Here is a 225,392-nt window from a genome sequence, read left to right as displayed (position 1 = left end):
AGCTTTACGGCACCGCGACGGGCATGCCACCGACCCACCGGCTGGACATCCGCTTCATCACCAGCCGCTCCTCGCTGATCGTCAGCGCCACGACGGGACTGCCGACCAGCGAAAATCTCGGCATCGACGCCCAGTACAACCTGATCGAGGTCGCGACCGGCAGGTCGGTCATGACCGGCTCGACCTTCTCACGCGTGTCCTATGACATGCCGGGCTCCTATCAGCGCTTCTCGCGCACCCGCGCTGTGCGCGATGCCGAGGATCGCGCCGCCAACGAGATCGCCGAGAACATCACCACCCGGCTCGCCTCGTTCTTCACCGCGGGCACGTAGTAACCCTTCCGTCATTCCGGGGCATGCGAAGCATGAACCCGGAATCCAGAGATTGTGTATCGAGATTCTCAGGCGCGCAATTGCGCGCCGTAGTTCGGCTCTTCGAGCCGCCCCGGAATGACGCCGTTGGGGCAACATGGTCGCACTACGCGGAAAAGAGATCGACGCTTTCCTCGCCCGCCCCGATGCGGGCCGCCCGATCATCCTGCTCTACGGTCCCGACGCCGGTCTCGTCCGCGAGCGCGCCGATGCGCTGATCGCTTCCGCCGTCGACGATCCCAACGATCCGTTCTCGCTGGTGAAGCTCGACGGCGACGAGCTTTCCGCCGAGCCGTCGCGCCTCGTCGATGAGGCCATGACCGTGCCGCTGTTCGGCGGCCGCCGCGCCATCCGGGTCCGCGCCGGCTCGCGCAGCTTTGCCAGCGGCATCGACACGCTCGCCGAGATGAGCGTGAAGGATTGCCGCATCGTGATCGAGGCCGGTGAGCTTCGCCCGGAATCGCCGCTGCGCAAGGCCTGCGAGAAGGCCAAGACGGCGGTCGCGATCGGCTGTTATCCCGACACCGAGCGGGACCTCGCCAGGCTGATGGAGGACGAGTTCCGCATCGCGAATTTGCGCATCACGCAGGACGCCCGCGCGGCGCTGATGTCGTTCCTCGGCGGCGACCGCCAGGCCTCGCGCAACGAGCTGCGCAAGCTGACGCTCTACGCCCATGGCAAGGGCGAGGTCACGTTGGATGACGTCATGGCCGTGGTCGCCGATGCGTCGGAGCTGAAGCTCGATCCGATCGTCGACGGCGCTTTCGCCGGGCGCCCCGACATCGTCGAGAGCGAATTCGCAAAGGCCATGATCGCCGGCACCTATCCCGGCGTGATCATCTCCGCCGCGCAGCGCCAGGCGGCGTGGCTGCACAAATCCGCGCTCGCCATCGCCGACGGCACGCCGGCCTCCGCCGTGCTCGACGGCGGCTATCCGCGCCTGCATTTTTCACGAAAGCCCGCGGTCGAAGCCGCGCTGCGCAATTTCAGTCCGGCGCGGCTCGCCGCCATCATCGAGCAGCTCGCGACCGCCGCGCTCGACACCCGCAAACACTCCACCCTCGCCGCCGCCATCGCCCAGCGCACGCTGATGGCGATTGCGGCGAACGCAAAGCGGCGGGGTTGAGCTCAACTCTTTCAACGTCATTGCGAGGAGCCCTTGCAACGAAGCAATTCAGAATCCTTCCGCGGACGGATTCTGGATTGCTTCGCTTCGCTCGCAATGACGATGTTGAGGCAGACGCGTACGAAAATGCTCAGCGTCATTCCGGGATAATCGCTCCGGAACGACACGCGAGCTACAGCGCGCCCTTGGCTAGCCGCTTCATCACCTCATCGAGCTGATCGAGGTTGCGGTAGTTGATCTGCACGGAGCCGCCGGGATCGCGGTGATTGACGGTGACCTTGAGGCCGAGCGCGTCGCTGACGCGCCTCTCGAGATCGATCGTATCGGGGTCCTTTTCCTTGCCCCCGGTGCTGCGCGCCTTCTGCGGCTTGCGCTCCGGCACACCTTCCTCGTGTGCAAGCGCCTCGGCCTGGCGGACGTTGAGGCCTTCCTCGACGATGCGCTTGGCGGCGGCGAGCGGATCGGGCACGCCGATCAGCGCGCGGGCGTGACCCGCCGTCAATTCGCCGGTCGCGATGAAGGCCTGCACCTCGGCCGGCAGCTTCGTCAGCCGCATCATGTTGGCGACGTGGCTGCGGCTCTTGCCGACGACCTTTGCGATGTCGTCCTGGCTGCGTTTGAACTCGTTGGCAAGCGCGTGATAGCCCTGCGCCTCCTCCATCGGATTGAGGTCTTCGCGCTGCACGTTCTCGACGATCGCGAATTCCAGCGCGTCGCTGTCGCTGATGTCGACCGGCACGATCGGCACCTCGTGCAGGCCGGCCATTTGCGACGCGCGCCAGCGTCGTTCGCCGGCGATGATCTCGTAGCGATCCTGGGCGCCCTTCACCGGACGCACCACGATCGGCTGGATCACACCGTGTTGCTTGATCGAATCGCTGAGCTCCTTCAGCTCCGCGTCCGAAAACGTGCGGCGCGGATTGCGCGGATTGGCCTTGATGAACTCGATCGGCACCTTGCGCTGCGCGCGCGGACGATCGACATGCTGAGCCTCGCCGCCGACATCGCCGATCAGACTCGCAAGACCTCGGCCCAGTCGCGAACGCGCTTCGTCGGCCATCGCCAGCTCCCTTGGATTCACGGTGCAGCACTCCAGAACTGAATTATCGTAGGGTGGGCAAAGCGAAGCGTGCCCACCGATTGTGTGCGGAAGACGGTGGGCACGGCGAAGACGCCTTTGCCCACCCTACGGCATCGTCAATGCGTCGTGCGCAGCTCGCGCTCGCGCTGGATCACTTCGGTGGCGAGACGCAAGTAAGCTTCGCTGCCGACGCATTTGAGATCGTAGACCAGCACCGGCTTGCCGTAAGACGGCGCCTCGGAGATGCGCACGTTGCGCGGGATCATGGTCTTGTAGACCTTCTCGCCCATGAACTGCCGGACATCGGCGACGACCTGGTTCGAGAGATTGTTGCGCGAGTCGAACATGGTCAGCACGATGCCGTGGATCGACAGGTTGGGATTGAGCGTCGAGCGCACCTGCTCAACGGTCTGGAGCAATTGCGACAGACCTTCGAGCGCGAAGAACTCGCACTGCAGCGGCACCAGGATCGCGTCGGACGCCGCCATCGCGTTCACCGTGAGCAGGTTGAGCGAGGGCGGGCAGTCGATCAGCACATAAGTGTAGTCGGCGTCCGGCGAGACGTTGTTGTTGAGCGCGCCGATCGCGTCGCGCAGCTTGAAGGCGCGGCCGGGCGTGGTGCCGAGCTCGAGCTCGAGACCGGAGAGATCCATGGTCGAGGGCGCGATGTGCAGCCGCGGCACCGCGGTCGAGACCACCGCTTCGCGCAAGGCCGCTTCGCCGACCAGCACGTCATAGGTCGAGCAGGAGCGGTTGCGGCGATCGATGCCGAGGCCGGTCGAGGCGTTGCCCTGCGGATCGAGATCGACGATCAGGACGCGCTCGCCGATCGCCGCGAGCGCCGTGCCCAAGTTGATCGCTGTGGTTGTTTTTCCCACGCCGCCCTTTTGATTCGCCAGCGCGAGAATGCGCGGATGGCCCTGCGGCACTTCGGCTGCTTGGTCTTGGGCAGCTTGGTCTTGGGCTACCTGCTCTTGGGCGGTCTGGTCTTGGGAGGTCTGGTCTTGGGAGGTCTGGTCTTGCTGCGGCTCGTCAGTCACGCTCATCGAAATTCCCCACTCACCCCTGAACGCCTCACCCGCGCCGTTCGGCGGAAGTCAGCTCGACGATCCAACCGTCCCCTGTACGGCTTGAGTGGAGCTGCGGCTGAATATTCCAATATTTAGCGGCTTCGGTCAATTCAGCCTCTACATCTTGACCCTTGAGAAATAGCGCCTTTGCGCCCTGGCGCATCAGCGGCTCCGCAAAGCCGATGAGTTGATGTAGCGGAGCCAGTGCACGCGCGGTGACGCAATCGACGGGGCCGGTGATTCTATCCACATTATCCCCGATCTCAGCGAGATGTACGACTCCCGGAGATGTAGTGACGCGAATTGCCTCGCGCAGGAACGCCGCCTTCTTGGCGATTCGCTCGACGAGGTGGACGCTCGCGCCCGGCCTCCCCGCCATGGCGCAGGCGAGCACGACGCCGGGAAAGCCGCCGCCGCTGCCGAGGTCGGCCCAACGATTTGCTGTCGGCGCGAGATCGACGAGCTGGAGCGAATCAGCGATGTGCCGAGTCCAAAGCTGCGGCAATGTCGAGGGTGCGACGAGATTGGTCTTAGCCTGCCACTCCCGGAGCAGTGCGATGTACCGATCGAGCCGGGCTTCCGTTTCATGTGAAACAGGAGCGAGCTTGAGGGCTGCGGTCTTGTCGGCGGCGATGACCGCGTCGAGCGATTGATCGTTGGCCTTGTCGATCCTTGGTCCGGCCGGCGCTTTGGTTCGCCGGCCAACGGCGCCGCCCTCACCCACCGTGTTTTTCCCTGATGACGATCTGCCGCCGCCCGGCCCGCGTTGTTTCACGTGGAACGCCTATGCGATCGCCTTCGAGGTCTTCCGTGCCTCGCGGCGCAGATAAGCCGCAAGGATGCCGAGCGCCGCCGGCGTCATGCCGTCAATCCGACCCGCCTGGCCGACGGTGAACGGCCGTGCCTTCTCAAGCTTGGCGCGGACCTCATTGGAGAGACCGGGCACCAGCTGGTAGTCGACCTCCGACAGCACCAGCCCCTCGTCGCGTCGGAAGGCTTCGACGTCGGCGCTCTGGCGCTCCAGATAGACGTCATACTTGGCGTCGATCTCGAGATGGGTGGCGATGACGGGGTCGATGGCCGACAGCTCCGGCCAGATTGCACGGACTTGGCTCCAGCCGATCTCCGGATAGGCCATCAGCTCGAAGGCCGAGCGGCGCTGGCCATCCCGGTTCAGCGACAGCCCGTGCTTGATCGCTTCGTTCGGGGTGATGGTCAGGGACTTCGAGAGCGTCCTGGCGGCGTTCAGGGCCTCGATCTTGGCGCGGTGATGCCTGATACGGGCGCTGCCGACGCACCCGAGCGCGATCCCCTTCTCGGTCAGGCGCTGATCCGCATTGTCGGCCCGCAGCGTCAGCCGGTACTCGGCTCGGGAGGTGAACATCCGATAGGGCTCGCTGATCCCACGGGTGACGAGGTCGTCGATCATCACACCGAGATAACCGTCCGCCCGGTCGAACACGGTCAGCACGGCACCACTGGCCGAGAGCGCGGCGTTCAGACCAGCCACGATGCCTTGCCCGGCGGCTTCCTCATATCCTGTGGTGCCGTTGATCTGTCCGGCCAGGAAAAGGCCGCGCAGTCGCTTGGTCTGCAGGGTCGGATCGAGCTCGCGGGGATCGATGTGGTCGTATTCGATGGCATAGCCTGGGCGGACCATCTTCACCCGCTCCAGGCCGGGAATGCTGGCGACGATCGCAAGCTGAACCTCCTCGGGAAGCGAGGTCGAGATGCCGTTGGGATAGACGGTGCTGTCGTCGAGACCCTCTGGCTCCAGGAAGATCTGGTGGCCGTCTCGGTCGCCAAAGCGGACGATCTTGTCCTCGATCGAGGGGCAATAGCGCGGTCCGGAGCTCTTGATCTGTCCAGAGTACATCGGGGAGCGATGGACATTGGCCCTGATCACCTCGTGCGTCGCGGGCGTGGTCCGGGTGATCCCGCACTGGATCTGCGGGGTCGTGATCCGCTCCGTCATCACCGAGAATGGCTCTGGTGGTTCATCGCCGGGCTGCATCTCGACCGCGGACCAGTCGATCGTGGTGCCATCGAGACGCGGCGGCGTGCCCGTCTTGAGCCGACCGAGGGTGAAGCCGGCACGCTCGAAGGAGCTGGAAAGGCCCATCGCAGGCGCTTCGCCGACCCGGCCGGCGGGCCAGTTCTTCTCACCGAGATGGATCAGGCCGCGCAAGAAGGTCCCCGTGGTGACGACCACGGCCCCCGCCCGAAGCTCCCGGCCGTCCGCCAGGCGGAGCCCGGTCACCCGACCATCGGCCACCATGAGCTGGTCGGCCTCGCCTTCGACAACGGAGAGGCCCTCAGTGTCCCGGATCGCGGCCTGCATGGCGGCCGCATAGAGCTTCCGGTCCGCCTGGGCGCGTGGCCCCCGGACTGCGGGGCCCTTGCGGCGATTAAGGACGCGAAATTGGATGCCGCCGGCATCCGCCACCCGGCCCATCAGGCCATCGAGCGCGTCAACTTCGCGAACCAAATGACCCTTGCCGAGTCCGCCGATTGCCGGATTACAGGACATCGCGCCGACGGTGGCGAAGCGATGCGTCACCAGAGCGGTCGTTGCACCCATCCGCGCGGCCGCAGCAGCGGCCTCACAGCCGGCGTGGCCGCCGCCAATCACGATGACGTCGAAGCTTGCTCGTTCTGTTCGCATGGGGGGATTTCTAGCTCAGAGGCAGGAAAGCCGGAAGTGGAAACTCGGGGGCGCCCTGTTTCACGTGAAACGGGAGTCGATCTAGGGGAGAAGGCATCTTTTGCGAAAACAACCCCATGCACAGTAGGAAGAGCGTTGGAAGATGCTTCTGTTTCACGTGAAACGAGATCGAGGCTCCCTACCACGATGGGGTCAGACGCGTTCTACTAAGCCATTGCCTCGTTACCGGGAGGTGCCGATCAGATGCGAGACAGTCGCGTCACGTTCCGTCATTGCGAGCGCAGCGAAGCAATCCAGAATCCCTCCGCGGAAACAGTCTGGATTGCTTCGTCGCAAGGGCTCCTCGCAATGACGGAAATTGAGGCTCGGCCCCAGCCCCGATCGTGCCGACGGGCGAGGAGACTTTACGACGCTCGCGAGCCGCCCACCGAAGCGGACCAGATCAGTCCGCTTTTCGATTGTTTCACGTGAAACAGACCGGGCGTTTCACGTGAAACAAAGGAACGGAACAAAGGCTAGTTCTACAATGAAGAACTAGCGTTACTTTCCGATGCAAAACTTCTGAAAGATGGCCCCAAGGACGTCCTCGACGTCTACCTGGCCCAAGAGCCGCCCCAGCGCGAAAGCGGCGGCACGCAACTCTTCGGCTGCCAGCTCCTCGCCCTCTTCTAGGAGTCCCAGACTCCGACGCAAGCTGTCACACGCCTGGCGCAGCAGGTCGCGCTGGCGCGCACGGGTCACCAAAGCGCCCTCGCCGGTTCCGAAGAATTCGGCGGCAAACTTCACGAGGGCGTCAACCAGTTCCGGAATGCCGTCGCCCCGGCTCGCCGAGATCCCGAACTCACCCTGCAGCCCGGCACCCCCGACCCCGCCCAGATCAATCTTGTTGCGCACAATCCAGACCGAGGAAGCAACACCATCGCCGGATTTCCAGAGCGAGCGCATCGCTTCCGGATCGACGGCTTGCCCGCCTTCGACCAGCCACAAGACCAAATCGGCATCCTCGGCTCGGGCCCGCGCCCGACGCACGCCCTCCTGCTCGACGGGATCGTCGGTCTCACGGATGCCGGCGGTGTCGATGACAGTGACGGGATAGCCGTCGAGATCGAGCTGCACCTCGATCACGTCACGGGTGGTCCCGGCATGCGGCGAGACGATCGCGACCTCGCGGCGCGCGAGCTGGTTCATCAATGTCGACTTGCCGACATTCGGCTCGCCTGCGATCGCGACCACGAGGCCGTCGCGCAGACGTTCAGCTTGTCCCTGTGCCGCAAGGACTTTTGCGATTTCGTCGTGCAGTGCCTTGATCGCTTTCACCGCCGGCGCCCTCAGCTCCGCCGGCACGTCGCCTTCATCGGAAAAATCGATGCCGGCCTCGATCAGTGCGGAAGCCTCGATGATGCGCTCGCGCCAGTCGCGCGCGCGATCGCCGAGCAGGCCCCGCAATTGACGCAGCGCCTGGCGTCGTTGCCGGTCGGTGTCTGCGTGGATGAGATCGTCGAGCCCCTCGGCCTCGGTGAGGTCGAGTTTGCCGTTCTCGAAGGCGCGCCGGGTGAATTCGCCGGGCTCGGCGGCGCGAATATTCGGAATATTAGAAATTTCAGCGAAGAGCGCCGCCAGCACCGCCCGGCCGCCATGGACGTGAAATTCGGCGATGTCCTCGCCGGTCGCACTGGCGGGCCCTGGAAACCAGAGCACGACCGCGTCGTCGATCGGCTGGCCCGCACCGTCCCGGAGCAGCCGGCGGCTCGCCTGCCGCGGCCCCGGGAGCTTACCCGCAAGCGTCGTCAGCACCAGTCCGGCTTGCGAGCCAGAGACGCGTACCACGGCGATCGCGCTGGGCGCCCGCCCGGATGACAGCGCAAAGATGGTTTGGTCTCGCGGATGCATGGCCTATTTGTCCGGCTGGCGGGGAAAAGGCAAACGTCCGTTTCATTCAGTCAGCGGCGGGATTTTGCTGCAACCGAACTCGCAGCAACTACCATATTGCATCGCAATATAATAATCGGAGAATTTTTGCTGCAATAATGACTGCTCGCACGGTGGCCAGGCCGATCAAACTCAAGTATTATTTAGAAATATCAACAGATTATAGGAGGTCGAGGCGAGGTGGTTGGCCGCGCTCCCCTCATGCTGCACCTCTGCTGCAGCAAAGCTGCACAACAAAAAGGGCGCCCGAAGGCGCCCCCTGATCCTTTGCTGCAGTGCACTCAGGTATTCATGGAGTCGAAGAACTCCGAATTGCTTTTGGTCGAGCGCAGCTTGTCGAGCAGGAAGTCGATCGCGTCCATCGTGCCCATCGGATTGAGGATGCGGCGGAGCACGTACATCTTCTTGAGCACCTGCGGATCGGTGATGAGCTCCTCCTTGCGCGTGCCGGAGCGAGAGATGTCGATCGCCGGGAAAGTGCGCTTGTCCGAGACCTTGCGGTCCAGAATCAGTTCCGAGTTACCGGTGCCCTTGAACTCTTCGAAAATGACTTCGTCCATGCGGCTGCCGGTATCGACCAGCGCGGTCGCGATGATCGTCAGCGAGCCGCCCTCCTCGATGTTGCGCGCGGCACCGAAGAAGCGCTTCGGGCGCTGCAGCGCGTTGGCGTCGACACCGCCGGTCAGCACCTTGCCGGATGACGGCACGACGGTGTTGTAGGCGCGGCCGAGGCGGGTGATCGAATCGAGCAGGATTACGACGTCGCGGCCGTGCTCGACCAGCCGTTTTGCTTTCTCGATCACCATCTCGGCGACCTGGACGTGGCGCACCGCCGGCTCGTCGAAGGTCGAGGACACGACCTCACCCTTCACCGAGCGCTGCATGTCCGTGACTTCTTCCGGACGCTCGTCGATCAGCAGCACGATCAGGTAGCATTCGGGATGATTATGCGTGATCGAATGCGCGATGTTCTGCATCAGCACGGTTTTACCGGTGCGCGGCGGCGCCACGATCAAGGCGCGCTGGCCCTTGCCGATCGGCGCGACGATATCGATCACCCTTGCAGACAGGTCTTTCCGCGTCGGATCGTCGATCTCCATGCGGAAACGCTGGTTTGGAAACAGCGGCGTGAGGTTGTCGAAATTGACCTTGTGCTTGGCCTTTTCCGGGTCCTCGAAATTGAGCGTGTTGACCTTCAGCAGCGCAAAGTAGCGCTCGCCCTCTTTCGGACTGCGGATATGGCCTTCGATGGTGTCGCCGGTCCGCAGGCCAAAACGGCGGATCTGCGAGGGCGAAACGTAGATGTCGTCCGGGCCCGGCAGATAATTCGCATCGGGCGAGCGGAGAAAACCGAAGCCGTCCGAGAGCACCTCGACGACGCCTTCGCCGACGATGTCGGTCTCGGCTATCGCAAGCTGCTTGAGGATGGCAAACAGCAGCTCCTGCTTGCGCATGGTGCTGGCATTCTCGACCCCATGCTCTTCCGCGAACGAGACGAGCTCGGCCGGGGTTTTCGACTTGAGGTCCTGAAGTTTAATTTCCCGCATTGGGGTGGTCCTGTGGGGTAACCTGAAAAAGAGGGGGTGCGAGGAGGCTCTGAAATGCGGACGCGAGCAGGTGCAGGTAAGGTCCGCAGGTCTGGCAAGGTGAGTGCCGGTGGAGGCTTCAAACCTGATGCGGTGTCCAGCCTCTGGAAGGCTCGGACACAACCACATCCGCCTGCGTTGGGTGGGATATCGATAATATAGAAAATCGCTCCCCACTCCGCAAGCCGAAGCGCTGAACTAATCGTCGCGCGCCTGCCTAGAACGGCTTCACGATCACCATGATGACGATGAAAATCATCAGGACGGTCGGCACCTCATTGATAATCCGATAGAATTTCTGGCTGCGGGGGCGTCGGTCGGCGGCGAAATCCTTGAGCCAGCGCGAAAAAAAGCCGTGGACCGCGGACAGCACCAGGACCAGTGCCAGTTTTACGTGCAGCCAGCCGAATGTGAACCAATGGCCGGACCAGGCGAGATAGAGCCCGGCGAGCCAGGTGATGATCATGGCGGGATTGATGATCGCCTTGAGCAGCCGACGCTCCATGATCTTGAACGTCTCCGATTGCTTCGAGCCGATTTCAGCCTCGCAATGATAGACGAACAGCCGTGGCAGATAGAGCATGCCGGCCATCCAGGAGATGACGGCGATCACGTGCAGCGCCTTGATCCAGAGATAGACGTCTTCAAACATTTTCGCGGTCCGGATTCACGCCCAGCTCAGGGAACGTTGGGGATAGTAAGAACTCGTTAAGGTCTTACACCGCACACATATCCGTCCGTAGCGCCTTCCTCAAATCTAGAATCTTAGATTCTTAAGGTTTGAGTCTTTATGACCGTGGATTGGACTCACGCAATTCCATCCGCGAGTTCACGCGCGCTTGTTCACATCCATCCACATATCCCGGATAGCTTCTCGCGACTTCCGATAAGTCAGTCGGCTTCAAAGGCTTGCGCGTTTCTATCGGCAGCTTATCAAGGGGGTTGTCCGCGCAATCCCGTTTCCGTCTCGGCAAGGTGCCGGACTTGTTCTGACGGGCAGCGGTGTGAAGAAAATCGCTCCTTGTCCCGCCCTTGGTGTCGCACATCCCTTTCCGAGGGGTTAAGCTCCACAGAAATCCACAAACCGCCCCACCGAAATTCAAAGGGTTTTTGTGCCGACCTCGAACAATTATTTCCACCTGCACCTGGTCTCGGACTCCACGGGTGAGACGCTCATCACCGTGGCGCGTGCGGTCGCGGCCCAGTACGCCAACGTGACGCCGGTCGAGCACGTCTATCCGCTGGTGCGCAGCCAGAAGCAGCTCGATCGCGTGCTCGACGAGATCGAGGAAGCGCCGGGGATCGTGCTCTTCACGCTGCTCGAGAAGGATCTGGTCGCGAGACTCGAGGACAAGTGCAAGCAGATCAACGTTCCGAGCCTGTCGATCATCGGTCCGGTGATGCAGCTGTTCGAAGCCTATCTGGGAGCAGCCACCACCGGCCGGGTCGGCGCCCAGCACGTCCTCAACGCGGAATATTTCAAGCGCATCGACGCGTTGAACTACACGATGATCCATGACGATGGTCAGCACGTCGAAGGTCTCGACGAGGCCGACGTGGTCCTGGTCGGCGTGTCCCGCACCTCGAAGACGCCGACATCGATCTATCTCGCCAATCGCGGCATCCGCACCGCCAACGTGCCGCTGGTGCCGGGCATTCCGGTGCCCTCGCAATTGGAGACGCTGACGCGGCCGCTGGTGGTCAGCCTGCACGCGACGCCGGAACGGCTGATTCAGATTCGTCAGAATCGCCTGCTTTCCATGGGCGCCGAGTCCGGCAGCGACACCTATACCGACAAACAGTCGGTCACCGAGGAGGTTGCGTTTGCGCGCAAGCTGAGTGCCAAGCATGACTGGCCGTTGCTGGACGTCACGCGCCGCTCGATCGAGGAAACCGCGGCGGCGATCATGAAGCTCTATAGCGATCGCCAGCGCAACCGGCCCTCGGAATAGTTGCCGCCATGGCTCTGTGGCGCGGCACATCCCCGTTGATCCTGGCCTCGCAAAGCAGCGCGCGCAAAATGCTGCTGGCCAATGCGGGACTCGAATTCAAGGCCGTGACGGCCGATATCGACGAGCGCGGCATTCAGGCTGTCTCAAGACTCTCAAATCCGCGCGAGATCGCCCTGTTGTTGGCGCGAGAAAAGGCCAAGGCCGTCTCGGCGCTTCATCCTGGAAGCTTTGTGATCGGGGCCGACCAGACGCTGGCCCTGGGCGAGCGCCTCTTCAACAAGCCTGCCGGCCGTCCCCAGGCGCTGGCGCAATTGCGCGATCTCGCCGGCAACAGCCACGAGCTGAATTCCGCCGTGGCCATGGCCCGTGACGGTAAGATCGTTTTCGAGGACGTCTCCGTGGCCCGCATGACAATGCGGCAAATGACCGAGGCGGAGCTCTCGGCCTATCTCGACGCTGCCGGCGAGGCCGTCACGACCAGCGTCGGCGCCTATCAGCTCGAAGGCCTCGGCATCCACCTGTTCGAACGGATCGATGGCGATCATTTCACCATTCTCGGCCTGCCGCTGCTGCCGCTGCTTGCGTTCCTGCGCCGCGAGCGGCTAGTTGCGGTGTGAACCACAGAGATGGCTTTGGCTTGATGCGGATCCTCGGACTGACCGGCTCGATCGGGATGGGCAAATCGACCACCGCGAAATTATTCACGGAGGCCGGCGTTCCTGTCTACGATGCCGATGCCGCCGTGCATCAGCTCTATGAGGGCGAAGCAGCCCCGGCGATCGAGGCCGCGTTCCCCGGCACCACCGTGAACGGCAAGGTCGACCGGCAAAAACTGTCGGCGCGCGTCGTGCATGATCCTGCCGCGATCAAGCAGCTCGAGCAGATCGTTCATCCGATGCTTGGCGCCTCCCGGCAGAAATTCTTCGCCGATGCCGAGGCCGCCAAGGCGCCGGTGGTGGTGTTGGACATTCCGCTGCTGTTCGAAACCGGCGGCGAGAAGCGGGTCGATGCCGTGGTCGTGGTGTCGACCTCGCCGGAACTCCAGCGCCAGCGGGTGCTGGCGCGCGGCACGATGGACGAGGCCAAGCTCGATGCGATCATCGCCAAGCAGACGCCGGATGCCGAGAAGCGCAAGCGGGCCGATTTCGTGGTGGATACCTCACACGGACTTGAACCGGTGCGCGCCCAAATCAAGCACATCCTGGCCGAGGTCGTTAAGATGCCGCGGCGGCGAGCCTGATTCGCCGTCTCACACGGCTTCTTAAAGACATGCGTGAAATCGTTCTCGACACCGAAACCACTGGCCTCGATCCGCTTCGGGGCGACCGACTGGTCGAAATCGGCTGCGTCGAGATTTTGAACCGTATGCCGACGGGGCAGAGCTTTCACGTCTACATCAACCCTGAACGGGACATGCCGGCGGAAGCGTTCGCGGTGCACGGACTGTCGTCCGAATTCCTGGCGACGAAGCCATTGTTCCACGAGGTCGCCGACGAGTTTCTGGAGTTCATCGGCGACGCCCCGCTGGTGATCCACAACGCCTCGTTCGACATCGGCTTCATCAATGCCGAGCTTGACCGCATCAAGCGCGACGCGATTCCGCGCGAGCGGCTGGTGGACACGCTGCTGCTGGCACGCCGCAAGCATCCCGGCGTGTCCAACCGGCTCGACGATCTCTGCTCGCGCTATGCGATCGACAACTCACACCGCACCAAGCACGGCGCGCTGCTCGACGCCGAGCTGCTGGCTGAGGTCTATGTCGATCTGGTCGGGGCACGGCAGTCGCAGCTGCTGCTGGCTTCTGAGCGCGAAGAGATTCGCGTCAGTTCCGCCGGGGATGCGCCGCGGCGGCAGCGCCTGGTGCCGCTCGCGCCGCGGGTTTCGGAGGCCGAGCGCGAGGCCCATCGGGCCTTCATCGCAACGATGGGCGACAAGGCGCTCTGGAACGAGTACCTGCCCGCTCCAGCCGCCGTGGCGGCCGCTCAGGCCTGACCGGCTTGACCCTGAGCGGCCATTTGCCGCTCCATGTTCTGGCGATAGAGACCGACGAAATCGACCGGATCCAGCATCAGCGGCGGGAACCCGCCGTCGCGCACCGCGGTCGCGATAATCTCGCGGGCAAAGGGGAACAAGAGACGCGGGCACTCGATCATGACCAGCGGGTGCAGGTTCTCCTTGGGCACGTTGGCGATCCGGAACACGCCGGCATAGGCGAGCTCGAACGAGAACATCACCTTGCTCGCGGCCTCGGCCTTGCCCTCGACCGACAACGTCACCTCGAACTCCTGTTCGCTGAGATTGTTGGCGCTGACGTTGATCTGGATGTTGATCTGCGGCGGCTGGCTCTGCTGCTGCAGCGAGCTCGGCGCGTTGGGATTTTCGAACGAGAGGTCCTTGGTATATTGCGCCAGCACGTTGAGCTGGGGAGCCTGCGCCGCCTCGGGAGGGGTGCCGTTACCGTTGGTCATGAAAGTCTCTCCTTACCCGATTGGGGCTGAATTTCGCGGCGGTTGGCTAACATAGGGCCGCCTCGTTCCACAAGGACGAACGGTCCCGGATCGGGATTCGGGCCGCGCCCGTGGCATTGACGTTCATCCTGCCTTTTCCGCGAAACTGCGCCTTAAACGATTGAAGATGCGCGATTTCCGGGCAGGATCGGGTTTCCCCTTAAGCATAAAACGCGCTACACTCGGCGCTGTGCCAAAAGGCGCCATTGGCCGGGCAAGATTTCGTGCCTACATCCCGAGGACCTGATGTGGATCCAAAATGGTGATGTAGACTTGCCGTTTCCGCGAGGAACGGTCTACTGGCCGGATTGATTTTCCCGGCAACGACCCCTGAAAAGACCAGAAAGCGAATACGACGTGGACATCTACACCATCATATTCCTGGCACTGGCAGTCTTCATCTTCTTGAGACTGCGTAGCGTGCTGGGGCAGCGCACGGGCAACGAGCGACCGCCGTTCGATCGCACCGCCGCCCGCAATGCACTGGGGGGTGCCCAGGACAACAATGTCGTGACCATGCCGGGCAAGGTGATCGACCAGGCCCCGCTGGCGCCGACAGCCGAGCCGACCCCGCCCTCCGATCGCTGGAAGGGCCTGGCCGAGCCGGGCACTGCGTTGGCGCAGGGCCTCGATGCCATCGTCGAGAAGGATTCCAGCTTCGACCCGCGCCATTTCCTCTCGGGCGCCCGCGGCGCCTACGAGATGATCGTGCTGGCCTTCGCCAATGGCGACCGCCGCGCGCTACGCGACCTGTTGTCGTCGGAGGTCTATGAGAGCTTCGACGCCGCGATCAAGGAGCGTGAAAAGAACGAGCAGAAGACCGAGACGCGCTTCGTCTCGATCGACAAGGCCGAGCTCGTCGGCGCCGAGCTGCGCGACCGCGCCGCCCAGCTCACCGTGCGCTTCGTCTCGCAGATGATCTCGGCCACCCGCGACAAGGCCGGCAACATCGTCGACGGCAGCGCCGACACGGTCGCCGACATCACCGATATCTGGACTTTCGCCCGCGACACCTCCTCTCGCGATCCGAACTGGAAGCTGGTTGGCACCGGAAGCGCGAATTAAGACTTTCCTGAAGACCGGCGCGACGGCACTTTGCGCAGCTGCCGTCGCGCTGTCGTCGTTTTCACTCGGAGCCGAGGCCGCGCGGCGTCACCATCGCAGCCATCACCACCATCTGCCGCAAAAGCCTGCCGCTCCGGTGCGGGCCCTGCCCTACCCGCAGCTCCCCCTGCCGTTCGAAATTCCCGGCGCGCAATATCTGCCGCTGGCCTGGGCGGACGTGAAGGGGTGGGGCGACGACAATCATCTCGCCGCCTACAGGACCTTCCGCGCCAGCTGCCGCTCGATCAATGCGCAGAACGGCGCGGCCGAGGCCAAGGCTTTGGCCGGCTCTCTCAACGAGCCTTGCCGGGCTGCCAAAACGCTCGATCTCACCGACGATGCCAAAGCCAAGGCCTTCTTCGAGGAGAACTTTGCGCCGCTGCGGATCTCGCGCCTCGGCGAGCCCGATGGTTTCGTCACCGGCTATTACGAGCCGGTGCTGGAGGGATCGCGCACGCAGACCGAGGTCTACAACGTGCCGGTCTATCGCCGTCCCTCGAATCTGTTCGTGCGCGGCTACAAGCAGGATTCGGTCAGCCTGCCGAACAAGGGCCCGGTCTATCGCAAGATCGGCCGCCGCAAGCTGGTGCCCTATTACGACCGTGGCGAGATCGAGGACGGCAAGATCGCCGGCCGCGGGCTGGAAATCGCCTGGTTGAAGGATCCGACCGATCTGTTGTTCGCCCAGATCCAGGGCTCGGCGCGGATCAAGTTCGAGGACGGCAGCTCGGTTCGGCTCAATTACGACGCCTATAACGGCTATCCCTACACTGCCGTCGGGCGCATCCTGATCGAGCGCGGCATCATCCCGAAAGAGGAGATGTCGATGCAGAAGATCAGGGAGTGGATGGCGCAGAACCCCGAGGGTGCCAAGGAGCTGCGCCGCGCGAACCGTGCCTACATCTTCTTCCGCGAGGTCAATCTCTCCGACAAGGACGAGGCGGTGGGCGCGCAGGGTATTCCGCTGACGGCGGGACGCTCGATCGCGGTAGACAAATCGCTGCATGTCTACGGCACCCCGTTCTTCATCGGGGGCGAGCTGCCGATCGAGTCCGAACGCGCCAGGACGCCGTTCCACCGGCTGATGATCGCGCAGGACACCGGCTCGGCCATCATCGGGCCTGCGCGCGCCGATCTGTTTTTCGGCGCTGGCCAGGAAGCAGGCCGTATTTCCGGGCGGCTGCGCCATCCCATGCATTTCGTGATGCTGGTGCCGAAGAGCCTCGATCCGGCCCCGCGCGCCGCGAAGCTGCCGATCCCGGACCCCAGGCCCTCGGAGAAGATCGCAAGACTGTTTCCGCAAACCGACCCGGCCAAGACAGGCACGTCTGCTGCCGCCGCGGCGCAAGGCAAGAACGAGACGGTTGCCATCGCCGGCCCCGTTCCGTTACCGGTGCCGCGTCCCGCGATCGACCCTGCCTCCGAGCCGCGTCGACCGGTGAAGAATCGTCCTCATCGGCAGCAATGAAACGATCGTCCCGTCCGCCCGTGCTGGAGCCTCGCCCCTCGCCGCGCCGCCGCGCGCTGAGCGAGGAGGAGCGCGAGCTGTGGGATACGGTCGCAAGACAGGTCAAGCCGCTGCGCAAGCATCGCGTGGCGAAGGCGAATGCCGCGCCGCGCGCTGACTCGACACCCGCCGGTCCTGCCATGCGATCCGCGCCATCGCCGCGGCCTGTCGCCGCCGCGCCGTTGCCGCGCGTGACGAAGCCGACCGTTCCGCCCCTGGCGCCGCTTGGCAAGCGCGAGCGGACAAAGCTCTCGCGCGGCCGCAGCGAGATCGAGGCGCGGCTGGATCTGCACGGCATGACCCAGACGCGCGCCCATCGCGCGCTGGCCGGCTTCCTGCACCGCGCCCATCGGGACGGCCTGACCTTCGTGCTCGTCATTACCGGCAAGGGCCGCAGCGGCGGCGAGAGCGGCGTGCTTCGCCGCCAGGTGCCGGAATGGCTGAGCCTGCCGGAATTCCGCGCCTTCGTCGTCGGCTTCGAGACCGCGCATATCGGCCACGGCGGCGAGGGCGCACTGTATGTGCGGATCAGGCGGGCGAGGTTTTAGAACGGCCGCACGATTCCGACGCGCGGGATCAGGGTGATGATCAAGCCGAAGATGTTCGTCGTCCGATCCTCCGCCGCGATCAGCGCTGTCTCACGCGCGGCCGGCAGCATCTTCACGGCGTGCAGGATCAGGAACATGCAAACTGCCCAGTTCGAGATCCAGCGCGAATAGTCGAACACCATCGCGAACATCACGACATAAGCGAGGCTGATGCCGACCAGTGCCGCGACCATGAGGCGGCGGTGCGTCTTGCTCGCGAGCGCGCCGATCAGGTTCGCAAGATAGCGCCACAGCGGCGTGTGCAGCCAGATCAGCAGTGCGAACACGGGCACGCCGAGAATGTTGTGCGGCAGGCGGCCCCAGGTGTCGGCCACCTCCTTCGCCAGCGGCTGGTACCAGATGTAGGCGAATTGCAGCAGGTCGGTCCGCGACGGATCGGCCATCCGGCCTTTCAGATACGCGACGAAATCCGCCTCAGTGATCGGCATCGTTCCCAGAAATTGCGCGGCGAAGAACAGCGCCGAGACGATGAGCAAGGCAACGGCGCCGAAAGCGACGTTGCTGCGGCTGCTGCCGTAGGTCAGGTAATGCCTGATCGCGACGATGGTGATGATCGTCGGCACATACATCAAGAGATGAATGTGATGAATCAGCACCAGCACGATCGAGAACAGCGCGGCCGTGGCAACGAACAGCAGCGAGCGCGCCGGCATCAGCAGCAGCACGATCGCCAACGCGCAGCCATAGATGTCGAAATGGCCGAGCGTGTGCATGAAGTTCTTCAGGAAGAACGGCGAGCCTGCGGTGAAGACGAACAGCGGCAGCGTTCTTGTGGTGAAGCCGAACGTCTTCTGAAACAGCTTTGCATACAGGGCGAGCGTCACCAGCCAGGTCGCCCCGCCGAGCGCGAACACCAGCCAGACCGGCACGTTGTTCGTGAACAGTGCGACGAGCGCCCCGATCAGCGCGCGCTTGATGAAGCCGAAATGATAGTCGACCAGAAGATGGATATAGGGGACGTAAGGCGGCAGCTGGATCTTGTGGATGAAGACGCCAACGATGACCGCCGCGTTGATCGCGAGCAGCAGGCGCCAGGGGTTCTTCTGGATCCGCGCGATCACGCCGCACCTGAGACGGCGCGATCTATCTCCGCCGTCGTCCCGGACAAGCGAGCTCCTGGCAACGCGCAGCGTTGTCCAGAGCGAGCGCAGATCCGGGACTCATAACCACAGGAAGTCGTTTGAGCCAGGATCGGAATTGCCATCTGCTTCAACAAGAGCCGCCGGGGGTCCCTGCTCCCGTGCGCAATTGCGCACTAGGCGGGGACGACAGCGGCATCAATAGCGCGGTAGCCAAGAATTACAAAATGAACCGGCTCAGATCTGCGTTCTTGGCGAGGTCGCCGATGTGCGCTTGCACGTAATCCGCGTCGAGCCGGACGGTCTCGCCGTTGCGGTCCGGGGCGGTGAAGGAGATCTCGTCCAGCACCCGCTCCATCACGGTCTGCAGCCGCCGGGCGCCGATGTTCTCGACGGTGGAATTGACGGCCACCGCAATGTCGGCGAGCGCATCGATCGCGCCGTCGGTGATGTCGAGCGTCACGCCCTCGGTCTGCATCAGCGCGACATATTGCTTGATCAGCGAAGCCTCGGGCTCGGTCAGGATGCGGCGCATGTCGTCGCGAGTGAGGGCCTGCAGCTCGACGCGGATCGGCAGGCGGCCCTGCAATTCCGGCAACAGGTCGGACGGCTTGGCGACGTGGAAGGCGCCCGAGGCGATGAACAGGATGTGGTCGGTCTTGACCGCGCCGTGCTTGGTCGAGACCGTGGTGCCCTCGATCAGCGGCAGGAGGTCGCGCTGCACGCCTTCGCGCGAGACGTCGCCGCCGACGCGGCCGTCGCGGGCGCAGATCTTGTCGATCTCGTCGAGGAAGACGATGCCGTTGTTCTCGACCGCGCTGATCGCCTCCAGCGTCAGCTGCTCGGTATCCAGGAGCTTGTCGGATTCCTCGTTGACGAGGATCTCGTGCGAGCCCTCGACCGTCAGCCGGCGCGTCTTGCTGCGGCCCCCGAGCTTGCCGAAGATGTCGCCGATCGAGATCGCCCCCATCTGCGCGCCCGGCATGCCCGGGATCTCGAACATCGGCATGCCGCCGCCGGACGACTGCGTCTCGATCTCGATTTCCTTGTCATTGAGCTCGCCGGCGCGCAGCTTCTTGCGGAAGGATTCTCGCGTCGCCGAGCTGGAATTGGCGCCGACCAGCGCATCGAGCACGCGCTCCTCGGCGGCGAGCTGCGCGCGCGCCTGCACGTCCTTGCGCTTCCTCTCGCGCACCTGGGCAATCGCGACCTCGACGAGATCGCGCACGATCTGCTCGACGTCGCGGCCGACATAGCCGACCTCGGTGAATTTCGTCGCTTCCACCTTCAGGAACGGCGCATTCGCAAGCTTGGCTAGACGTCGCGCGATTTCCGTCTTGCCGACGCCGGTGGGGCCGATCATCAAGATGTTCTTCGGCAGCACCTCTTCGCGCAGGGAGCCTTCGAGCTGCTGCCGGCGCCAGCGGTTGCGCAGCGCGATCGAGACGGCGCGCTTGGCGTCGCCCTGGCCGACGATGAAACGATCGAGTTCGGAAACGATTTCGCGGGGGGAGAAGTCTGTCATGTCTGATTAGCTAGGGCGGGAAGCGGTCAAGAACAAGCCGCATTTTAGGTCAGATGATCGGCGGGCCGGATTGCCATTGTTTCACGGCCTCGATCGGATGGATCAGCATCAGGATATTGAGCGTCAGATTGTCGCGAATGTGGAGCGCCAGCATGATCTCGAAGGCGAGCCCGAGCAGGACGGTCGCGGTGACAGGCAGCATGCGAGCGGCAAGGAACCCCAGAATCATGGCCAGATTGTCCGAGACCGAATTGACGATGCTGTCGCCGTAATAATCCAGCGAGATCGTGCCGGCGCGGTAGCGCTCGATGACGAAGGGCGAGTTCTCGACGATCTCCCAGGTGCCTTCGATCAGCATCGCAATGATCAGCCGGGCCGGCCAGGACAAAGGCAGGAACGGCAGCCGTGCGAACAGCAACCAGGTCAAGCCGTAGAACAGGAAGCCGTGCAGCACGTGCGAGAAGCTGTACCAGTCGGCGATCTGCTGCGAATTCTCCGAGCTGTTCACCACACCATGCCAGAGCTTGATGGTGCCGCAGCTGCAGATTGGCACCCGCCCCATCGCAAGCAGGATCGAAGCCTGCAACGCCAGCAGCAACAGCGCGACGCCGACCCAGGCGAGCGGCGGAAATGCGACCTTGCTCTCGCTCGTCTGCACCAGCGTCACGGTTCGCGCACCATCAGCAGTGCCGGACCGTCCGGCGTCTCGACCATGCGGTCGCGGATGAACCCTGCGTTCTCGTAAGCGCGTATCGCGCGCGCGTTGAGCGGATCCGGATCGGTGACCATGCGCGGCAGGCCCTGCCGCAATTGCTCGTCGACGAACGCGCGGATGAACGCCGAACCATGGCCGCGCGCGATCATGTTGCCGTCGCCGATGAACAGGTCGATCCCACGCGTGCCCTCCGGTTGCGGCCCGAAGCCCGTATTCCAGGCGGTCAGGCGGTAGCACTGAAGATAGCCGAAAGGCTTGTCGCCGGCCAACACGATGAACTGGTCCATTGCCGGCTCAGTGAGGTCGCCGCTCACCAGCGCAAACTGCTCGTCCGGATCGCCCCACCATTCCCGCACATGCGCCTGGCCCAGCCAGCGCCGGATCAGCGGCAGGTCGGCCACGGTCATCGGATGGAAGGTGCAAGTGGTGGTCATTCAGTTACCACGGCGGCACTGCGCCCCTCTCCCGCAGGCAGGCGGGAGAGGCAACAGCCAGTCCGGAGCTCCGCTGTGCAGCCACAGCTCCTACCCGCTCGCCAGGCTCTCGATGGTCACGTTCCGGTTGGTGTAGACGCAGATGTCGGCGGCGATGTCGAGGGAGCGGCGGACGATGGTCTCGGCGTCCTTGTCGGTGTCGAGCAGGGCGCGCGCCGCGGCCAAAGCGTAGTTGCCGCCGGAGCCGATCGCCATCACGCCGGCCTCGGGCTCGAGCACGTCGCCGGTGCCGGTCAGGACGAGCGAGACGTCCTTGTCGGCCACGATCATCATCGCCTCCAGCCGCCGCAAGTACCGGTCGGTGCGCCAGTCCTTGGCGAGCTCCACGGCCGCCCGGGTCAGCTGTCCCGGATATTGCTCGAGCTTGGATTCCAGCCGCTCAAACAGGGTGAAAGCGTCGGCGGTGGCACCGGCAAAGCCGCCGATCACGTCGCCCTTGCCGAGCTTGCGGACCTTCTTGGCGTTGGACTTGATCACGGTCTGGCCGATCGAGACCTGGCCGTCGCCGCCGACCACCACCTTGCCGCCCTTGCGGACCGTCAAGATCGTGGTGCCGTGCCAGTGAGGTGAGCTGTTCTGGGAATCCCGCATGAGTGACCCTCGTTGTCCGGCCTGATTTAGGCGGTCAGGGCTGGGCGCACAACGGGCCGCTCCGGGCCTAATTTCGCTCACCATAGGCAGAAGTAGAGGCCCGGCCAGCCGTTCCCGCAGTAGCGAAGGCGTCATTTGGCTGTTAAAAGACCGCCGTTTTCGGCCCGAACGGGCATGATCCGGAAAAGTGGGCACCGGTTTTCCGAGAAGATCATGCCCAACCAAATGCGAAAGCTCTCAATGCGCACCGCGACGATCAAGCGCAAGACCAAGGAGACCGACATCGAGGTTACCGTGAACCTCGATGGCACCGGCGTGGCCAATATCGCGACCGGAATCGGCTTTTTCGACCATATGCTCGATCTTCTCGCCCGCCATTCCCGCATCGACCTCACGGTCAAGGCGGTGGGCGATCTGCACATTGATTATCACCATACCACCGAAGACACCGGCATTGCGCTTGGCCAGGCGGTCAAGCAGGCGCTCGGCAACATGGCGGGCATCACCCGCTATGCCGGCGTGCACATGCCCATGGACGAGACGCTGTCGCGCGTGGTCATCGACATCTCGGGCCGCCCCTTCCTGGTGTTCAGGGCCGACTTCCCACGCGACAAGATCGGCGAGTTCGACACCGAGCTGGTGCGGGAGTGGTTCCAGGCCTTCGCCATCAACGCCGGCGTGACTCTCCACGTCGAGACCCTATATGGCGATAACAGCCATCATATCGCCGAGTCCTGCTTCAAGGGCCTGGCGCGGGCGCTGCGCACCGCCGTTGCGATCGATCCGAAGGCGGCGGGCGAAATCCCGTCCACCAAGGGCTCGCTCGGCGGCTGACATCTCCGTCTCGCGGCGAACGCCGCCGGCGGCATCACTGAATTTAGCGAACGGGGCATCACCATGCCTGTCTACACAGTTCACGCTCCCTTCCCTGGCGGAGCCGATCTGCGCGCGGCCGACAAGTTCGTGTTCGTGCGCGACGGCTTCCATTTCTGGGCGATGATCTTCGGCCCGATCTGGCTGCTGTGGAATCGGCTGTGGCTGGTGCTGATCGGCTGGTTGGTCTTCATGGCGGCATTCCATGCCGGGCTCTCCAGCCTGGGTCTCGGCCGCAGCTCGATCTTCTTCGCCGATATCGTCGTCGCGTTGCTGATGGGACTTGAGGCCTCCAGCCTGCGGCGCTGGACGCTGTCGCGCGGCAAGTGGCGGCAGCTCGACATCGTCGTCGCCGACGACCGGGACACGGCCGAGCGCCGCTTCTTCGAGCGCTGGAGCCAGAAGCAGCACGGCATCGCTGGCGACCAATGGGCCGTCGATCGCGGCGGCCCGCCCCCGACCCGGGGCGTGCCGGGCCAGCAGTTTTCGAGCCCGCCGCCGCTTCCGGCCGGCGGCATCATTGGATTGTTTCCAGAACCGGGAGGGTCAAGATGAGCGTCGCCATCATCGATTACGGTTCCGGCAATCTGCATTCCGCCGCCAAGGCGTTCGAGCGCGCCGCGCGCAGCCTGGAGAGCCCGCAGAAGGTCTTCGTCACCAGCGATCCGGACCAGGCCTACAGCGCCGATCGCCTGGTGTTGCCGGGCGTCGGCGCCTTCGCCGATTGCCGGCGCGGCCTCGATGCCGTCAACGGCATGGTCGAGGCGATCACCGAAGCGGTGCGCGTCAAGGCACGGCCGTTCTTCGGCATCTGCGTCGGCATGCAGCTGATGGCGAGCCGCGGCAAGGAGCACGTCATCACCGAAGGCCTGAACTGGATCGGCGGCGACGTCGAGAAGATCACGCCGCGCGATGAAAGCCTGAAGATCCCGCACATGGGCTGGAATACGCTCGAGGTGCTCAGGGAGCATCCGGTGCTGAACAAGCTGCCGCTCGGCCCCAAGGGCCAGCACGCTTATTTCGTGCACTCCTATCACCTCAACCCCGCCAGCGAGGCGGACGTGCTCGCCCGCGCCGACTACGGCGGGCCCGTCACAGCGATCGTCGCCAAGGACACCGCCATCGGCACGCAGTTTCACCCCGAGAAGAGCCAGCGTTTCGGCCTGGCCCTGATCTCGAACTTCTTGCGATGGAAACCGTGATCCTCTTCCCCGCGATCGACCTCAAGAACGGCCAGTGCGTGCGCCTCGAGCAAGGCGATATGGCGCGCGCGACCGTGTTCAATCTCAATCCGGCCGCGCAGGCGCAGAGCTTTGCCGAGCAGGGCTTTGAGTATCTCCACGTCGTCGACCTCGACGGGGCCTTTGCCGGCAAGCCGGTGAATGCTGAGGCCGTCGAGGCGATGCTGAAGACGATCAGGATCCCGGTGCAGCTCGGCGGCGGCATCCGCGATCTCGCCACCGTCGAGGCCTGGCTCGACAAGGGCATCACCCGCGTCATCATCGGCACCGCCGCGGTGCGCGATCCGGAGCTGGTGAAGGCTGCGGCGAAGAAATTCCCCGGCCGTGTTGCGGTCGGGCTCGACGCCCGCGACGGCAAGGTCGCGGTCGAAGGTTGGGCCGAGACCTCGCAGGTGACCGTGCTCGAGATCGCGCAGCGTTTCGAGGATGCCGGCGTTGCTGCCATCATCTTCACCGACATCGCGCGCGACGGCTTGCTCAAGGGTTTGAACCTGGATGCGACCATCGCGCTGGCGGACAGCATCTCCATTCCCGTGATCGCCTCCGGCGGTCTTGCTTCGATCGAGGACGTCAAGGCGATGCTGACGCCACGCGCCAAGCAGCTCGCCGGCGCGATCGCCGGCCGTGCGCTCTACGACGGCCGGCTCGATCCCGCCGCCGCCCTCACCTTGATCCGCAACGCGCGCAGCTAGGAGCCGACCCATGTTCAAGGTGCGCGTGATACCCTGCCTCGACGTCAAGGACGGCCGCGTCGTCAAGGGCGTCAACTTCGTCGATCTGCGCGATGCCGGCGATCCCGTCGAGGCCGCGATCGCTTATGACGCCGCCGGTGCCGACGAGCTCACCTTCCTCGACATCACCGCGACCCATGAGAACCGCGGCATCATGCTGGACGTGGTCCGGCGCACGGCGGAGGCCTGCTTCATGCCGGTTACCGTCGGCGGCGGCGTGCGCGAGGTCAACGACATCAAGACGCTGCTGCGCGCCGGCGCCGACAAGGTCTCGATCAACAGCGCCGCGGTGGCGCGGCGCGAGTTCGTCAAGGAAGCCGCCGAAAAATTCGGCGAGCAGTGCGTGGTGGTTGCGATCGATGCCAAGCGCGTCAACCGCCCTGGCGGCGACCGCTGGGAGATCTTCACCCATGGTGGCCGCAACTCCACCGGTATCGATGCCATCGAATATGCCCAGGAGGTGGTCGCGCTCGGCGCCGGCGAAATCCTGCTCACCTCGATGGACCGCGACGGCACCAGGCAAGGTTTCGACATTCCGCTGACCCGGGCGATCGCCGACAGCATTCCCGTCCCCGTGATCGCCTCCGGCGGCGTCGGCAATCTCGACCATCTCGTCGACGGTATCCGCGACGGGCACGCCACCGCCGTGCTGGCCGCCTCGATCTTCCATTTCGGGGAATTCACCATTCGCGAAGCCAAGGAGCACATGGCGCGGCGCGGGCTGCCGATGCGCCTGGATGCCTGACGACTCCGGTTGATAACAATGCTACATTGGCGGACGGGAATGGCCGTCCGTGGCCAAATGTGTTGCCAAGCGTGTTTCTGAGTAAGTCCGATGCCGCGTTTCACGATCCATGATCTGGCCGAGACCATCGACGCCCGCGCGGCCTCCGGGGGCGAAGCGTCCTATACCCGCAAGCTTCTCGACAAGGGCGCCGAACATTGCGCCAAGAAGTTCGGCGAGGAAGCAGTCGAAACCGTAATCGCTGCAGTCGAAAACGATCGCGCGCATCTGATCGCTGAAAGCGCCGATCTGCTCTATCATTTCCTTGTGCTGCTCAAGGCCCGCGGCGTAAAGCTGGAAGAGGTCGAAGCCGCGCTGGACAAGCGGACGAACATGTCAGGGTTGGAAGAGAAGGCGTCGCGCAAGGGCGGCTAGGCAAGGGCGAACAGATCGCAACGGAAAGACGGCGTCATGGATATCCGCGCACCCGAGCAGCAGTATAATCCGTACCGCGTCTACACGCGCGAACAGTGGGCGCGGCTGCGCGACGATACGCCGATGACGCTGGAGCCGGGCGAGTTCGACCGGCTGCGCTCGCTGCACGATCGCCTCGACCTGCAGGAGGTCGAGGACATTTATCTTCCGCTGTCGCGCCTGTTGTCGATCTATGTCGATGCGATGCAGCGGCTGTATTACGCGGAGCGCCAGTTCCTCAACATCCGCGACCGCAAGGTGCCCTACATCATCGGCGTCGCCGGTTCCGTTGCGGTCGGGAAATCCACCACCGCTCGCGTGCTGCAGGCGCTGCTGGCGCGCTGGTCGCCGCGCCCGAAGGTCGAGCTGATCACCACTGACGGATTTCTCTATCCCAACGCGGTGCTCGAGCGCCACGGCATGATGCAGAAGAAGGGTTTTCCGGAGAGCTACGATCTGCCGCTGCTGCTCAGCTTCCTCTCCGACATCAAGGCCGGCCGCCGCCACGTGCGCGCGCCGGTCTATTCGCATCTGACCTACGACATCGTGCCGAACCAGTGGGCCGAGATCGACCAGCCCGACATCCTGATCGTCGAGGGCGTCAACGTGCTGCAAACCGGCAAGCTGCCGCGCGACGGCAAGGCGGTGCCCGTGGTCTCCGACTTCTTCGATTTCTCGGTCTACATCGACGCCGAAGAAGCAGCGCTGCGGCAATGGTACATCAAGCGCTTCCTGGCGCTGCGCGACACCGCATTCACCGATCCCAAATCCTACTTCAACCGCTACGCGCTGCTGTCGGACGAGGAAGCCACCGCCACCGCGATCGCGATCTGGGAACGCACCAACCTCGCCAATCTCGAGGACAACATCCTGCCGACCCGCCCCCGCGCGACGCTGATCCTCAAGAAGGGCGCCGACCACACGGTGGAGAGCGTGGCGCTCAGGCGGCTGTAATCGCGCCGGCGAGCGTGGCCCATGGCCGTTCGGGCGGCGTATCTTTTGTTGCAGACGGACCATGGGTATTCCGCTATGCCTTCGAAAAACGGCGGAAGACACCATGGTTGATCGTCTCAGAAGCGCTGCGGAGCAGCTGGAAGCACCGACCTGCCCGGATTGCCATATCGAGATGAAGTGGTTCCGCTCGGAACTGCTCGCGGACGAGCCGACCCCGATCATCGCGCATCTCTTCGTCTGCCCGCACTGCAAGCGCGCGGCCAAGACAGACACCATATTCAAGGGCACGCAAGCGCCGCCTGATAAGCTCGCTGCGCCACGTTTTCTTGCCCCCCGGGGCGGCGCGGGGCATGCGCGGCTCCCGACCTGCGCGGCACCATCGCTGGCGCGCGCCAGCGACGCGTGACTCACTTGCCGGCTTTGTCGATCCAATCCGCAGGCTTGATGCGCCCCGCAAGGCCGGCGGGGCCGGGGCCGTGGGCTTTGTAGACGAAGGCCTCGCCTTCCTGGACGTCGCCGGCGTCCTTGCCAAAGGCATCGGCGATGTTGGTCTTGTGAGTGACCAGGAACGTGTTGGTGCCTGCCGTCGGCGGCGCATCGACGAGCTGACGCACGGCCTGTCCGGCCTTTGCGTTGGCGCCGGTCGGATTTGCCATCCCTGATGCACTGGCGTTGCTGCTGTCGGTCAGCGCGTCGACCGGCTTGACCTCGCGGCCGGAGATCAGCTTGCCGGCCTCGATCGCGCGGTTCAGCCGGCTGGCGTAGACATCGCCGATCGGGATCGCGAGGTCCTTGATCGCCGTCCCGATCTGGCGCGCCGCCTCCCTGCCCTTTTCACTGAGCTGGCGCTGGGCGCTCATGTCGTCGAACTTGAAGGGATAGACATCCTTTTGGCGGTCGTCGGTTGCGGTGTGCCGAAAGACCAGCACGTAACCGCCCTGCTTGAGCGATGTGATGAGGTCCGGTGTATCGGCTGCGGCGTGCCGGGAAATTCCGGCGAGGAGGGCAATGAGCGCGAGGCGGCACGGCACGTTCATGCGCAAAATCCTCTCCTGCAAATGCCCCCGGAGGATGGTGACGCGCAAATTGATCGATTTCAACTCGTGATTGACGGCCGAGATCAGGTTCCCGTGAGATCCGAGACTGTCAGATGCCGGGACGCGGCCAGCCCCGCCAGCGCCTCCTCGAGCCTCTCGCGATCGAGCGGCTTGATGAGAAATCCATTCATGCCCGCCTCGAAGCAGGCATAGCGATCCTCCGCCAGCGTGTTGGCAGTGAGCGCCAGGATCGGCGTGTGATGGCTGCCGCTGGTCGCCTCATATGCGCGGATGCGCTTGGTAGCCTCGATGCCGTCGAGCTGCGGCATCTGGATGTCCATCAGGACGAGATCGTAGGGCGTGCCCGCCGATGCCGCGGCGAGCCAGGATTCCAGCGCAGCCTCGCCATGGACGGCGATGACGACGCGGTGGCCGAGCTTGGTCAGCAGCGAGCGCATCAACAAGGCGTTGATCTCGTTGTCTTCGGCGACGAGGATCGACAGGCCTTTCGCCGGCGCTGAGCCGGTGGATGCAGCCGGCGGCTCCGGCGCGAGATCGGGCGAGGCGACCTCCGGCGTCAGGGCGAGGCGCGCGGCGAGCGAGGCCGCCCGCAGCGGCTTCATCAGAAAGCCGGTGAACGCCGGCGACAGCTTCTCGTGGCGCGAGCTCGACGTCAGCAGCACGAGGCGCTGCAATGCATGCGCGCGGGCCGCGTCACCCAGATGGTCGGCAATGGCAGGCCCGATCGCACGATCGATCAGCACAGCGTGCCACGAGCGTTCCGGCAGCAGTGCTTCGGCGACCGCCGCGTCCGCAACCATGCAGGTCTGGCCGCCCCAGCGCTCGAGGCGCCGCGCGATCAACGAGGCCTCGATGCCGTCGGCGACGAGAAGCATCGACTTGCCGGTGAGGTCGGGGCTCGGAAATGCGGTTTGTCCAGCGCCGGTCTGTGACGGCGGAAGCGGCACCGCAACCTCGAAGGTCGAGCCCTTGCCCGGCTCGCTCGTGAGCGTGATCCGGCCGCTCATGCGCTTGACGATGCGCTCGCTGATGGCCAGCCCAAGCCCGGTGCCGCCATAGGTGCGGGCGACGCGCTCGTCGGCCTGCTCGAACTCGCGGAAGATGCGCTGCTGCGCCTCGGCTGCGATGCCGATGCCGGTATCGCGGACCAGGAAGCTGATCTCGTTCGGCCAGATGCCGGGCTCGACGATCAGCGCGACACCGCCGCTTCCCGTGAACTTGATGGCGTTGCCGGCGAGGTTGAGCAGCACCTGGCGCAGCCGCGCGGCGTCGCCGACCACCTCGAGCGGCAGGCGCTCGTCGACATAGGCGGCGATCTCGAGCGACTTCGCTTGCGCGCGCGGCGCCAGCAGCTCGGTGATCTCCTCGACCAGGGTCGAGAGCGCGAAGGGACGCTGATCGAGGTCGAGCTTGCCGGCCTCGATCTTGGAATAGTCGAGCAGTTCCTCGATCAGCGCCATCAAGGCTTCGCCGGAAGTTTTCACCGCCCTGGCATAGGTCGCCTGCTCCGGCGTCAGCGTGGTGTCGAGCAACAGGCCGCCCATGCCGATGATGCCGTTCAGCGGCGTGCGGATCTCGTGCGAGGCCATCGCGAGGAAGCGCGATTTGGCGCGATTGGCGGCGTCGGCCTGGTCGCGGGCGTCGGACAATGCGCGTTCGCTCTCGGTCCGGTCGGTGACGTCGCGTCCCACGCTCTGCAATTCGGCGGGCTGCCCGGCATCGAGGCGGACATAGCCCTCGCGCCAGGCGATCCAGCGCGCGCCGAGCGGGGTTGCGATCTTCTGGTCATGGATGCGCGTGCCGTTGCTCTCGCGGGCGCTGTCACCCTGCTCCAGCACGTCGAAGTCGAAACGCGTGCCGACCAGCGCGGTGCGCGCCTGTCCTGCGAGTGCGCAATAGGCCTCGTTGGCAAATGTGATGCGGCCGCTTGTGTCGCGCAGCACGATGAGGTCGCCCTGCTGTTCGAACAGGCTGCGGGCACGTTCTTCCGCTTCCTTCAGCTCCCAATTGCGGTCGATCAACGCCTCATTGTGGGCGGCGAGCGTCCGCAGCCGCTTGCCCACGAAGCGCAGGCGTATGCTCAGCGTCGCAAGGCCGAGGCAGGCGAGCGCGAACAGGAAGCTCGCGCCGATCGCAAAGGTGTGGGGATCGTAGCCGGAGTTCTCGGACCGGCTGCCGGACACGAAACCATAGGCGCCGCCGAAGGTCGCCGAGAAGATCATGAAGGAGCGGATCGCGAAGGCAATTCTGGGATGCTGCCGCCTGAAGCGGCGCATGCGCACCTTGATCCGGAACGTCCGACCCATCGCCACCGACCCTTGCCTGAAACCCCGCCGCCGTGTGCGACGATGGCCCGCCGACCTTGCGAACAGCTTGAGGCTTTGGCTCCGCCTCCAAACAGGGTTGACGAAGTGTTAACGGCTCAGAGCGAGGCGGCCTGGAGATGGCGTTGGCCGCCGCGGGCGCCGACGATCAGCGCCGCCGCCTCGCGCGGCGAGAAGGTCTTCGAGCGCACATAGATGCGGTAATCGGCCGGTCCTTCGCTGGAGAGATAGATCACCTGGCCCCCGTCGACCGGCTGCGCGGCAATCGAGACCAGGCGCGTCGACGGATTGGCCTGGCAGGAGTCCGGCTCGGAGCCTAAGCCGTCGTCGACCACGGCGAAGTCCGCAGCGTCAGCATCCTCGGTGATCTGGACCCGCACCGTGGCCCGCGCGGGGTCATCGGTGAAGGCGACATGCACGCCGGCGGTCCAGAACAGGGAGGTGAGCTCGACCGATGTTTCGCCCAGCACGATGCAGGGATGTGAGACCGATCCGATTTCGGCGCGGGCGAACACCGCAGCCGCCAACACCGGAACAACCGAGGCCAGGAACTTGAAACGCAACATGACGCTCTACTCGCCGGGCCCGTGGGGAAACTCACAACCGAAACGCGTCGGGCCTTATGGTTTGCAGAGCGTAAAGGAAAGTCGTTACCGCCGGGTTGATGCGAGGGCGCGCTTACGCCATCTGGCGCACATCCTCCGCGAGTGCGCGGTAGGACAGAGCTTCGGCGAGGTGCAGCCGGCCGATCTTGTCGGCGTGATCGAGGTCGGCCAGCGTCCGCGCCACCCGCAGCACGCGGTGGTAGCCGCGCGCCGACAGCCGCATGGTCTCGGCGGCATCGCGCAGCAGCTTTTGGCCTTGCGCATCCGGCTTTGCGATCTCCTCCAATACGGAAGCGGGCGCTTCGGCATTGGTGCGGACATGAGGCAAGCCTGCATCCGCATAGCGCGCGAGCTGGATGTCGCGCGCCGCCGCCACGCGTGCGGCGACCTCGGCCGAGCCCTCCGCCGGAGGCGGCAGGATCAGGTCGGCCGCGGTCACCGCGGGCACCTCGATGCGCAGATCGATGCGGTCCATCAGGGGACCGGAGATGCGCGCCTGGTAATCGCCGGTGCAGCGGTCGATGCGGCCGCGCTTGCAGGCATAGCCGGGCTCGAACGCATTGCCGCAGCGGCAGGGATTCATCGCCGCGACCAGCATGAAGCGGGCAGGGTAGGTGACGCGGTGATTGGCACGCGACACCGCGACCTCGCCGTTCTCCAGCGGCTGGCGCAGCGAATCCAGCACGCGCGGATCGAACTCCGGCAGCTCGTCGAGGAACAGCACGCCCTGATGCGCCAGCGAGATCTCGCCGGGCTTGGCGCGCATGCCGCCGCCGGTGAGCGCGGCCATGCTGGCGGAATGATGCGGCGAGCGGAACGGGCGCCGCGCCGTCAGCGCGCCGCCTTCGATCTCGCCGGCGACGGACGCGATCATCGAGACCTCGAGCAGCTCGCCCGGCGACAGCGGCGGCAGGATCGAGGGCAGGCGCGCCGCCAGCATCGATTTGCCGGCGCCGGGCGCGCCGATCATGAGCAAATGATGCCCGCCGGCGGCTGCGATCTCCAGCGCGCGCTTGGCGCTTTCCTGGCCCTTGATGTCGCGCAGGTCGAGCGTGGAGGCGGCGGCCTCGTGCACCCTAGGCGAGGGCCGCGACAGCACCTGCGTGCCCTTGAAATGGTTGGCGATCTGGATCAGCGAGTGTGCGGCGATGATCTGGATGTCCGGGCTCGCCCACGCCGCTTCGGAGCCGCAAGACGCGGGGCAGATCAGCCCTTCCTCGCGCATATTGGCGCCGATGGCGGCGGGAAGGACGCCGGCCACGGGTGCGGTCGAGCCGTCGAGGCCGAGCTCGCCGAGCACAGTGAAGCCGGTCAGCGCATCCGGCGGGATCGCCCCGATCGCCGCCATCAGCCCGAGCGCGATCGGCAGGTCGTAATGACTGCCTTCCTTGGGCAGGTCGGCCGGTGCCAGATTGACGATGATCCGCCGCGCCGGCAGCGCCAGCCCCGAGGCGATCAGCGCCGAGCGCACCCGCTCGCGCGCCTCCGACACCGCCTTGTCCGGCAGGCCGACGATGGCAAAGGCTGGCAGGCCGGGCGCGACCTGCACCTGCACGTCGACCGCGCGGGCCTCGATCCCCTCAAAGGCGACGGTAGAAACCCGCTGAACCATGCCCGAACCAGCCTGCCCTGTCCTGCAATTAGGGGTAGCAGAGAGCGGCCGTTTTCGCAAGAACAATACGGGAACGACCCTCGGGGGCAGCGCAAATCCTAACCAGGCGTAAACGCGACGCGGAGACTACGTCTCGAATGCGGTCGGCTGTCCTCAGCACATCCCAACGAATGTCCGCTACTCCTGGGCTCGCGGGATGGGCCGTGGTCTAACGGGTGAAAAGTTCAAATGCTTGCAAATCGCCGGAGAAGCGAACGTCGGGTGTGCAGCCGGCTCGCCAAGATCCATTTTGGGGCGGGTTCGCTGCCGCGGGATTGCACGATCACGGATATTTCGGATGGCGGCGTGAAAGTGGTGGCGGAATTCCTGGAAGTGCCGCCGCAATTCACCATCATCTTCGCACCTGATTATTCCCGCCAGTGCCGCCTGCGCTGGCGCATCGGCTGCGAATTCGGTGCCGAGTTCACCGACTAAAGCGCGATGCGATGAGGATGAATCGTCATCGCGCTTTAGGTTGTCGTTTAAGCATGATCTTTTCGGAAAACCGCTGCGCACTTTTCCGGATCATGCTTTAAGGTCTCACAGGCCGCGTCCTTAACGGGACTTTAGCGTTAATCGGTAAGCATCTCTGATCAGTTGCCGAGTGATCAGAGTATGTCCAAGCGTTCGTTCCTCGCCTTTCCCCCGGCGGGATATCTGTGTTCCGCCGTCCTGATCCTCGCCCTCGGCGGCTGTCAGACGGCAGGCATCGAGGACGTGACCGGTGCGCTCGGCGGCAAGCAGGACTCGGTCGCCAAGTCCGACATCAAGGCCGACAACAAGGCCGACGCCAGGCCGGAGATGGATGCACTTCGCGAGCGTTATCGCGCCAAGCCCAGCGACCCCGCAATTGCCATCGAATATGGCAAGGCGCTGCGCGACAGCGGCCAGCGCGCGCAGGCGGTCGCAGTGCTCGAGCAGGCCGTGCTCGCCCATCCCCGCAACAAGGCGCTGCTCGCCGGCTATGGCCGCGCACTCGCCGACAACGGCAATTTCCAGCAGGCCTTCGACGTCCTCGGCCGCGCGCATTCGCCCGAGGATCCCGATTGGCGCATCCTGTCGGCGCAGGGCGCGGCGCTCGATCAGCTCGGCCGCAATGAGGAAGCGCAGCAATATTACGCCGCAGCGTTGAAGATCGTGCCGAACGAGCCGACCGTGCTGTCCAATCTCGGCCTGTCCTATATGCTGCAAAACAACCTGCCGAAGGCCGAACAGGTGCTCGGCCGCGCTTATCAGCGCAATCAAAACGATGCGCGGGTCCGCGCCAATCTGGCGCTCGTGCTGGGATTGCAGGATCGCGAGGCCGAGGCCGAAATCCTCGTCAAGGCAGATTTGCCGCCGGACCAGGCAGCGGCCAAGGTCACCGCGCTGCGACAGCTGCTGGCGAAGAAGCAGCAGCGGGCGGACAAGTAATCCGCCCCTTCTGGTGTACGCTTACGACGCCTTGCGATGTGGGGCTGAGCCGCGCCCCGACCTGCCCTTCAGCTTTTTCAGGAGCGGCTCCAGCAGCGAGCGCTTCGGCTTCTTCACCTCGCCGCGGCCGGCGAGGCGGTTCGCCATGTTCTGAAACAGAAGGGTGGTGCGATGGGTCTTGGAGACCTCCGCGATCATCTGGCCGTTGTTGGCCGCGGTCGAGAACAGTTTCGAATCGAACGGGATCACCGCGATCGGCTGGCTCTCCATGGTCTTGGCGAAGGCCTTGACCTCGATCTCCGCGCGCTTGTGCATGCCGACCTGGTTGAGGCAGTACAGCGGTGGCCGGTCGTTCGGTCGCGCTGCCTTCAGCACGCTCAGCATGTTCTTGGTGTTGCGCAAGTTGGCGAGATCGGGTTCGGCCACGATCACGATGTCATCGGCGTTCACCAGCGCGCGCCGCGTCCAGCCGGACCATTGATGGGGAACGTCGAGCACGATGCAGGGCGTGGTCATGCGCAGCGTGTCGAACACTGCGTCAAAAGCTTCGGCACCGAAATCGTAGACGCGGTCGAGCGTGGCAGGCGCAGCGAGGAGGCTGAGGCGGTCGGTGCACTTGGAGAGCAGCCGCTCCATCAGCGCCGTGTCGGGGCGGTCCTGCGACAGCACCGCATTGGCAATGCCCTGCACCGGGTCCTGGTTGTAGTCGAGGCCCGCCGTGCCGAAGGCGAGGTCGAGATCGATCACGACGGAATCGAGCGAAAGGTCGCGGGCGATGGTCCAGGCCACATTGTGCGCGACGGTGGAGGCACCGACGCCGCCCTTGGCGCCAACCACCGCGATGACGCGGCCGGTGATGATGGCCTCGGAGGCCGAGAACAGGCTGCAGATCGAGCGGACGACGTCGAGGGTTTCGACCGGTCCGACCACGTAGTCGTTGACGCCGCGGCGCACCAGCTCGCGATAGGGCGCGGTGTCGTTGGGATTGCCGATCACGACCACGCGGGTGCCGGGATCGCAGACGCCGGCGAGGTCGTCGAGTCCTTCGAGGATGTCGCGCGTGCCGTCGGACTCGATGACGATCACGTTCGGCGTCGGCATCGATTCATAGGCTTCGATCGCTGCGGCGAGGCCGCCGTCCTTGGCGGTGAGATGCGCCTTGGCGAGACGGCGATCCTGGCCAGCCGCGGTCAACGCCTTGAGCGTCTGCTCGGTCTCGCAAAAGGCCTGCACCGAAATGCGAGGAACCGGCGCGATGTGTTCCTCGGGGTGCCCTGGGTCGTCCGCGTCTTCGTCGTGGATGGCTGTCATTTGCCGGTGTCGCTGAGTTTGGCCCTGTCGGATTCGGGATAGGTGGTCGCAGTCGTCGTGCCCTTGCGGTAACGGTCGAAGGCGATGTTGCGCCGTGCGGTATAGGCGGGCGTCTCGGCGCGCGGCTGCTCGAGGTCGGCCGGGTTGTCGATCATTGCCGCGAGATTGCGCTGGCTGGCGCAGCCCAGATTGAAATAGGGCCGGTTCTCGTTGTAGCCGGGATTGAGGATGGAGGGGCCGACGTCTTCCGGCCACAGCCCGCAGGGGCCGGCGACGGCCGCGATCTTCGAATAGCTCAGGCGGATGGTCGGCAGCAGCCCGGGATCTTCAGGGCGATAGGGATGCCGGACGATGGCACGCGACGGCACGCCGCCGGACGTGAGCACCGAGCGGATCTCGTGATAGGTCGCAGCGGCCGCGCGCGAATTGCCGGTGTCGACGGGTACGTCGACGACGACGGAGCCGGTGCCTTCGCGCACCCAGTCCCGCGCGATGCCCGCGACGTCCGCATGCTGCGCAGCCGAGAGGCCGCCTCTGCTCTTGCCGACGAAGATCACGATCGACTTCTTGCCCTCCTGCACCGCGATCGGGTGGCGCTGGCGATAATCGGTCGGCACCGTCTGGGTGACGATCTCGGTGGTGTTGCAGGCGCCGAGCACGACGGACAGCCCTGTCAATGCCAGCGCGATCCTGATGTTGCGGCGTCGATCGGCACTCGTCTTCGTCATCGCCTGATCCCCTCTTGCCTCGTGTCTTGCCCCGGTCCCCAAACCGTTCGTTTCAGTCGATGATGAAGCCGAAATCACCGGGCGTGCCGGCGACCGGATCGACACGGGTCGCGATGCCGTAGAGGCGGTTGACCCGGCCGAGCAGCGCCCTCTGCGCGTCCGAGGCCGGCGCAAAGCCGTCGTCGGGCCGCGACAATTCTTTCTGGGCGACCGCGCGCACCACATAGGGCGTCACGATCACCATCAGCTCGGTCTCGTTGTTGACGAAGTCCTGGCTGCGGAACAGCGCGCCGATGATCGGCACCTGGTCGACACCAGGCAGTCCGTTGATCGCCTGCTTGGTCTGCTGCTGGATCAGGCCGGCCATGGCCATCGAGCCGCCCGAGGGAATTTCGAGCGTGGTCTCGGCGCGGCGGGTTTGGATCGATGGAATCGTGATCGAGTTGTTCGTGAACGAGGACACGGCCTGCGTCAACGTGATCGAGTTGGTGTTCGACAGCTCCGAGACCTCGGTCATCACGCGCAGGCTGATGCGGCCTTCGCTGAGCACGACCGGGGTGAAGTTCAGGGAGATGCCGAACTTCTTGTAGGTGACCTGGGTGGTGCAGACGTGAGTGACCGGATCGCAGGCATAGCCCCCGGGAATCGGGAATTCGCCGCCGGCGACGAAGGTGGCGGATTCGCCCGAGATCGCGGTCAGGCTCGGTTCGGCGAGCGTGCGCATGACACCGGCGCTCTCCATCGCGCGCATGGTGGCGTTGACGGTGGCGACGCCCTTGGCGAGCCCGGTGACGCCGAGCCCATTGCTGCCGACGATTGGCCCGCCGGAGACCGAGAACGGGTTGGAATTGTTGAAATTCACCACGGCGGTGCCGGCGTTCAGGCTGGCGCTGAGATCGACGCCCAGCTGCTTGACGATGTCGCGGCGCACTTCGCCGACGACGACCTTGAGCATCACCTGGTCGCGGCCGCGAACGACGATGTTGTTGACGACCTTGTCCGAGCCGCCGACGAGCTTTGCGGCGACGTCGCCGGCCTGCTGGGCCTCGACCGGGCTCGACACCGAGCCGGTCAGCATCACGCTGTCGCCGACGCCTTCGATCTGCACGCCCGGCAGGGATTGGCGCAGCGCTGCACGCATGCCGTTGAGGTCGCGCTTCACCGCGATGTCGTAGGAGGCGACCTGCTGACCGTCGGCGGAGAAGAACACCACGTTGGTCTGGCCGACCTGGCCGCCGATGATATAGGCGCGCTGGGCCGAGCGGATCACTGCATTGGCGATCTTGGGATCGGCCACCAGCACGTCCTTGACCTCGCGCGGCAGGTCGATGACGACGGATTTGCCGATACCGAGCGAGAGAAAACGCGTCCGCGCCGGTGCGATCGTCGCAACCGGCGACACACCGAGATCGGGCGCCTGCATCGGTGCCTGGTCGCCGACCGGCGCCTCCGCGGCGCTGACCGGGTCGGGGGCTGCGAGCAGCCCCAGCATCAGCATCGTCCCCATCCAGAACGAGCGCGCGCGCTTCCCCCGAATGCGCAGGCCCGTCCGATCATCCCCGTCCTTCATGCTATCCCCATCATCACTTCTGTGACGTCAGCTGCCGCGCCTGCACCCCGTAGCGGATCACGTTGACGCCGTCGGAACGCTTGGCCGCCTGATCCTCGACCGGGCCTTCCATGGCCTTGGCATCGGCGATGCTCCGCAGTGCGAGCTGGAGCGTGCCGCCCTGACGCGCGGCCGAGAGCGTGGCGACCTGGTCGGGCTTGAGCTCGAGCGTGACGGTCTTGCCGATCACGGCGGTCTGGCCGTCCTTTTCCTTCGGCGCCTGGTCGATCGCGAGCACGCGGATGTTGGTCAGGATGACCTCGGACAGGATGAGATCGTTGCCGCCGGTCGCGCCGCTGGTGTCGGGATTCTTCAGGCGGCGGGTCAGAACGATGTCGACGCGGTCGTTCGGCAGGATGAAGCCGCCGGCACCGGTCTCGGCTGAAATTTCGGTGGAGACGGCTCGCATGCCGGAGGGCAGGATCGCGGCCATGAAGCCGGAGCCTTCGGCCCTGACCAGCTTCTGCTCGCGGATCGGCTCGCCCTGCATCAACGGCACGCGCGCGATCGAGCCGGCGATCTGGATCTGCGCTTCGGGCCTGCTGTCGCGGCGGATGAAGGCGTTGCTCGCGGTCGCGGCCGGCCAGACCTGCCATTGCAGGTCCTCGGGCTTCAAGGCCTGGCCGAGCCCGATGTCGTTCTTCGCGACCAGCACCTCGACCGTCGGCAGCTTCTCGGCGACGGGCAGAACGGGCGCGGGTTCATTCTGGTAGCCGCTCGCCAGATACGCAGCGACGCCGCCGGCGCCGAGAGCGATGACGAGAACGACAATGCGTGCGGTATTCATACGCTTCTACTCTTACGCGGGGACTCGAACCGCACCTGGCGTGTTCCCTCGCGTCGATGAGTAGGGAGTAAAAGTATAAGGGGTATTGCGAGGCCGAGCGCGATGGCCGGTGACGGCGCTGGTTCTCGGCGGATGGTGAACGCGGCGTTATTCAGTCGGCCGGCGGCTCCGTAGATTCACTAAGGCGGCACCTACGTTTGGGTGAGGCGCGGGGGCTTCATGGTGAACGGGTGGTTAGTGAAGGGGCCCGCTCGAAGTCTCTTCGCATCCGCGACAACACTCGCGGTCCGTCATCCTGAGGTGCGAGGCACGCGATGCGAATGCATCGCGTGCGGAGCCTCGAAGGATGCACGCCCCCGGTGCAGCAGCCGGGCCGTCGCCCTTCGAGGGCCGCTGAAGAAGCGGCCACCTCAGGGTGACGGTGATAGATTAAGTATCCCGACTACGAAACGACAGGCGCCTACTTCTTCCGCTTCTGCTCGATCGCGTCCCAGATCTTCGCGGCCACATCCGGGCCGCCGAGCCGCGAGATGGCGCGGATACCGGTCGGCGAGGTGACGTTGATCTCGGTGAGGTTGCCGTTGATGACGTCGATGCCGACGAACAAAAGACCGCGCGCGCGCAGCGCCGGGCCGACGGTGGTGCAGATCTCGCGCTCGCGCGGGGTGAGCTCGGTCTCCTGCGCTGCGCCGCCGCGCACCATGTTGGAGCGGAGATCGTCGGCGGCCGGCACGCGGTTCACCGCACCGGCGAACTCGCCGTCGACCAGGATGATGCGCTTGTCGCCGTGCTTCACCTCGGGAATGAATTGCTGGATCACCCAGGGCTCCCGGAACGTCACCGAGAACATGTCGAACAGCGAGCCGAAATTCATGTCCTGCGGCATCACGCGGAACACCGCTGCGCCGCCATGGCCGTGCAGCGGCTTCATGACGACGGCGCCGTGCTTGTCGCGAAACGCGTTGATCTCATCCAAGTCGCGCGAGATCAGCGTCGGCGGCATCAGCTGCGGAAAGTTCATCACGAACAGCTTTTCCGGCGCGTTGCGCACGGAGGCGGGATCGTTGACGACGAGCGTCTTCGGATGGATGCGCTCCAGGAAATGCGTCGAGGTGATGTAGGCGAGGTCGAACGGCGGGTCCTGGCGCAAGAGCACCACGTCAAAGCCGTTCAGCGCCTCGCGCCTGGGCTCGCCGAGGGTGAAATGGTCGCCGGGCTCGTCGCGCACGGTCAGGAGCTGAACCGGTGCGACCAGCTCGTCGCCGACCATCGAGAGCTTGTCGGGCGTGTAATAGGACAGGCCATGGCCGCGCTTCTGCGCTTCCAGAAGCAGCGCAAAGGTGGAATCGCCCTTGATGTTGATGCGGGCGATGGGATCCATCTGGACGGCGACGTTCAGTTTCATGGGCTGCCTTTCAGATCGAGGCGTCGAATGCCGCCAACACATGGCGCGGAAGTGAGCGCGGCGCAATCAGCATGGCGTCGAATCGCAATTCGAATTCGGCATGCTCGGGATGCGCTACGAGCCAGCCTTGCGCCGCATTGATGATGCGCTGCTGCTGGCGCGGCGTCACGGCGAAAGCGGCGTCGTCCAGTGTCGCCCGCGCCTTGACCTCGACGAAGGCAATCAGATTGCAGCGGCGCGCCACGATGTCGATCTCGCCGTGCGGGGTGCGGTAGCGTTTGGCGAGAATGCGGTAGCCCTTGGCCATCAGATAGGCCGCGGCGCGGCTCTCCGCGGAAATGCCGGTGCGGAACGCGGCGACGCGCTCGGGCGAGGCGACCTTCGGTTCCGCCGGGATCTCAGTCTTCGCCATCGCCGCCTCGCAGATCCCCGTGCAAGTCCTTGTGCAAGTGCTTGTGCAAGTCCTTGGCGAGCTCGAGCGCGCGGGCATAGACCTCGCGGCGCGGCCGGCCCGACAGTGCGACCGCATGCGCCACGGCATCCTTGACGCTGTTGGCGGCAAGCTGCTCGCGCAAGAGACCGTCGAGCGCATCCGATGCCAGCACGTCGGCGCCCGCTGCAGGCGGACCGATCACCAGAACGAATTCACCGCGCGTCTCCGGCGCGTCGGCTTGCCGCGCGAACTCGGCGACGGGCGCGCGCCTGACCTCCTCATGCAACTTCGTCAGCTCGCGGCAGACCGCGGCCTCTCGTTCACCCATGATCTCTGCGAGATCGGTCAAGGTGGCCTGCATTCGATTGCCGGATTCGAACATCACCAGCGTCGCGTCGATGCGCGCGAGCTCGGCCAGGCGTGCGCGGCGCGCCGCCGATTTCGCCGGCAGGAAACCCTCGAAGAAGAAGCGGTCGGTCGGCAGCGCTGCGACCGACAGAGCTGCCAGCACCGAGGAAGGGCCCGGCAGCGCGTGGACCGGATGGCCGGCGGCGCAGACCTCGCGCACCAGCTTGAAGCCGGGGTCGGAGATCAGCGGCGTGCCGGCGTCCGACACCAGCGCGACCGAGCCGCCTTGCGCCAGCGCTTCCAGAATCTTCGGGCGCGCCGCTTCCGCATTGTGCTCGTGATAGGGCTTGAGCGTTGCTGCGATCGCATAACGCTCGGTCAGGCGGCGCGTGATGCGGGTGTCCTCGCAGGCGATGACGTCGACGCCGGCGAGCGTCTGAAGCGCCCGCAGGGTGATGTCGCCGAGATTGCCGATGGGTGTCGCCACCAGATGGAGGCCCGGCGCGGCCTTCGGCGCGACGAGCCGATGGGCATCGATGGAGAAACCGCGCGAGGCGGCGTCTTGAGCTTCAGGCGTATTTATCGGGGCCGGCTTTGCGCGCATAATGAAAGTCAACTTAGGCACGATCCGCAGGGCTGGGAACCGGCTGGCCGAAAAAGATCGCGCCGAGGTGAGGGCGGGGAACGGACGGGAATGTGATCGATCCAGGATCACGTCGAGAGGGAATGGGGGCCCTCGCGCCATATTCACGACGGAAACGCCGCCTTGATGCTGAACGAGTGACGGCGAACAGCTGCCGGGACGGGGAACGCGGCCGCGTTAAGAGGTTGTTATCCTTTTGTTTTGGTTAACTATTTGCCGACAATATGCCTGAATCCGCGGCTTGGGTCGTGGAAGGAATGTCATGACCGGCCGGCGACGGCCGGTCAGAAGAGAAGCTGCCATGGTGGGCCCGCATCATCCAAAGTCTCCCGTTCCGGGGTCCCGATCGTCGGGGGCGACCCGCCGGAGTGCGCTCGGCCTGTTGCTCGGTGCGCCCGTGCTGTCGGCCTGCGCCGGCGTGCAGCAAAGCCTCAGCCAGTTCTCCAACCCGTTCTCGAGCTCCGCACCGCCGGCCCAGCCGGCAGGTCCGCAGCAGCAGGCCACGACCGCCGGCACCGGCGGCGTCAAGGTCGGTCTGATCCTGCCGCTCTCGGCCGCCGGCAATGCGGGCCTCGCCGCGCAATCGATGCGCAACGCCGCCGAGATGGCGCTGGCCGAGTTCCAGAACCCGAACATTCAGCTGCTGATCAAGGACGACAATGGCAGCCCGCAAGGCGCCCAAGCCGGCGCGCAGCAGGCGGTCGACGAGGGCGCCGAGATCATCCTCGGGCCGCTGTTCGCGCAGTCGGTGCCGGCGGTGGCGCAGGTCGCGCGCACGCGCGGCATCTCCGTCATCGCCTTCTCGACCGATTCCAGCATCGCCGGCCGCGGCGTCTATCTGCTCTCGTTCCTGCCGGAGTCCGACGTCAACCGCATCGTCGAATATTCCGCCAGCATCGGAAAGCGCTCCGTGGCCGTGCTCGTGCCCGACAATGCCTATGGCAATGTCGTCGAGGCCGCGGTGAAGGCGGCCGTGCCGCGGCGTGGCGGGCGCATCGTCGCGTTCGAGAAATACGGCGCCGACCGCGCCACGCCGGCGCGCACCGTGGCGCAGCAGCTCGGCAGCGCGGACGCGCTGTTCATTGCCGATGACGGCGATGCCGTGGTGTCGGTGGCGGATGCGATGACGGCGGCAGGGGCGAATTTGCGCAACATCCAGCTGCTCGGCACCGGCTTGTGGGACAATCCGCGCGTCTATGCCAGCGCGGTGCTCCAGGGCGGACTTTACGCCGCGCCCGATCCGGCGGGCTTCCGCGCCTTCTCCGGCCGCTACCGCACCAAATACGGCGGCGAGCCGGTGCGGACCGCCACGCTCGCCTATGACGCGGTCGCCCTCGTCGCCGCGCTCGCGCGCACCCAGGGCACCACGCGCTTCTCCTCTGATGTCCTCACCAACCCTTCGGGATTCGCCGGCATCGACGGCCTGTTCCGATTCCGCGCGGATGGCACGAACGAGCGTGGGCTTGCGGTGATGAAGGTGACGCAGGGTGGCGGCGTTGCGGTTGCGGGCTCGCCGAAGAGTTTTGGGGCGTAGCTTCAGACGGTGCCGTAGGGTGGGTTAGCCCTGCAGATGCGCGAAGCGCATCTGCTCGGCGTAACCCACCAACTTCGTCCGGCGAATGCGGAAGCATGGTGGGTTACGCTTCGCTAACCCACCCTACGAGAGCTCCTTACGCCGCGAGATCCGCGACCACGGCATCCAGCACCGGGAATCCGCTGCTGGTCACGCGCAGGCGTCCCGTCGGGTCTACAGTGATCGCGCCTTCCTCGCGGAGCAGCGCGATGCGGCGCGGGTCGAGCGGGCGGCCCGAGAGGGCCTTGTAACGCTCGGGGTCGATGCCCTCGGCGAGACGCAATCCCATCAGCAGGAATTCGTCGGCGCGCTCTTCGCTGTTGAGGAGCTCGTCGGTGACGATTCCGTCGCCGTTGGTCTCGACCCGCATCAGCCAGGCTTCGGGACGCTTCTCGGTGGCGGTGGCGTGGCGCACGCCGTCAATGTCGAGGCGGCCATGCGCGCCCGGCCCGATGCCGGCATATTCCTCGCCGCGCCAGTACACCAGATTGTGCCGGCACTCGGCACCGCGCCGCGCGTGATTGGAGATCTCGTAGGCGGGCAGGCCGAGCTTGTCGCAGGTTTCCTGCGTGACGTCATAGAGCGCGCGTGCGACCGCTTCGTCCGGCGTCTTCAATTTGCCGGCCTGGTGCAGGCCGAAGAACGGCGTGCCTTCCTCGATGGTCAATTGATAGAGCGACAGATGCTCGGCCGCTTCATCAATGGCGTGTCGCAGCTCATCGGCCCACATCGCCGGCGTCTGGTCGGGGCGGGCGTAGATCAGGTCGAATGAATAGCGGTCGAACGAGCGGCGTGCGATGGCGACGGCGTCGAGCGCCTCGCGCGCGCTGTGCATGCGGCCGAGCGCCTTCAACGAGGCGTCATCGAGCGCCTGCACGCCGAGCGAGACGCGGTTGACGCCGGCGGCGCGATAGCCGGCAAAGCGCGTGGCTTCGACGCTGGTCGGGTTTGCTTCCAGCGTGACTTCGACATCGCCTGCGACGGTCCAGTGCTTGCCGATCGCATCGAGCACCGCGCCGACGGTTGCAGGCTGCATCAAGGACGGCGTGCCGCCGCCGAGGAAGATCGAGGTGATCTCGCGGCCAGGCGCGCGCTGTGCGGTCGTTGCGATCTCGCGCGCGAAGGCGGCCGCAAACCGCGCCTCGTCGATCGCGGCGTGGCGGACGTGGCTGTTGAAGTCGCAATAGGGACACTTCGACAGGCAGAACGGCCAGTGCACGTAGACGCCAAAGGCTTCCTTAGCGCGGCTCAAGGCAGATCTCCGCCAGTTTCACGAAGGCGCGGGCGCGGTGCGACAGGCCGAGCCCGATCGGCGGCAGGCCGTGCTTCTCGATGCTGGTCATCTCGCCGAAGGTGCGCGTGTGTCCGTCCGGCAAGAACATGGGATCGTAACCGAAGCCCGCATTCCCGCGCGGTGGCCAAACCAGCGTGCCGTCGACGCGCGCCTCGACCTCTTCGAGATGATCGTCGGGCCAGGCAACGCAAAGCGCGGAGACGAAATGCGCTCTGCGGCGGTCGGGCGTGGTGGCGCCGCGTTCCTGCAACAGCCGCTCGATCTGCGCCATCGCCGCTGCGAAGTCCTTGTTTGGACCGGCCCAGCGCGCGGAGAGAATGCCGGGCGCGCCGTTGAGCGCGTCGACCACGATGCCGGAATCGTCGGCGAAGGCGGGAAGCTTGGTCGCCCGCGCCGCCGCGATCGCCTTGATCGCGGCGTTGCTGCGGAAGTCGTGGCCGGTCTCGTCCGGCTCGGATAGGCCGAGCTCGCCGGCCGACACCGCCTCGATGCCGTACGGCGCAAGCAGCTCCCGCATCTCGGCGAGCTTGCCGGGATTGTGGGTCGCGATGACGAGCTTGTCCGTGATTCGGCGGTGCATGGCCTATTGACTACGCCACAGCCAGTTTCTGCAAGTCCACCAGACGCGCGACGCCCTTGCGCGCCAGCGCCATCAACGCCAGGAACTCGGCTTCCGTGAACGGCTCGCGTTCCGCGGTGCCCTGCACCTCGATGATGCGGCCATCGCCGGTCATGACGAAATTGGCATCGGTCTCGGCTTCGGAATCCTCGGCATAGTCGAGATCGAGCACCGGCGTGCCGTTGTAGATGCCGCAGGAGATCGCGGCGACGTTGTCGCGCAGCACATTGGCCTTGACCATGTTGCGCGCCTTCATCCAGGTGACGCAATCGGCGAGGGCAACCCAGGCGCCGGTGATCGAGGCCGTGCGCGTGCCGCCGTCGGCCTGAAGCACGTCGCAATCGACCGTGATCTGGCGTTCGCCGAGCGCTTCGAGATTGATGATGGTGCGAAGCGAGCGGCCGATCAGGCGCTGGATCTCGACGGTGCGGCCGCTCTGCTTTCCGGCGGAGGCCTCGCGGCGGGTCCGTTCCGAGGTCGCGCGCGGTAGCATGCCGTATTCGGCGGTGACCCAGCCGCGGCCCTGGCCCTTCAGCCACGGCGGCAGGCGGTCCTCGAGCGTGGCGGTGACCAGCACGTGGGTGTCGCCGAATTTCACCAGGCACGAGCCTTCCGCATATTTGACCACGCCGCGCTCCAGCGTCACGGGGCGCAATTCGTCGGGCGCACGGCGGCTTGGCCGCATGGGAAATCCTCCAAAACTCACGGGAAAAGGCTGTTCGCGGTGCTTGTAGGTGGGGCGGGGGTGGGCGGCAAGGTTTTTTCACCCCCTGATGGCGAGGCCGCAAACGCCACGCTTGTCAGAACCGCCCGGGATGGACAAATTATGAGCATCTGAGAGGAGTTACCGTCTGTGGCCCATCACGATCCGATCCATCTGATCGCGCCGCGCGCAGGCCTTGCCCAGCTCAACGAGCGTTCCCGCGACATCTTTCGTCAAATTGTCGAAAGCTATCTCGCGACCGGCGAGCCGGTGGGCTCGCGCAATATCTCGCGCCTGATCGCGATGCCGCTGTCGCCGGCCTCGGTCCGCAACGTCATGGCGGATCTGGAACAGCTCGGCCTGATCTATGCCCCGCACACCTCGGCGGGCCGGCTGCCGACGGAACTCGGGCTGCGCTTCTTCGTCGATGCCCTGATGCAGGTCGGCGACCTCAACGAGGCCGAACGCCAGTCGATCCAGAGCCAGCTCTCCTCGGTCGGCGAAGCGCAGTCGGTCGAGGCGGCGCTGGACCAGGCCTTGATGCGGCTCTCCGGCCTCACCCGGGCCGCCGCCGTCGTGTTGACACCAAAATCCAATGCGCGGCTGAAGCACATCGAATTCGTCCGCCTGGAACCGGAGAAAGCGCTGGTGATCCTGGTCGGCGAGGACGGCCAGGTCGAGAACCGCGTGCTGACGCTGCCGCCGGGGGTTCCTTCCTCGGCGATCACCGAGGCCGGCAATTTCCTCAATGCGCGCATTCGCGGCCGCACGCTGGCCGAGGCGCGGCTCGAGCTCGAGACTGCGCTCGCCGAGGCCCGTGCCGAGCTCGATCAGCTCACGCAGAAGGTGATCTCGGCCGGCATCGCCAGCTGGTCCGGCGGCGAGCACGAGGACCGCCAGCTCATCGTTCGAGGCCATGCCAATCTGCTCGAAGATCTGCATGCGCTGGAGGATCTGGAGCGGGTGCGCCTGTTGTTCGACGATCTCGAGACCAAGCGCGGCGTGATCGACCTGCTCGGCCGGGCCGAGACCGCCGAGGGCGTGCGCATCTTCATCGGCAGTGAGAACAAGCTGTTCTCGCTGTCGGGGTCCTCCACCATCATCTCGCCCTATCGGGATGCCGCCGGCCACATCGTCGGCGTTCTCGGCGTGATCGGCCCGACGCGGCTGAATTACGCCCGCGTGATCCCGACCGTGGACTACGCCGCCCGCATCGTCAGCCGCCTGCTGGGGGGCTGACCGGCGTTTCCGCCGATCACGGGCGCTTGATTTTCGTGGGCTTAAGCACGATATCCGAGCCAACAATCCCTGGAAACGAGTTCGAGATTAGAGCCGATGACCGAGCAAGACCGGCAACCCGAAGACACGACTGCAGCGACCGGCGAGCCCGTGGTGTCAAAACCCTACATCATGCCCGACGATCCCGAGCCCGGTTCGGTCGAGACGTTGCAGAAGGAAGCCGCCGAAGCGCGCGACCGCATGTTGCGGACGCTGGCCGAGATGGAGAATCTGCGCAAGCGCACCACCAAGGAGGTCGCTGACGCCCGCCTTTACGGCATCACCGGCTTTGCCCGCGACGTGCTCGACATCGCCGACAATCTCCAGCGCGCGCTCGATGCCGTTCCGGCCGAAGCGCGTGCCGCGGCCGATCCCGGCCTGATCTCGCTGATCGAGGGCGTCGAGCTCACCGAACGTTCGCTGCTCAACGCGCTGGAGAAGCACGGCGTAAAGAAGTTCGATCCGCAGGGCCAGAAATTCGATCCGAACTTCCAGCAGGCGATGTTCGAAGTTCCCGATGCGTCGGTGCCGTCCGGCACCGTGGTGCAGGTCGTGCAGGCCGGCTACACCATCGGCGAGCGCGTGCTGCGCCCGGCGCTGGTCGGTGTCGCCAAAGGCGGCGCGAAGGCCGCGCCGGCGGCGAACAACAACAATGAGTCGAGCGGCGCGCCGAATTGAGTTTCGGTGTCATTCCGGGTTCGGCTCTTCGAGCCGCCCCGGAATGACTGCGCGAAACACCTACGCGCTAACCGCGATGTCCGCGGACTGAATCCGCTTCACGCCGGCCTTGGCCATGTCGGCCCAGGCCTTGGCCAACGAGCCCTGCGTGTCGATGCCGCGGCAGGCGTCCTCCACCACATAGACCTCGAAGCCCGCCTTGCGCGCGTCGAGCGCGGTCCAGGCGACGCAGAAATCTGTTGCGAGCCCTGCAACGAAGACGCGCTTGATCTTGCGCCCCTTCAGATAGCCGGCAAGCCCCGTCGAGGTCTTGCCGTCGGCTTCGAGGAAGGCCGAGTAGCTGTCGACATCCTTGTGAAAACCCTTGCGGATGATGAGCTCGGCGTGCGGGATCGCAAGGTCCTTCGATAGCGCGGCGCCATCGGTGCCCTGCACGCAATGATCGGGCCACAGCACCTGCTTGCCGTAGGGCAGGTCGATGGTCTCGAACGGCTTCTTGCCGGAGTGGACTGACGCAAACGAAACATGGCCGGGCGTGTGCCAGTCCTGCGTCAGCACCACGTTGGCGAACGCTTTCGAAACTCTGTTTATGACGGGCACCACCTGCTCGCCTTCCTTCACCGCGAGGCTGCCGCCGGGCAGGAAGCAATTCTGCACGTCGATCACCAGCAGCGCGGATGCATCGTCCGGCTTGATCGATGCGGCCGCGAACAGCGCGGTTGGCGCCAGCGTCGCCAGCGCCGTCGTTCCAAGCATTGCCAAGACGTATCGCCGATCCAGCATCGTTCGCCTCCCTGGGATGATCCAACGGGAGGGAAGCCTAGTTCCGTTCGTATACGAACAGAAGCCCGAAAATGCGGCCGGTTCTGGTGAGCGGTTGGGCTCGCCGCCCCAACATCGCTGTCGTCCCGGGCAAGCGAAGCGCAGACCCGGGACCCCCATACCCCCAAGGGAGATGTTTGGCGAAGACCAGGGGTGGGTACTTCCCCATCGGGAGATCACGCGGTATGGGTCCCTTGCTTTCGCAGGGTCGACACCGAGTATGCCGAACGGCTCAGCCCTTCGGCTGGATGCCGTCGCGCACGGCGCGGAAGCGGGTGAAGGCGGCTTGCCATTTGTCGCGCGGGGCACTGGCGATGATGCGCAATGATGCGCCGCCAGTCGAGAAGCGAATCCACTGCACCACGGTCACCGGGACCTTGTCCTTGCCGCTGACGCCGTCGATCCGGGTCTCGAAACCCTGCTGGCCGTTGATGCGGATCGGCTCGGACATGGTGATGCGCGACTCGCGCACGCCGGGAATCTGGAGGGCCGCCTCCTGGGCGAAGCGGGCGCGGTCGTCGGCCTGCTGCGGGGTGGCGCCGATCAGGCCGAGGATCATGAACGGCCTCGACTCGTAGCCCGTGCTCTCATCGCCGTCGGCCAGGATGATGCTCGAGCCCGGCGCCAGGGTCCGGATGTCCTTGAAGTCGGCGAGATCGGTGATCTTGAACGGCATCAGCGCGATCTGCTCTTCGGCCGAGACCTGCCTGCGGGTGGTGGCGCTCGCGAACATCTGCCGCACCGCTTCATCCGTGTAGATCTTGGTCGCATTCTCCGGGATCTGCACCGCGACATAGCCGGAGAAGCCGGCGCCGGGCACGATCATCGAATAGCGCTTCACCGGGGTCTCGCCGGCCTTGCCGCTTTCGCTGGTGAAATAGGCAAGGCCCGCGGGTGTCTCGATCTTGTCCTGCTTGACGCCATTGGCCCCGGCGGGATTGGAATTGAAGGCGCTCACGACCTCGCCATAGGCCGCCGGCGGCAACTCGGTGATCAGCACCTTGACGCTGCCGTCCTCGCTCTCGAAGCCCGGGAAGGTCTTGGCCGTGCTGAGGCCGATCAACGGCACCATGCCGAGACGCAAGCCAGGTGGGAAAACGGCGTCGGCGGCGAACGCCGGACACGCGGAGGCGGCGAGGAGGGCGAGCGCGGCGAGGGGGCGGATCAGCTTCATGGGCACTCTGATTGGTTCACATTGAGGCCGTTCGATGGTCGGCCAGCGGGCCGCATTGTCGCGCGAAGCAGCTGCGCCGGCTGTCCGACCCGGTCCGTCTTTTAGCGGGTTTGGCCTTGCCGCAACAGGGCGGGGCCGGTTGCGGTAGCGGGGGCTTGCCGAAGCCCGAACCTGTTAATAATTCCTCACCCGCAAGGGCGGTGGAGCCCGGACATCATCTTCCAAAACCCAATGTTTTCGCGGCAGAAACGTAGCTTCGGTCCTTGCGGGCCCCTCCCCCCCTCCTATATGAGCCTCAATCATCGCAATATCGCGGATGTTTGATCTTAGGGGGTTTCGGTTCGGGTGCCTTCTGGGCCCAGCCAACCTGCCGCAAAAAGAAGGATATCAGGACCATGGGAAAGGTCATTGGGATCGACCTCGGCACCACGAATTCGTGCGTCGCCGTGATGGATGGCAAGAACGCCAAAGTCATCGAGAATTCCGAAGGCATGCGCACGACGCCTTCGATCGTCGCCGTCACGGATGACGGTGAGCGCCTCGTCGGCCAGCCGGCCAAGCGCCAGGCCGTCACCAATCCCGAGCGTACCTTCTTCGCAGTGAAGCGCCTCATCGGCCGCCGCTACGACGACCCGATGGTCGAGAAGGACAAGAAGCTCGTCCCCTACAAGATCGTAAAGGCTTCCAACGGCGACGCCTGGGTCGAGGCCGACGGCCAGACCTACTCGCCCTCGCAGGTCTCGGCGTTCATCTTGCAGAAGATGAAGGAGACCGCGGAAGCCCATCTCGGCCAGAAGGTCGACCAGGCCGTCATCACTGTTCCCGCCTACTTCAACGACGCCCAGCGCCAGGCGACCAAGGACGCCGGCAAGATCGCGGGCCTCGAAGTGCTGCGCATCATCAACGAGCCGACCGCGGCCGCGCTCGCCTACGGCCTCGACAAGACCAAGGCCGGCACCATCGCCGTGTACGATCTCGGCGGCGGCACGTTCGATATCTCCATTCTCGAGATCGGCGACGGCGTGTTCGAGGTGAAGTCGACCAACGGCGACACCTTCCTCGGCGGCGAAGATTTCGACATGCGCCTGGTCGGCTATCTCGCTGACGAGTTCCAGAAGGAGCAGGGCATCAACCTGCGCAATGACAAGCTCGCCCTGCAGCGCCTGAAGGAAGCCGCTGAAAAGGCCAAGATCGAGCTGTCGTCGACGACGCAGACCGAGATCAACCTGCCCTTCATCACCGCGGACCAGACCGGCCCGAAGCATCTGACGATGAAGCTCACCCGCGCCAAGTTCGAGGCGCTGGTCGACGACCTCATCCAGAAGACCGTCGAGCCCTGCCGCAAGGCGCTGAAGGATGCCGGCGTCACCGCCGGTGAGATCGGCGAAGTCGTGCTGGTCGGCGGCATGTCGCGCATGCCGAAGGTCCAGGAAGTCGTGAAGCAGCTGTTCGGCAAGGAGCCGCACAAGGGCGTCAACCCGGACGAAGTCGTGGCGATCGGCGCCGCGATCCAGGCCGGCGTGCTCCAGGGCGACGTCAAGGACGTGCTGCTGCTCGACGTGACCCCGCTGTCGCTGGGCATCGAGACGCTGGGCGGCGTGTTCACCCGTATCATCGACCGCAACACCACGATCCCGACCAAGAAGAGCCAGGTGTTCTCGACGGCTGAAGACAATCAGAATGCCGTCACCATCCGCGTCTTCCAGGGCGAACGTGAAATGGCGGCCGACAACAAGATGCTCGGCCAGTTCGACCTGATGGGCATTCCGCCGGCTCCGCGCGGCATGCCGCAGATCGAGGTGACCTTCGACATCGACGCCAACGGCATCGTCAACGTCTCGGCCAAGGACAAGGCCACGGGCAAGGAGCAGCAGATTCGCATCCAGGCCTCGGGCGGTCTGTCGGAAGCCGACATCGAGAAGATGGTCAAGGACGCCGAGGCCAATGCCGAGGCGGACAAGAAGCGCCGCGAAGCCGTGACCGCCAAGAACGAGGCCGATGGCCTGGTGCATTCGACCGAGAAGGCGCTGGCCGAGCACGGTTCGAAGGTCGCCGAGAGCGAGCGCCGCGCCATCGAGGATGCCGTCAGCGACCTCAAGGAAGCGCTGAAGGGCGACGATGCCGAGGCGATCAAGGCCAAGACCCAGACGCTGGCGCAAGCTTCGATGAAGCTCGGCGAGGCCATGTACAAGCAGCAGGCCGAGGCCGACGCCAAGAAGGATGCGGCCAAGGACGACGTCGTCGACGCGGAATTCACCGAGGTCGACGACGACAAGAACAACAAGAAGTCTGCATAAGCCCGAGAGGGTGACGATGCGGACGGCTTGGACCCCACACGCGCTACCGGCCTCCTCCCTCGCGGGGGAGGCCGTCGTGTCGGGCAGGACGGGCCAAGACTCTTCTAAAGTAGGCCCCGTTACGATCGATCAATTCCCTATCGTTATGCTGGACGCCGCCATGCGGTCCTCTGCCGCAAGGCGGAAGGCTGCCTATATTGTTTCGTGGCGACGTCGTTTCGCTCCGACTTGAATCGCGATTGGATAGACCGAGCTCAACATGTCCACGTCCACCAAGCGCTGCTACTACGAGACCCTGGAAGTCGAACGCGACGCCGACGAAGGCAAGCTGAAGTCGTCCTTCCGCAAGCTGGCGATGAAATTCCATCCTGACCGTAACCCGGGGGATGAGACCAGCGAGGTCAAGTTCAAGGAAATCAACGAGGCTTACGAGGTCCTGAAGGACAAGGACAAGCGCGCCGCCTACGACCGTTATGGCCACGCCGCGTTCGAGCAGGGCGGCGGCTTCGGCGGCGCTGCCGGTTTCGGCGCAGGCTTCGCCTCCTCGTTCTCCGACATTTTCGAGGATTTGTTCGGCATGGCCGGACAGCGCAGCCGCGGCGGCCGCGAGCGCGGGGCGGACCTGCGCTACAATATGGAAATCACGCTCGAGGAAGCCTTTGGCGGCAAGACCGCGCAGATCGAGATCCCGGTCTCGGTCACTTGCGAGGCCTGCTCGGGCATCGGTGCCAAGGCCGGTACCAAGCCGAAGACCTGCTCGACCTGCGGCGGCGCCGGCCGCGTGCGCCAGTCGCAGGGCTTCTTCACGCTCGAGCGCACCTGTCCCGGCTGTCAGGGACGCGGCCAGATGATCGAGGACGCTTGCCCGTCCTGCGCGGGACAAGGACGCGTCACGCGCGAGCGCACGCTGTCGGTCAACATTCCGCAAGGCGTCGAGGATGGCACACGGATCAGGCTCGCCGGCGAGGGTGAAGCCGGGGTCCGTGGCGGTCCGCCCGGCGACCTCTACATCTTCCTGTCGCTGGCCCAGCACCAGTTTTTCCAGCGCGACGGCGCCGATCTGCATTGCCGCGTGCCGATCTCGATGGTGACGGCCGCGCTCGGCGGCGAATTCGAGGTGCCGACCATCGACAAGGGCAAGACCAAGGTGAAGGTACCGGCCGGAACCCAGTCGGGCCGCCGATTCCGCATTGCATCAAAAGGCATGCCGGTGCTGCGGTCGCGTCAGATGGGCGACATGTACGTCCAGGTCATGGTCGAGACCCCGCAGAACCTCACCAAGAAGCAGCAGGAATTGCTGGCCGAGTTCGAAAAACTCTCCTCCGGCAACACCCAGCCGGAATCAGAGGGTTTCTTCGCCAAGGTCAAGGATTTCTTCGGTAATCGGGCGAATTGACTCGTCTTGACCGTGCCGCCTTCGGCCTATACGTCTTTATGACCATTTTCTGACACGCCGCGGTCCCGCGGTCCCGTCCGGTCCCGACATGCCATTGCCATCGTCCGCGCGTGCGTTGAAGAAGCCTCGTCTCGACGACGAGGTGCGCTTTCTCAGGTCGTGGATCGAAAAGCCACTGCACATGGGCGCGGTGATGCCGTCAGGCAAGCTGCTGGCCCGGACCATGGCTCATTATGTCGATCCCGATTCCGACGCACCGGTGGTGGAGCTCGGCCCCGGCACCGGCGCCATCACCTCGGCGCTGATCGAGCGCGGCGTCGACCAGAAGCGTCTCGTGCTCGTCGAATACAATCCCGGCTTCTGCGCGCTGCTGCGCGACCGCTACCCGCAGGCCAAGGTGGTGCAGGGCGATGCCTATCGCCTGCGCGACACGCTCTGGAATGTCTTGAGCGCGCCGGCTAGCGCGGTCGTCTCCGGCCTGCCGCTCGTCACAAAACCGATGCTGACGCGGCTGCGGCTCATCCGCGATGCCTTCACGGCGCTCGCGCCCGGTGCGCCCTTCATCCAGTTCACCTATGCGGTGGTGCCGCCGATCCCGAAATCGCTGCCCGGCGTGTCCACAGAGGCCTCGGAACGGATCTGGATGAACCTTCCGCCGGCCCGCGTCTGGGTGTATCGCAAGGACTAATTCCGCCGGCTCTTCCTCTTGCGCGGCGGGCTCGTTTCGCCGAACGCATGGGATCGGATGTCCGCACCCAAAATCCTGATCATTCCCGGCTCACTGCGCACCGGCTCGCACAATGTGAAGCTGGCGGCGCTGGCTGCCCATGAATTCGCTCAGGCCGGCGTGGACGTCACCCGCATCTCGCTGGCCGATTTTCCGCTGCCGATCTACGACGGCGATCTCCAGGCCAAGTCCGGCGTGCCCAAGCACGCCATCAATCTCAAGCGCATGATCGGCGCCCACCACGGCGTCCTCATCGTCTCGCCCGAATACAACGCCTCGGTGCCGCCGCTACTGAAGAACGCGATCGACTGGGTCAGCCGTGTGCACGAGCTGCACGAGGCGCGCGGCGAGGTGTTCCGCAACCGCGTCTTCGCGCTCGCCGGGGCCTCGCAGAGCCGGCTTGGCGCCGCCCGCGCGCTCCAGGCCTTGCGGCTGATCCTCTCCTCCTGCCACGCCAATGTGATTGCCAGCCAGCTCACGCTCGCCTTTGCCGACCAGGCCTATGACGATATGGACAGGCTGAAGCACGAGGGCGATATCGCCGCGTTGAAGGAGCTGGTAGCGCAGTTGATCGACATTTCCCAACGCATGATGTGAGGTGACATGACGCCAGCCGAGATCGCCCCGAAAGACCGCCTGATCGTTGCGCTCGATTTGCCGAGCGTTGATGCCGCGGAGGCGATGATCGCGATGCTCGGCGACAGCGTCTCGTTCTACAAGATCGGCTATCAGCTCGCTTATGCCGGCGGCCTGCCACTGATCGGCAAGCTCGCCGACAAGGGCAAGAAGGTGTTCGCCGATCTCAAGATGCACGACATCGGCAATACGGTGACGCGTGGTGTGGAGAGCGTGGCCAAGCTGGGTGCGACCTTCGTCACCGTGCACGCCTATCCGCAGACCATGAAGGGCGCCGTCGAAGGCCGCGGCAGTGCCAGCCTCAAGATCCTCGCCGTCACGGTTCTGACCTCCTACAACGACGACGATCTGCATGCGGCAGGCTATCGGCTCAGCGTCTCCGAGCTGGTCGAGGCGCGCGCGCAGCAGGCGCAGGTACTCGGCGTCGATGGCCTGGTGTCCTCGCCGGAGGAAGTCGGTGCATTGCGCAAGATCGTCGGCCACCAGATGAGCCTCGTCACGCCCGGCATTCGTCCGGCGGGTGCCGCCAGTGGTGACCAGAGGCGCATAATGACCCCGGGCCGTGCGATCACCGCGGGCGCGGACTATCTCGTCGTCGGGCGCCCGGTGGTGGAAGCCGCCGATCCAAAGGCGGTCGCCGACGCCATTCACGCTGAGATCGCGCAGGCTCTCAGCTAACCACCACCAACAGGGAGAACAACAATGGCAAAGGGCTACTGGATCGGGCGTGTCGACGTGAGCAATGACGAGGGCTACAAGCCCTACGCCGTCGCCAACGGTCCGATCTTCAAGAAATGGGGCGGCCGTTTTGTCGTCCGCGCCGGCAGGTTCACCACGGTCGAAGGCGCCAGCCGCAACCGCAACGTCGTGATCGAATTCCCGGACTACGAAACGGCGCTCGCCTGCTACAACTCGCCGGAATACCAGGCCAACATCAAGGTGCGCCAGCCGCACTCGATCGCCGACCTCATCATCATCGAAGGCTATGACGGCCCGCAGCCGCAGGACGGCTGAGGCTCTCTTTCTTACCCTCCCCTGGAGGGTAGGGCTATCGCATATGGGCGAGAGTGGAGAGAAGGAAGTCGTTATTCCATCTGGCCTGGAGCATTTTGTGGCTGATGCGCGCGGGACCGGGCGTTGCCTGCAGGGCATTGATGGCCAGCTTGCGAATAAGAGCGAGATTTTCCGCAGCGTGATCCTTGCGGCTGCGGCAGGCGTCCTCGTCGAACAGAACGTCGAGAACCCAGTGCAGGTTGTTCTCGATGCTCCAGTGGGCGCGCACGGCCTCGAGCAGCTTTTTGGCCGACAGCAGGCGCGAGGCCAGGAAATATCGGACCGTATGCTTGGCGGTCTTGCCCGAGTTGGCGCGCCAACTGTCGATGCGGCCGACGGCGGCGATAGCAGGGAAGTCGTATTGCTTCGCCAACTGTGGCGCCGGCGCGATGATGGCCTGCCGGCGTTCGATGCGGCCGTGGGCGGTGGCCCTTCGTTGACTCGCTCGCGCAGCCTTTCGGGCTGTGTCGACCAGCGTCTTGGCGGCCTTGAAGAGCCGGCCACGATTGCTCTTGATGGCCAACACGTAGTGCCCCTTCCGGTCGCGGATGGCTTGCGCGGTATCGGGCCGGCAATGCAAGGCGTCGGCGGTGACAAGAGCTCCGTCCAGATCGAGCAGCGCGAGGACTTCGAGAGCTCCAGCAACCTCGTTGCGATTGGGGGCCTTCCGCTGAGCCAACGCCATACGCGTGCCGGCCGCCCAGACGTTGACCATATGCAGCGGCGTGGCCTGCCGGCCACGCGCGAAGGCTCCGCGCAGAGCCTTGCCGTCGATGCTGACCACGCCCTCGATGCCGAAGCTCTTGCTGAACTTGCGCAAAACCGCTTCCAGACCTTTCGGGTCCAGCGCACGGAAGACGTTGCTGAACGTATCGTGGCTCGGAATACCGTGCCTAAGCTCCAGGAATCGCCGCAACAGTTCCTCGCGGCCTTGGCCGAAGAACTCGAACTCGGTGCAGGTCTTGGCGCCAGCCAGCGTAGCCGCCAATGCAATGACAAGGATATCCACCAGATCGTGTCGGCTGTTGCTGGCGCGCGGATCCTTGAGCGGTCGAAACAGGCGCTTGAGCTTGCGCATTTAGGGCTCCCTCGGGAATCGAGAGACACCCAAAGAATCCAGTTCCAGCCGCTTGGCAACACCCCGCCAACGCCATATGCGATTCCCCTACCCTGGAGGGGGAGGGTCGCTGAGCATGTAGCGAAGCGGAATGCGCAGCGGGGTGGGGTGATCTCTCCACACGTGCACTGTTCGTCTGGGAGAGACTGTCACCCCACCCCGCTCGCGCTACGCGCGATCGACCCTCCCCCTCCAGGGGAGGGTGGCTGCGCGCGCTTGGCCCACCCCCTCGGTTGCCGGAACTGCATCCCCCCGCTACAACGGCAGCGAAGAGGATCACACCATGTCCGACATGCGCTTGATTGTTGCTGGGGCCGGCGGCCGGATGGGCCGGGCGCTGACGCGGGCGATTGCCGAGAGCGAAGGCGCGGTGCTGGCGGGCGCGCTGGAGGCGCCGGGCTCCGAGCTGCTCGGCAAGGATGCCGGCGTGCTCGCGGGCTTGCCGGCCAACGGGATCAAGCTATCCGCCGATCTCTGGGCGATGTCCAAGGATGCCGACGGCATTCTCGACTTCACCGTGCCGGCGGCAACCATCGCCAATGTCGCGATCGCCGCCGAGCGCGGCCTCGTGCATGTCATCGGCACCACCGGGTTGTCCGGCTCGGACAATGCCGTGATCAAGAGCGTCACCAACCGCGCGGTGGTGGTGCAATCCGGAAACATGAGCCTCGGCGTCAACCTGCTCGCCGCCGTGGTCAAGCGCGTCGCCAAGGCGCTCGACCAGACTTTCGACATCGAGATCGTCGAAACCCATCATCGCATGAAGGTCGATGCGCCATCCGGCACGGCTCTGATGTTGGGCCAGGCCGCAGCTAGCGGCCGCGGCGTCACCCTCGATGACCATTCCGAGCGTGGGCGTGACGGCATCACCGGCGCGCGCAGGCCGGGCAATATCGGTTTCGCCTCCTTGCGCGGCGGCACCGTGGCCGGCGATCACAGCGTCGCCTTTCTCGGTCCGTTCGAGCGCCTGACGCTGTCGCATCAGGCCGAGGATCGCATGCTGTTCGCCCATGGCGCGCTCAAGGCGGCGCTGTGGGCGCACGGCAAGGCGCCGGGGCACTACTCCATGGCCGACGTGCTCGGCCTATCCGACATCTGAACGAGAGCATGATCCGGAAAAGTGTGAAGCGCTTTTCCGACCAGATCATGCGCGAAACAATAAACTAGATGGAAAGCAGTTGATGAGTGAACGTCTCCTCGTGCTCGTGCGCCATGGCCAGAGCGAATGGAATCTGAAGAACCTGTTCACGGGCTGGAAGGACCCTGATCTCACCGAGCTCGGCGTGAACGAAGCCAAGGAAGCCGGCCGCAAGCTGAAGGCGCAGGGCCTCGTGTTCGACGTCGCCTACACCTCGGTGCTGACGCGCGCGCAGCACACGCTCGATCTCATCCTCGCCGAGCTCGGCCAGGACGGCCTGCCGACGTCGAAGAACCTCGCGCTCAACGAGCGCGACTATGGCGATCTCTCCGGCCTCAACAAGGACGATGCCCGCAAGAAATGGGGCGAGGACCAGGTGCTGATCTGGCGCCGCTCTTATGACGTGCCGCCGCCCGGCGGCGAAAGCCTGAAGGACACGCTCGCGCGCGCGCTGCCGTATTACGTGCAGGAGATCCTGCCCGCCGTGCTCAACGGCAAGCGCACGCTGGTTGCCGCCCACGGCAACTCGCTGCGCGCGCTGATCATGGTGCTGGAGAAGCTCTCGCCGGAGGGCATTCTGAAGCGCGAGCTCGCCACCGGCGTGCCGATCATCTACCGGCTCAACGCGGATTCGACGGTGGCCTCGAAGCTCGATCTGGCGGGTTGATCTCTTCGCCTCTCCCCGCGTGCGGGGAGAGGCCGGAATCCGCGCGTAGCGCGAATTCCGGGTGAGGGGAACTCTCCGCGAGTCCGGCTGTCACCGCCCCTGTGGAGAGTCCCCCTCTCCCTGCAGGCGGGGCGAGGGAGAAGACCTACTGCACCCCCAGGCGTCCCGCTTCCCAGCCCAGCATCGCCTGCTTGCGGGTGATGCCCCAATGGTAGCCGGTGAGCGTGCCGCTCTTGCCGAGCGCGCGGTGGCATGGCACGACGAAGGAGACCGGGTTCTTGCCGACGGCAGCACCGACGGCGCGTGAGGCCTTCGGATTGTTGATGTTGCAGGCGATGTCGGAGTAGGACACCGCGCGCCCCATCGGAATTTTCAGCAGCGTCTCCCACACCCGCACCTCGAAATCGGTGCCGATCAGGACCACGCGCAGCGGCTGGTCCGGCCGCCACAGCTTTGGGTCGAAGATGCGCGCGGCGAGCGGCGCGGTGCCTTCGTGATCTTCCACATAAGTGGCGTTCGGCCAGCGCCGCGTCATGTCGGCGAGTGCGATCTTCTCCTCGCCGTGATCGGCGAAGGCAAGCCCGGACAGGCCGCGATCGGTGGCGATCACGATCGCGGTGCCGAACGGCGAGGGATGGAAGCCGTAGCGCAGGGTGAGGCCGGCACCGCCGTTCTTCCACTCGCCCGGCGACATCGCTTCGTGGGTGACGAAGAGATCGTGCAGCCGGCCCGGTCCCGACAGGCCGGAGTCGAGCGCTGCGTCAAGGATGCTGGCGGAATCCCTGAGCAGGTTCTTGGCGTGGTCGAGGGTAAGCGCCTGCATGAAAGCCTTCGGTGTGATCGAAGCCCAGCGGCGGAACAGATGGTGCAGCTCATCCGGTGTGACGCCGGCAGCATCCGCCATCGCCTCGATGGTCGGCTGCGCGCGCCAGTTCGCCGAGATGAAGGCGATCGCCCGCCGCACCGAATCATAGTCGCGCAACGCGGCGTTCTGGGTGCCCGGCCTGGCCAGGCGCTGGTCATGTATCGCGAGGGTCATCATGTCCGGAAATGTAGGAGAGGGGGTGGCTTGAAGCCACCCGATTTCCGACTGTGCTCAGGTCACCGGATTATAGGTCGGGCCGCGCCGCGCGGCGTTGAGGGCTCCAACCAAGGCATTGTAAAAACTAGCTTTTTCTTCCGGCCCGAGAAAGCCGGCGATGAGCAGCCGGCGGCCGCGCGAGATCAAATAGAGATGCTCGATGCCGTATTCCTCGTCGACCTCCTGGTCGAGCCGGACCCAGAGCGGGTTGAAGGTCCATTCGGCGACCTGGCCACGATCGCTGACGCGCCGCACGCGCAGTTCCGACGGCGTCACCACGATTTCCTCGCTGGCCCGTGCCGCCCGGAAATTGACCTTGAAGGCCCACCAGATCACCAGCACGTCGAGACCGAAGAAGCCGAACACCGGCCAGGCGCCCATCATCAGGAAAGCGAGGCCCGTGACGAAGCTGACGGCGCTCAGGAACAGCATCACGGCGAGGAAACCGGTGCGGTTCAGCGAGCGGTGCGGCGTCAGCAGCGCGGAGAAAATCTGAGGCTCGATCTCGCTTTCAGATTGCGCGCGCTCAATTTCGTTGCCTGTGCTCATCGTCCATCAGTATATCCCGATCATGGCGAAAATCACCCGCAAGCCGGTCCCGCGCAAAGCGGCGGTGCCGAAGAAGAAGGCAAAGCCGATCGCGGCAAAGCCGAAATCCTCCGCGAAAAAACCACTCAAGGCGACGAGACCCTGGACGCCGGCCGAGATCCGCGAGGTCTTCAGCCGTTTCCGCAAGGCCAATCCGGAGCCGAAGGGCGAGCTCGAGCACGTCAACCCGTTCACGCTGTTGGTCGCCGTGGTGCTGTCGGCGCAGGCGACCGACGCCGGCGTCAACAAGGCGACGCGCGCGTTGTTCGAGGTCGCGGACACCCCGCAGAAGATGCTCGACCTCGGCGAGGAGTCCTTACGCGAATACATCAAGACGATCGGTCTCTATCGTACCAAGGCCAAGAACGTGATCGCGCTGTCGGCAAAGCTGCTCAGTGAATTCGGCGGCCAAGTGCCGCGCACGCGCGCCGAGATCGAGTCGTTGCCCGGCGCAGGGCGCAAGACGGCCAACGTCGTGCTCAACATGGCGTTCGGCGAGCACACCATGGCGGTCGACACGCACGTGTTCCGCGTCGGTAACCGCACCGGGCTTGCGCCCGGCAAGACGCCGCTGGAGGTCGAACTCGGTCTCGAAAAGGTGATCCCGGCCGAGTTCATGCTGCATGCCCATCATTGGTTGATCCTGCACGGCCGCTATACTTGCCTCGCCCGCAAGCCGCGCTGCGAGGTCTGCCTGATCAACGATCTCTGCCGGTGGCCGGAGAAGACGGTGTGAGATAGCAACTCGTCATTCCGGGGCGCCTCGAAGAAGCGACCCCGGAATCACCGCGGTGAGATTCGCGTTCGAACAAGTGGGTGTGGGGTCATCGGTGAATCAACAAGAACAAGTTCCGTCATCGCCGTCCCGCGCCGCGCCTGCCCCATCGCCGAAGCCGACGCAGCGGCCGGCCACACCGCTCTGGAGCCGGCTCGCGATCCCGCTGTTCGCGGTCATCCTCGCGCTCGCCTTCGTTGCGCTGGCGACGCTGCGCTTCGACGAATGGGTCGGCAATGCCGTGGTCCAGACCACCAATGACGCCTATGTGCGCGCCGAGCTGACGCGACTTTCGAGCCGCGTCTCGGGCGAAGTGCTCACCGTAGGGATCACCGATTTCCAGCGCGTCAAGGCGGGCGACCTCCTGATCCAGATCGATCCCGCCGACTACGAGGCGCAAGTCGCGCAGGCCGAAGCCGCGGTCGCCGCGGCGCAAGCCGCGCTCGACAATCTCGCCAATCAGATCGAGCTGCAATATGCGACGATCGCGCAAGCCCAGGCCGCGCGGCTGTCGGCGGAGGCGATGGAGGTCGAGGCGCGGCAGGAGCAGGAGCGCCAGCAGTCGCTGTCGCAGACCGAAGCCGGCACCCGCCAGCGGCTCGAGCAAGCGGTGGCCGCTTACGCCAAGGCGCAGGCCGACGTGCGCGCGAGTCGCGCCGTGATTGCGGCCCAGCAGCACCAACTCGAGGTCCTGCAAGGCACCAGGAAGCAGCGCGCTGCCGATGTCGAGGCGGCCAAGGCGACGCTGGCGGGTGCGAAGCTCAAGCTTGGTTACACGAAGATCACCGCGCCGTTTGACGGTGTGGTCGGCGAGCGTCAGGTGCAGCCCGGCGACTACGTCAATATCGGCGCCAACCTCATCAATGTGGTGCCGCTGCCCAAGGTCTATGTGATCGCGAACTACAAGGAGACCCAGCTCACGCACGTGGCACCGGGCCAGCCGGTCGAGATCACCGTCGACAGTTTTCCGCGTGAGAGGCTGCACGGCAAGGTCGAGCGCATTGCACCGGCGACGGGCGCACAGGTGGCGCTGCTGCCGCCCGACAACGCAACAGGCAACTTCACAAAGGTGGTGCAGCGCATTCCCGTGCGCATTCAGTTCGACGACGATCAACCGCTGCTGGCGCGGTTGGTGCCGGGCATGTCGGTGGTCACCAGCATCGACACCAAGGCTGCGAATGGCGGAAAATGATGATTCGAGCCGCGAGCCGCTCTCGCGCGGCGGTGTCGCGCCGCAGCCGCTGTTCGCCGTCGCGGCGGTGTTGCTCGGCTCGTTCCTGGCCAATTTCGATAGCCGGCTGACCACGGTCGGTCTGCCCGACCTCCGCGGCGCGTTCTCACTCGGCTTCGACGAGGGCGCCTGGCTCTCCACGGCCGGGATCGGCTCGCAGATCTTCATCGCGCCCGCGGTCGCCTGGCTTGCCACCGTGTTCGGCCTGCGTCGCGTGCTCGGCATCCCCAGTATCATCTATGCCGCCGTCTCGTTCATCATCCCGTTCGTGCACGACTATCCGACATTGCTTGCGCTCAGCGTCGTGCATGGCCTGTTGCTCGGTACCTTCGTGCCGGCGACGCTCATGATCGTCTTTCGCAATCTGCCGATCCGCTGGTGGCTGCCGGCGATCTCGATCTATGCGATCCGCGTCGGCTTCGCCTTGGACACCTCGACCTCGCTGGTTGGCTTCTATGTCGACCATCTCGGCTGGCAATGGCTGTACTGGCAAGGCGTGGTGATCGCACCCTTAATGGGCCTGATGGTCTATCTGGGCACGCCGAACGAGCCGGTGAACGGTGCGCTGCTGCGCGAGGCTGATTGGGGCGGCATGCTGCTGCTCGGCGCCTCCGTGTCGATGATCTATGCCGGGCTCGACCAGGGCAACCGTCTGGACTGGCTCGGCTCCGGCACGGTGATGGCGCTGCTCGCCAGTGGCGCGGTGCTGTTTCTGGCCTTCCTCGTCAACGAGTCCCTGGTGCGACAGCCCTGGGCACATGTGAATGTGCTGTTCTCGCGCAACATCGGCCTGGGACTGGTCCTGATCCTGCTCTACACGCTGGCCAGCCTGTCCAATGCGTCGCTGGTGCCGAACTTCCTCGCCACCATCGCCCTGCTGAGACCGGAGCAGAGCGGCATGCTGCTGCTCACCTATGGCGCGTTGCCGATGTTCGTGCTGGTGCCGCTCTCGATCTGGCTGCTCAGGCATTTCGATACGCGGACGGTGCTGGTCGCAGGATTTTCCTGCTTCGCCGCGGCCAATCTCTGGGGCACGCAGCTCACCCACGTCTGGGCGCGCGAGGAGTTCATCGGCATCGTGCTGCTGCAGGCGATCGGGCAATCGCTGACACTGCTGCCGCTGATCATCACGCTGCTCTCCAACTCCGATCCGAGCCGCGCCACCTCCTTTGCGGCCTATATCCAGATCATGCGTCTTGGCGGCGCCGAGATCGGCGTGGCGCTGATGGGCACCTGGCTGCGCGTCCGCGAGCAGGTCCATTCCTTCTATCTCGGCCAGAACCTCAGCGTCGGCGATGCCGATGTGGTGCAGCGGCTGAAGCAGCTCGCCGATCATTTCGCCGCCCACGGCACAGGGTCGGCGCAGGCGCGCGCGGTCGGCACGCTGGCGGGTATTGTTCAGCGCGAGGCCAATGTGCTCGCCTATATCGACGGTTTCTGGCTGTGCTTCTGGCTCGCGATGGCCGCACTCGGCGTCATTGCGCTGGTCACCCGCGCGCCGACAGGTCCGTTCACGCCGGCGCCGTTCGGCTTCGCGAGAACGGTGCTGCGAAGATGCGGGGTGACGGTGACGTGAATGCGATGGAGATGAGCTCGTTCGATCGCGCCGTGGAGTCGGTCACCTCTCCCGCCTGCAAGCAAGCGGGAGAGGGAGAGGACCGTCTACGCGGATCGTACCGTCACCGCACCTGCCGCGCCGGCTCGATCAGCTCGGGCCGCGGCCCTGACAGGCGCTTGTGCATGTGGACCATGAAGGCCATGCCGAAGATCGGCGTCGCCAGGTTGACGATCGGGATCGAGACGAAGGCGGCGATGAACAGGCCGGCGGTGAAGATGGTCGCGGCATTGTCGCGCCGCATCGCCTTGGCTTCCTCCGGGGTACGGAATCGCATCGCGGCGAGCTCGAAATATTCACGGCCCAGCAGCCAGGCGGCGGCGAGGAAGAAGATCAGGAAGCCGGCACCGGCCAACAGCACCAGCGGCAGCGCTGCAAGGTAAACCAAGATCGTCAGCAGCGCGGTCTTGATGCCCTCGAAGATCGCCTGGCTGAATGGCAGCGCGACGCCCGGCCGTTCGGCGGGATAGTGCTCGCGTTCGACGATGTCGGCGACATCGTCGACGAACAGGCTCGCCACCAGCGAGGTGATCGCGGGCATCAGGAAGATGCCACCGAACACAACGCCGAGGCCAGCCGCGATCGATACGATCCAGGACAGGATTTCGACCGACGAATGCCAGCCCGGTCCGAGCAGGTCCTCCAGCCAGATCGCCCCGGAGGTCGCAAACCAGCTGAGCAGCCGCTGCAAGCCGATCGCCAGCACGGTGATCAGGACCAGCGCCAACCCGATCGATCGCCACAGGATCGAGCGCATCGGCGGCGAGATCATTTGCGACAGCGCCTTGATGGCGGCATCCAGCATGGAGGGCCCTCTGAAATAAACACTTCGCGAGAGGTAGACACCCAACGTGGCTTCGGCAAGGGAGGTGGCCCGAAGGCGGCGCGATCTCTTGCTTACCCTCCCCTGGAGGGGAAGTCGATCGCGCGTAGCGCGAGCGGGGTGGGGTGACGGTCCCTCCGCGACGAAAGGTGCCCGAGTGGAGAGATCACCCTACCCCGTCACGCGATCTCGCTTCGCTCGATCACGTGCCGACCCACGAGCGAGCTTCGCTCGTCTCGGACCCCTCCAGGGAGGGTAAGATCCAGTCTAGTCGTGCCGGTGGCCTTGCTTCCTTGCCTTTGCCGCCTTCCCTTCCCCCGTCGGGATCATCACCACGCGGCCGTAGCGTACGCCCCGTTCGGCGATGATGTGGTCGGCGAAATGCCTGACCTCATCGGCCGCGCCGCGCAGCGCCGTCATCTCCATGCAATTGTTATCGTCGAGATGGACATGCAGGGTCGCCAGCGCGAGGTCGTGGTGGCCGTGGAATTCCTGCACCAGCCGTTTCGACAAATCGCGCGCGGCGTGGTCGTAGACATAGACGAGGCCGGCGACGCATTGACCGGTCTGTGCCGTATCCTCGGTGCTCTGTTGCAGGCCGGCGCGGGCGAGATCGCGGATGATCTCGGAGCGGTTCTGGTAGCCGCGCGCTTCCGCCGCCGCGTCGATTTCCGCCAAGAGATCGTCCTCGATCGTGATCGTAATTCGCTGCATCAGGTCCTCTCCGCGCGTCTCGCTCTCCTTACCTCGCCCCGCTTGCGGGGAGAGGTCGGAATTCAAGCATAGCTTGAATCCCGGGTGAGGGGGACTCTCCGCGAGTCCAATTCTCACCGTGATTGCGGAGACGGCCCCTCACCCCAACCCTCTCCCCGTAAGCACGGGGCGAGGGAGCGCACCTTCGTTGCCGCTGACACCTCACAGCCGCGTCGCGCGAAGCCGTAGCGCATTGCCGACCACGCTCACCGAGGACAGCGCCATTGCCGCAGCGGCGATGATCGGGGAGAGCAACAGACCGAACGCCGGATAGAGGATGCCGGCTGCGATCGGAATGCCGGCGGCGTTGTAGATGAAGGCGAAGAACAGGTTCTGGCGGATGTTGCTCATGGTCGCCTGCGACAGCTTTCGCGCCCGCACGATGCCGACGAGGTCGCCCTTGAGAAGGGTGATGCCGGCGCTCTCCATCGCCACGTCAGTGCCGGTGCCCATGGCGATGCCGACCTCGGCCGCCGCCAGCGCCGGTGCGTCGTTGACGCCGTCGCCGGCCATCGCGACGCTGCGGCCTGCCTTCTGCAGCTTGGTCACCACCGCGCTCTTCTGGTCCGGCAGCACTTCGGCCTCGACCTCGGCGATGCCGAGCCGACGCGCCACGGCCTCGGCCGTCGTGCGGTTGTCGCCGGTCAGCATGATCACCTTGATGCCTTCGCCGGCCAGCGCCGTCAGCGCCTCCGGGGTCGAGGCCTTGACTGGATCGGCGATCGCGAACAGGCCGGCAAGCCGGCCATCGACGGCCATGTTGATCACGGTGGCGCCGTCGCCGCGCAGGCGTTCGGCCTCCGCGTCGAGCGTCTTGGTATCGATGCCGATCGACATCATGTATCTTGCATTGCCGAGCACGACGGTCTTGCCGTCGACCCTGCCGGTCGCGCCCTTGCCCGTCGGCGAATCGAATTGCTCAACCTGGCCAAGGGCGAGCTGCCTCTCCTTGGCCGCGCGCACGATGGCGTCAGCCAGGGGATGCTCGCTGGCGCGTTCGACGCTGGCCGCAAGCCGGAGGATGTCGTCTTCCGCAAAGCCGGAAGCCGGCACGATCGCGACCACCTTGGGCTTGCCCTCGGTCAGCGTACCGGTCTTGTCGACCACCAGCGTGTCGATCTTCTCCATCCGCTCCAGCGCCTCGGCGTTCTTGATCAGGACGCCGCCTTGCGCGCCGCGGCCGACGCCGACCATGATCGACATCGGGGTCGCCAGGCCCAGCGCACAGGGGCAGGCGATGATCAGCACGCTGACGGCGGCGACCAGGCCGAAGGCGAGCCGCGGCTCCGGCCCGAACCAGGCCCAGGCGGCAAAGGCCGCGACCGCGACGATGATGACGGCCGGCACGAACCAGCCGGCGACCTGGTCGGCCAGGCGCTGGATCGGTGCGCGCGAGCGCTGCGCGTCCGCGACCATCTGCACGATCTGCGACAGCAGCGTCTCGCGCCCGACCTTGTCGGCGCGCATCACGAAGCTGCCGGACTGGTTCAGCGTGCCGGCAATGACCTTGGCGCCGGTTTCCTTGGTGACCGGCATGGATTCGCCTGTCACGAGCGACTCATCGAGCGAGGAGCGTCCCTCCAGGATGATGCCGTCCACCGGCACCTTCTCGCCGGGACGAACGCGCAAGCGGTCGCCGGTATGGAGCGTGTCGATCTCGACCTCATGCTCGCTGCCGTCGGCGTCAACGCGGCGCGCGGTCTTCGGGGCGAGCTGCAACAGCGCCTTGATTGCGCCCGAGGTCGCGTCGCGGGCACGCAGCTCCAGCACCTGGCCGAGCAGCACCAGCACGGTGATGACGGCCGCCGCCTCGAAATAGACCGCAACCGCGCCTTCATGGCCGCGGAAGGTAGCGGGGAAGATCTGTGGCGTGACGGTGCCGAGGACGCTGTAGACATAGGCAACGCCGGTGCCCATCGCGATCAGCGTGAACATGTTGAGGTTGCGCGTCAGCAGCGACTGCCAGCCGCGGACGAAGAACGGCCAGCCCGCCCACAGCACCACGGGCGTGGCGAAGACGAGCTGGATCCAGTTCGACAGCGTCGGATCGATCCAGCCATGGGGGCCTGCGAGATGGCCGCCCATCTCCAGCACCACCGGCGGCAGCGACAGCACGCCGCCGATCCAGAACCGGCGCGTCATGTCGGCGAGCTCCGGATTGGGACCGGTCTCAAGGCTTGCGACCTCCGGCTCCAGCGCCATGCCGCAGATCGGGCACGTGCCCGGGCCAACCTGGCGGATCTCGGGATGCATCGGGCAGGTGTAGATCGTGCCCGCGGGCATCTCGGGCTCGGGCGCCTTCTCCTTCGCAAGATACTTGGCGGGATCGGCGACGAATTTGGTGCGGCAGCCAGCGGAGCAGAAATGGAAGGTCTCGCCGTGAAGTTCGAAGCGATGCTTCGAGGTCGCGGGATCGACCGTCATGCCGCAGACGGGGTCCTTGACCTTGGTTGCGGCATCGCCGTCGCCATGGCCGTGATGATGGGTGTGGCCGGCCTGACCGCCGTGGCCGCCGCAGCACGAGGAGGTCTTCGCCGTCGGCGGTGCAGCCTTCGTGGAACAGCCGCATCCGGAATGCGTTTCCGCCTCGTGATGATGCCCGTGCTCGTTGTTGTTCATTGCCATGCTCCGGCCCTTGTGCCTGGTCTTGGACTTGGTCCTTGCAACCCATACCCGGTAGGGGTATATAGCCCCCATGCGCAAGGACATCAAGGCATCAGTCGGAAAACGTCTCGGCCGGATCGAGGGCCAGGTTCGTGGCCTGTCGAAAATGGTAGAGGAAGACCGCTACTGCATCGACATTGTCACGCAGATCTCGGCGGTGCGCGCCGCGCTGCGCCGCGTCGAGGAGGAGGTCCTGAAGGACCACGTCGCCCATTGCGTCGAGCACGCCATTGCGAGCGGCGACAAGGCCGACCAGCGCGCAAAGATCGCGGAGCTGATGGCGGTGATCGGGCGGGCGGAGCGGTAGCGCGCTCTCTCCATCGTCATTGCGAGCGCAGCGAAGCAATCCAGACGGTCTCCGTGGAAGCAGTCTGGATTGCTTCGTCGCAAGAGCTCCTCGCAATGACGGGGGTGATACCTACGCGGCTCTCTCGCGTGCGCGACCTCGCCGTCGCGGGCGGTACATCGCAAGCCTCTTCAGCAACGGGATCTGGTCGGAGACGGTGACGCGTTCAGCTGCGTTTGCGGACACATCGCCCGCGCTCACTTCTTCAGCCGGAATCTCAGCCGGCGCTTCTTCGTCAATCGCCTCAGGAACGAGCGGCGGCGCACTGATCGTTTCTGGAAACACACTGAATGTGCCCGCTACCTCCTCGAGCGGCTTCTGCTTGTCGGCCCAGTGCAGGGCGGTGTAGTCGAACCCGTGCACGATGGTGGGTTTGACGACTTCGAAATAGGGCGAGATGTCGAAGTCGCGGGGCATGTAGAGCGAGGAATCGCGGATGTGCAGGATCTCGCGGCGGGCGGCGCGGCTGCCGGCCTTGGTGATCTTCGGCAGGATCGGATAGCGCACGGCGTCGAAGGCCTGCGCGATCAGCGCCGAGCAAATGATCTTGGTCGGATCGCCCGAACCGATCGCGATCATGCGGCGCCGCCAACGCTGCGGTATCGGCAGCGGGAACAGGTAGCGCATGAGGTCGACGATGTTCTTGGTGTCGTAGCCGAAGCCGATGCGGTTGATCGCATAGCGGCAGACCGTGGTGCGGTCCTCATAGGACAGCCCGACCGGGCGGCAGACGCGGGTGTGATAGGGGAAATATTTCGACAGCGGCGCGGAGGTGACGCCTTCGCCGATATTGGCCTCGATCAGCACATGCGGCTCGCCGTTGGGCTCCTCTGCCCCCTCGATCGGACCAACATAGAGCGCGGCATGCGACCAGGTCGACTGCGTCAGATATTTGATGATGCCGGAGATGCGGTTGTTGCCTTCGACCAGCAGCACGTCGCCGGGCTCGATGACGCCGAGCAGATGCTCGGGGTCGCTCGGCGTGAACGGCTCATAGCCCGGCACCTCCTTCGAGAGGTACGCGGCAATCAGCTTGCCGACTGAATCCAGGACCGTCCCCATTTCGAACTCCCCCCACGGCCTTTTCCGGCCGTCTTTTTCCCCTTCTCTATCATGGTCGAAACGTGTTGCAATTCGGTTCATCACTCTGTGAGATCAAGCACGATTGATTCACCATGATGGTTGCCGCGCAACATCAGATACGGCAAGGTTCGCGGGCTGTTCCCGTTCGCCGCAAGTCCCCGGAAACCATGACATGACAATCACGCGCCGCGGGTTCCTTTCGGCGTCGGCGGCTCTTGCGGCGATGCCGGCTCTGCGCGCAACCGCCGCACCCCTGCCACGCGAGGCCGACATCGTCGTGATCGGTGCGGGGGCTGCGGGAATTGCCGCGGCGCGGCGCATCATGGCGATGGGTCGCAGGGTCGTCGTGGTGGAAGCGGCATCCCAGATCGGTGGCCGCTGCATCACGGATACCACGACCTTCGACACGCCGTTCGATCGCGGCGCACGCTGGATGCACAATCCCGACACCAATCCGATGATCCGGCTGGCGCGCAGTGTCGGGCTCGACGTGCTGCCGGCGCCATCGGGCCAGAAGATGCGCATCGGCCGCCGTAACGCGCGCGCGGGCGAGACCGAGCAATTCCTGGCGGCGCTGGTGCGCGCCAACCGCGCCATCGACGATGCCTCGCGGGCTAAGCTGGATACCTCTTGCGCGTCCGTGCTGCCGAAGGATCTCGGCGACTGGGCCGGCGCGGCCGAGTTCATGCTGGGCCCGAGCTTCGCCGGCAAGGACCTCAAGGAGCTGTCCGCGATCGACAAGGGACGCGCGCAGGACCGCAACGCGGCGATCGCCTGCCGTCAGGGCCTCGGCACGCTGATCGCCAAGCTCGCCGAGCAGGCGCCGGTGACGCTGTCGACGCCGGCGAGCCGCATCGCCTGGAGCAACCGCGACGTCAGCGTGGAGACGCAAGCCGGCAAGATCGCCGCGCGCGCCGCCATCGTCACGGTCTCAACCAATGTGCTGACAGCGGGCGCGATCAAGTTCGCACCCGATATCCCCAAGCGCACGCTGGATGCGGCATCCAAGCTCAGTCTCGGCAGCTACGATCACATCGTGCTGCAACTGCCGGGCAATCCGCTCGGCCTGTCGCGCGACGATATCCTCATCGAGCAGAGCAATTCGACGCGCACGGCGCTGATGTTCGCCAATATCGGCGGCTCCTCGCTGTGCTCAATCGATGTCGGCGGCTCCTTCGGCCGCGATCTCTCCGAGCAGGGCGAGAAGGCCATGGTCGCCTTCGCCAGGGAATGGATCACCAAACTGTTCGGCAGCGAGGCGGCGGCCACCGTGCAAAAGACCAGCGTAACGCGCTGGAATGCCTCGCCTTACGTGATGGGCGCGATGTCGGCGTCCTCGCCCGGCGGCCAGCTCTCGCGAAAGATCCTGAGCGAGCCGATCGGCAACATGTTCCTTGCCGGCGAAGCCACGCACGAGACGCTCTGGGGCACCGTCGACGGCGCCTGGGAAAGCGGCGAGCGCGCTGCGGATGCCGCGCTGCGCAAGATCGGCGCGCTGAAGGACGAGCCCGCCGATGTCCCAACGCAGTCGACGAAGAAGCGGCGCGTGCCGCGGCAGTAGGGCAACCAAGCGGCAACAAACTCCACTGTCGTCCCGGACCAGCGCGCCCAAAGGCGCGCGCCGATCCGGGACCCATCACCACAGGGCCTGGTTTAGCGAAGACTCGGAGTTACCACCTTGCCCGACAACTTCTCCCTGGGGTTATGGGTCCCGCGGTCACGGGGACGGCCCGTGGAGAGAGCTACCGCAACATCCCGTCCAACGCGGGCAACCCAAAAATCACCGCCATCGCAATCAGCGCATAGCAGATCCCGCGAAACACCTTTTCACTCGCGCGCCCGAACAGGGATGCGCCGAACGCAACGCCAGCCGCGTAGACCGGACCGACGATCAGCGAGAGCACCAGCGACTCGCGGCTGATCAGGCCGGTCGTCGTATAGCTAACCATCGAGAAGACATCCGAGGCGCCGAAGAACAGCACGATGTTGGCACGCGCGACGATCGGCGCGACCGGGCGGCCGAGCCAATAGCCGACGATCGGCGGGCCGCCGGTCTGCGCCAGCCCGCTGCAGAAGCCGGAGAGGCCGCCGATGCCGACCGAGAGCCAGGCGTGGTCCTTGCCGCGATAGCGCCAGCCCGACAGCAGCAGAAGCAGCAGTGCAGCGACGAAGCAGGAGATGATCCAGCGCGTGGTGACGGGCTCGAGCACGCTGAGAAAGTATGTGCCGGCGGGCACGCCGATCAGCGCGCCCAGCACGATCACGGCGGTGGCCTTGCGGTCAACCTTCCGCCATGCGTCGGGAAGAAGCGGCGCAGCCGCGACCAAATCGATCACGAGCAGAAGAGCGGCGACGAGTCGCGGCGCAGCGATGCTGCTCGCCAACGGCATGAAGATCAGCGCCGAGCCGAAGCCGGAGAAGCCGCGTGCGGTGCCCGAAACGAAAGCGACGGCGCAGAGCGCCGCCGCGATGGTGAGGCTGACGTCCTTCGGGAGGAAGTCAGCGAGCGTCATGCTCTATGTCTCCTGAGCATGATGTCGTCCGAAAACCGCTTCACGCTTTTCGGCATCATGCTCGAAGAGTGCCGCCGGTCTTCTTCGTCACCTCGGCCACGATCTTGGCGCCAACAGCCTCGATCTCCTGGTCGGTCAGGGTCTTCTCACGCGGCTGGATCGTCACCGCGATCGCGATCGACTTCTTGCCGTCCTCGATGCCTATGCCCTCGTAGACGTCGAAAACGTTGACGCCGGTGATCAGCTTCTTGTCGATGCCTTGCGCGGCACGGACGATGTCGCCTGCCTTCACGGCACGGTCGACGATGAAGGCGAAGTCGCGCGAGACGGGCTGGAACGCCGACAGCTCGATGAACGGCTTGGCGCGGGTCGGCTTTTTCTTCGCCTCGGGGATGCGGTCGAGGATCACCTCGAACACCATCAACGGGCCATCCGCACCGAGCGCTTCGAGCGCGCGCGGATGCACCTCGCCGAAATAGCCCAGCACGTTCTGCGGGCCGATCTGGATCGTGCCGGAGCGCCCCGGATGCAGCCAGCCGGGACCACCGGCGACGATCTGCAGCGCCTGCATCGGCGCACCGGCAGCCGCCAGCACCGCCAGCGCATCGGCCTTGGCATCGAACACGTCAGCCTGCGCCGAACCGGTCCAGTGCCGGCCGAGACCGTCAGAGGAGGCAAAGCCGCGGCGCACGCCGCTCGCCGCCATGAACTGGTCCTGCGGGCGATCGCCCCTGAAGATCTGACCGACCTCGAACAGTGCGACATCGCCAAAGCCGCGATCGGCATTGGCCTGCGCCGCCGCGGTCAGGCCCGCGAGCAGGGTCGGGCGCATGTCGGAGAGATCGGAGGCGATCGGGTTGGCCACTTCGAGCTCGCGCTGACCGCCGCCGAACAATTTTGCCGCGGGTTTTGCGATGAACGACCAGGTGACGGCTTCGACCATGCCGCGGCCCGCCAGCGCGCGCCGCGCGCGGCGGGTGCGCAGCTGAAGCGGGGTCAACACGGACTTGCGCGCGTCCTCACCGCGCTCGAACGGCGTCTCCGGCACCTTGTCCACGCCGAAGATGCGCACGATCTCCTCGACGATGTCGGCCTTGCCGTGCACGTCGGTGCGCCATGATGGGACTGCAACCTTCACCACAGGGCCCGGCCCTGCCATCATGAAGCCGAGATGGGTCAGGATACGCTTCATCTCGGCTTGCGGCACCTCGATGCCGGAGAGCCGCTTGACCTCGGTGACGGGGAAATCGATGACGCGGTCGTCGCCGAAGGCCTTGCCGACCACGACGGTCTCGGACGGCGTGCCGCCGCACATCTCCATCACCAGCTTGGTCGCGAGCTCCAGTCCGGGCACCATGAAGGCCGGATCGACGCCGCGCTCGAAGCGGTAGCGCGCATCGGAATTGATGCCGAGCTTGCGGCCGGTCTGGGCGATGTTGATCTCGTTCCACAGCGCCGATTCGATCAGCACGTCGGTCGTGGTCTCGTCGCAGCCAGAGGTCTCGCCGCCCATGATGCCGGCGAGCGATTCGACGCCGTGCTCGTCCGCGATCACGCAGATGGCGGGATCGAGATTGTAGGTGCGGCCGTCGAGCGCGAGCAGGCTCTCGCCGTCACGCGCGCGGCGGACGGCGAGATTGCCCTTGACCTTCTTGGCGTCGAACACGTGCAGCGGCCGCGCACGGTCGAAGGTCATGAAATTGGTGATGTCGACCAGCGCGTTGATCGGGCGCAGCCCGATCGCGGTCAGCCGTTTCTGCAGCCATTCCGGCGACGGTCCGTTCTTGACTCCGCGCACGAGGCGGAGCGCGAAGCCCGGACACAGCGTGGCGTCCTCGACCGTGACCTTCACGGGACAAGGGAATTCACCCTTGATCGGCTTGATCGTGGGATCCCTAAACTTGCCCATATCGGCAGCGGCGAGGTCGCGCGCGATGCCGTGCACGCCGGTGCAGTCCTGCCGGTTAGGCGTCAAATTGATTTCGACCACGGGATCGCCGAGCGCAGCCCATTCGGCATAGCCGGTGCCAACAGGTGCATCCGGCGGCAATTCCATGATGCCGTCATGGTCGTTGGAAATCTGCAGCTCGGCTGCCGAGCACAACATGCCGCGGCTCTCGAGGCCGCGGATGGTGCCGACGCCCAAGGTGATGTCCTTGCCGGGAATGTAGGTGCCGGGCGGCGAGAACACGCTGACGAGACCCGCGCGCGCATTCGGCGCACCGCACACGACCTGCACCGGCGCGCCACCGTCGCCGGTGTCGACCATGCAGACCCGTAAGCGATCCGCGTTCGGATGCTGCTCGGCCGAGATCACCTTGGCAATGGTGAAGGGCTTGAGCGCCTTCGCCTTGTCCTCGATGTTCTCGACCTCGAGCCCGATCATGGTGAGCTTGTCGGCGAGCTTTTCGAGCGGCTCGTCGGTCTCGAGGTGGTCTTTCAGCCAGGACAGGGTGAATTTCATGGCTGCTTTTTCTCCACAGAGGCGGTCTGCTCCCTCCCCCGCTTGCGGGGGAGGGTTGGGGAGAGGGTTCTCTCCGCAATGGCAGCAACTATTGTTTCAAGAACACTGGAACGGTTTGTCATCACGTCGTGATTGTTGAAGCGCAGAACCTTGAAGCCCTTAGCTTCGATCGCGGCAGATCGGTGCGCGTCGGCGCGCTCGCCTGCATCCGAGAAGTGTTGGCCACCGTCGAGTTCGATGACGAGCTTGGCCGCGTGGCAGATGAAGTCGGCAACGTAGCGGTCAATCGGCACTTGGCGGCGAAAGCTCGCGCCGTTCAATCGGCCGGCGCGCAGCTCCGACCAGAGGATACGCTCCGCATCAGTCGAGTTGCGCCTGAGCGCGCGCGCATTGGCCCGCAGCTTGGGCGATACTTTCCAGTCCGGATGCTCGGGATCGACCATTGGCAGCCCCATCGCGGAGAAACCCTCTCCCCAACCCTCCCCCGCAAGCGGGGGAGGGGGTTCGACCTGTCGAGCGGACAGGGAATGCGTACCCGAGAGACGAACGCCACGTACTCGCTCTATCCATTCCCTCCCCCGCTTGCGGGGGAAGGGCAGGGTTGTCTCCGCAACGGGAACGGAGAGAGACTTCGTATCGCCGAGCAGCGCCATCACGTGCTCAGCCCTCCGGCAAGCGTTGGCACTTCGAGCGGCTTGAAGCCGTAATGGGACAGCCAGCGGACGTCGCTGTCGAACAGCTGGCGCAGGTCGGCGATGCCGTATTTCAGCATGGCGATGCGGTCGATGCCCATGCCCCAGGCGAAGCCCTGGTACTCGTCGGGATCGATGCCGCAAGCACGCAGCACGTTCGGATGCACCATGCCGCAGCCGAGAATCTCCAGCCAGTCCTCGCCTTCGCCGAAGCGGATCTCGCCCTTATCGCGGCGGCACTGGATGTCGACTTCCAGCGACGGCTCGGTGAACGGGAAGAACGAGGGCCGGAAGCGCATGTTGATGTGGTCGACCTCGAAGAACGCCTTGCAGAACTCGTGCAGGATCCATTTGAGGTGGCCGAGATGCGAAGTCTTGTCGATGACGAGGCCTTCGACCTGGTGGAATTGCGGCGTGTGGGTCGCGTCCGAATCGATGCGATAGGTGCGGCCCGGGCAGATCACCCGGATCGGCGGCTTCTGGCTCAGCATGGTGCGCACCTGCACCGGCGAGGTGTGGGTTCTGAGCAGCATGCGCGAGCCGTCCTCCTTCGGATGAAAGAAGAACGTGTCGTGCATCTCGCGCGCGGGATGGCCTTCCGGGAAATTCAGCTTGGTGAAGTTGTAATCGTCGGTCTCGATATCGGGACCTTCGGCGACCGAGAAGCCCATGTCGGCGAAGATCGTGGTCAGCTCGTCCCAGACCTGGCTCAGCGGATGGATGCGGCCGGCTTCCGCCGGCGCATCGCGCAGCGGCAGGGTGACGTCGACGGTCTCGGAGGCGAGCCGCGCATCGAGCGCCGCCGACTTCAGCACGTCGCGTCGCGCAGCAAGCGCCTGGCTGACTTCGTCCTTGGCCTGGTTGATCGCGGCGCCCTGCGTCTTGCGCTCGTCCGGCGACATCTTGCCGAGCGTGGCGAGCAGCGCCGAGATCGAGCCCTTCTTGCCGAGGGCTGCAACACGCACGGCTTCCAACGCAGCCTCGTCGGAAGCGGCGGCGATGTCGGCGATGATCTGGGCTTGAAGCTGGGCAAGATCGGTCATGGCAATCCCTTTTGGCCAGGATGCTGAGCCGATGATCCTAGCCCGTCACACCCGGCACTCTGCCGGGCATCCACGTCGGAGAAGTGTGTTCGCGCGACAGTGACGGCCCGAGGCAGCAAAGCGCGAGACGCGCCCCTGCCCGGACCATCACAAGCTGAATGCTGCGCAGAGCACGGTGGAAGACGGCTTATGCCGCCAGCGCAGCTTTGGCCTTCTCGGCGATCGCCTGGAACGCCGCAGGCTCGCTGATCGCGAGATCCGACAGCACCTTGCGGTCCACGGTGATCCCGGACTTGGCCATGCCGTCGATAAATCGGCTGTAGGTCAGGCCGAACGGACGGACGGCAGCGTTGATGCGCTGGATCCAGAGCGCGCGGAACGTCCGCTTCTTACGCTTGCGGTCGCGGAAGGCGTATTGCTGGGCTTTCTCCACGGCCGGCTTGGCGGCGCGGATGGTGTTCTTGCGGCGGCCGTAGAAACCCTTGGCGGCCTTGTAGACTTTCTTGTGCTTGGCGTGGGCGGTCACACCGCGTTTGACGCGAGACATGACAAAAATCCTTCAGAGATGACTTCGGTTTCGGATCGCCGCGGAAGCTGCGGCGCGTGGTGGCGTGATCGTGGACGCGATCAGGCGTTCGGCAAGAAGTACTTCTTGACGTTGTCGCCGTCGGTCTTGAACAGCACGCGGGTGCCGCGGAGCTGACGGATCTGCTTCTTCGTCCGCTTGATCATGCCGTGACGCTTGCCGCGCTGGGCGTGCATCACTTTGCCGGTGGCAGTCACCTTGAAGCGCTTTTTAGCGCCCGATTTGGTCTTCAGCTTGGGCATTTGGCTCTCCTAATGGCCATAGAGATCCGCCCGCGAAGGCGGCTGGCCGTCAAAAATGCTCGTTAGAGCGTTGATTGTGCTCAGGTTTTGCGAACAAGCGCGAAACCCGCACGAGACACCGCCACGGCAGCCCGTAAATCAGCCGGGCGATGAAGGCTGGGCTTATGACAGAGGACAAGCCAATTGGCAACGATGAACCGCCGAAACCTGCCCGCCGACTATTGGAGGTTGCCACCCTCATGTCCAAGCCTTGTCGCCTGAAGCAGGACCAAAATGGCCCATTTCCCGCAATTTCTCTCTTCGCTGACGAATTTCGCCCGTCCGCGCCATCTGGCGCTGTTCGCCGCGCTCGCGACGGCTGCGCTGCCGTCAACCGCCGACGCCCGCGCCGGCGGCTACGACGGCATCTGGAACGTCACCTTCGCCACCACCCGCGGCAATTGCAGCTCGGGCTACAGCGTTCCCTTCACCGTAACAGGCAGCCGCGTCTCGTCCGCCGGCGGTGGCCGGGTTTCGGGCCGGATCAACCGCTCCGGCGCCGTCGCCGTCCAGGTCTCGGTCGGCGCCTCCCACGCCAGCGGCGGCGGCCGGCTCGCCGGCGTGAACGGCGTCGGCTCTTGGAAGGGCATCATTTCCGGCGACCAGTGCAGCGGCACCTGGCAGGCGACAAGGACGTAAGACGCGGAGCGCTCGATGTGCTCCCTCCCCCGCCTGCTTGCGGGGGGGTCGGGGAGAGGGTGTCTCCGCAAGCGAGAACCCCCAAGAGGCGAGAGCCCTCACCCGCATCGCTTCGCGCCGCGACCTCTTCCGCGAGCAAGCGGGAGAGGTGAACAACAAAACGGCCCGCCGGAGATCCGGACGGGCCGTTGAATTCTCAGTCCCAAAGCGCTTCGCGTCAGCGCGGCGCCAGCACCATGACGACCTGGCGACCCTCGAACCGCGCGTCCTGCTCGACCTTGGCGAGCTCGGCGACGTCGGTCTTGATCTTGTCCAAAAGCTTGGTGCCGATCTCCTGGTGCGCCATTTCGCGGCCGCGATAGCGCAGCGTGATCTTGACCTTGTCGCCCTCTTCGAAGAACCGCTGCATCGCGCGCATCTTCACGTCGTAATCGTGGTCATCGATCATCGGGCGGAGCTTGATCTCCTTGATCTCGACGGTCTTCTGCCGCTTACGGGCTTCCGCGGCTTTTTTCTGAGCGGAATACTTGTACTTCCCGTAGTCCATGATCTTGCAGACGGGAGGGCTGGTATTCGGCGAAATCTCGACCAGATCCATGCCGACTTCCTGAGCCATCCGGATGGCGACGACGGTCTCGACCGTGCCTTTGTTGTCACCGGTTTGGTCGATCAGCTGGATCTGCGCATTGCGGATATCATCATTGATGCGCGGCCCGTCTTTGCTGGCAGCGGGCGGAGCTTTATTAGGACGGCGAATGGGTGGTTCTCCAAAGTTGTGAAGGAAGCGGCTATTTTGAAGGAAGATGCGTTTGCCGGCAAGCAAGTCGCTCGTGCGAAACGTGAAAAACCCTCAAATGCGAGGCATTTCGGTCACGCCTGGGCACGCTGACGACATAGACACCTTGCTTCTGTTCCGCAAGCGTCCCAAACGGCCCATGCCGACACCGAATTGAGCTGCGGGACGCGTCCAAACAGCTCAAACCGCACAGCCAGAGTAAACGTTCCATGACCGATATAATTCCTGATGCCATGCTCGACTTCATCGATGTGGGCGAGGGGCCGTCCGTACGCAGGATCGCGGTCCGCAGCCGGCGTGGACAGGGGCCCGGACTGGTCTGGCTCGGCGGATTCAAATCGGACATGCAGGGCAGCAAGGCCATGGCGTTGGACGCCTGGGCCCGGGATCACGGCCGCGCCATGGTCCGGTTCGACTATTCCGGCCACGGCGAGTCCGGCGGCGACTTCGCTGACGGAACCATCGGACGCTGGCTGCAGGAGAGCGTCGCGGTGTTCGAGCGATTTTGCGACGGCCCGCAAGTCCTCATTGGCTCATCCATGGGCGGCTGGATGGCGCTGCTGCTCGCGCGCGAGATCAAAAGGCGTTCTGGCAAGGCGTCGCTGGCCGGTCTGGTCCTGATCGCGCCGGCGCCCGACTTCACCGAGGAGCTGATGTGGAAGAATTTCTCGCCCGGGGTGAAGAAAGAGATCGAGACCAAGGGCGTCTGGCTTCGACCGTCCGAGTATGGCGATGGCACGCCCTATCCGATCACGCGGAACCTGATCGAGGAAGGCCGCAACCACCTCGTGCTCGGCAGCGCCATCGATCTCGGCTGCCCCGTCCGCATCCTGCAAGGCGCGCAGGATCCTGACGTGCCCTGGCAGCACGCGTTCGCGCTCACGCATCGCCTGCCGGCCGACGACGTCGTGCTGACCATGATCCACGACGGCGATCACCGCCTGTCGCGTCCGCAGGACATCGCGCGCATTCTTGCCGCGGTCGCGGAGATCGGGTGAAGCTGTAGCTCAGCACTCGCTGTCGTCGCCCGGGTTGTCCGGGCGATCCAGTATTCCAGAGGCAGTAGTGATTGAATCGTGAGGCTGCGGCGTACTGGATGCCCCGGTCGAGCCAGGCTTGTCCCGGGCATCCACGTTCTTGGCGCAACGAGCAAGATCATGGAATGGCCCGGACAAGCCCGGCCATGACGATCCGGGAGCATCCGACGCGCGAGCGGCCCATCCACAGCCTCCGGCTACGTCCTTGAACGCACACGGGAACATGCCCATATTGCTGACCAAGGGGTGCCACTACGGGCCCTGAAACACCAAAGTCGCTTCTGCGAGGGCTTTGTAAACTATGTCTCGTGTTCCAACGCTCTCCAGTCCCTTTCTGCTGGGCTTCGACGAGATCGAGCGCGTGCTCGACCGCGTCGTCAAAGGCGCCGACGGCTACCCTCCCTACAATATCGAGAGGTGCGACCGCACGGACGGCCAGCCCGAGCGTTTGCGCATCACACTGGCGGTTGCCGGATTCACCCGCGACCAACTCGATGTAACCATTGAGGAAAACCAGCTCGTGATCCGCGGGCGGCAGCAGGACGACAAGACCCGGCAATACATCCATCGCGGCATCGCCGCGCGCCACTTCCAGCGCACCTTCGTGCTGGCGGAGGGGATGCTGGTGCTGGGTGCGGATCTGAAGAACGGGCTGTTGTCGATCGATCTGGCCCGGCCTGAACCGGAGAGGATCGTTAAGACAATCGCTATCAATGAGCACGAATAATGGAACGAGTAGCGGACTCGACCGCTTAGTGTTCCAGAGGAGTCGAGACCATGAGTGAAGGTCACGTTGCGTTCGAATACGAAGCCAAGAACGTCTCTCCGGAGACGCTGGCAACCCTGGGCGAAGGCCATATCGCCTATGTGAAGCAGATCCGTTCCGAGGACGTGCCGGACCTGTTCCCCGAGGCGCCGAAGATTGCGCCTGGCCTCAAGCTCTTCGCCCTCCATGCCGCCGACGGCACGCCGATCATGCTGACCGACAGCCGCGAAGCCGCGGTCGCTAACGCCTGGAGCAACGAGCTGCAAGCGGTGAGCGTGCACTGAGCACGCGCGCGTCGCACGAATAGGGTTTCAAGCGGGCATGCCTTTGCAAGAAGGCGTGCCCGTTTTCATTTGAGAGGTGATGTTTTCGCGTCGCCATCGCCAGCCAACGGGAATTCGGCGATGTCCCCGCCCGCGTGCGGGGCGGCCTTGGCTCCTGCGCGCAGGAGACCGTCATCAATCCGTGATTTGACATTTCGTTCGTATTTGTCAAATCCGACAAAATGCAGGCCAAGACCCCTCCCCAGGACCGGATCCTCGACGCCGCCATGCGCGTGTTCCGGCGCCACGGCTTCCGCCGCTCCTCGATCGAGCAGGCGGCGGAGGAAGCCGGACTGACGCGGCAGGCGCTCTATCATCACTTCGCCTCCAAGGAGGCGCTGTTTCGCGCCGTGCTCGAGCGGCTCTACGAGCAGGGGCTCGCTGCCGAAATCGCGGCAGCGAAGGCGGCGGAAGAAGCGGGCCTTGAGCTTGCCGACATCCTGGTCGCCGAGATCGGCGCGCGAATGCAGTCGCTGCTCGCTTCGCTCAAGGACTCGCCCCATACCGAGGAGCTGTTTTCCGAGCACCTCGCGCAGGCGCGCGACCTCTACCAAAGCTATTCCAATCGTTTCGCCGACGAGATCGCAACCACGATCGCGCGGGTATGCCGCAAGCGAAAGCTTAACCTCGAAAGCGGCGTCAGCGTGCGCGAGCTCGCGCGCTGCGTCGAGATGGCGATCCACGGCACCAAATCCGCCTTCCCTTCCATGCAGCCGGTCGACGCGTTCCTGAAACAGCTCGAGACCATGCTGCGCATGCTGATCGCCGGCGCGATGGCGCCGTCCGGAAAGAAGTCCCTACGCAAAACGGGAGTTCGAAAATGACCACCACGACCATCAATGGACGGCCTCTGGTGCTACCCGACGATCCGGATGCGCTCTTGATCGACGTGATCCGCGATGGCGGCCTCACCGGCACCAAACTCGTCTGCGGCTCCGGCGTCTGCGGCGCCTGCACCGTGCTGCTCGACGGCACGCCCGTCGTGAGCTGCCTGTTGCCGGCGCAGGCGGCCGCCGACAAATCGCTGACGACCATCGAGGGCGTCGGAGCAGCCGGATTGCATCCGGTGCAGAAGGCGTTCATGGCGCACGACGCCCTGCAATGCGGCTTCTGCACGCCCGGCTTTGTCGTCGAAGCCACCGCCTTCCATGACAGCTGGCGCGCGACCAAGGGCGCGGCGACACCCTCGCGCGAGGAGATCGCCGCCGCGCTATCGGGACATCTCTGCCGCTGCGGCGCCTATGAAGGCATCTATCGCGCCGTCGCCGAAGCATGCTCGGGCCGCTTCGATGGCATCGATCCCATCGCGCCGCGGCTGGAAGCCCGCGACAAGGTGACGGGACTGGCCCGCTACACAGTCGACATCCACCATGACGGCCAGCTCGAAGGCGTCATCCTGCGCGCGTACCTCGCGCATGCGAGGATCACCGGGCTTGATCTGGCGCCGGCGCGCGCCATTGCCGGTGTTGCTGCGGTCGTTCCGCTGCTTGACGAAGACAACATGGTCCGTTTCGTCGGTGCGCCGATTGCAGCCGTCGCGGCCAAGGATCGCCGCACCGCACTGAAGGCAATTGCCGCGATCAGCTTCAAGCCCGAGCCTTTGCCCGCGGTGATCGGGCTCGATGCAGCGCGACGCGACGATGCGCCAGTCGTGTTCGAAAAGAAGGACCGCAAGCGTGCCGGCAACGTGTCCGAGGGCGCCGGTGGCGCTCCGGTGTCGTGGAAGGGCAATGTGCGCGGGCCTTCGGCGCCGTTCTCGCAAAAAGCCAGGCAGGCCAAGAGCTGGCTTGACGAAGCGCGCCAGCAACGCAATCCGCTGCTGGTAGAGGAGACCTTTCGCGTTTCGACGCAACAGCACGCAAGCCTCGAACCACATGCCGCCGTGGCCAAGTTCGATGGCGATCAGCTCACAGTGCACATCTCGACCCAGGCCATTCACGAGAGCATGGAGAAGATCGCCAAGCGTTATGGCCTTCCGCACGACAAGGTGCGTGTGATCGCCGATCACGTCGGCGGCGGGTTCGGCTCCAAGGGCAGCCTTGGGCTGGAGACCATCGCCGCGATCGAGCTTGCGCGCGCCGCGAAGGTGCCGGTGCGCGTCGCCTTCGATCGTGAAGAGGAGCTTTCCGTCGCCGGCTATCGTCCGGCCGCCGAGCTGAAGCTATCCTTGCTGCCTTCGACGGAAGGCCGCCTCAAGGCGCTGTCGCTCACCGCGTATGCCGACACCGGCGCCGCCGTGAACTCGCTGATCGCGGGCCTGGCGCGGCTGATCTATCCGGCCGAAGCAAAGGAGCTCGTCGACTTCGACGTGCTCAGCAATTTGCCGCCCGGCGCGCCGTTCCGCGGCCCCGGCGGTCCGCCGATGTCGTTTGCGCTGGAGCAGGCGGTCGACGAAGCGGCGCTGCGCATGAAGGTCGATCCGATTCACTTGCGCAGGCTCTGGGACCCAGATCCCAACCGCCAGCGATTGTACGACTGGGCTGCCGGCCTCGACGTCTGGAAGAACCGCAAGCCGGCCGCCTCGCAAACTGGCCGCTACCGGCGCGGCGTCGGCGTCGCCACCGGCTACTGGCTCTATCTCTGGCAGACCGGCTCCTCGGTCGAACTCGCGATCAAGGGCGGCCGCATCGTCGCAAGTTGCGCGGTACAGGATATCGGCACGGGCACGCGCAGCGTGATCGCTAACACCGTCGCGAAGGCGTTCGATCTCGAGCCGCAGGATGTGGAAGTTCGCATCGGCCGCTCCAACCTGCCCCTCGGACCGGGCTCCGGCGGCAGCCGCGTCACCGCCTCGGTGGTGCCGCCGACCTTGCTCGCCATCGACAAGCTGAAAGCGGAAATCAAGCGCACCGCGTCTCGCACACCCGCTCCGGGCTCGAACGCGCCGTGGCGCGAGATGATCGCGGCTTCTCCCGACATCGCCGTGTCGGCGAGACGCCAGGAGGACGGCAAGCCGCCGCCCGGCGTCAGGCCCGCGCTGCACGAGGCGGGCATCATGGGCCGGGTGTTCGGATGGGTGCTGCGTCTGATGAACCACATGGTGGTCGGCGCCGGCGTGCCGAGCTCGGTGCAGGTGATGGAAGTCGAGGTCGATACCTGGCTCGGCCATGTGCGCGTGCTCAACGCCTATACGGGCCTCGCGATCGGCAAGCTCGCCGCGCCGACGCTGGCGCGAAGCCAGGCCGCGGGCGCGGTGATCCAGGGCATCGGCTACGCACTCTATGAGTCGCGGGAGACCGATCCTTTGAGCGGCCACATCCTGAGCGGCAGCATGGAGGATTACCGCATTCCGGGGATTGGCGACATGCCGAAACTGGAAGTGCATTTCGACGAGGCCGGTTTCGAGCATGTGCCGGGCGGCAGCGTCGGCATCGGCGAAGTCGCCACCGTGCCTACCTCGCCCGCGATCGCCAACGCCATCCGCGATGCGATCGGCGTGAGACTGACCGAAATTCCATTCCGGCCTGATCGTCTGGTGGCCGCGCTGAAAGGGAGGGATGCAGCATGAGTGTCGCCGTCATGACCGCCAAGCCCACGCCTGAATTCCGCGCCGGAGGCACCGACTTCAGCGAACGCCGCCGCAGCGGCGTGTCGCAGGGAATGCTGATCGATATATCGGCCACCGGCGACAAGACGATCACCTGGGACGCCGACGGAGCAGCCCAGATCGGCGCGCTTACCACCATCGCCACGATCGCGACGGACGCTCGCATCGCCGCTGTCTATCCCGGTATTGCGGCGAGCGCGCATGGCCTCGCGACGCCACAGGTGCGCCAGGTTGCAACGCTCGGCGGCAATCTCGCGCAACGTTCGCGCTGCTGGTATTTCCGCCGGGCCGACATCGATTGCCTGAAGAAAAGCGGCAGCACCTGCCCTGCCCGGTCAGGCAATCATCTCTATGGCGTTGCCTTCGATCTCGGCGACTGCGTCGCGCCGCATCCCTCGACGATGGCGGCGGCTCTGCTCGCCTATGATGCGACCATCACCACGGACCGGCGCAGCGGATTGACGATTGCAGGCCTGCTCGGCGACGGCTCGGTCTCGCACGCCGATCATACACTCGCAGCAGGCGAGATGATCAAGAGCATTGCGCTTCCCGCTCCGCTTGAGGGCGAGCGCGCTTCCTACAAGCGGGCGATCAGCCGGACCTATGCGGAATGGCCGCTCGTGGAACTCTGCGCCCGCAGTGTGATTGCCGGCGGCAAGTTCCAGCTCGTGCGTCTCGCTGCAGGCGGCGTCGCGCCCGTGCCTCTTCGCCTCACCGCCGTGGAAGTCCAGCTCAGTGGCAAGATTGCCAATGCGGCATCGATCGCAGAAGCGGCGAAAGCGGCGAGCTCGGGTGCCAAACCATTGCCGATGACGGCCTACAAGCTCGATCTTCTACAAGGGCTGGTGCGCGACGTGCTGGAGCGGCTTTCGGACTAGCTGGTCGCGCACGCGACGAAGACCTCGGCACCGATTTTGCCACTGGCCGCCTTAGTGGTTTCGTAGCCGGCGCGAGCGCGGGCATCGTTCTTGCGGGGCATGCCGCCCCCACAAGGGGAAGGGAACGGAGAGAGCGGCCGAACTCGATTTAACCTACACCCATCACGCTCTAGTCGCCTGAGCGACCTGCCAGCCGCGCACGGATATCCGGCTTCAGCACCTTGCCGACCTTGGAGCGCGGCAGATCGTCCCAGACTTCGATCTGCTTCGGCGTCTTGACGCTGCCGATCCGCTGCTTGACGAACGCCGCCAGCGCCGTCGCATCGACGCTCTGGCCGGCACGGGGCTGCACCACGGCGACGATCCGCTCACCCCATTTCTCGTCCGCCAGCCCGATCACGGCGCAATCCTGTACCGCCTCATGCGCCCGCAGCGCGTTCTCGACCTCGATCGAGTAGACGTTGAACCCGCCGGTGATGATCATGTCCTTGGCGCGATCGACGATATAGAGGTAGCCACCGACGTCGATGTAGCCGATGTCTCCAGTGTGGTGCCAGCCATGCGCGGAGGCCTCTGCCGTGGCCTCGGGATTTTTGTAGTAGCCTTCCATCACCAGCGAGCCGCGAACCACGATCTCGCCGCGTGAACCGGTCGGCAGCAAATTGCCGTCGCCATCCATGATGCCGGCCTGCACCAACGGGCTGATCCGCCCCGCCGAGGCGAGGCGTTCCATCGCGATAGTGCCATCAGCATTGTAATGCTCGCTAGGTGCCATCATCGAAATCATCATCGGCGCTTCAGTCTGACCGAACAACTGCGCCATAGGCCCGATGCGCTGGAGCGCCTCCGCAAGCCGTGCGGCCGAGATCGGCGCCGCGCCGTACCAGAAGCATTGCAGAGACCCGAGCTTCGCGGAGTCGAGCTTGGGATGATCGAGCAGCATGTAGATCACGGTCGGCGGCAGGAAGGTGTGCGTGACATGGTAGCGCTCGATCAGATCGAGGAATTCGGCGATGTCGGGGCGATGCATGATCACGATGCGACCGCCGAGCGCCATGATCGGGAAACACAGCACACCGGCCGCATGGGTCAACGGCGCGAGCGCGAGATAGACCGGACGACCCTTGAAGGGATAGCCCATCAGCGTCAGTGCCGTCATGGCCTCGATGTTGCGGCCCGACAGCATGACTCCTTTCGGCTTTCCGGTGGTGCCGCCGGTGCCGGGAATCATCGCGAGATCGTCGACCGTCTCGCGTTGATATTGGTCGGCGGCAAGGCCAGCGAGCCAGCTGTCGAACGAGGGCGCGAAGGGCAACTCGGCATCGAGGCAGACGAGGACGCGCAGCTTCGGCAGCTCTGCACGCACCGCCTCGATCATCGGCGCGAAGCTTGAATGAAACAGCAGCAGGCTGCAGTCGAATTGGTCGAGGATGAGCCGGTTTTCGGCCGCCTCGTTGCGCGGATTGATCGGGCACCAAACCGAGCCCGCGCGGGAAATGCCGAACACGCATGCAAACGCGACCGGATCGTTGCCGGAAAGGATTGCGACCTTCTCGCCAGCAGCAATACCCGATCGCGCGAGCCCGCGCGCGACGCGGTAGCTCAGCAACTGCACCTCGCGATAGCTGAGATCGCGCCCGTCCATGGTCAGGCACGGCGCATCAGCGCCGAGCGAGGCACCTTTGTCGAGGTAATCGATAAAGCGCATGATCAATCCCCGAAACAGCTGGCGGGTGGCGCGCGACCGCGCCACCCGCGATCTTGCTCAGTCGTGCACGGTGAGGATCGGTCTGCTGACCAGCCCGAAGCTACGCAGCTGGCCGAGTAGTTCGTGGTGACCGAACGCTTGGCAACCGGAGGCGAAGCCCACGCGCTTGGGCGGCTGCTGCAGCAGGTGCGCCGCGGCATAGGCCTGCAGCAAGCCGGTCTGCTTGTAATTGCTGTTGCCGTTGATGACGCAGTGCGCGCGCCCCAATGGGCCGGAGGCATGCACCGAATCCATCGACTTGTTGACGCGCGGGTTCTCGCGCGGCGGCATGGTGTTCATCACGCCGGCGGCAGTCTGCGCCAGCGCGGCGTAGCGGTCGTCGGGGTTCATATCCTTGGTCGCCTCCAGCGCAGCGGCGACGATCTGCGGCACGCCCAGCATCAGCGCGCGGTTGAACACGCCGCCCAGCACCTTCACGTTGGCCACGCGCGGATCGCGCTTGAACCACACCGGGTGCGAGGTGCCGCCCCAGGGCAGCGCCAGCGCCAACTCATGCTGGCCGGGGATGGCGAGGTTGTAGAGACCGGCATCGGGCTGATGCTCGACATACCTGTTCTGTTCCAAATAGTAGGCCTTTGCCATCGCGGCGTTGACCAGGATGGTCTGCGTCGAGGCGATGGTCGGGCTGCCGCCCCAGAACACGGCGATATCCAGTGTGTCGAGGCCGGGCGTCTCCAGGCACAGCTGCGCGGCGATCTCGCCGGTGGTGTACATCTGCGCGATGCCCGGCGCGAGCAGCAAGCCGGCGTTGGCGAACTTCGTGCCCCACTCCTGCTCGAGCGTGATCAGCCAGTCCTGCTCGCCGGTGGTGTCGGTGTAGTGGCATCGGGAAGCCCAACACGCCTGCACCACCTCGGTGCCGAACTTGGCGAAGGGGCCCACGGTGTTGAGCACCACCGAGGCACCGTTGAACAACTCCGTCAGTGCGCTCGCGGTGTGCGGCACTTCCACCACCTCGTAGTCGGCGGTCTCGATACCGGCCACGTTCGCCTTCATTGCGGCGTTGAGCTTCTCCGCGCTGCGGCCGGCGGCGATGAAGGGGATGCTGTACTCGCGCAGATATTCGCAGACCAGCCGGCCGGTGTAGCCGGACGCGCCATAGACGATGACGGGCTTCTTCGCGCTCATTCTCGTTCCTCCGAAATGTTCGTTATCGGGTTCTCTGCTACATTCCCATGCCGCCATCGACCGGCAGTCCGATGCCGGTGATGAAGCGCGCCTCGTTCGAGCACAGGAACACCGCGGCGTCGGCGATGTCGGCGACCTCCGCGAGCTTGCCGAGAGGCGTCTGCTCCACCACTGAGCCGACCGCGGCGTTGACGTCGGGCGCGAGGCCGATCTTCACGATGTCGTTGGCCAGCTGCAGGCCCATGTCGGTCGGGATCAAGCCGGGATAGATGCAGTTGACGCGCACGCCATAACCGAGCTTGCCGGCCTCCATCGCAGCGACCCGTGTCATGCGATCGACCGCAGATTTCGTGCCGGAATAGACCGCGATGCTCGGGAAGGCGATCGTCGCCGCGACAGAAGCGATGTTGACGACCGCGCCACCTTTGCCCGCCGGTCCGCCCGGCCGCATCGCGCGGAAGGCGTGCTTCATGCCGAGCACGGTGCCGACGATGTTGACGTCGCACATCCGCCGCGCATCCTCGGCTCTGATCTCGCTGACCAGCGACGTGATCTCAATGCCGGCATTGTTGATGAGGATGTCGTAGCCGCCGAGGGTGGCGACAGTCTTGGCCACCGCCCGCTCCCATTGCGCGTCGTCGGTGACGTCGAGCTGGACGAAGCCCGTCGCGACATCTTCCTTCGCGATTCCCGCCGCGCTGGCGCGGCCGGTCTCCTCCAGAATGTCGGCGATCATGATCGAGGCGCCGGCGCGCGCCAACGCCTGCGCGATGGCCGCGCCGATTCCCCGGGCACCGCCGGTGACCAGGGCTTTCCTGCCTGCAAGGCTCTTTCCACTCATGACGCACTCCTCCGTTGCTGGTGATTGATTCGTGCTGCGCCAATCGGCGCGCGCGCCAGGTCGCTGGACGCAGGCCTTTCGACCGCACCCAGCGAAGCGTTCCTCCATGGTCGGACGTCTTGACGGCTGTCCAAAAATATTGGGCCGAACCTCCGCCAGAATCTTGACACTTGTCAAGTTCGAATTTGACAGTTGTCTAAGGAAGTGGTTGTGAGGGGATGGAGCTATTCCGCGGTCGACGCGGTATAAGTCCTTGAAAGAACGGTACTGAGGAAGGGACGACATGGCGCGGCAGGTGACGGGGGCGGCCCGGCGTGTGGCCGATGCGGCCGAGGCGCTGCGCGACGAGAAGTTCAACGCGCGACGCATCGAGCTTGCCGAGGCCGCGCTCGAAACGCTTGGAGAGCTTGGCTTCGCCCGGACCAGCCTGCGGGAGATCGCGCAGAACTCGGCGTTCACGCACGGCGTGTTTCACTATTATTTCAGCGACAAGCTCGACCTGATCTGCTGCTGCGTTCGCCACTACAAGGCGAAGTGCGTGACGCGCTATGACGAGGTCGTCGCGACAGCAACGAGCCGCGACGAATTGACGGAGGGCTTCCTCGCCAAGCTCGCAGCAACGCTGCAGAACGAAGCCCGCATGCACCGGCTTTGGTACGACCTGCGCTCGCAGGCGATGTTCGAGGCGGCGTTTCGCAAGGATGTACTCGAGATCGACAAGAGCCTGGAAGCGATGATCTGGCGCATTGCCTCTCGCTATGCCGAGCTCGGCGGCAAGCGGCCGGCGTCGTCGCCAGGCGCGCTCTATGCGCTGTTCGACGGTCTATTCCAGAGTGCGCTGCTCAAGCACCTCGCGGGTGACAAGATGGCGGTTCCCGAGCTGCTCGACGAAGTCCGGCGCCTGCTGCCGACGGTCTGCTGAAGCGCACCCACGAAGGCGTCTCGCCGATCATGCTGACCGACAGCCGCGAAGCCGCGATCGCCAACGCCTGGAGCGACGAGCTGCAAGCGGTGAGCGTGCACTGAGCGTACGCGCGTCGCAGGAATAGAGTTTCAAGCGGGCATGCCTTCGCGCGAAGGCGTGCCCGTTTTGCTTTTGAACAGATGGAGCCAGCCATTCGAGACCTGCACGTTGCGCCATACAAATTGATCGTCCGACTCGAAGCTGCTTAGATGCGGCATGCCGCCGAAAATGGAACGTCTCGCCAAGCAACAATTGTGGTTTCCGGCCGGGCGCTATTTCCTGCGCACCATCAAGCGCGACGATGCCTCGCAGCGCTGGGCGGACTGGTTGTCCGATCCCTGGACGGTCCACGTCCTCAACACCTCACCGCGCGCGATGACCAAGGCTGATATCGCCGAATACATCAAATCCTTCGATCAGCGCGAACGGCTTCTGCTCGGGATTTTCGAGCGCGGCAGCCGCGCGCATGTCGGCTTCATCCGCCTCGACATCAACGCGGCGGCGAGCGAGGCGCTCGTCAGCGCCGTGATCGGAGAAAAGGAGCACCGCAATGCCGGAGCAACGGTGAACAGTTTCATCCCGCTGCTCAAGTTCGTGTTCGACGATCTCAAGCTGAACCGCATCCGCGCTTTCGTGCTGGAACGAAACCAGACGACCATTGAATATCTGTCGAAGCTCGGCTGGACGCTCGAGCCAGAACCCGACAATCCGGTGCGGTCGCACACGGATGGATCGCTGCTGGTGCTGCGCCGGATGAGCTGGGACAGGCCGGGTTTCCAGGCCTGGCTAAAGAGCCCGATCGGGCGGCGGATCGTGAACCGCATGGAAGCGGCGCGGGGTTGAGCCCGGCCGCTTCACGTCGGCCGATCGATCAGTACTTCGCGACGACGGGTGATCCGCCGAACCGATAGTTGATGCCGACCTTCACGATGTCGATGTCCTGACGAATATCGATCAACGCGGTGGTGGCGGCGACTGGATTGGTGAACCCCACGCGCTTGCTGTCGAAGCCGTAGTGAGTGTACTCGATCAGGGCCGACCAGTTGGGGGCGAAGGCCCATTCGACACCGGCACCTGCCACCCAGCCGACACGATCGGTGCTGGCGCTTGAATTACAGGGCTCAAAAACGAGGAATCCCACGCCGGGACAAACGAAGCCGCCAATCGTCGTGAAATTGTTCAGATTGTACCGGTCATGCGCAAACCCGACGCCGCCCTTGCCATAAACGAGGAAGCGATCCCATGTGTAGCCGATCCGACCCGTGACGCTGGCGACCCAGTCGGTGCGGCTCGATAGAGTGGCGGGCGCGCCGGTCTTTCCGGCGAAGAAGGGATCGTTGGCGGTGCCGTGAAGATCGGTGGCCGTGAAATCGCCGGCAATCCCGAGCACCCAGTTGCTGGCAAATTGGTAGTCGCAACCAGCCTGAATGCCCCCTACAACTCCGACGTCTCCGTTTACCCCAATGCGATCACCAGGCACATTGCCTATGGTCATTGCAGGCGCGATAAGCGCCCCCGTTCCGATGCCGGGATCCGTGAAGCCCGTCCGGCTCGCACCGCCGCCGACATGGCCGCCGACATAGCAGCCGGTCCAGCTGAAAGGCACCGCTGCCGCGATCGGGGCTTTCGTGTAGGAACGCGCCCCCAGATCTGCGGCCTGAGCGGAGCCTGCGACAATCAGAGCCGACGTCGCCAGTAGCAGTCGCTTCATCGTGATTCCCTCGACAATCAGCAATAGAAAACACTGGCAAGATACACCGCCTGACTCAGGCACGCTGTACTCAGTCAGCAACACCCAGATACTTTTGGAAATGCAGCTTGCGTGAATTGGACGCAGAGCGCTGCCGTATGGCGCCTTGAGCGTGACGACGACGCTGTGAGCTTAGTTTTCGACAAAGGCAGACGAGCGCGAAGCGGTGCGGCGCAGAGCCGGGACCCAATGCAAACACCGATTCTCCTCGGCGAAATGGGCCCCAGCTCTGCAGCGCACCGAACCGGAGAATGCTTCACGCCGGCGCGGCAGAGTTCAAGTCGCGCCCCCGCTTCAGCGCCCCGCTGGAATCAGCGCCCGCATGATGTCTGGCTTCCAGGTTTGGCGCGCGCTGTCGAAGGCAGCGAAATCATGGTCGAACTGCCAGTAGGCCCATGCCCAGCCAAGCCGCTCCGCACTTCGCGCCACGAACGACAGATATCTCGTCCGAGCTTCGGCCGGAGCGGCCTCGTACACTCCGAACTCGCCGAGATAGATCGGGCGCTTTTCCCGTTCGGACCAGAACCGAATCTTATCGAAATCGGCGCGAGCCCTCTCTTCGTCCTCCGGAGTGCCCCAATCAAGCGGGCCGATTCGCGAGAACGTCGGCGACCACGGTGCGCCCTGATGGGTGAAACGGATCGGCGCGTAATAGTGAAACGTCACGATGAGGTTTCGGTCATCTGACGGCAGGACCAGGTCCTCGACAGGCATGTCATCGACGTTGAGAACCGCAGCGATGATCGTCCGCCGGGGGTTGGTGGCGCGGATGATGCCGAGACACTCGTTCAGAAGGGCATTCCAGGCGGCGGACGTCATCTGCCCGCCCGGCTCATTGAGCACCTCGAAGACAAGCTTCGGATTTTTTCCGGCATAGCGCGCGGCGATTTGCGTCCAGAACGCTTTCAGCTTCTCGGCGCACTCTGAGACGTCGCGCTGACAGACCTGGGTATCGTGCTCGTCCAGGATCGGGATGAGATCCCGGGCGAGCACTTCCTCGATAGCGGCATCAAGCCGCCTCAAGACGATTTCATCTAGCAGATTCCCGGGGCCCATGAACTTGAAGGCAAAGAAATTGATCCGAACGTGCGAGAACCCGGCCTTTCTGATCGCAATGAGGTTGTCCAGACGAAAAGGGGCGTTCCGGCCACCCTCCCAGATGCCATCGTAGCCAAGGATGTTGATGCCGCGTCCCAATTTTGGGAGAGCGGGCGCGGTGGCCTTCCTGGCTGCCTCGGCCTGGGAGAAGATCGCAAGCACGGATATTGCCAAGGCGAGACCGAACGCTACCGACCAGCGGGCGCAGATGGCATTCATCGCTTGCTCCATCACGGCTGCAGGGGTTGCTGCGGCACCGGCCTGCACACTGCGAAGAAGAATGCGACGAGCAGCACCGACGTGAACATTGTCGAGCGAAGGAACATCGTCTCCGTGAAATTCGATTGAAAGCTGAGGACGACAAATCCGATGATGAGAGCGCAGTGACAACGATCGATCGACCGAGTGGCGATCAAATACAGCACCTTTCCCGAGAACAGATAAACGCTCGCGACGAACAGCACGTATCCCAGAAATCCCGTTTCCATGGCCACGGCGATGTAGCCGCTATGATAATTGTCGAGCACCCAGCCATGGTTCTGGTTGAAGTAATCGTAGATCGCAGGCCGCGTCCAGAATCCGTTGATGCCAAAGCCCAGCAGCGGCGCATCGTTGAAATGGCTGATGGCGTACTGCCAAATGAAGGTCCGCTCGGTCAGATTGATGGTCGATTCGCCGAGATGAATGGAATCGTACCCCGTGACATAGAAATACAGGATCAGCAGCGCGGCCAGGATGCACATGACGAACGGCAGCACCGCGTAGACTCTCATGCAGCGGATCGACCACATCGAGGTCACGAGCAGCCCGCCCGCGGCAATTGCAACGGCACCGGCACCGCGTGATTCCGAGGCGATGACGCAGGTCGATGCCAGGAGAAACGTTGCGAGAAAAGCGGTCCACCCCTGGCCCGTCATCTTCTGATAGCAGGCAAAGAACATCAGATAGGCGCTGATGAAGCCGAGCGTCTGCTTCGATTCATAGATCCCTTGCCACTGGCCATTGTGCATCCAGCTCTGGTCGACGCCGATCTCGGGCACGAAGACCGCACACAAGGCCGAGGCGGCGACCAGGATGAGGAGCCCCAGCGCCGCCGATCCGACGATCTCGTCGATGTCGATACGCGTGATGAGGCAGTACGCACCGAAAGTCGTCACCACAAGGGCCGCGCTCTTCATGATCGCTGCGGCGGCGAGGCTGGTCCAGAGAACGGAAACGGCGGCGAGAGCATAGAATGCGACCAGCGCGATGAGATCGGGATTGGGCTGCACGCGCACGCATGGACGCACGAAGGCACTGGCGTAGATCAGGACGATCCACATCAAGAGCGCGACGGCCTGTTGCAGATAGCTCAACTCTGCGGGAAGCAGCGCAGGATTGAAGACCCCCATCGACGCGACAACGTTGACGGTGATCGAGCCGCGGATCACGGTTCTGGCAAGCGTTTCCACGCCGACGCCGGGCGCTTTCCGGATCGCGCTGTCGTATGCCTCGGAATCCGCGACGGTGTGCAGGCTGGCCATGAGCTGACCTTCCTGAAGCACGGTTAATATTTTCTTTAGTACCCGTCGCGACCGCCTTCGCGCGGTCGGCGTTCCCAAGGCTCGAGGCCCCCGGCGATATCGACGAGTGGCTACGCCGCAGTCGCCGGCGGCAGGGCCAGCACCGAATAGATCGCTTGGGCATCGCGCGAGGCGCGGAGCTTCTTGGCGATGTCCTGATCGCGCAGCAGGCGGGCGATGCGGGCGAGGGCTTTGAGGTGATCGGCGCCGGCGCCTTCGGGGGCGAGCAGCAGGAAGACGAGATCGACCGGCTGGCCGTCCATGGCCTCGAAATCGATCGGGCGATCGAGCCGCGCGAACAGGCCAAAAATCTTTTCCAGCTTGGGCAGCTTGCCGTGCGGAATGGCGACGCCATAGCCGACCGCGGTGGTGCCGAGCTTCTCCCGTTGCAGCAGCACCTCGAACACCGAGCGCTCGTTCTGCCCGGTCAGCTCGGCGGCCTTGGCCGCGAGTTCCTGCAAGGCCTGCTTCTTGCTGTTGACTTTCAATGCCGGGAGAATCGCCTCGGGTGCGACCAGATCGGTAATCGGCATGGAAGCTTTCCGAGGTGAATTAAACCGTCAGGTTCCGATTTGGCCAGCTTGATAGACCAAGCTGGGCCGGCGTCAATAACATGAAGCAGGAGGCGGACTTAGCCCAAGTCCTACCAAGTCCAGATGTGGGGGGGCTTCTACTCCAACGCAATCCCGGTGCCAACTCCCGCATGCAGCTTTGCCCCCGTCATTGTTAAGGGCCGGGATGGTACGGGCCCGGGTCCCGGGCCTAACCGTCCGACTGGCCGTTCACATTCGCCCCCGGCGGGTCAATCCAGCCCACATTGCCGTCCGCCCGGCGGTAAATGATGTTCACCCGGCCGGACGAACCGTGCTGGAACACCAGACAGGGTGCCCCGCTGAGGTCGAGTTCCATGACCGCTTCGCTGACCGAGAGCCGCTTCAGCGACGTGGTTTGCTCCGCAATGATGACGGGACTGTAGCCGGTGATTTCCTCTTCGCCCTCTCCAGGCGCTTCCAGCACATAGCTGGTGGCGTCAAGCGCGGCCATCGCTTCGGAGGCGGCATGGGCCTTGCGCGCGGAGCGGTCCTTCAGCCGGTTCTTGTAGCGACGCAGCCGCTTCTCGATCATCAGCAGCGCCTGGTCGGCGCTGGCATAGGCATCCGGCGCGTTCGAATCGGCCTCCAGCGTGATTCCCGAATCGAGATGCAGGGCGCAATCGGTACGAAAGCCGAAGCCGTCCTTGCTGAGCGTGATGTGGCCGGAATAGTTGCCGTCGAAATATTTGCGCAGCACCTCGTCGGTGCGGTCGGCAACGCGACCGCGCAGGGCCTCGCCGACGCTGATGCTCTTTCCCGAGATTCTGAGAGTCATGTGATGCCTCGCTTGGTTGGTGCCCAGCTTGGATCGGTCTCGATGGGAAATCGAGAGTAGCGCGATTTGCTGCCAGCGCAATCAGGCCGGTTCGGGATTGCGGGAGCGATCGGACAAGGCGGTAGAGAGGACGTTACCAAGAGCGCTCTGCTTGTCGCGGCGGCGTTGCACCGAGGAGGGTATGCGCATGGCTTCGCGGTACTTCGCGACCGTGCGGCGGGCAATATCAATGCCCGAGGCGCGCAAGCGTTCCACGATGGTGTCATCCGACAGGATCGCGGAGGGCTCCTCCGAATCGATCAGCTGCTTGATGTGGTGACGCACGGCTTCCGCCGAATGGGCCTCGCCGCCGTCGGCCGAGGCGATCGAGGCCGTGAAGAAATATTTCAGCTCGAACGTGCCGCGGTTGGTCGCCATATATTTGTTGGCGGTGACGCGCGACACCGTGGATTCATGCATCTGAATGGCATCGGCGACGGCCTTCAGATTGAGCGGCCGCAGATGCGCGACGCCATGGGTGAAGAAGCCGTCCTGCTGGCGCACGATCTCGGTTGCAACCTTCAGGATGGTGCGGGCGCGCTGGTCGAGCGCGCGCACGAGCCAGGTCGCGTTCTGGAGCGCGTCGGTGAAATACGACTTGTCGCCGTCCTTGCCGATCTTCTTCGACAGCTCGGAATAATAGGTCTGATTCACCAGCACGCGCGGCAAGGTGTCGCTATTGAGCTCGACATGCCAGCCGCCGTCGGGGCCCGGACGGACATAGACATCGGGCACCATGGTCTGCAAGCGCGCCGAGCCGAACTTCATGCCCGGCTTGGGATTGAGGCGGCGGATCTCGCCGATCATGTCGGCGATGTCCTCGTCGTCGACGCCGCAGATCTTGCGCAAGGCAACGATGTCGCGTTTGGCGAGCAGGTCGAGATGCTCGACCAGGGCCTGCATCGCGGGGTCGTAGCGGTCGAGCTCGCGCAGCTGGATCGCCAGGCACTCGCTTAAAGAGCGCGCGCAGACGCCGGGCGGGTCGAATTTTTGCAGCACGGCGAGGACGTCCTCGACCTCGGCTTGCGATGCGCCAAGACGCTCGGCGGCCTGGCCGAGATCGGGCGGCAGATAGCCGGCCTCGTCGACGAGATCGATCAGGTACTGGCCGATCATGCGCTGGGCGGGTGCGGTGAAGGCGACCGAGAGCTGCTCGGCGAGGTGGTCCGACAACGTTGTCTCGGCCGCGACAAAAGCTTCGAGATTGTAGTCTTCGTCACCAGAGGCGCCGCCGCCCCATTCGGTATAGGTGGTCGGAACGGCATCCTGGGCGTTGCGCGCCGCGGTCTCGGCCGGCTCCTCGGAGAAGACGTTGTCGAGGCCGGTGTCCAGGGTCTGCTCGATCTCGGCGCGGGTGCCGAGATCCTTGCTCATCCATTCTTCCTGGCCCGGCTCGAAGGCCTCGCCCGGACCGCCGCCCGGTTCGTCGCTGCTTCCGCCGCCGAAATCGTCGTTATCGCTGTACTGGCTGGCTTCGGCCCGAGCTTCGCCCGCGGGGGCCTCGTCACTGGCCCGTTCCAGCAGCGGGTTTCGCTCGAGCTCCTCCTCCACGAAGGTCGTGAGATCGAGGTTGGACAATTGCAGCAGCTTGATCGCCTGCATCAGCTGCGGCGTCATGACCAGCGACTGCGATTGCCGGAACTCTAATCTCTGCGTGAGCGCCATGAAGCAAGAACCGTTCCCAAAAATTGGTCCGATTTTTGCTTATCCTAGTCTTGGCACGATGTACACGGCTTGACGTATTGGAAAAAAGGGCTAGAGGCGGAATTCCTCGCCAAGGTAGAGGCGGCGCACGTCCGGATCCGCAACGATCTCATCCGGAGTTCCCTCGGTCAAGATTTCTCCGGCATAGACGATGTAGGCACGGTCGGTGAGGCCGAGTGTCTCGCGGACATTGTGATCGGTGATGAGCACGCCGATGCCGCGATTGGTGAGATGGCGGACGAGGTCCTGGATGTCGCCGACCGCGATCGGGTCGATGCCGGCGAAGGGCTCGTCGAGCAGCATGTAGTTCGGCCGCGTGGCCAGCGCGCGCGCGATCTCGACGCGGCGCCGCTCGCCGCCGGACAGCGCGATCGACGGTGATTTCCTGAGGCGCGTGATGTTGAACTCGTCGAGCAGCGAGTCGAGCTGCTGCTCGCGCTTCTTGCGCGAGGGCTCGACCACTTCGAGCACGGCGCGGATGTTCTGCTCCACGGTGAGGCCGCGGAAGATCGAGGCTTCCTGCGGCAGATAGCCGATGCCGAGCCGCGCGCGCTGATACATCGGCAGCTTCGTGACGTCGTGGCCGTCGAGCTCGATCGCACCGCGATCGGCCTTGATCAGGCCGGTGATCATGTAGAACACGGTGGTCTTGCCGGCGCCGTTCGGGCCGAGCAGGCCAACCGCCTCGCCGCGGCGGACATAGATGCTGACGCCGCGCACCACCTGACGGCTGCCAAAGGCCTTTTCCACGCTATGCACAGCCAGGAAGCCGGGCCGCTTCAGCAGCTGCGGCCCGCCGGCACCGTTGGACCTGGCGGCGCTCCTGACGGGATGAACCGCCTGCGGACGGGGCTCGGCTTGATAGTCGGCCTCATAGCCTCCCTGGAACTGGTCGGGCGCGCGCGGCTGGTCGCGGGCGATCGGCGGCGCGTCCCTGATAGGACTGGGTACGAGGCCGCCGACGCTGTCACCGAGCGCGGTGATGTCCTGACGCGCAAATCCTGGCCGGCCGCGCTTGGCGGGGCGCCGACGGAACATGCTGAAGAGATCGACCATCCCCGCCTTCTAGCCTTTCGCGTCGTCTTGCGCGAAATCCGCGCGATCTGCCGCGCCAGCCCGATTCGCCGACGCAGCATGAGTGAAGGGATGTCTCATGCCCAGTGAAACACGCCCGAAAAGCGGCGGACCCCGCTTCGAAAGCCCCGCGCGCTAGATACAGTCTCGCCGGGCAGGCTTCAACCTCGGATCGGGAGCAACCGAAGCAAGCTGTTGAATTTACTTTTGTTTACTTGCGCCGGGCAGTTGCAAGGGCGGCGCCGCACCGGGTTTGCTCCCTTGGCCGCAATCATTGCTGCCGCCCTGCGGCAGCAGCGCCTGCACGCGGCCGTTGTCGGATTCCACACGTGACACGCCGGTCGTCATGTCGACCATCAGGCGGTCACCGCGCAGCACGTTCTTGCACTGGGTCAGGACCACCTGGCCCGAGCCGCCGAGCATGGTGATGAGGTTGGTCTTGGTGTCGAACACCGCGGTCTCGCCCGTCACCACCTGGTCCTTCTGGGTGACCACGACATTGCCGCGCGCCTCCAGCCGCTTGATCGAGGAGCTGCCGCCCGGCCCGGGCGTCGCCGACTGCATCGGCGCCGATTTCGTCCCCTTCGCCGCGGGCTGCGGCGCAGCCGGCTTGTTGTCGCCGCCTGACTCGTAAAACACCACCAGCGTCTTCGAGGTCATGGTGGTGTCGCCCTGCACGACCTTCACATTGCCGGCGAAGGTCGCCTCCTTCTTCTTGTCGCGCATCTCGAGCGAGGCGGCTTCGATCTGGATCGGCTGATCGCGGTTCTGCGAAAAACCCTGCATCGCATTGGGCACGCCCTGCATCGTGCTCTGCGCAAGGGCCGCACCGGTGACGAGCAGCGCGAGGCCTACGGCGAGCGCGGCCTTGCTGACAACAGCGTCACGCGGAAAACAGTTCATCATGGAAATCACTTCGAATTGGCAGACTTGTTTTGAGGCGTGCGTGTCTTCGTCGGCGCAGGCTCGGGCGGTGCAGGCTGAACAGCAGCGGGCTCATCCAGCTTGTCCAGATGCATCACCACATTGCCCTCGAAGCGGATGACGTCACCGCCTTCGGTAATTCGCAGGCGATCCGCGCTCACCGTGCCATTGGTCAGCTTGACGTCGACGCGCTCGTCCGAGGTGACCGTGCCCTTGCCCATGTCGACGAAGGCGGAGTTCAGCCGCGCCTCATAGCCGGTCGAGGTGCGCAGGAAGATGTCCTTGCGCAGATCGAGCTGCTGCTGCTTGTTGTCGAAGCGGCCGGTGCGGGCATCGAGGAACAGCGTCGATTGATCCTCCATCAGCACCTTCGCGCGCAAATCCGATAGATCGACATGATCGGGGTCGGTGATGTCCTGCGTCGCGGTCTTGGCCCAGAGCTCGTAGGGCCGCTGGTCCGGCGTGTAACCGGCGAGGTGCGGCGATTCCATCGTGATCTTGGTGCCCGACACCACCAGATTTCCGGAATCGAGCGGCAGCTTCGGCATCAGCATGCGGAACGGATTGAAGATCGAGACGCCGACGATGGCGGCCATGGACAACAGCACCGCACCCGGCACAGCGATGCGCAAAATCCGCACCAGGCGGCTGTGGCGCGCCGCGCTGGCGAACTTCGCCGCAAGCGCGGCGTCGTAGGTGGGATTCTGGGCCGAATTCACCTGGGTTCCTACTTGCCTGGGCTCCTGAACTGTCGCTCGCCTTGTCCGGTTGAGGGGCACCCCATTCTATCCCGCGCCGCCCAAATATGCAGCCGGCGACAGGCCGTTACGAAAGTGTCCGAAACGGGGCGGCAACCTCAGGCTAATCGCCGCGCAAAGCCTTCAGGAATGCGCGAAAATGTCCTCTTCCGCCCAGCCTTGGAGATCGAGCAGGGCGCGGGTCGGCAGGAAGTCGAAACAGGCCTGCGCCAGCTGGCTGCGGCCTTCCCGCACCAGCATGGCATCGAGCCGCTCGCGCAAGGCATGCAGATGCAGCACGTCGGAGGCGGCGTAGGCGAGCTGCGGCTCGGTCAGGCTGTCGGAACCCCAGTCGCTGGACTGCTGCTGCTTGGAGAGGTCGATGTTGAGCACCTCGCGCACGAGGTCCTTGAGGCCGTGGCGGTCGGTGTAGGTGCGGGTCAGGCGGGAGGCAATCTTGGTGCAATAAATCGGTCCGGTCATGACGCCGAAGGTCTGGTACAGCACCGCGATATCGAACCGCGCGAAGTGGAAGATTTTCGTGACGGCCGGGTTGGCCAGGAGCGCCTTCAGGTTCGGCGCGTCGGTGTGGCCCTTGGGGATCTGCACCACGTCGGCGCTGCCGTCGCCGGGCGAAAGCTGCACCACGCAGAGCCGGTCACGGTGCGGATTCAGCCCCATGGTCTCGGTATCGATCGCCACCGCTCCGGTGTAGCGGGACAGGTCGGGCAGGTCGCCGCGGTGCAGGCGTACGGTCATGGCGGGTCAAAACCTCGGGTCGAATCGGTGCGTCGATATCATAGGCTAATTGGATGGATCGCGATGTAGCCACTGGCGACAGCTCACGCAAGCGGCGGCGTGACCTTACGGGCCGGTCAGATCGCGGCGAGCATGATGCAGATCATCGCCGCGACCGCGATGCGGCTGGGGCCGTCCCGGAAGGCGTACAAAATCGGATCGTCCGGCATCTCGCGGCGATGCGCCATCATCAAAGCGCGGCCGAACCAGTACAGCAGCAGCGGAGTGAGCAGCCACAGCATCCAGGGACGGCTGTAGAGCGGCGTCACCGCGGAGGACGAGACGTAGAGCGAGAACACGGTCACCGCGTTCATCGCGCTCGCCGCCGCCATCGCGGCGATGACGTGCAGGTCGGTGACGCGATAGTCGCGGTTGGAGGGATCGGCGAGCCCCGCACTCTCGCGCATGCTGAGCTCGCTGAAGCGCTTGATCAGCGCCAGCGAGGTGAACACGAACAGCGAGAAGATCAAGAGCCATTCCGACAACACCACGCCGACGCCAACCGCACCGGCGACGATGCGAAGCGTGTACAGACCGGCGAGCGTGACGATGTCGACCAGCATCTTGCGCTTGAGCACGAGCGAATAGGCGATCGTGGTGGCGAGATAGACGCCCAGCACGCCGAGGAACAGCGGCGAGATCCAGAGGCTGGCTGCGACCGCGAACAACCAGAACGCGGGGATCGCCGACAGCGCGGAGGAGATCGGCAGATCGCCGGCCGCGAGCGCGCGATGGCGCTTGGTCGGATGCTGCCGGTCCGCGGCGAGATCGAGCAGATCGTTCATCAGATAGGCGCCCGACGCGCAGGCCGAGAACGCCAGGAACGCCAGCAGCGCATGGCCTAGCGTCGGCAGATTCAGCTGATGCGCGGTGATCACCGGCACGAACACCAGCGTGTTCTTGGCGTATTGATAGACGCGCAGCGCCTTGGCCCAGGTCTTGAGACTGGCTTTGCGCACGCCGCGATTTTCGATGCGCGCGATCGAGGCAGGATCGTACGGCAGGCTGCCCGCAGCGAGGTCGGCCGGCGTGACCACGCCATCGAAGCCGAGATGCGCCGCGATGGCAGCGGCATGATCGGCAAAGCGTCCCGCGACGAGATAGATCTTCTCACCCCGCGCCCGCGCCGCCAGCGCCCGGTTCAGCACGTCGGAATCGTAGGGCAGATGGGCGTAGTCGATCTCGGCCCGCGCCAGGATCTCCGTGAGCGCCGCCATGCCCGCCCGTCCGCCCGCGCCGAAGCGCGCCAGCATGCGACCGGGGCTGGAGAACAGCGCCTCCATCAGCAGCTCGGAGCGCAGCAGCGCGCCTTCGAGATCGATGACGAGCGTCCGGGCGGCTACCGGGGTTGCCGGCGGCTCGGAGACGCCAGGATCATACTGGGAGGCACGCTGCTCCATTCGAAAACGCTCTGACTTGCCGCGACATGGCCGGTATTCGGCCGGGGAGCAGGAAATGGACGGCCAACCCTATGGGATCATTCGCTAAAGGCGGCTTAATTCGCCTGGAAAGGTGGGGACGGCTTCCGCCCCAGGCGCTGTTGCCCGGACCCCACAATCCGGCGCGAGCTTCCTGTTCCGGCAGAACTTTTGCTTCGCGCGCCGTGGACATCGTCCCGGCCCACCCTATCTGCCAATTTCCCTCGCCAGGGCTCCCACTCCTGAATCAGGTGCCATGACCGAACAGACGCTCGCCGCGCCGATCGACGACCAAAGCCAGCGCGGCTTCTCGCGCTACCAGGCGCTTCTCATCGCGCTGCTCGCGTTCACGCAGTTCACGATCATCCTCGATTTCATCATCATGTCGCCGCTCGGCGCCATCCTGATGCCCGCGCTCGACATCACGGCCGGGCAGTTCGGCGTCGCGGTGTCCGCCTACGCGTTCAGTGCGGGACTATCGGGCATCCTCGCCGCCGGCTTTGCCGATCGCTTCGATCGCAAGCGCCTGCTGCTGTTCTTCTATGTCGGCTTCGCGCTCGGCACCCTGCTCTGCGCCGCCGCGCAGAATTACCATGTGCTGCTGATCGGCCGGATCGTGACCGGATTGTTCGGCGGCGTGATCGGTTCGGTCGTGCTCGCCATCATTACCGACCTGTTTCCGCTGCAGATGCGCGGCCGCGTGATGGGCTTCATTCAGACGGCGTTCGCCGCGAGCCAGGTGCTCGGCATTCCCGCCGGCCTGTTTCTCGCCAATCACTGGAACTGGCATGTCTGCTTCGTTGCGATCGTCGTCCTGTCGATCGCGGCAATCGCGATCATCGCCTTCGTCATGGAGCCGGTCGATGCGCATCTGAAACTGAAGCAGGACAGAAACCCGTTCCATCATCTGATCGCGACGATTGGTCAGCCGCGCTACACGCTGGCCTTCGCCGTCACGACGCTGCTGGCGACCGGCGGCTACATGCTGATGCCGTTCTCCAGCGCCTATACCGTGCACAATCTCGGCATCGACATCACGCATCTGCCGACGATCTACCTCGTTTCCGGCCTGTTCAGCATCGTCACCGGACCGCTGGTCGGCCGGGCCAGCGACGCGTTCGGCAAATATCCGACCTTCGTGTTCGGCTGCGCGATGACCGTCGTCATGGTGCTGATCTACACCCATCTCGGCCACGTCTCGCTCGCGACCGCGATTCTGGTCAACGTGCTGATGTTCGTCGGCATCTTCTCGCGGATGATCCCGTCGCAGGCGATGATGTCCGCGATCCCCGATGCGAGGCAGCGCGGCTCGTTCAGCGCGGTCAGCGCCTCGTTGCAACAGCTTTCCGGCGGGCTCGGCTCGGTGCTCGCCGGCGCGATCATCGCGCAAGCACCCGATGGCGCGCTGCTCCATTTCGACCGGATCGGCTACGTCGTCGTGACCACGACGATCGTCACGCTAGTGATGATGTATTTTGTGCAGAAGGCGGTCGCGGAGCGGACGGGGTCGCGGGTGGTGTGAGGGAGCGGCTCCTGCTCCACATTCGGGTGAACCCACGCCGGGCCTTCGGTGACCAAGGTTGCATCGATGCGCCGAACGGAGATCTCCAGTGAAATTCAAACTTGCCGCCGCGATCCTCGCCGCAGGCCTCCCGCTGGCATCGATGGCTTTCGCCCAAGACACCACCCAAAGCACCGCGCCAGCCGACCTTGCCGTGATCGATGCCTGCCTGAAGAAGGTGGAGAAAACCGGCGGTTTCGGCGGCGCCTGCGTCGGGCTCGTCGCCGACCCCTGCATCAAGGCGGCAGAGGGCGCGAATGACGATGTCGCCAGATGGAAGGCCTGCGCGGCGCGCGAACTCGCCGTCTGGACGCAGAAAACCAGTGAGGCGCTGAAGAAGGTTCAGGTCGGCGGGTTCGCCGACGCGATCAAGGCGGTCAATGACTCGCAGAAAATTTTCGCCGCGTCGCGTGATCGCCTCTGCGCGGTCTTCGACAACGTCGACCCCGGCATGTACCGGGGCGGCGCGAGCTACTGCCGCCTGCGCGAGACCGCGAACCGCTCGCTGAGCCTGATGAAGCTCGGCGCTGCGGTCAACGAGCACTGAGGCCTCCTAGGGGGCTCGGGGGCACCGGCCTTGCCGGCATCTTCCGACGTGGCGACGACGGCCATTCGGCGCGCCATGAGCGCTGTGCTTCCGTGTCGTGGACCGGTCAGCAGCTCGGTGTCCTGCGGATGAGCGATTTCAATCGCTTGAGCAGGGGATGGTGCCCAGGAAAGGACTCGAACCTTCACGGCCGTTAAGCCACTGGCACCTGAAGCCAGCGCGTCTACCAATTCCACCACCTGGGCATGCCGTTTGGGGCACGGAGGCGGTTACTACGGTTCGGTGACGCCGTTGTCAATTCATGCTTGAGGCCCGGTTCGGGATGCCGATTGCGCATCGCAAACCGGCCCGATAAAAGCCTGACAAGACGCACTCTTTTCCGCAGGAATGGACCCCCCGATGGCATCGAATCTGGACACGCTCGTCACGGTTTTCGGCGGATCGGGCTTTTTGGGCCGCAGCGTCGTCCGCGCCCTGTGCAAGCGCGATTACCGGGTCCGGGTCGCGGTGCGGCGGCCGGAACTCGCCGGATACCTCCAGCCGCTCGGCCGGGTCGGGCAGGTCCACACCGTGCAGGCGAATCTGCGCTATCCGGCCTCGGTCGAGGCGGCGCTGCGTGATTCGCATGTCGTGATCAACCTCGTGGGCGTCCTCACCGAGAGCGGTGCGCAGACCTTTGACGCCGTCCAGGCCAAGGGCGCCGAAACCGTCGCCAAGGCGGCGGCCGCCGGCGGGGCCCAGCTGGTGCATGTCTCCGCGATCGGCGCCGACGCCGAATCGCCCTCGCGCTATGCCAGGGCCAAGGCGGCCGGCGAAGCCGCTGTCCTGGCCGCGGTTCCCTCCGCCACGATCTTCCGCCCCTCCGTGATGTTCGGCCCCGAGGACCAGTTCACCAACCGCTTTGCCGCGCTGGCCCGGATGTCGCCGGTGCTGCCGCTGATCGGCGGGACGACCCGGATGCAGCCGGTCTATGTCGGCGACGTCGCCACCGCGATCGCGGATGCTGCCGACGGCAAGGCCAAGGCGGGGGCCACCTACGAGCTCGGCGGGCCGGAGGTGCTGACCATGCGCGAGATCATCCAGACCATCCTCGGCATCACCGACCGCAAACGGATGCTGGTGCCGCTGTCGTTCGGCCTCGCCCGCTTCCAGGCCAATTTCCTGCAATTCGCGCCAGGCGCGTTCAAGCTGACGCCCGATCAGGTCACGCTGCTCGAGCGCGACAATGTCGTGTCCGATGCGGCGAAGGCAGCCGGCCTGACGCTGGAAGGCCTCGGCATCACGCCCGATTCGCTGGAGGCGATCGCCCCGCAATATCTCTGGCGCTTCCGCTCGGCCGGTCAGTTCCAGCGCATGAGCGTGTGAGGGGTCTTCTTTACCTCGCCCCGCTTGCGGGGAGAGGTCGATCGCGAAGCGATCGGGTGAGGGGGTACAGGTCTCACGAAGACCCCACGTGTGGAGAGAGGCCCCTCACCCCAACCCTCTCAGCGCGAGCGAAGCTCGTCGCGGCCCCGTAAGAACGGGGCGAGGGGGCGCACTGCCGCTGGCATGAGGGCTGATCCGTCCCACAGCTTTCAAAACTTCAGCTTCTTGAACACCGCTTCCGGCAGCGTCTTGATGATCAGCATCACGAGGCGCCATTTGCCGCTGACATAGACGACGTCGGTTTTCCTCTCGACCGCCTGAAGGATCGCGTCGCCCACCACGCCCGCCTCGACGGTGAGCGGGCCGATCAGCTTCATGCCTTCCGTCATCTTGGTGCGGACGAAGCCGGGCTTCACCGTGACCACGTGAACGCCACTGCTGCTGGCGCGGGCGCGCAGGCCGGACAGGAAGGCGGAGAAGCCGGCCTTGGCCGAACCATAGACATAGTTCGAAGCGCGGCCGCGATCGCCGGCAACCGACGACACGCCGACGAGCGTGCCGCTGCCGCGCGCCAGAAATTTCTCCGCGAACAGTCCGAGGATCAGCGACGGTCCCTCGTAGTTCGAGCGCATGATCGTGGTGGCGTGGGCGAGATCGCTCTCGGCATTTTGCTGCACACCGAGCAGGCCGACGATCGAGACGACGACATCAGGCAACGCCGGGAGGCCGCCGACGAAGCTCTCGAACGACGCGGGTGTCGAGCACGTCGAATTTATGGAGACCGACATCGACATTGTAGCGCGCGCGCAGATCGGCGGCATCAGGCTCGAGCACGCCGACGTCCCGGCCGGCGAGGCCGACATCGTATCCCGCTTTGGCAAAGGCGCGGGCGGCGGCGCGGCCGATATCGGAGGAGCCACCCAGCACCAAAACGGACTTGCGCGACGTCACGGCCTAGACCTCATCAAACAGACGTTGTGAAAGCTTCGAGCGGATGTTGCCGGCGGGATCGAGCGATTTGCGGATCGCGTTGAAGCGCGACAGAGCGGGATAGCCGGCTCTGAGCGTCGCACGCGACTGTCGCGCATCCTTGGCGAGATAAAGACGCCCGCCGGCCGCGACGATGAGACCGTCGATCTCGTCGAGGAAGCTCAGGATGTCGCCCTTCACAGGGAAATCCAGCGCCAGCGTGTAGCCGGGCAGCGGAAACGACAGGATGCCGTCGCCCTGGCCGAGCTTCTTCAGCACCGCGAGGAAGGAAGCATCGCCGCGCCGCGCCACGCGATCGAGGATCTCGCCGAGCACGGCGCGCGCGCCGTTTTCAGGAATCACGCATTGGTGCTGCAGGAAGCCGCGCTTGCCATAGATGCGATTCCAGTTGGCAACGCTGTCGAGCGGAAAGAAATAGGGATAGAGCGAGACCACATGGCTGCCGCCGGCGCGCCGCGCGCCCATGCGATAATACAGCTCGTTGAAGGCGCGGATGCTGAAGCGGTTCAGCGTCAGCGAGGGCAGATCGATCGGCACCGCGAGGTCGGGATCCTTCCCCGTGGGAAACGCGGCGGCGCCGGCAGGGAGCTCGTCCTTGCCGGCGTGCTCGCCAAGATAGATCAGCGAGCGGCCGAGATCCCGCCCTCGCGCCGCGCAATCGATCCATGCCACCGAATAGGTCGCGGCATCGCCCGCGTCGAGCGCGCGCATCGCGGCATCGAGATCGGATGCCGAGATCACGCGCTCGCGGATCCATCCCGTTTCGACCTTGCGCAACCGCATCGTCGCCTCAAGGATGATTCCGGTCAGACCCATGCCGCCGACGGTTGCAAAGAACGCATCGGAGTTCTGCTCGCGCGAGGCTTCGATCACCTCGCCCTGGCCCGTGCGCAGCAGGATGCTGTCGACATAGCGGCCGAAGCCGCCTTCACAATGATGGTTCTTGCCGTGCACATCGGCCGCGATGGCGCCGCCGATCGAGACGAAGCGCGTGCCGGGCACGACGAAGGGCAGGAAACCGCGCGGGCCAAATGTCTCGATCAGGTCCGAGAGCAGCATGCCGGCCTCGAGGCGAATGCGCCCGGTCGTCGGATCGAACGACCTGACCCGGTCGAACCCCGTCATCGCGACGGTCCTGGCGGCGCCGATCGCGGCATCGCCATAGGCGCGGCCATTGCCGCGCGCCACCGTGCCGGACACCATGGCTTCACCTACGGCCTCGAACGACCGCGGCCGCAGCATCTCGGTATCGACAACCGGGAAACGCCCCCAGCCGCTGACGAGGGTCATGGCTCAGCTCCTGGGCCGGGCGCGCCGCCCGGCATTGGAAACTGACTACCGATCAAAACCTTATTTTGCGTTGAGGCGTGGTAGTGGCGTAGCCCGGATGGAGCGCCAGCGTAATCCGGGATCGTGCCCCAAGTGATACCGGCCCCGGATTACGCTGCGCTCCATCCGGGCTACAGACCTTAAGGTCTATCGCCCCAGCGCCAGCGCGATCAGGCCGAGCGTGCCGACGATGACGCGCCACCAGGCGAACAGCACGAAGCCGTGGCGGGTGACGTATGTCAAAAACGTCTTCACCACGATGACAGCGGTGATGAACGAGACCACGAAGCCGATCGCGACGATGTTCATGTGGTCCATCGTCATCTCAGCGCGGCTTTTGTAGAAGTCGTAAGCGAACGCGCCGATCATGGTGGGGATGGCGAGAAAGAACGAGAACTCCGCCGACGCGCGCTTGTCTGCCCCCAGGAGCATCGCAGCGACGATGCTGGCGCCGGAGCGCGACACGCCCGGGATCATCGCCACGCACTGCGCGATGCCGATATAGAGATACATCAGCAGCGGAAACTTGGTGGCGTCGTACTCGCGCGGCTTGAGCTCGAGCTTGTCGACCCAGAGCAGGACGGCACCGCCGACGATCAGCGTGAAGCAGACGACCCACGGATTGAACAGCACAAGCTTGATGTATTTGCCGGCTACGAGGCCGACGATGACGGCCGGCAGGAACGCCACCAGCACGCCGATCACGAAGCGGCGCGCATAGGCATCGCCCGTGAACAGGCCGATCACCACGTCCCACAACTTCCTGAAATACAGCCAGACGATCGCGAGGATCGCACCCAGCTGGATCAGAACCGTAAACGAATCCCAGAACGCGCCTTCGCCGAGATGGAAGAAGCGCTCGGCGATCAAGAGGTGGCCGGTCGAGGATACGGGAAGGAACTCGGTCACGCCCTCGATGATGCCGAGGATCACTGCCCGTATTGCGTCTGACATATTTACGGTCCATTTCGGCTGGAAAAGCGGGGCTCTTCTCGCCTATTCCCCCCAATGCTGCAATCGCTAAATGAGACATCACACTCTTGCTTCGCGGTTTTGAAGGACTAGTGTGGCGCCGCACAAACATTGATGGATTCTTAAGCACCATCAAATAGTCAAAGGCTTCATGTTTACGCTGTTTCATCATCCGTTCTGTCCGCATTCGCGCTTCATCCGCCTGATCGCGGGCGAATACGGGCTCGACCTCAAGCTGGTCGAAGAGCGCAGCTGGGAACGGCGCGAGGCATTTCTGCTGCTCAACGCGGCCGGCACCACGCCTGTCATGGTGGACGAGGAGCAGCCGCCGATCCCGGGCGCGGCCATCATCGCCGAATATCTCGACGAGGCCTACGGCGGCGGGATGGGCGTGAAGCGCCTGATGCCGGAGACGCTTGCCGAGCGCGTCGAGGTGCGCCGGCTGATGGCCTGGTTCAACGAGAGAATTCTTCGAGGAGGTCTCGCATCCCCTCGTCACCGAACGCATCTACAAGCGTTTCATGAGCGAGGAGAACGGCGGCGGTCCGCCCTCGGCCGACGTGATGCGCGCAGCGAAAGCCAATGTGCGCTATCATCTGGCCTATATCGGCTGGCTGGCGCAGACGCGCAATTTCCTCGCCGGCGACCGGCTCACTTACGCGGATCTCGCCGCCGCGGCGCATCTCTCGGCGATCGACTATCTGGGCGACGTGCCATGGAGCGAGGACGACGCAGCAAAGGCGTGGTACGCGCGGGTGAAATCCCGCCCGTCGTTCCGCCCGCTGCTGAGCGAATGGCTGGCCGGCGTGCCGGCGTCGCGGACCTACGTGGACCTGGATTTCTGAGCTCTGATCCGACTGAACTGAAGGCGGCGCTTGTGCGCGAAGCGCGCGCGCTCGGCTTCGACTGCATCGGCGTCACCGCGCCGGACACGATCGAAGCTGCGGGAAAGCACTTCCTCGAGTTCATCGCCTCGGGCGGCCATGGCGATATGGACTGGCTCGCGGCGCAGCCGGAGCGCCGGGTCGATCCGCGCGGACTGTGGCAGGACGTGCGCTCGGTGATCATGCTCGGCGTCAATTACGGCCCGGACTCTGATCCGCTGGCGATCCTGAAGCAGCGCACGCGCGCGGCGATCTCGGTCTATGCGCAGGGCGACGACTATCACGATCTCGTCAAGAAGCGGCTGAAGGTGCTGGCGCGCTGGCTGGTCGCGACCGCGCCCTCTGACGTGAAAGTGTTCGTCGACACCGCCGCCGTGATGGAGAAGCCGCTGGCGCAGGCCGCGCATCTGGGCTGGCAGGGCAAGCACACCAATCTGGTGTCGCGCGAATTCGGCTCGTGGCTGTTTCTCGGCGCGATCTACACCACGCTCGATCTGCCGCGCGATGCTGCCGAGATCGATCATTGCGGCTCGTGCCGGGCCTGTCTCGACATCTGTCCGACCGCGGCCTTTCCAGCACCCTACAAGCTCGATGCGCGGCGCTGCATCTCGTATCTCACCATCGAGAACAAGGGACCGATCCCGCACGAGTTCCGCAAGAGCATCGGCAACCGCATCTATGGCTGCGACGATTGCCTCGCCGCGTGTCCCTGGAACAAGTTCGCGCAGGAGGGGCGCGAGGCCAAGCTCGCGGCGCGTGACGAACTGCGCGCGCCTGCGCTCGGCGAGCTGGCGCGGCTCGACGATGCGGCGTTCCGCGCGCTGTTCACGAAGTCCCCGGTCAAGCGCATCGGCCGCGACCGGTTCGTGCGGAATGTGCTGCTTGCGATCGGCAATTCGGGTGAGATGGCGCTGGCGGACGAGGCGCGGAAATTGCTCGATGATGCGAGCCCGCTGGTGCGGGGGGCTGCGGTGTGGGCGTTGGGGCAGCTGGTGGAGCCGGATGAGTTTGCGGCGATGAGGAGCGCTGCGTTGGGCGCAGAGTCCGACGAGAGCGTGCGTGAGGAGTGGCGCGCCGCCTCCTAACTCTTGGTGTCATTTCCCGCGACCCGGCTACGCCAAGGCTTCGCCGGGGTTGACGTCTAGGGGCGCCGAAGCTTTAGCGAAGGCGGCAGGCGGTGAATCCAGTACGCCGCGGCTTCTTGATTCTATCATTGCCGTCATTCCGGGGCACGCGCCAAGTGGCGCGCCCCGGAATGACGAGTGGGGAAAGCAGCGCTCAACCCAAATGCCGCTGCATCTCCGGCCGCGCCTTCAGCTCAGCGCCCTGCTTGGCGACGATCTTCGCGATGCGCTCGGGTGCGAACTTCAAATCGACGAACGCCGGCGCGGTGTTGGCGACCTCGTGATAGCTCGCGATCTTGCCGCCCTTCAGCGTCATGATCGCCACGCCCTCGAACATCGCCCGCGCGCCGTTCGCTTCCGGCAGGGTTGATTTGTAGCTGAATGTGTAGCGCGCATAGAGTGTGGTGCCGTCGGTGACAGGGTCGTGCATGTCCCAGCGAAAATCGGTCGCCGTGCGATAGAACCAGTCGTCGATCATCGCAGCGATCTTCTCGCGGCCGGCGAAGGCGCCGTAGAACACGTCGTGATAGATGCCGTCCTCGGTGAACAGCTCGGCGAAGGCACGGCCTTTGCGCTGCTCGACGGCGTCGCAGAAGGCGCGCAGCATGGCGGTGGTGGTCATCGGCCTTCTCCCGTTCTCCGTCATGCCCGGGCTTGACCGGGACAAGCCCGGGCATCACGAATCTGTGGACGGATTTTTCCCAACGAAAACAACGCCCCTTCTACTGTGCATGGGGTTGTTTTCGCGGTTTTGATCGAACGCCTCCCGGAACCGGTCAGGCCTCGATCCGCTTTCGCCCGTCGCCGCCGAACAAATGCAGCTTCGCCCGCGCCGCGGCGACACGGATTTTCGCGCCGATGGCGGGGGCGTCAGTTCCGGGAATGCGGACGATGACCTCGCCGGGCGGCAGCTCGCCGGGCGTGGCGGCGACGCGCTGGTCTTCCTGCTCGCGGGAGCCGTAGACGAAGGTTTCGGCGCCGACGCGCTCGATGGCCTCCACAGTGAGCGGCAGCGCGACGCCGCCGGCGGGCGTCTGGTCGGTGATCACGAAATCCTCCGGGCGGATGCCGAGGATGCCGGCGTTGGCCGCCGCGCTGCCGGCGAGCTGCGAGCGGATCTCCTCGGGCCGCGTCGACATCAAATTCATCGGCGGCGCGCCGATGAAGGAGGCAACGAAGGTGGTTGCCGGCTTCTCGTAGATCGCGAGGGGATTGCCGACCTGCTCGACCTGGCCGCCGTTCATCACGACGAGAATGTCGGCGAGCGTCATCGCCTCGAGCTGGTCGTGGGTGACGTAGATCGAGGTCGTGTTGAGGCGGCGCTGCAATTTGCGAATCTCGACGCGCATCGCGATGCGCAGTTTTGCGTCGAGATTGGAGAGCGGCTCGTCGAACAAAAACACCTTTGGTTGGCGCACGATGGCGCGGCCCATGGCGACGCGCTGGCGCTGGCCGCCGGAGAGCTGGCGCGGCTTGCGCTCCAGCATCGCGGACAGCTCGAGCACGCGCGCGGCTTCCTCGACGCGGGTCTTGATCTCGGCTTCGGCCATGCCGCGGTTGCGCAGGCCATAGGCCATGTTGTTGTAGACGCTCATATGCGGATAGAGCGCGTAGTTCTGGAACACCATCGCGATGTCGCGGTCGGCGGGCTCGATCTGGTTGACGATTCGGCCGCCGATGTCGATCTCGCCGCCGGTGACCGTCTCCAGCCCCGCGACCATGCGCAGCAGCGTGGACTTGCCGCAGCCGCTTGGTCCGACCAGCACGCAGAACTGTCCGTCGCCGACATCGACATCGACGCCTTTGATGGCCTCGAAGCCGCCGGGATAGGTCTTGCGGACGTTGCGCAGGGTGACGTTAGCCATGGGTTGCACCGGCGAGTAGCGAATAGGGACTGGCGAATGGGGAAGGTGTAATGAGCAAGGCGGACGCAGCGACCCCATTCGCCACTCGCCACTCGCTATTCGCCATCTTCACTTTTCCGTCTCGACCAGGCCGCGCACGAACAGTTTCTGCATGGCAACGACGACGAACACCGGCGGCAGCATCGCCAGCACGGCGGTTGCCATCACGATCGGCCATTCGGTCAGCGCGTCGGTGGTGGTGATCATCTTGCGGATGCCGATCTGGATGGTCTGCATGTCGTCGCGCGTGGTGATCAGCAGCGGCCAGAGATATTGATTCCAGCCGAGGATGAACAGTATCACGAACAGCGCGGCCATGTTGGTGCGCGACAGCGGCAAGAGCGTATCCCAGAAGAAGCGCAAGGGGCCGGCGCCGTCGATGCGCGAGGCCTCCAGCAATTCGTCCGGCACGGTCATGAAGAACTGGCGGAACAGCAGGGTCGCGGTAGCCGAGGCGATCAGCGGCAGCGACAGGCCGGCATAGCTGTCGAGCATGTGCAGGTCGGCGACGATCTTGTAGGTCGGATAGATGCGCACCTCGACCGGCAGCATCAACGTGATGAAGATGAGCCAGAAGATCGGCATCCGGAACGGAAAGCGGAAATACACGATCGCATAGGCCGAGATGATCGAGATCGCGATCTTGCCGACCGCGATCAGCAGCGCCATCACCAGCGAGTTCAGCATCATGTTGCCGACCGGCTCGCGGGTCGAGCCGCTCGTGCCGACGAAGATGGTCTGGTAGTAGGTCTCGAAGAAATGACCGCCGGGCAGCAGCGACATCTGCCCGTTGGCGATCACCGCGTTGTCCTGGGTCGACGCCACGAAGGCGAGATAGACCGGGAAGGCGACGATCGCGATCCCGATCCAGAGGATGATATGGGCAATGTAGCGCCGAAAGCCTTCTTCCTCGACCATCAGTAGGTCACCTTGCGTTCGACGAAGCGGAACTGGATGCCCGTCAGCACGATCACCATGATCATAAGGATCACCGATTGCGCCGCCGAGCTGCCAAGGTTTCCGCCGAGCAGGCCGTCGGTATAGACCTTGTAGACCAGCGTCTCTGTCGACTTGCCCGGACCGCCGCGGGTCATGGTGTCGATGATGCCGAACGTGTCGAAGAAGGCGTAGACGATGTTGACGACCAGGAGAAAGAAGATGGTCGGCGACAGCAGCGGGAAGATCACGGTCCAGAACCGCCGCATCGGGCGGGCGCCGTCGATCGCGGCCGCCTCGATCACGCTTCTGGGGATGCTCTGCAGGCCGGCGAGGAAGAACAGGAAGTTGTAGGAGATCTGCTTCCAGGCGGCGGCCATGATGATCAGCGCTGCGGCCTGATCGCCGTCGAGCAGCGGATTCCAGTCGATGCCCAGCGCCCGCAGGTACCGCGAGAGCACGCCGAGCGAGGGATGCAGCATGAAGATCCAGAGCACGCCGACGACCGGCGGCGCCACCGCATAGGGCCAGATCAGCAGCGTGCGGTACAGCATCGAGCCACGCAGCGGCTTGTCCGCCATCACGGCGAGCAGCAGCGCGAACGACAACGACGACACCGCGATCGCGAACGAGAAGAAGAAGGTGCGCAGGATCGCCTCGAAATAGGCGCGCTCCTTGAACAGCTCGAGATAGTTCTCGAACCAGACGAAGCTGGTCGACAGGCCGAAGGCGTCCTGGAGCAGGAAGGACTGGATCACGGCCTGCAAGGCCGGCCAGTAGAAGAAAATCAGGACGATCGCGAGCTGCGGCGCAACCAGCGCATAGGGCAATAGCTTCGACTGGAAAATGGCTTGCTTTTGCATGATGCCCGCAGGGGCGGCAGGCCGGCTGACCGGCCTGCCGCTTGTCGCCTTACTTCACGGCGGTCTTTTCGAACTGGCGCAGCATGGTGTTGCCGCGCTCGACGGCCGCGTCCAGCGCCTGCTTGGCGGTCTTCTTGCCGGCCAGCGCCTGCTCGATCTCTTCCGCCCAGACGTCACGGAGCTGCACCATGTTGCCGAGGCGCAGGCCGCGCGAGTTCTCGGTCGGCTCCTTGTTGGTCAGCTCGAGCAGCGGCGTCTCGAGATACGGCTGGTCCTTGTAGAAGCCCTCGGCCTTGGCCTTCTCATACGCCGCCTTGGTGATCGGCAGATAGCCGGAGGCCTTGTGGATGTAGACCTGACGATCGGTGTCCGAGAGGAAGGTCAGGAATTTTGCGACGCCCTTGTACTCCTCGGCCGACTTGCCGCCCATCACCCAGAGCGAGGCGCCGCCGATGATCGAATTCTGCGGCGCGCCCTTGGCGTCCGGATAATAGGGCATCGGCACCGCGGTGAAGGCGAACTTGGCCTGCGCCTTGACGTTGCCGAAGAACGCCGACGAGGTCAGGTAGAGCGGGCATTCGCCCGACGTGAAGCGGCCTTCGCCGGTGTTGGTGCGGCCGGCATAGTCGTAGGTCTTGTCCTTCTGGAGCTCGACCAGGTTTTCAAGATGCTTGACCTGGAGCGGTCCGTTGAACGAGAGCACGGTGTCGAAGCCGTCGAGGCCGTTGGCCTTCGTCGACAGCGGCACGTTGTGCCAGGCGGAGAGCTGCTCGAGATTGACCCAGGTGACCCAGGAGTTGGAAAAGCCGCAGGTGGCGTGCCCGGCCGCCTTCAGCTTCTTGGCGGCTTCGAATACTTCAGGCCAGGTCTTCGGGATCTCGACATTGGCCTTCTTCAGCTCATCGAGGTTGACCCACATCACGGTCGACGACGAGTTGAAGGGGAAGGACAGCATCTCGCCCTTCGAGGTCGAATAGTAGCCGGTGATTGCGGGTAGATAGGCCTTCGGATCGAACTTCTCGCCGGTCTCGGCCATCAGCTTGTAGACCGGCTTCACGGCGCCGGTCGCGGCCATCATGGTGGCGGTGCCGACCTCGAACACCTGCATGATGTGCGGCGCGTTGCCGGCACGGAACGCGGCGATGCCGGCATTCATCGTGTCGGCATAGTTGCCCTTGTAGGTCGGGATCACCTTGTAGTCGCTCTGCGCGCCGTTGAAGTCGTTGGCGAGCTTGACGATGACCTCGTTGTTGGCGCCGGTCATCGCGTGCCACCACTGGATTTCGGTCACGGCGAGCGCCGGCGAGGAGCCGAGACCAACCGTGAGTGCAACAGCAGCAGCAGCGCCAAAATGTCGAAGAGCCATCAAGAAAACCTCCCTTGCCCGTCACTAAAGAAGCGCTTGCGCTAGCAGCGCCATATGACGTTCACATGACTGTGTAAGCGGCCGAAACGAAAGCGGCAAGCGCTGGAAAAGGAAAGCCCGAAAATAGGCGAAGATGCGCGCGGACAGCCGCAGCCGTTCGCGGTGCACAGGCGTGCGCGCGCCGCAGTGCGGCATTGGAGGCTGTGAAGGTGTGGCGCCCTAGCGCTTGCGCTCGGGACCGCAGACCGTGCCCTTTTCGACCATCGCGTCGATCTCGGCCTTGGAATACCCGAACTCGCCCAGCACCTCCGCGGCGTGCTGGCTGAATTTCGGCGGCACGCGGCGCAGGCTCGGCTTGCTGCGGTCGAGCCGGATCGGCGAGGCGACGCCCTTGTACCAGTCCTTCTCGATAATATCGCCGCGGTAGATCGTGTGCGGATTGGTCAACGCCTGGTCGATCTTCTGCACGGGCCCTGCGGGCAGGCCCGCCGCGAGCAGGCGGTTGCACAGCGGCTCGGCCTCGTGCTGGCTGAACACCGCGGCCAGCTCGGCGCGCAGCGCCTCGCGATTGGCGATGCGGTCCTTGTTGCGGGCAAAGCGCGGATCGGTGCCGAGCTCGGGCTTGCCGATCTCCTTGGCGAGCTTGCGGAAGGTGCCGTCATTGCCGACGCCGATGAAGATGTTGTCGGTCTTGGTCGGAAAGATCGCGTAAGGCACGAGGTTGGGGTGCTCGTTGCCGGTGAGGCTCGGCGGCTTGCCATGCATGAAATAATTCGCGGTGTGCGGATGCATGATGGCGAGACCGGTCTCGTACAGCGTGGTTTCCAGGAACTGGCCCTTGCCCGAACGCTGCCGCTCCGACAGCGCCATCAGGATGCCGATCGCCGCATAGAGGCCGGTGGTGATGTCGACCAAGGGCACGCCGATCCGCATCGGCCCGCTCTCGGGCGAGCCGGTCGCCGCAATCATGCCGGTCATGGCCTGGATGATGGCGTCATAGCCGGGATTGCCGCCGCGCGGCCCGTCGGCGCCGAAGCCGCAGATCCGGCAATGCACGAGGCGCGGGAATTTTTCGCGCAACACCGCGTTGCCGATGCCCCATTTCTCCAGCGTGCCCGGCTTGAAATTCTCGATCAGGACGTCCGCAGTCTCCAGCATCTTGAGCAGCACGACGCGGCCGCCCTCGGAGGCGAGGTCGAGGCCGATTGAGCGCTTGTTGCGGTTGATGCCGACGAAATAGGCCGCATCCTCCTCATGGAAGGGAGGGCCCCATTCGCGCACCTCGTCGCCAGCGGGCGGCTCGACCTTGATCACGTCGGCGCCATGGTCGGCGAGGATCTGGGTGCAGTAAGGACCGCCGAGCACGCGCGTGAGATCGATGACGCGCAGTCCGCTCATTGCGCCCAAAACGGCTTCAGTCATGCCTTCGCTTCCCCTGTGTCGATCTTTGGATTACAGGCCTAGCGAGGTTTGTTTGCGCCAGCAATGGCGCCGGGCGTGGGGCCGTATGCGCCGCTGTGCGGCCATCCCGCGCGGTGGGAAATCAACGGTAGCGGCCGGCCCGAGGGGGATCCCGGGCCAGCCCATCCGCCTTTCCGTCAGACGACCGTCAGGCGAACGTCGACATTGCCCCGCGTGGCATTGGAGTACGGGCACACCTGGTGCGCCTTCGCGACCAGCGCCTCGGCCTCCGCACGGGCGAGGCCCGGCAGCGAGACGGCGAGGTCGATGTCGAGACCGAAGCCGCCCTCGGAACGCGGGCCGATGCCGACGGTCGAGGTGACGGAGGCATCAGTGGGCACCTTCGGGCCGCCCTGCGAGGCCACGAACTTCATCGCGCCGATGAAGCAGGCGGCATAGCCGGCCGCGAACAGCTGCTCGGGATTGTTGCCGGCGCCGCCGCCGCCGCCGAGCTCCTTCGGCGTGGTGAGCTTGACGTCGAGCGCGCCGTCGATGGTCGCGGCATGGCCGTCGCGGCCGCCGGTGGCTTTTGCGCTGGTCTTGTAGAGGACGTTCACGGACATTGGGGTCTCCCTGAGGTCTTGGGGTGGGTGGGGTGCAATCTTTATTGCAGGCAATTAGATAGCGCGCAATCGAAATTGCGAGGCTTCACATTTAATTGTTCGCAATTGAATGTGCCGCCGGCCGGCCCCAGAATGGAAAGAAACCCGTGAGATTCTCTATGGCCCGGAAATCATCGGCGGTGGACGCACCGCTTCGGCTCGACAACCAGATCTGCTTCGCGGTCTATTCCGCCGCGCACGCCTTCAACCGCGTCTACAAGCCGCTGCTCGATCGGCTCGGCCTGACCTATCCGCAATATCTGGTGATGCTGGTGCTGTGGGAACGCGACGACGTGCCGGTCAAGGAAATCGGCGAGAAGCTGTTTCCTGGATTCGGGCACGCTGACGCCGTTGCTCAAGCGCCTCGAGGCTGCCCATCTGGTCAAGCGCACCCGCTCGCGCGAGGACGAGCGCCAGGTGCTGATCGCGCTGACGCCGCAAGGCCATGCACTGAAGGAAAAGGCACGCAGCGTGCCGCAGTCGATCCTGGCGGCGTCGGATTGCTCGGTGTCGGAATTGGTCGGGATGAAGGACGAGATCGTCGCGCTGCGGGATAGGTTGAATGCGGTGATCGGGGAGTAGGTTTCCCGGGCGCGCGGTCAGAAATGCTTCTTCGCGAACGCGCGGCCAGAGCCAGATTTCAGATATTGCTCGAATGCGACAGCGCGTGCGGCGTCATCGAACGCGAAATAAGTCCGAATTCGCCAAGGCCCGTATTTCGAGGTGTGCGGTACCTCGCCGGCGTTGTGCTTCTCCAAGCGGGCCCGCAGGTCGTCCGTGATGCCGACGTAGAAGTGCTCGGAATCGAGACTTTCGAGAATATAGACGTATTTCATTCTGCTTCCTCCCAGAGGGCAGGATAGCAGGCTGGAGCCAGTACGGGGCTTTGTTTGCGATCGTGGATAGAGTCGCCCTTCGGGCTATGGCGGGACAGCATTCGCTCACTTCGCTACGAGGGACTTCCCTAGGCTTGCCCAGCCGAAGCTCGCGAAGCGAGCGAAGGCTGGTGGAGCCAGGCGGGATCGAACCGCCGACCTCTTGCATGCCATGCAAGCGCTCTCCCAGCTGAGCTATGGCCCCTTAGTCCTTAAATGGGACGATCCTGGTGGATCCCCCACAGACCGGCGAGCCTGGTGACTCGCGCGGTGCACCCTTTTTCACAGATCAGGACTGATCTCAAGTCTCTTCATCACCTCCGACATCACCAATGATGTCGGTCACGTCCTCATCGCCCTCTTCCTCGTCGGCAATGAAGGTCGAATCATCGTCATCATCGTCGTCGAGGGTCTCATCGACCTCGATATCGTCCTCGGATTCGGGCACGACCGCCTTGACCTTGCCGGTGTTCTCCTCGGCATCAGCCTCCTCGAGCGAGACCAACTCCTCGGCCTCCGCCGGCTCCGGCGTGGTGTCCTGAGCCATGCTGCGGGCCTCGGCGCCGCGGGGAGCACGTGCGGGCGCCACGGGCGCGATCGGCACCACCTCGCCGGTATAGGGCGAGATCACCGGATTCTTGTTGAGGTCATAGAATTTCTTGCCCGTGGTCGGGCAAATACGTTTGGTTCCGAGTTCGGACTTGGCCACGGCAGGAATCCTGGGAATGTCTGAAAAGCGGTGCTTCACTTGGCTAGTTGGCGGCCCGCTGTCAATAGCGCATTACGAGAGAACGACATGCCCGTGACGGGGCGCGGACCATGTGGTACCTGCGCGCTAGCCCCAAGGATGCATCCAAGGGCCTATTCAAGGACACAATCTTGACCCATTCCGACCAACCGAGGCCGCTCCAGTCTCGCGCCAGCGGGCCCCTGACCGGGAAAGTACGGGTGCCCGGGGACAAGTCGATCTCCCACCGCGCGCTGATCCTGGGCGCGCTCGCGGTCGGCGAGACCAAGGTTTCGGGTCTGCTGGAGGGCGAGGACGTCCTCAACACCGCCAAATCCATGCAGGCGCTGGGCGCCAGGGTCGAGCGCACCGGCGATTTCGCCTGGAAGGTAAACGGGGTCGGTGTCGGCGGCTTCGCCCAGCCCAAGGCGCCGCTGGATTTCGGCAATTCCGGCACCGGCTGCCGGCTGGTCATGGGCGCCGTCGCCGGCTGCCCGATCTCGGCAGTGTTCGACGGCGACGCCTCGCTGCGCAGCCGTCCCATGCGCCGGATCCTCGATCCGCTCGAAAAGATGGGCGCGAAGGTCACCTCCGGCGGCGACGGCGGGCGTCTGCCGCTGACCATCCAGGGCGCGCGCGACCCACTGCCGATCACCTACAAGACCCCGGTCGCCTCGGCCCAGATCAAATCGGCCGTGCTGCTGGCGGGCCTGGCTGCGCCGGGTACCACCACCGTGATCGAGGCCGAGGCCAGCCGCGACCACACCGAGCTGATGCTGAAGCATTTTGGCGCCGACATCACCTCGGTGCAGGAAGGTCAGCACGGACGCCGCATCACGCTGGTGGGCCAGCCCGAGCTGCATGGCGCCAATGTCGTGGTCCCCGCTGATCCCTCGTCGGCGGCATTCCCCGTCGTCGCAGCGCTGATCGTCGAGGGCTCCGATGTCGTGCTGTCCGACGTCATGACCAATCCGCTGCGCACCGGCCTGTTCACCACGCTGCGCGAAATGGGCGCTTCGATCGAGGAGAGCGAAAAGCGGGGCGATGCCGGCGAGCCGATGGCGCGCTTGCGCGTGCGCGCGTCAAGGCTGCGCGGCGTCGAGGTGCCGGCGGAGCGCGCGCCCTCCATGATCGACGAATATCTGGTGCTGGCGGTGGCGGCGTCGTTCGCCGAAGGCACCACCATCATGCGCGGCCTGCAGGAGCTGCGCGTCAAGGAATCCGACCGGCTTGAAGCCACTGCCGACATGCTTCGCGTCAACGGCGTCAGGGTCGAGGTGTCCGGAGACGATCTGATCGTCGAGGGCCGCGGCCATGTCCCCGGCGGCGGCACCGTCGCCACCCATATGGACCATCGCATCGCGATGTCCGCGCTGGTGATGGGCTGCGCCTCCGACCAGCCGGTAACCGTCGACGACACCGCCTTCATCGCCACCAGTTTTCCGGATTTCATTCCGATGATGCGTTCGCTAGGGGCCGAGCTTTCATGAGGCCGTGGCGATGAGCGCAGCCTTCGACCGCGACGCCTTGCTGGAGGCTTTCGATTCGATCGGCCGTGCTGCGGCCGACGCCGGAACAAAGCTTCAGATCGCGGTCTATGGCGGCTCGGCCCTCATGCTGGCCAGCAATTTCCGCTTCGCGACCGAAGATGTCGACGTCTCGAAGCTCGAGCGCCCGCTGCCGGATTGGCTGGAAAGAACGACGGCCGATATTGCCGCAAGGAATGGATGGGGTGCCGACTGGTTCAACGGCCATGTCGTATTTCATCTCAGTCCACTCGCCGACCGCGCCGCGGATCATCTGGAATTTGGGACCTTCCCGCGCGATGGCACGCCGCCGGGGCTCGAGGTTTGGGTGCCGTCCGCTGAATATCTTCTGGCACTGAAATTGAAGGCGTTCCGCATTACGGATCCCGTTCGCGGGGAGACGGAACGGCTGGATATTTTGAACTTGATGAAAGTGGTTGGAATCTCGACCGTAGAGGAAGCCATCGCTCTGCTTGGCCGGTATTTTCCCGTCAGCGCGGCATCCTCGGAGAAGCAACGCTTCTTGCTGAAGAACATGGATCTCGGGGGAGGAGCGGATGCGCCCGAATACCCTCGCTGAAGCTGTCGATCGCATTCGGGCCGGCGCGCCGCGGGACGCGGTCCTGGCCGAATTCGTGGACACGTTCGATCTGGCAGGGACCGCCCGCGCTCAATACGAGACGATCGAGGATGAGCCGGCGCTGACGCAGGACGATCGGCTCGACGCTCTGGTCGGTGCGATCGCCGAGTATCTGGCCAAGCAACGTCGTCTTGGTCGGGTGCCAGCGTGGGTCTGCGATCCGGCGCGGCGCCTTGCCGAGCCATGGTTCACGACGTCATCGCCGTCCGACGCGATGCGCGAATATCTCACTTTTGCGAGCCCCGCGGAGTTCGCGTCTCGCAACATTTTTACGGAAGAGCGGCCATTGCGACGAGCGCGCGGGCCACAGACAGCCAAGGTTTGAGTAACATGATCATCGCCATCGACGGGCCCGCGGCCTCGGGCAAGGGCACGCTCGGCAAGCGTCTCGCCCACCATTACGGCTATCGTCATCTTGATACCGGCGTGATCTATCGCGCGGTGGCCTATGCCCTCATGCAGTCCGGCCATGATCTCCGGGACGAGGCGGCTGCTGTCGCGGCGGCGCTGGAGCTCGATCCCGAAAAATTCGGCAATCCCGTCCTAAAGACACAGACGGTCGGCGAGGGGGCCTCCATCGTCTCGGCAATCCCGGGAGTCCGCGAAGCCCTGGTCAATTTCCAGCGGCAATTCGCCGCCGATCCGCCCGGCGCCGTGCTCGACGGCCGGGATATTGGAACCGTGATCTGCCCCCATGCCGACGTCAAAATCTTCGTGGTTGCCGACCCCAAGGTCCGCGCCCATCGTCGGACCATGGAGGCCAGGGCGAGAGGCGAGGAGGCCGACGAGGCGGCCGTGCTCGCCGACATCATCCAGCGCGACGAACGCGACAAGAACCGGCCGATTGCGCCTTTAAAACCGGCCCCGGATGCTTACTTGCTAGATAACTCCCAACTCGATATAGAAGGCGGCGTCCGGGCCGCCATCGACATTATCGAGGCCGTCCGAGCGGGCCGGTCGCGGGGTTAAGCCGCAGCCGTCATTGGAGGAAGCGCCCGCTCCCGCCGCTTTGATGTCGATACCTTCGGCCCCCTTGTTTCGGGGCCGGCGCGATCCAGGCTCCGGACATAAGATTTCCACGTATCGAACGCGCGGGCCTCAGCCGGCCCGCTTCCGCTGTTCCGCCTTCGGGCCGGAGCAACGAGCGGTCGCTCGAAGGTTTTGCGGACCTTCCGACACTGCGTGTGCGATGCGCCCATGAACCCAACGGCCGGCAAGACATCCGCAACTGGAGAACAAATGGCTTCGATTTCTGCTGATACCTACAGCCCTTCGCGCGACGATTTCGCCGCGATGCTCGACGAGTCCTTCGCAGGCGGCAACCTGCAGGAAAGCTCCGTCGTCAAGGGCAAGGTGGTTGCAATTGAAAAGGACATGGCCGTCATCGACGTCGGCCTGAAGACCGAGGGCCGCGTTGCCCTGCGCGAATTTTCCGGCCCCGGCCGTGACAGCGACCTCAAGGTCGGCGACGAGGTGGAAGTGTTCCTCGATCGCATCGAAAACGCCCTCGGCGAAGCCGTGCTGTCGCGCGACAAGGCGCGCCGCGAAGAGAGCTGGGGCAAGCTCGAGAAGGCCTTCCAGAACAACGAGAAGGTCAACGGCGTCATCTTCAACCAGGTCAAGGGCGGCTTCACCGTCGACCTCGACGGTGCCGTGGCCTTCCTGCCGCGCTCGCAGGTCGACATCCGTCCGATCCGCGACGTTGCGCCGCTGATGAACAACTCGCAGCCGTTCCAGATCCTCAAGATGGACCGCCGTCGCGGCAACATCGTGGTGTCGCGCCGCACCGTGCTGGAAGAGACCCGCGCCGAGCAGCGCCAGGAGCTGGTGCAGAACCTCGAAGAGGGTCAGGTCATCGACGGCGTGGTCAAGAACATCACCGATTACGGTGCGTTCGTTGACCTCGGCGGCATCGACGGCCTCTTGCACGTCACCGACATTGCGTGGCGCCGCGTCAACCACCCGACCGAGGTGCTCTCGATCGGCCAGACCGTGAAGGTCAAGATCATCAAGATCAACCACGAGACGCACCGCATCTCGCTGGGCATGAAGCAGCTGCTGGACGATCCGTGGCAGGGCATCGAAGCCAAGTACCCGCTGGGTGCCCGCTTCACCGGCCGCGTCACCAACATCACCGACTACGGTGCATTCGTCGAGCTCGAGCCGGGCATCGAAGGCCTGATCCACGTCTCCGAGATGTCGTGGACCAAGAAGAACATGCACCCCGGCAAGATCGTGTCGACCTCGCAGGAAGTCGACGTGCAGGTGCTGGAAGTCGATTCCGTCAAGCGCCGCATCTCGCTCGGCCTCAAGCAGACCATGCGCAACCCCTGGGAGGTCTTCGTCGAAGGTCACCCGACCGGTTCGGTGGTCGAGGGCGAGGTCAAGAACAAGACCGAGTTCGGTCTGTTCCTGGGTCTCGAAGGCGACGTCGACGGCATGGTCCACCTTTCCGACCTCGACTGGAAGCTTCCGGGCGAGCAGGTGATCGACAACTACAAGAAGGGCGACATGGTGAAGGCCGTGGTGCTCGATGTGGACGTCGAGAAGGAGCGCATCTCGCTTGGCATCAAGCAGCTCGAAGGCGACCCCTTCGCCGAGCCGGGCGATGTCAAGAAGGGCGCGGTCGTGACCTGCGAAGTGCTCGAAGTGAAGGAGAGCGGTATCGAGGTGAAGATCGCCGGTACCGACTTCACCACCTTCATCAAGCGCTCCGAGCTCGCCCGTGACCGCAACGACCAGCGCGCCGAACGCTTCGCCGTCGGCGAGAAGGTCGATGCCCGTGTGATCCAGTTCGACAAGAAGGCCCGCAAGGTCCAGGTGTCGATCAAGGCGCTCGAAGTTGCCGAAGAGAAGGAAGCCATCGCGCAGTACGGCTCCTCCGATTCGGGTGCGACGCTCGGCGACATCCTGGGCACCGCGCTGAAGAACCGCGACAACAAGTAAGCGAAACGCATTTTTTCGCTGCATCAAGGCCCCGGCGCGAGCCGGGGCTTTTTTGTTTGGCGCCTCATACTCCGCTGTCGTCCCTGACAAGCGCAGCTCTGGACGACGCGCAGCGTTGTCCAGAGCGGAGCGCAGATCAGGGACCCATAACCACAGGCAGCGGTTTGGCGGAGACTTCGGAGTTGCCAGTCTCGCGCGACAACCCCTGGGGTCATGGGTCCCCGCTGCGGGGACGACACCTGAGTGTGTGGCAGCGTCCGGCCTCCACCAAGCCCAACCTTCATTTCTTCAAATTGCGCCGCAATTGGTGTATCCAGATAAGCCAATGGTCACGCTGTGACGGCACAACGCGCCCAGCCTTTCATTTGGAGATACTCCGATGTCGCTCGATTCGGACATCATCGTCGATCGCCGCAGGATTCGCCGCAAGCTGACGTTCTGGCGTGTGATGGCCGCGCTGATCGCGATCGCGGCGATTGCGAGCTTCGCGCTGATTGCGACGCCCGGAGCACGCGGCACCTTCGCATCCGCCGGCTCGATCGCGCGCGTTCATATCGAGGGATTGATCCGCAGCGATTCCGATCGCACGCAGGCACTGGAGCGGCTCGAGAATTCGCAGGCCGCCGCCGTCATCGTTCATATCAACTCGCCGGGCGGCACCACCGCCGGCTCCGAGCAGCTCTACGATTCGCTCGTCCGGCTGAAGGCGAAGAAGCCGCTCGTCGTCGTGGTCGAGGGTCTTGCTGCCTCCGGCGGCTACATCACGGCGATCGCAAGCGATCACATTGTCGCCCAGCAGAGCTCGCTGGTCGGCTCGATCGGCGTGCTGTTCCAGTATCCCAACGTCACCGAGCTCTTGAAGACTATCGGCGTCAGGGTCGAGGAGGTGAAATCCTCGCCGCTGAAGGCTGCGCCCAATGGTTTCGAGCCAACCAGCCCCGAAGCGCGCGCCGCGCTCGATGCGCTGGTGAAGGATTCCTATGCCTGGTTCAAGGGAATGGTGAAGGAGCGGCGTGGCATGGATGACACGCAGCTCGAAAAAGTCGCCGATGGCCGCGTCTTCACCGGGCGCCAGGCGATCGATCTCAAGCTGATCGACCAGATCGGCGACGAGAAGACGGCGGTGACCTGGCTGGTCGAGCAGAAGGGTGTCAAGAAGGGGCTTCCCGTGCGCGATTACAAGCTCCAGCCGCGCTTCGGCGACCTGCCGTTCCTCAAGACCGCCGCCGCCGTCACGTTGGAAGCGCTCGGTTTGGGCGCAATTGCGCATCAGATCGGGCAAACCGGCGTCGCGCAGGCGGTCGATCGGCTCGGAATGGATGGAATGCTGGCCTTGTGGCAGCCGGCTGCGTCAAACTGACCGGAGACGGGCGAGTTTCGAAGGTTTTTCCCGTCCGGCGCGTGCCGGCGCAGCCCGCTTTTTCGGCATTTGTCACGCATTTTCACGACGCTCAACCTTGATTTAGCGTCTTGACAGATCACGGTATTTTCACGGAAATGGTCATCCGCACGCTTCCGGGTCCTATCTCTCGATGATCAAATCCGAACTTGTTCAGCGTATCGCCGAGCACAACCCGCATCTGTACCAGCGGGATGTCGAGAACATTGTGAATGCGATTCTCGAAGAGATCGTAGCGGCGCTTGCACGCGGCGATCGCGTCGAGCTGCGCGGCTTCGGTGCCTTCTCGGTCAAGCACCGCCCTGCGCGCGCAGGGCGCAATCCACGCACCGGCGCCCACGTGCCCGTCGATCAGAAGAGCGTTCCGTTCTTCAAGACCGGCAAGGAAATGCGCGAGCGGCTGAACCGCGACCATCCCGATCCCGGCGCGGCAGACTAAAGCGCGATGTGATCGCGCTTTGGGTTATTGTTTGAGCATGATCTTTTCGGAAAACCGCTGCACACCTTTCCGGATCATGCTCTAGGGCTGGCATCAGGGTTTTTCGCGGTCGCGCATGACGCGGTCGCAAGCTTGATTCAAGGCGAGCGAAACGAGATGCGAAAGTTCCTGACCGCGCTGATCGTGATTCCGCTGGGCCTGATCCTGGTGGCGTTTGCCGTCGCCAACCGGCATTTCGTCACGGTATCCTTCGACCCCTTCATTTCCGACGACCCGTCACTGTCGTTGACGTTGCCGCTGTTCCTGCTGCTGATCCTGGTGGCGGCCCTCGGGGTCTTCGCAGGCGGCTGTGCCGTCTGGTTCGGCCAGCGGCGCTGGCGGCGCGCGGCGCGCCGGAACGATGCGGAGGCCCGGGCTGCCAGGGCCGAACTGGCCGATCTGCGCGCCCAGGCGACCGCAGCGAAACCCGAGTCCCAGCGCCTTCCCGTTCCCTCCGGTGTGGGCCTGTACGGGCCCATCGGGCGAGACAAGCAGCGCGCGACGTTGTAGAAGCGGCCCCGACCGAAAAACCCTGCTTTCCGGCCGGCTTGCGGCCTCCATTTGCTTTGAGACCATGTCCCTGCTCGTCAAGATCTGCGGCCTGTCCACGCCCGAGACGCTCGAAACGGCGCTCGAGGCGGGTGCCGACATGGTGGGGTTCGTGTTCTTTCCGCCGTCGCCGCGGCATCTCTCCCTGGAGCTCGGCCGTAACCTCGGCAGTCAGGTGAAGCAGCGCGCGCTCAAGGTCGCGCTCACCGTCGACGCGGACGATGCCACGCTCGACAACATCATGGACGCGCTGTCGCCGGACATGCTGCAGCTCCATGGCAAGGAGAGCGTGGCGCGGCTGCGCGACATCAAGCAACGCTTTGGCCGCCCGGTGATGAAGGCGGTGCCGGTTGCAACAGCAGCCGATCTCGCCGTGCTGCCCGGCTACGCCGCGGTCGCCGACCGCATCCTGTTCGATGCGCGTGCGCCGAAGGACGCGACGCGGCCCGGCGGCTTAGGGGAACCGTTCGACTGGCACCTGCTGGAAAATCTCGATCTGAAGCTGCCCTACATGGTCTCGGGTGGGTTGCACGCCGATAACCTGGCCGAAGCCCTCCGCGTCACACGCGCCGGCGGTGTCGATGTGTCCTCGGGTGTCGAGAGCGTCCCGGGCTTCAAGAATCCCGAAATGATCAAGGCCTTCATCCGCGCCGCGCGCGCCACCCAAGAGTTGAGCGTCAGAGAGTTGAGCGTCCGATGAACATCGCCAAACCCAATTCCTATCGCAGCGGCCCCGACGAGCGCGGCCATTTCGGCATTTTCGGCGGCCGCTTCGTCGCCGAAACCCTGATGCCGCTGATCCTCGATCTGGAGGAGGCTTACACCGCGGCCAAGGCCGATCCGGCCTTCCAGGCCGAGATGAACGGCTATCTCAAGAACTATGTCGGCCGGCCCTCGCCGCTTTATTTCGCCGAACGCCTCACCTCACATCTCGGCGGCGCAAAAATCTACCTGAAGCGCGAGGAGCTCAACCACACCGGCTCACACAAGGTGAACAACGTGCTCGGCCAGATCATGCTGGCACGGCGCATGGGCAAGAAGCGCATCATCGCCGAGACCGGCGCGGGCCAGCACGGCGTCGCCACCGCGACGCTATGTGCGCGCTTTGGCCTGGAATGCGTGGTCTATATGGGCGCCGTTGATGTCGAGCGGCAGCAGCCCAACGTCATCCGCATGGAGATGCTGGGCGCCAAGGTGTTTCCGGTGCAGTCGGGCACGCGCACGCTGAAGGACGCCATGAACGAGGCGCTGCGCGACTGGGTCACCAACGTGCACAACACGTTCTATTGCATCGGCACGGTGGCGGGCCCGCATCCTTATCCGACGCTGGTGCGCGACTTCCAGTCGATCATCGGCAACGAGACCAAGGCGCAGATGCAGGAGGTCGAGGGCCGCCTGCCGGATTCGCTGGTCGCCTGCATCGGCGGCGGCTCCAACGCAATGGGCCTGTTCCATCCGTTCCTGGATGATCCCTCCGTCGAGATCTTTGGCGTCGAAGCTGCTGGCCATGGCCTCACGCAGCTTCATGCCGCCTCGATCGCAGGCGGCCGTCCCGGCGTGCTGCATGGCAACCGCACCTATCTCCTGATGGACGCCGACGGCCAGATTCAGGACGCGCATTCGATCTCGGCCGGCCTCGATTATCCCGGCATCGGCCCCGAGCATTCCTGGCTGCACGAGGTCGGTCGCGTGAACTATCTCTCCGCGACCGACGACGAGGCCCTCGCCGCATTCCAGCTGCTGTCGAAGCTCGAAGGTATCATCCCCGCGCTCGAGCCCGCGCACGCCATCGCCAAGGTGATGGAGCTCGCGCCGAAGCGGCCGAAAGACCACCTGATGGTCGTCAACCTCTCCGGCCGCGGCGACAAGGACGTTCCGCAGGTCGGCGACATCCTGAGGGGCAAGAAGTGACCACGCGTATCGACACCCGGTTTGCCGAGCTGAAAAAGCAGGGCCGCGCTGCCTTTGTCACCTATGTAATGGCCGGCGATCCCGATCTCACGACCTCGCTCGAGATCGTCAAGGCGCTGCCCAAGTCCGGCGCCGACGTCATCGAGCTCGGCATTCCCTTCACCGATCCGATGGCGGATGGTCCCTCGATTCAGGCTGCAGGCCTGCGTGCGCTCAAGATCGGCATGACCTTGAAGAAGACGCTGGAGCTGGTGCGCGACTTCCGCAACGACGACAACGTCACGCCGCTAGTACTGATGGGCTATTACAATCCGATCTACATCTACGGCGTCGACAAGTTTTTGGCGGATGCCAAGACGGCCGGCGTTGACGGCCTGATCATCGTCGATTTGCCGCCTGAGGAAGACGACGAGCTCTGCCTGCCCGCGCTGAAGGCGGGCCTGAACTTCATTCGCCTCGCGACCCCGACCACCGACGACAAGCGCCTGCCCGCGGTGCTCGCGAACACATCAGGCTTTGTCTATTACGTCTCTATTGCCGGCATTACCGGCGCAGCGGCGGCGGACGCCAATGCCGTTGGCGAAGCTGTCGCGCGCATCAAGCGGCATACCAAGCTGCCGATCTGCGTTGGTTTCGGCATCCGCACGCCGGAGGCGGCGCGCGCCATTGCCGAGAAGGCCGATGGTTCGGTGGTCGGCACCGCGCTGGTCGATGCGCTCAAGAACAGCCTCGATGCCGAGGGGCGGGCGACCGCCAAAACCGTTAACGCCGTCGCCGAATTGACGGCCGCCCTCGCCCAGGGCGTCAAGGGCGCACAGCAGGCGGCGGAATAGGCCATAATTCCGCTTTTGGGACGGGCGACACGGCGGCTTGCCGGGCAGGTGTCCGGCCGCCATATATCCTTCAGGCGATTCCCAGCGGGATCGCACATCGGAGCAAACCATGAACTGGCTTACCAATGTGGTCCGGCCGAAGATCCGCAACATGTTGCGGCGGGAGACGCCGGAGAATCTTTGGATCAAGTGCCCGGATTCCGGACAGCTCGTGTTCTACAAGGACGTCGAGGCCAACCAGTTCGTCATTCCCGGCTCGAACTACCACATGCGCATGGGCGCGGTGGCGCGGTTGAAGTCGATCTTCGACAACGAGACATGGTTCGACGTCGCGCTGCCCGAGGTCACGCCTGACCCGCTCAAGTTCCGTGACGAGAAGAAATACGTCGACCGCATCAAGGATGCGCGGGCGCGGACCAATCTGAACGACGCGGTCAAGGTCGGCTACGGCAAGCTCGAAGGCTCCGCCGTCGTCGTCGCCGTGCAGGATTTCGACTTCATGGGTGGCTCGCTCGGCATGGCCGCGGGCGAAGCCATCGTGCGCGGCATGGAGCTCGCGGTCGAGAAGAAGTCGCCGTTCATCGTGTTCGCCGCCTCGGGCGGCGCGCGCATGCAGGAGGGCATCCTGTCGCTGATGCAGATGCCGCGCACCACCGTGGCGGTGCAGATGTTGCGCGAGGCCAAGCTGCCCTACATCGTCGTGCTGACCAATCCGACCACCGGCGGCGTCACTGCGTCCTACGCGATGCTCGGCGACGTCCAGATCGCCGAGCCGGGCGCGCTGATCGGCTTCGCCGGCGCGCGCGTGATCGAGCAGACCATCCGCGAGAAACTGCCCGAGGGCTTCCAGCGCGCCGAGTACCTCAAGGAGCACGGCATGGTCGACATGGTCGTGCACCGGCATGAGCTGCGTCCGACGCTGGCGCGGCTCTGCCGCCTGCTGACCAAGGCGCCGGCGCAGGAAGGCGCTTCGAAGCCGGCGCTGCCGGTGACGAGCCCGGCGCAGATCGTATCGGCCGCCGAGACGGCGCCGGCCGCGCCGCACGCGTGAACGCGTCCCCTGACACTGCAAAGACCCCGCTCGGCGAATTGATCGGGCGGCTGTCGGCCCTGCACCAGAAACGCATCGATCTCGGGCTCGAGCGGATGCACCGTCTGCTCGAACGGCTCGGTCACCCCGAACGCAAGCTGCCGCCGGTGATCCACATCGCCGGCACCAACGGCAAGGGCTCGACGGTTGCTTATCTGCGCGCGACGCTGGAAGCCGCCGGCCTGCGCGTGCACACCTACACCTCGCCCTATCTGGTCCGCATCAACGAATGTTTTCGCCTTGGTCGCGTCGGTGGCGGCATGCTCGTCGGCGACGACGAATTGTGCGCCGCGCTGGAGGAGGTCGAGCGCGTTAATGCCGGCGAGGCCGCGACATTGTTCGAGCTGAAGACCGCCGCGGCGTTTCATCTGTTCGCGCAGAATCCGGCTGAGGTCGTGCTGCTCGAAGTCGGCCTCGGCGGCCGGCTCGATTCGACCAACGTGATCGATGCGCCGGCGGCCTGCGTGATCACGCCGGTCAGCATGGATCACATGGATTTTCTCGGCGAGACGTTGGCGTCGATTGCCGGCGAGAAGGCCGCGATCATCAAGCGCGGCGTGCCCGTGATCTGCGCCGAGCAAATGCCGGAGGCAATGGGCGCGATCGAAGCGCAGGCGAGGCGCATGCGTGCGCCGCTGTTTGCCGCAAACGAGAGCTGGCACGTCAATGTCGAGCGCGGGCGTCTGGTCTATTCCGACGATCGCGGCTTGATGGATCTGCCAGCGCCGCGTCTGTTCGGCCGCCATCAATTCGCCAACGCCGGGCTCGCGATCGCCACGTTGCGCGCGATTCCGACCTTCAAGATCCCTCACGCCGCGTTCGAGGCGGGCATTGTCGGCGCCGAATGGCCGGCGCGGATGCAGCGCCTCACCTCGGGTGAGCTGCTGTCCTGGGGGCCGAAAGGCTCGGAGATCTGGCTCGACGGCGGCCACAATGCCGAGGGTGGCCGCGTTGCGGCCGCCGCGCTCGGCGATCTCGAAGAGCGGGTGTCGCGGCCGCTGGTGGTCATCACCGGCATGATGGCCAACAAGGACGCGCAGGGTTTTCTCGCCAATTTCGCTGGCCTCACCCGTCACATCATCGCAGTGCCAATTCCAGACACCGAGAACGCGATGCCGGTCGATCGCCTCGCCGATGCCGCGCGCAGCCTCGGCATGCGCGTCGAGCCCGCACCCGGCGTCGAAGCCGCCCTGCGTGCGCTTGCTCAGCTCGCCTACGAGCTGCCGCCGCGCATCCTGATCACCGGCTCGCTGTATCTCGCCGGCCACGTGCTGGCGATCAACGGCACGCCTCCTGCATAGTCTCGTGTCCCGGACAAGCGCACCGCGGAAGACGCGCTGCGCTGCGTCCGAGGCACGAAAGCGAGAATGCCAATGCGCTTTGCTGCGATTGCCGACATCCACGGAAACTACCTCGCGCTGGAAGCTGTGCTCGCCGATATCCGCGCGCAGGGCATCGTCGACATCGTCAATCTCGGCGACATGCTGAGTGGCCCGCTCGATGCGCGCCGAACGATCGAGATCTTGATGTCGCTCGATGCCGTCCACGTGCTCGGCAATCACGACCGCTATTTGCTCGACCGTCCGCCGGAGAAAATGGGCTCGTGGGATCGTCCGGCTTACGCGCAGCTCGACCTCGCGCAACTCGACTGGCTGCGCGCGCAACCGATGACGCGCGTCTTCCGTGACGAGGTCTTCCTCTGTCACGCAACACCCGGCAGTGACGAGGTGTACTGGCTCGATACCGTGCATCCCGACGGCGCGGTGGCGCTGTCGCCGCTGGACCGGATCGAGCAATTTGCGCAAGGCATCGCTCAACCGCTGATCCTCTGCGCCCACACCCACCTCGCCCGCGCCGTGCGCCTGCGTGACGGCCGGCTGATCGTCAATCCCGGCAGCGTCGGCAGTCCCGGCTTCCGGGACAAGCATCCATTCCCGCATGTCGTCGAAGCCGGCACGCCGCACGCGCGTTATGCGGTCCTCGAACGCGTCGATGGTGCCTGGCAGGTGACGTTCCGTCATGTCGCGTATGATCACGACGCGATGGCGGAGCTTGCGCGCCGCAACGGTCAGGCGGAGCTGGCGAACGCGCTTGCCACGGGGTGGATCAAGTAGAACCTCTCGTGTCCCGGACAAGGCGCATCGCGCAGCGAGCCGCAGAGCCGGGACCCAGAATGCCGTCACCTGGGCCCCGGCTCTGCAGCGCAACGCTGAAGAAGCGCTGCGCTGCGTCCGGGGCACGAGCGCGCGTCACTTCAGCAGCTTCATCGGATCGGCCGCCTTCTGCTTCAACTGCTCGAAGCGGCATTGCCGCGGTGCCTTGTCCGGACGCCAGCGCAGGATCGAGGTGCCGTGCCGGAAGCGCTCGCCGCTAAAGTGGTCGTAGCAGACCTCGATCACCAGCCTCGGCTTGAGCGGACACCATTTCGCCGAGCGCTCGGTCGACCAGCGGCTCGGCCCGCCCGGCGCGTTGCCGGTGAAGCCGGGCTCGCCAATCAATGCTTCGAGCCGATCGGTCAAGGCTGGCTTCTCCTCCGCCTTGATCGCCGAGGTGAAGCCGACATGATGCAGCAGACCCTTGTCGTTATAGAGCCCGAGCAGCAGCGAGCCGACGACTTTCCGGCCGGCGATCTTGTTGGTGGCGTAGCGGAAGCCGCCGACCACGCAATCGGCGCTGCGGAATTTCTTGATCTTCTGCATGCCGTCGCGATTTCCCGCCTGGTAGGGCAGGTCGATGCGCTTGGCGATGACGCCGTCCGAGCCGCCGCCGGATTGCGCCAGCCATTTCTCGGCGGTCGCGTAGCTGGCCGTTGTCGGTGAAAGACGGAAGATGCTGCCCTTGAGGTTGGCTTTCGCGAACGCATCCAGCGCCGGCCGGCGCTCGCGCAGCGTCTTCTCGGCCAGATCTTTCTCCCGGGACGTCGCGAGCAGATCGAAAACAAGATAGAGCGCCGGTGTCTCCACCGAGAGCTTCTTCACGCGGCTCGCCGCCGGATGAATGCGTTGCAGCAGCGCGTCGAAGGAAAAGCTCCTGCCGTGCGGCACCACAATCTCGCCGTCGAGCGTGAAGCGATCAGCTTTCAACTTCAGCGCAGCGGCGACGATCTCGGGAAAATAGCGCGCGAGATCCTCGCCGGATTTGGAGCGCAGGTCGACGCTGCTGCCGTCGCGCGACAGCAGACAGCGGAAGCCGTCCCACTTGGGTTCATATTGCCATTCCTTGCCGCGCGGGATCTCGTCGACCGAACGCGCCTCCATCGCGACGAGAGGGCTCGATCTTCGGGCGCGTTTCGCGGGAGGGGCTGGCAAGGGCGGGACTCGTCATACGCTGAACACGTCCCATCAACGCAAAACGGCCGGCTTTCGCCGGCCGTTGTCGAAAATAAATGGATGCAGCGCAGATCAGACCGCCGACGTGATCCACTGCTGCAGCTTCGCCTTCGGCGCCGCGCCGACCTGGCGCGAGGCCATCTCGCCGCCCTTGAAGATCATCAGGGTCGGGATCGACATCACGCCGTACTTCGACGCGGTCTTCGGGCTCTCGTCGACGTTGAGCTTGACGATCTTGACCTTGTCGCCCATCGCACCGGCGATCTCGTCGAGGGCGGGCGCGATCATGCGGCAGGGGCCGCACCATTCGGCCCAGAAATCGACGACCACGGGGCCGTTCGCCTTGAGCACTTCGGCTTCGAAATCGGCGTCGGAAACCTTGCTAACGGCCATTGGGAGTACCTCACTCGGTTGAAAGAGAATCGGCGCGACCTGGAATCGCGCCCGGGATCATGGGGTGAACCTATGAACGGCTCCTTGCCGGGTCAAGGACGCTCACACCGAGATGAAGGGATGCCAGCGCCGCGTCCAGCGCGGGGGCCGAAATCTCCATATATTCAAGGGCCTCGGTCCAGAGCAGGACGGTCCTGATCGGCTTTTGGGGATAAAGCCGCGCCAGCACCGCCCGGTACAGCGCAAGCTGCCGGACATAGGCGGCGGGCGCCTCAGCCGCGCTTTTGGGAGCCGTCTGGTTGGTCTTGAAATCGACGATCAGGACCTCTTCGGGACGAACGACCAGCCGGTCGATCTGCCCCGACACCAAGGCCGGGGTGCGGCCCGGCCGCTCCAGCCGGCCGACGATCGAAGCCTCCGCCCGGCTGCCGGCGGCAAAGACCGGGGCGAAACGCGGTTCGTTGATCAAGGCGAGTACCTTGTCGGCCAGTGCGGTGCGGTCGGCCTCCGGCCAGTCAGAGGCGTTGCGCGCCATGAAGCCGAGCGCGGCCTCGCGCCGGCGCTCGCTGGCGATGTCGGGCAGGGATTGCAGCAGACGGTGCACCAGCGTGCCGCGTTGCAGCGCCAGCGCGCGCGACCGGATTGATTCGCCTGACCGTATGCTGCGGCCCTCCTCGGCAGACTGGCCCGAGGGACGCACGGGATCGTTATCACTGGTCTCGCGCGGAGCCGGTGTCCGCAGCCAATCCGGCAGCGCGATGGTCTGGTGCACTGACGTCGCGGGCGTGCCGAGCGCCGCGACATCCTCCGGCCGGGCGAATCGGGTCACCTTGCCGAGCGGCGTCTCGATCACCTGCTTGTCGAGGCCCGAGCCGGCGAGCCCGGTATCGACGAGGTCGTACCAGCTCAGCTTGCGCACCGTCTTCATGTTGCCGGGCATGCAGCCGCCGACGATCAGCCGGTCGGCCGCGCGCGTCATCGCGACGTAGAGCAGGCGGCGATACTCGTCCTCGGTCTCCTCGAGCATCACCTTGCGTGCCTCGGCGACGGGCTTGGGATCATCCGCCTTGCGCCCGGCCCAGACCACGACCTCGCCGCCATTGCCGCGCGGCACATGGATCAGCCGCAGCCGCTGCGAGTCTGCGGGCGACGACGTGGTGTCGACCATGAACACGACCGAGGCCTCCAGGCCCTTGGCGCCGTGCACGGTCATCACCCGCACCTCATCGCGCGAGATCTCCATGTCGCGCTTCACCTCGGTGTCGGCCGAGCGCAACCAGGCCATAAAACCCTGCAGCGAGGCCGGCGCCTTGCGCTCGTAGTTCAGCGCAAGCTCCAGAAATTCGTCGAGCGCGTCATTGGCCTCGTGACCGAGACGGCGCAGGATGCGGGCACGGTCGCCGTCGCCCCCTAGCAGCCAGGCGTAGAAGGCGAACGGTGTCTCCTCGCGGGCGCGGATCTCGCAGGTCTCCAGGCGCTGCAACGCTGTCGTGAACTTCTCGCTTCCGACTGCATGCTCGCCGAGCGAGCGGCGTAGCGACCCCTTGCGATCATGGGCAAGCTGAAACAAATCGTCGTCGTCGAGCCCGAACAGCGGGCTCTTCAGTGCCACCGCAAGCGCAAGATCGTCCTGCGGCAGCAGCAGCGCGTCCGCAAGGTTCATCAGGTCGATAATCGCGATATGCTCGGTGAGCTTGAGCCGGTCGGCACCGGCGACCGGAATGCCGGCGTGCTTCAGCGCCTGGATCACGGCGTCGAACGCGTTGCCGCGCCGGCGCACCAGGATCAGCATGTCGCCATAGCGCAGGGGACGACGCTCGCCTTCGTGCCCGGTCAGCGTGCCGCTCTCGACCAGCCGCTTGATCTCGGCCTGGATGCGTCGGGCAAGCTTGACCTCGGGGCTGGTGACGGCGACGCCATCGAACGGCGCGCGCCAGCCCTCGATGTCCTGCCGATCGTCGGCCTCCGCGAGATCCCACAGCTCGATCACGCTCGGCCCGGCATCGGCGAGCGCATTGTGCAGGGGATGGCCGATCTCGACCGAATGGATGCTCTTGTAGATCGCGGGATCGCGGAAGACGTGATCGACCGAATGCAGGATCGCGGCGCCCGAGCGGAACGAATAGGTGAAGGCGACCGGATCGAACTTCAGCCCGGCGGCCGTGAACTTGCGGTGCAACTCGCGCCGGCGCGCATCGAATTCATGCGGAGCCGCGCCCTGGAACGAGAAGATCGACTGCTTCTCGTCGCCGACAGCAAAGACCGTGCGGTTCAGCCCCTCGCGCGCACCTTCGCCTGCGGTGAACTCGGAGATGATGTGCGCGACGATGTCCCATTGCCGCGGGCTGGTGTCCTGCGCCTCGTCGATCAACACGTGGTCGACGCCGCGATCGAGCTTGTAATGCACCCAGCCCGAGGCGACGCGATCCAGCATCGCCAGCGTCTTGTCGATGAGGTCGTCATAGTCGAGCAGGCCGCGCTCCTGCTTCTCGCGGCGGTAATTTGCGGCAGCTGCGGTCGCGATGTGCAGCAGGGCGGCGGTTCGGTCGCGTACGATCACCGCACGGCGCTTATCTATCAGAGCCTCGAGACGCTGCGCCTCTCTCTCCAGAAGATCAGCGACGGATGGATGGTCCTTGCAAAACTGCTTGGTAAATAGCGCCTTGCGCGGTTGCTTCTTATCATCGGTCAGGAACACTCCGAGATAGATATCGACTTGTTCACTTCCCGAGGAGCCTTTCGCACTTCGCAAGCAATCGGAATGGGCCTTTTCGGTCTTGTTCCCGTTGTCAAGCACAAGGGCTATCTCGTCCCAGCGCGATCGTGGCAGGAACGGTCCATCAAGGATCTCCGTCTCGACGTCCTCGATGCGATCGCTCGCGCCGACGCCCAGTACCGCGGCCATCTGGGCCGCCGCGGCCTCCGCGTTGCCGGCCTCATCGGTCCAAGCCATGAAATGATCGCGGCTGAGACACGCTTCCCGCACGACCTCCTTGAAGGTGACATCGGCGGCGTTCGCCATCGCCGTCAGCAGCGCGCGGCCGGTGACGCTGTCGGGATCTCGCGCGGCTTCCAGCAGCACCTTCAGATTGGCGCGCTCCATCATGTCGGTCTGGTCGCGCTCGTCGATGACCGAGAAGCGCGCGGGCACATTGGCCTCGAATGGAAACTGCTGAAGCAGGCGCGTGCACAGCGCGTGGATGGTCTGCACCTTCAGCCCGCCGGGCGTCTCCAGCGCGCAGGCGAACAGTTTTCGCGCTTCGCGCCGCAATTTTCGATCAGGATGCGGGATGCCGACGGCGCGGATCGCGGCGTCCAGCCCGGCATCATCCAGCGTTACCCAATGCCCGAGCGTGGTGAACACGCGCTCGGCCATGTTGGCGGCAGCGGCCTTGGTGAAGGTGATGCAGAGGATCTTCTCCGGCGGCACGCCCGACAGGAGCAGGCGGATCACCCGCTGCACCAGCACATGGGTCTTGCCGGAGCCGGCATTGGCCGACACGAAGGCCGACGCGGTCGGATCCGACGCACGCGCCTGCCGCGCGCGCACCTCGTCGGGGATCGGGCGCGGCAGCTTCACCATTCCTCGATCCCCAAACCGCCGGCCGCGGACCATTCCTTGATCCGGGCGAGATCGTCATAGGTGCCGTAGCGGTTCGCCCACATCGGCAGGTTCAGCGAGGTATAAGCCTGGTTCTCGTCGTCGAAGGCGCGGATCAGCGCCTCCAGCTTGGCTCTTGCGTCGGCGGCTGTGGTGTCCGGCGGAATCGGCTCGTCGCCCTTATTTATCTTGAGCTGGAGGACATGCTCTTCTCCCGCCGGATTGTTGCCGCTCAGGCGGACATAGACGAGCTGGCTCACCGAAGAACCGGCGTCGATGTCACTAAAACCGCCTTCACGCAGGATCGCTGCTTCTAGCGTGAGCTGCGGGGACAATCCCATGCGGACCTGCTTGTCGCTTGGCGGCTGGCCGGTCTTGTAGTCGAGGATGGCATAGCCGCCGCCCTGGCGCCGCTCGATGCGGTCGGCGCGGGCCGAGAGCTTAAAGCTGCGCTGATGATCGAGCATGATCGAGATCTCGCCATGGGTCTCCGCGACGATCGCCTCGATTGCGTCGCGACGCGCCGTCTCCCATTCGCCGAACCAGCGCGCGATGCGCTGGAAGCGTGGCCACCACAGCGCCCGCGCCTCGGGTCGTTCCATCAGCGGCGCGAAATGCTTCTCGCCGATCGCGCGCAGCACGCGCGCGGGATCGTCAGGCAGACGCGTCGCATAGCTTTCAGTGAATTCGCCGATCGCTTCGTGAATCGCCGAGCCGCGGTCTGCGGCCGATAGCGGCATGTCGACGGGATCGAGCGCATCGAGCCGCAGAATGTACCTGGCATAGATCGTGTAGGGATCGCGCAGCCAGTCCTCGATCGCGGTCACGGACATCTTTAGAGGCCGCGTCGCACGCGGCGGGCGCGGCTCCGGCTGCTTGATCGGCCTGACCTCGTCGGGCTGGTCCAGTGCAGCCGCGAACTGCACATATTTCTCGCCGGCGCGAATGGCCGTCTTCCAGAGCTCGTCGCCTGCCACCGCCTCCAACCGATGCAGGAAGCGCGAAGCGACGGCTGGCGCGCCGCCGGCCTTCGCGGAATGCGTGAGGATCACTTCATCCCCGCCGAGCAGCTGCGCGAAGTCATGGGCGGAAAGGCCGATGCGGCGCTCCGGCAGATCGAGACCGAGCTCGTGCCGCATCGGCCGGCTGAGCCAGGGATCGATGCGCGGCGCCGGCGGCCAGACGCCTTCGATCAGGCCGCCCACGATGATGCGATCGGCCTGCATCAGGCGCGATTCCAGCGGACCGTAGATCTGCAGCCGCGCGCCCGGCCTGTCGCGCCGCCGCACCGCACGATCGCCGAACGCCGTCTGGTAGACGTCGGGGTAATCAGGCAGCGGCACCATCAGTCCGCTGGTCGTGCCACCGCGCAGCAGGTCGTCGAACGCGCCGGCGAGCGAAAGACCATCGCGCTCCTCGAAGGCGAGCGGGATGCCCTGCTCGTCGCGCGACAGCTCGATCATGATCTCGCGATGCCGATGCGCGAGCTCGGCGAAGTCATATGGCTTCGACGGCGGCAGGCGCTCGATCGGCGCCAATGCCTTTTGCAGGGCATCGATCAGAGCTTGGATGCGATCGATATCCTCGGCCTTGAGACGCGCGCGCGGCTCGGCTTTGTGGAGCGCGGAGATCTCGCCGCGCCACAGCTTTGCCAGCTCCTCGCGAAAGCGGTTGAATTCGCGCAGGAGGCCCGCGGTGCCCGCAGGCGGCCGTGTGCCCCGCAGCACCGCCAGCTCCAGGCCCTCGATTGCCATCTTCCACCCGCCCGCCGCGCGGCCGAGCCGGCACAGCGGATGCTTCAGCATCGCCAGCAGCGTCGGCGGCTCCAGGCCCTTGGTCGCCGCCTCGGCTGCAAGGCGTGCAAAGACGCCAGCGGAGGTTTCCATCAGCACGTCGCCGCCGGAATCGTCGAAGGCGAGATCCCATCGGGTCAGCGCCGCCATCACCCGCCGCGCCAGCGCGCGGTCGGGCGTGACCAGAGCCGCGGATTTGTCGATGTGCCTGGCCTCGCGCATCGCGATGGCGATGGCGAGCGCTTCCATCTCGGGATTGGGCGCCTCGACCACCGCGAGGTTCTTCATGCCGCCCGCGATCTTCGCGGCGACGTCTGGCTGCTTCAGCCGGTCGTGCCAGACTTCGGTCTTGGCGGATGGCCGCATCGATTCGGACGCCAGCAGGTCCCGACCGCCTTCCGCCGGCGGCTGAAGAATCTCGACATCGCTGCGCTTGATGCCGAAGCGTTGCAGCAGCGCGTGCATGGCGTATTGCGGATGGTTCGAGGCCGGATGCTCCGCGAACTTGCCGAGCGAATCGCGCACGCCGCCGATGCTGCGCCAGGCGTCGTCGTCGAGATCGGTGTCGAGGCCCGGCAGCACCACCGCGCCATGCGGCAGCGCGGCGACCGCGCGCAGGAATTTTGCGGTCGCTGGCATCGAGCCGGTCGAGCCGGTCGCGATGACGGGGCCGTGCGGATCCGCGGTCAGCCGCCTAGCTTCGGCTGCGATGAGGAGATCGCGCCGCGCGGCCGGCTCGATGCGGTTGATCTCAGCGAGATGATTGGGCCAGGCGATGCGGGCGATGCGCAGGAATTCGAGCGAGTGCTGCCAGTAGCGGTCGAGGTTGTCAGGCACGAGCCCATCAAGGGCGCTCCAGTCGACGCCGCGCGTCACCATGTCGTCGATCAGGCGCGCGAGATCGGAAGCCAGCGCCAGCGTCGATGCGGGGCCGCCGACCACGAGCGGCGCCAGCACCGGGCCCTTGGCCCAGGCGGCGACGAGCTGCGCCAGCGTCAGCCGCCGTTCGAGCTCGCCCAGCCGCGGCGGAATGTCGAGCGGCGTTGCGCCGGAAAACTGTTCGCTCTCCTCAGTGAAAGCGAGCTCGTCCTCGTCGATGTCGCCGAGTGCGACGATGCGCGGCAGCACGACAGCGTCCGATTTCATCTCGTCGAGGAAGATCTCGCGCACGACGCGCATCGCGCGCCTGGTCGGCAGATACAGCGTGGCGTCGGCCAGCCGCGCCGGTTCCCTGCGCGCCTCGAATCCCTCGACCAGCCGGCCGTCGAGCAGGGCCGAGACGACCGTGCGCAGGAACGGAACTGAGATGGGAACGCTGAAAACGCGCATGAGCTGCCTGATTCGGGAATCAGGGCAATATAGGGAGGCGAAGCCGAATGGTCATGGGCGGGAGTGAGTCATCCCCGCTGTTCGCGGGCATCACGTCTCGTGCCCCGGACGCAGCGCAGCACGTAGTGATGCGCTGCTGGGCCGGGGCCCAGATTACGTCATTCCGCAAGTGAGGATGGGCTGGGTCCCGGCTCTGCGGAGCGGCACTTTGTGCCGCACCGCGTCCGGGACACAAGAGCGGCCTTACGCCACGCTCTCCAGGAACGCCTCTTCCGCGGCGTGCACGGCATCAGGCGTGCCGACATGCATCCAGACGCCGTCGAGGCGCAGGCCGAACAGCCGCTCCTGCTCGTTGGCGCGGTCGAACATCTTGGTCAGCGAGAATTCGCCCTTGGGCGCGCCCGCAAAGATCGACGGCGACATGATCGCGGCGCCGGCATAGACGAACGGGACGACCTCCTTCTCCTTGCGCTTGCGCAAGGCGCCGTCGGGCAGCATGCCGTAATCGCCGCGGCCGCTATAGCCGATGCTGGTTGCGGTCGGCGCCATCAGCAGCAGGATATCCATGCGCGCCGGGTCGAAATTCTCTGCGAGCCGCGTCAGGTTCGAGCGCACGCCGTCGATCCACAGCGTGTCGGAATTGACGTGGAAGAACGGCGCGTCGCCGAGCAGCGGCAGCGCCTTGACCACGCCGCCGCCGGTGCCGAGCACCTGGTCGCGTTCGTCCGAGATGGTCACGCGCGGAAGCTGGCGCGATGCGACGTGGTTGATGATCTGGTCCGGCAGGTAGTGGACGTTGACCACTGCTTCGGTCACGCCGGCGTGGCCGAGCTTGTCGAGCACGTGGTCGAGCAGCGGCTGGCCGGCGACCGGCACCATCGGCTTCGGCATCCTGTCCGTCAGGGGGCGCATGCGCAGGCCGAACCCTGCGGCGAGCACCATGGCTTTGGTCGGTTTGACGGACATCCTTTGCTTTCTCAGACCTTTCGCGTTCGCAGCAAATCCTAGCACGGGACTTCATCAGCCGCACCGCGTCTCAACCGCCTTAACCACCCGCCGTGACGGTTGTACGACGGGTGTGGCCGTCACGCCCCAACGGCTGTGGAACGTGCCTTTTTCTTCTTGTCGCCAACCTTGAGGAAATTGACGCCGATCTGGTCGCCATTGACCCAGGCCAGTTCGCAACGCCGGTAGGCGAGCCCGGTGGACGACAGCAGGAGAAAGAATTCCTTCAAATGCAGGCCTTCCACTGAGCCGTCGATGGTCAGCTTGGCGCCGCTCTCGGAGACGTCCTCCATGGCGCAGTCGCGCCGCCAGGTGCCGTCGATTCCCATCATCTGGGCCGGTATCCCGCGTTCGAAAACAATCCGGCTGTTGCCGCGCTGGTCCGTCCTTACCGCCATCTACTCCGCTCCAGCCCCGTAATTATCCGGCTGCCTCGCCGTCAGAATAGCGAGTCTTGGCTAACAGCCGGTAAATCGGGCCCAAATCAGGCTTGAGACGCCGCTGCTATGGTTCTTCGGGCGGCGGGACGTTGGCGAGATACCAATCGCGCAAATGGCTGAGCGTGGGATGCGCCAGCGAGCGCTGGAGATAGGTCCAGATCCGCGGCTGATGGCGCAGATAATGCGGCTTGCCGTCGCGGCGATTGAGGCGGGCGAAGGTGCCGAGCAGGCGCGTGTTCCGCTGCGCCGACATGATAGCGTAGCTCTCGGCGAAACCGGCTGCATCGAAGCTCGCATCGCTTACGCGGCGCGTCTTGATGTAGCTCGACAGCAGCGCCAGCTCGAGGGTTTCAGGGACGTCGACACGCGCATCCTGCAGCAGCGACACCACGTCATAAGAGTGCGGCCCGAGCACGGCGTCCTGGAAGTCGATCACGCCGACGCGTTTGATGGCGTCGCGGTCAGCGAGCCAGATCAAGTTCGGCGAGTGATAATCGCGGATGACCCACGTCTTCGGCCCGGCCAACGGCTTTTTCAGCAACTCGCGCCACATCGCGAAGAACTCTGCGTGCTTCTCATCGCTCAGCGGTGCGTTGCGATCGGGCAGATACCATTCCGGCATCAACCCGATCTCGATCAGTAGCGCCTCGGTGTCGAAGGCAGGAATGGTGTAGGTCTGATCCGGCAGCTGCAGCGTCTGCGGCAATGTCCTTCTGTGCAGCACGGCCAGCACGTCGGTCGCAGCTTCGTAACGTTCGGCGATCGGGCGCGGCGGATCACCTTCGACCACGCCTTCACTGCCGAAATCCTCTGAGATCAGGAAGCCGTGGTCGAGATCGTAATGGTGGATCGCGGGCGCCGAGATCCCCACCACGCGCAAGCCTGCGTCCATGGCAACGAAAGGCCTGATGTTCTCGGCAAGATGCACCGCGGCGCTGTAGGATTTTCCGTTGTACAGCGCCGCACCATCGGGCCGTTGCGGGAAGTTCATGAGGATGACGATCTCATCGTCGCGCAGCAGCCGCGCATAGGAGCGCGTCGAGGCGTCGCCATTCATACGCCGTCGCGTCGCATCGATGTAACCGGATGCGTCGAGGAATTCGCGCAGCGCCTTCAGCCGCGCGACTTGCGCGGCGCCCTTGCCATGGCCGGTGATGTCGGCGGCACGTGCGTTCGAGCCCAGCGCCGGCCGGTGCGTCAGTGCGATGTCGATACGGTCTTCAGGCATCGCCGACGGAGCGCGCTCCGGCCATTCGATCAGCACCAGCGTGGCATCGGGCAGCGGCGACAGCCCGATCTCCTCGAGTTCGCCCTCGTCCTCGACGCGGTAGAGATCGGCATGCAGCACCGGGAAGGGCGGCAGCTCGTAGCCCTGCACCAGCGTGAAGGTCGGGCTCGGAACTTCCAGCGCCTCGTCGCCGGCGAGGTAGCGGATCAGGCTGCGCGCCGCCGCGGTCTTGCCGGCGCCGAGATCGCCGGTGAGGGTGATGACGTCACCGGGACCGACCAGCAACGCAAGGTCGGCCATCAGCTGCGCGGTGGCCGTCTCGTTGTGAAGCGCGACGGAGAATGTGACGGGTACGGTCATTCGGCGGCGTCGCGATGCGCCGCCTGGTCGGTCGGGAAGTCGCAGATCACGACCGTGCCCCGGCCGACGATCGAATCCACCCGCACCTTGCCGCCATGCAGCTCGACGAAGGAGCGCACCAGCGACAGGCCGAGCCCGGCGCCGCGGTGACGCGAGCCCTGCGAGCGGCTTTCGAACCAGTTGAACACCTTGTCCCTCATGTCGGCGGGTATTCCAGGTCCCGAATCTGTCACGGTGAAGACCACGCTGCGTTCGGTGCGGCGCGCGCTGATCCCGACGGTGGAATCCTGTGGAGAAAACCCGACGGCGTTGGCGAGGAGGTTATAGAGCACCTGCACCACGCGCTTTTCGTCGCCGGTGAAGCTGCCGACATCGGGCGCGATCTCGACCTTGAGGCGGATGCGGTCGGTGGCGAGCCGGTCCTGGATGCCCTCGGCGGCGAGCTCGATGGCCTTGCTGACGTCGACTTGCCCGAGTTCCAGCTTCATCGCGCCGGCGTCGATGGTGGCGAGATCCAGGATGTTGTTGGTGAGCGCGAGCAGCGCGTTGGTCGATTTGGTGACGTAGTCGAGATATTCGGCCTGCTTCGGCGTCAGCGGCCCGGTCGAGGGATCGCTGAGGAAATGTGCAAAGCCGATGATGGTGGTGAGCGGCGAGCGCAACTCGTAGGAAACGTGGTGGACGAAATCCACCTTCATCTGGTCGGCGGCCTCCAGCGCCTCGTTGCGCTCGCGCAGCGCGCGCTCGACATTCTCGGTATCGGTAATGTCCTGGAACGTCAGCATGGTGGCGCCGTCGGGCAGCGGCCGGATCATGCCGTCGAGCACGCTGCCGTCCTTGCGCTCCAACTTCAGCGGCACGTCGGCGCGGTTCTCGATCGAGGTGATGGCCTCGCGGATCTGGCGCCAGACTGCGGGGTCGTCGAACAGCTGATGGCACCAGCCTTCCACCGTCTGGATATGCGGCTCGTCGCGCATGGCGTCGCTCGACAGCTTCCACATCCGGACGAAGGCCGGATTGAACAGCTGCGCCTTGCCGTTGCTGCCGAACACCGCAACGCCCTCGGCGAGGCTGTCCAGCGTCTCGCGCTGAACCCGGATCAGGCCGTCGAAGCGGCGGGCGAGGTCGAGGCTCTCGGTGACGTCATCGAACAGATAAGTGACGCCGCCTTCGGGGTTCGGCGTGGTGACGACCGAGAGCGCGCGGCCGTCGGGCAGGAACCAGGTGTCCTTGGCGGTCTCGACCGCGCGGTAAGCTTCGTGCAGCTTGGCTTTCCAGGCGCGGAAGTCCGGCTGCTCCGGCAATTTGCGCGCGGCGCGGAGCTGGTCGAGTATGCTGGAATCGTCCGGATTGGCGTCGAGGAAGTTGCGGTCGAGGTCCCACAGCCGCCGATAGGAATCGTTGTAGAAGGCAAGGCGCCGGTGGCCGTCGAACACGGCAACGCCGGAGGAGAGCTGGTCGAGCGTGCGGCGGTGCGCCTCCGCCATGCGTACCAGCGCCGAGCTCAGCGCATCCGCCTCACTGGCATCGATGGCAACGCCGACGCTGCCGCTGCCAACATTGACGGCGCGTACGTCGTAGATGCGCCGCTCGCCGCCGATCACGATCGGCAGCCGCGAGTTGAAATTGGCCGCGTCCTTCAGCCCCCGCTCCATCGCGGTGCGGTCGGCGCTGTCGAGCAGCTCGAGCTTGCGCTCCTGGGCTTCGGTGACGCTGTTCGCCTCGGTGGCGCGGACATAGGCCGGGTTGGCGTAGGTCAGCGCGCCGTTCTCGCCCTTGGCCCAGATCGGCCAGGGTGCGGCGGCGGCAAAGCCGCGCAGCATCTCGGTCTCGTCGGAGAGCGCCTTGTAGCGCAGATTGGTCTCGGCCAGATCGCGGCGTAGTCCTGAGAGTTCGCGAATCCGGACAATGGCCTGGCCGCCGATGGCGCGGCCGATCGCTTCCAGCGTGTGGCCATACGCCGTGGTCAGCGTCAGCTGGAACCCGTCGCCGCGATCGCGCAGCGCATCGACCGCATGGTCCATCCGCAGCGCGGGTTCCGGCGGCAGCCAGGTTCCGAACGCCAGCACGCGCTGCGGCGAGGAGTCGCGCGGCAGCACCATGGAGATGTCGCCGGAAATCTGCGCGCGATTGTCGCCGGCCGGCCAGGAGATCAGGATCTGCGGCTCGGCGAACAACAGCGCGCCGAAACGGTCGGCCTGGAGTTGCAGTTCCCCGATCCGGGCACGCAGCCGCGCCTCGTTCTTTGCCGTGCGCACCCGCGTGCGCATCAACAGGATCGCGGCCATGACCGAGAAGCCGAGCAAGGCCAGCGCGGTGGCGAGCACCGCGAGTTCCTGCCGGTTGAAATCCAGCATGATGGAGAGGGTGTCGACGAGATCGGCGGCCTTGGCCGGCGCAGCCGGCAGCAGCGCTGCGAGAGCGCCTCCCACCAAGCCGTTGCGCGCCAGCGATGTGCACGACAACAGCGTCCGACGCATCGACACGATCACGCCTGACATAGTTGCCCCAAGACCGCACGAATCTACGCGCGGCGACCCCCGTCGCGCGCGAATCAAAAGACAATACCCTCACCGCGACTCCGCCGGTAAGAGTCCAGATCGTGAACGCAAAGGCGGCCCCACAAAAATGCCGGGCGCGGTTCCGGAGTCACGTAATGCTTCGGATGATTCGGCTGGAGCTGCCGTGCGTTAGCGGGGCTGAAGATTTGGGCGAGATCGCCGCCGCGGAGCAGGTGCGCTCCCTCCGCCGCTTTGCAAGCGGGAGAGGTAAGAAGCTAGCGGCCGGTCGAGCCGAAGCCGCCGGCGCCGCGATCGGTCGTTGACAACGTGGCCACGGGAACCAGCGCGGCCTGCACCACGGGCGCGATCACCATCTGGGCGATGCGCTCGCCACGGTTGATCACGAACGGTGCCGCGCCGTGGTTGATCAGGATCACCTTGATCTCGCCGCGGTAGTCAGCGTCGATCGTGCCCGGGGAGTTCAGCACGGTGACGCCGTGCTTGGCGGCCAGCCCCGAGCGCGGCCGCACCTGCGCCTCGTGCCCGGGCGGTAAGGCGATGGCGAGGCCCGTCGGCACCAGCGCATATTGGCCGGGCGCGAGCGTCATCGGCTCGGCCTCCGGCACCGCGGCCATCAGGTCGAGGCCGGCGGCCTCCGCCGTCTGATAGGCCGGCAGCGGCAGGCCTTCGGCATGGGCGAGGCGTTGCAGTTCGACGGTGACCTTCGTGCTCAAGATGCCGGCTCCCGGGATTTCTCAGTCACGCTTCTGGCGATGTGCGCGACCAGTTCGATGGCGACCTGTTCCTTGGTCATCACCGGCCAGGAATCAACTGCAATCTCGCCGTCCTTCGCACCGTCCTTGCGGCTGAGGAGGTGGACCGTGTTGCGGTCACCGCCCATCACGCCGGTGGCGGGCGAGACGTCGTTGGCGACGATCCAGTCGCAGCCCTTGCGCGCGAATTTTGCTTTGGCGTTCTCGATGAGATGTTCTGTCTCGGCGGCGAAACCGATCACCAGCGGCGGGCGCTTGTCGGTCAGCTTCGAGATCGTGGCGAGGATGTCGGGGTTTTCAACCAGCTGAAGCGGGGGCATGCCGGCTGAAGTCTTCTTCAGCTTCTGCTCGCCCTCGTTGGCGACGCGCCAGTCGGCGACCGCGGCGGCGAAGATCGCGACATCGGCGGGAAGCGCGGCCTGCACCTGCTCCAGCATCTGCCGCGCCGATTCGACATGCTTCACGGTGACGCCAGCGGGATCGTCGAGATCGACCGGGCCGCTCACCAGAATCACCTCGGCGCCGGCCGCCTGCGCGGCGGCGGCGATGGCAAAGCCCTGCTTGCCGGAGGAGCGATTGGCGATGTAGCGCACCGGATCGATCGCCTCATGGGTGGGACCTGCGGTGATCAGCACGCGCTTGCCGGCGAGCGGCTTCGGCACCGGCGGCCGCAGCAGCCGTTCGGCGGCGTTGGCGATTTCGATGGCTTCCGACATGCGGCCGACACCGGCTTCACCCGCCTCCGCCATCTCGCCCGAGTTCGGGCCGATCAGCACCACGCCGTCGCGCTGCAGCTGCGCGACGTTGCGACGCGTCGCCGCGTTGCTCCACATCAAGGGGTTCATCGCCGGCGCCAGCAGCACCTTGCGATTGGTGGCGAGCAGGATGGCGCTGGCGAGATCGTCGGCATGGCCGTTCGCCATCTTTGCCAACAGGTCGGCTGTTGCGGGCGCCACCACGATCAGGTCGCAGTCGCGCGCCAAGCGGATGTGCCCGGCGTCGAACTCGCTCTGCGGGTCGAACAGGTCGGTATAGACGCGCTCATGGGAGAGTGCGCTCACCGCCAGCGGCGTGACGAATTGCTGTGCCGCCTTGGTCAGCACGCAGCGGACCTCGATGCGGCGCTCCTTCAGCCTTCGGATCAGGTCGAGCGATTTGTAGGCCGCGATCCCGCCGCCGATGATCAGGGTGACGTTGGCCTCAGGGACGGCGCCGGTGCGCTGGGGCGTTGGGGCGATGGATAGAGCCGGCGGCGCCGAAAACGGCGTCAGCGGCTCCTCGCGGCCCTCGATCAGCTCCCGCAGGATGACCCTGACCTCTTCCTCGACCGACCTGTGGTTTCTGGCCGAGCGCAGCCGCAGATAGGTTTTGACGGCATCGTCGAGCTTGCGGATGGTCAGGCTTGCCATGACGCCCCTCCAGCACGGAATGATAGCGATGCTATCATTCACATGATTGCAGTGCAATCATAGATTCCGGACGGCGATCAGGATGCCGATGAAGGTCGCGGCGATGATCCAGAGCGCCACGGTGCGCCAGCGGTTCTTGCGGCCCTCGCTGCGCCCCATCGCGGCGATGCTCTCCGGCGACAGCCTGATGCCCTCGCGAGTCATAGTCTCGAGCTGCTCGATGACCTTGACCGAACGCTCGGCGATCTCCGGCAGGCGCATCAGTACGCGCGCGATGTCGCCGGTCCCGGCAAGTGCGCCCTGCACCCGGCCTACGGGTCCGAGATTGCGCTCGATCCATTCGCGCACCACGGGATCGGCGATCTTCCAGATGTCGAGCTTGGGATCGAAGCCGCGTGCCACGCCTTCGACCACCACCATGGTCTTCTGCAGCAGGATCAGCTCGGGCCGCGTCCTCATGTCGAACAGGCCGGTGACCTCGAGCAGCAGCGTCAACAGCCGCGCCATCGAGATTTCCTCGGCGGTGCGGTTGTGAATCGGCTCGCCGATGGCACGGATGGCCTGCGCGAAATTCTCCACCGAATGGTGCGCGGGCACATAGCCCGCTTCGAAATGCACCTCGGCGACGCGGCGATAATCCCGGGTGATGAAGCCGAGCAGGATCTCGGCAAGGAAGCGCCGCTCCTTCATGCCGAGCCGGCCCATGATGCCGAAATCGACCGCGACGAGACGGCCGGTATCATCCAGGAACAGGTTGCCCGGATGCATGTCGGCGTGGAAGAAGCCGTCGCGCAGCGCATGACGCAGAAAGCTCTGGATCACCTTGCGGCCGAGATCGGGCAAATCGACCTGCGCCTCTGCGAGGCGCTTGTGATCGTTGAGCGCGATGCCGTCGATCCACTCCAACGTCAGCACGTTGTGCGTGGTGCGATCCCAGTCGACTTCAGGCACGCGGAAATCGGGATCACCTTCCGTGTTCTCCGCCATCTCGGACAGCGCGGCTGCTTCCAGCCTCAGGTCCATCTCCATCGCCACCGAGCGCGACATGGTGTTGATGACTTCGACGAGGCGCAGGCGCCGCGCCTCGGCCGAATAGGTTTCGGCCCTATGCGCGACGAAGAAGAAATCGGAGAGATCGCGGCGGAACCGTGCGGCGACGTTGGGCCTGAGCACCTTGATCGCGACCGGCTTGCGGATGCCGTCGCGCAAAACTTCGCCGCGATGCACCTGCGCGATCGAGGCGGCGGCGACCGGCGGGCCGAAGCTCGCGAAGATGTCCTTCAGCGGCCGCTCCAGCGAGGTGGTGATCGCGGCTTCCGCCTCGGCTTGCGAGAACGGCGGCAGGCGGTCCTGGAGGCTTTCGAGGTCGCGCGCCATGACGACGCCGACCACGTCGGGGCGCGTGGCCAGGAATTGACCGAGCTTGAGATAGGCCGGGCCCATCCGTGTCAGCGCGCGCGAGATTCGCGGGCCGTGTTTGGTGCCGCGCCGTTCGACGATGCGCGCAAGCTTCAGCGCAAGTTGTCCTGGTGGCGGCACCAGGCTCGGGTCGACCGAGCCGAACACGCCTTCGCGCGCAAACACGAACGCGGCGCGGATCAGGCGCGCAATGTGGGTGAAAGCAGAGATCACAAACGCCAGCCCGAATGCAGTGCGACGATGCCGCCGGAGAGTGTCTGCCAGCTCACACGGGAAAAGCCGGCCTCGCGGATCATGTCGGCGAAGGCGGCAGGCTTCGGAAACTTGCGGATCGATTCGACGAGATATTGGTAGGATTCGGCGTCGCCCGTGACCACGCGGCCGAGCGGTGGGATCACCCTGAACGAGAACAGATCATAGAGCTTGTCGAGGCCGGGCATCTCGACGGTGGAGAATTCCAGGCACAGGAAGCGGCTGCCGGGCCTCAGCACGCGGTAGGCCTCGCGTAGCGCAAGGTCGATCCGCGGCACGTTGCGAATGCCGAAAGCGATCGTATAGGCATCGAAGCTGCGGTCGGCGAAGGCGAGTGCTTCGGCATTGCCCTCGACGAAATCGACCTGGGTCTCGAGATGGCGCTTGGCGGCGCGCTCGCGGCCGACGGCCAGCATGTCGGAATTGATGTCGCAGACCGTGGCATGGAAGCCGGGGCCGGCGGCCTTGGCGGCGCGGAACGAGATGTCGCCGGTGCCGCCGGCGACGTCGAGCAAGGCAAACGGCCGGTCGCTCCGAGGCGGGTCGAGCGCGGTGATCATGATGTCCTTCCAGACCCGGTGCAGGCCGCCGGACATCAAATCGTTCATCAAATCATAGCGTGACGCCACGCTGTGAAACACGTCGTTCACCAGCGTCTGCTTGTCCCCCAGGGGAACGTCTTTGTAGCCAAAATGCGTGGTTTCGCCCGGCCGATCCATTACTCTACTCCACTGGGCGGACCATAGCCTGCCCGCCGCAATGGCGCTATCACACCGCCCTCATAAGGTGAATGCCTGACCATGCCTGAATTGCCCGAAGTCGAGACCGTCCGCCGCGGCCTTCAGCCCGTCATGGAGGGTGCGAAAATCCTCAATGCGGAGGCTCGCCGGCCGGATTTGCGCTTTCCATTCCAGCCTGATTTCGTGGCCCGACTCAGGGGGCAGGTCGTCACCGGCCTCGGCCGCCGTGCAAAATATCTCCTGGCCGATCTCGCCTCCGGCGACGTGCTGCTGATGCATCTCGGCATGTCGGGCTCGTTCCGCGTCATCAAGCCGGACAACGACGCGCAGCCCGGCGAGTTTCACTATCCGAAGGGCAAGGATTCCGCGCACGACCACGTGCTGTTTCGGATGTCCTCAGGCGCCGACATCGTGTTCAACGATCCGCGCCGCTTCGGTTACATGAAAGTGATTGCACGCCATGCGCTTGAAGACGAGCCACTGCTGCGCGGGCTCGGACCCGAGCCGCTCGGCAACGAATTCGACGCCGCGATGCTGGCGCGCTCCTGCGCCGGCAAGACGACGAGTCTGAAGGCCGCGCTGCTCGACCAGCGCGTGGTGGCTGGCCTCGGCAACATCTATGTCTGCGAGGCGCTGCACCGCTCGCATCTGTCGCCGCGCCGGATCGCCGCGACACTGTCGACCAAGGCCGGACAACGCAAAGGCGTCGCCGGGGGCGAGCCGACGGATCATGCAACGCGACTGGTCGGCGCGATCCACACCGTGCTGAACGACGCGATCAAGGCCGGCGGCTCCAGCTTGCGCGATCACCGACAGACCTCGGGTGAGCTCGGCTATTTCCAGCACTCGTTCAAGGTCTACGACCGCGAAGGCGAAAAATGCACGACGCCGCGTTGTGGCGGTATCGTGAAGCGCTTCACCCAGAACGGCCGCTCGACTTTCTGGTGTCCGAAATGTCAGAAGTGACCTCAGGCTTGTCACCGAGAGGCCCTGAGTCTCGGCGAAGGTGATAACCCCACCACGCCGTCATTGCGAGCGCAGCGAAGCAATCCAGAATCCCTCCGCAGCAGCAGTCTGGATTGCTTCGTCGCAAGGGCTCCTCGCAATGACGGGAGGATAGAGCCTTCACTACAACGCGCGCAGCGAAGCAAGCCGGCCGGGCTGGTGGCCGGACTGCTTCGTCGCTTGGGCTCTCACCGGATGGCGAAGAGCCCGACTGTCGCCCGAGCGATCGCCCCGCTCAGGACGCCAGACTCGTGGTCTCGTCTGCCGCACGCTCGGTGGTGATGTGCGGCATGCCATCCGTAGCCGACATGACCTGGTCGATCAGGACATTGCTCGGGGCTTCGAGCTCGAGCCGGGTCGCGATCCAGCGCCAGAGGCCGCGGATCTCGTCCGCCGACTTGCCGTTCGGTGCGAATTCGCTCACCGCGAGGCCGTTCGCAAGCGAGTCCTGGTGGTCGTTGCGCATCACGATCAGCGGACGCGCCAGCACGTCAGCAAGATCGATCGACGCTTCCTCGGCGAGCGCGCCCGCGGCGTTATCGATGCGCTGGCCGCGGATCGGGGTCTGATTCAGCACGAAGCTGTAGGGCCGCTTCCAGGCGCGCGCGACGCTCAGCGTCGAGACGGTCGCCTCGATGTCGGCGACGCTCGGGCGGGCCGGGATCAGGCAGAGATCGGAATGGCGGATCGCAGCAGTGGTGGCGGCGCTGAGGCCGGCCGCAGTATCGACGATCGCGAGCTGGAGGCCGCTGTCGGCGAGCATGTTCAGGCGCGGCGCGATGTCGGCGGCATGGTAGATCGGCTCGACCACGAGATCATCGGCGGCGCGGCGCCGCTGCCAGCTGGACAGGGTGCCCTGCGGGTCGGTCTCGATCAGGCGGACGGTGAAGCCGGCCTGCTTGGCCGCCAGCGCGAGGCCGATGGCGAGCGTGCTCTTGCCGCTGCCCCCCTTTTGGGTGGCCAGTACGATCGTGTGCATTGAAGATCAATCCTTTGGAGTGCTCGGGTCAGGAATACGCCACGCGAACGTGCATCGATCTCGATGCTGAGCTCTTCTCGCTCAGGACGTGCCGGCCCGATCCAAAGGGATCGCGGAGGTCCGAATCAGCCGTAACGATAATGGCGGAATAGCGAATGCCAGCGAATCCGTACCATTACCGGCCCCGTAGTCGTACGTGTGATGGTGCGCAACCGTGCCCCGGACAAAGCGCAGCGCATAGCAATGCGCTGCAGAGCCGGGGCCCAGAAAGCCACTTGCACGGAATTTGAGGAAGCATGGGTCCCGGCTCTGCGGAGCGTCACTTCGTGCCGCGCCGCGTCCGGGACACGGGAGAGTGGAGCTCTCGCGCGGCCTATTTCCGTACGCAGATCACGCGAACGACGGCGGCTTTCGCGTCCGTCGAGGTGCCATTCGGCGTGGCACCGTGCGCCTTCAGGAATCCGCGCACCGCCTCGGCGGAGACCATCACCGCCTGCGACGCCGGTACTGATGTCGCAGGTCCCGCAACCATTGCCGGTTTCAACAGCGCAATGCCGGCGAACTTGCCGTCGCCGTCGATCGCCGGGCCACCGGAAAATCCCACCGCCGGCGGTGGAGACAGTGCGGAATTGCTTGATGTGACCGGCGCCAGCGCCCCCTTGAGGCTCGACACGCCGGCCGCGCCGCCCTGGCTTTGCGGATCGGCGATGCCGACGACATCGACATTCGTCTTCGCTGCACCGCCGGCGAGGTTGAGCGGCTTCAGGCCGCGTGCGCCGTAGATGTGCAGCAGCGCGAGATCGCGCCCCTTGTCCTCGGCGAGACGGTCGGCGCTGCCATAACCGGCGATCGTGATCGCGAGGCAGCCATCGGTGACGAGGCGGTCGGTGACAATCGCGCCGTCGTCGCTGACGACGATTCCGGTGCCGTATTCGACGGTCTTGCGCGGCGGCGGCCCGGCCAGCGGTCCGGACGGAAATGCATTGAACGCGCTCGACATCGCGATCACGACCGGATCGATCGTGTTCTCGGTCGCCTGGTCGTAGAGGATCGTCATGGTGCGGACCTCGTCGCCCCTAAAGGTGCCGCGTACGTAGAATTTCTTCAGGCCCTGCAATCCCGACAACACGAAGAAGTCGGGCTTCACCACGGTGTAGTCGATCTTGCGTCCCGACGGCTCCTTCTCGAGATCGGCGAGCTTCGCCGAGGTCGGGTTCACCTCCTCACGGCGGCTGAGAACCACCTGCACCGTCCCTGTCGGCGACGTCCATTTCGAGCCGTTGGCGTCGCTTGCCTGCTGCGGCACCAGCTTGCCGGGGATGCCGAGCCGGGCGCCGCTGGTCGGCTCCGTCACGATCTTCCAGCCGACGCTCTCCTGCTTCTTTCGCGCCGTCTCGGCGAGCGCGGCGCGCTCCTGCGGATTGAGCACGCCGGTCGGCTTGCCGCCCTTGGCCTTCTGGTACTCCTTGATGGCGTTGACCATGCGCTCGCTGATGTCGCCGGTGATGGCGCCGTTGTACTGGCCGACCCAGGCGAGGTCGGACTGGAGCGCCAGCCGCTCCGCTTTTGCCATGGCATCCGCCGTCGCCGACGGCGTCTGCATTGCGGGAGGCTGGACCGGGACGGTCTGGACCGTTTTCGGCTTGGTGCCGGCGACTTGCGATGTCGTCATCTGGGCGTGCGCACCCGTGGCGGCCGCAAACATCAAGGTTGCCGCAAGCATCGATCTCATGACAAATCCAGCCAGCCCATTGAACGCCGAAACATTGAAAAACATGCCATTGAAGCACATCTCGTTGGTCGCGAACAATGTCGCGGTGGTTCAGGTGGCGTAGAGGCCACGGACTCAGGCCCTCATCCTGAGGAGCGGCCGAAGGCCGCGTCTCGAAGGATGGCTGCAGGCGAGATCGGGGCCTTCATGGGTCGAGACGGCGCGGAGCCTGTCATCGGGCCGCCCTTTGGGCGGACCCGGTGGCGCCTCCTCACCATGAGGGTTGAGAGGAACGAAAGACCATGCTGAACCCGGACGAACTCGAACGCTATGCCCGCCATATCGTGCTGCGCGATGTCGGCGGGCCCGGCCAGGCTGCGCTGAAACGGGCCTCCGTGCTGGTGGTCGGTGCCGGCGGGCTCGGCGCGCCCGCTTTGATGTATCTGGCGGCTGCCGGCGTCGGCACGCTCGGCGTGGTCGACGATGACGTGGTGTCGCTGTCCAACCTGCAGCGCCAGGTGATCCATACGACGCCCGATATCGGCCGCCACAAGGTCGAGAGCGCCGCCGAGCGGATTGCCGCGCTCAATCCGCATGTCCGCTTCGTGGGTCATGCCACCTGGCTCAACGCCGACAATGCGCTCAGCCTGATCGGCAACTACGACCTCGTGCTCGACGGCTCCGACAATTTCTCGACGCGCTATCTCGTCTCTGACGCCTGCTTCTTCGCAAAGCGGCCGCTGATCACGGCGGCGCTCGGCACTTTCGACGGCTCGCTCACCACCATCCGCGCGCATGAGACGAACGAGCAGGGCGAGTTCAATCCGACCTACCGCTGCCTGTTTCCGGAAGCGCCGCCGCCCGGAACCGTTCCGGCCTGCGCGGAAGCTGGCGTCATGGGCGCACTGGCGGGTGTGCTCGGCTCGATGATGGCGCTGGAAGCGATCCGGGAGATCGTAGGCTTCGGCGACGGCCTCGTTGGCCGCCTCCTGATGATCGATGCGCGCGCGATGCGCTTCGAGACGCTGCGCTACGCGCGCGACCCCGCCAATCCGCTCAACGGCGATGGGCCTGTGATTACCGACCTCAGCGCCCATCGCACCTGATCGCGGCCGTTACCTGGTGGCCGGCTTCTCGCTGTCGAGATGCGCCATCTGCTCGGCAGCATAGCGCGTGCCGGCTGCAACGTTTGGCGGGAAGGCTTTTGCCAGCGCCGCCAGATGAGCCTGTGTCAGCGTGACCCTGGTCGCGCCGAGCGCTTCGGTGAGGCGGATGCGGGTTCTTGCGCCGACCAGCGGCACGATCTCCTTGCCTTGCGCCGCGACCCAGGCAATCGCGACCTGCGCCGGCGTTGCGCCGATCTCGGTGGCGATCGTACGCAGGGAGTCCGCCAGCGCGAGATTGGCGTCGAGATTTGCGCCCTGGAAGCGAGGCGTCATCAGCCGGTAGTCCCTGCCGGCCTTGCCGCTGTCCTTGGTCCAATGGCCGCTGATCAGCCCGCGCGCGAGCACGCCATAGGCCGTGATGCCGATGCCGAGCTCGCGGCAGGTCTTGAGGATGTCGCGCTCGATGCCGCGCTCTATCAGCGAATATTCGATCTGGAGATCGGCGATCGGATGCACTGCGTGCGCGCGGCGGATGGTGTCGGAGCCCACCTCCGACAGGCCGATATGCCTGATGTAGCCGGCCTTCACGAGATCGGCGAGGCCGCCGAGGGTCTCCTCGATCGGCACGCTCGGATCGAGCCGCGCCGGGCGGTAGATGTCGATGTAGTCAGTGCCGAGCCGTTGCAGCGAATAGGCAAGGAAGTTCCTGGTCGCAGCCGGCCTGGTGTCCATTCCCGCGAACTCGCCGGCGGGCCCGCGCAGGGCGCCGAACTTCACGCTGATCTGCACCTTGTCGCGCGCGACGTCCTTCAGCGCCTCGCGGAGCAGCATCTCATTGTGGCCCATGGCGTAGAAGTCGCCGGTGTCGAGCAGCGTGATGCCGGCATCAAGCGCCGCATGCACCGTGGCGATGGCCTCGCCGCGATCGGCCGGGCCGTAGACCTCCGACATGCCCATGCAGCCGAGCCCGAGGGCGGAGACGGTGGGGCCGGACGAACCGAGTTGACGCTGTTCCATGATGGCTCTCCTCGAAAGGCGGCTGACTGCGCCGCGCGACGAGGCCAGATATGCGTCCGCTCCATTGCGCCGATAAGCTGGACAATCGAGAATACCTTGTTCATTGTACCGAACAATGGCCGAGCCTGACCTACGCGATCTCGATGTCTTCGTGGCGGTTGCCCGCACCCGCAATTTCCGGCGCGCGGCGGTCGAAATTCGCGTGTCGGTATCGAGTCTTAGCCAGCGCCTGCGCGACCTGGAGGAGCGTCTCGGCGTCCGCCTGATGAACCGTACCACCCGCAGCGTCGCGCTGACCGAGGCAGGCGAGCTGCTGCTGTCGCGGGTGGCGCCGGCGCTACGCGATGTCGGCGATGCGCTGGACCAGGTGCGGGGCCTGCGCGAGGTCGCCTCGGGCCGCCTGCGCATCAACGCACCGCCGCCGGCGGTCGATCTCGTGCTGGCGCCGATGGTCGGGCCGTTCCTGCAAGCGCATCCGCAAGTCGATCTCGACATCGTCTCCGAGAGCGGGTTCGTCGACATCGTCAGCGCCGGTTACGATGCCGGCGTGCGCTATGGCGAGCATCTCGCGCAGGACATGGTGGCGATTCCGCTGAGCGGCCCGCAGAGCTACGTCGTCGTCGCATCGCCCGATTACATCGCGCGCCGCGGCAGGCCGCTTCATCCGAAGGATCTGCTGGAACACGATTGCATCCGCGCCCGCTACTCGAGCGGTGTCATGCATGATTGGGAGTTCGAGAAGACCGGTCAGATCATGAAGGTGGATCCGCCGGCCAAGCTGATCTCGACCAATATGGGTCTTGCCATGCGCGCTGCGCTGGACGGCGTCGGCATCTGGGCGACGCTCGACGGCTACGTCGGCGACGCCGTGAAATCCGGCGCGCTGGTCAGCTTGATGAAAGATTGGTGCGAGCCGTTTCCCGGACCGTTCCTGTACTATCCGAGCCGCCGCCAGGTGCCGCCGGCGCTACGCGCCTTCATCGATTTTGTCGCGGATTGGCGCAAGCGCGAGACGCGCAGACAGTAGACCCTCATGGTGAGGAGCGCGCTTTTGCGCGCGTCTCGAACCATGCAGGTCCGCACTGACGCAGCCGGGCCATTCATCCTTCGAGACGCGCGTACCGCGCTCCTCGGGATGAGGAGTGAGAGCTTGTCGCGCAGAAACTCAGAGCATGCTCGGCAGCACGCGATCCGGCGGCTTGTGGGCGTCGAGGAAGGTGCGGATGTTGATGATCACCTTCTCGCCCATCTCGACGCGGCCTTCGATCGTGGCCGAGCCCATATGCGGCAGCAGCGTCACCTTGCCCGCCTTGGCGAGCCGTACCAGCTTCGGGTTGACCGCGGGCTCGTGCTCGTAGACGTCGAGGCCGGCGCCGCCGATCTCGCCGCCTTCGATCAGCTTGATCAGCGTGTCCTCGTCGGTCACCTCGCCGCGCGCGGTGTTGACGATGTAGGCGTCCTTGCGGATCAGCTTCAGCCGCCGCGCCGAGAGCAGATGGTAGGTCGCGGGCGTGTGCGGACAGTTCACCGAGATGATGTCCATCCGCGCCAGCATCTGGTCGAGGCTTTCCCAATAGGTCGCGCCAAGCTCTTCGGCGATGATAGGGGCAACGGGACGGCGATTGTGGTAGTGGATCTGCAGGCCGAACGCGCGGGCACGGCGCGCAACGGCCTGGCCGATGCGGCCCATGCCGACGATGCCGAGACGTTTTCCCCCGATGCGGTGGCCGAGCATCCAGGTCGGCGACCAGCCGGCCCAGGGCTTTCCTTCGGTCAGGATCGAGGCGCCTTCGATCATTCGCCTGGGCACGGCGAGGATCAGCGCCATGGTCATGTCGGCGGTATCTTCGGTCAGAACCTTCGGCGTATTGGTGACGGTGATGCCGCGGGCGTGTGCGGCCTCGACATCGATATTGTCGACGCCGTTGCCGAAATTGGCGATCAGGCGCAGCTTGCAGTCGGGCTGGTTCACGACATCGGCGCTGATGTGGTCGGTCACGGTCGGGACCAGCACGTCGGCGGTGCGCGCGGCTTCCGCGATCTGATCGGCCGACATCGGCGTGTCGTCGAGATTGATCCGCGCGTCGAACAGCTCGCGCATCCGCGTCTCGATCGAATCCGGCAGCTTGCGCGTCACCACGACGAGGGGCTTTTTCTTCACCGACATGTCCTGCTCTCATGAGGCGTCGCAGGCCGCCTCTGTCGCCAAAGGCCGGTCGTTGAGGCCTCATTAACCCGGTTGTTCGACACTGCCCTTGCCGTGTCCGTCCCCGGCGTTTCCTCCAAGCTCTCCCGACATTTCCGGCCGGAAAATCGGGGCAAACTGGTTGTTCAAGTGCTCGTCCTCTCTAGCAGAAGGCCGGGCCAAGACAAGAACCACGGGCCAGGCTTCGGGAACACCCGCGTGGGGCGGGTCGGGATTGACGCGGCAGGTTTGGAATTTTGGGGTGAGGATCCGGCCTGGCCGGGTCTTCGACAGGAGACGGGTTGATGGCGTTGAGGCGTTTTTGTTCGGTGATGGCGCTTGTTTGCGCTTGGTTGAGCGCCTCGGTCGGCCCCTCGCATTCGGCGAAGGATAATACCCCGCAGACCGCCAGCGGTTTGCCGGTGCCGCGCTATGTCAGCCTCAAATCGGATCACGTCAACGTCCGCGCCGGCCCGACCAAGGACAATGACGTCGCCTGGGTCTACACCCGCGCCGGCCTGCCGGTCGAAATCACCGCCGAATTCGAGAACTGGCGCCGGGTGCGCGATTCCGAAGGCGCCGAGGGCTGGGTCTATCACTCGCTGCTGTCGGGCCGCCGCACCGCGGTCGTTACCATGAAGCACAAGGACGACCTCGCCCCGATCTATGACCGGCCCGATCCCGACAGTGCTGTTGCGGCAAAGCTCCAGGCCGGCGTCGTCACGCAGGTCAAGAAGTGCACCGCAAGCTGGTGCCGCGTCATCGGCAACGGCTTTGACGGCTGGATCCAGCAGGAGCGCCTCTGGGGCGTTTATTCGGACGAGCAGGTGAACTGACGCCCATAGCCGTCATCCCGGGATGGTGCGAAGCACCAGACCCGGGATCTCGAGATTCTCAGGTGCGCCAGCGCGCACCATAGTTCGGTGCTGCGCACCGCCCATGACGGGCTAAAGAAAAATGGCCGAGACGAGCCCGGCCATGACGACGATCTCAGCAGTTTAAGACGATCTCAGCGCTTCTTGCGCAGGCGCACGACCATGTCGATGCGGGAGATCTCGTAGCCCTCGGGCACCTCCGGCATCTTCGACAACGCCAGATGCGGATCCTCGATGTCGACCAGCTCGTGGCTGTTCTCGAGGTAATAGTGATGGTGGGTGGTGACGTTGGTGTCGAAATAAGTTTTTGTGCCGTCGACACTGACCTGGCGGAGCAGCCCGGCATCGGTGAGCTGGTTCAGCGTGTTGTAGACAGTCGCCAGCGACACCGGAACCTTGGCCAGCGTGGCTTCCTCGTAGAGCATTTCAGCCGTGAGGTGCCGCGCGCCCTTGCCGAACAGGAGCCAGCCCAGCGCCATGCGTTGGCGCGTCGGGCGCAGCCCCGCGGACTGGAGCATTTCGTTAACGTCGTGCCAGGGACAGCCGGTCAAGGCCGGCTGGCGGCCCGACAGGAGGGCCGCGGCATGGACGTCATCGTCGTGATGGGACGCGGTATTCTCGCTCATTTCCAGATTTCGGGCACGCGTGAACAATATCTCTCTGTAATATAAGAACAGAAAGATGCAGATGCAAGTTTCTCGCAACTAGAGAGGTTCTAATCAGGCTTGGAACCGCCCTGGGGAGCGCGTCATTTTACTTTCATGGATGCGCTTTGCCACCCGAAATAGCCTGTGTTAGAGAGCGCGCGGTTCCGCTTAGCCGATTTTGGCGCAGCCGGGCATGAAAGCTTGGGGCGCAGTCCATTCGGGGCTTGCGCGAGTCGCGGCCGGCGATGGCAATTGGCGTTGCTCTCCGATCGAGACGGGGCCCATTTTTGGCCAAAAAACGCCGCTCAACCGGGATTTGAACAGAGGCTCGTGAATGCTGAACAGGCGCAACGGTTACGACTATGAAGATCTGCTGGCCTGTGCCCGCGGCGAGATGTTCGGTCCGGGCAATGCCCAGCTGCCGCTGCCGCCGATGCTGATGTTCGACCGCATCACGGAAATCACCAACAATGGCGGTGAGTTCGGCAAGGGCCTGGTACGCGCCGAGCTCGACGTGAAGCCCGACCTCTGGTTCTTCGGCTGCCACTTCAAGAACGATCCGGTCATGCCCGGGTGCCTCGGCCTGGATGCGCTGTGGCAAATGGTCGGCTTTTACCTCGGCTGGATCGGCGGCGAAGGTCATGGTCGCGCGCTCGGCCTGAACGAGCTGAAGTTCAGCGGCCAGGTGCTGCCCGAGGCCCGCAAGGTTGTGTACAACGTCGACATCAAGCGCGTGATGCGGTCAAAGCTGGTGCTCGGGATCGCCGACGGGTGGCTTTCGGTCGATGACCAGATTATTTATCGCGCCAAGGATCTGAAGGTTGGCCTGTTCAAGCAGGGCACGAGCCTGGGCTGAGCGCATCACGAAGAAGACAACGATTTAAGGCGAGGCTGTCATGAGACGGGTTGTGGTCACCGGGATGGGCATCGTCTCGTCGATCGGAAACAACACCCAGGAAGTGCTTGCGAGCCTTCACGAGGCGAAGTCGGGCATTTCGCGGGCTGAGAAATATGCCGAGCTCGGCTTCCGTTCGCAGGTGCAAGGCGAACCCACACTGGATCCTTCGACGGTGGTCGACCGCCGCGCGATGCGTTTCCTCGGTCAGGGCGCGGCGTGGAATCACATCGCGATGGAGCAGGCGATCCAGGACTCCGGCCTGTCTCCCGAGGAAGTCTCCAACATCCGCACCGGCATCATCATGGGCTCTGGCGGCCCCTCGGCGCGCACCATCGTCGAAGCCGCCGACATCACCCGCTCGAAGGGACCGAAGCGCGTCGGCCCGTTTGCGGTGCCAAAGGCGATGTCGTCGACCGCCTCCGCAACGCTTGCGACCTGGTTCAAGATCAAGGGCGTGAACTATTCGATCTCCTCGGCCTGTGCGACCTCGAACCATTGCGTCGGCAATGCCTATGAGACCATCCAGATCGGCAAGCAGGACATCATCTTTGCCGGCGGTTGCGAGGAGCTGGACTGGTCGCTCTCGGTGCTGTTCGACGCCATGGGCGCGATGTCCTCGAAGTACAACGACACGCCGGCCACGGCGTCGCGTCCCTACGACCTCAATCGCGATGGCTTCGTCATCGCCGGCGGCGCCGGCGTGCTGGTGCTGGAAGAGCTCGAGCATGCCAAGGCGCGCGGCGCGCGCATTTACGGCGAGATCGTCGGCTACGGCGCGACGTCGGACGGCTACGATATGGTCGCGCCGTCAGGTGAAGGTGCCGAGCGCTGCATGCGCATGGCGATGTCGACGGTGAAGACCAAGGTGGACTACATCAATCCGCATGCGACTTCGACGCCGGCCGGCGATCCGCCGGAGATCGAGGCGATCCGAAAAGTGTTCGGCGTTGGCGAGAAGTGCCCGCCGATCTCCGCGACCAAGGCGCTGACCGGCCACTCGCTGGGCGCCACCGGCGTGCAGGAAGCGATCTATTCGCTGCTGATGATGAACAACGGCTTCATCTGCGAGAGCGCGCACATTCAGGAGCTCGATCCTGTGTTCGCCGACATGCCGATCGTGCGTAAGCGCATCGACAACGTCAAGATCGGCACCGTTCTGTCGAACTCCTTCGGCTTCGGCGGCACCAACGCCACGCTGGTGTTCAGCCGGCTGGACGTGTGAGCCCAGCACGCTGTCATGCCCGCCTAGTGCGCAATTGCGCACGGGGGGGCGGGGCATCCAGTACGCCGCGGCCTCGCGGTTACCACGACTGTTGCGGAATACTGGATCGCCCGCCTGCGCGGATGCGGAACGATAGGAGCGGTGAGGCAATGGAAGGTTTGATGAAAGGCAAGCGCGGTCTGATCATGGGCATCGCCAATGATCATTCCATCGCGTGGGGCATGGCGAAGACGCTGCATGCCCACGGCGCCGAGCTTGCCTTCACCTTCCAGGGCGAGGCGCTCGGCAAGCGCGTCAAGCCGCTGGCCGAGCAGCTTGGCGTGAATCTGGTGCTGCCTTGCGATGTCGAGGACATCGCAAGCGTCGATGCCACCTTCGCGGTGCTCCGCGAGAAATGGGGCCGGCTCGATTTCGTCATCCACGCGATCGGCTTCGCCGACAAGAACGAGCTGAAGGGCCGCTACGCCGACACCAGCCGCGAGAATTTTTCGCGCACCATGGTGATCTCCTGCTTCTCGTTCACTGAGGTCGCAAAGCGCGCCGCCGAGCTGATGACGGAAGGCGGCAGCATGATCACGCTGACCTTCGGTGCATCGGAGCGCGCGATGCCGAATTACAACGTGATGGGCGTCGCCAAGGCGGCGCTGGAAGCCTCCGTGCGCTATCTCGCCGCCGATTTCGGACCCCGCGGCATCCGCGTCAATGCGATCTCCGCGGGGCCCATCCGCACACTCGCCGGCTCGGGCATCGGCGAGGCGCGGGCGATGTTCGCCTTCATGCAGAAGCATTCGCCGCTCCGCCGCGGCGTCACGCTCGACGACCTAGGCGGCTCGGCGCTGTATCTGTTGTCGGATCTCTCCGGCGGCGTGACCGGCGAAATCCATTATGTGGATTCCGGCTATAACATCGTGCTGATGCCGAGGCCGGATGACTTGAAGCCGGAAGGCTAACCCGCCGCGATCTTCTCCGCGCGCTGAAACGCCGGCCGCGCCGTGCAGCGCGCCAGATAAGCATCGAAGGCCGGGCGCGACGGCACCATCTTGAACAGGCGCACCGCGAAGTTCAGGCCCGAGCCGATGACGATGTCGGCGGCGGAAAATTCCTCGCCGAGAATCCACGGACCCTTGGCGAGCGCGGCCTCCAGCACGTCGAACACCTGCGTCGCGCTGCCCCAGGCCGCGGTCGAGGTCGGGATCTCGATCTTGGTGAAGATCTGGATGATGGCGGGCTCGATGCAGGCCGGCGAGAAGAACAGCCATTGCAGATAGCGCGCGCGGCGCGGATCGGTCACAGCGGGCGCGAGCTTGGTCTCGGGATAGCGATCGGCAATATAAGCGCAGATCGCGGCGGCTTCGCCGAGCGCGGCATCGCCGTCAGTCAGCGCCGGCACCTTGCCCATCGGATTGATCTTGAGATAGTCCGGCGCCTTCTGCGCTCCGGTCGAAATATCGGTCAGCACGCGCTCATAGGCGAGGCCGCTCTCTTCCATCAGCCAGAGCGTCGTGAACGAGCGCGAGCGGGGCGACCAATAGAGCTTGATCATGGTGCGGAACCTTTCATCGGCGAGAGGCGAACGGCGCGCAATTCATGGCGCGTTTGCCGCGCATTCGCAACGCACTACGTCTAGAGGGAGGAATCGTTCGGCGAGCGATATCTTCGTCAACGCGACGAAGGCGATGTCGGACGTTGCAACAGAGTCACGGCGCGAAATAGGGCGGCAAGGTCTTGTCCAGCCGCTCCGTCAGGAAATCGCGCATGTTGTCGCGCAGGGTCGTGTTGCTGGCGGCGTCGGCCGCCGCGACTGGAAACAGGGAATTGTCCACTTTGCGCAGATGTTCGTCTAGCCCAAAGCTGTCAGCCATACGCTTCACGACGGCTTCCAATGTCACGCCAGGCCCCTTCCTGATTTCAAAGCTCTGGCCGTCGAACACGGTGACGCCGAGATAGACGTAAAGAAACGAATGGCTGATGATGCCGACACCGCGATTAAGAATGCCGAGTCCCCTGAGTGGTTGATTGGTCCCAGGCAGCATACCCTCGCCGCGCGTGACGACGACATATCGTTCGCAGCCAGCATTGCCCGCGATCTGACGGACCAGGTTCGTCAGCTCTTCGCGCTCGTTGCGAAACAGGCTGGGCTTCGGGTGATAGTAGGCGTCGAACGCGCCTTTGGCGTAGGTGATTCGCCGGAGCGGCGTGGCGCCAGCAGCCGCACGCACGCGGGCGAAAACGAGATCGTCCAGGCCCCAGGAAACCGGCACTTCCGCATATTCGTTGCCAAACACCGTGAGGCCGATCTTTTCGACGATGAAAGGATCCTGCGTCGCTGCGATCACGCCGATGCCGCAGGGACCAGCGGCCGCCTGCTCCGCGGGTTGGGCTGGCTGTGCTTTAGGCTTTGCTGCCTTCTTGGTCGCCGGCTTTGCCGGCGTTGCAGTCTGAGCAGGAGGCGCGGTGGATGCGGGCGGAGTTTGCGCGGCGGCGGGAGGCAGAAGGGACAGGAGCGCGATCAGCGAGACAGCAATTCGAACCATGGATTCCTGGATGTCAGAGGCAGAAGGTCATCGGTCGCCACACTAGGTCGGGCTCGTGACAACCGCAAGCTGCACCCGAAGATCACCGTCTATCCGGGTCGCGGCCGCTTCCACCGGTAGTACTTCATCACGAACCCGTTCGACGGCTCGATCTCCTCCTTCTCGAACACAAACCCCTCGCGCTCGTACCAGCGCCAGGCCTTTTCGTTCTCGCGCATACAGCGCAGGTACATCTCGTCCGGCATTTGCGTGCGGGTGAAGGCGAGCAGCTGCCGGCCGAGCGATTGGCCCTGATAGGCGGGCGCGACGAACAGCATGTCGAGATAGAGCTTGGGCAGATGCAGCGCCAGCATCGCAGCGATCGTGCCGCGATCGTCGGCGACGAACAGGCTCCAGCCGTCCTCGATCTCGCGCCGGACGCGCGCCCTGAGGTTCGCGAGCAGGAAGTCGCTGGCTTCGGCGAGCCCTGTCGAGACCCAGCTCTCCATCCAGACGCGGCCGATCTCGTCGTACTCGTCCGGGCGGGCGGAGCGGATGATCGGATGCGACATCCGCCGCTCAAGCCTTCTGGCGCATGGATTGCCGCGCGCGCACCTTGCCGGCCGACAGGCACACCACCTCGGAAATCTGCAGCAGCTGCCGCGCCAGCGGGCTGGTCTTGCGCCAGACCATGCCGATGGTGCGCGACGGCTCGGGGGCGCGGAAGCGCGCCAGCGAGACCGAGGCCGACCGCGTCTCCACCGGGACCGCCATCTCCGGGATCAAGGTGACGCCGATGCCGGCGCTCACCATCTGCACCAGCGTCGACAGCGAATTGGCATCCAGCATCTCGCGCGGCGGCGCCGATTGCATGTTGCAGAAGGAGAGCGCCTGGTCACGGAAGCAGTGTCCTTCCTCGAGCAGCAGAAGCCGCATCTCGCGCATCATCTCGCGTGACGGCACCGGTGTGCCTTCATCGGCGCCCGGCCGCACCAGCAAGAATTTCTCCTCGAACAGCGCGACTTCGGTGAGAGAGGGCTCCGAGACCGGCAGCGCCACGATGGCGGTGTCGAGCCGGCCCTCCACCAGCTCCTGGATCAGCCGCGGCGTCATGGTCTCGCGCACGCGGATGTCGAGCTCCGGATGCATGCGCGTGAGGTTCTTGGTGATCTTGGGCAGCAGGTAGGGCGCGATGGTCGGGATCATGCCGATGCGCAGGCGGCCGGCGAAGCGGTCCTGCGACGCCCGCGCGAAATCGCCGAGCTCGTCGACCGAGCGCAGGATGTCGCGGACCCGCTGAGCGAGCTCCTCGCCGAATCGGGTCAGCGCGACCTGCCGCGCGCTCCGCTCCAGCAGCAGGCCCCCGAGCGTCTCCTCCAATTCCTTGATCTGCATCGACAGGGCCGGCTGCGAGATCGAACACGATTCAGCCGCGCGGCCGAAATGGCCGTGACGCGCCAGCGCGTCGAAATACCGGAGCTGGCGCAGCGTCAGATTTATCATAAGAAAATCCTATCGCAGCGATCATTAAAGTCAACTTCACCTGATAGGAGGCGGCGCTTAGAGTGGTTCTACCTGGTCAATGGCGCCGTCGGACGCCACCAGAGGAGGTAATCATGGATGACACTTCGAAGTGCCCGTTTTCGGGCGGAAAACCCAGGCGCGTGAACCGCGACTGGTGGCCAACCCAGCTCAGCATCGAGATGCTGCACAAGAATTCCGACCTGTCCGACCCGATGGGCAAGGAGTTCGACTACGCCAAGGAATTCAAGTCGCTCGACCTGGACGCGGTCATCAAGGACCTGACCGCCCTGATGACGGATTCGCAGGAATGGTGGCCTGCCGACTTCGGTCACTACGGCGGTCTCATGATCCGCATGGCCTGGCACAGCGCGGGCACCTACCGCATCACTGACGGCCGCGGTGGCGCCGGCGCCGGGCAGCAGCGCTTCGCGCCGCTCAACAGCTGGCCCGACAACGCCAACCTCGACAAGGCCCGCCGCCTGCTGTGGCCGATCAAGCAGAAATACGGCCGCAAGATCTCCTGGGCCGATCTGATGGTGCTCGCCGGCAACGTCGCGCTGGAATCGATGGGCTTCAAGACGTTTGGTTTTGCGGGTGGCCGCGCCGATGTCTGGGAGCCGGAGGAGCTCTATTGGGGGCCCGAAGGCACCTGGCTCGGCGATGAGCGCTACAGCGGTGAGCGCCAGCTTGCCGAGCCGCTCGGCGCGGTGCAGATGGGCCTCATCTACGTCAATCCGGAAGGCCCGAACGGCAAACCGGATCCGCTCGCTGCGGCCAAGGACATCCGCGAGACCTTCTTCCGCATGGCGATGAACGACGAGGAAACCGTCGCGCTGATCGCCGGCGGTCATAGCTTCGGCAAGACCCATGGCGCGGGCGATCCCTCGCTGGTCGGCCCGGAGCCGGAAGCCGGTGCGCTGGAAGATCAGGGCCTCGGCTGGAAGAGCAAGCACGCTTCGGGCCTCGCGGGTGATTCCATCACCAGTGGTCTCGAGGTGACCTGGACGACGACGCCGACGAAGTGGAGCAACAACTTCTTCGAGAACCTGTTCAAGTACGAATGGGAGCTGACCAAGAGCCCGGGCGGTGCGAACCAGTGGACGGCCAAGGGCGCCGACGCGATCATTCCTGATGCCTTCGACAAGTCGAAGAAGCATCGGCCGACGATGCTGACGACGGACCTCTCGCTGCGCTTCGATCCTGTCTACGAGAAGATCTCGCGGCGCTTCCTGGAGAACCCGGATCAGTTCGCGGACGCCTTCGCCCGCGCCTGGTTCAAGCTCACCCACCGCGACATGGGTCCGATCCAGCGCTATCTCGGCCCGCTGGTGCCGAAGGAGACGCTGATTTGGCAGGACCCGATTCCGGCTGTGAACCATGAGCTGGTCAGCGAGCAGGATATCGCTGCGCTGAAGACCAAGCTCCTGGCTTCGGGTCTGTCGCTCTCCGAGCTGGTCTCGACGGCCTGGGCGTCGGCCTCGACGTTCCGCGGCTCGGACAAGCGCGGTGGCGCCAACGGCGCACGCATCCGCCTTGCTCCGCAGAAGGACTGGGAGGTAAACGAGCCGGCCCAGCTCGCCAAGGTGCTCGGCAAGCTCGAAGCGATCCAGAAGGACTTCAACGCATCATCCGGCGCGAAGAAGGTCTCGCTCGCAGACCTGATCGTGCTCGGCGGCACCGCCGCGGTCGAGAAGGCCGCCAAGGATGCCGGCGTCGACGTCAAGGTCGGCTTCACGCCAGGCCGCATGGATGCTTCACAGGAGCAGACGGATGCGGCCTCGTTCGCTCCGCTGGAGCCCCGCGCCGATGGTTTCCGCAACTACATCGGCAAGCGGCACCAGTTCCTGCAGCAGGAAGAAGCCCTGGTCGATCGCGCGCAGCTGCTGAAGCTGACCGGCCCCGAGATGACGGTGCTGGTCGGCGGCCTGCGAGTGCTCGGCGCCAACGCGAACGGCTCGAAGCACGGCGTGTTCACCGCCAAGGTGGGAACGCTGAGCAACGACTTCTTCGTCAACCTGCTCGACATGAGCACGCAGTGGACACCGGCGGCTGACGGCACCTACGAGGCACGCGACCGCAAGACCAATGCGGTGAAGTGGACCGGCACGCGCGCCGATCTCATCTTCGGCGCACACTCGCAGCTCCGTGCCTTCGCCGAGGTCTATGCGACCTCGGATTCGAAGGAGAAGTTCGTCAAGGACTTCGCCAAGGCTTGGACCAAGGTGATGAACCTCGACCGCTACGACATCGCGGCGTGAGGCTGGTTCACCTCTCCCATAGGGAGAGGTCGGCGCGCAGCGCCGGGTGAGGGCTCTCTCCTCTTGGGAGTCTTTCTGCGGAAGCAGCCCTCTCCCCGACCCTCTCCCGCAAGCGGGAGAGGGGGCGCATATCGCCCGGAGCGAACACAAACAAAAAGGGCGGCCTCTCGGCCGCCCTTCGTTTGTCTGGACTATCGCGAGACCCTACTCGCCGGCCGCTTCGCGCGGGGGCTTCTCGCCCTCGGCGGCCTTGTCCTTGGCCTCGAGGTCCTCGCCGGTGGTCTGGTCGACCACCTTCATCGACAGGCGGGTCTTACCGCGGTCGTCGAAGCCGAGCAGCTTGACCTTGACCTTGTCGCCTTCCTTGACGACGTCGGAGGTCTTCTGCACGCGGCTAGCCGCGAGCTGGCTGATGTGGACGAGGCCGTCCTTGGAGCCGAAGAAGTTCACGAAAGCGCCGAACTCCATCACCTTGACGACGGTGCCGTCATAGATCTGGCCGACTTCCGGCTCGGACGCGATCGACTTGATCCACTTGATCGCGGCCTTCATTGCCTCGCCGTCGCTGGAGGCCACCTTCACGGTGCCGTCGTCCTCGATGTTGACCTTGGCGCCGGTCTTCTCGACGATCTCGCGGATCACCTTGCCGCCGGTGCCGATCACTTCGCGGATCTTGTCGGTCGGGATCTTGAAGGTCTCGATCCGCGGCGCGTATTCGCCGAGCTCGGCGCGGGCCGCGGTGAGGGCCTTCGCCATCTCGCCGAGGATATGGATGCGGCCTTCCTTGGCCTGGCCAAGGGCGACGCGCATGATCTCTTCGGTGATGCCCTCGATCTTGATGTCCATCTGGAGCGAGGTGATGCCCTGCTCGGTGCCGGCCACCTTGAAATCCATGTCGCCGAGATGGTCCTCGTCACCGAGAATGTCCGACAGAACCGCGAAGCGCTTGTCTTCGAGGATCAGGCCCATCGCGATACCCGCGGTCGGCCGCTTCAACGGCACGCCCGCATCCATCAGCGCCAGCGAGGCGCCGCAGACCGAGGCCATCGAGGAGGAGCCGTTGGACTCGGTGATCTCCGACACCACGCGCACGGTGTAGGGGAACTCGTGGTGCGGCGGCAGCACCGGATGGATCGCGCGCCAGGCCAGCTTGCCATGGCCGATCTCGCGGCGCTTGGTGCCGCCGAGGCGGCCGGTCTCGCCGACCGAATAGGGCGGGAAGTTGTAGTGCAGCAGGAACGTCTCCTTGTACGTCCCCGACAGCGCGTCGATGTACTGCTCGTCCTCGCCGGTGCCGAGCGTAGTCACGACCATCGCCTGGGTTTCGCCGCGGGTGAACAGCGCCGAGCCGTGGGCGCGGGGCAGCACGCCGACTTCGGCGACGATGTTGCGCACGGTCTTGACGTCGCGGCCGTCGATGCGCTTGCCGGTATCGAGGATGTTCCAGCGAACGATCTTGGCTTCGAGCTCCTTGAACACGCCGGCGACACGGAGCTTGTCATATTTCGGCTCCTGGCCCTCCGGGAAGTAGTGGGCCATCACCTTTTCCTTGGCGGCGCCTACGGCAGCATAACGCTCCTGCTTGATCGGAATCGCATAGGCAGCGCGCAGCTCCTGCTCGATCAGGCCGAGCATTTCGTTCTCGAGCGCCGCATTGTCGATCGCAGTGACTTCGCGCGGCTCCTTCGCAGCCTTCTCGGCGAGCTCGATGATCGCGTTGATGACCGGCTGGAAGTGGCGGTGACCGAACATCACGGCGCCGAGCATCACGTCTTCATTGAGCTCCTTGGCTTCCGATTCGACCATCAGCACGGCGTCGGCGGTGCCGGCGACGACGAGGTCGAGTTGGGTGTCGACCATCTCGTCGAGTGTCGGGTTGAGGACGAATTCGTCATTGGCAAAGCCGACACGGGCCGCGCCGATCGGACCCTTGAAGGGCACGCCGGACAGCGTCAGGGCGGCGGAGGCCGCGACCATCGCCACGATGTCGGGGTCGTTCTCCATATCGTGCGACAGCACGGTGACGATCACCTGGGTCTCGTTGCGCCAGCCGTCGACGAATAGTGGGCGGATCGGACGGTCGATCAGGCGGGAGACCAGCGTCTCCTTCTCGGTCGGACGGCCCTCGCGCTTGAAATAGCCGCCGGGAATGCGTCCCGCAGCGTAGGTCTTTTCCTGGTAGTCGACCGTCAGCGGCAGGAAGTCGACGCCTTCGCGCGGCGCCTTCGCCGCAACGACGGTGGCAAGTACCACGGTCTCGCCATAGGTGGCGATGACGGCACCGTCGGCCTGACGGGCGATCTTGCCGGTTTCGAGCTTGAGAGGGCGTCCGCCCCAGTCGATCTCGACTGAATGCTTATTGAACATAGAGGTCTTCTTTCATGGGTTCTCGAAAGAAGGGACGGCTTTCGAAAAACAAAAACCATGCGCAAGATTGCGGGGCGCTGATCGGAGCGGATGATCAGCGTCCTGCGATCCTGCCATGGTTTTTGGATGTCGGATGGCGTCCATCCTTTCGGGTCATACGGGCGCCTTGCCCGTTGTGCCCAGCCGCCGGATTGCTGCTGGACTGTCAGTCGGCACCAACGCGAACACCGGACCGCGGTCTTCGCTGTTCATGCCCGGATGCGAATCGTCGCTCAAGCATGATCCGGAAAAGTGCGAAGCGGTTTTCCGAAAAGATCATGCTCAAACAACAATCCAAAGTGCGATTCTTATCGCGCTTTGGGCCCGCATCCGACGCGCACGCAGCCTCGATCAAAAACCTTTAAAGAAGCGCTTTCGTTCGAAACCACGCGCGAAAACGCGCGCCAGTGGCGCGCGCAGGAACTTAACGACGAATGTTGTGCTTCTCGAGCAGCGCCTTGTACCGCGCCTCGTCCCTCTTCTTGAGGTAGTCGAGGAGCGAGCGGCGGGTCGAGACCAGCTTCAAGAGGCCGCGACGCGAATGATTGTCCTTCACGTGGGTCTTGAAATGGTTGGTGAGGTTGTTGATGCGTTCCGACAGGATCGCAACCTGAACCTCGGGCGAGCCGGTGTCGCCGGCCTTGGTGGCATTCGTCTTGATGACTTCCGCTTTGCGTTCTGCGGCAATCGACATCGTCAATTTCTCTCGTTGCGACCGGTGCTGGCAGTCAGGCCGGTCAGGTTGAACACACGCTTGGGGATGATTTCGCCATTGCCGACTTCGGCAAGCGCCAAAAGACGGCCTGCCACCGTGACATAGACTGTGCCGCTACAAGTGGGCGCATCCCGTCCGCGCAACAAAACGGCCTGACCCCGATGGAGCCTTGCCGCATCAGCCCGAGTGACGGCCAGTGCCGGGATGTCGTCCAGCGCGGTCTCAACGGGCAAAAGCGCGTCGGCGAGGCTGCCCTCGCCGGACGCGGCTCTATCGCACAAAGCCTCCAACTGATCCAGCGGAATCATGTCGTTTTCGCCAAATGGGCCGACCAAGGTCCGCCTGAGCGCACAGATATGGCCATAAGTGCCGAGAATCCGGCCCATATCGCGGGCGAGCGCGCGGACATAGGTGCCCTTGCCGCATTCGGCCTCGAACACGGCCCGATCGTTATCCGGTTGATCCACAAGGGTTAAATGGTGAATTTCGACCGGGCGGGGGGCCAGCTCCACGACCTCGCCGTCGCGGGCAAGGTCATAGGCGCGCTCGCCCTGGACCTTGATCGCGGAATAGCGCGGCGGGATCTGCTCGATCACCCCGGTGAAGCGGGGCAGGAGGGCCAGGATCGCCTCCGGGGTCGGGCGCTGGTCGGAGGTCGCGGTCACCCGGCCCTCGATGTCGTCGGTGTCGCGCTCCTCGCCCCAGCATACGGTGAACCGGTAGCGCTTGCGGCCGTCCATCACGAAGGGAACGGTCTTGGTGGCTTCGCCGAGTGCAATCGGCAGTCCGCCCGAGGCGAGCGGATCGAGCGTGCCGGCGTGTCCGGCGCGCTTGGCGTTGAACAGGCGCTTGAGCACGGCAACGGCCTGCGTGGAGGTCATGCCGATCGGCTTGTCGAGCACGACCCAGCCATGGACGTCGCGTCGGTCACGGCGAACCTGATTGCCCTTCTGCTGCTTGGCGCGCGGATCGTTGTTGACGCGGCGCGGCTCCTGATGCGGCCGGGCATCGCTGCCTGCGTCCGCAAAATTATTTTTCTGCACGTCGCGCTGATCGGCATCGTTGCCGCCGATCGGGCCGTGAGCCGGGTCCATCGTCATTGCTCTTCTTCCCGATCCGAAGCCGGATTCTGTTCCAGGTCCTTCTGCACCGCAGGTGTTCGCAAAAGCTTCTCGATCCGTTCCGCTTCGTCGAATCGCTCGTCGACGCGGAAGCGAATGTCAGGTGCAAATTTCAGGTTAACGCGCCGCGCGACCTCGCCGCGCAGGAATTTCTTGTTGCGCTCGAGCGCCGCGATCACGATCTCGGTGTCGCGGCCGCCGAGCGGCATCACGTAGACCGTCGCGAGCTTCAGATCGGGCGACATCCGCACCTCCGGCACGGTGATGATGTGACCTTCGAGATCCGCATCATGCACATTGCCTTGCGCCAGAATATCGGCCATCGCGTGGCGAACCTGCTCGCCGACGCGCAACTGGCGTTGCGAGCCGCCGGGCGCGGAACTCTTCTTCTGATGATGGCGTGGCATTTTCTCGAAAATCACCTCGTCATGCCCGTGCCTGGGACACGGGCATTGTCATTTGTCCTGTTGAAACGAACTGGGGTGGATGGCCGGACAAATCCGGCCATCGCACTCCCGCAATTTCAGTTCAAAAAGATCCGAACGCTTCGGTAAGATTTGGACTTACAGGGAGCGCTGGATCGTCTCCACGCGATAACACTCGATCACGTCACCGGCACGCATGTCGTGATAGTTCTCGAAGGCCATGCCGCATTCCTGGCCGGACTGGACCTCCTTCACTTCGTCCTTGAAGCGCTTGAGCGTCGACAGCTTGCCTTCGTGCACGACGACGTTGTCGCGGATCAGGCGCACATTGGCGCCGCGTTCCACGGTGCCGTCGGTGACGCGGCAGCCGGCGACCTTGCCGACCTTGGAGATGTTGAAGATCTCCAGGATCTCGGCATTGCCCAGCATGGTTTCGCGCAAGGTCGGCGCGAGCAGACCGCTCATCGCCTTCTTCACGTCGTCCACGAGGTCGTAGATGATGTTGTAGTAGCGGATCTCGATGCCGTTGCGCTTGGCGGCCGCAGCGGCTTCCTTGTTGGCACGAACCGAGAAGCCGATGATCGCGGCGTTGAAGCCTTCGGCCAGCGTCACGTCGGACTCCGAGATGCCGCCGACGCCGGCATGCAGGATGCGGGCAGCGACCTCGTCGGTGCCGAGCTTCTCCAGCGAGCCGAGGATCGCTTCCAGCGAGCCCTGCACGTCGGCCTTGACGATCAGCGGGAATTCCTTGCGGCCCGCCGTCTTCAATTGCGACATCATCTGCTCGAGCGAGCCGCGCATGCCGGAGATCGAGGCTGCCGCATTCTCGCGCTTCTGGTGCGCACGGTAGCTGGTGACCTGACGGGCGCGGGCTTCGTTCTCGACCACCGCGAGACGATCGCCGGCCTCCGGCGGACCGTTGAAGCCAAGCACTTCGACCGGCACCGAGGGACCGGCCTCCTGCACCGTCTCGCCCTGATCGGAGATCAGCGCGCGGACACGGCCCATTTCGGCGCCGGCGACGATGATGTCTCCGACACGGAGCGTGCCGCGCTGCACCAGCACGGTCGCGACCGGGCCGCGGCCGCGATCGAGCTTGGCCTCGATCACGGTGCCTTCGGCCGGACGCTGCGAATTGGTCTTCAGGTCGAGGATTTCGGCCTGCAGCGCGATCATCTCGAGCAGCTTGTCGAGATTGGTCTTGTTCTTGGCGGACACCTCGACGTCGACGACCTCGCCGCCGAAGGACTCCACCTGCACCTCGTGCTGGAGCAGCTCGGTGCGCACGCGCTCGGGCTTGGCGTCGGGCTTGTCGATCTTGTTGATGGCAACGATGATCGGCACCCGCGCCGCCTTGGCGTGGTTGATGGCTTCGACCGTCTGCGGCATCACGCCGTCATCGGCCGCGACCACCAGCACGACGATGTCGGTGACCTTGGCGCCGCGGGCGCGCATCGCGGTGAACGCGGCGTGGCCGGGCGTGTCGATGAAGGTGATCTTCTTGCCGCTTTCGGGCGACACCACCTGATAGGCGCCGATGTGCTGGGTGATGCCGCCGGCCTCGCCGGAGACGACGTTGGCGTGGCGGAGCGCATCGAGCAGCGACGTCTTGCCGTGATCGACGTGACCCATCACGGTCACGACCGGCGAGCGCGTCTCGGTATCGGTGGAATCGTCGACGGTGTCGAACAGGCCTTCCTCGACGTCCGAGGCGGCGACGCGCTTGACGGTGTGGCCCAGCTCTTCGGCGATCAGCTGCGCGGTGTCAGCGTCGATCACGTCGGTGATCTTGTGCATCGCGCCCTGCTTCATCAGCATGCGGATGACGTCGACCGCGCGCTCGGACATGCGGTTGGCGAGTTCCTGGATGGTGATCGCTTCTGGAATCGTCACCTCGCGGATGAGCTTTTCCTTCGGCTCGTTCGCGGCATGGCCCTTCAGGCGCTGGGTGCGGCGGCGGAATGAGGCGATCGAGCGCTCGCGGACCTCGTCGGCATTGAGCGCGGTCACGACCGTCAGGCGGCCGCGCTCCTTCTGCGGGCCGGGCTTGTGGGTGGGCTTGGGAGCTACCACGGGACGCGCGGCGCCGCCGGGACCGCGACGGATCTGGCGCGGCGCCTCGTCCTCATCGGCTTCGGCCGCAACTGCGGGGCCGCGACCTGCCGGTGCACCCGGACGCTGCGCGGTCGTGGTCGCCGGGCGGGCCGTCGAGGTTCCCGTACGTGCGGTCGTGGTTCCAGGCCGGGGCGCCGGGGCGCCAGGGCGCGGCGCAGGAGCGGACGGCGCAGCGGTTGCGGGACGCGCGGCGGCCGGCTGCTCGCCTTCCCCAAAACGCTTCTTGGCCTCGGTCTCGGCCTTCCGCTTGGCTTCGTCCTCATGGCGATGGCGCTCTTCCTCGGCCTTGCGACGGGCTTCGGCGGCTTCGCGCTCGGCGCGTTCGGCGGCCTCGCGGACAGCGCGGCGCTGGGCCTCTTCCTCGGCCTGGCGGCGTTCCTCGACTTCACGCAGCTTGGCATCGGCCAGCGCGCTGGCGCGGGCCGAACGCTCGTCCTCTGTCAGGGTGCGCAACACCACGCCGGAACCGGCGTTGCGAGGCGGGGCGGGCGGCGCAGGACGCGACGGCGCCGCGGGTGCGGCCGGCGCGGGCTTTGCAGTCACCTCGGGCGCGTGCGGCTCGGGCCCGTCGCCAATGCGGCGCTTGCCGCGCTTCTCGACCACGACCTGCTTGCTGCGGCCATGGCTGAAGCTCTGGCGCACGGTGCCCGTTTCGACGCGCGGCTTGAGCGATAGCGTCTTGCTCGGAACGCTCAGCTTCTTGTCGCCAGGGGTCTTGGTATCAACCATTCAGCAGTCCTAATCCTGATTTATCAGTGTTGTGCGTTGCCGCACCGTCCAATTGGGTCGTCGTTGTCTCTCAGAAATCCTGGCCGGGTTTTTCGGCAGTCTTGTCATCGTCCGCCATCCGGTATCGGACCAGCATCTGGCTACGTGACAGGAATGACTTGCTCGCCGGGCCCGCGAGCAGGGCAGCATGTATCACATTTGACCGGGTCAGTGCCAAATCCAATTCTACCGATTTCAGTGCGGTGACGACGGGAATCTGCGGCTTGGCGCCGCGATTTCCGGCATTTTGACGCGCCAGCATGTCCAATTTGCGGATTCCGTCCGCGGCCCCGTCGCTGGCATGGATCAGGACCTCGACCGTTCCTTCCCGAAGGGCGCTTTCGACCTTGCCGAAGCCGGCCACGACCTGGCCCGCCTTGGCGGCGATCCCAAGGGCTTCGGTCACGCTCCGAACCAGGAGCGCCTCGATGTCGGTGGGAAGCGTCTGAGGAATGCGCAGGTCGCGCTTGAAGGCCTTGCTGAATTGGTGACGCCGCACGGCTTCCGCAACCACCTTGCGTGAGGCGGTGAGCCACATGCCGCGTCCGGGCAGCTTGCGCTTGAGATCGGGAACTGCGTGCCCGTCCGGCGAGACGACGAAGCGGATCAGCTCGTCGATCGGGCGGACCTCGCGACTGACCGCGCACATGCGCATGGTCGCGGACCTTTCGGTCCGCGGCCCATGGTCGAGTTCGCTGTCAGTGCTGGCGAGCATCCGGGCGACATCCTCCTTCGCCTTCTAAGTCGCGTGTTCTTTACGCAAAACCGGTCTCCACTCTTGCTGAACAGGCCTTAAGCCGGCTGGTCTTCGGTCGCCGCGGCCTCTTCAGCAGGCTTGGCGAGATCGGCCTCGGTGATCCAGCCGGCCTTGACGCGGGCCTGCATGATCATCGCTTCGGCGTCGTCACGGGAGATGTCGATGCCGTCGAGCGCACCGGTGTGCTTGGTCGGCTCGCTGCCTTCCTTGCGCTCGGTCCAGCCGACCAGATCGTCGGTGGCGCAGCCGGCGAGATCGTCGACGGTCTTGATGTCGTTCTCGCCGAACTTCACCAGCATCTTCGAGGTGACGCCGGGCACGTCCTTGAGCGCGTCCTCGACGCCAAGCTCCTTGCGCCTGGCCTCGAGCTCGGCTTCCTGTTGCTCCAGATATTCGCGGGCGCGGTTCTGCAGCTCTTGCGCGGTCTCCTCGTCGAAACCCTCGATGCTGGCGAGTTCCTTGACGTCCACCATCGCGAGCTCCTCGACCGAGGTGAAGCCTTCGGACGCCAGCAGCTGGCCGACCACTTCGTCGACGTTGAGCGATTCCATGAAGACACGGGTGGAGTTCTCGAAGTCGGCCTGGCGGCGCTCCGATTCCTCCTGCTCGGTCAGGATGTCGATGTCCCAGCCGGTGAGCTGCGAGGCGAGACGCACGTTCTGGCCGCGGCGGCCGATCGCCAGCGAAAGCTGGTTGTTGGTGTCGGGCACCACGACCTCGATGCGCTCGCGGTCCTCGTCGATGACGACCTTGGAGACTTCCGCCGGGGCCAGCGCGTTGACCACGAAGGTCGCGATGTCGGGCGACCAGGGAATGATGTCGATCTTCTCGCCCTGCAGCTCGTTCACCACCGCCTGCACGCGCGAGCCGCGCATGCCGACGCAGGCGCCGACCGGATCGACCGAGGAATCGCGGGAAATCACGCCGATTTTCGCGCGCGAGCCGGGATCGCGGGCCACCGCCTTGATCTCGACGATGCCGTCATAGATCTCCGGCACTTCCTGTGCGAACAGCTTCGCCATGAACTGCGGATGGGTGCGGGAGAGGAAGATCTGCGGGCCGCGGGTTTCGCGACGGACGTCGAAGATGTAGGCGCGGACGCGGTCGCCGTTGCGGAACACTTCGCGCGGCAGCATCTCGTCGCGGCGGATGATGGCTTCGCCACGGCCGAGATCGACGATCACGCTGCCATATTCGACGCGCTTGACGACGCCGTTGACGATGTCGCCGATGCGGTCCTTGAATTCCTGATACTGCCGGTCGCGCTCGGCCTCGCGCACCTTCTGCACGATCACCTGCTTGGCCGATTGCGCGGCGATGCGGCCATATTCCAGCGGCGGCAGGGTGTCGGCGATGGTGTCGCCGACCTGGGCACCGGGATTGGCGCGCTGCGCGTCCACCAGCGAGATCTGGTTGGAGTGGTTCTCGACCTTGTCGACCACCAGCATGTGGCGCGACAGCCGCAGCTCGCCCTTCTTCGGGTCGATCTCGGCATGCACGTCAGTCTCGCTGCCGTAACGGGCCCTGGCGGCCTTGGCGATGGCGTCCTCCATCGCCGCGATGACGATGCCGCGGTCGATCGATTTTTCGCGTGCGACGGCGTCCGCGATCTGAAGCAATTCAAGTCGGTTGGCGCTGACTGCCATGGCTAGTCTCCTTGGTCAGGCTCGGTCTCGCCGCGCCGCGCGCGTTCGGCGGCAAGGCGATGTTTCTTCGTGTTGGTCGGGGCCGGCTTCTTCTTCGGCTTGGTGCTTTTGGTGGTCTTCTCGCTGATCTTGGCGTGCGGCGCCTGCGGCGGCTCGAGACCGAGATTGCGGCGCATCTCGCGCGCCTCGGCCTTGCCGCGGCGCATGGATTCGGCGATCAGCTCGTCGGTCAGCACCAGCCGGGCCTCGCTGATATCCTCCATTGTCAGGAGAACGTCGGCATCATCGCCCGCCTTGACGTCGTCGCGATGCAGATGCACGCGGTCGCCTTCGACCGCACCGAGCGTGCCGCGGAAGCGCTTCCGCCCCTCATGCGCGACCGCCATCTCGATCTTCACCAGATGCCCGGCATAGCGCTGGAAATCGGAGCGACGCACCAGCGGGCGGTCGATGCCCGGCGAAGAAATCTCCAGCCGGTAGGCCCGATCGATGGGATCGGCGACGTCGAGCACGGGCGAGAGCGCCCGCGAGATCGCCTCGCAGTCCTCGATCTGCATCGAGCCGTCCGGCCGCTCGGCCATGATCTGCACGGTGCAGCCGGCTTCCCCGGAAATGCGGATCCGCACCAGGCGGTAGCCCATCCCCTGGAGCACGGGAGCAGCGACCGCCGACACCCGTGCCGCGACGCCCGGCTCGACCACGAGCCGCGGCTCGGCCAGCAATTCGGCATCCGTGGAACCAGGGTTCGGTTCGGTCATGTCCAGGGTCAGGGCGCTCGTTGGTTAAGGCTTGGGTTAAGGCTTGGTTACGACTTCAAAGCCCGTTTCGGAACTTTCCCGACACGTGTCGGGCCGCATCTTCCGCCAAGCCGCGTTCAGGTAATAAAAAAGAGCGGGTCCTTGCGGGCCCACTCTCACTACGCGGATCGTATGAGAAGATGAATTGGCGCTGATATAGCGCTTTCCCTCTTTCCGGACAAGGCCCATTGCAGCGGGAACGGGGCCTTTTTGTGCCGATCCGCAGACCCTGCGCAACGCTTCCTTCATCAAGCAGGTCTACATTCCCGGCTTGTGGGGCGGCTTGAACCAAGGGCGCACCCGCGGCGTGCCCCGTTCGAGTTGCGTTTCATGACCGTTGCCACGTCGCTCATTCCCGGACTGGACGATATCGTCAGACGCGGCGATCCGCGCCGACGCGGCGAGATCGCGCGTGCCATCGCCCAGCTGTTCTTCCAGGATGCGGAGAAGCTCCGCCCCGAGCTGGTCGATCTCTTCGACAATCTCCTGATCGATCTCGTCCCGCATGCCGAGCTTGCCTCGCGCGTCGATCTCGCCGAGCGCTTCTCGCGCCTGAACAACGCACCGCCGCACCTGGTCAATCAGCTCGCGCGCGAAAACGAGATCATGGTGGCCGGCCCCGTGCTGCGCCGCTCGCCCGTGCTCGACGACGCGGCTCTCGTCGAGATCGCGCGCTTGAAGGGCCAGGGCCATCTCCTGGCGATGACGGAGCGCCCCGCTTTGTCTCCCGTCGTCACCGACGTGCTGGTCGAGCGCGGCGATCGCGACGTGGTGCGCCGCGCCGCAGCCAATGCCGGTGCGGTGTTCTCGCCAGGCAGCTATTCCGAGATGATCAAGCGCGCGGCGCAGGACGGCGTGCTGACGCTCAAGATCGGCCAGCGTAACGACCTTTCCGGCGAGCACCTGAAACAGCTGCTCGACGGGACGCTCGACGTCATCCGCCGCCGCCTCTCCACCGTGGCCAATCCCGCGCGCCAGGCCGAGATCAAGCGCGCCATGGCGGCGATCGAGGAGGCCGCGCTGCCGCCGGGGCCGCGCCGCGATTTTTCGGGCGCGCAGCGCACGGTGCTCGCCCTGCATCGCGAGGGCCATCTCGGCGAGAGTGCGCTGCTCGGCTTCGCCAAGGCGCACAAATACGAGGAATCGATCGCCGCGCTCTCGGCGATATCAGGCGTTCGCCTCCCGATCCTCGATCGCCTGATCGCGGGCGATCGCTACGATCCGCTGCTGATCCTGGGCCGCGTGCTGAACCTGGGCTGGCCCACGGTGCGCGCGCTCATCCTGCTCTGGTACGGTCCGCACCGCACGCCGGCCGATGCCGATATCGAGGCCGCGCGCCTGAACTTCGCGCGCCTGATGCCGGCGACCGCCGAACGCGTCGTGAATTTCTGGCGCAACCGGCGGACGATTTGAGTCTCTCTATTTTGTCATTCCGGGGCGATGCGTAGCATCGAACCCGGAATCTCGAGATTCTCAGGTGCGCAATTGCGCACCATAGTTCGCGCTTTCGCGCGCCCCGGAATGACAGTCATTTCCGCCTGAACCGCAGATAAGCCGCCTTGCGTCCCTCGCGCGCGGCCTTACGGCCGGTGTAGCGCGTCATGGTGTAGCCCGGCCATGGCTGCCTGAAATCGTCGGCGCGTTCGGCGAGCCAGACGAAGTCTTGTGAGCGCGCAAGATGCGACAGCGTCCAGGCGCAGTAATCGTCGATGTCGCAGACGAAGCGGAACTCGCCGCCGCTCCTGAGCACGCGTGCCATCGCGGCGATCGTCCGGTCCTGGACGAAGCGCCGTTTCCAGTGTCGCCGCTTCGGCCAGGGGTCGGGATGGATCAGGTCGATCCGCGACAGCGAATCCTTCGGCAGCCAGGCCAAGAGCTCGGCGGCATCGCCCGCGAACAGGCGGATGTTGCCGATGTTGGCCGCCTCGATCTGCGCGAGGATCTTTGCCATGCCGTTGACATAGGGCTCGCAGCCGATGAAGCCGGTCGTGGGAAAGTTCTTCGCCTCGGCCGCAAGATGCTCGCCCCCGCCGAAGCCGATCTCGAGTCGTACGTCGTCGGCTTTGGGATCGAAGATTTCGCGGGCGTCCGCCGGCGCCTCACCGTCGATATCGAGCGCAAGATGCGGCAGCAGCTGCTCGATCAACCCGGCCTGGTGCTGCCTGAGCTTGTGGCCCTTGCGGCGTCCGAAGAAGGCGCGCTCGCTGTCGTCGCGATCGGGGTCTGATTTACGTTCGCTCATCGCAGCGTCTGATACAGGCGGTGGAGTAGCCGCGCGCGCGGTGCGAGCGAGGAGACATAGAGCTGCTCATAATGGGTGTGTGCGCCCTTGCCGTCGACGCCGAGCCCGTCGAGCGTCGCGGTGTGCGCGGCGGTGAAATTGCCGTCCGAGCCGCCGCCGGTATGGGTGTCGATCAGCTCGAAGCCGATCTCGCTGGCGAGCGTCTTGGCATGCTCGTACAGCGAGGCGCCTGCATTGCTCTTCTCGTAAGGCGGTCGATTGAGCTCGCCGGTGACCGTGACGGTGACGCCGTCCGTCTTCGATGTCAGGGCGAGAATCTTGCCGACGAACTCGTCTGCATCCTTGAAGCTCAGCACGCGCAGATCGACTTCGGCATAAGCCTCTTCCGGCGTGACGTTGGGGCGCGTGCCCCCGCGCACCACGCCGACATTGACGGTGACGCCACGTGTCGGATCGTTCATCCCTTCCAGCGCCAGGATGATGTTGCCGAGCTCGCGGACGGCGCTGCGGCCGTCTTCGGGCCGGGAGCCGGCATGCGCGGGCACGCCCTTGATGAATACCTGGAAGCGTCCCACGCCCTTGCGTCCGGTGACGATCTTGCCGCCGTCACGCGCCGGTTCGGTCACCAGCACGTATTTGGCCTTGCGTCCCTCCCGCTCGATCAGCGCCCGAGAGGTGGGGCTGCCGATCTCCTCGTCGGAGGTGAACAGGTGCGTGATGCCGAGCGGCGAGCGATCGGCCGTCGCACAAAGCGCGCGAAAGGCATGATGGGCGATGTAGGCGCCGCCCTTCATGTCGTAGATGCCAGGGCCGAACGCGACATCGCCTTCGACCTTGAACGGCAGGCGCTCGATGAAGCCGACGGGATGAACGGTGTCGAGGTGGCTCAGCACCAGGATGCCCGGCCGGTCCTGCCCCCAATTCGTGCGCGCCACGAGATGATCGCCGCAGCCATCCACGCCGGCGATGCGCTCGAGCGTGACAGGCAGGCCGCGGTATTGCTCCGCGACCACAGAGACCAGCTTGTTGATCTGTTCAGGTGTTTCCGTCGGCGTCTCGATCTCCACCCAGCGGCGGATGCCATCGAGAATAGTTTGTGAATCGAACCAATTGGAGCCGGTCATGGACGCATCTGTGCCTGTGAATCGCATCATCGAAGCGGACGCGCATCAAAGCGCGGTCGTAAATGACGACATAGGCCAGATTTGACTCAGTCTCAAATCGCCATGGACATGGCGCTCAGCGCTTGTCGGGGCCTTCGCGAGCCGCAATCTGCTCGACGAGATCGACGATCGAGCGGCGCATCTTCGAATCGGTGATTCGCGTGAATGCCTTGGTCAAGGCGAGCCCTTCGGAGGTCGCGAGAAAGTCCGAGACGTAAGAGGGCGAGGCGCCTTCGCTGAAGCCATTCGGACCCGGCACGCCGCTCGGGCCGCCTTCGAACAGGAAGGACACCGGCACCTGGAGAATCTCGGCGATCTGCTGGATGCGGCTGGCGCCGACCCGGTTGGTGCCCTTCTCGTATTTCTGGATCTGCTGGAAAGTCAGGCCCAAAGCTTCACCGAGCTTTTCCTGGCTCATGCCCAACATGATGCGGCGCATGCGCACGCGGCTGCCGACATATTTGTCAACAGGGTTGGGCGCTTTCGACATTTCCTCAGCCCTCCAAACATCACCTTCGGCGTAATCATCAAGCATGCCTCGGGTGCAGCATCGTCAAAATCAAACCCTGTTATTGGGAAACATTGCGGAGAAATTTAGCAATGCACCGCTGTCTTTCGCAGCCGGTGCAGAATGGGGAGCCCGCGTGCAGTCTGTCAACCGTGGGACTACGGTTGTCAAAGGATTCCGGCCGCTTCGGCGGCGGCGCGATCAGGGCTGATGCTTGCCGACGCGTCGGCGGACCGCCAGGAGCACGGCCACCGCAACGAGCATGGCTGCGGGCGCATCACCCACCCGTGCATAGATGGTCGGTGGAATCGCGGCCGGCAGGTTTGCATCCAAAATGCCTTCGATTCCGAGACCGAGGCTCGCGACCGTGCGCCCGACCGGATCGATCACTGCGGAGACGCCGGTATTGGCGGAGCGGACCAGCGGCAATCCGAGCTCGATCGCGCGCATTCGCGACTGCTCCAGATGCTGATAGGGGCCGGTCGAGATGCCGAACCAGCCGTCGTTGGTGAGGTTCACGATCCAGCCCGGACGTTCGTTGCGTCCAGCCACTTCGCCGGGAAAGATGGCCTCGTAACAGATCAGCGGCAGCGCAGGCGGTGCGCTGGCGACCGGCAGCGCATGCCGCACGGTGCCGGGAATGAAGCCGCCGCGCACACGCGTCAGTTGCTCGAAACCGAACTTCTCCATCAGCGCCTGGTAGGGAAGAAATTCTCCGAACGGTACCAGGTGCAGCTTGTCGTACACTGCGAGCACGCTGCCGTCGTGATCGATCACGTAGATCGAGTTGTAGGCGCGCGTGATCGGCGTGCCCCGCGGCAGGTCGGGCGCGCGGACCGATCCCGTGATCAGCACGGTGCCCTTGGGCAGGAGGTCCGCGATTTGCGCCATCGCGTCGGCTTCGCGGGTCAGGAAGAACGGAAAGGCGGATTCCGGCCAGATCAGGATGGTGGCATCACGCACGCCGGTCGATTGCGGGCCGGAGGCTCGGTCCGACAGCGCGAGGTATTTCTTCATCACCTCCGCCTTGGCGGCGTAGTTGAATTTCGCGTCCTGCTGCAGGTTCGGCTGCATGAGGCGCAGCTTGGCGCCTGATACAATCGCGGTCGGATGCAGCGACAGCCGGATCGCGCCGAAGATGCTCATGACAACCAGGAGCGCGGCGGCGGCGGCCGGCACACGCCATTGCAGGCGGCTATCGGGCGTGTGGTCGATCAGCGTCGCCGGGCTTGCGAAGATCGCAACCGTCAGGAACGTCATGCCCCACAGGCCGATCAGCGAGGCCGTCTGCGCCAGCGGCAGTGGCTCGGAGAGCGCATAGCCGAACGCGTTCCAGGGAAAGCCGGTCAGCGCGTGACCGCGCAGCCATTCGCTGATGGTGAGGCTCGCTGCGAGCGCCAGCACGCGGGTGGCGTTCTTGGTCCAGAGCAGGCGCGCCAACGCAAAGCCGATCGCCGTGAAGATCGCAAGATAGGCCGGCAGGCCCAGCACGGCGAACGGCGTCAGCCAGGCGAACATGTCGGCGTCGACGAAGAAGGCGTAGCCGATCCAATAGAGGCCGGGCACGAAATAGCCGAGCCCGAACCAGTAGCCGGTCAGCGCGGCGGCGGGGACGCCGCCATAGCGGCCGCCCCCGGCGCCGTCGATCAGCCAGACCAGCACCGGGAAGGTGACGAACAGCACCGGGAACAGGTTGAACGGCGCCAGCGCCAGCACCGACAGGGCCCCCGCCGCCAGGGCGATGACGGCGCGCTGCCATCCCCAGCTGAGGATGACGGCAAGCGCGATCTGCCGAAGTCGCTGCGATGGGCTCACTGCGGGCCGGCCCCCTCGCTCGGCGGCGGCGTGGGCGTGTCGCTGGCCGGCGGTTGGCCGCTCTCCGGCGTGGCTTCACGGCGCCGGCTCTCGCGCTGGGTGCGCGGCGCCGGACGCTCCTTCCGTGTCGAGATGCGCAGCCGCTTGACGCGGCGCGGATCGGCATCGAGCACCTCGACCTCGTAGGTGCCGGGCCCGGAGATCACCTCGCCGCGCACCGGCAGACGTCCGACGAAGCTGACGAGATAGCCGCCCAGGGTCTCCACATCCTCGCCGGCGTCGCCGGTGATGAAATCTTCGCCGATCACCGAGCGGACGTCGTCAAGGCTGGCGCGGGCGTCGGCGATGAAGGCGTTGTCGGGCAGGCGCACGATCGAGGGCGGCTCGTCGCTGTCGTGCTCGTCATCGATCTCGCCGACGATCTGCTCGACGATGTCCTCGATCGAGACCAGCCCGTCGCTGCCGCCATATTCGTCGACCACCAGCGCCAGATGGATGCGCGAGGCCTGCATCTGCGCGAGCAGGTCGATCGCCCGCATCGACGGCGGCACGTAGAGCAGCTTGCGGATGATGTGCGCGTCATGAAGCGGCAGCGCGAGATCGACGGCACGCAGGTCGAGCCCGGCCGGCAGCGGCTTCTTGCGCTTGGTCTTGGTGGTTTCCGACACGCGGGCGCGTGCGGTCATGAAGGCGAGCAGGTCGCGGATGTGGACGATGCCGACGGGATCGTCGAGCGTCTCGTTGAAGACCACGAGGCGGGAATGGCCGGCGCCCTCGAAGCGGTCCATCAGTTCCCCGAGCGGGATGTCGCGCTTCACCGCGACGATGTCGGCGCGATGCACCATCACGTCGGCGATACGGCGCTCGTGCAGGCCGAGGATGTTGCGCAGCATGGTGCGCTCGACCGCGGAGAAGCCGGTGTCGTCGGGTGTCGTCGCGTCCAGCACGACCTGCAGGTCGTCGCGGACCGATCCCGCCTTCCAGCCGAACAGCGTCCGGATGGCGCGCAGCAGCCAGTTGTCCGCCGTCGGGCGCATCACCTCGCCTTGTGTCACCACGGCCGGCAAATTTGGCGTGTTGCGCGGATTGTCTTGGATCGGATCGGAATCCGGCATCTCAATGCGTCCCCGGGCGGTCTGCATAGGGATCGGGTATGCCGAGGTGAGCCAGGATCTCACGTTCGAGCGCTTCCATCTCCTCGGCGTCGCCGTCGTTCTCGTGGTCGTAACCGATCAGGTGCAGGAACCCATGCACGGCGAGATGGCTCAAATGGTGGTCGAACGGCTTTTGTTCCTCGTCCGCCTCGCGCCGCATGGTCTCGTAGGCGATCGCGATGTCGCCGAGCATGCGCGGCGCATCGCCCGGCTTCCACGCGCCCTCCGGCTGCAGCGCGGGGAACGAGAGCACGTTGGTCGGCTTGTCGATACCGCGCCAGTTGCTGTTGAGGGCACGGATGCCGGCGTCATCGGTCAGCATCACAGCCACTTCGGCGTCGGCAACGTCTTCGTCAACGCTCTCGGCGGCGGCCGCCACCGCGCGCTGGATCACGTCTTCGGAACTAGGCTCGCGCTGCCAGCAATCGGCGACGACGAGGACCTCGGTCATGGGAAGGTTGGGATGGGACATTGTGTTGTCTCGGACGAAAGGCGCCGTCTTCGCGCCCTCTGGGTCCGGTGTTGCCTCGTCAGGATTGACCGGTGGCCGGCCGCTGCGGCGGCCCTTCGTAGGCGGCGACGATCCGCGCCACGAGTTCGTGGCGGATCACGTCCTCGGCCTTGAAATGAACCTGGGCAATTCCCTCGACGCCGTTCAAGAGGCGGGTCGCCTCGGCCAGGCCCGAAGTCTGGCCGTTGGGCAGGTCGATCTGCGAGGGATCGCCTGTCACGATCATGCGGCTGTTCTCGCCGAGACGCGTCAGGAACATCTTCATCTGCATCGACGTGGTGTTCTGGGCCTCGTCCAGGATGATGGCGGCGTTGGTGAGCGTGCGGCCGCGCATGAAGGCGAGCGGCGCGATCTCGATCTCGCCGGTCTGGAGCGCACGCTCGACGATGCGCGCATCCATGAGGTCGTAGAGCGCATCATAGATCGGCCGCAGATAAGGATCGACCTTCTCGCGGAGATCGCCGGGCAAGAAGCCGAGCCGCTCGCCGGCCTCCACCGCCGGACGCGACAGGATGATGCGATCGACCTCCTTGCGCTCGAACAGCTGCGCGGCATGGGCGACGGCGAGCCAGGTCTTGCCGGTGCCGGCGGGGCCGATGCCGAACACCAGCTCGTGGCGCTTCAGCGCGCGGATGTAGGAATCCTGCGCCGCCGTGCGCGCGCGCACCGGGCGCTTGCGCAGGTTGATGCTGTCGAAGGTGGACTTGGCTGACTTGGCGTCGAACTCGAATAGCGAGCCCTGCGCGATCACGGCGCGGATGGCGCCCTCGACCTCGCCCTGGTCGAGGTCCTGTCCCTTTACTGCCTGCGCGTAGAGCATCTCCAGCACCCGGCGCGCGGCGTCGCAGCCGTCGCGGGTGCCGCCGATCGTGATGTGGTTGCCCTTGGAATCGACCACCACGCCGAGCCGCCGCTCGATCTGCGCCAGGTGCTGGCCGTACGGGCCGACCAGCGCGGAAGCGGCGCGGTTGTCGTCGAAGTCAATGACGACCTGGGTCTCGGGCGGAACTTGCATGTCGCGGTCAAATTTGCGGCTGGGAGCGAACGAAGACGAATCCGATGCGCTTTTTGGCAAGGGTTCAGGCTCCAGTGGCTTGCGATAAAGCGGGCTCGCGCGCGCCACGCGGCGTCACGAGCTCGCCGAGAAAACTGTAGCGCTCGAGGCTGTCGATGCGGACCGGCAGGATTTGTCCGATGATGTCGGGCGAGGCCATCACATGGGCGGGCTGGAGGTATGCGGTGCGGCCCACGATCTGGCCATCCTTGCGGGCCGGACGCTCGAACAGCACATCGACCGTTGAGCCAATCGCAGCCTTGTTAAAGGCCGATTGCTGGCTGTCGATCAGTTCCTGGAGTCGCTCCAATCGCTGGTCCATCTCGGCGGGGGACACCGTCTCCTGCATGTCCGCGGCCGGCGTTCCCGGCCGGGCGGAGTATTTGAACGAATAAGCCGCAGCGTAGCCGATTTGCGTGACAAGCGCGAGGGTGGCGAGAAAATCTTGCTCGCTCTCGCCGGGGAAGCCGACGATAAAATCTGATGAAAAAGCAATGTCTTGGCGGGCACTGCGGAAACGGTCGATGACACGGCGGTAATCATCGGCGGTATGTTTGCGATTCATGGTCGCCAGAATCCGGTCCGAGCCCGATTGCACCGGCAGGTGCACGAACGGCATCAGGGCACCGAGATCGCGATGGGCCGCGATCAGGCTGTCGTCGACATCGCGGGGGTGGCTGGTCGAATAACGCAGCCGCGCGATGCCGGGAATCGTCGCCAGATGTTCGAGCAAGCGGCCGAGCGGCCAGGCTTTCCCGTCCGGCCCCTCGCCGTGATAGGCATTGACGTTCTGCCCGATCAGCGTGAGCTCGCGCACGCCGTTGTCGGCGAGCCGCTTCACGTCGTCGACGATCTTCGCGACCGGCCGCGAGACTTCGGCGCCCCGCGTATACGGCACGACGCAGAAGGTGCAGAACTTGTCGCAGCCTTCCTGCACCGTGACGAAAGCGGAAATGCCGCGCGCGCGGATTGCATCGGGTTTGGGCTGCGCCAGAAGACCGAACTTATCCTCAGCCGGAAATTCGGTCTCGATCGCGCGGCCTTCGATGCCGGCGCGCTTCAACAGCTCCGGCAGATGATGATAGCTCTGCGGTCCGACCACGACGTCGACGACAGGCGCCCGGCGCACGATCTCCTCGCCCTCGGCCTGCGCCACGCAGCCCGCGACCGCGATTTGCATCGCGCGGCCCGCGCGCGCCGCCTCGTCCTTGGCGACGCGCAGGCGGCCGAGCTCGGAATAGACCTTCTCGGAGGCCTTTTCGCGGATATGGCAGGTGTTGAGGATGACGAGGTCGGCGTCATCAGCGCTGGCCGTCTCCACGAATCCTTCCGGAGCCAGCGTGTCCACCATGCGCTGGGCATCGTAGACGTTCATCTGGCAGCCATATGATTTGATGTGCAGCTTGCGCGGCGGCGTCATGGAACCCGAAAATGGAGGTGGAGGACGGCCTTCAGATATAGGTTGGAGGGGCGAAAATCCAGCGAATGAGGCCCTCAGACTGTGTCATTCCGGGGCGCGACGCAGTCGCGAACCCGGAATCTCGCGCCAAAACCTCTGGATTCCGGGTTCACGCGCGTCGCGCGTGTCCCGGAATGACGTCAAGCGGACGAGATCAGCCCGCCAGGGCGTCCGTTTCGACCCGCCGGAGCAGCTCCGGCAGCTGATGCATGTCGGCAAAGGTCAGATTGGCGCCGGCCTGGCGCAGGGCCTCGGCATGGCCGTCTCCGCAATGGCTGCCCCCGTAAAAGCCGAACACGGTCATTCCCGCCGCCCGCGCGCCGGCAATCCCGGCCAGGCTGTCCTCGATGACGACGCAGCGCTCGGGCGGCACGCCCATTTCGCTCGCCGCGAACAGGAACAGGTCCGGCGCGGGCTTGCCGTCCTTGACCTGCGAAGCCGAGAAGATATTTGGCGCGAGGCGCTCGTAGAGCCCGGTGCTCCCCAGGCTCACGCTCATGCGCTGATGCGAGCCGCTCGAGGCGACGCAGACGCGCTGGGTGACGACATCGAGCACATCATGGATGCCGCGGATCGCTTCGAGGTCGGCCTCGAACGAGCGGAACAGCTCGTCCTGCAGATCGCCGTGGTAGGCTTCGGGAAGCTTGCGGCCAAGCTCGGTCTCGATTTCGAAATTGGCCTGCCGCGTCGAGCGGCCGAGGAAGCGCTCGAACACCTGCTCCGACGTGATCGGATAGCCGTGTTTGGTCAGCACGTCCGCATGCGCGCGACAGGAGATCACCTCGCTGTCCACGAGCACGCCGTCGCAATCGAAGATGATGAGATCGATGGGCACTAAGGCATGATCCGGAAAAGTGTGGAGCGGTTTTCCGACAAGATCATGCCACTTAAGACGTCGGCTTGTCGTCGTCGAGCGGGACGCAATAGAGCTCGAGTCGGTGATCCACCAGCTTGTAGCCGAGCTTGCGGGCGATCTCCGCCTGGAGCTTCTCGATCTCTTCGGAAGTGAACTCGATCACCTTGCCGTCGCGCAGATTGATGAGGTGGTCGTGATGGCTGTCGCGCATCTGCTCGTAGCGCGCGCGGCCCTCGCGGAAATCGTGGCGCTCGATGATGCCGGCATCCTCGAACAGCTTCACGGTGCGATAGACGGTCGAGATCGAGATCTTGTCGTCGACCGCAACGCAGCGCCGGTACAGTTCCTCGACATCGGGATGATCGACCGCTTCCGCGAGCACGCGGGCGATGACGCGGCGCTGCTCGGTCATGCGCATGCCCGTGGCGGCACAGCGCGACTCGATACCGGACGCCGTGGATGCAGAAGAAGATTTCAGTGTGGTCATAGCGTTGTCTGCCTGGCGGGCGCTTTCTGCCACCAATGTTACGACAAGTCACGTCGCATCAGAAGGGCGTTCAACTGTTCCCCGTTCGGCTGCTTATAGTAGCGTTCGCGGCGTCCGACCACCGTAAATCCGGCCCGATCATACAGCCGCCGCGCCGGCTGGTTATTTTCCTCGACTTCGAGAAATATCGTGCGCACGCCGCGCCCGGCGAGATGGCCAAGATGGGTCATCAGCAGCGTGCGGGAGAGGCCGCGGCCGCGATGACCCCCGTCCACCGCAATCGAGAGAATTTCCGCTTCGTCCGCGCCGATCCGCGACACCGCAAATCCGATTGTCTTGCGGCCGAGACGCAAGCGGTGCACCAGCGTGTTGCGCTCGCTCATCATGCTCTCGAACTCGCCTTCGCCCCAGCCGCGCGCGAAGGAGGCGCCGTGCAGTTGCGCCAGCCGCGTGGCGTCGCGCAAGGTCGCAGGCTCGACGACGGCCGTGCCGCCGCGCCACCATTCCGACAGCCATCCCATCATGAGGTTGCGGCTTGCGCTGCGAGCGGCTTCTGTGCCGCCGGCTTGGCGTCTGGCGCCTTCAGATAGAACGGCCGCGCCGGCGTGGTCTCGGGATTGGCCGCCGCACCGAGCCAGGCGACCCAGCCGATGTCGGGCGCAGGCTGCGCGTCGACCGCAACAGGTTGCGGTCCATCCTTCGGCCAGCGATCGGCGAGGAGCTCGGCGGCATTGCCGACCAGATGCGGCGAGCCGAATTGCGAGGCCGCGATCGCCTCGTCGATGGGGGCGACACCCGGCCGCACCAGCTGGCTGCCGTCGCCGGCGACGATCTGGAAGTAGACGTGATCGTGCCGCGCATCGATCGCAGAGATCACCGGCGCCGTTCCGCTCTGGCCGACAACGGTCGCGGCATAGGCCGACAGCGTCGTCAGCCCGACTGCCGGCCGTTTCGCCGCAAGCGCAAGGCCCCGAGCCGCCGAGATGCCGACGCGCAGGCCGGTGAAACTGCCCGGGCCGACGGTGACGGCGATGCGGTCGAGCGAGGTGAAGGCGAGGCTGGCGGATTGCATCACGCGCGCGATCATCGGCATCAGCGCCTCGGCATGGCCGCGCTTCATCAGCAGCGATTCCTGCGCAAGAAACTCGCCGGCATCGGTGTCCAGCACGGCCGCCGCGCAGGCCTCCAGCGCAGTATCGATGGCAAGGATCAGCATGAAAAAGCGAATGGCGAGTGGCGAATAGCGAACAGTCTAGCCGATCGGAATGCCATTCGCCATTCGCACCTAGCCATTCGCTGGCCGATCACATCGGCCGGACTTCGACCACGTCGGGCACGAAGTGCTTGAGCAGATTCTGAATGCCGTGCTGGAGCGTCGCGGTCGATGACGGGCAGCCGGAGCAGGCGCCCTTCATGTTGAGATAGACGATGCCGTCCTTGAAGCCGCGGAAGGTGATGTCGCCGCCGTCATTGGCGACCGCCGGCCGCACCCGGGTCTCGATCAGGTCCTTGATCATGTCGACCGTCTCGGCGTCGGCTTCGTCGAAGAACTCGTCCTCGTCGTCGAGATCGGCATCGCTTTGCGCCGTGCCGTCGGCAAGCAGCGGCGCACCCGACATGTAGTGCTCCATGATCGCACCCAGGATCGCGGGCTTGAGCTGCTGCCATTCACCGCTCGCCTTGGTCACGGTGATGAAGTCCGATCCGTAGAACACGCCGGTGACGCCGGGCACGTCGAACAGCTTTTCGGCGAGCGGCGAACGGCCTGCGGCTTCGCGACTCGAAAACTCCACGGGGCTGCCATCGACCACCACGCGGCCGGGAATGAACTTGAGCGTGGCAGGATTAGGCGTGGCTTCGGTTTGAATGAACATGGTTTTCTCCAGACGTCGCCGGTTCAAGGCCGGCGCGTGCTCTATCCCCTAGCAGATGGCGACGGCGAACGCACGATCAAGGGGTGACGGGATATTAGTCCATAAAAATCAGAGGGTTGGCCTTTACCCTCCCCTGCCCTCCAGGGGAGGGTAAGAGCGGCTACGACAGCGAATCCACGCTTTGGTCGCTCAGGGCGCCGGAGATGATCGTTACTGGCACCGGGAAGGTGCCCAGCGCATGCGCGAGCAGCGTGACCAAAGGCCCGGGGCCCTCCGCGCCGGGATTGGCGGCGAGCACCAGCATGGCGATGTCGGGGTCCTCGTCGATCACGGCGAGCAGCTGTTCCATCGCGGCGCCTTCCCGGATCACCCGTTCCGGCGTGATCGCGGCGATGCCGTTGGCGCGGCCCGCGGCACGGTCGAGCGCGGCTTCGGCTGCTTCCTGGGCCTCGGCGCGCATGATGTCGGCGACCCCCAGCCATTCCTGCGTCTGCTCCTCGGGCTCGATGATGCGCAGCATCACGACGCCGCCGCCTGCGCGGATCGCCCAGCGGCTGGCGTAATAGACCGCGCGATCCCATTCGGCGCTGTCGTCGACGATGACGAGGCATTTGGGCTTGTGACCCGGCTCGTAGCAAAGTCGTCTGCTGGTCATGCATGTCCCGGAATGTGCATGGGCGCATGCTGCCACACTCCCTCCCGCTTGGGGAGAGGAGACGCGGCCGGCGCCTTGGCGCCTAGCGCCGGCGGATGAAGCCGACGATGTCCTTGGAGCGCTTCATGGTCTCGTCGGCGATCGCGCGCGCCCGGTCGGATCCCTCGTTCAGGATCGCGTCGATATGGCCGGGATCGGCGACGAGGCGCTTCATCTCGCCGGCGATCGGCGCGAGCTTGGTGACGCACAGCTCCGCCAGGGCGTTCTTGAAGCTGGAGAACTGGCCGCCGCCGAATTCGCGCAGCACGTCGGCCTTGGAGCGGGCGGACAACGCGGCGAAGATGCCGACGAGATTGTCGGCCTCGGGGCGCGCTTCCAGGCCGTTTTCCTCCGTCGGCAGCGGCTCCGGATCGGTCTTCGCCTTGCGGATCTTCTGCGCGATGGTGTCGGCGTCGTCGGTGAGGTTGATGCGCGAATTGTCCGAGGCATCCGACTTCGACATCTTCTTGGTGCCGTCGCGCAAGCTCATCACACGCGTCGCCGGGCCCGTGATCAAGGGTTCCGGCAGCGGGAAGAACAGGCCGTCATTGTGCCCCTGGGCGCGAATGGAATCGCCGAAATCATTGTTGAACTTCTGCGCGATGTCGCGCGAGAGTTCGAGATGCTGCTTCTGGTCCTCGCCGACCGGCACGTGGGTGGCGCGATAGAGCAGGATGTCCGCCGCCATCAGCACGGGATAGTCGAACAGCCCGACGGAGGCGTTCTCGCGGTCCTTGCCGGCCTTCTCCTTGAACTGGGTCATGCGGCCGAGCCAGCCCATGCGGGCGACGCAGTTGAAGATCCAGGCGAGCTCGGCATGGCCCGAGACCTGGCTCTGGTTGAACACGATGTGCTTCTTGGGGTCGATGCCGGCCGCGATGAACGCCGCTGTGACCTCGCGGGTGTTGCGCGTGAGCTCGGCCGGTCCGCCCCAGACGTCCAACCCTTGCGTGATCGCGTGCATGTCGACCACGCAATAGATGCAATTGTGGGTTTCCTGCATCTTCACGAAGTTGACGATCGCGCCGAGATAATTGCCGAGGTGCAGATTGCCCGTCGGCTGGACGCCCGAAAAGACCCGTTCAACGAATGGCATGGTCAGCCTTCCCATAGGTATTCGCGCCGTCGTTTCCAACAGCGGCGCTGCTCCGTCAAGGGTATTTCGCTGGGCTCGTGGTTCAGCCGGGCCGTTTCAGCGCGTTAACCGCCTCGCGCCAGGAGGCGGCGCCGAGGATCTGCAGCAGCAGGCCGTAGACGGCGATCCCGGCCGCGATCTGCACGCCCAGCGCGACGAATTTGATGAAGCCATGGATCTTGAAGTCATGGGTCTCGGCAGGCACTAGACCTGCAGTCAGCCAGAGCAGGGCGCCCATGGCGACCGCGGCCAGCACGATCCGCGGCAGTCGCTTGCGGGCGGCTACATCGACCGAGAAGCCGAACTCGGCCGTACCTTTGTGGAGCAGCGAGAGCGCGCTGCTCCAGGCGCCGGCCGCGATGCTCGCCGCAATCCCGCTCGCGCCGAAGACATGGCCGAGCAGGACGGCCAGCACGACAGCGACCACGAAACCTATCGCGGTGGCCAGCAGCGGCGTCATCGTGTCGCTGCGGGCATAGAAGGCCGGCGATAGCGCCTTGATCAGCACATGCGCCGGCAGCCCCAGCGCCAGCCACATCAACGCATGTGCCGTCGCCGCGCTGTCCTCCGCGCCGAACGCGCCATGCTCGAACAGCAGTCGCACGATCGGCTCGGCCAATACGATCAGGCCGAGGGTCGCCGGCAGCGTCAGCCCGGTCGCAAGCTCCAGTGCGCGGGATTCGGCATGTGCCACGGCGTCGCGATCGCCGCTACTCACGGCGCGCGTCAGCTCCGGCACCAGCACCGTGCCCATGGCGACGCCGACGATGCCGAGCGGCAGCTCGATCAAGCGGTTGGCGAAATAGAGCCAGGACACCGCGGACGGCGTCGCGGATGCGATGATCGCGCCGGCCACCATCAGCCATTGCGGGCCCGAGCTTGCAATCATGCCGGGGACCGCCTTGGCGAAGAAGCCGCGCATCTCCTTGTCGAAACTGGCGCGCAGCGGCGCCGCAAGATGCGCGCTTTGCTGCGACAGCAGCATCAGGAGCTGCAGCAGGCCGGCGAGGCCGACGGTAGCCGCCAAGATCCAAGCAGCGAAGCTGGCGTCTGCGCGCTCGACGAGCAGCACCGCGATCGCGGCGATCAGCGCGATGTTGAACAGCAGCGGCGAGAACGCCGTCAGCGCGAAGCGGCCCTGCGCATTGAGCAACCCCATCAGCACGGTGACGGGACCGGCGAAGGCGAGATAGGGCAGCATCAGCCGCGCGTTCTCGACCGCGCGATCGAGCGTGCCGCTGCCGACGAATCCCGGCGCGATGACCGTGATGATCAGCGGCATCAACAATGCGATCAGGATCGAGATCGCGATCAGGGCGGCGCTGACCGTGCCGAGCACGCGTCCGGCGAATGCTGCTGCGGCCGCCGCCCCGCCGCGATCCCGGGCGCGCAGCCAGGCCGGGATCAGCGCCGCGTTCAGCGCGCCTTCGCTAAGCAGCCGGCGCACCACGTTGACGAGCTGAAACGCCGCCAGGAACGCGTCCGCCACGGCACCGGTGCCGAGCAGCGCCGCAATCAGGGAATCGCGCGCAAAACCCAGCAGCCGCGAGGCCAGCGTTCCCGTCGAGACGGTCAGGAAGGAGCGGATCATTGCTCTCGAAAATACCGTTGCTTGCCCGCCAAGGCCCGGTCGTGATAGGCCGCGAGCTTGGATTTCAGGCCGACAGGAAGCGGATTTCCGTAAGGTCCGCAATCCGGCAAACAGGATCAAGGTGAATGGCTGACGTGAAATATGACGTTCTCGGCATCGGCAACGCGCTGTTCGACGTGCTGGTCAGGACCGACGAGGCCTTTCTGGCCAAACATGGCATGACCAAGGGCAGCATGTCGCTGATCGACGAGGCGCGCGCGGCCGCCATCTACAAGGACATGGGTCCGGCGACCGAGGTCTCGGGCGGCTCGGCCGCCAACACCATCGTCGGCATCGGCAGCCTGGGGGCACGCGCCGCCTATGTCGGCAAGGTCAAGGACGACCAGATCGGCAAGCTCTACGTTCACGACATCCGCGCCGCCGGCGTCGCCTTCAACACGCCCGCCGCCAAGGACGGCCCCGCCACCGGCTGCTCCTACATCCTGGTCACCGGCGATGGCGAGCGCACCATGAACACATATCTCGGTGCAGCGCAGGACCTGTCGCCCGCCGACATCGATCCGGCCGAGATTGCCGGCGCTGGCATCGTCTATCTCGAAGGCTATCTCTGGGACCCCAAGAACGCCAAGGAGGCCTTCGTCAAGGCGGCCAAGATCGCCCATGAGGCCAAGCGCAAGGTGGCGCTGACGCTGTCGGATTCCTTCTGCGTCGACCGCTATCGGGACGAATTTCTCGGGTTGATGCGTAGCGGCACCGTCGACATCGTGTTCGCCAACGAGTCCGAGCTGCATTCGCTCTACATGACCTCGGACTTCGACACCGCGCTGAAGCAGCTGCGCAATGACGTCAATCTCGGCGTCGTCACCCGCAGCGAGAAGGGCTGCATGGTGGTCTCGGTGGAAGACGCCGTCGCAGCGCCGGCCTTCCCGGTCGACAAGGTGGTCGATACCACCGGCGCCGGCGATCTGTTCGCCGCAGGCTTCCTCTACGGGCTCGCGCGCAACCTTGCGTACAAGCAGTGCGGCGAGCTCGGCGCGCTCGCCGCCGCCGAAGTGATCCAGCACATCGGCGCCCGCCCGCTTGTGTCGCTGAAGGAGCTGGCACAGCAGCGCGGGTTGACGGTTTAGCTCTTACCCTCCCTGGAGGGGGAGGGTCGATCGCGCGCAGCGCGAGCGGGGTGGGGTGACGGTCTTTCAGCACGTTCGGTGGTGCGTTCCGGCCCGTGTGCATTCGCGGCTGTTGCGTGGCCTTCTATGTTGAGATCTTCGCCGCGGCTTCACCCCACCTCGGTTCGCATGCAGCTTCGCTACATGCGAACCGATCCTCCCCCTCCAGGGGAGGATGGGAGTTCATGTCTCGGCCGCGGTCTCACTTCGACACGGCCGATGCGTCGCGAGTGGTGAGAGTCTCAGCTCCTCACGCCGCCTTCTGCCCGCTTCCAGCAGCATCGAGCCCGGCATAGACCCCGCGCTCGAATCCCGCGAACGCCTCCAGGCATTTCGCATCGGCGAACGGCAACAGCTGCATCAGGATCACGCCGGTGATGTCGCGCGCCGGATCGATCCAGTAATAGGTGTTGGCGAGGCCTGCCCAGGCGAGGCTGCCGGCGCTGCGCCCTTCGGCGGTCTTGGCGGTGTTGATCATGAAGCTGAGGCCCCATTTCTTCACCTGCTCCGGATAGAGATCGACGTCGTTGGTGTACATCGGCGCCGCCGTGGTCATCTTGCCCATGGCGAGATCACCGATGTGGTTCTGCCCCATCGTCGCGACCGTCTCGGCCTTCAGCACCTGGTTGCCATTGCCGCGGCCCTTGTTGAGGATCATCTGGGTGAACTTGATGTAGTCGGCCGCGGTCGAATACAGGCCGCCGCCGCCCATGTGGAATTCCGGCTCCTGCTCGAGTTCGAACGGGATCGATGCGAGCTGGCCGTCCTCGCCGCGCGCATGCATGCCAACGAGGCGTTTGCGCATGTCGTCGGTGATCTTGAATGCGGTGTCGCTCATGCCGAGCGGGGTGAACAGATTGTCGCGCAAATAGGCATCGAGCCGCTTGCCGCTGACGGCCTCTACCGCCTTGCCGACGAAATCGATGTTGGTGCCGTATTCCCAGCGCGTGCCGGGATCGGTCATGATCGGGGTCTTCAGTGCCGCGTTCTGACAGGTGGTGATGGCGGGAATACCGTTCTTGTCCAGATAGACCGCGAGATCGCCGTTCCACATATTGTAGCAGAAGCCGGCGGTGTGGGTCATGAGTTGGCGTAGCGTGATCGGTCCCTTTGCCGGGCGCAGCTTCGCCTCGCCCTTGGCATCAAAACCCTCGAGCACCTGCGGCTCGGCGAGATCGGGCAGCACATCGCCGATCGGCGCATCCAGCGACAGCCTGCCCTGCTCGACCAGCTGCATCGCGCCCGCTGATGTCACCGCCTTCGTCATTGACGCGATCCAGAACACGCTGTCGATTGTCATCGCATCGGGCTTGGACAGGTCGCGCTTGCCGAATGCGCCCTGGTACAGGACGTCGCTGCCGCTGGCGGCGATGGCGACGACGCCCGGAATCTCCTTGGTCTCGCTCTTCTGACGCAGAATCTCATCGATCTGTGCTTGGCTTTGCATGGCGTTTCCTCGGGTTTGATTATTGTTGGAAGGGATCGATTGTCCTCCCGCATGTCCGGCGCGGCAAGCGCATCTATGTACCTGCGCCGGTCGCGATGTCGTGACTTGACGGGTTTGGTCCCACGCAGGACGACAACGGGGCTGAACGGCGATGCTGTCTCACAATCTGTGGTGGATGGCCGAACTTCGCCCTCACTCGAGGCGGGCTGCAGGCGATATGTTTCGTGAGTTTTCGGACCTGAAACATTTCGTGAGCTGTCGGGTTCAGCACCCGGTCCGATCCATGGGCCGATTAAGACTTGATGCAAATGTTGCCGGCCGTGGTTGGGCGGCGAGGGGGACCTCAGATGATTTCGACCTGGAGCGAATGGAAGCGCTATCCCCGTCCGGGACGCGGCGAGAACCTGGAGGCGCCGATTTCGCCCGGCATTTACGAGGTCCGCATCGCCGGCACCGGCGCACTCCATTCCTTCGGCGCCGTCGACAATCTGGCGCAGGCACTGGCGCTGCTGCCGGTCGGGTCGAAATCCTGGTTCGGCCGTCGCGACACCTCTCATGTCCCCGATCTCGAATACCGCACATGCGCGACATCCTCGAAGGCGGACGCCAAGGCCGCGGCCGAGCGCATGATCGGCCGGCGAGAGACCTATATGAGCGGCGCGGCGTAACCAGCCTCAAGACCGCGCAGAGCTGTTTCCGCGCTCACGGTGTCCAGCGGATGGATGGGTACCGACCTCTCCCCATCGGGGAGAGGTGAAGGACCGATCGCCCCGAATAGAAGTCCCATCAGATGTGCGTGGCGGGGCGGTGCATTGCGCGCCGTCTGTCCCTATATTCCGGCCCGATCCGATCGCCAGGGAGAAACGCCATGACCCAGACCGCCGCCGCACGCGCCCCGCAAGCCACCGCCACCCTGCGCGGCCGATTGAAGGATCCCTCGCTCTTGAAGGAGGCCTGCTATATCAACGGCGCCTGGGTCGGCACGCCGGTCTTTGCCGTCAACAATCCCGCCACCGGCGTCGAGCTCGCGAAGGTTCCGCAGCTTGGTGCTGACGACACCACCAGGGCGGTCGAAGCCGCCGAGCGCGCCTTTCCGGGCTGGGCCAAGCACACCGCCAAGCAGCGCTCCAACATCTTGCGCAAATGGTTCGAGCTGATCGTCGCCAACCGCGAGGATCTCGCGCTGATCCTCACCTCCGAGCAGGGCAAGCCGCTCACCGAGGCGCTCGGCGAGGTCGATATCGGCGCCGCCTATATCGAGTTCTTCGCGGAAGAGGCGAGGCGCGTCTATGGCGAGACCATCCCGAGCCAGCGGCCCGATGCGCGCCTGCTCGCGATCAAGCAGCCGATCGGCGTTTGCGGCGCGATCACGCCGTGGAATTTCCCGAACTCGATGATCACGCGCAAGGTCTCGCCGGCGCTGGCCGCCGGCTGCACCGTGGTGCTCAAGCCCGCCAACGAGACGCCGCTGTCGGCGCTGGCGCTCGCCGTGCTCGCCGAGAAGGCCGGCATCCCCAAGGGCGTGCTCAACATCATCACGGGTGACGCACCGCCGATCGGCAAGGTGCTGTGCGAGCATCCGGCGGTGCGCTTCGTCGGCTTCACCGGCTCGACCGCGGTCGGAAAGATCCTCTACCAGCAGGCCTCGGTTGGTGTGAAGCGGCTCGGCCTCGAGCTCGGCGGCAACGCGCCGTTCATCGTGTTCGACGACGCCGACATCGACGCCGCGGTCGAAGGCGCGATCGTCTCCAAGTATCGCAACATGGGCCAGACCTGCGTCTGCGCCAACCGCATCTACGCCCAGGACAAGATCTACGACGAGTTCGTGCAGAAACTGTCGAAGAAGGTCGCGGCAATGAAGATCGGCGACGGCACCGAGAGTGGCGTCACCCAAGGACCCCTGATCAACATGAAGGCGGTCGACAAGGTCGAGCGCCACATTGCAGATGCCATCAAGCGCGGCGCCAAGGTCGTGACCGGCGGCAAGCGCAGCGAGCTCGGACGCTCGTTCTTCGAGCCGACGGTGCTCGCCGACGTCAAGCCGGACTCGCTGGTGTCGCAGGAAGAGACCTTCGGTCCGCTCGCACCGGTGATCCGCTTCAAGGACGAGGCTGACGTCATCGCGATGTGCAACGCCTCGCCGTTCGGTCTCGCCTCTTATTTCTATTCCCGCGATCTCGGCCGGGTCTGGCGCGTCGCCGAAGCGCTGGAATCGGGCATGGTCGGCGTCAACACCGGTCTCATCACCACCGAGGTCGCGCCCTTCGGCGGCGTCAAGGAAAGCGGCCTGGGACGCGAAGGCTCGCATCACGGCATGGACGAATATGTCGAGATCAAATACGTGATGATGGCGGGGGTCTAGGCCACCATCATCTCTCCACGTCATTGCGAGCGAAGCGAAGCAATCCAGAAATGTATCCGCGGAGGCAGTCTGGATTGCTTCGTCGCTTCGCTCCTCGTAATGACAGAACGCGCGGGGGCAACGAGTCCTAAATCTTCAGCTCTTTCCCCGTCACGCGCCGATACGCTTCCAGATACCTCTTGCTGGTCGCGTCCACCACGCTGGCCGGCAGCGGCGGCGGCGGGGCGTCGCCGTTCCAGCGGCCGGCGCGGCGTTCGACGTCGAGATAGTCGCGCAAGGGTTGCTTGTCGAAGCTCGCCTGCGGCTGGCCGGGCTTGTAGGCATCCACCGCCCAGAAGCGCGAGGAATCCGGCGTCATCACCTCGTCGATCAGGATGATGCGGCCGTCCTTGTCGCGCCCGAACTCGAACTTGGTGTCGGCGATGATGATGCCCTGCTCGCGGGCGAGCTCCTCGCCGAGCGTGTAGATCGCGCGCGTCATGCTCTCCAGCGTGTAGGCGACCTCGTTGCCGACCACAGTGCGCATCTTCGCGATCGTGATGTTCTCGTCATGGCCGCTCTCGGCCTTGGTCGCCGGGCTGAAGATCGCCGGCTCGAGCTTCTCGCTCTCGACGAGGCCGGCCTTCAGCTTCTCGCCGGCGAGCGTGCCGCTCGCGGCGTATTCCTTCCAGGCCGAGCCCGAGAGATAGCCGCGGATCACGCATTCGATCGGGAAGACGGTGGTGCGCTTGCATAGCATGGCGCGGCCGAGGATCTCCGTGCGGTGAGGTTTCAAAGCCGGCACAGCCGCGACGATCGCGTCGGTGTCGGCGCTGATCATGTGATGCGGCACCACGCCTTCGAGCTCACCGAACCACCACGCGCTGATCTGAGTCAGCACCGCGCCCTTCATCGGAATGGTCTCGCCCATCACCACGTCGAAGGCGCTGATGCGGTCGGTGGTGACGAGTAGCAGGCGGTCATCGTCGATGGCGTAGATGTCGCGCACCTTGCCGCGTCCGATCTTGGGCAGGGGCAGGTCGCTGGAGAGCATGGTGGTCATCGGCAAAGCCTTCGTGCAGGGAATCCAGCCGCGCCTGTTCGCGCGGCCGGAAACCGGATTAGCCTATTCCGGCAGCGGAATGAACTCGTGTTCCTGCGGAACTGCCGCGAAGCGGCCGGTTTTCCAGTCCTGCTTGGCCTGCTCGATCCGCTCCTTGCTGGAGGAGACGAAATTCCACCAGATGTGGCGCGGTCCCTCCAGTGCATCGCCGCCGAGAAACATCATCCGCGTCGCCTTGAGCGCCTTCACGGTGATGCGGTCGCCGGGGCGGAAGATCAGCAGCCGCGGACCCTCGTAACGCTCGTTTGCGATTTCGACCTCGCCGTCGACCAGGTAAATCGCGCGCTCCTCATGATCAGGATCGAGCGGCACCGTCGCGCCCGCGACCGCCGTGACCTCGGTGTAGAACCAGGGCGAGACCATCGCGACAGGCGAGGCGATGCCGAACGTCGAGCCCGCGATCACCCGTGCGGTAAAATCGCGCTCGGAGATCATCGGCAAGTCGCCCGCCGCATAATGCTGGAACGACGGCGCGATCTCTTCCGATCCGGCCGGCAGCGCGATCCAGCTTTGCAGGCCCAGCATCTTCTGGCCCGAGGCGCGCTGCGCATCCGGCGTGCGTTCGGAATGCGCGATGCCGCGTCCGGCCGTCATCAGGTTCATCGCGCCCGGCGCAATCTCCTGGACGTTGCCCTCGCTGTCGCGATGCATGATCGCGCCGTCGAACAGATAGGTGACGGTGGCGAGTCCGATATGCGGATGCGGCCGCACGTCCATGCCCTTGCCGGAGACGAACTGCACCGGTCCGAAATGATCGAAGAAGATGAAGGGCCCGACCATCTGCCGCTTGCCATGCGGCAATGCGCGGCGAACCGCGAACCCATCGCCGAGATCGCGCGTTCGCGGCACGATGACGAGATCGAGCGCATCGCAGGACATGGGATCGCCGAGCACGGGATCGTTGGAGGGCTGCCAGCTCATGGTGGACTCCTTCTTTGGCTTTGTTGAGCGGGAGCCTAGCAGGATTTCACATCGTCGTCGCGACAAAGGCCGCCACAGACTTCACTGTCATGCCCCGGCTGCTCAGGTCGCGCAAAATGCCATATGCGATTGCCCTGCCCCTCCAGGGGAGGGTAAGCGGAGGGCTGCGGGCGAGTCCTACCTCCCCAACTCCGTCGCCTTCGCCACGCGGTCGAACCGCTCCAGCGTCATGATCGCATCGGCGAATTTCTCCGCGCGCGCGTTCAGCACCGGGCGCGCCAGCGTCAGGAATTTCTGCTGCATCGCCTGCGTGTCCGGGAACGAGGTCGGCTCGCCGGAGGGATCGGCATAGAGCCGCTCATGCACGCCGTCGTCGGTGGTGATGCTGACGCGCGCGCCAAAGGGATGGGTGCGGCCGATCTCGAGCCGATCGTCCTGCACCACGTCGAACTTGTCGGCGAGCGCGTCGATCGCGGCATCGCCGAGCCGGTTGTAGTCGTCCCAGCCGAACGAGCCCTGGTCGAGCGCGAGCGCGCCGGTGAAGAACATCGAGAACTGGCCGCCGACGATCGAGCGCGGGTGGCGCTTGGTCGCGGCGTCGCCGGTGAGCGTGATGCCGTTGCGATGCAGGCCGATCTCGACGCGCTTGACCTGGTCGGGTGTCAGATTGTGCTCGCGCCGCATCGCGATCAGGGCATCGATCGCGGCATGGGTGTAGCGGCAGCTCGGATACGGCTTCACGCCGATCTTCATCGTTTCATAAGTCTTGCCAAGCTCGGCGACGGCCTTGTCAGGATGCGCGTCGTCGGTATAGCCGGCGAGCAATCCGTGCTTGCCCTCGACCGATTCAGTCGCGCCGACGAAATCGTTGCGCGCCAGCGTTGCGGCGATCACGCCGTTCATCGCGGCGGCACCGACCTGGTAGCGCTTGTTCCAGGCGCCGTTGACCAGAAATTGCAGCGAGCCCGCGGCCTGGCTGCCGGAGACGCCGAACGCGGCGATCAGCTGCTTCTCGCTCAACCCGAACAGCTTGCCGGCCGCCGCGGCCGCGCCATAGGTGCCGGCGGTCGCGGTCGGATGAAAACCGCGCGCATAATGCGAGGTCGGATCGAGCGCGTTGCCGAGCCGGCAGCAGACCTCGTAGCCCGCGACGATCGCGGTCAGCACGTCGCGGCCCGACGCGGCGACCATCTCGCCGACGGCGAAGGCGGCCGGAACCACCGGCGCGCTCGGATGCAGCGAGGAATCGGCGTGGGTGTCATCGAAATCGAGGGAATGGCCGAGCGCGCCGTTGAGCAGCGCCGCGATTGCCGGCGTCCAGGTCTTGGTGTCGCCGAACACGGTGGACTCGCCCTTGGTGTCGAGCGCCAGCGCCTCCAGCATCTTCAGCATCGACGGGGTCGATTCCGCCTCGCGCCGTGCCCGGATCGCGCTGCCGAGGAAGTCCAGCGTCAGCACCTTGGCGCGCTCCAGCACCTCTGCCGGAATATCCTGGTATTTCAGGTTGAAGACATAGGCAGCGAGCGTTGCGGTTTCGTGGGCCATCGTGTTTCCTCGTTTGGCGCGCAAGTTAGGCGGGCTGATTTGGCCTTTCAAGCGGCCTTGCGGCCGTGGGCATCAGCCATGCTTTTGCTTGGCTTCAAGAGGATCGGGACTTCCGCCGATGGCACTCGCAAAAGCGCTGTTCGACCGCATCAGGTCGCGGCGGACCCAGCTGGGATTGGCGATCCGGGTCACCGTGGCCGCCACTGCGGCCTATGCGATCGCGACCGCCCTGCATCTGTTGCTGCCGCTCTGGGCGGTGCTGACCTCGCTGATCGTGACCCAGATGAGCGTCGGCCGCTCGCTGAAGGCGACGCGCGACTACATGCTCGGCACCATCGGCGGCGCCATCTATGGCGGCGCCATTGCGATCCTGATCCCCTATTCCAGCGAGGCCGGCCTGCTGGGGCTTCTGGTCCTCTCCGTCGCCCCGCTCGCCTTCATCGCCGCGATCAATCCGAGCCTCAGCGCCGCCACCGTGACCGCGGTGATCGTGCTCCTGGTTCCGACCATGCATCACTCCGATCCCATGACCTCGGCGATCGATCGGGTCAGCGAAGTCGCGGTCGGCGCCGTCACGGGATTGCTGGTCTCGTTCCTGGTGCTGCCCTCGCGCGCGGTGCGGCAGATCCGCGCCAGCGCGGCGAAGCTGCTCGAATTGATCGCCGATGCCTTCACCGAGCTGCTTGCAGGCCTCACGCGCGGCCGCGACACCGATGCGCTGCACCGGATCCAGGACGGCATCGGCACGGCCATGGTCAACCTCGACGCGATCGGCTCCGAAGCCGAGCGCGAGCGCGCCGCGCGCTTGTCGAGCGGCCCGGATACCGGCCCGTTGCTTCGAACCATCCTGCGGCTGCGCCATGACGTCGTGATGATCGGCCGGGCGACGGTCGTGCCACTGCCGATCGAGGTGCAGACGCGACTATCGGGCCCGTTGACGGAGGTCTCGACGGTGATCGCGCGCTTTCTCCGCTCCGCCGCCGCGGCCTTGCGCGAGGGCGCAGGCGCGCCGCCGATCCATCCCGTCCACGTCGCGCTCCAGCATTACGCCGAAGCGGTTGCCGCCGTCCGCCAGGACGGCCTGATTCGCGGCCAGCCCGGCGACACCGCCGAGCGCTTCTTCGCGCTCGGCTTCTCCCTGGAGCAGATGCACCAGAATCTGTGCGATCTCGATCGCGTCGTCGGCGAATGGTCGGAGGTGTCGAGCGACAAGTCCGCGCGGGTGGCGGAATGAGTTAGCGCACCGGCTCCACGATCCGTCCCATCATGTTGCGGACCACGAGCTTGTGGAAGGGCATGATGATGGTGAGATAGGTGCTGCCGAGCAGGTTATGCGTCCGCACCAGCGTGGTCGAGGTCACGTGACGGCTCGCGGCATTGCCTGAAACGTCGACCACGACGCGAAAGTCGAGGTGAGAATCGTCGAAGCCGGCAACCAGCCGCTCGGGCGTCTCGCTCAGCACCGGAAACAGCCCAATCATGCCGCCCGGCGCCGGCACGCCTTCACCGGATGTCTTCAGCCCGAACGGCCTCACCAGAACGTTGCGCAGGCGCAGCAGCGCGTCGATCCAGCGCGGCCCGTTCAGCACCATCCTGGTGCAGGCCTCGCGGGCGTTCACCGCCGCCGCACCGATGTCCACGCGAAAGGCGTCGATGAATTGCGCGCCGGCCAGCAGCGCATTGGCATCGACCTCAGGCGTGACCTCGTGGACCGTTCCCTTCATCCCGCCAATCTGCGCGTCAGCATCCGGAAGCGCAAGATCAAGAGCCCGGCATAGACGAATGTGCCGGTCGAGAATCCGATCCAGACGCCGACCGCGCCCAGCCCTGTGTGGAACGCCAGCATCCAGCCGATGGGAAAGGCGACGCCCCAATAGCCGATCGCCGCGAACAGCAGCGTCATCCTGGTGTCGTTGATGCCGCGCAGCGCGCCGCCCATGATGGTCTGCAGGCCGTCGGCGATGAAGAAGGTGGCGCCGACCAGGAGCAGCGTCCCGGTCAGTTCGACGGTGGCCGCGCTATCGCTGCCGCCGCCGAAGAACAGCCGGCCGAGCTGGTAGCGCCCGATGACGATGGCGATCGTCAGGGCGGAGACCAGCCCGACGCCGAGCACGGCTGCGGCGAGCCCTGCGCGCTTCACCGCCGCCGGATCGCCGCGGCCGAACGCATGACCGACCCGCACCGTCGCCGCCATGCCGATGCCGAGCGGCACCATGAACAGCACGGCGGTGACCTGGAGCGCGATCTGATGCGCGGCAATCGCGGCGGTCGAGATCAGTCCCATCAGCAGCGCCGCGGAGGAGAACAGGCCATACTCCAGCAGCAGCGAGAACGAGATCGGCGCACCGACCGCGACGAGCTGACGCATCAAGGGCCAGTCGATCCGCCAGAGATGGGCGAGCGGATGGTAGTCCGCGAACGGCTTTCGCCATGCGGCAATAGCGAGTGCGGCGAGGAAGGTGCCGAGATTGACCAGCGTGGTCGCAAGCCCAGCACCGAACAGGCCGAGTTCCGGCAGGCCGAACAGGCCGTGGATCAGGGCGTAGACGAGGACGGCGTTGATCGGGATCGCCGCGACCGTGATCCACAGCGGGGCCTGCGGCCGGTTCACCGCGCTCATCATGCTGCGCAGCGCGATGAAGCCGAGCGCCGGCGCGATGCCCCAGGCGAGGCCGTTCAGATAGTGCTGCGCCAGCGCGGCCGATTGCGGCGCCTGTCCGAGCGCGAGCAGGATCTGCTCGCCATAGAGCGGCGAGGCCATCATCGGCAGCGATATCAGGAGCGCGGCCCATAGCCCGACGCGCAAGGAGCGGCGGATCAGTCTGACATCGCCGGCGCCGAACGCCTGCGCCGCCAGCGGCGACACTGCGGACGTCAATCCGAGCCCGAAGGTGAAGCTGACGAAATAGACCGTGTGGGCCAGCGCCGCCGCGGCCACCGCGTCCTCGCCGAGCCGGCCGATCATCGCGAGATCGGTGGTGATCATCGCGATCTGCCCGAGCTGGGTCAGCATCAACGGCACGGCGAGACGCAGCGTCTCGACGAACTCCTCGGCGAGATGGTTCGGCGGTGCATCCGAGCGTGCGTGGCCCGGCTGCTTGGTGTCCACAAGTTCAGTCATGGCAAGGCCATAGCAGCCTCGATCGGCGAAGTAACGGCAAAGAAACGTGAGGGCCGGTCTCGCTGAAAAAAGCGCGTGCTCAGGCGAAGGAAAGTTCGACTTGGGCCGTATTCCTCATGTGGGCGTCCCGGCGCCGGTCTCACATTGGGAAGTTGAGCATGACAACGAGATTCAGACTGACGTTCGCCGCGCTGCTCATCGGTTCTGTCCTCATAGGTGCTGGCGCCGCTGCAGCGGCCGACCTGAGGCTGCCCGCATCGCCGCCCGCGCAAGCCCAGGCGGCATCAGCGGCCCTCTTGAGCTGGGCGGGGCCCTATCTCGGCGTGCAGGCCGGCTACCTGTCGGGCCGCACTGAGACCTCGTTTCCCGCCACCGGTGAATTTCACTTCGTCGATCCCAAGGGCGCGACGGTAGGTGCAACGGCGGGCTTCTCCGCGCAATGGGGCCGTATCGTCGCCGGTATCGAGGGCGATGTGAACTTTGTCGATGCGCGCGCGACGATCGACACCGGCTTTGCCCCGACCCCCTCCGTCACGCAGCTTCAATCCGCGGTCAATTGGAATAGCCATCTGCGTGGACGCATCGGCTACGCCTTCGGCCGGGCGATGCTGTTTGCCAGCGGGGGCCTCGCCATTGCGGGCGTCGAGAGCAAGGCGTTCGACAATGCGAGCGGGGCGGTCGCCAGCTGGACCGATACCCGTGTCGGCTGGTCGATCGGAGCAGGCAGTGAATTCCGCTTTGCACCGAGCGCCTCCGTCCGGCTCGAATATCTTTATGACAATTACGGCTCAAAAACCCTTGGAAGCCAGACGGTTGGCGCCGTCACTTTCGCCGAACGCGCGTCCAAGCTCGATACGCACACCGTTCGAGCAGGCGTTTACTGGCGCTTTTGACCGATTGTCGCGACTTGTTGCCGCAGATGATGCAATTGAGGCGGTGCCTCATTCCGGCGATGCGGCATATCCTCATGACCGGGACGGGCTCGCATCGCAAAGCCATTATGGCCGCAGTCCAAGGCAACAGATCGAGATGATGGAAGAACCATCGGACGAGGCCTTGATGTCGGAGGTTTCGGCGCAGCGGCAGCAGGCGTTTCGCATCCTGATGCGGCGTCACATGCCCAGCGCGCTGCGGGTCGCGGAGCGGATCGTTCGCGACCCGGCCGAGGCCGATGACATCGGCCAGGAGGCGTTCATGCGTGTCTGGACGCACGCGGCCTCGTACGACCCGCAGGTTGCGAAATTCACGACCTGGCTCTACCGCATCGTGCTCAACCTGACGTTCGACCGCACGCGGCGCCGCACATTCCAGCCTCTCGAAGAGGCCGGCGACGTGCCTGACACCGGGCCGCACGCCGTCGAGCGGTTGATCGCCGATGAGGAGCTCAGCCTTCTCAACCGCGCGATGGCCGGCCTGTCGGACCGGCAGCGCGGCGCGATCGCGCTCTTCCACATGGAGGGATTGAGCGGCGAGGAAGCGGCGAAGGCGATGAACCTTAGCGCCAAGGCGTTCGAATCGCTGCTGGGCCGCGCCCGCACGGCGCTCAAGGCAAATGTTCAGAAAATACAGGACACGGGGAGCTACGCATGACGCCCGATCAGTTCAGACAATTGGCAGAGACATGGGGAGGCGATGTCGAGCGCTGGCCTGCGGCAACGCGCGAGGCCGCGCGACGATTTGCGGCGAGCGCGGAAGGCGCTGCCGTTCTGGATGAGCAGGGGCGCCTCGACCGCCTGCTCGCTGTCGCTCCGGAGATCGAGACGGCGCGGGCGGATCGTTCGAGCTTGCTTGTCTTGCAGAGGCTCGCTGCCGTCCCGCAGCAGCATCGGCTGGCATGGTATCACCGCCTGTTGCGCTGGCCCGCGCTCGTTCCCGCCGCAAGTCTGGCCTGCTCCGCGATGGTGGGCGTGTGGCTGGCCGGGGCGATGCCCTATGTCCAAGCGCCGTCGGATGCCTTGTCGGTCATGAGCGGCGTCTTCGACGTCTACGCAATCGGCTATGGATCGGTGCAATGAAGTTCTGGCGAGAATGGTCCACTCCCTGGCGTGCGCTCATGCTGCTGTCGCTGTGCGTCAACGTCATCCTGTTCACCTATGTCTCGGTGCAATGGCTGTTGCCCGGCGGCTTCAGGCCTGGCGCGGGCGTGCCGATCCGCATGATCGAGCGTGTCGCGGAGAGATTGCCGGCGGAAGACGCAGAGATCCTGTGGAGCATCTATCGCGGCAAGGAGGCCGAGCTGGCGCCTCTCCAGTCCGAGTACCGGCTCGCTTTGATGAAGGCGATGAAGACGGCGGCGCAGACGAACCTCGACAAGGCGGAGCTGGAAGCGGCCGTGAAGGATGCCCGCGACAAGCGCGTGAAGATAGGCGACCTCGTCGTCGCAACCTTTGTCGAGATGCTGGAACGAATTTCACCGAAAGGACGCCGCCAACTCGTCGGCGGCTATTTTCGCTGAGCCGCGCAAAGTGAACGAGGGATTCGGCCCGTCCAGACGTATCACCTACATCGATGTCTGCGAATTGGTGGAGATGATATGGTGCAACGATTTGGCAGGACGGGAAGCGGAGCGGTGGTGAGCTTCTCGCGGCGGGCGGCCGTTTACGTGCGTGCGGCGCTTGCGGCCGCGAGTTTGATCGCTCTTCTCGTACTGTTTCTTTCGCAAGCTTCCGCGGAGGACGCGCGGAATGAGGCAAAACAGGCCTGCAAGGCCGATTACTCCCGCCTCTGCGCGGGAACGATGCCCGGGGGTGGCCGCATTCGCAAATGTCTCAGCGACAATTACGGCGGATTGTCTGCGGCCTGCAAACAGGCCCTCGATGCACGCCCGCCGAAATAGGATGGGCTAGCTCCGCGTCGGCACGCGCTGGATCTTCGCTCCAAGCGCGTTCAGCCGTTCCTCGATGCGCTCATAGCCGCGCTCGATCTGGTCGGCATTGTTGATGGTGGAGGTCCCTTCGGCGCAGACCGCGGCGAGCAGCATGGCCATGCCGGCGCGGATGTCGGGCGAGGTCATCGGCGCGCCGCGCAGGCGGCTGGGGCCGGCGATGATGGCGCGATGAGGATCGCAGAGAACAATTCTTGCGCCCATCGCGATCAGCTTGTCGACGAAGAACATCCGCGATTCGAACATCTTCTCGAACATCAGGATCACGCCCTCGCATTGCGTGGCCGTGACGATCGCGATCGACATCAGGTCGGCGGGGAAGGCCGGCCAGGGCTGGTCCTCCAGCTTCGGCACATGGCCGCCGAAATCGTCCTGGATCTTCAAGGTTTGATTGGAGGGCACGATGAGATCATCGCCCTCGATCCGGCAGACGATGCCGAGCCGCTCGAAACCCATGCGGATCGAGCGCAGATGCTCGACGCCGGCGCGCGTGATGCGCAGCGGCGAGCGCGTCACGGCGGCAAGTCCGATCAGCGAGCCGACCTCGATGTGGTCGGGCTGGATCCGGTAGGTCGCCTCCCCGAGCGTGGCCTGCCCATGCACGATCATGGTGTTGGTGCCGATGCCCTCGATCCTGGCGCCGAGCGCGACCAGGAAATTGGCGAGGTCCTGCACATGCGGCTCGGAGGCCGCGTTGCGCAAATAAGTGACGCCGTCGGCGGCGACCGCCGCGACCAGCGCATTCTCGGTGGCGGTGACGCTCGGCTCGTCGAGGAACACGTCCGCGCCGGCGAGCTTCGGTGCGCGGAATTCGAGCCGGTCGGTCGCGGTGACCTTTGCCCCCAGTTGCTCCAGCGCCAGCACATGGGTGTCCAGACGGCGGCGGCCGATGACATCGCCGCCCGGCGGCGGCAGCATCACCTCGCCGCAGCGGGCGAGCAGGGGCCCCGCGAGCAGGATCGAGGCGCGGATGCGCACGCACAGCTCGGGGTCGAGATCGGCGGCGCGAATGCTCTTGGCATGGATGTGAAGCGTGTTGCGGGCGGTCCATTCCGCCGATGCGCCGACCGAGCGGATCAGCTCGACCAGCGTCTCGGTGTCGCGGATGCGCGGCACGTTCTCCAGCGTGACCGGATGCTCGGTGAGCAGCGCGGCGGCGATGATCGGCAGCGCTGAATTCTTGTTGCCGGACGGCTCGATCGAGCCCGAGAGCCGGTGACCGCCCTCGACGATGTATTGGATGGGCGCCACGGGGTTTCTCGCTGTCCTGTTGGGTGGGCTGTTTCGGGCGGAAACTACAGAGAATTGAGCGCGGTAGCAATTGTGCTGGCCGGGGCTCGCACCCGTCCGCCTCGAGCTTGTGGAAGCCGCCTCTAGAACAGCCCGATGATATTCCCGATCACATAGAGGATCGCGATCAGGATCAGCGCCCCCATCATGAAGAAAGAGATTTCGATCGCGATGGCGCCGGTGCCGAGCGTGGCGGCGACGGCGGCAAGCAGCCGTTCCTCCCGGAAGATCAGCGAGAGAACGGAGAACAGGATGGCGAGCAGGCCGAGCGAGATCGCTGTGACCGACGCGGTTTCACTCCAGCTTCGTCCAACGGACTTTTCAGGCTTCGGCGCCTGATATTCCACGCCCTTCACCTTCGCGACAATGCGGTCCTTGATGCGATGGCCGGTGTCGACGATCACCTTGTCCGCCGGCGGCGGCGGAAACACGATCGGCACGACCCAATGCGGCAGCACTGCCGCCATCAGCGCCAGCACGCCGACGATGCTGCCGATGATGCCGAGGCGGCGAGAGGGCGCGGCGGAACTGGGCGTTGCGGAGGCGATCATGGCGTGAGGCTTCCCGGCCGGAATTGGCCAACGGGTTCATGCCACTTCGTCGCGATCGCGGGTGGTGAGGTTCAGGAGGCCGGATTGGTGCTGCCGTCATGCCCGGGCTTGTCCCGGGCATCCACGTTCTTTGTTTCGCGGGGCAAGACGTGGATGGCCGGGACAAGCCCGGCCATGACGCCGCGGAAGCAGCGAGCCCTCAGATATCGATCGTCGCGCTCAGCGAGTGTTCCTGGATGAAGTCGCGGCGCGGCTCGACCACGTCGCCCATCAGCTTGGTGAAGATGTCGTCGGCCTCGTCGACCTCCTTGACCTTCACCTGCAAGAGCGAGCGCGCCTCGGTATCGAGCGTCGTCTCCCAGAGCTGCTCGGGGTTCATCTCGCCGAGGCCTTTGTAGCGCTGCAAGGTGATGCCCTTGCGGCCCGCGTCGGTCACGGCTTCGAACAGGTCGACCGGGCCGTGGACCACGTGCTCATTGTCCTTGCGCCGCAGCTTGCCGGAGCGGGCGTAAACGTCCTGGAGCTTTGTCGTGTATTCGTCGAGCTTGCGGGCCTCGGCCGAGCCGAGCAGCGCGTCGTCGATCACGGCCGCTTCCTTGACGCCGCGCACGGTGCGCTCGAACAGGAAGCCTTGGCCTTCGACGAACTGCCCGACCCAGCCGCGTTCGACCTCCTCGGCCTGGTTGTCCAGCCGGCTCGCGATGTATTGCGCAGCGGCCGCTGCCTTCTCGGGATCGCCGTAGATTTCCTTGTTCAGCACGCCGGTGATGGCGGCCTGCTCGACCACCTTGCGGTTATAGCGGCTGTGCAAATTGCGCAGGATGCTGCGGACGACGCGGGCGTCGTCGACCAGCGCGCGCAAATCGCGACCGGAACGGTCTCCGCCGGTGCCGGGGATGTACACGCAGTCATCGAGCCCGGCGCCGATCAGATAGTCTTCCAGCGCCCGCTCGTCCTTCAGGTACTGCTCGGACTTGCCGCGTGAGACCTTATAGAGCGGCGGCTGGGCGATGTAGAGATAGCCGCCGTCGATGATGTCGCGCATCTGGCGGTAGAAGAAGGTGAGCAGCAGCGTGCGGATGTGAGCGCCGTCGACGTCGGCGTCGGTCATCACGATGATCTTGTGATAGCGCAGCTTCTCGACCGAGAACTCGTCGCTGATGCCGGTGCCGAGCGCGGTGATCAGCGTGCCGATCTGCTCCGACGACAGCATCTTGTCGGGGCGGACGCGTTCGACGTTCAAGATCTTGCCGCGGAGCGGCAAGACGGCCTGGAATTCGCGGTTACGGCCCTGCTTGGCGCTGCCGCCTGCCGAGTCGCCCTCGACGATGAACAGCTCGGACTTGGCCGGATCCTTTTCCTGGCAGTCGGCGAGCTTGCCGGGTAGCGAGGAGACCGAGAGCGGGCTCTTGCGGGTCAGCTCGCGCGCCTTGCGCGCGGCTTCACGGGCGGCGGCGGCCTGGATCACCTTGCCGACGATCATCTTGGCTTCGGACGGGTGCTCCTCGAACCAGGCCTGGAGCGCCTCGTTGAGGACGTTCTCGACCACGGGGCGCACTTCCGAGGACACCAGCTTGTCCTTGGTCTGCGACGAGAATTTCGGATCGGGCACCTTCACAGACAGCACGGCAGTAAGGCCTTCGCGGCAATCGTCGCCGGGTCAGCGCGATCTTTTCCTTCTTCGCATTGGCCTCGGCATAGCCGTTGACCTGGCGCGTCAGCGCGCCACGGAAACCGGCCAGATGGGTGCCGCCGTCCCGTTGCGGGATGTTGTTGGTGAAGCACAGCACGTTCTCGTGGTAGCTGTCGTTCCACCACAGCGCGGCCTCGACGCCGATGCCGTTGGCTTCCGAGCGCACCATGATCGGCGTCGGTACCAACGCTTTCTTGTTGCGGTCGAGATATTTGACGAACTCCTCGACGCCGCCGGAATAGTGCATCTCCTCGCGCTTCTCGACCGCGTGCCGCATGTCGGAGAGCGCAATGTTGACGCCGGAATTGAGGAAAGCGAGCTCGCGCAGGCGATGCTCGAGCGTGGCAAAATCGTATTCGATGTTCTTGAACGTCTCGGTCGAGGCGAGGAACGTCACCTCGGTGCCGCGCTTGCCCGGCGCGTCGCCGACCACCTTCAGCGGTGCGACGGCATCGCCATGCGCGAATTCGATATAGTGCTCCTTGTTGTCGCGCCAGATGCGCAAGCCGAGCTTGCTCGACAGCGCGTTGACGACGGAGACGCCGACGCCGTGCAGGCCGCCGGAAACCTTGTAGGAGTTCTGGTCGAACTTACCGCCGGCGTGAAGCTGGGTCATGATGACCTCGGCCGCCGAGATGCCTTCGCCCTTGTGGATGTCGACGGGAATGCCGCGGCCGTCGTCGCGCACTGTGACGGAATTGTCGGCATTGAGGATGACGTCGACGCGCGAGGCATGGCCCGCGAGCGCCTCGTCGATCGCGTTATCGACGACCTCGTACACCATGTGATGCAGGCCCGAGCCGTCGTCGGTGTCGCCGATATACATGCCCGGGCGCTTGCGGACGGCGTCGAGACCCTTGAGCACGCGGATCGATTCCGCGCCGTATTCGCTCGGATTGGAGAGCTCGTTTTCGGCAGCGGGCTGCCGAGCAGGTTCTGTCATGAGAGGCCTTCGAGATGTCGCCCGAATCAGCGGCGCAAAAGGCGCTGATTTGCGGGGCTATTTGTGCCATGAAAGACCGCTTGCGCCTAGCGCAAAGTATCTCCCGGCAACCCTTTGATCAGATGGGGTTTTTGGGCCGGTTTTCAAGCCTTTTGGAGGCCAATTTCCGGCGCTGCAAAAAGCGCGATTCGAGGGGCCGTTTTGGGTCGCGAAAGGCGTGGATTTTGCGGGGGTCGGGATGGGTGTTCAGGGGCGCGTTCACACAGGTGCCGTCATGCCCGGGCTCGACCAGGCTCGACCCGGGCATCCACGTCTTGGTGCGGAACGCAGACCTCGAAGGCCGGCACGAGTCAGGACGAGTCCGGCCATGACGATCAACCTCAATACATCTGCAAAGGCAGCACGTCTCCGTTCGGGCCCACCAGGAGGCCCCAGGCCTCGCCGACGGCAACGGTCAGGGTCTCAGTGCGAGCCGGCCGTCCGGGCAGGCGCAGCGCGTACTGGTACTTGCCGGGCGACAGGTCGAGCATCGGGCCTTTCGGCGATTGCGGGCCGCCGGCGCCGGCCGCGATCTTCACGGTCTGATTGTTGATCGTGAGCGAGGCTTCCTTCGGCCCGATATTGCCGAGCATGAGCCTCGCCTGTCCCGCCTTCGGCATGATGTCGGCCTTCGCCGCGGCATCCGCATTTTTCTGCGCCAGATTGACCGTGGTCTCGCCCTTGGCGCGGCCGAGCTTGAGCACGGCCGCGCCATGTGGCGAGGTGAAGTCGATCTGCGCGCGTTCTGCGGACACGGTCGCGCCGTCGGCCTTTTCTTGCCAGCCGAGCTTGGACAGCTCCGCACGGTAGAAGGCGAGGACCTCGGCGAGCGAAGCGGGGATGCTGGCCTCCAGCTCGCGGCGGAGCGGCGTCTCGCTGCCTGGCATCTTTGTGGTGGCGAGCGATTTCGACGAACGCTGCGTCGGCACCGGCAGCTGGGATTCGGGATCGGGCCTGAGCGGCTCGGAGGATTTGGCCTGCACTTCCGGGCTGGCAGCGGGCTTGGCCGCTTGCATCACGAGGCCCGATCCGTCGGCGTGGACATTCACCTTCGGGCCCATCTGCATCACCGTCATCGAGATCGACTTGCCACCCCTGGAGAACGCCATCACCGCCATGTTGGGCTGGTTGATGACGGAGGGCTGCTCCTTCCAGCCCGCATTCTTCAGTGTGGTGCGGTAGAACGTGCTGAGCGCCTTCACGCTCGAGGTGGACGAGAATTCGAGCCGGCCATCGCCGCCTTCGAACGTCACGTCTTGCGCGGTCTCGGGCAGCGGCACCGGCGTCTTGCTGTCGGCGAGCGCATTGAGCGGCGCATCGGACAGGGAGGCGGCCTGCGTCTTGCGCCTGGCCTCATCGGCGGCGATGAGCTGCTGCGCCGCACCCAGCGCATCGCCAAGGAACTTCTCGTCGGCCTCCTTCTTGGCCTTTGCGCGGGCGGCGAGCGCGGATTCCTTCACCTGCGCGGTCAGGCTGACCATGGTGAAATCATATTTGCGGCCGAGCCGCAGCACGCCGGTTTCCTCCACCGAGGAAATCTTGATCGCGACCTCGTCGCCGGGGGCGAGCTGTGCGTTGCCATCCTCCTGCCAGCCGCGCGCGGCCAGCTCGCGACGATAGAAGGCGAGCACGGCGGGCAGCTCGGCGATCGCGGCGGCCGACATCTCGCGCTTGTTGGAGCTCGCGCTGCCAAGACCTCGCGCGGATTTGGTCGGCTTGGGCCGCGGCAGGCCCGCCATATCATCGTCGGCCTCGAGCTGTTGGGGGAGTGCGAACGGCGCCACCCGGATCTCGACATTGGTGCGGCCGTCGTCGCGACGTGTCAGGGTCAGCATCACCGGCTTCTGGTAGACGTGTGTCGCGTCGCGATCGGGGTGGTCGTAGAAGACGCGAACGCCGTTCGCGACGGCACCGCCGAGATCGGCGTTCGGCCAGCGCGAAGCCGCCTCGGGCGTGAGTTTGCGCCATCCCATCGCCGCCATCTGCTTGGTAAAGAACTCCGCGATGGCATCGAGCGCGCCGGGCGCGATGCAGCCGAGATAGGGCCGGGTCTCGTCGAACGCGAGATCGGTCGCGCCGTCCGGGAACGGCACGTTCGCATAGATCCGGTTCGGCGTGTAGAACACCGCGGATTGGTCGGAGCGTCCGCGCGCCTGTGTGAAGGAGACGCGAAGTCCCTGCCGTCCTTTCTTGAAAGTCAACGCGGCGCTTTTCTCATCCAGCGGATACACATAGGGCACCCAGCCGTCGGCGCTCAGCAGCTTCCTGGTGGCGTCCGACGTGGCGGCAAGCGCGGTCGGCACGGTGTAGATCACGCGATAGGTGTCGGGGCGCGAGGTGTCCTCCACCGCCCCATCCAGCCGCGGCAGCGTATGGACGTCGACGAAGCCTTCGTCGGCCGCGCCGGCGGGACGCGAAGTGCTCACTATTGCGAGAATGCCGCAGGCAAGCAGCAGCCATCTTGCCGGGACTTGCGCCCCACGCCGGATCATCGGCATCGTCGAAACTCCCGGATGTCGCGCGTCGCCCTGCGCATTGGCAGGCCGCGGCGCCGTCGGCGCGCGGCCTCAGACCAGAAGTCGCGACAGGAACCGGCCAGGTTCAACAAATGCGCCCCGCGGCGCCCGGGCCTGAACAGAGGCTCAGTACAGCTGCAGCGGTGGCCACGCCTCTCCGTCGCGCCCGACTGTGAGCTCCCAGGTATCGCCAGCTGCGACGGTGAGCATGTTCGTAGTGGCCGGACGGCCCGGCACGCTCAGTCCGTAGGCGTATTTGCCGGGCACGAGGTCCAGCGCGACGGCGTTCGCGCGGGCGGGTCGCGGAATCGTCCGCTCGTTGATCGCAAGCACGGCTTCGTTGTCGCCGATGTTGTTGAACACCAGCTTGGCCTGGCCGGGTTCAGGCAGGACGTTCGCTCGGGTCGCGACATCCGAATTCTTCTGCACGAGATGCACCGAGGTGCTGCCGTTCTTGCCGTCGAGCTCCAGCGCTGCCGGCCCGATCGGGGAGACGAAGGCGAGGCGCGCGTGATCGGCGGTGACCACCGCGTCATCCTGCTGTTCCTGCCAACCGAGCTTTCGAAGCTCGGTACGATAGAAGGCGAGGACGTCGCCGAGCGCTGCGGGTACGCGGGCTTCGAGCCTGGTCCGGAGTGGAGCCTCAAAGCCGGGCACCACGGTGGTGTGGATCCCCCGATAGCTGTAGCGGGTCGGCGCGGGCAGCTTGGCATCTGGATCGAGCGTGAGCGCGGCCGAGAACAGCGGCGGCAGGGTAGACACGAAGGCACCGGCGCTTGCCGCGAGCAGGCAGCTTGCGAGGAGAGCGAGGCCGCACGCCATAAGTTGCCATCGTGCCGGAGCTTGCGCTCCACGCCCCACCGTCGCCATGCCCATGCTCCAAGGATATCGCGCAGCTCTGAAATCATGCGCGATGGCCGCTTCCTGCAGCCTCAAGCAGCTAGTCGCGGCCGCAAACAAGCGGGTTCAACGCGGCGGCCTAGCTTCGGGCCGAGACCCGTCCGCTCTCGACGTCAAACACCTCGCCTCCCGCGCCGATCTCGGCGAAGGCGGCAGGATCCGCACCGGTCAGCCATACCTGCGCGCCGAGCTTCTTCAGCTCCTCGAACAGCGCGGCGCGACGATTGGGATCGAGATGCGCGACCACTTCGTCGAGCAGCAGCAGCGGCACGATGCCGGTCATCTCGGCGACCAGCGTCGCATGCGCGAGTACGAGGCCGATCAGAAGCGCCTTCTGCTCGCCGGTGGAGGCATCGCGCGCAGGCATGCCCTTCGGCGCATAGACGACCTGCAGATCGGTGAGATGCGGGCCGTCGGTGGTGCGGCCGGCAATCGCATCGCGCGGGCGGTTGTCGCGCAGGATCTGGCGGTAGCGGTCCTCGACCGAGGTCGCGGTCTCGTTAAGCAGCGCATTCTCCATCCAGCCGTCGAGCGCGATTTGCGCCGAGGGGAAGGCGGATTCTTGCGCGCGTGCGTTGAGCATGCCGGTCAGCCTTGCCGCAGTCTGGCCGCGCGTTGCCGCGACCGCGACCGCAAGCTCCGCCGTCTCGCGCTCGATCGCATCGCACCAATGGTCGTCGTAATTGCGCGTCTCCAGCAGGCGGTTGCGCGACCGCAAGGAGCGCTCGAGTGCGTTGATGCGGCTGGAATGCTCGCTGTCGATCGCGAGCACCAGGCGGTCGAAGAAGCGCCGCCGCTCGGAGGCAGCCCCCATGAACAGCCCGTCCATCGCCGGCGTCAGCCACACCATGCGGATGTGATCGCCGAAGGCGCTGGCCGAACCCACCGGCTCGCGGTCGATGCGGCAGCGCCGGCTCACGGTGCTGTCCGGGCGCGGCGCGTCGATGCCGGTGCCGAGCGTGGCGAGCCCCAGCGCGCCCTCGACCTGCGCCGACACCGCCCAGGAGCCGTCGCCCTGGTTGTCGGCGACGTCCTCCAGCGTCGCGCGGCGCAGGCCGCGGCCCGGCGACAGGAACGAGATCGCCTCGATGCAATTGGTCTTGCCCGCCCCGTTCGGCCCGACCAGCGCCACCATGTCAGCCGCCGTCTCGAGCCCCGCCGCCCGGTAATTGCGAAAATGCGTCAGCGTCAGGCGATGAATGCGGGAGGGGGTCATCAGTTCTTTGTCATGGACGCGCGTTCTCCCTTCGGGAGCATGCCGTAGGGTGGGCAAAGGCGCGCTCTGCGCGCGCCGTGCCCACGTCTCGCCGCGATCCGGCCGCTGCATGGTGGGCACGCTTTCGCCTTCGCTCTTCGAGCTACGGCGCAAGCTTTGCCCACCCTACGGCTCCGATGAATGGTCGAGAGAGCGCCCCTCACACCCGCATCGGCATCAGCACATACAGCGCGCTCTTGTCGTCGCGGTCTTGCACCAAAGTGGGCGAGCCGGGGTCGGCGAGGCGGAGCGTTGCGACGTCGCCTTCGATCTGGGCGGCGATGTCGAGCAGATAGCGGGAGTTGAAGCCGATATCGAGGGCGTCGGAGGCGTACTCGACCTCGAGCTCTTCGGTCGCGCTGCCGGAATCCGGGTTGGTCACCGACAGCACCAGCTTGCCCGCCGACAGCGACAGTTTCACCGCCCGCCCGCGCTCGCTGGAGATCGTCGAGACGCGGTCGACCGCGTTCTCGAAATCCTTCTTGTCGACCACGAGCTCCTTGTCGTTGTTCTGCGGGATGACGCGGCCGTAATCGGGGAAGGTGCCGTCGATCAGCTTCGAGGTCAGCACCACATTGCCGATGATGAAGCGGATCTTGGCCTGCGACAGCTCGATGGTCATCTCGGCCTCGGTGTCCTCGATCAGGCGCTGCACCTCGCCGACGGTCTTGCGCGGCACGATCACGCCGGGCATGCCCTCGGCGCCCTTGGGCTGCACCAGGTCGAGCTGGGCGAGGCGGTGGCCGTCGGTGGCGACGCCGCGCAGGGTCGCGGCGTTCGCCGTGCCGGCGGCGTGCAGATAGATGCCGTTGAGGTAGTAGCGCGTCTCCTCCGTCGAGATCGCGAACTGGGTGCGGTCGATCAGCCGCTTGACGTCCTTGGAGGCGAGCGAGAACGCGTGCGACATGTCGCCGGCGGCCAGATCCGGGAAATCGTTCTCCGGCAGCGTCTGCAGCGTGAAGCGCGAGCGGCCGGCGCGGATCGCCAGCACCGCGCGGTCGCCGTCGGCCTCCAGCACGATCTGCGAGCCATCAGGCAGCTTGCGGACGATGTCGTAGAACATGTGCGCCGGCACGGTGGTGGAGCCGGCGGTCGCGGTTTCCGCCGGCAGCGTCTCCGTCACCTCGAGGTCGAGGTCGGTCGCCTTCAGCGACAATTTCGCGCTCTCGGCGCGGACCAGCACGTTGCCGAGGATCGGGATCGTGTTGCGGCGCTCGACCACGCGATGGACATGGCCCAGCGATTTCAGGAGTTGCGCGCGTTCGACCGTAACCTTCATTGCACTACTCGCCCGATCCCCAAGGAAAACACAGCGTTGAGAAGGCCGGGCGGCGGGACGCGCGCCACGGCACCGAAGACCCCGGAAGCCGGATCATCCAGCCGATATGACCAAAGCCTTCAGGGTCGCGCAAGGTGGCGCGGATGGCCCCCGGATTCAAGGGATCGGGGGCAGTTCCCCCACGATTTACCGCCTGAACCAAAGGCCGCGGCCCAGGCAGAGGTCTGCTCCCTCGCCCCGTTCTTACGGGGAGAGGGTTGGGGTGAGGGGCCGCTCTCCACATGCGAGATTGCCTAGAGACCTGTACCCCCTCACCCGGATCGCACCGGACGATGCTTCGCATCGCCGAGGCGATCCGACCTCTCCCCGCAAGCGGGGAGAGGTGACAGAAATAGGCCTTTATTCCTGAAGCTGGCGCTTCAGCGACTCGACCTCTTCGGACAGCGCGGTGTCCTTGGAGACCAGCGCCTCGATCTTGCGCACCGCGTGCAGCACGGTGGTGTGGTCGCGCCCGCCGAAGCGCCGGCCGATCTCGGGCAGCGAGCGCAGGGTCAGGGTCTTGGCGAGGTACATCGCGACCTGGCGCGGGCGGACCACGTTGGCGGTGCGGCGCGAGGAGAGCAGGTCGGAGCGGCTGACATTATACTGCCGCGCCACCACGCGCTGGATGTCCTCGATCTTGATCCGCTTGGGCTCCTGCGGCCGCACCAGGTCGCGCACCTCGTGCTCCGCCATCTCCAGCGTCACCGGCCGGTTGTTGAGCTTGGAATGCGCCAGCAGGCGGTTGATCGCGCCTTCGAGATCGCGGCCGTTATGGGTGATGGTGCGCGCAAGATAATGCAGCACCTCCTCAGGCACCTCGAACGTCGCATGATGGGCGCGGGCCGCTGCGACGCGCGACTTGAGGATGCCGTGGCGCAGCTCCTCGCCGAGCGAGCCCATCTCGACCACGAGCCCGCCGGCGAGCCGCGAGCGCACGCGGTCATCGAGGCTTTCGAGATCGGACGGCGGACGGTCGGCCGCGATCACGACCTGGCGGCCGGCGTCGATCAGCGCGTTCAGCGTGTGACAGAACTCGGCCTGCGTCGACTTGCCCTGCAGGAATTGGAGATCGTCGATCACGAGCACGTCGATGCCGCGCAGCGCTTCCTTGAAGGCCAGCGCCGTCTGCGTCTTAAGCGCAGCGACGAAGCCGTACATGAATTTCTCCGCCGTGAGATACAGCACCTTGCGCTCGTTGCCGGAATTGCCGGCCCAGGTCACCGCCTGGAGCAGATGCGTCTTGCCGAGGCCGACGCCGGCATGGATGTAGAGCGGGTTGAACATGACGGGATCGCCGCGGCGCCCCTCGGCGACCTGACGCGCGGCGGCATGCGCCAGCGTGTTGGAGCGGCCGACGACGAAGCTCGCGAAGGTCAGGCGCGGATCCAGCGGCGAGCCGCCGAGCGCGTCGTGATTGGCCGAGACCGGCGCGGTCGCAGTCGAGCGCAGCTCCGGCGTCGGCATGCGGCGCGCCTCGATCGGCGCGGGCGCTTCCTTCGGCTGCGCCACCGGGCGCACGGCGGAGCGGACCGTGAGGTCGATGCGATGCACTTCCGGCATCTCGGCCTGCCAGCACGACAGCACGCGCTCGGCATAATGGGCCTGGATCCAGCTCTTCAGGAACCGCGTCGGCACCGAGAGCCGCACGCTCTCGTCCTGCACGCCTTCCAGATCCATGCGTGCAAACCAGCTCGTGTAGACGTCCTCGCCAACACTCGAGCGCAGCCGACCCTTCACGCGTGACCAGCGATCCTGTTCCATTGTCATCGTCAGAAAACTTCTCTTGAGAGATATAGTTGCGTTGTGAGCGCCATGCAGGGTTCCTGCCACGGTCCCTGAAGTGGCGCGACCTCGAGCGAGTCCATCGTCAGGCATGGCGCGACCATTCGGCGCGAACGCCGCAGGTCAGATCAGCGATGTCAGAGATGGAGGGGTCGCGAGGTCAGCGCGTACTCGGCGCTCCGTCACACGCGGGGGGCTGGAGATCCGACGGAGCTGGAACGGCATCGCTGGAATAGAAAACGTGCTTCAATACCGCGTTGAGTCCGTAAGACATGATACCTCCCCGTCCTGCCGTGATAACTCACGGCAAGGTCCTGCGTGTCCTGAAGACAGCCGCGCCGTACTCCTGTCGCGGATGCCTGCCCAATGTACTGGTCGTCCGCTCGACTTCGCCACCTTGCGTGCCGGGGTAGTTTTGCGATGTCTCTCATATGCGCTGGGCGCGAGCGAGAAGATCCCGCTTGGAGACATTCAGACAAACAACCACCATTCCCACATTGCTATGGGTTTTGCACCGACATCGCTTGTTGAAGCGTCGCCTACGTGCACATCGCCGCCGATTTGCACGCTCGCCCCGTTTCCTAAACCGCGCTGGTCTGAAGATCGTGGGCGCCGCTGACCACTTAAGGAATACACTAAGCGGGAAGACTCGCAACGAAATTGATTCACACTTGAGGCACCAAAAAACTTGACCTCGGTTAACGCCGCGCGCGACTTGTTCACAGGCTGCGAAGCAAGTTTTTGAATCCGTGCACAGAATCGAGAATGCCGCGCGTCATGTGACAATTCTCAGCCACCGCCAAAATTTTTTTACAAATTCGTCACGCGCTCGACGTGCAAGCGAATTTTCCAAATGCTTGTGGCTGCTATGTTGATAAGTGATTATTGAGTCATCGCTTTTCGAGACTCGTTTTGCAGGGTAACTCCACCGTGACGCGCATTCCGGTGAATCTACGGTGTGCAGGACTCTTCTCGGGGCCGATTCAATTCGAGCCCGCAGCACAGCGGTTTTTGCAACGCAATGAAGTTTGCGCTGTTGCAATACATCGTCCGGTAGAACTACGGGACGAAGAATAACGCAGACAATGAAAATCGTCCAAGCGAAGATCGAGCTTCGCGGACTGCTTGCGTGAATATGACAGTCAACAAAAAAGCCCGGCGCGATGCCGGGCTGTTTGACGCGCTGACCGGATCGACCGATCAGATGATGCTGCGAGATGACCTCGCGAGATTACTTCGGCAAGATCACTTCAAGATCACTTCAAGATCACTTGGCGAGCTTGGCGATCTGCGCGGTGAGGCGCGAGACTTTGCGGCTGGCGTTGTTCTTGTGAATGATGTTGCGCTGGGCGGCGCGCATCAAGGCGGGCTCGGCGGTCGCGAGTGCCTTCACGGCAGCGGCGCGATCGCCGCTCTTGATGGCTTCCTCGACAGTGCGCACGGCGCCGCGCATCTGGGTGCGGCGCGACTTGTTGACGGCGGTGCGGCGGGCGATCTTGCGCGTCGCTTTCTTGGCGGAAGTGGTATTGGCCATGGTCTCAATGTCCTTTGCGGGTACCGGTCGCGTCTTGGTCGGATAGCGCCGGCTTGCTTGACCGCGTAATCGACGCTCGGATTTAGGGTGTTCGGTTGCTGGGCCGTTCCCGGAACATGAGCGACGGCCTTGCGGCTGTCTCTGAGGCTCCAAAGAGTCTTTAAGCCCAAGAGAGTCTTGAAGCTCAAGGTGCCTGCAACTGCTCAAAGAACAGCGGCGGCAGGATTGCGCCCACCGCCAATTGGC

207 protein-coding genes, 2 tRNA genes and 5 pseudogenes (1 of these 214 only partly in view) are annotated in these 225,392 nt (G+C 65.0%); 83 read left to right on the top strand and 131 right to left on the bottom strand.

What is annotated here, in order from left to right; all coding sequences use genetic code 11:
- A protein-coding gene (gene lptE / locus ACVIIV_RS07710) for an LPS assembly lipoprotein LptE (protein ID WP_456743660.1) crosses the window boundary here: on the top strand, positions 1-332 show its 3' portion. The gene continues 220 nt to the left of window position 1, outside the view; the window shows 332 of its 552 coding nt (coding positions 221-552); its start codon lies beyond the left edge, outside the window; its stop codon occupies positions 330-332.
- Between the two features lie 136 nt (positions 333-468).
- On the top strand, positions 469-1,497 hold the full coding sequence (gene holA / locus ACVIIV_RS07705; RefSeq protein ID WP_456743659.1) for a DNA polymerase III subunit delta: 1,029 nt from the start codon (positions 469-471) through the stop codon (positions 1,495-1,497).
- 172 nt (positions 1,498-1,669) lie between these two features.
- Here holA and ACVIIV_RS07700 read toward each other — a convergent pair whose 3' ends face one another.
- The 7 genes from ACVIIV_RS07700 to hemJ all read right to left on the bottom strand — a co-directional run bounded on the left by ACVIIV_RS07700 (position 1,670) and on the right by hemJ (position 10,480).
- On the bottom strand, positions 1,670-2,557 hold the full coding sequence (locus ACVIIV_RS07700; RefSeq protein WP_456743658.1) for a ParB/RepB/Spo0J family partition protein: 888 nt from the start codon (positions 2,555-2,557) through the stop codon (positions 1,670-1,672).
- 137 nt (positions 2,558-2,694) lie between these two features.
- Positions 2,695-3,624: a ParA family protein gene (locus tag ACVIIV_RS07695; protein WP_456743657.1), complete on the bottom strand. Its 930-nt coding sequence runs from the start codon at positions 3,622-3,624 to the stop codon at positions 2,695-2,697.
- 28 nt (positions 3,625-3,652) lie between these two features.
- Positions 3,653-4,318 (bottom strand): 16S rRNA (guanine(527)-N(7))-methyltransferase RsmG, encoded by a 666-nt coding sequence (gene rsmG / locus ACVIIV_RS07690; protein ID WP_456748681.1) that lies wholly within the window; start codon positions 4,316-4,318, stop codon positions 3,653-3,655.
- 114 nt (positions 4,319-4,432) lie between these two features.
- Complete coding sequence (gene mnmG, locus ACVIIV_RS07685) at positions 4,433-6,313, bottom strand: tRNA uridine-5-carboxymethylaminomethyl(34) synthesis enzyme MnmG (protein ID WP_456743656.1); 1,881 nt, start codon at positions 6,311-6,313, stop codon at positions 4,433-4,435.
- A gap of 540 nt (positions 6,314-6,853) precedes the next feature.
- Entirely contained in the window at positions 6,854-8,203 is a 1,350-nt protein-coding gene (mnmE, locus tag ACVIIV_RS07680; RefSeq protein WP_456743655.1) for a tRNA uridine-5-carboxymethylaminomethyl(34) synthesis GTPase MnmE, read from the bottom strand.
- A 320-nt stretch (positions 8,204-8,523) separates the two neighbouring features.
- Positions 8,524-9,789 carry a transcription termination factor Rho gene (rho, locus tag ACVIIV_RS07675; protein WP_212372984.1) on the bottom strand — a complete coding sequence of 422 codons (1,266 nt, stop codon included), beginning with the start codon at positions 9,787-9,789 and terminating at the stop codon, positions 8,524-8,526.
- A gap of 256 nt (positions 9,790-10,045) precedes the next feature.
- Positions 10,046-10,480, bottom strand: coding sequence for a protoporphyrinogen oxidase HemJ (gene hemJ / locus ACVIIV_RS07670; protein WP_456743654.1), 435 nt, complete (start codon positions 10,478-10,480; stop codon positions 10,046-10,048).
- Between the two features lie 460 nt (positions 10,481-10,940).
- Here hemJ and ACVIIV_RS07665 point away from each other — a divergent pair, with 460 nt between their 5' ends.
- Genes ACVIIV_RS07665 through dnaQ form a run of 4 tightly spaced genes read left to right on the top strand, consistent with a single transcriptional unit; the run spans position 10,941 to position 13,772 of the window.
- Positions 10,941-11,780, top strand: coding sequence for a pyruvate, water dikinase regulatory protein (locus ACVIIV_RS07665; RefSeq protein ID WP_100233242.1), 840 nt, complete (start codon positions 10,941-10,943; stop codon positions 11,778-11,780).
- An 8-nt stretch (positions 11,781-11,788) separates the two neighbouring features.
- On the top strand, positions 11,789-12,397 hold the full coding sequence (locus tag ACVIIV_RS07660) for a Maf family nucleotide pyrophosphatase (protein ID WP_456743653.1): 609 nt from the start codon (positions 11,789-11,791) through the stop codon (positions 12,395-12,397).
- Positions 12,398-12,420: 23 nt separating this feature from the next.
- Positions 12,421-13,020 (top strand): dephospho-CoA kinase, encoded by a 600-nt coding sequence (gene coaE / locus ACVIIV_RS07655; protein WP_456743652.1) that lies wholly within the window; start codon positions 12,421-12,423, stop codon positions 13,018-13,020.
- Positions 13,020-13,772: a DNA polymerase III subunit epsilon gene (gene dnaQ, locus ACVIIV_RS07650; RefSeq protein ID WP_456748680.1), complete on the top strand. Its 753-nt coding sequence runs from the start codon at positions 13,020-13,022 to the stop codon at positions 13,770-13,772. The genes coaE and dnaQ overlap by 1 nt, the downstream gene beginning before the upstream one ends.
- On the opposite strand, the gene secB is transcribed toward dnaQ, so the two are convergent.
- Positions 13,763-14,248, bottom strand: a complete 486-nt coding sequence (gene secB, locus ACVIIV_RS07645) for a protein-export chaperone SecB (protein WP_091882589.1) — start codon at positions 14,246-14,248, stop codon at positions 13,763-13,765. The genes dnaQ and secB overlap by 10 nt on opposite strands.
- 396 nt (positions 14,249-14,644) lie before the next feature.
- On the opposite strand from secB, the gene ACVIIV_RS07640 reads away from it, so the two are divergent.
- Genes ACVIIV_RS07640 through ACVIIV_RS07630 form a run of 3 tightly spaced genes read left to right on the top strand, consistent with a single transcriptional unit; the run spans position 14,645 to position 17,446 of the window.
- Positions 14,645-15,352: a Tim44/TimA family putative adaptor protein gene (locus ACVIIV_RS07640; RefSeq protein WP_456743651.1), complete on the top strand. Its 708-nt coding sequence runs from the start codon at positions 14,645-14,647 to the stop codon at positions 15,350-15,352.
- A complete protein-coding gene (mltA, locus tag ACVIIV_RS07635; protein WP_456743650.1) occupies positions 15,330-16,859 on the top strand; it encodes a murein transglycosylase A in 1,530 nt (509 codons plus the stop codon). Before ACVIIV_RS07640 ends, mltA begins: the two co-directional genes overlap by 23 nt.
- Entirely contained in the window at positions 16,856-17,446 is a 591-nt protein-coding gene (locus ACVIIV_RS07630) for a Smr/MutS family protein (RefSeq protein ID WP_456743649.1), read from the top strand. Before mltA ends, ACVIIV_RS07630 begins: the two co-directional genes overlap by 4 nt.
- On the opposite strand, the gene ACVIIV_RS07625 is transcribed toward ACVIIV_RS07630, so the two are convergent.
- The 5 genes from ACVIIV_RS07625 to hslV form a co-directional block, all read right to left on the bottom strand.
- Complete coding sequence (locus ACVIIV_RS07625; RefSeq protein ID WP_456743648.1) at positions 17,443-18,567, bottom strand: hypothetical protein; 1,125 nt, start codon at positions 18,565-18,567, stop codon at positions 17,443-17,445. The genes ACVIIV_RS07630 and ACVIIV_RS07625 overlap by 4 nt on opposite strands.
- A 238-nt stretch (positions 18,568-18,805) precedes the next feature.
- Complete coding sequence (gene hslU / locus ACVIIV_RS07620) at positions 18,806-20,110, bottom strand: ATP-dependent protease ATPase subunit HslU (protein ID WP_456743647.1); 1,305 nt, start codon at positions 20,108-20,110, stop codon at positions 18,806-18,808.
- Positions 20,111-20,159: 49 nt separating this feature from the next.
- Positions 20,160-20,777, bottom strand: a complete 618-nt coding sequence (locus tag ACVIIV_RS07615) for a DUF2585 domain-containing protein (protein ID WP_456743646.1) — start codon at positions 20,775-20,777, stop codon at positions 20,160-20,162.
- Complete coding sequence (locus ACVIIV_RS07610) at positions 20,774-21,259, bottom strand: GNAT family N-acetyltransferase (protein ID WP_456743645.1); 486 nt, start codon at positions 21,257-21,259, stop codon at positions 20,774-20,776. The genes ACVIIV_RS07615 and ACVIIV_RS07610 overlap by 4 nt, the downstream gene beginning before the upstream one ends.
- A 90-nt stretch (positions 21,260-21,349) precedes the next feature.
- Complete coding sequence (gene hslV, locus ACVIIV_RS07605) at positions 21,350-21,910, bottom strand: ATP-dependent protease subunit HslV (protein WP_456743644.1); 561 nt, start codon at positions 21,908-21,910, stop codon at positions 21,350-21,352.
- 240 nt (positions 21,911-22,150) lie between these two features.
- Between hslV and hisB the strand changes: the two genes are divergently transcribed.
- From hisB to ACVIIV_RS07565, 8 genes are all read left to right on the top strand, one after another.
- Positions 22,151-22,744 carry an imidazoleglycerol-phosphate dehydratase HisB gene (hisB, locus tag ACVIIV_RS07600; RefSeq protein WP_456748679.1) on the top strand — a complete coding sequence of 198 codons (594 nt, stop codon included), beginning with the start codon at positions 22,151-22,153 and terminating at the stop codon, positions 22,742-22,744.
- A 63-nt stretch (positions 22,745-22,807) separates the two neighbouring features.
- On the top strand, positions 22,808-23,338 hold the full coding sequence (locus ACVIIV_RS07595) for a DUF2628 domain-containing protein (protein ID WP_456743643.1): 531 nt from the start codon (positions 22,808-22,810) through the stop codon (positions 23,336-23,338).
- Positions 23,335-23,985, top strand: a complete 651-nt coding sequence (gene hisH / locus ACVIIV_RS07590; RefSeq protein WP_100233255.1) for an imidazole glycerol phosphate synthase subunit HisH — start codon at positions 23,335-23,337, stop codon at positions 23,983-23,985. The genes ACVIIV_RS07595 and hisH overlap by 4 nt, the downstream gene beginning before the upstream one ends.
- Positions 23,982-24,716, top strand: a complete 735-nt coding sequence (gene hisA, locus ACVIIV_RS07585) for a 1-(5-phosphoribosyl)-5-[(5-phosphoribosylamino)methylideneamino]imidazole-4-carboxamide isomerase (RefSeq protein ID WP_456748678.1) — start codon at positions 23,982-23,984, stop codon at positions 24,714-24,716. Before hisH ends, hisA begins: the two co-directional genes overlap by 4 nt.
- A 10-nt stretch (positions 24,717-24,726) precedes the next feature.
- Positions 24,727-25,500 (top strand): imidazole glycerol phosphate synthase subunit HisF, encoded by a 774-nt coding sequence (gene hisF / locus ACVIIV_RS07580; protein WP_456743642.1) that lies wholly within the window; start codon positions 24,727-24,729, stop codon positions 25,498-25,500.
- A gap of 90 nt (positions 25,501-25,590) precedes the next feature.
- Entirely contained in the window at positions 25,591-25,914 is a 324-nt protein-coding gene (locus ACVIIV_RS07575) for a phosphoribosyl-ATP diphosphatase (protein WP_027577145.1), read from the top strand.
- Between the two features lie 36 nt (positions 25,915-25,950).
- Positions 25,951-26,907 carry a type I pantothenate kinase gene (gene coaA, locus ACVIIV_RS07570; RefSeq protein ID WP_456743641.1) on the top strand — a complete coding sequence of 319 codons (957 nt, stop codon included), beginning with the start codon at positions 25,951-25,953 and terminating at the stop codon, positions 26,905-26,907.
- Positions 26,908-27,010: 103 nt separating this feature from the next.
- Positions 27,011-27,313 (top strand): hypothetical protein, encoded by a 303-nt coding sequence (locus ACVIIV_RS07565; protein ID WP_456743640.1) that lies wholly within the window; start codon positions 27,011-27,013, stop codon positions 27,311-27,313.
- 1 nt (position 27,314) lies between these two features.
- Here the strand turns inward: ACVIIV_RS07565 and ACVIIV_RS07560 are convergent, their stop codons facing one another.
- From ACVIIV_RS07560 to ACVIIV_RS07545, 4 genes are all read right to left on the bottom strand, one after another.
- A complete protein-coding gene (locus tag ACVIIV_RS07560) occupies positions 27,315-27,944 on the bottom strand; it encodes a histidine phosphatase family protein (RefSeq protein ID WP_456743639.1) in 630 nt (209 codons plus the stop codon).
- Between the two features lie 83 nt (positions 27,945-28,027).
- The gene (locus ACVIIV_RS07555) at positions 28,028-30,271 is read right to left on the bottom strand and encodes an ATP-binding protein (protein ID WP_456743638.1); all 2,244 of its coding nucleotides are present in this window, start codon (positions 30,269-30,271) and stop codon (positions 28,028-28,030) included.
- Positions 30,272-30,387: 116 nt separating this feature from the next.
- Positions 30,388-30,855, bottom strand: a complete 468-nt coding sequence (locus ACVIIV_RS07550) for a hypothetical protein (RefSeq protein WP_456743637.1) — start codon at positions 30,853-30,855, stop codon at positions 30,388-30,390.
- Positions 30,856-30,967: 112 nt separating this feature from the next.
- The gene (locus ACVIIV_RS07545; protein ID WP_456743636.1) at positions 30,968-32,506 is read right to left on the bottom strand and encodes a YifB family Mg chelatase-like AAA ATPase; all 1,539 of its coding nucleotides are present in this window, start codon (positions 32,504-32,506) and stop codon (positions 30,968-30,970) included.
- A 228-nt stretch (positions 32,507-32,734) separates the two neighbouring features.
- On the opposite strand from ACVIIV_RS07545, the gene ACVIIV_RS07540 reads away from it, so the two are divergent.
- Entirely contained in the window at positions 32,735-32,980 is a 246-nt protein-coding gene (locus ACVIIV_RS07540; protein ID WP_011083489.1) for a PilZ domain-containing protein, read from the top strand.
- A 180-nt stretch (positions 32,981-33,160) separates the two neighbouring features.
- Positions 33,161-33,958, top strand: a complete 798-nt coding sequence (locus tag ACVIIV_RS07535; protein WP_456743635.1) for a tetratricopeptide repeat protein — start codon at positions 33,161-33,163, stop codon at positions 33,956-33,958.
- 21 nt (positions 33,959-33,979) lie between these two features.
- On the opposite strand, the gene ACVIIV_RS07530 is transcribed toward ACVIIV_RS07535, so the two are convergent.
- The 7 genes from ACVIIV_RS07530 to rsmI form a co-directional block, all read right to left on the bottom strand.
- On the bottom strand, positions 33,980-35,269 hold the full coding sequence (locus tag ACVIIV_RS07530; protein WP_456743634.1) for an AAA family ATPase: 1,290 nt from the start codon (positions 35,267-35,269) through the stop codon (positions 33,980-33,982).
- Entirely contained in the window at positions 35,266-35,997 is a 732-nt protein-coding gene (locus ACVIIV_RS07525) for a CpaD family pilus assembly protein (RefSeq protein ID WP_456743633.1), read from the bottom strand. Before ACVIIV_RS07525 ends, ACVIIV_RS07530 begins: the two co-directional genes overlap by 4 nt.
- Before the next feature lie 52 nt (positions 35,998-36,049).
- Positions 36,050-37,567 carry a type II and III secretion system protein family protein gene (locus ACVIIV_RS07520; RefSeq protein ID WP_456743632.1) on the bottom strand — a complete coding sequence of 506 codons (1,518 nt, stop codon included), beginning with the start codon at positions 37,565-37,567 and terminating at the stop codon, positions 36,050-36,052.
- A gap of 13 nt (positions 37,568-37,580) precedes the next feature.
- Positions 37,581-38,393: a Flp pilus assembly protein CpaB gene (gene cpaB, locus ACVIIV_RS07515; protein WP_456743631.1), complete on the bottom strand. Its 813-nt coding sequence runs from the start codon at positions 38,391-38,393 to the stop codon at positions 37,581-37,583.
- A 460-nt stretch (positions 38,394-38,853) separates the two neighbouring features.
- On the bottom strand, positions 38,854-39,798 hold the full coding sequence (gshB, locus tag ACVIIV_RS07510) for a glutathione synthase (RefSeq protein ID WP_456743630.1): 945 nt from the start codon (positions 39,796-39,798) through the stop codon (positions 38,854-38,856).
- A 10-nt stretch (positions 39,799-39,808) separates the two neighbouring features.
- Positions 39,809-40,210 (bottom strand): YraN family protein, encoded by a 402-nt coding sequence (locus tag ACVIIV_RS07505; RefSeq protein WP_456743629.1) that lies wholly within the window; start codon positions 40,208-40,210, stop codon positions 39,809-39,811.
- Entirely contained in the window at positions 40,197-41,183 is a 987-nt protein-coding gene (gene rsmI / locus ACVIIV_RS07500) for a 16S rRNA (cytidine(1402)-2'-O)-methyltransferase (RefSeq protein ID WP_456748677.1), read from the bottom strand. Before rsmI ends, ACVIIV_RS07505 begins: the two co-directional genes overlap by 14 nt.
- Positions 41,184-41,523: 340 nt before the next feature.
- Here rsmI and ACVIIV_RS07495 point away from each other — a divergent pair, with 340 nt between their 5' ends.
- Positions 41,524-42,756 carry a penicillin-binding protein activator gene (locus ACVIIV_RS07495; RefSeq protein ID WP_456743628.1) on the top strand — a complete coding sequence of 411 codons (1,233 nt, stop codon included), beginning with the start codon at positions 41,524-41,526 and terminating at the stop codon, positions 42,754-42,756.
- Positions 42,757-42,892: 136 nt separating this feature from the next.
- On the opposite strand, the gene hemW is transcribed toward ACVIIV_RS07495, so the two are convergent.
- The 3 genes from hemW to rph are packed head-to-tail and all read right to left on the bottom strand — an operon-like array spanning position 42,893 to position 45,393.
- Positions 42,893-44,047, bottom strand: a complete 1,155-nt coding sequence (gene hemW, locus ACVIIV_RS07490) for a radical SAM family heme chaperone HemW (RefSeq protein ID WP_456743627.1) — start codon at positions 44,045-44,047, stop codon at positions 42,893-42,895.
- Complete coding sequence (rdgB, locus tag ACVIIV_RS07485; protein ID WP_456743626.1) at positions 44,034-44,669, bottom strand: RdgB/HAM1 family non-canonical purine NTP pyrophosphatase; 636 nt, start codon at positions 44,667-44,669, stop codon at positions 44,034-44,036. Before rdgB ends, hemW begins: the two co-directional genes overlap by 14 nt.
- Before the next feature lie 10 nt (positions 44,670-44,679).
- A complete protein-coding gene (rph, locus tag ACVIIV_RS07480; RefSeq protein ID WP_456743625.1) occupies positions 44,680-45,393 on the bottom strand; it encodes a ribonuclease PH in 714 nt (237 codons plus the stop codon).
- A gap of 168 nt (positions 45,394-45,561) precedes the next feature.
- Between rph and hrcA the strand changes: the two genes are divergently transcribed.
- Positions 45,562-46,650 (top strand): heat-inducible transcriptional repressor HrcA, encoded by a 1,089-nt coding sequence (gene hrcA / locus ACVIIV_RS07475; RefSeq protein WP_456743624.1) that lies wholly within the window; start codon positions 45,562-45,564, stop codon positions 46,648-46,650.
- Positions 46,651-46,746: 96 nt separating this feature from the next.
- Positions 46,747-47,367 carry a nucleotide exchange factor GrpE gene (gene grpE, locus ACVIIV_RS07470; RefSeq protein WP_456743623.1) on the top strand — a complete coding sequence of 207 codons (621 nt, stop codon included), beginning with the start codon at positions 46,747-46,749 and terminating at the stop codon, positions 47,365-47,367.
- 60 nt (positions 47,368-47,427) lie between these two features.
- On the opposite strand, the gene pncA is transcribed toward grpE, so the two are convergent.
- Both pncA and ACVIIV_RS07460 read right to left on the bottom strand, forming a co-directional pair.
- Positions 47,428-48,150, bottom strand: coding sequence for a bifunctional nicotinamidase/pyrazinamidase (gene pncA / locus ACVIIV_RS07465; protein ID WP_456743622.1), 723 nt, complete (start codon positions 48,148-48,150; stop codon positions 47,428-47,430).
- 271 nt (positions 48,151-48,421) lie between these two features.
- Positions 48,422-49,363: a hypothetical protein gene (locus tag ACVIIV_RS07460; RefSeq protein WP_456743621.1), complete on the bottom strand. Its 942-nt coding sequence runs from the start codon at positions 49,361-49,363 to the stop codon at positions 48,422-48,424.
- A 395-nt stretch (positions 49,364-49,758) separates the two neighbouring features.
- Here ACVIIV_RS07460 and dnaK point away from each other — a divergent pair, with 395 nt between their 5' ends.
- From dnaK to ACVIIV_RS07430, 6 genes are all read left to right on the top strand, one after another.
- Positions 49,759-51,660 carry a molecular chaperone DnaK gene (gene dnaK / locus ACVIIV_RS07455; RefSeq protein WP_025033017.1) on the top strand — a complete coding sequence of 634 codons (1,902 nt, stop codon included), beginning with the start codon at positions 49,759-49,761 and terminating at the stop codon, positions 51,658-51,660.
- A gap of 259 nt (positions 51,661-51,919) precedes the next feature.
- Positions 51,920-53,056 (top strand): molecular chaperone DnaJ, encoded by a 1,137-nt coding sequence (gene dnaJ / locus ACVIIV_RS07450; RefSeq protein WP_456743620.1) that lies wholly within the window; start codon positions 51,920-51,922, stop codon positions 53,054-53,056.
- A gap of 88 nt (positions 53,057-53,144) precedes the next feature.
- Positions 53,145-53,744, top strand: a complete 600-nt coding sequence (locus ACVIIV_RS07445) for a class I SAM-dependent methyltransferase (RefSeq protein WP_027574791.1) — start codon at positions 53,145-53,147, stop codon at positions 53,742-53,744.
- A 57-nt stretch (positions 53,745-53,801) separates the two neighbouring features.
- Positions 53,802-54,380, top strand: a complete 579-nt coding sequence (locus ACVIIV_RS07440; RefSeq protein WP_456743619.1) for an NADPH-dependent FMN reductase — start codon at positions 53,802-53,804, stop codon at positions 54,378-54,380.
- A gap of 6 nt (positions 54,381-54,386) precedes the next feature.
- Positions 54,387-55,097, top strand: coding sequence for an orotidine-5'-phosphate decarboxylase (pyrF, locus tag ACVIIV_RS07435; protein ID WP_456743618.1), 711 nt, complete (start codon positions 54,387-54,389; stop codon positions 55,095-55,097).
- Between the two features lie 24 nt (positions 55,098-55,121).
- Positions 55,122-55,433 (top strand): DUF1330 domain-containing protein, encoded by a 312-nt coding sequence (locus tag ACVIIV_RS07430; protein WP_456743617.1) that lies wholly within the window; start codon positions 55,122-55,124, stop codon positions 55,431-55,433.
- A 34-nt stretch (positions 55,434-55,467) separates the two neighbouring features.
- Here ACVIIV_RS07430 and ACVIIV_RS07425 read toward each other — a convergent pair whose 3' ends face one another.
- The gene (locus ACVIIV_RS07425) at positions 55,468-56,550 is read right to left on the bottom strand and encodes an ISAs1 family transposase (protein WP_456742802.1); all 1,083 of its coding nucleotides are present in this window, start codon (positions 56,548-56,550) and stop codon (positions 55,468-55,470) included.
- A gap of 322 nt (positions 56,551-56,872) precedes the next feature.
- Here ACVIIV_RS07425 and dapB point away from each other — a divergent pair, with 322 nt between their 5' ends.
- Positions 56,873-57,688, top strand: a complete 816-nt coding sequence (gene dapB, locus ACVIIV_RS07420) for a 4-hydroxy-tetrahydrodipicolinate reductase (RefSeq protein ID WP_456743616.1) — start codon at positions 56,873-56,875, stop codon at positions 57,686-57,688.
- A gap of 82 nt (positions 57,689-57,770) precedes the next feature.
- On the top strand, positions 57,771-58,394 hold the full coding sequence (locus ACVIIV_RS07415; protein WP_456743615.1) for a 2,3-bisphosphoglycerate-dependent phosphoglycerate mutase: 624 nt from the start codon (positions 57,771-57,773) through the stop codon (positions 58,392-58,394).
- Between the two features lie 145 nt (positions 58,395-58,539).
- Here ACVIIV_RS07415 and ACVIIV_RS07410 read toward each other — a convergent pair whose 3' ends face one another.
- Both ACVIIV_RS07410 and ACVIIV_RS07405 read right to left on the bottom strand, forming a co-directional pair.
- On the bottom strand, positions 58,540-59,436 hold the full coding sequence (locus ACVIIV_RS07410; protein WP_456743614.1) for a methylated-DNA--[protein]-cysteine S-methyltransferase: 897 nt from the start codon (positions 59,434-59,436) through the stop codon (positions 58,540-58,542).
- A gap of 54 nt (positions 59,437-59,490) precedes the next feature.
- Positions 59,491-60,024 carry a DUF2244 domain-containing protein gene (locus tag ACVIIV_RS07405; protein WP_456743613.1) on the bottom strand — a complete coding sequence of 178 codons (534 nt, stop codon included), beginning with the start codon at positions 60,022-60,024 and terminating at the stop codon, positions 59,491-59,493.
- Positions 60,025-60,046: 22 nt separating this feature from the next.
- Between ACVIIV_RS07405 and nth the strand changes: the two genes are divergently transcribed.
- From nth to ACVIIV_RS07390, 3 genes are all read left to right on the top strand, one after another.
- Positions 60,047-60,799, top strand: coding sequence for an endonuclease III (gene nth / locus ACVIIV_RS07400; RefSeq protein ID WP_456743612.1), 753 nt, complete (start codon positions 60,047-60,049; stop codon positions 60,797-60,799).
- Positions 60,800-60,893: 94 nt separating this feature from the next.
- On the top strand, positions 60,894-62,030 hold the full coding sequence (locus ACVIIV_RS07395; RefSeq protein WP_456743611.1) for an HlyD family secretion protein: 1,137 nt from the start codon (positions 60,894-60,896) through the stop codon (positions 62,028-62,030).
- A complete protein-coding gene (locus ACVIIV_RS07390; RefSeq protein ID WP_456743610.1) occupies positions 62,017-63,645 on the top strand; it encodes an MFS transporter in 1,629 nt (542 codons plus the stop codon). The genes ACVIIV_RS07395 and ACVIIV_RS07390 overlap by 14 nt, the downstream gene beginning before the upstream one ends.
- A gap of 103 nt (positions 63,646-63,748) precedes the next feature.
- Here the strand turns inward: ACVIIV_RS07390 and ACVIIV_RS07385 are convergent, their stop codons facing one another.
- The 3 genes from ACVIIV_RS07385 to ACVIIV_RS07375 form a co-directional block, all read right to left on the bottom strand.
- Entirely contained in the window at positions 63,749-64,489 is a 741-nt protein-coding gene (locus ACVIIV_RS07385) for a sulfate transporter family protein (protein ID WP_456743609.1), read from the bottom strand.
- Positions 64,490-64,774: 285 nt separating this feature from the next.
- Positions 64,775-65,221, bottom strand: coding sequence for a nickel-responsive transcriptional regulator NikR (gene nikR, locus ACVIIV_RS07380; protein ID WP_456743608.1), 447 nt, complete (start codon positions 65,219-65,221; stop codon positions 64,775-64,777).
- A gap of 201 nt (positions 65,222-65,422) precedes the next feature.
- Positions 65,423-67,879 carry a heavy metal translocating P-type ATPase gene (locus tag ACVIIV_RS07375; RefSeq protein ID WP_456743607.1) on the bottom strand — a complete coding sequence of 819 codons (2,457 nt, stop codon included), beginning with the start codon at positions 67,877-67,879 and terminating at the stop codon, positions 65,423-65,425.
- A gap of 76 nt (positions 67,880-67,955) precedes the next feature.
- Here ACVIIV_RS07375 and ACVIIV_RS07370 point away from each other — a divergent pair, with 76 nt between their 5' ends.
- Positions 67,956-68,231: a metal-sensitive transcriptional regulator gene (locus ACVIIV_RS07370; protein WP_063198826.1), complete on the top strand. Its 276-nt coding sequence runs from the start codon at positions 67,956-67,958 to the stop codon at positions 68,229-68,231.
- 111 nt (positions 68,232-68,342) lie between these two features.
- Here ACVIIV_RS07370 and ACVIIV_RS07365 read toward each other — a convergent pair whose 3' ends face one another.
- On the bottom strand, positions 68,343-69,332 hold the full coding sequence (locus tag ACVIIV_RS07365; protein WP_456743606.1) for a YiiX/YebB-like N1pC/P60 family cysteine hydrolase: 990 nt from the start codon (positions 69,330-69,332) through the stop codon (positions 68,343-68,345).
- A gap of 193 nt (positions 69,333-69,525) precedes the next feature.
- Between ACVIIV_RS07365 and ACVIIV_RS07360 the strand changes: the two genes are divergently transcribed.
- Positions 69,526-70,914 carry a flavin monoamine oxidase family protein gene (locus tag ACVIIV_RS07360; RefSeq protein WP_456743605.1) on the top strand — a complete coding sequence of 463 codons (1,389 nt, stop codon included), beginning with the start codon at positions 69,526-69,528 and terminating at the stop codon, positions 70,912-70,914.
- A gap of 181 nt (positions 70,915-71,095) precedes the next feature.
- Here the strand turns inward: ACVIIV_RS07360 and ACVIIV_RS07355 are convergent, their stop codons facing one another.
- From ACVIIV_RS07355 to rpmI, 6 genes are all read right to left on the bottom strand, one after another.
- Entirely contained in the window at positions 71,096-71,866 is a 771-nt protein-coding gene (locus ACVIIV_RS07355; protein WP_456743604.1) for a sulfite exporter TauE/SafE family protein, read from the bottom strand.
- 55 nt (positions 71,867-71,921) lie between these two features.
- Positions 71,922-74,330, bottom strand: coding sequence for a phenylalanine--tRNA ligase subunit beta (gene pheT, locus ACVIIV_RS07350; RefSeq protein WP_456743603.1), 2,409 nt, complete (start codon positions 74,328-74,330; stop codon positions 71,922-71,924).
- Positions 74,327-74,773, bottom strand: coding sequence for an endonuclease domain-containing protein (locus ACVIIV_RS07345; RefSeq protein WP_456743602.1), 447 nt, complete (start codon positions 74,771-74,773; stop codon positions 74,327-74,329). The genes pheT and ACVIIV_RS07345 overlap by 4 nt, the downstream gene beginning before the upstream one ends.
- A gap of 209 nt (positions 74,774-74,982) precedes the next feature.
- A complete protein-coding gene (gene pheS, locus ACVIIV_RS07340) occupies positions 74,983-76,065 on the bottom strand; it encodes a phenylalanine--tRNA ligase subunit alpha (RefSeq protein WP_456743601.1) in 1,083 nt (360 codons plus the stop codon).
- 187 nt (positions 76,066-76,252) lie between these two features.
- The gene (gene rplT, locus ACVIIV_RS07335; protein WP_027561620.1) at positions 76,253-76,612 is read right to left on the bottom strand and encodes a 50S ribosomal protein L20; all 360 of its coding nucleotides are present in this window, start codon (positions 76,610-76,612) and stop codon (positions 76,253-76,255) included.
- 80 nt (positions 76,613-76,692) lie between these two features.
- Positions 76,693-76,893 carry a 50S ribosomal protein L35 gene (gene rpmI, locus ACVIIV_RS07330; RefSeq protein ID WP_008539890.1) on the bottom strand — a complete coding sequence of 67 codons (201 nt, stop codon included), beginning with the start codon at positions 76,891-76,893 and terminating at the stop codon, positions 76,693-76,695.
- A gap of 273 nt (positions 76,894-77,166) precedes the next feature.
- On the opposite strand from rpmI, the gene ACVIIV_RS07325 reads away from it, so the two are divergent.
- Complete coding sequence (locus tag ACVIIV_RS07325; protein ID WP_456743600.1) at positions 77,167-77,571, top strand: hypothetical protein; 405 nt, start codon at positions 77,167-77,169, stop codon at positions 77,569-77,571.
- Between the two features lie 217 nt (positions 77,572-77,788).
- Here ACVIIV_RS07325 and infC read toward each other — a convergent pair whose 3' ends face one another.
- Entirely contained in the window at positions 77,789-78,328 is a 540-nt protein-coding gene (infC, locus tag ACVIIV_RS07320; protein WP_074447655.1) for a translation initiation factor IF-3, read from the bottom strand.
- A gap of 248 nt (positions 78,329-78,576) precedes the next feature.
- Between infC and ACVIIV_RS07315 the strand changes: the two genes are divergently transcribed.
- The 6 genes from ACVIIV_RS07315 to ACVIIV_RS07290 all read left to right on the top strand — a co-directional run bounded on the left by ACVIIV_RS07315 (position 78,577) and on the right by ACVIIV_RS07290 (position 84,918).
- Positions 78,577-79,365, top strand: coding sequence for an alpha/beta hydrolase (locus ACVIIV_RS07315; protein WP_456743599.1), 789 nt, complete (start codon positions 78,577-78,579; stop codon positions 79,363-79,365).
- Positions 79,366-79,705: 340 nt separating this feature from the next.
- Positions 79,706-80,131 carry an Hsp20 family protein gene (locus tag ACVIIV_RS07310; protein ID WP_024338612.1) on the top strand — a complete coding sequence of 142 codons (426 nt, stop codon included), beginning with the start codon at positions 79,706-79,708 and terminating at the stop codon, positions 80,129-80,131.
- A gap of 50 nt (positions 80,132-80,181) precedes the next feature.
- On the top strand, positions 80,182-80,454 hold the full coding sequence (locus ACVIIV_RS07305) for a BQ00720 family protein (RefSeq protein ID WP_018645064.1): 273 nt from the start codon (positions 80,182-80,184) through the stop codon (positions 80,452-80,454).
- A 221-nt stretch (positions 80,455-80,675) separates the two neighbouring features.
- On the top strand, positions 80,676-81,317 hold the full coding sequence (locus ACVIIV_RS07300; RefSeq protein WP_456743598.1) for a TetR/AcrR family transcriptional regulator: 642 nt from the start codon (positions 80,676-80,678) through the stop codon (positions 81,315-81,317).
- Positions 81,314-84,001 carry a molybdopterin-dependent oxidoreductase gene (locus ACVIIV_RS07295; RefSeq protein ID WP_456743597.1) on the top strand — a complete coding sequence of 896 codons (2,688 nt, stop codon included), beginning with the start codon at positions 81,314-81,316 and terminating at the stop codon, positions 83,999-84,001. Before ACVIIV_RS07300 ends, ACVIIV_RS07295 begins: the two co-directional genes overlap by 4 nt.
- On the top strand, positions 83,998-84,918 hold the full coding sequence (locus ACVIIV_RS07290) for an FAD binding domain-containing protein (RefSeq protein ID WP_456743596.1): 921 nt from the start codon (positions 83,998-84,000) through the stop codon (positions 84,916-84,918). The genes ACVIIV_RS07295 and ACVIIV_RS07290 overlap by 4 nt, the downstream gene beginning before the upstream one ends.
- A gap of 169 nt (positions 84,919-85,087) precedes the next feature.
- Here ACVIIV_RS07290 and ACVIIV_RS07285 read toward each other — a convergent pair whose 3' ends face one another.
- Genes ACVIIV_RS07285 through ACVIIV_RS07275 form a run of 3 tightly spaced genes read right to left on the bottom strand, consistent with a single transcriptional unit; the run spans position 85,088 to position 88,655 of the window.
- Entirely contained in the window at positions 85,088-86,626 is a 1,539-nt protein-coding gene (locus tag ACVIIV_RS07285; protein ID WP_456743595.1) for an AMP-binding protein, read from the bottom strand.
- A gap of 57 nt (positions 86,627-86,683) precedes the next feature.
- Positions 86,684-87,814, bottom strand: coding sequence for a DUF5938 domain-containing protein (locus tag ACVIIV_RS07280; protein WP_456743594.1), 1,131 nt, complete (start codon positions 87,812-87,814; stop codon positions 86,684-86,686).
- Between the two features lie 37 nt (positions 87,815-87,851).
- The gene (locus tag ACVIIV_RS07275) at positions 87,852-88,655 is read right to left on the bottom strand and encodes an SDR family NAD(P)-dependent oxidoreductase (protein ID WP_456743593.1); all 804 of its coding nucleotides are present in this window, start codon (positions 88,653-88,655) and stop codon (positions 87,852-87,854) included.
- 283 nt (positions 88,656-88,938) lie between these two features.
- On the opposite strand from ACVIIV_RS07275, the gene ACVIIV_RS07270 reads away from it, so the two are divergent.
- The 3 genes and pseudogenes from ACVIIV_RS07270 (at position 88,939) to ACVIIV_RS07260 (ending at position 90,462) form a co-directional block, all read left to right on the top strand.
- Complete coding sequence (locus ACVIIV_RS07270) at positions 88,939-89,577, top strand: TetR/AcrR family transcriptional regulator (RefSeq protein ID WP_456743592.1); 639 nt, start codon at positions 88,939-88,941, stop codon at positions 89,575-89,577.
- A 20-nt stretch (positions 89,578-89,597) separates the two neighbouring features.
- Positions 89,598-89,681, top strand: a pseudogene (locus ACVIIV_RS07265) (DUF1150 family protein); the annotation flags it as partial.
- Between the two features lie 154 nt (positions 89,682-89,835).
- Entirely contained in the window at positions 89,836-90,462 is a 627-nt protein-coding gene (locus ACVIIV_RS07260; protein ID WP_456743591.1) for a GNAT family N-acetyltransferase, read from the top strand.
- A 28-nt stretch (positions 90,463-90,490) separates the two neighbouring features.
- Here the strand turns inward: ACVIIV_RS07260 and ACVIIV_RS07255 are convergent, their stop codons facing one another.
- The 11 genes from ACVIIV_RS07255 to ACVIIV_RS07205 all read right to left on the bottom strand — a co-directional run bounded on the left by ACVIIV_RS07255 (position 90,491) and on the right by ACVIIV_RS07205 (position 102,073).
- On the bottom strand, positions 90,491-91,330 hold the full coding sequence (locus ACVIIV_RS07255) for an outer membrane protein (RefSeq protein ID WP_456743590.1): 840 nt from the start codon (positions 91,328-91,330) through the stop codon (positions 90,491-90,493).
- A 333-nt stretch (positions 91,331-91,663) separates the two neighbouring features.
- The gene (locus ACVIIV_RS07250; RefSeq protein ID WP_456743589.1) at positions 91,664-92,686 is read right to left on the bottom strand and encodes a glycoside hydrolase family 5 protein; all 1,023 of its coding nucleotides are present in this window, start codon (positions 92,684-92,686) and stop codon (positions 91,664-91,666) included.
- An 11-nt stretch (positions 92,687-92,697) separates the two neighbouring features.
- Complete coding sequence (locus ACVIIV_RS07245; RefSeq protein WP_456743588.1) at positions 92,698-93,990, bottom strand: O-antigen ligase family protein; 1,293 nt, start codon at positions 93,988-93,990, stop codon at positions 92,698-92,700.
- A gap of 110 nt (positions 93,991-94,100) precedes the next feature.
- Complete coding sequence (gene ptsN, locus ACVIIV_RS07240) at positions 94,101-94,562, bottom strand: PTS IIA-like nitrogen regulatory protein PtsN (protein ID WP_008141251.1); 462 nt, start codon at positions 94,560-94,562, stop codon at positions 94,101-94,103.
- A 229-nt stretch (positions 94,563-94,791) separates the two neighbouring features.
- The gene (gene hpf, locus ACVIIV_RS07235) at positions 94,792-95,397 is read right to left on the bottom strand and encodes a ribosome hibernation-promoting factor, HPF/YfiA family (RefSeq protein WP_456743587.1); all 606 of its coding nucleotides are present in this window, start codon (positions 95,395-95,397) and stop codon (positions 94,792-94,794) included.
- Positions 95,398-95,478: 81 nt separating this feature from the next.
- Entirely contained in the window at positions 95,479-97,101 is a 1,623-nt protein-coding gene (gene rpoN / locus ACVIIV_RS07230) for an RNA polymerase factor sigma-54 (RefSeq protein ID WP_456743586.1), read from the bottom strand.
- A 90-nt stretch (positions 97,102-97,191) separates the two neighbouring features.
- Positions 97,192-98,196, bottom strand: coding sequence for an LPS export ABC transporter ATP-binding protein (lptB, locus tag ACVIIV_RS07225; RefSeq protein ID WP_456743585.1), 1,005 nt, complete (start codon positions 98,194-98,196; stop codon positions 97,192-97,194).
- Positions 98,197-98,415: 219 nt separating this feature from the next.
- Positions 98,416-99,120: an LptA/OstA family protein gene (locus ACVIIV_RS07220; protein ID WP_456743584.1), complete on the bottom strand. Its 705-nt coding sequence runs from the start codon at positions 99,118-99,120 to the stop codon at positions 98,416-98,418.
- A 5-nt stretch (positions 99,121-99,125) separates the two neighbouring features.
- Positions 99,126-99,857 carry an LPS export ABC transporter periplasmic protein LptC gene (gene lptC / locus ACVIIV_RS07215; RefSeq protein WP_456743583.1) on the bottom strand — a complete coding sequence of 244 codons (732 nt, stop codon included), beginning with the start codon at positions 99,855-99,857 and terminating at the stop codon, positions 99,126-99,128.
- A gap of 162 nt (positions 99,858-100,019) precedes the next feature.
- Complete coding sequence (locus tag ACVIIV_RS07210) at positions 100,020-100,634, bottom strand: ribonuclease D (RefSeq protein ID WP_197955110.1); 615 nt, start codon at positions 100,632-100,634, stop codon at positions 100,020-100,022.
- A gap of 116 nt (positions 100,635-100,750) precedes the next feature.
- Positions 100,751-102,073 (bottom strand): UbiA family prenyltransferase, encoded by a 1,323-nt coding sequence (locus ACVIIV_RS07205; RefSeq protein ID WP_456743582.1) that lies wholly within the window; start codon positions 102,071-102,073, stop codon positions 100,751-100,753.
- 274 nt (positions 102,074-102,347) lie between these two features.
- On the opposite strand from ACVIIV_RS07205, the gene ACVIIV_RS07200 reads away from it, so the two are divergent.
- Together ACVIIV_RS07200 and ACVIIV_RS07195 are read left to right on the top strand one after the other, a co-directional pair.
- On the top strand, positions 102,348-103,613 hold the full coding sequence (locus tag ACVIIV_RS07200; RefSeq protein WP_456743581.1) for an MFS transporter: 1,266 nt from the start codon (positions 102,348-102,350) through the stop codon (positions 103,611-103,613).
- 88 nt (positions 103,614-103,701) lie between these two features.
- Complete coding sequence (locus ACVIIV_RS07195; protein WP_456743580.1) at positions 103,702-104,199, top strand: lysozyme inhibitor LprI family protein; 498 nt, start codon at positions 103,702-103,704, stop codon at positions 104,197-104,199.
- A gap of 158 nt (positions 104,200-104,357) precedes the next feature.
- On the opposite strand, the gene ACVIIV_RS07190 is transcribed toward ACVIIV_RS07195, so the two are convergent.
- Positions 104,358-104,444, bottom strand: a tRNA-Leu gene (locus ACVIIV_RS07190).
- A gap of 154 nt (positions 104,445-104,598) precedes the next feature.
- Here ACVIIV_RS07190 and ACVIIV_RS07185 point away from each other — a divergent pair.
- The gene (locus tag ACVIIV_RS07185) at positions 104,599-105,564 is read left to right on the top strand and encodes a complex I NDUFA9 subunit family protein (RefSeq protein WP_456743579.1); all 966 of its coding nucleotides are present in this window, start codon (positions 104,599-104,601) and stop codon (positions 105,562-105,564) included.
- Positions 105,565-105,773: 209 nt separating this feature from the next.
- Here the strand turns inward: ACVIIV_RS07185 and ACVIIV_RS07180 are convergent.
- The 3 genes and pseudogenes from ACVIIV_RS07180 to ACVIIV_RS07170 form a co-directional block, all read right to left on the bottom strand.
- A pseudogene (locus ACVIIV_RS07180) lies at positions 105,774-106,515 on the bottom strand (SDR family oxidoreductase).
- Between the two features lie 3 nt (positions 106,516-106,518).
- Positions 106,519-107,844, bottom strand: coding sequence for an FAD-binding protein (locus tag ACVIIV_RS07175; protein WP_456743578.1), 1,326 nt, complete (start codon positions 107,842-107,844; stop codon positions 106,519-106,521).
- Between the two features lie 186 nt (positions 107,845-108,030).
- Positions 108,031-108,837, bottom strand: coding sequence for an undecaprenyl-diphosphate phosphatase (locus tag ACVIIV_RS07170; RefSeq protein WP_456743577.1), 807 nt, complete (start codon positions 108,835-108,837; stop codon positions 108,031-108,033).
- A 169-nt stretch (positions 108,838-109,006) separates the two neighbouring features.
- Here ACVIIV_RS07170 and ACVIIV_RS07165 point away from each other — a divergent pair.
- Together ACVIIV_RS07165 and queG are read left to right on the top strand one after the other, a co-directional pair.
- Positions 109,007-109,700: pseudogene (locus ACVIIV_RS07165) on the top strand (glutathione S-transferase family protein).
- Entirely contained in the window at positions 109,649-110,824 is a 1,176-nt protein-coding gene (queG, locus tag ACVIIV_RS07160) for a tRNA epoxyqueuosine(34) reductase QueG (protein WP_456743576.1), read from the top strand. The pseudogene ACVIIV_RS07165 and the gene queG overlap by 52 nt, the downstream one beginning before the upstream one ends.
- Positions 110,825-111,017: 193 nt before the next feature.
- On the opposite strand, the gene ACVIIV_RS07155 is transcribed toward queG, so the two are convergent.
- From ACVIIV_RS07155 to ACVIIV_RS07125, 7 genes are all read right to left on the bottom strand, one after another.
- On the bottom strand, positions 111,018-111,485 hold the full coding sequence (locus ACVIIV_RS07155; protein WP_456743575.1) for a nuclear transport factor 2 family protein: 468 nt from the start codon (positions 111,483-111,485) through the stop codon (positions 111,018-111,020).
- A gap of 154 nt (positions 111,486-111,639) precedes the next feature.
- A complete protein-coding gene (locus ACVIIV_RS07150; RefSeq protein WP_456743574.1) occupies positions 111,640-112,728 on the bottom strand; it encodes a sn-glycerol-3-phosphate import ATP-binding protein UgpC in 1,089 nt (362 codons plus the stop codon).
- 108 nt (positions 112,729-112,836) lie between these two features.
- Positions 112,837-113,685, bottom strand: a complete 849-nt coding sequence (gene ugpE, locus ACVIIV_RS07145) for a sn-glycerol-3-phosphate ABC transporter permease UgpE (RefSeq protein ID WP_456743573.1) — start codon at positions 113,683-113,685, stop codon at positions 112,837-112,839.
- Positions 113,685-114,566 carry a sn-glycerol-3-phosphate ABC transporter permease UgpA gene (gene ugpA / locus ACVIIV_RS07140; protein ID WP_456743572.1) on the bottom strand — a complete coding sequence of 294 codons (882 nt, stop codon included), beginning with the start codon at positions 114,564-114,566 and terminating at the stop codon, positions 113,685-113,687. The genes ugpE and ugpA overlap by 1 nt, the downstream gene beginning before the upstream one ends.
- A 49-nt stretch (positions 114,567-114,615) precedes the next feature.
- The gene (ugpB, locus tag ACVIIV_RS07135; protein WP_456743571.1) at positions 114,616-115,932 is read right to left on the bottom strand and encodes a sn-glycerol-3-phosphate ABC transporter substrate-binding protein UgpB; all 1,317 of its coding nucleotides are present in this window, start codon (positions 115,930-115,932) and stop codon (positions 114,616-114,618) included.
- Positions 115,933-116,151: 219 nt separating this feature from the next.
- Positions 116,152-117,354, bottom strand: a complete 1,203-nt coding sequence (locus tag ACVIIV_RS07130) for a CaiB/BaiF CoA transferase family protein (RefSeq protein ID WP_456743570.1) — start codon at positions 117,352-117,354, stop codon at positions 116,152-116,154.
- 176 nt (positions 117,355-117,530) lie between these two features.
- Positions 117,531-117,956, bottom strand: coding sequence for an organic hydroperoxide resistance protein (locus ACVIIV_RS07125; RefSeq protein ID WP_456743569.1), 426 nt, complete (start codon positions 117,954-117,956; stop codon positions 117,531-117,533).
- A 158-nt stretch (positions 117,957-118,114) separates the two neighbouring features.
- Between ACVIIV_RS07125 and ACVIIV_RS07120 the strand changes: the two are divergent.
- A pseudogene (locus tag ACVIIV_RS07120) lies at positions 118,115-118,577 on the top strand (MarR family winged helix-turn-helix transcriptional regulator).
- Positions 118,578-118,594: 17 nt separating this feature from the next.
- On the opposite strand, the gene ACVIIV_RS07115 reads toward ACVIIV_RS07120, so the two are convergent.
- The 3 genes from ACVIIV_RS07115 to ACVIIV_RS07105 all read right to left on the bottom strand — a co-directional run bounded on the left by ACVIIV_RS07115 (position 118,595) and on the right by ACVIIV_RS07105 (position 119,579).
- On the bottom strand, positions 118,595-118,831 hold the full coding sequence (locus ACVIIV_RS07115) for a GIY-YIG nuclease family protein (protein ID WP_456743568.1): 237 nt from the start codon (positions 118,829-118,831) through the stop codon (positions 118,595-118,597).
- A 168-nt stretch (positions 118,832-118,999) separates the two neighbouring features.
- Positions 119,000-119,075, bottom strand: a tRNA-Ala gene (locus tag ACVIIV_RS07110).
- A gap of 96 nt (positions 119,076-119,171) precedes the next feature.
- Positions 119,172-119,579, bottom strand: coding sequence for a TIGR02300 family protein (locus ACVIIV_RS07105; RefSeq protein ID WP_456743567.1), 408 nt, complete (start codon positions 119,577-119,579; stop codon positions 119,172-119,174).
- 110 nt (positions 119,580-119,689) lie between these two features.
- Between ACVIIV_RS07105 and aroA the strand changes: the two genes are divergently transcribed.
- The 14 genes from aroA to ACVIIV_RS07035 all read left to right on the top strand — a co-directional run bounded on the left by aroA (position 119,690) and on the right by ACVIIV_RS07035 (position 133,083).
- The gene (gene aroA / locus ACVIIV_RS07100) at positions 119,690-121,087 is read left to right on the top strand and encodes a 3-phosphoshikimate 1-carboxyvinyltransferase (protein ID WP_456743566.1); all 1,398 of its coding nucleotides are present in this window, start codon (positions 119,690-119,692) and stop codon (positions 121,085-121,087) included.
- 10 nt (positions 121,088-121,097) lie between these two features.
- Positions 121,098-121,703 (top strand): hypothetical protein, encoded by a 606-nt coding sequence (locus ACVIIV_RS07095; protein WP_456743565.1) that lies wholly within the window; start codon positions 121,098-121,100, stop codon positions 121,701-121,703.
- Entirely contained in the window at positions 121,681-122,088 is a 408-nt protein-coding gene (locus ACVIIV_RS07090; RefSeq protein WP_212372840.1) for a hypothetical protein, read from the top strand. The genes ACVIIV_RS07095 and ACVIIV_RS07090 overlap by 23 nt, the downstream gene beginning before the upstream one ends.
- 5 nt (positions 122,089-122,093) lie before the next feature.
- On the top strand, positions 122,094-122,732 hold the full coding sequence (gene cmk, locus ACVIIV_RS07085) for a (d)CMP kinase (protein ID WP_456743564.1): 639 nt from the start codon (positions 122,094-122,096) through the stop codon (positions 122,730-122,732).
- Between the two features lie 270 nt (positions 122,733-123,002).
- Positions 123,003-124,709: a 30S ribosomal protein S1 gene (gene rpsA / locus ACVIIV_RS07080; RefSeq protein WP_456743563.1), complete on the top strand. Its 1,707-nt coding sequence runs from the start codon at positions 123,003-123,005 to the stop codon at positions 124,707-124,709.
- A 379-nt stretch (positions 124,710-125,088) separates the two neighbouring features.
- Positions 125,089-126,069 (top strand): signal peptide peptidase SppA, encoded by a 981-nt coding sequence (gene sppA, locus ACVIIV_RS07075; protein WP_456743562.1) that lies wholly within the window; start codon positions 125,089-125,091, stop codon positions 126,067-126,069.
- Positions 126,070-126,241: 172 nt separating this feature from the next.
- Positions 126,242-126,547, top strand: coding sequence for an integration host factor subunit beta (locus ACVIIV_RS07070; RefSeq protein ID WP_008539997.1), 306 nt, complete (start codon positions 126,242-126,244; stop codon positions 126,545-126,547).
- A gap of 156 nt (positions 126,548-126,703) precedes the next feature.
- Positions 126,704-127,096 carry a lipopolysaccharide assembly protein LapA domain-containing protein gene (locus ACVIIV_RS07065; protein ID WP_456743561.1) on the top strand — a complete coding sequence of 131 codons (393 nt, stop codon included), beginning with the start codon at positions 126,704-126,706 and terminating at the stop codon, positions 127,094-127,096.
- Positions 127,097-127,160: 64 nt separating this feature from the next.
- Positions 127,161-127,835: a phosphoribosylanthranilate isomerase gene (locus ACVIIV_RS07060; protein WP_456743560.1), complete on the top strand. Its 675-nt coding sequence runs from the start codon at positions 127,161-127,163 to the stop codon at positions 127,833-127,835.
- A complete protein-coding gene (gene trpB / locus ACVIIV_RS07055; RefSeq protein WP_456743559.1) occupies positions 127,832-129,046 on the top strand; it encodes a tryptophan synthase subunit beta in 1,215 nt (404 codons plus the stop codon). Before ACVIIV_RS07060 ends, trpB begins: the two co-directional genes overlap by 4 nt.
- A complete protein-coding gene (gene trpA / locus ACVIIV_RS07050) occupies positions 129,043-129,879 on the top strand; it encodes a tryptophan synthase subunit alpha (RefSeq protein WP_456743558.1) in 837 nt (278 codons plus the stop codon). The genes trpB and trpA overlap by 4 nt, the downstream gene beginning before the upstream one ends.
- A 109-nt stretch (positions 129,880-129,988) precedes the next feature.
- A complete protein-coding gene (accD, locus tag ACVIIV_RS07045; RefSeq protein WP_456743557.1) occupies positions 129,989-130,930 on the top strand; it encodes an acetyl-CoA carboxylase, carboxyltransferase subunit beta in 942 nt (313 codons plus the stop codon).
- Complete coding sequence (locus tag ACVIIV_RS07040) at positions 130,927-132,270, top strand: bifunctional folylpolyglutamate synthase/dihydrofolate synthase (RefSeq protein ID WP_456743556.1); 1,344 nt, start codon at positions 130,927-130,929, stop codon at positions 132,268-132,270. The genes accD and ACVIIV_RS07040 overlap by 4 nt, the downstream gene beginning before the upstream one ends.
- 72 nt (positions 132,271-132,342) lie before the next feature.
- Positions 132,343-133,083: a metallophosphoesterase family protein gene (locus ACVIIV_RS07035; protein WP_456743555.1), complete on the top strand. Its 741-nt coding sequence runs from the start codon at positions 132,343-132,345 to the stop codon at positions 133,081-133,083.
- A 135-nt stretch (positions 133,084-133,218) separates the two neighbouring features.
- Here ACVIIV_RS07035 and ACVIIV_RS07030 read toward each other — a convergent pair whose 3' ends face one another.
- From ACVIIV_RS07030 to ubiE, 12 genes are all read right to left on the bottom strand, one after another.
- A complete protein-coding gene (locus tag ACVIIV_RS07030; protein WP_456743554.1) occupies positions 133,219-134,277 on the bottom strand; it encodes an ATP-dependent DNA ligase in 1,059 nt (352 codons plus the stop codon).
- 93 nt (positions 134,278-134,370) lie between these two features.
- Positions 134,371-134,691, bottom strand: a complete 321-nt coding sequence (gene trxA / locus ACVIIV_RS07025; protein ID WP_008540017.1) for a thioredoxin — start codon at positions 134,689-134,691, stop codon at positions 134,371-134,373.
- A gap of 70 nt (positions 134,692-134,761) precedes the next feature.
- The gene (gene addA, locus ACVIIV_RS07020) at positions 134,762-138,274 is read right to left on the bottom strand and encodes a double-strand break repair helicase AddA (RefSeq protein ID WP_456743553.1); all 3,513 of its coding nucleotides are present in this window, start codon (positions 138,272-138,274) and stop codon (positions 134,762-134,764) included.
- Complete coding sequence (gene addB / locus ACVIIV_RS07015; protein WP_456743552.1) at positions 138,268-141,414, bottom strand: double-strand break repair protein AddB; 3,147 nt, start codon at positions 141,412-141,414, stop codon at positions 138,268-138,270. The genes addA and addB overlap by 7 nt, the downstream gene beginning before the upstream one ends.
- Positions 141,415-141,657: 243 nt before the next feature.
- Positions 141,658-142,380 carry a nucleotidyltransferase family protein gene (locus tag ACVIIV_RS07010; protein WP_456743551.1) on the bottom strand — a complete coding sequence of 241 codons (723 nt, stop codon included), beginning with the start codon at positions 142,378-142,380 and terminating at the stop codon, positions 141,658-141,660.
- 119 nt (positions 142,381-142,499) lie between these two features.
- Complete coding sequence (locus ACVIIV_RS07005) at positions 142,500-142,817, bottom strand: PilZ domain-containing protein (RefSeq protein ID WP_456743550.1); 318 nt, start codon at positions 142,815-142,817, stop codon at positions 142,500-142,502.
- A 106-nt stretch (positions 142,818-142,923) separates the two neighbouring features.
- Positions 142,924-144,447 (bottom strand): tRNA (adenosine(37)-N6)-threonylcarbamoyltransferase complex ATPase subunit type 1 TsaE, encoded by a 1,524-nt coding sequence (tsaE, locus tag ACVIIV_RS07000; RefSeq protein WP_456743549.1) that lies wholly within the window; start codon positions 144,445-144,447, stop codon positions 142,924-142,926.
- Complete coding sequence (locus ACVIIV_RS06995; RefSeq protein ID WP_456743548.1) at positions 144,444-146,948, bottom strand: ATP-binding protein; 2,505 nt, start codon at positions 146,946-146,948, stop codon at positions 144,444-144,446. The genes tsaE and ACVIIV_RS06995 overlap by 4 nt, the downstream gene beginning before the upstream one ends.
- Before the next feature lie 275 nt (positions 146,949-147,223).
- Positions 147,224-147,682: a dUTP diphosphatase gene (gene dut, locus ACVIIV_RS06990; protein WP_456743547.1), complete on the bottom strand. Its 459-nt coding sequence runs from the start codon at positions 147,680-147,682 to the stop codon at positions 147,224-147,226.
- A complete protein-coding gene (coaBC, locus tag ACVIIV_RS06985) occupies positions 147,679-149,130 on the bottom strand; it encodes a bifunctional phosphopantothenoylcysteine decarboxylase/phosphopantothenate--cysteine ligase CoaBC (protein ID WP_456743546.1) in 1,452 nt (483 codons plus the stop codon). The genes dut and coaBC overlap by 4 nt, the downstream gene beginning before the upstream one ends.
- 57 nt (positions 149,131-149,187) lie before the next feature.
- On the bottom strand, positions 149,188-150,762 hold the full coding sequence (ubiB, locus tag ACVIIV_RS06980; RefSeq protein ID WP_456743545.1) for a 2-polyprenylphenol 6-hydroxylase: 1,575 nt from the start codon (positions 150,760-150,762) through the stop codon (positions 149,188-149,190).
- Complete coding sequence (gene ubiE / locus ACVIIV_RS06975) at positions 150,759-151,520, bottom strand: bifunctional demethylmenaquinone methyltransferase/2-methoxy-6-polyprenyl-1,4-benzoquinol methylase UbiE (RefSeq protein ID WP_456743544.1); 762 nt, start codon at positions 151,518-151,520, stop codon at positions 150,759-150,761. The genes ubiB and ubiE overlap by 4 nt, the downstream gene beginning before the upstream one ends.
- An 81-nt stretch (positions 151,521-151,601) precedes the next feature.
- Here ubiE and mutM point away from each other — a divergent pair, with 81 nt between their 5' ends.
- On the top strand, positions 151,602-152,507 hold the full coding sequence (gene mutM / locus ACVIIV_RS06970; protein ID WP_456743543.1) for a bifunctional DNA-formamidopyrimidine glycosylase/DNA-(apurinic or apyrimidinic site) lyase: 906 nt from the start codon (positions 151,602-151,604) through the stop codon (positions 152,505-152,507).
- Between the two features lie 274 nt (positions 152,508-152,781).
- Here the strand turns inward: mutM and ACVIIV_RS06965 are convergent, their stop codons facing one another.
- Together ACVIIV_RS06965 and ACVIIV_RS06960 are read right to left on the bottom strand one after the other, a co-directional pair.
- Complete coding sequence (locus tag ACVIIV_RS06965) at positions 152,782-153,525, bottom strand: nucleotide-binding protein (protein ID WP_456743542.1); 744 nt, start codon at positions 153,523-153,525, stop codon at positions 152,782-152,784.
- Between the two features lie 373 nt (positions 153,526-153,898).
- Positions 153,899-155,197 carry a serine protease gene (locus ACVIIV_RS06960; protein ID WP_456748676.1) on the bottom strand — a complete coding sequence of 433 codons (1,299 nt, stop codon included), beginning with the start codon at positions 155,195-155,197 and terminating at the stop codon, positions 153,899-153,901.
- Between ACVIIV_RS06960 and ACVIIV_RS06955 the strand changes: the two genes are divergently transcribed.
- A complete protein-coding gene (locus ACVIIV_RS06955) occupies positions 155,097-155,360 on the top strand; it encodes a hypothetical protein (protein ID WP_456748927.1) in 264 nt (87 codons plus the stop codon). The genes ACVIIV_RS06960 and ACVIIV_RS06955 overlap by 101 nt on opposite strands.
- Positions 155,361-155,538: 178 nt before the next feature.
- The gene (locus tag ACVIIV_RS06950; RefSeq protein ID WP_456743541.1) at positions 155,539-156,342 is read left to right on the top strand and encodes a HesA/MoeB/ThiF family protein; all 804 of its coding nucleotides are present in this window, start codon (positions 155,539-155,541) and stop codon (positions 156,340-156,342) included.
- A 9-nt stretch (positions 156,343-156,351) separates the two neighbouring features.
- On the opposite strand, the gene ACVIIV_RS06945 is transcribed toward ACVIIV_RS06950, so the two are convergent.
- Positions 156,352-157,359: an aldo/keto reductase gene (locus ACVIIV_RS06945; RefSeq protein ID WP_456743540.1), complete on the bottom strand. Its 1,008-nt coding sequence runs from the start codon at positions 157,357-157,359 to the stop codon at positions 156,352-156,354.
- A 115-nt stretch (positions 157,360-157,474) separates the two neighbouring features.
- Here ACVIIV_RS06945 and ACVIIV_RS06940 point away from each other — a divergent pair, with 115 nt between their 5' ends.
- Entirely contained in the window at positions 157,475-158,386 is a 912-nt protein-coding gene (locus ACVIIV_RS06940; RefSeq protein WP_456743539.1) for a LysR family transcriptional regulator, read from the top strand.
- Positions 158,387-158,524: 138 nt separating this feature from the next.
- On the opposite strand, the gene ACVIIV_RS06935 is transcribed toward ACVIIV_RS06940, so the two are convergent.
- A complete protein-coding gene (locus tag ACVIIV_RS06935; protein ID WP_456743538.1) occupies positions 158,525-159,526 on the bottom strand; it encodes a 2-hydroxyacid dehydrogenase in 1,002 nt (333 codons plus the stop codon).
- 323 nt (positions 159,527-159,849) lie between these two features.
- Between ACVIIV_RS06935 and ACVIIV_RS06930 the strand changes: the two genes are divergently transcribed.
- Positions 159,850-160,380, top strand: coding sequence for an SH3 domain-containing protein (locus ACVIIV_RS06930; protein ID WP_456743537.1), 531 nt, complete (start codon positions 159,850-159,852; stop codon positions 160,378-160,380).
- 173 nt (positions 160,381-160,553) lie between these two features.
- Here the strand turns inward: ACVIIV_RS06930 and irrA are convergent, their stop codons facing one another.
- Positions 160,554-161,045 carry an iron response transcriptional regulator IrrA gene (irrA, locus tag ACVIIV_RS06925; protein ID WP_092190410.1) on the bottom strand — a complete coding sequence of 164 codons (492 nt, stop codon included), beginning with the start codon at positions 161,043-161,045 and terminating at the stop codon, positions 160,554-160,556.
- Positions 161,046-161,400: 355 nt separating this feature from the next.
- On the opposite strand from irrA, the gene fabA reads away from it, so the two are divergent.
- The 3 genes from fabA to fabI all read left to right on the top strand — a co-directional run bounded on the left by fabA (position 161,401) and on the right by fabI (position 164,136).
- The gene (fabA, locus tag ACVIIV_RS06920) at positions 161,401-161,922 is read left to right on the top strand and encodes a bifunctional 3-hydroxydecanoyl-ACP dehydratase/trans-2-decenoyl-ACP isomerase (RefSeq protein WP_456743536.1); all 522 of its coding nucleotides are present in this window, start codon (positions 161,401-161,403) and stop codon (positions 161,920-161,922) included.
- Positions 161,923-161,962: 40 nt separating this feature from the next.
- The gene (fabB, locus tag ACVIIV_RS06915; RefSeq protein WP_456743535.1) at positions 161,963-163,186 is read left to right on the top strand and encodes a beta-ketoacyl-ACP synthase I; all 1,224 of its coding nucleotides are present in this window, start codon (positions 161,963-161,965) and stop codon (positions 163,184-163,186) included.
- Between the two features lie 149 nt (positions 163,187-163,335).
- Positions 163,336-164,136, top strand: coding sequence for an enoyl-ACP reductase FabI (gene fabI / locus ACVIIV_RS06910; protein ID WP_456743534.1), 801 nt, complete (start codon positions 163,336-163,338; stop codon positions 164,134-164,136).
- On the opposite strand, the gene ACVIIV_RS06905 is transcribed toward fabI, so the two are convergent.
- From ACVIIV_RS06905 to ACVIIV_RS06890, 4 genes are all read right to left on the bottom strand, one after another.
- On the bottom strand, positions 164,133-164,729 hold the full coding sequence (locus ACVIIV_RS06905) for a glutathione S-transferase family protein (RefSeq protein WP_456743533.1): 597 nt from the start codon (positions 164,727-164,729) through the stop codon (positions 164,133-164,135). The two genes, fabI and ACVIIV_RS06905, sit on opposite strands and share 4 nt — an antisense overlap.
- A 154-nt stretch (positions 164,730-164,883) precedes the next feature.
- Positions 164,884-165,720 (bottom strand): hypothetical protein, encoded by an 837-nt coding sequence (locus ACVIIV_RS06900; protein WP_456743532.1) that lies wholly within the window; start codon positions 165,718-165,720, stop codon positions 164,884-164,886.
- A gap of 89 nt (positions 165,721-165,809) precedes the next feature.
- A complete protein-coding gene (locus ACVIIV_RS06895) occupies positions 165,810-166,271 on the bottom strand; it encodes a GNAT family N-acetyltransferase (RefSeq protein ID WP_456743531.1) in 462 nt (153 codons plus the stop codon).
- A gap of 7 nt (positions 166,272-166,278) precedes the next feature.
- Entirely contained in the window at positions 166,279-167,202 is a 924-nt protein-coding gene (locus ACVIIV_RS06890) for a LysR substrate-binding domain-containing protein (RefSeq protein ID WP_456743530.1), read from the bottom strand.
- A 113-nt stretch (positions 167,203-167,315) separates the two neighbouring features.
- On the opposite strand from ACVIIV_RS06890, the gene katG reads away from it, so the two are divergent.
- Entirely contained in the window at positions 167,316-169,481 is a 2,166-nt protein-coding gene (katG, locus tag ACVIIV_RS06885) for a catalase/peroxidase HPI (protein WP_456743529.1), read from the top strand.
- 204 nt (positions 169,482-169,685) lie between these two features.
- Here katG and pnp read toward each other — a convergent pair whose 3' ends face one another.
- The 8 genes from pnp to rimP all read right to left on the bottom strand — a co-directional run bounded on the left by pnp (position 169,686) and on the right by rimP (position 180,192).
- A complete protein-coding gene (gene pnp, locus ACVIIV_RS06880; RefSeq protein WP_456743528.1) occupies positions 169,686-171,848 on the bottom strand; it encodes a polyribonucleotide nucleotidyltransferase in 2,163 nt (720 codons plus the stop codon).
- 463 nt (positions 171,849-172,311) lie between these two features.
- The gene (gene rpsO, locus ACVIIV_RS06875; RefSeq protein ID WP_018644188.1) at positions 172,312-172,581 is read right to left on the bottom strand and encodes a 30S ribosomal protein S15; all 270 of its coding nucleotides are present in this window, start codon (positions 172,579-172,581) and stop codon (positions 172,312-172,314) included.
- Positions 172,582-172,583: 2 nt separating this feature from the next.
- Positions 172,584-173,702 (bottom strand): tRNA pseudouridine(55) synthase TruB, encoded by a 1,119-nt coding sequence (gene truB, locus ACVIIV_RS06870; RefSeq protein ID WP_456743527.1) that lies wholly within the window; start codon positions 173,700-173,702, stop codon positions 172,584-172,586.
- Complete coding sequence (rbfA, locus tag ACVIIV_RS06865) at positions 173,699-174,130, bottom strand: 30S ribosome-binding factor RbfA (RefSeq protein WP_027572373.1); 432 nt, start codon at positions 174,128-174,130, stop codon at positions 173,699-173,701. Before rbfA ends, truB begins: the two co-directional genes overlap by 4 nt.
- Positions 174,131-174,286: 156 nt before the next feature.
- On the bottom strand, positions 174,287-176,992 hold the full coding sequence (gene infB, locus ACVIIV_RS06860; RefSeq protein WP_456743526.1) for a translation initiation factor IF-2: 2,706 nt from the start codon (positions 176,990-176,992) through the stop codon (positions 174,287-174,289).
- Between the two features lie 70 nt (positions 176,993-177,062).
- On the bottom strand, positions 177,063-177,746 hold the full coding sequence (locus ACVIIV_RS06855) for an RNA-binding protein (protein ID WP_456743525.1): 684 nt from the start codon (positions 177,744-177,746) through the stop codon (positions 177,063-177,065).
- Positions 177,747-177,823: 77 nt separating this feature from the next.
- Positions 177,824-179,434 carry a transcription termination factor NusA gene (gene nusA / locus ACVIIV_RS06850; RefSeq protein ID WP_456743524.1) on the bottom strand — a complete coding sequence of 537 codons (1,611 nt, stop codon included), beginning with the start codon at positions 179,432-179,434 and terminating at the stop codon, positions 177,824-177,826.
- Positions 179,435-179,436: 2 nt separating this feature from the next.
- A complete protein-coding gene (gene rimP / locus ACVIIV_RS06845; protein ID WP_456743523.1) occupies positions 179,437-180,192 on the bottom strand; it encodes a ribosome maturation factor RimP in 756 nt (251 codons plus the stop codon).
- 369 nt (positions 180,193-180,561) lie between these two features.
- Between rimP and ACVIIV_RS06840 the strand changes: the two genes are divergently transcribed.
- On the top strand, positions 180,562-181,644 hold the full coding sequence (locus ACVIIV_RS06840) for a DUF2336 domain-containing protein (RefSeq protein WP_456743522.1): 1,083 nt from the start codon (positions 180,562-180,564) through the stop codon (positions 181,642-181,644).
- A gap of 115 nt (positions 181,645-181,759) precedes the next feature.
- On the opposite strand, the gene trmB is transcribed toward ACVIIV_RS06840, so the two are convergent.
- The 16 genes from trmB to murJ form a co-directional block, all read right to left on the bottom strand.
- Positions 181,760-182,473: a tRNA (guanosine(46)-N7)-methyltransferase TrmB gene (gene trmB, locus ACVIIV_RS06835; protein ID WP_456743521.1), complete on the bottom strand. Its 714-nt coding sequence runs from the start codon at positions 182,471-182,473 to the stop codon at positions 181,760-181,762.
- Positions 182,470-183,627 carry a M20 family metallopeptidase gene (locus tag ACVIIV_RS06830; protein WP_456743520.1) on the bottom strand — a complete coding sequence of 386 codons (1,158 nt, stop codon included), beginning with the start codon at positions 183,625-183,627 and terminating at the stop codon, positions 182,470-182,472. The genes trmB and ACVIIV_RS06830 overlap by 4 nt, the downstream gene beginning before the upstream one ends.
- An 85-nt stretch (positions 183,628-183,712) precedes the next feature.
- Positions 183,713-184,126, bottom strand: a complete 414-nt coding sequence (locus ACVIIV_RS06825) for a helix-turn-helix domain-containing protein (protein ID WP_183248336.1) — start codon at positions 184,124-184,126, stop codon at positions 183,713-183,715.
- Positions 184,127-184,345: 219 nt separating this feature from the next.
- Positions 184,346-185,959, bottom strand: a complete 1,614-nt coding sequence (lnt, locus tag ACVIIV_RS06820) for an apolipoprotein N-acyltransferase (protein WP_456743519.1) — start codon at positions 185,957-185,959, stop codon at positions 184,346-184,348.
- Positions 185,956-187,074, bottom strand: a complete 1,119-nt coding sequence (locus ACVIIV_RS06815) for a hemolysin family protein (protein ID WP_456743518.1) — start codon at positions 187,072-187,074, stop codon at positions 185,956-185,958. The genes lnt and ACVIIV_RS06815 overlap by 4 nt, the downstream gene beginning before the upstream one ends.
- A gap of 1 nt (position 187,075) precedes the next feature.
- Positions 187,076-187,585: an rRNA maturation RNase YbeY gene (gene ybeY, locus ACVIIV_RS06810; RefSeq protein WP_456743517.1), complete on the bottom strand. Its 510-nt coding sequence runs from the start codon at positions 187,583-187,585 to the stop codon at positions 187,076-187,078.
- 58 nt (positions 187,586-187,643) lie between these two features.
- The gene (locus ACVIIV_RS06805) at positions 187,644-188,639 is read right to left on the bottom strand and encodes a PhoH family protein (RefSeq protein WP_456743516.1); all 996 of its coding nucleotides are present in this window, start codon (positions 188,637-188,639) and stop codon (positions 187,644-187,646) included.
- A 64-nt stretch (positions 188,640-188,703) separates the two neighbouring features.
- Positions 188,704-190,098 (bottom strand): tRNA (N6-isopentenyl adenosine(37)-C2)-methylthiotransferase MiaB, encoded by a 1,395-nt coding sequence (gene miaB / locus ACVIIV_RS06800; protein ID WP_456743515.1) that lies wholly within the window; start codon positions 190,096-190,098, stop codon positions 188,704-188,706.
- A 193-nt stretch (positions 190,099-190,291) separates the two neighbouring features.
- Positions 190,292-190,972, bottom strand: a complete 681-nt coding sequence (locus ACVIIV_RS06795) for an HAD family hydrolase (protein ID WP_456743514.1) — start codon at positions 190,970-190,972, stop codon at positions 190,292-190,294.
- Between the two features lie 52 nt (positions 190,973-191,024).
- Positions 191,025-191,480, bottom strand: a complete 456-nt coding sequence (locus ACVIIV_RS06790; protein ID WP_456743513.1) for a Fur family transcriptional regulator — start codon at positions 191,478-191,480, stop codon at positions 191,025-191,027.
- Positions 191,481-191,518: 38 nt separating this feature from the next.
- A complete protein-coding gene (gene rimI / locus ACVIIV_RS06785; RefSeq protein ID WP_456743512.1) occupies positions 191,519-192,004 on the bottom strand; it encodes a ribosomal protein S18-alanine N-acetyltransferase in 486 nt (161 codons plus the stop codon).
- Entirely contained in the window at positions 192,001-192,696 is a 696-nt protein-coding gene (gene tsaB / locus ACVIIV_RS06780; RefSeq protein WP_456743511.1) for a tRNA (adenosine(37)-N6)-threonylcarbamoyltransferase complex dimerization subunit type 1 TsaB, read from the bottom strand. The genes rimI and tsaB overlap by 4 nt, the downstream gene beginning before the upstream one ends.
- An 88-nt stretch (positions 192,697-192,784) precedes the next feature.
- Positions 192,785-193,354, bottom strand: coding sequence for a NifU family protein (locus tag ACVIIV_RS06775; RefSeq protein WP_061879905.1), 570 nt, complete (start codon positions 193,352-193,354; stop codon positions 192,785-192,787).
- Between the two features lie 160 nt (positions 193,355-193,514).
- On the bottom strand, positions 193,515-194,009 hold the full coding sequence (locus ACVIIV_RS06770) for a universal stress protein (RefSeq protein ID WP_456743510.1): 495 nt from the start codon (positions 194,007-194,009) through the stop codon (positions 193,515-193,517).
- A gap of 82 nt (positions 194,010-194,091) precedes the next feature.
- Complete coding sequence (trpS, locus tag ACVIIV_RS06765) at positions 194,092-195,144, bottom strand: tryptophan--tRNA ligase (RefSeq protein WP_456743509.1); 1,053 nt, start codon at positions 195,142-195,144, stop codon at positions 194,092-194,094.
- 82 nt (positions 195,145-195,226) lie between these two features.
- The gene (murJ, locus tag ACVIIV_RS06760) at positions 195,227-196,774 is read right to left on the bottom strand and encodes a murein biosynthesis integral membrane protein MurJ (protein WP_456743508.1); all 1,548 of its coding nucleotides are present in this window, start codon (positions 196,772-196,774) and stop codon (positions 195,227-195,229) included.
- A gap of 125 nt (positions 196,775-196,899) precedes the next feature.
- On the opposite strand from murJ, the gene ACVIIV_RS06755 reads away from it, so the two are divergent.
- On the top strand, positions 196,900-197,901 hold the full coding sequence (locus ACVIIV_RS06755; RefSeq protein WP_456743507.1) for an adenosine kinase: 1,002 nt from the start codon (positions 196,900-196,902) through the stop codon (positions 197,899-197,901).
- Positions 197,902-198,190: 289 nt separating this feature from the next.
- Here the strand turns inward: ACVIIV_RS06755 and ACVIIV_RS06750 are convergent, their stop codons facing one another.
- Positions 198,191-199,387, bottom strand: a complete 1,197-nt coding sequence (locus tag ACVIIV_RS06750) for a serine hydrolase domain-containing protein (RefSeq protein WP_456743506.1) — start codon at positions 199,385-199,387, stop codon at positions 198,191-198,193.
- Positions 199,388-199,734: 347 nt separating this feature from the next.
- Here ACVIIV_RS06750 and ACVIIV_RS06745 point away from each other — a divergent pair, with 347 nt between their 5' ends.
- Positions 199,735-200,055 (top strand): hypothetical protein, encoded by a 321-nt coding sequence (locus ACVIIV_RS06745; RefSeq protein ID WP_456743505.1) that lies wholly within the window; start codon positions 199,735-199,737, stop codon positions 200,053-200,055.
- A 200-nt stretch (positions 200,056-200,255) separates the two neighbouring features.
- On the top strand, positions 200,256-201,749 hold the full coding sequence (locus ACVIIV_RS06740; RefSeq protein WP_456743504.1) for an NAD-dependent succinate-semialdehyde dehydrogenase: 1,494 nt from the start codon (positions 200,256-200,258) through the stop codon (positions 201,747-201,749).
- A gap of 127 nt (positions 201,750-201,876) precedes the next feature.
- On the opposite strand, the gene ACVIIV_RS06735 is transcribed toward ACVIIV_RS06740, so the two are convergent.
- From ACVIIV_RS06735 to ACVIIV_RS06725, 3 genes are all read right to left on the bottom strand, one after another.
- Positions 201,877-202,791: a phosphoribosylaminoimidazolesuccinocarboxamide synthase gene (locus tag ACVIIV_RS06735; RefSeq protein ID WP_456743503.1), complete on the bottom strand. Its 915-nt coding sequence runs from the start codon at positions 202,789-202,791 to the stop codon at positions 201,877-201,879.
- Between the two features lie 63 nt (positions 202,792-202,854).
- Entirely contained in the window at positions 202,855-203,772 is a 918-nt protein-coding gene (locus tag ACVIIV_RS06730; RefSeq protein WP_456743502.1) for a pirin family protein, read from the bottom strand.
- A gap of 177 nt (positions 203,773-203,949) precedes the next feature.
- Positions 203,950-205,317: an MmgE/PrpD family protein gene (locus ACVIIV_RS06725; RefSeq protein WP_456743501.1), complete on the bottom strand. Its 1,368-nt coding sequence runs from the start codon at positions 205,315-205,317 to the stop codon at positions 203,950-203,952.
- A 118-nt stretch (positions 205,318-205,435) separates the two neighbouring features.
- Between ACVIIV_RS06725 and ACVIIV_RS06720 the strand changes: the two genes are divergently transcribed.
- Positions 205,436-206,551: an FUSC family protein gene (locus tag ACVIIV_RS06720; RefSeq protein WP_456743500.1), complete on the top strand. Its 1,116-nt coding sequence runs from the start codon at positions 205,436-205,438 to the stop codon at positions 206,549-206,551.
- A 1-nt stretch (position 206,552) separates the two neighbouring features.
- Here ACVIIV_RS06720 and ACVIIV_RS06715 read toward each other — a convergent pair whose 3' ends face one another.
- Positions 206,553-207,041 (bottom strand): DUF2867 domain-containing protein, encoded by a 489-nt coding sequence (locus ACVIIV_RS06715; protein WP_456743499.1) that lies wholly within the window; start codon positions 207,039-207,041, stop codon positions 206,553-206,555.
- Positions 207,038-208,438, bottom strand: coding sequence for an MATE family efflux transporter (locus ACVIIV_RS06710; RefSeq protein ID WP_456743498.1), 1,401 nt, complete (start codon positions 208,436-208,438; stop codon positions 207,038-207,040). Before ACVIIV_RS06710 ends, ACVIIV_RS06715 begins: the two co-directional genes overlap by 4 nt.
- 158 nt (positions 208,439-208,596) lie before the next feature.
- On the opposite strand from ACVIIV_RS06710, the gene ACVIIV_RS06705 reads away from it, so the two are divergent.
- Genes ACVIIV_RS06705 through ACVIIV_RS06690 form a run of 4 tightly spaced genes read left to right on the top strand, consistent with a single transcriptional unit; the run spans position 208,597 to position 210,893 of the window.
- Positions 208,597-209,331, top strand: a complete 735-nt coding sequence (locus ACVIIV_RS06705; protein WP_456743497.1) for an outer membrane protein — start codon at positions 208,597-208,599, stop codon at positions 209,329-209,331.
- On the top strand, positions 209,213-210,028 hold the full coding sequence (locus ACVIIV_RS06700) for an RNA polymerase sigma factor (RefSeq protein ID WP_456743496.1): 816 nt from the start codon (positions 209,213-209,215) through the stop codon (positions 210,026-210,028). Before ACVIIV_RS06705 ends, ACVIIV_RS06700 begins: the two co-directional genes overlap by 119 nt.
- Entirely contained in the window at positions 210,025-210,453 is a 429-nt protein-coding gene (locus tag ACVIIV_RS06695; protein ID WP_456743495.1) for a hypothetical protein, read from the top strand. Before ACVIIV_RS06700 ends, ACVIIV_RS06695 begins: the two co-directional genes overlap by 4 nt.
- Positions 210,450-210,893, top strand: a complete 444-nt coding sequence (locus ACVIIV_RS06690; RefSeq protein ID WP_456743494.1) for a periplasmic heavy metal sensor — start codon at positions 210,450-210,452, stop codon at positions 210,891-210,893. Before ACVIIV_RS06695 ends, ACVIIV_RS06690 begins: the two co-directional genes overlap by 4 nt.
- Positions 210,894-211,280: 387 nt before the next feature.
- On the opposite strand, the gene murA is transcribed toward ACVIIV_RS06690, so the two are convergent.
- The 9 genes and pseudogenes from murA to rpsT all read right to left on the bottom strand — a co-directional run bounded on the left by murA (position 211,281) and on the right by rpsT (position 225,146).
- Entirely contained in the window at positions 211,281-212,573 is a 1,293-nt protein-coding gene (murA, locus tag ACVIIV_RS06685) for a UDP-N-acetylglucosamine 1-carboxyvinyltransferase (protein ID WP_456743493.1), read from the bottom strand.
- A 122-nt stretch (positions 212,574-212,695) separates the two neighbouring features.
- On the bottom strand, positions 212,696-213,163 hold the full coding sequence (locus tag ACVIIV_RS06680) for a hypothetical protein (RefSeq protein ID WP_456743492.1): 468 nt from the start codon (positions 213,161-213,163) through the stop codon (positions 212,696-212,698).
- A gap of 199 nt (positions 213,164-213,362) precedes the next feature.
- Positions 213,363-215,799 (bottom strand): annotated as a pseudogene (gene gyrB, locus ACVIIV_RS06675) (DNA topoisomerase (ATP-hydrolyzing) subunit B).
- 380 nt (positions 215,800-216,179) lie between these two features.
- Complete coding sequence (locus tag ACVIIV_RS06670) at positions 216,180-218,336, bottom strand: hypothetical protein (RefSeq protein WP_456743491.1); 2,157 nt, start codon at positions 218,334-218,336, stop codon at positions 216,180-216,182.
- 144 nt (positions 218,337-218,480) lie between these two features.
- Complete coding sequence (locus ACVIIV_RS06665) at positions 218,481-219,224, bottom strand: hypothetical protein (RefSeq protein ID WP_456743490.1); 744 nt, start codon at positions 219,222-219,224, stop codon at positions 218,481-218,483.
- 109 nt (positions 219,225-219,333) lie between these two features.
- Positions 219,334-220,470 carry a DNA replication/repair protein RecF gene (recF, locus tag ACVIIV_RS06660; RefSeq protein WP_456743489.1) on the bottom strand — a complete coding sequence of 379 codons (1,137 nt, stop codon included), beginning with the start codon at positions 220,468-220,470 and terminating at the stop codon, positions 219,334-219,336.
- A gap of 199 nt (positions 220,471-220,669) precedes the next feature.
- Positions 220,670-221,788: a DNA polymerase III subunit beta gene (gene dnaN, locus ACVIIV_RS06655; RefSeq protein WP_456743488.1), complete on the bottom strand. Its 1,119-nt coding sequence runs from the start codon at positions 221,786-221,788 to the stop codon at positions 220,670-220,672.
- Positions 221,789-222,187: 399 nt separating this feature from the next.
- Positions 222,188-223,597, bottom strand: a complete 1,410-nt coding sequence (dnaA, locus tag ACVIIV_RS06650) for a chromosomal replication initiator protein DnaA (protein ID WP_456743487.1) — start codon at positions 223,595-223,597, stop codon at positions 222,188-222,190.
- A 1,282-nt stretch (positions 223,598-224,879) separates the two neighbouring features.
- Positions 224,880-225,146: a 30S ribosomal protein S20 gene (gene rpsT / locus ACVIIV_RS06645; protein ID WP_024338506.1), complete on the bottom strand. Its 267-nt coding sequence runs from the start codon at positions 225,144-225,146 to the stop codon at positions 224,880-224,882.
- Between the last annotated feature and the right edge of the window lie 246 nt (positions 225,147-225,392).

The organism is Bradyrhizobium sp. USDA 4354 (assembly GCF_054060315.1).
Note: the sequence above shows the minus strand (reverse complement) of the source record. Positions and strands in the feature narration are given on the sequence as shown.

What these genes read in the sequence shown, in the direction of transcription:
- ACVIIV_RS07565 (WP_456743640.1), top strand. Translation starts at nt 27,011, where the DNA reads ATGGTTGATCGTCTCAGAAGCGCTGCGGAGCAGCTGGAAGCACCGACC.
- ACVIIV_RS07505 (WP_456743629.1), bottom strand. Translation starts at nt 40,210, where the DNA reads ATGGCGAAGACTGAGATCCCGGCGGAACCGAAGGTCGCCTCGCCCGAG.
- hisH (WP_100233255.1), top strand. Translation starts at nt 23,335, where the DNA reads ATGAGCGTCGCCATCATCGATTACGGTTCCGGCAATCTGCATTCCGCC.
- ACVIIV_RS07130 (WP_456743570.1), bottom strand. Translation starts at nt 117,354, where the DNA reads ATGACTGAAGCCGTTTTGGGCGCAATGAGCGGACTGCGCGTCATCGAT.
- infB (WP_456743526.1), bottom strand. Translation starts at nt 176,992, where the DNA reads ATGGTTGATACCAAGACCCCTGGCGACAAGAAGCTGAGCGTTCCGAGC.
- dnaA (WP_456743487.1), bottom strand. Translation starts at nt 223,597, where the DNA reads ATGACAATGGAACAGGATCGCTGGTCACGCGTGAAGGGTCGGCTGCGC.
- ugpB (WP_456743571.1), bottom strand. Translation starts at nt 115,932, where the DNA reads ATGGCTCTTCGACATTTTGGCGCTGCTGCTGCTGTTGCACTCACGGTT.
- ACVIIV_RS07430 (WP_456743617.1), top strand. Translation starts at nt 55,122, where the DNA reads ATGGCAAAGGGCTACTGGATCGGGCGTGTCGACGTGAGCAATGACGAG.
- nikR (WP_456743608.1), bottom strand. Translation starts at nt 65,221, where the DNA reads ATGCAGCGAATTACGATCACGATCGAGGACGATCTCTTGGCGGAAATC.
- lptB (WP_456743585.1), bottom strand. Translation starts at nt 98,196, where the DNA reads ATGGTCGATCTCTTCAGCATGTTCCGTCGGCGCCCCGCCAAGCGCGGC.
- grpE (WP_456743623.1), top strand. Translation starts at nt 46,747, where the DNA reads ATGACCGAGCAAGACCGGCAACCCGAAGACACGACTGCAGCGACCGGC.
- ACVIIV_RS07060 (WP_456743560.1), top strand. Translation starts at nt 127,161, where the DNA reads ATGTCCCTGCTCGTCAAGATCTGCGGCCTGTCCACGCCCGAGACGCTC.
- ACVIIV_RS07200 (WP_456743581.1), top strand. Translation starts at nt 102,348, where the DNA reads ATGACCGAACAGACGCTCGCCGCGCCGATCGACGACCAAAGCCAGCGC.
- ACVIIV_RS06745 (WP_456743505.1), top strand. Translation starts at nt 199,735, where the DNA reads ATGATTTCGACCTGGAGCGAATGGAAGCGCTATCCCCGTCCGGGACGC.
- ACVIIV_RS07220 (WP_456743584.1), bottom strand. Translation starts at nt 99,120, where the DNA reads ATGATGAACTGTTTTCCGCGTGACGCTGTTGTCAGCAAGGCCGCGCTC.
- rpsO (WP_018644188.1), bottom strand. Translation starts at nt 172,581, where the DNA reads ATGTCGATTGCCGCAGAACGCAAAGCGGAAGTCATCAAGACGAATGCC.
- coaE (WP_456743652.1), top strand. Translation starts at nt 12,421, where the DNA reads ATGCGGATCCTCGGACTGACCGGCTCGATCGGGATGGGCAAATCGACC.
- ACVIIV_RS07390 (WP_456743610.1), top strand. Translation starts at nt 62,017, where the DNA reads ATGGCGGAAAATGATGATTCGAGCCGCGAGCCGCTCTCGCGCGGCGGT.
- ACVIIV_RS07660 (WP_456743653.1), top strand. Translation starts at nt 11,789, where the DNA reads ATGGCTCTGTGGCGCGGCACATCCCCGTTGATCCTGGCCTCGCAAAGC.
- ACVIIV_RS06950 (WP_456743541.1), top strand. Translation starts at nt 155,539, where the DNA reads ATGCTGAACCCGGACGAACTCGAACGCTATGCCCGCCATATCGTGCTG.
- ACVIIV_RS06775 (WP_061879905.1), bottom strand. Translation starts at nt 193,354, where the DNA reads ATGTTCATTCAAACCGAAGCCACGCCTAATCCTGCCACGCTCAAGTTC.
- ACVIIV_RS06965 (WP_456743542.1), bottom strand. Translation starts at nt 153,525, where the DNA reads ATGCACACGATCGTACTGGCCACCCAAAAGGGGGGCAGCGGCAAGAGC.
- ACVIIV_RS06755 (WP_456743507.1), top strand. Translation starts at nt 196,900, where the DNA reads ATGGCTGACGTGAAATATGACGTTCTCGGCATCGGCAACGCGCTGTTC.
- ACVIIV_RS07150 (WP_456743574.1), bottom strand. Translation starts at nt 112,728, where the DNA reads ATGGCTAACGTCACCCTGCGCAACGTCCGCAAGACCTATCCCGGCGGC.
- secB (WP_091882589.1), bottom strand. Translation starts at nt 14,248, where the DNA reads ATGACCAACGGTAACGGCACCCCTCCCGAGGCGGCGCAGGCTCCCCAG.
- ACVIIV_RS06730 (WP_456743502.1), bottom strand. Translation starts at nt 203,772, where the DNA reads ATGAGCTGGCAGCCCTCCAACGATCCCGTGCTCGGCGATCCCATGTCC.
- recF (WP_456743489.1), bottom strand. Translation starts at nt 220,470, where the DNA reads ATGACCCCCTCCCGCATTCATCGCCTGACGCTGACGCATTTTCGCAAT.
- ACVIIV_RS07185 (WP_456743579.1), top strand. Translation starts at nt 104,599, where the DNA reads ATGGCATCGAATCTGGACACGCTCGTCACGGTTTTCGGCGGATCGGGC.
- rbfA (WP_027572373.1), bottom strand. Translation starts at nt 174,130, where the DNA reads ATGCCACGCCATCATCAGAAGAAGAGTTCCGCGCCCGGCGGCTCGCAA.
- ACVIIV_RS07445 (WP_027574791.1), top strand. Translation starts at nt 53,145, where the DNA reads ATGCCATTGCCATCGTCCGCGCGTGCGTTGAAGAAGCCTCGTCTCGAC.
- nusA (WP_456743524.1), bottom strand. Translation starts at nt 179,434, where the DNA reads ATGGCAGTCAGCGCCAACCGACTTGAATTGCTTCAGATCGCGGACGCC.
- ACVIIV_RS07125 (WP_456743569.1), bottom strand. Translation starts at nt 117,956, where the DNA reads ATGTCCGTGAACGTCCTCTACAAGACCAGCGCAAAAGCCACCGGCGGC.
- ACVIIV_RS06995 (WP_456743548.1), bottom strand. Translation starts at nt 146,948, where the DNA reads ATGTCAGGCGTGATCGTGTCGATGCGTCGGACGCTGTTGTCGTGCACA.
- pheT (WP_456743603.1), bottom strand. Translation starts at nt 74,330, where the DNA reads ATGAAATTCACCCTGTCCTGGCTGAAAGACCACCTCGAGACCGACGAG.
- ACVIIV_RS07305 (WP_018645064.1), top strand. Translation starts at nt 80,182, where the DNA reads ATGAGTGAAGGTCACGTTGCGTTCGAATACGAAGCCAAGAACGTCTCT.
- irrA (WP_092190410.1), bottom strand. Translation starts at nt 161,045, where the DNA reads ATGAGCGAGAATACCGCGTCCCATCACGACGATGACGTCCATGCCGCG.
- ACVIIV_RS07410 (WP_456743614.1), bottom strand. Translation starts at nt 59,436, where the DNA reads ATGATGACCCTCGCGATACATGACCAGCGCCTGGCCAGGCCGGGCACC.
- ACVIIV_RS07250 (WP_456743589.1), bottom strand. Translation starts at nt 92,686, where the DNA reads ATGAATGCCATCTGCGCCCGCTGGTCGGTAGCGTTCGGTCTCGCCTTG.
- dnaN (WP_456743488.1), bottom strand. Translation starts at nt 221,788, where the DNA reads ATGAAGGTTACGGTCGAACGCGCGCAACTCCTGAAATCGCTGGGCCAT.
- ACVIIV_RS06905 (WP_456743533.1), bottom strand. Translation starts at nt 164,729, where the DNA reads ATGATCAAGCTCTATTGGTCGCCCCGCTCGCGCTCGTTCACGACGCTC.
- ACVIIV_RS07300 (WP_456743598.1), top strand. Translation starts at nt 80,676, where the DNA reads ATGCAGGCCAAGACCCCTCCCCAGGACCGGATCCTCGACGCCGCCATG.
- ACVIIV_RS07375 (WP_456743607.1), bottom strand. Translation starts at nt 67,879, where the DNA reads ATGAACAACAACGAGCACGGGCATCATCACGAGGCGGAAACGCATTCC.
- ACVIIV_RS07525 (WP_456743633.1), bottom strand. Translation starts at nt 35,997, where the DNA reads ATGACGAAGACGAGTGCCGATCGACGCCGCAACATCAGGATCGCGCTG.
- ACVIIV_RS07280 (WP_456743594.1), bottom strand. Translation starts at nt 87,814, where the DNA reads ATGAGCGCGAAGAAGCCCGTCATCGTCTATGGCGCGTCCGGCTACACC.
- ACVIIV_RS06750 (WP_456743506.1), bottom strand. Translation starts at nt 199,387, where the DNA reads ATGCAAAGCCAAGCACAGATCGATGAGATTCTGCGTCAGAAGAGCGAG.
- ubiE (WP_456743544.1), bottom strand. Translation starts at nt 151,520, where the DNA reads ATGGATCGGCCGGGCGAAACCACGCATTTTGGCTACAAAGACGTTCCC.
- ACVIIV_RS06700 (WP_456743496.1), top strand. Translation starts at nt 209,213, where the DNA reads ATGACAATTACGGCTCAAAAACCCTTGGAAGCCAGACGGTTGGCGCCG.
- ACVIIV_RS06930 (WP_456743537.1), top strand. Translation starts at nt 159,850, where the DNA reads ATGGCGTTGAGGCGTTTTTGTTCGGTGATGGCGCTTGTTTGCGCTTGG.
- ACVIIV_RS07415 (WP_456743615.1), top strand. Translation starts at nt 57,771, where the DNA reads ATGAGTGAACGTCTCCTCGTGCTCGTGCGCCATGGCCAGAGCGAATGG.
- gshB (WP_456743630.1), bottom strand. Translation starts at nt 39,798, where the DNA reads ATGAAACTGAACGTCGCCGTCCAGATGGATCCCATCGCCCGCATCAAC.
- cmk (WP_456743564.1), top strand. Translation starts at nt 122,094, where the DNA reads ATGATCATCGCCATCGACGGGCCCGCGGCCTCGGGCAAGGGCACGCTC.
- ACVIIV_RS06720 (WP_456743500.1), top strand. Translation starts at nt 205,436, where the DNA reads ATGGCACTCGCAAAAGCGCTGTTCGACCGCATCAGGTCGCGGCGGACC.
- ACVIIV_RS06855 (WP_456743525.1), bottom strand. Translation starts at nt 177,746, where the DNA reads ATGCTCGCCAGCACTGACAGCGAACTCGACCATGGGCCGCGGACCGAA.
- ACVIIV_RS07205 (WP_456743582.1), bottom strand. Translation starts at nt 102,073, where the DNA reads ATGGAGCAGCGTGCCTCCCAGTATGATCCTGGCGTCTCCGAGCCGCCG.
- coaBC (WP_456743546.1), bottom strand. Translation starts at nt 149,130, where the DNA reads ATGGCAAGCCTGACCATCCGCAAGCTCGACGATGCCGTCAAAACCTAT.
- cpaB (WP_456743631.1), bottom strand. Translation starts at nt 38,393, where the DNA reads ATGAATACCGCACGCATTGTCGTTCTCGTCATCGCTCTCGGCGCCGGC.
- ACVIIV_RS06735 (WP_456743503.1), bottom strand. Translation starts at nt 202,791, where the DNA reads ATGACCACCATGCTCTCCAGCGACCTGCCCCTGCCCAAGATCGGACGC.
- ACVIIV_RS06895 (WP_456743531.1), bottom strand. Translation starts at nt 166,271, where the DNA reads ATGTCGCATCCGATCATCCGCTCCGCCCGCCCGGACGAGTACGACGAG.
- trmB (WP_456743521.1), bottom strand. Translation starts at nt 182,473, where the DNA reads ATGAGCGAACGTAAATCAGACCCCGATCGCGACGACAGCGAGCGCGCC.
- ACVIIV_RS06740 (WP_456743504.1), top strand. Translation starts at nt 200,256, where the DNA reads ATGACCCAGACCGCCGCCGCACGCGCCCCGCAAGCCACCGCCACCCTG.
- ACVIIV_RS07595 (WP_456743643.1), top strand. Translation starts at nt 22,808, where the DNA reads ATGCCTGTCTACACAGTTCACGCTCCCTTCCCTGGCGGAGCCGATCTG.
- ACVIIV_RS07630 (WP_456743649.1), top strand. Translation starts at nt 16,856, where the DNA reads ATGAAACGATCGTCCCGTCCGCCCGTGCTGGAGCCTCGCCCCTCGCCG.
- ACVIIV_RS07385 (WP_456743609.1), bottom strand. Translation starts at nt 64,489, where the DNA reads ATGCTGGATGCCGCCATCAAGGCGCTGTCGCAAATGATCTCGCCGCCG.
- ACVIIV_RS06725 (WP_456743501.1), bottom strand. Translation starts at nt 205,317, where the DNA reads ATGGCCCACGAAACCGCAACGCTCGCTGCCTATGTCTTCAACCTGAAA.
- pheS (WP_456743601.1), bottom strand. Translation starts at nt 76,065, where the DNA reads ATGACCGATCTTGCCCAGCTTCAAGCCCAGATCATCGCCGACATCGCC.
- rpsA (WP_456743563.1), top strand. Translation starts at nt 123,003, where the DNA reads ATGGCTTCGATTTCTGCTGATACCTACAGCCCTTCGCGCGACGATTTC.
- ACVIIV_RS06665 (WP_456743490.1), bottom strand. Translation starts at nt 219,224, where the DNA reads ATGGCGACGGTGGGGCGTGGAGCGCAAGCTCCGGCACGATGGCAACTT.
- rho (WP_212372984.1), bottom strand. Translation starts at nt 9,789, where the DNA reads ATGCGGGAAATTAAACTTCAGGACCTCAAGTCGAAAACCCCGGCCGAG.
- ACVIIV_RS06900 (WP_456743532.1), bottom strand. Translation starts at nt 165,720, where the DNA reads ATGGTTCGAATTGCTGTCTCGCTGATCGCGCTCCTGTCCCTTCTGCCT.
- ACVIIV_RS06680 (WP_456743492.1), bottom strand. Translation starts at nt 213,163, where the DNA reads ATGATCGCCTCCGCAACGCCCAGTTCCGCCGCGCCCTCTCGCCGCCTC.
- ACVIIV_RS06710 (WP_456743498.1), bottom strand. Translation starts at nt 208,438, where the DNA reads ATGACTGAACTTGTGGACACCAAGCAGCCGGGCCACGCACGCTCGGAT.
- trpB (WP_456743559.1), top strand. Translation starts at nt 127,832, where the DNA reads ATGAACATCGCCAAACCCAATTCCTATCGCAGCGGCCCCGACGAGCGC.
- ACVIIV_RS07355 (WP_456743604.1), bottom strand. Translation starts at nt 71,866, where the DNA reads ATGACGCTCGCTGACTTCCTCCCGAAGGACGTCAGCCTCACCATCGCG.
- fabA (WP_456743536.1), top strand. Translation starts at nt 161,401, where the DNA reads ATGCTGAACAGGCGCAACGGTTACGACTATGAAGATCTGCTGGCCTGT.
- ACVIIV_RS07405 (WP_456743613.1), bottom strand. Translation starts at nt 60,024, where the DNA reads ATGAGCACAGGCAACGAAATTGAGCGCGCGCAATCTGAAAGCGAGATC.
- ACVIIV_RS07460 (WP_456743621.1), bottom strand. Translation starts at nt 49,363, where the DNA reads ATGAAGCTGATCCGCCCCCTCGCCGCGCTCGCCCTCCTCGCCGCCTCC.
- accD (WP_456743557.1), top strand. Translation starts at nt 129,989, where the DNA reads ATGAACTGGCTTACCAATGTGGTCCGGCCGAAGATCCGCAACATGTTG.
- mutM (WP_456743543.1), top strand. Translation starts at nt 151,602, where the DNA reads ATGCCTGAATTGCCCGAAGTCGAGACCGTCCGCCGCGGCCTTCAGCCC.
- ACVIIV_RS07260 (WP_456743591.1), top strand. Translation starts at nt 89,836, where the DNA reads ATGCCGCCGAAAATGGAACGTCTCGCCAAGCAACAATTGTGGTTTCCG.
- ugpE (WP_456743573.1), bottom strand. Translation starts at nt 113,685, where the DNA reads ATGGTCGAGGAAGAAGGCTTTCGGCGCTACATTGCCCATATCATCCTC.
- ACVIIV_RS06715 (WP_456743499.1), bottom strand. Translation starts at nt 207,041, where the DNA reads ATGAAGGGAACGGTCCACGAGGTCACGCCTGAGGTCGATGCCAATGCG.
- fabB (WP_456743535.1), top strand. Translation starts at nt 161,963, where the DNA reads ATGAGACGGGTTGTGGTCACCGGGATGGGCATCGTCTCGTCGATCGGA.
- ACVIIV_RS07175 (WP_456743578.1), bottom strand. Translation starts at nt 107,844, where the DNA reads ATGACCCTCGTCAGCGGCTGGGGGCGTTTCCCGGTTGTCGATACCGAG.
- ugpA (WP_456743572.1), bottom strand. Translation starts at nt 114,566, where the DNA reads ATGCAAAAGCAAGCCATTTTCCAGTCGAAGCTATTGCCCTATGCGCTG.
- rpoN (WP_456743586.1), bottom strand. Translation starts at nt 97,101, where the DNA reads ATGGCGCTCACGCAGAGATTAGAGTTCCGGCAATCGCAGTCGCTGGTC.
- pncA (WP_456743622.1), bottom strand. Translation starts at nt 48,150, where the DNA reads ATGCTGGATCGGCGATACGTCTTGGCAATGCTTGGAACGACGGCGCTG.
- trpS (WP_456743509.1), bottom strand. Translation starts at nt 195,144, where the DNA reads ATGCCATTCGTTGAACGGGTCTTTTCGGGCGTCCAGCCGACGGGCAAT.
- coaA (WP_456743641.1), top strand. Translation starts at nt 25,951, where the DNA reads ATGGATATCCGCGCACCCGAGCAGCAGTATAATCCGTACCGCGTCTAC.
- trxA (WP_008540017.1), bottom strand. Translation starts at nt 134,691, where the DNA reads ATGGCCGTTAGCAAGGTTTCCGACGCCGATTTCGAAGCCGAAGTGCTC.
- rimI (WP_456743512.1), bottom strand. Translation starts at nt 192,004, where the DNA reads ATGATGGGATGGCTGTCGGAATGGTGGCGCGGCGGCACGGCCGTCGTC.
- tsaB (WP_456743511.1), bottom strand. Translation starts at nt 192,696, where the DNA reads ATGCTGATCCTTGCCATCGATACTGCGCTGGAGGCCTGCGCGGCGGCC.
- hemJ (WP_456743654.1), bottom strand. Translation starts at nt 10,480, where the DNA reads ATGTTTGAAGACGTCTATCTCTGGATCAAGGCGCTGCACGTGATCGCC.
- ACVIIV_RS07155 (WP_456743575.1), bottom strand. Translation starts at nt 111,485, where the DNA reads ATGACCACCACCGCCATGCTGCGCGCCTTCTGCGACGCCGTCGAGCAG.
- ACVIIV_RS06805 (WP_456743516.1), bottom strand. Translation starts at nt 188,639, where the DNA reads ATGCAAGTTCCGCCCGAGACCCAGGTCGTCATTGACTTCGACGACAAC.
- addA (WP_456743553.1), bottom strand. Translation starts at nt 138,274, where the DNA reads ATGGTGAAGCTGCCGCGCCCGATCCCCGACGAGGTGCGCGCGCGGCAG.
- ACVIIV_RS07495 (WP_456743628.1), top strand. Translation starts at nt 41,524, where the DNA reads ATGGTGGGCCCGCATCATCCAAAGTCTCCCGTTCCGGGGTCCCGATCG.
- ACVIIV_RS07035 (WP_456743555.1), top strand. Translation starts at nt 132,343, where the DNA reads ATGCGCTTTGCTGCGATTGCCGACATCCACGGAAACTACCTCGCGCTG.
- dnaK (WP_025033017.1), top strand. Translation starts at nt 49,759, where the DNA reads ATGGGAAAGGTCATTGGGATCGACCTCGGCACCACGAATTCGTGCGTC.
- ACVIIV_RS06945 (WP_456743540.1), bottom strand. Translation starts at nt 157,359, where the DNA reads ATGGAACAGCGTCAACTCGGTTCGTCCGGCCCCACCGTCTCCGCCCTC.
- ACVIIV_RS07115 (WP_456743568.1), bottom strand. Translation starts at nt 118,831, where the DNA reads ATGAAATACGTCTATATTCTCGAAAGTCTCGATTCCGAGCACTTCTAC.
- pyrF (WP_456743618.1), top strand. Translation starts at nt 54,387, where the DNA reads ATGACGCCAGCCGAGATCGCCCCGAAAGACCGCCTGATCGTTGCGCTC.
- ACVIIV_RS06935 (WP_456743538.1), bottom strand. Translation starts at nt 159,526, where the DNA reads ATGTCGGTGAAGAAAAAGCCCCTCGTCGTGGTGACGCGCAAGCTGCCG.
- katG (WP_456743529.1), top strand. Translation starts at nt 167,316, where the DNA reads ATGGATGACACTTCGAAGTGCCCGTTTTCGGGCGGAAAACCCAGGCGC.
- ACVIIV_RS07070 (WP_008539997.1), top strand. Translation starts at nt 126,242, where the DNA reads ATGATCAAATCCGAACTTGTTCAGCGTATCGCCGAGCACAACCCGCAT.
- ACVIIV_RS07555 (WP_456743638.1), bottom strand. Translation starts at nt 30,271, where the DNA reads ATGGGTCGGACGTTCCGGATCAAGGTGCGCATGCGCCGCTTCAGGCGG.
- ACVIIV_RS07005 (WP_456743550.1), bottom strand. Translation starts at nt 142,817, where the DNA reads ATGGCGGTAAGGACGGACCAGCGCGGCAACAGCCGGATTGTTTTCGAA.
- ACVIIV_RS07245 (WP_456743588.1), bottom strand. Translation starts at nt 93,990, where the DNA reads ATGGCCAGCCTGCACACCGTCGCGGATTCCGAGGCATACGACAGCGCG.
- ACVIIV_RS07290 (WP_456743596.1), top strand. Translation starts at nt 83,998, where the DNA reads ATGAGTGTCGCCGTCATGACCGCCAAGCCCACGCCTGAATTCCGCGCC.
- ACVIIV_RS07545 (WP_456743636.1), bottom strand. Translation starts at nt 32,506, where the DNA reads ATGGTTCAGCGGGTTTCTACCGTCGCCTTTGAGGGGATCGAGGCCCGC.
- ACVIIV_RS07270 (WP_456743592.1), top strand. Translation starts at nt 88,939, where the DNA reads ATGGCGCGGCAGGTGACGGGGGCGGCCCGGCGTGTGGCCGATGCGGCC.
- hisF (WP_456743642.1), top strand. Translation starts at nt 24,727, where the DNA reads ATGTTCAAGGTGCGCGTGATACCCTGCCTCGACGTCAAGGACGGCCGC.
- hslU (WP_456743647.1), bottom strand. Translation starts at nt 20,110, where the DNA reads ATGACAGACTTCTCCCCCCGCGAAATCGTTTCCGAACTCGATCGTTTC.
- ACVIIV_RS07310 (WP_024338612.1), top strand. Translation starts at nt 79,706, where the DNA reads ATGTCTCGTGTTCCAACGCTCTCCAGTCCCTTTCTGCTGGGCTTCGAC.
- rpsT (WP_024338506.1), bottom strand. Translation starts at nt 225,146, where the DNA reads ATGGCCAATACCACTTCCGCCAAGAAAGCGACGCGCAAGATCGCCCGC.
- ACVIIV_RS07520 (WP_456743632.1), bottom strand. Translation starts at nt 37,567, where the DNA reads ATGAAGGACGGGGATGATCGGACGGGCCTGCGCATTCGGGGGAAGCGC.
- ACVIIV_RS07285 (WP_456743595.1), bottom strand. Translation starts at nt 86,626, where the DNA reads ATGCGCTTTATCGATTACCTCGACAAAGGTGCCTCGCTCGGCGCTGAT.
- rph (WP_456743625.1), bottom strand. Translation starts at nt 45,393, where the DNA reads ATGCGGCCAAGCCGCCGTGCGCCCGACGAATTGCGCCCCGTGACGCTG.
- ACVIIV_RS07610 (WP_456743645.1), bottom strand. Translation starts at nt 21,259, where the DNA reads ATGACCACCACTTGCACCTTCCATCCGATGACCGTGGCCGACCTGCCG.
- rimP (WP_456743523.1), bottom strand. Translation starts at nt 180,192, where the DNA reads ATGACCGAACCGAACCCTGGTTCCACGGATGCCGAATTGCTGGCCGAG.
- mnmE (WP_456743655.1), bottom strand. Translation starts at nt 8,203, where the DNA reads ATGCATCCGCGAGACCAAACCATCTTTGCGCTGTCATCCGGGCGGGCG.
- ACVIIV_RS07170 (WP_456743577.1), bottom strand. Translation starts at nt 108,837, where the DNA reads ATGTCAGACGCAATACGGGCAGTGATCCTCGGCATCATCGAGGGCGTG.
- ACVIIV_RS06830 (WP_456743520.1), bottom strand. Translation starts at nt 183,627, where the DNA reads ATGATGCGATTCACAGGCACAGATGCGTCCATGACCGGCTCCAATTGG.
- ACVIIV_RS06890 (WP_456743530.1), bottom strand. Translation starts at nt 167,202, where the DNA reads ATGATAAATCTGACGCTGCGCCAGCTCCGGTATTTCGACGCGCTGGCG.
- ACVIIV_RS06960 (WP_456748676.1), bottom strand. Translation starts at nt 155,197, where the DNA reads ATGACGACATCGCAAGTCGCCGGCACCAAGCCGAAAACGGTCCAGACC.
- ACVIIV_RS06770 (WP_456743510.1), bottom strand. Translation starts at nt 194,009, where the DNA reads ATGACCAGCAGACGACTTTGCTACGAGCCGGGTCACAAGCCCAAATGC.
- holA (WP_456743659.1), top strand. Translation starts at nt 469, where the DNA reads ATGGTCGCACTACGCGGAAAAGAGATCGACGCTTTCCTCGCCCGCCCC.
- ACVIIV_RS07560 (WP_456743639.1), bottom strand. Translation starts at nt 27,944, where the DNA reads ATGAACGTGCCGTGCCGCCTCGCGCTCATTGCCCTCCTCGCCGGAATT.
- ACVIIV_RS07360 (WP_456743605.1), top strand. Translation starts at nt 69,526, where the DNA reads ATGACAATCACGCGCCGCGGGTTCCTTTCGGCGTCGGCGGCTCTTGCG.
- ACVIIV_RS06955 (WP_456748927.1), top strand. Translation starts at nt 155,097, where the DNA reads ATGGCATCCGCCGTCGCCGACGGCGTCTGCATTGCGGGAGGCTGGACC.
- ACVIIV_RS07010 (WP_456743551.1), bottom strand. Translation starts at nt 142,380, where the DNA reads ATGTCCGTCAAACCGACCAAAGCCATGGTGCTCGCCGCAGGGTTCGGC.
- ACVIIV_RS07345 (WP_456743602.1), bottom strand. Translation starts at nt 74,773, where the DNA reads ATGGTCGATCCCGAGCATCCGGACTGGAAAGTATCGCCCAAGCTGCGG.
- ACVIIV_RS07700 (WP_456743658.1), bottom strand. Translation starts at nt 2,557, where the DNA reads ATGGCCGACGAAGCGCGTTCGCGACTGGGCCGAGGTCTTGCGAGTCTG.
- mnmG (WP_456743656.1), bottom strand. Translation starts at nt 6,313, where the DNA reads ATGCGAACAGAACGAGCAAGCTTCGACGTCATCGTGATTGGCGGCGGC.
- ACVIIV_RS07210 (WP_197955110.1), bottom strand. Translation starts at nt 100,634, where the DNA reads ATGACCGTACGCCTGCACCGCGGCGACCTGCCCGACCTGTCCCGCTAC.
- ACVIIV_RS07315 (WP_456743599.1), top strand. Translation starts at nt 78,577, where the DNA reads ATGACCGATATAATTCCTGATGCCATGCTCGACTTCATCGATGTGGGC.
- ACVIIV_RS06825 (WP_183248336.1), bottom strand. Translation starts at nt 184,126, where the DNA reads ATGTCGAAAGCGCCCAACCCTGTTGACAAATATGTCGGCAGCCGCGTG.
- hisB (WP_456748679.1), top strand. Translation starts at nt 22,151, where the DNA reads ATGCGCACCGCGACGATCAAGCGCAAGACCAAGGAGACCGACATCGAG.
- aroA (WP_456743566.1), top strand. Translation starts at nt 119,690, where the DNA reads ATGTGGTACCTGCGCGCTAGCCCCAAGGATGCATCCAAGGGCCTATTC.
- ACVIIV_RS06790 (WP_456743513.1), bottom strand. Translation starts at nt 191,480, where the DNA reads ATGACCACACTGAAATCTTCTTCTGCATCCACGGCGTCCGGTATCGAG.
- ACVIIV_RS07550 (WP_456743637.1), bottom strand. Translation starts at nt 30,855, where the DNA reads ATGTTGCGTTTCAAGTTCCTGGCCTCGGTTGTTCCGGTGTTGGCGGCT.
- sppA (WP_456743562.1), top strand. Translation starts at nt 125,089, where the DNA reads ATGTCGCTCGATTCGGACATCATCGTCGATCGCCGCAGGATTCGCCGC.
- ACVIIV_RS07255 (WP_456743590.1), bottom strand. Translation starts at nt 91,330, where the DNA reads ATGAAGCGACTGCTACTGGCGACGTCGGCTCTGATTGTCGCAGGCTCC.
- ACVIIV_RS07065 (WP_456743561.1), top strand. Translation starts at nt 126,704, where the DNA reads ATGCGAAAGTTCCTGACCGCGCTGATCGTGATTCCGCTGGGCCTGATC.
- ACVIIV_RS07295 (WP_456743597.1), top strand. Translation starts at nt 81,314, where the DNA reads ATGACCACCACGACCATCAATGGACGGCCTCTGGTGCTACCCGACGAT.
- ACVIIV_RS07325 (WP_456743600.1), top strand. Translation starts at nt 77,167, where the DNA reads ATGGCCCATTTCCCGCAATTTCTCTCTTCGCTGACGAATTTCGCCCGT.
- hpf (WP_456743587.1), bottom strand. Translation starts at nt 95,397, where the DNA reads ATGACTCTCAGAATCTCGGGAAAGAGCATCAGCGTCGGCGAGGCCCTG.
- ACVIIV_RS06815 (WP_456743518.1), bottom strand. Translation starts at nt 187,074, where the DNA reads ATGCCGGATTCCGATCCGATCCAAGACAATCCGCGCAACACGCCAAAT.
- tsaE (WP_456743549.1), bottom strand. Translation starts at nt 144,447, where the DNA reads ATGACCGTACCCGTCACATTCTCCGTCGCGCTTCACAACGAGACGGCC.
- rsmI (WP_456748677.1), bottom strand. Translation starts at nt 41,183, where the DNA reads ATGCGCGCAAAGCCGGCCCCGATAAATACGCCTGAAGCTCAAGACGCC.
- ACVIIV_RS07695 (WP_456743657.1), bottom strand. Translation starts at nt 3,624, where the DNA reads ATGAGCGTGACTGACGAGCCGCAGCAAGACCAGACCTCCCAAGACCAG.
- ACVIIV_RS07095 (WP_456743565.1), top strand. Translation starts at nt 121,098, where the DNA reads ATGAGCGCAGCCTTCGACCGCGACGCCTTGCTGGAGGCTTTCGATTCG.
- ACVIIV_RS07535 (WP_456743635.1), top strand. Translation starts at nt 33,161, where the DNA reads ATGTCCAAGCGTTCGTTCCTCGCCTTTCCCCCGGCGGGATATCTGTGT.
- ACVIIV_RS06670 (WP_456743491.1), bottom strand. Translation starts at nt 218,336, where the DNA reads ATGCCGATGATCCGGCGTGGGGCGCAAGTCCCGGCAAGATGGCTGCTG.
- miaB (WP_456743515.1), bottom strand. Translation starts at nt 190,098, where the DNA reads ATGACGCCGCCGCGCAAGCTGCACATCAAATCATATGGCTGCCAGATG.
- ACVIIV_RS07530 (WP_456743634.1), bottom strand. Translation starts at nt 35,269, where the DNA reads ATGACAGCCATCCACGACGAAGACGCGGACGACCCAGGGCACCCCGAG.
- pnp (WP_456743528.1), bottom strand. Translation starts at nt 171,848, where the DNA reads ATGTTCAATAAGCATTCAGTCGAGATCGACTGGGGCGGACGCCCTCTC.
- ACVIIV_RS07090 (WP_212372840.1), top strand. Translation starts at nt 121,681, where the DNA reads ATGCGCCCGAATACCCTCGCTGAAGCTGTCGATCGCATTCGGGCCGGC.
- nth (WP_456743612.1), top strand. Translation starts at nt 60,047, where the DNA reads ATGGCGAAAATCACCCGCAAGCCGGTCCCGCGCAAAGCGGCGGTGCCG.
- ACVIIV_RS06695 (WP_456743495.1), top strand. Translation starts at nt 210,025, where the DNA reads ATGACGCCCGATCAGTTCAGACAATTGGCAGAGACATGGGGAGGCGAT.
- queG (WP_456743576.1), top strand. Translation starts at nt 109,649, where the DNA reads ATGGCTGGCCGGCGTGCCGGCGTCGCGGACCTACGTGGACCTGGATTT.
- addB (WP_456743552.1), bottom strand. Translation starts at nt 141,414, where the DNA reads ATGCGCGTTTTCAGCGTTCCCATCTCAGTTCCGTTCCTGCGCACGGTC.
- ACVIIV_RS06690 (WP_456743494.1), top strand. Translation starts at nt 210,450, where the DNA reads ATGAAGTTCTGGCGAGAATGGTCCACTCCCTGGCGTGCGCTCATGCTG.
- ACVIIV_RS07575 (WP_027577145.1), top strand. Translation starts at nt 25,591, where the DNA reads ATGCCGCGTTTCACGATCCATGATCTGGCCGAGACCATCGACGCCCGC.
- dnaJ (WP_456743620.1), top strand. Translation starts at nt 51,920, where the DNA reads ATGTCCACGTCCACCAAGCGCTGCTACTACGAGACCCTGGAAGTCGAA.
- ACVIIV_RS07425 (WP_456742802.1), bottom strand. Translation starts at nt 56,550, where the DNA reads ATGCGCAAGCTCAAGCGCCTGTTTCGACCGCTCAAGGATCCGCGCGCC.
- ACVIIV_RS07365 (WP_456743606.1), bottom strand. Translation starts at nt 69,332, where the DNA reads ATGGGGACGGTCCTGGATTCAGTCGGCAAGCTGATTGCCGCGTACCTC.
- ACVIIV_RS07440 (WP_456743619.1), top strand. Translation starts at nt 53,802, where the DNA reads ATGTCCGCACCCAAAATCCTGATCATTCCCGGCTCACTGCGCACCGGC.
- fabI (WP_456743534.1), top strand. Translation starts at nt 163,336, where the DNA reads ATGGAAGGTTTGATGAAAGGCAAGCGCGGTCTGATCATGGGCATCGCC.
- ybeY (WP_456743517.1), bottom strand. Translation starts at nt 187,585, where the DNA reads ATGTCCCATCCCAACCTTCCCATGACCGAGGTCCTCGTCGTCGCCGAT.
- rpmI (WP_008539890.1), bottom strand. Translation starts at nt 76,893, where the DNA reads ATGCCCAAGCTGAAGACCAAATCGGGCGCTAAAAAGCGCTTCAAGGTG.
- ptsN (WP_008141251.1), bottom strand. Translation starts at nt 94,562, where the DNA reads ATGCCGATTACCGATCTGGTCGCACCCGAGGCGATTCTCCCGGCATTG.
- ACVIIV_RS07370 (WP_063198826.1), top strand. Translation starts at nt 67,956, where the DNA reads ATGCGCAAGGACATCAAGGCATCAGTCGGAAAACGTCTCGGCCGGATC.
- rdgB (WP_456743626.1), bottom strand. Translation starts at nt 44,669, where the DNA reads ATGCACCGCCGAATCACGGACAAGCTCGTCATCGCGACCCACAATCCC.
- truB (WP_456743527.1), bottom strand. Translation starts at nt 173,702, where the DNA reads ATGACGATGGACCCGGCTCACGGCCCGATCGGCGGCAACGATGCCGAT.
- ACVIIV_RS06840 (WP_456743522.1), top strand. Translation starts at nt 180,562, where the DNA reads ATGACCGTTGCCACGTCGCTCATTCCCGGACTGGACGATATCGTCAGA.
- ACVIIV_RS07275 (WP_456743593.1), bottom strand. Translation starts at nt 88,655, where the DNA reads ATGAGTGGAAAGAGCCTTGCAGGCAGGAAAGCCCTGGTCACCGGCGGT.
- ACVIIV_RS06705 (WP_456743497.1), top strand. Translation starts at nt 208,597, where the DNA reads ATGACAACGAGATTCAGACTGACGTTCGCCGCGCTGCTCATCGGTTCT.
- hslV (WP_456743644.1), bottom strand. Translation starts at nt 21,910, where the DNA reads ATGCGGGATTCCCAGAACAGCTCACCTCACTGGCACGGCACCACGATC.
- dapB (WP_456743616.1), top strand. Translation starts at nt 56,873, where the DNA reads ATGTCCGACATGCGCTTGATTGTTGCTGGGGCCGGCGGCCGGATGGGC.
- murJ (WP_456743508.1), bottom strand. Translation starts at nt 196,774, where the DNA reads ATGATCCGCTCCTTCCTGACCGTCTCGACGGGAACGCTGGCCTCGCGG.
- ACVIIV_RS07540 (WP_011083489.1), top strand. Translation starts at nt 32,735, where the DNA reads ATGCTTGCAAATCGCCGGAGAAGCGAACGTCGGGTGTGCAGCCGGCTC.
- rplT (WP_027561620.1), bottom strand. Translation starts at nt 76,612, where the DNA reads ATGTCTCGCGTCAAACGCGGTGTGACCGCCCACGCCAAGCACAAGAAA.
- ACVIIV_RS06940 (WP_456743539.1), top strand. Translation starts at nt 157,475, where the DNA reads ATGGCCGAGCCTGACCTACGCGATCTCGATGTCTTCGTGGCGGTTGCC.